General features: G+C 59.9%; 173 protein-coding genes, 3 tRNA genes and 1 pseudogene (2 of these 177 only partly in view). 77 read left to right on the top strand and 100 right to left on the bottom strand.

Annotated elements, in window-relative coordinates:
* The 5 genes from JTJ32_RS03520 to JTJ32_RS03500 form a co-directional block, all read right to left on the bottom strand.
* On the bottom strand, window positions 1-915 hold the 5' portion of the coding sequence (locus JTJ32_RS03520; RefSeq protein WP_210040883.1) for a zinc-binding metallopeptidase family protein. Its footprint begins 252 nt before the window's first position; only the first 915 of its 1,167 coding nucleotides appear in the window; its start codon is at window positions 913-915; its stop codon lies off the left edge, out of view.
* Between the two features lie 229 nt (window positions 916-1,144).
* Window positions 1,145-3,493 carry an NAD-dependent DNA ligase LigA gene (gene ligA / locus JTJ32_RS03515; protein ID WP_210040880.1) on the bottom strand — a complete coding sequence of 783 codons (2,349 nt, stop codon included), beginning with the start codon at window positions 3,491-3,493 and terminating at the stop codon, window positions 1,145-1,147.
* Window positions 3,494-3,616: 123 nt separating this feature from the next.
* Window positions 3,617-4,492: a cell division protein ZipA gene (gene zipA / locus JTJ32_RS03510; RefSeq protein ID WP_099228312.1), complete on the bottom strand. Its 876-nt coding sequence runs from the start codon at window positions 4,490-4,492 to the stop codon at window positions 3,617-3,619.
* Window positions 4,493-4,744: 252 nt separating this feature from the next.
* Window positions 4,745-8,233, bottom strand: coding sequence for a chromosome segregation protein SMC (gene smc / locus JTJ32_RS03505; protein WP_210040878.1), 3,489 nt, complete (start codon window positions 8,231-8,233; stop codon window positions 4,745-4,747).
* A gap of 4 nt (window positions 8,234-8,237) precedes the next feature.
* Window positions 8,238-8,897: a GntR family transcriptional regulator gene (locus JTJ32_RS03500; protein WP_184319675.1), complete on the bottom strand. Its 660-nt coding sequence runs from the start codon at window positions 8,895-8,897 to the stop codon at window positions 8,238-8,240.
* A gap of 273 nt (window positions 8,898-9,170) precedes the next feature.
* Here JTJ32_RS03500 and xdhA point away from each other — a divergent pair, with 273 nt between their 5' ends.
* From xdhA to guaD, 4 genes are all read left to right on the top strand, one after another.
* The gene (gene xdhA, locus JTJ32_RS03495) at window positions 9,171-10,625 is read left to right on the top strand and encodes a xanthine dehydrogenase small subunit (protein WP_210040876.1); all 1,455 of its coding nucleotides are present in this window, start codon (window positions 9,171-9,173) and stop codon (window positions 10,623-10,625) included.
* A complete protein-coding gene (xdhB, locus tag JTJ32_RS03490) occupies window positions 10,618-12,987 on the top strand; it encodes a xanthine dehydrogenase molybdopterin binding subunit (protein ID WP_210040875.1) in 2,370 nt (789 codons plus the stop codon). Before xdhA ends, xdhB begins: the two co-directional genes overlap by 8 nt.
* A 63-nt stretch (window positions 12,988-13,050) precedes the next feature.
* Window positions 13,051-13,890 carry a xanthine dehydrogenase accessory protein XdhC gene (gene xdhC / locus JTJ32_RS03485; protein WP_210040873.1) on the top strand — a complete coding sequence of 280 codons (840 nt, stop codon included), beginning with the start codon at window positions 13,051-13,053 and terminating at the stop codon, window positions 13,888-13,890.
* 7 nt (window positions 13,891-13,897) lie between these two features.
* Window positions 13,898-15,211, top strand: a complete 1,314-nt coding sequence (gene guaD / locus JTJ32_RS03480) for a guanine deaminase (protein ID WP_210040871.1) — start codon at window positions 13,898-13,900, stop codon at window positions 15,209-15,211.
* A gap of 73 nt (window positions 15,212-15,284) precedes the next feature.
* Here the strand turns inward: guaD and astE are convergent, their stop codons facing one another.
* From astE to acs, 14 genes are all read right to left on the bottom strand, one after another.
* Window positions 15,285-16,298, bottom strand: a complete 1,014-nt coding sequence (gene astE / locus JTJ32_RS03475; RefSeq protein WP_210040869.1) for a succinylglutamate desuccinylase — start codon at window positions 16,296-16,298, stop codon at window positions 15,285-15,287.
* Window positions 16,299-16,319: 21 nt separating this feature from the next.
* Window positions 16,320-16,607 (bottom strand): topoisomerase II, encoded by a 288-nt coding sequence (locus JTJ32_RS03470; RefSeq protein ID WP_099228304.1) that lies wholly within the window; start codon window positions 16,605-16,607, stop codon window positions 16,320-16,322.
* A gap of 59 nt (window positions 16,608-16,666) precedes the next feature.
* Window positions 16,667-18,013 carry an N-succinylarginine dihydrolase gene (gene astB / locus JTJ32_RS03465; RefSeq protein WP_099228303.1) on the bottom strand — a complete coding sequence of 449 codons (1,347 nt, stop codon included), beginning with the start codon at window positions 18,011-18,013 and terminating at the stop codon, window positions 16,667-16,669.
* A gap of 49 nt (window positions 18,014-18,062) precedes the next feature.
* Window positions 18,063-19,532, bottom strand: a complete 1,470-nt coding sequence (gene astD / locus JTJ32_RS03460; protein ID WP_210041120.1) for a succinylglutamate-semialdehyde dehydrogenase — start codon at window positions 19,530-19,532, stop codon at window positions 18,063-18,065.
* Window positions 19,529-20,554, bottom strand: coding sequence for an arginine N-succinyltransferase (gene astA / locus JTJ32_RS03455; protein WP_099228301.1), 1,026 nt, complete (start codon window positions 20,552-20,554; stop codon window positions 19,529-19,531). The genes astD and astA overlap by 4 nt, the downstream gene beginning before the upstream one ends.
* 62 nt (window positions 20,555-20,616) lie before the next feature.
* Window positions 20,617-21,660 carry an arginine/ornithine succinyltransferase subunit alpha gene (gene aruF / locus JTJ32_RS03450; protein ID WP_099228300.1) on the bottom strand — a complete coding sequence of 348 codons (1,044 nt, stop codon included), beginning with the start codon at window positions 21,658-21,660 and terminating at the stop codon, window positions 20,617-20,619.
* Window positions 21,661-21,792: 132 nt separating this feature from the next.
* A complete protein-coding gene (locus tag JTJ32_RS03445; RefSeq protein WP_210040867.1) occupies window positions 21,793-23,010 on the bottom strand; it encodes an aspartate aminotransferase family protein in 1,218 nt (405 codons plus the stop codon).
* A 392-nt stretch (window positions 23,011-23,402) separates the two neighbouring features.
* Complete coding sequence (gene argR / locus JTJ32_RS03440; RefSeq protein ID WP_180274327.1) at window positions 23,403-24,386, bottom strand: transcriptional regulator ArgR; 984 nt, start codon at window positions 24,384-24,386, stop codon at window positions 23,403-23,405.
* 135 nt (window positions 24,387-24,521) lie between these two features.
* Window positions 24,522-25,286, bottom strand: a complete 765-nt coding sequence (locus tag JTJ32_RS03435; protein ID WP_184319654.1) for an ABC transporter ATP-binding protein — start codon at window positions 25,284-25,286, stop codon at window positions 24,522-24,524.
* A gap of 22 nt (window positions 25,287-25,308) precedes the next feature.
* The gene (locus JTJ32_RS03430) at window positions 25,309-26,421 is read right to left on the bottom strand and encodes a succinylglutamate desuccinylase/aspartoacylase family protein (RefSeq protein WP_210040865.1); all 1,113 of its coding nucleotides are present in this window, start codon (window positions 26,419-26,421) and stop codon (window positions 25,309-25,311) included.
* A gap of 1 nt (window position 26,422) precedes the next feature.
* Window positions 26,423-27,121: an ABC transporter permease gene (locus JTJ32_RS03425; RefSeq protein WP_099228295.1), complete on the bottom strand. Its 699-nt coding sequence runs from the start codon at window positions 27,119-27,121 to the stop codon at window positions 26,423-26,425.
* Window positions 27,118-27,807, bottom strand: a complete 690-nt coding sequence (locus tag JTJ32_RS03420) for an ABC transporter permease (RefSeq protein WP_210041118.1) — start codon at window positions 27,805-27,807, stop codon at window positions 27,118-27,120. Before JTJ32_RS03420 ends, JTJ32_RS03425 begins: the two co-directional genes overlap by 4 nt.
* 86 nt (window positions 27,808-27,893) lie before the next feature.
* Window positions 27,894-28,670 (bottom strand): ABC transporter substrate-binding protein, encoded by a 777-nt coding sequence (locus JTJ32_RS03415; RefSeq protein WP_099228294.1) that lies wholly within the window; start codon window positions 28,668-28,670, stop codon window positions 27,894-27,896.
* A 652-nt stretch (window positions 28,671-29,322) separates the two neighbouring features.
* Complete coding sequence (gene acs / locus JTJ32_RS03410; RefSeq protein WP_184319645.1) at window positions 29,323-31,278, bottom strand: acetate--CoA ligase; 1,956 nt, start codon at window positions 31,276-31,278, stop codon at window positions 29,323-29,325.
* 338 nt (window positions 31,279-31,616) lie between these two features.
* Between acs and JTJ32_RS03405 the strand changes: the two genes are divergently transcribed.
* On the top strand, window positions 31,617-31,883 hold the full coding sequence (locus JTJ32_RS03405; RefSeq protein WP_099228292.1) for a DUF2790 domain-containing protein: 267 nt from the start codon (window positions 31,617-31,619) through the stop codon (window positions 31,881-31,883).
* A 109-nt stretch (window positions 31,884-31,992) separates the two neighbouring features.
* Here the strand turns inward: JTJ32_RS03405 and JTJ32_RS03400 are convergent, their stop codons facing one another.
* Window positions 31,993-33,552, bottom strand: coding sequence for a sigma-54-dependent transcriptional regulator (locus JTJ32_RS03400; protein WP_210040863.1), 1,560 nt, complete (start codon window positions 33,550-33,552; stop codon window positions 31,993-31,995).
* A gap of 270 nt (window positions 33,553-33,822) precedes the next feature.
* On the opposite strand from JTJ32_RS03400, the gene phhA reads away from it, so the two are divergent.
* From phhA to JTJ32_RS03375, 5 genes are all read left to right on the top strand, one after another.
* The gene (gene phhA / locus JTJ32_RS03395; RefSeq protein ID WP_210040861.1) at window positions 33,823-34,620 is read left to right on the top strand and encodes a phenylalanine 4-monooxygenase; all 798 of its coding nucleotides are present in this window, start codon (window positions 33,823-33,825) and stop codon (window positions 34,618-34,620) included.
* Window positions 34,621-34,660: 40 nt separating this feature from the next.
* Window positions 34,661-35,017 carry a 4a-hydroxytetrahydrobiopterin dehydratase gene (locus tag JTJ32_RS03390; protein WP_210040859.1) on the top strand — a complete coding sequence of 119 codons (357 nt, stop codon included), beginning with the start codon at window positions 34,661-34,663 and terminating at the stop codon, window positions 35,015-35,017.
* Window positions 35,017-36,213 (top strand): amino acid aminotransferase, encoded by a 1,197-nt coding sequence (locus tag JTJ32_RS03385; RefSeq protein ID WP_210040857.1) that lies wholly within the window; start codon window positions 35,017-35,019, stop codon window positions 36,211-36,213. The genes JTJ32_RS03390 and JTJ32_RS03385 overlap by 1 nt, the downstream gene beginning before the upstream one ends.
* A gap of 540 nt (window positions 36,214-36,753) precedes the next feature.
* On the top strand, window positions 36,754-36,933 hold the full coding sequence (locus JTJ32_RS03380) for a hypothetical protein (protein WP_122413048.1): 180 nt from the start codon (window positions 36,754-36,756) through the stop codon (window positions 36,931-36,933).
* Between the two features lie 192 nt (window positions 36,934-37,125).
* Window positions 37,126-38,337, top strand: a complete 1,212-nt coding sequence (locus JTJ32_RS03375) for an MFS transporter (RefSeq protein WP_184319632.1) — start codon at window positions 37,126-37,128, stop codon at window positions 38,335-38,337.
* A 12-nt stretch (window positions 38,338-38,349) separates the two neighbouring features.
* On the opposite strand, the gene JTJ32_RS03370 is transcribed toward JTJ32_RS03375, so the two are convergent.
* Entirely contained in the window at window positions 38,350-39,102 is a 753-nt protein-coding gene (locus tag JTJ32_RS03370; protein WP_210040855.1) for a GntR family transcriptional regulator, read from the bottom strand.
* A 137-nt stretch (window positions 39,103-39,239) separates the two neighbouring features.
* The gene (gene uraH / locus JTJ32_RS03365) at window positions 39,240-39,593 is read right to left on the bottom strand and encodes a hydroxyisourate hydrolase (protein WP_210040853.1); all 354 of its coding nucleotides are present in this window, start codon (window positions 39,591-39,593) and stop codon (window positions 39,240-39,242) included.
* A gap of 392 nt (window positions 39,594-39,985) precedes the next feature.
* On the opposite strand from uraH, the gene puuE reads away from it, so the two are divergent.
* The 6 genes from puuE to JTJ32_RS03335 all read left to right on the top strand — a co-directional run bounded on the left by puuE (window position 39,986) and on the right by JTJ32_RS03335 (window position 45,614).
* Window positions 39,986-40,915, top strand: coding sequence for an allantoinase PuuE (gene puuE, locus JTJ32_RS03360; RefSeq protein ID WP_099228282.1), 930 nt, complete (start codon window positions 39,986-39,988; stop codon window positions 40,913-40,915).
* Complete coding sequence (gene uraD, locus JTJ32_RS03355) at window positions 40,912-41,451, top strand: 2-oxo-4-hydroxy-4-carboxy-5-ureidoimidazoline decarboxylase (protein WP_210040851.1); 540 nt, start codon at window positions 40,912-40,914, stop codon at window positions 41,449-41,451. The genes puuE and uraD overlap by 4 nt, the downstream gene beginning before the upstream one ends.
* A gap of 16 nt (window positions 41,452-41,467) precedes the next feature.
* The gene (gene alc, locus JTJ32_RS03350) at window positions 41,468-42,463 is read left to right on the top strand and encodes an allantoicase (RefSeq protein ID WP_184319619.1); all 996 of its coding nucleotides are present in this window, start codon (window positions 41,468-41,470) and stop codon (window positions 42,461-42,463) included.
* 151 nt (window positions 42,464-42,614) lie between these two features.
* Window positions 42,615-43,139 (top strand): ureidoglycolate lyase, encoded by a 525-nt coding sequence (locus JTJ32_RS03345; protein WP_057410857.1) that lies wholly within the window; start codon window positions 42,615-42,617, stop codon window positions 43,137-43,139.
* 28 nt (window positions 43,140-43,167) lie between these two features.
* Window positions 43,168-44,451 (top strand): urate hydroxylase PuuD, encoded by a 1,284-nt coding sequence (locus JTJ32_RS03340; protein WP_210040849.1) that lies wholly within the window; start codon window positions 43,168-43,170, stop codon window positions 44,449-44,451.
* A gap of 377 nt (window positions 44,452-44,828) precedes the next feature.
* Window positions 44,829-45,614, top strand: a complete 786-nt coding sequence (locus JTJ32_RS03335; protein WP_099228277.1) for an outer membrane protein OmpK — start codon at window positions 44,829-44,831, stop codon at window positions 45,612-45,614.
* A 117-nt stretch (window positions 45,615-45,731) separates the two neighbouring features.
* On the opposite strand, the gene JTJ32_RS03330 is transcribed toward JTJ32_RS03335, so the two are convergent.
* Window positions 45,732-46,640 (bottom strand): DUF808 domain-containing protein, encoded by a 909-nt coding sequence (locus tag JTJ32_RS03330; RefSeq protein WP_210040847.1) that lies wholly within the window; start codon window positions 46,638-46,640, stop codon window positions 45,732-45,734.
* Between the two features lie 198 nt (window positions 46,641-46,838).
* On the opposite strand from JTJ32_RS03330, the gene JTJ32_RS03325 reads away from it, so the two are divergent.
* Together JTJ32_RS03325 and JTJ32_RS03320 are read left to right on the top strand one after the other, a co-directional pair.
* Window positions 46,839-48,128, top strand: coding sequence for a DUF8614 domain-containing protein (locus JTJ32_RS03325; RefSeq protein WP_099228275.1), 1,290 nt, complete (start codon window positions 46,839-46,841; stop codon window positions 48,126-48,128).
* Window positions 48,129-48,779 carry a LysE family translocator gene (locus JTJ32_RS03320; protein WP_210040845.1) on the top strand — a complete coding sequence of 217 codons (651 nt, stop codon included), beginning with the start codon at window positions 48,129-48,131 and terminating at the stop codon, window positions 48,777-48,779.
* On the opposite strand, the gene JTJ32_RS03315 is transcribed toward JTJ32_RS03320, so the two are convergent.
* Together JTJ32_RS03315 and JTJ32_RS03310 are read right to left on the bottom strand one after the other, a co-directional pair.
* A complete protein-coding gene (locus JTJ32_RS03315; protein WP_184319613.1) occupies window positions 48,717-49,532 on the bottom strand; it encodes an AraC family transcriptional regulator in 816 nt (271 codons plus the stop codon). The two genes, JTJ32_RS03320 and JTJ32_RS03315, sit on opposite strands and share 63 nt — an antisense overlap.
* A 122-nt stretch (window positions 49,533-49,654) precedes the next feature.
* Entirely contained in the window at window positions 49,655-50,161 is a 507-nt protein-coding gene (locus JTJ32_RS03310) for an Lrp/AsnC family transcriptional regulator (protein WP_210040843.1), read from the bottom strand.
* Between the two features lie 171 nt (window positions 50,162-50,332).
* Here JTJ32_RS03310 and JTJ32_RS03305 point away from each other — a divergent pair, with 171 nt between their 5' ends.
* Both JTJ32_RS03305 and JTJ32_RS03300 read left to right on the top strand, forming a co-directional pair.
* Window positions 50,333-51,349, top strand: a complete 1,017-nt coding sequence (locus JTJ32_RS03305; protein WP_099228271.1) for a 1-aminocyclopropane-1-carboxylate deaminase — start codon at window positions 50,333-50,335, stop codon at window positions 51,347-51,349.
* Between the two features lie 336 nt (window positions 51,350-51,685).
* Window positions 51,686-53,764: an ATP-binding protein gene (locus JTJ32_RS03300; protein WP_236059154.1), complete on the top strand. Its 2,079-nt coding sequence runs from the start codon at window positions 51,686-51,688 to the stop codon at window positions 53,762-53,764.
* A 25-nt stretch (window positions 53,765-53,789) separates the two neighbouring features.
* Here JTJ32_RS03300 and JTJ32_RS03295 read toward each other — a convergent pair whose 3' ends face one another.
* Window positions 53,790-54,644 carry a LysR family transcriptional regulator gene (locus JTJ32_RS03295; protein WP_210040839.1) on the bottom strand — a complete coding sequence of 285 codons (855 nt, stop codon included), beginning with the start codon at window positions 54,642-54,644 and terminating at the stop codon, window positions 53,790-53,792.
* Between the two features lie 74 nt (window positions 54,645-54,718).
* Between JTJ32_RS03295 and JTJ32_RS03290 the strand changes: the two genes are divergently transcribed.
* Entirely contained in the window at window positions 54,719-55,660 is a 942-nt protein-coding gene (locus JTJ32_RS03290; protein ID WP_210040837.1) for a DMT family transporter, read from the top strand.
* 96 nt (window positions 55,661-55,756) lie between these two features.
* Here JTJ32_RS03290 and JTJ32_RS26660 read toward each other — a convergent pair whose 3' ends face one another.
* On the bottom strand, window positions 55,757-56,461 hold the full coding sequence (locus tag JTJ32_RS26660) for a methyl-accepting chemotaxis protein (RefSeq protein WP_371321851.1): 705 nt from the start codon (window positions 56,459-56,461) through the stop codon (window positions 55,757-55,759).
* A 42-nt stretch (window positions 56,462-56,503) separates the two neighbouring features.
* Window positions 56,504-57,685 (bottom strand): annotated as a pseudogene (locus JTJ32_RS26655) (methyl-accepting chemotaxis protein); the annotation flags it as partial.
* Between the two features lie 345 nt (window positions 57,686-58,030).
* Between JTJ32_RS26655 and JTJ32_RS03280 the strand changes: the two are divergent.
* Complete coding sequence (locus tag JTJ32_RS03280; protein ID WP_210040835.1) at window positions 58,031-58,657, top strand: glutathione S-transferase family protein; 627 nt, start codon at window positions 58,031-58,033, stop codon at window positions 58,655-58,657.
* A gap of 51 nt (window positions 58,658-58,708) precedes the next feature.
* Here JTJ32_RS03280 and tspO read toward each other — a convergent pair whose 3' ends face one another.
* The 8 genes from tspO to urtA form a co-directional block, all read right to left on the bottom strand.
* Complete coding sequence (gene tspO, locus JTJ32_RS03275) at window positions 58,709-59,149, bottom strand: tryptophan-rich sensory protein TspO (RefSeq protein ID WP_099228265.1); 441 nt, start codon at window positions 59,147-59,149, stop codon at window positions 58,709-58,711.
* Window positions 59,150-59,403: 254 nt separating this feature from the next.
* Window positions 59,404-59,751, bottom strand: a complete 348-nt coding sequence (locus tag JTJ32_RS03270; protein WP_099228264.1) for an FmdB family zinc ribbon protein — start codon at window positions 59,749-59,751, stop codon at window positions 59,404-59,406.
* A gap of 77 nt (window positions 59,752-59,828) precedes the next feature.
* Window positions 59,829-61,058: a formamidase gene (gene fmdA, locus JTJ32_RS03265; RefSeq protein ID WP_099228263.1), complete on the bottom strand. Its 1,230-nt coding sequence runs from the start codon at window positions 61,056-61,058 to the stop codon at window positions 59,829-59,831.
* 81 nt (window positions 61,059-61,139) lie between these two features.
* The gene (urtE, locus tag JTJ32_RS03260) at window positions 61,140-61,829 is read right to left on the bottom strand and encodes an urea ABC transporter ATP-binding subunit UrtE (protein WP_099228262.1); all 690 of its coding nucleotides are present in this window, start codon (window positions 61,827-61,829) and stop codon (window positions 61,140-61,142) included.
* A gap of 10 nt (window positions 61,830-61,839) precedes the next feature.
* Entirely contained in the window at window positions 61,840-62,601 is a 762-nt protein-coding gene (gene urtD, locus JTJ32_RS03255; RefSeq protein ID WP_099228261.1) for an urea ABC transporter ATP-binding protein UrtD, read from the bottom strand.
* A complete protein-coding gene (gene urtC, locus JTJ32_RS03250; RefSeq protein WP_210040833.1) occupies window positions 62,598-63,761 on the bottom strand; it encodes an urea ABC transporter permease subunit UrtC in 1,164 nt (387 codons plus the stop codon). Before urtC ends, urtD begins: the two co-directional genes overlap by 4 nt.
* Before the next feature lie 10 nt (window positions 63,762-63,771).
* The gene (gene urtB / locus JTJ32_RS03245; RefSeq protein WP_180274326.1) at window positions 63,772-64,689 is read right to left on the bottom strand and encodes an urea ABC transporter permease subunit UrtB; all 918 of its coding nucleotides are present in this window, start codon (window positions 64,687-64,689) and stop codon (window positions 63,772-63,774) included.
* A 98-nt stretch (window positions 64,690-64,787) separates the two neighbouring features.
* A complete protein-coding gene (gene urtA, locus JTJ32_RS03240; protein ID WP_099228259.1) occupies window positions 64,788-66,032 on the bottom strand; it encodes an urea ABC transporter substrate-binding protein in 1,245 nt (414 codons plus the stop codon).
* A gap of 403 nt (window positions 66,033-66,435) precedes the next feature.
* Between urtA and JTJ32_RS03235 the strand changes: the two genes are divergently transcribed.
* The 3 genes from JTJ32_RS03235 (at window position 66,436) to JTJ32_RS03225 (ending at window position 70,888) form a co-directional block, all read left to right on the top strand.
* Complete coding sequence (locus JTJ32_RS03235) at window positions 66,436-69,837, top strand: ATP-binding protein (protein WP_210040831.1); 3,402 nt, start codon at window positions 66,436-66,438, stop codon at window positions 69,835-69,837.
* On the top strand, window positions 69,812-70,483 hold the full coding sequence (locus JTJ32_RS03230) for a response regulator (RefSeq protein ID WP_099228257.1): 672 nt from the start codon (window positions 69,812-69,814) through the stop codon (window positions 70,481-70,483). Before JTJ32_RS03235 ends, JTJ32_RS03230 begins: the two co-directional genes overlap by 26 nt.
* A gap of 165 nt (window positions 70,484-70,648) precedes the next feature.
* Entirely contained in the window at window positions 70,649-70,888 is a 240-nt protein-coding gene (locus tag JTJ32_RS03225) for a hypothetical protein (protein ID WP_004886708.1), read from the top strand.
* Window positions 70,889-71,060: 172 nt separating this feature from the next.
* Here JTJ32_RS03225 and JTJ32_RS03220 read toward each other — a convergent pair whose 3' ends face one another.
* Window positions 71,061-72,056 (bottom strand): RTA1 domain-containing protein, encoded by a 996-nt coding sequence (locus JTJ32_RS03220; RefSeq protein WP_210040829.1) that lies wholly within the window; start codon window positions 72,054-72,056, stop codon window positions 71,061-71,063.
* A gap of 166 nt (window positions 72,057-72,222) precedes the next feature.
* Between JTJ32_RS03220 and JTJ32_RS03215 the strand changes: the two genes are divergently transcribed.
* The 3 genes from JTJ32_RS03215 to JTJ32_RS03205 all read left to right on the top strand — a co-directional run bounded on the left by JTJ32_RS03215 (window position 72,223) and on the right by JTJ32_RS03205 (window position 74,313).
* Window positions 72,223-72,660 carry a DUF3592 domain-containing protein gene (locus JTJ32_RS03215; protein WP_210040827.1) on the top strand — a complete coding sequence of 146 codons (438 nt, stop codon included), beginning with the start codon at window positions 72,223-72,225 and terminating at the stop codon, window positions 72,658-72,660.
* 159 nt (window positions 72,661-72,819) lie between these two features.
* Entirely contained in the window at window positions 72,820-73,116 is a 297-nt protein-coding gene (locus tag JTJ32_RS03210; protein ID WP_184320167.1) for a DUF3144 domain-containing protein, read from the top strand.
* A 255-nt stretch (window positions 73,117-73,371) separates the two neighbouring features.
* On the top strand, window positions 73,372-74,313 hold the full coding sequence (locus JTJ32_RS03205) for an alpha/beta fold hydrolase (protein WP_210040825.1): 942 nt from the start codon (window positions 73,372-73,374) through the stop codon (window positions 74,311-74,313).
* Between the two features lie 56 nt (window positions 74,314-74,369).
* Here JTJ32_RS03205 and JTJ32_RS03200 read toward each other — a convergent pair whose 3' ends face one another.
* Entirely contained in the window at window positions 74,370-75,575 is a 1,206-nt protein-coding gene (locus JTJ32_RS03200; protein ID WP_210040823.1) for an MFS transporter, read from the bottom strand.
* A gap of 110 nt (window positions 75,576-75,685) precedes the next feature.
* Between JTJ32_RS03200 and JTJ32_RS03195 the strand changes: the two genes are divergently transcribed.
* The 3 genes from JTJ32_RS03195 (at window position 75,686) to JTJ32_RS03185 (ending at window position 77,117) form a co-directional block, all read left to right on the top strand.
* Window positions 75,686-76,312: a TetR/AcrR family transcriptional regulator gene (locus JTJ32_RS03195; RefSeq protein ID WP_210040821.1), complete on the top strand. Its 627-nt coding sequence runs from the start codon at window positions 75,686-75,688 to the stop codon at window positions 76,310-76,312.
* Window positions 76,313-76,419: 107 nt separating this feature from the next.
* Window positions 76,420-76,617, top strand: a complete 198-nt coding sequence (locus tag JTJ32_RS03190) for a hypothetical protein (RefSeq protein ID WP_210040819.1) — start codon at window positions 76,420-76,422, stop codon at window positions 76,615-76,617.
* A 215-nt stretch (window positions 76,618-76,832) separates the two neighbouring features.
* On the top strand, window positions 76,833-77,117 hold the full coding sequence (locus JTJ32_RS03185; protein ID WP_328823951.1) for a hypothetical protein: 285 nt from the start codon (window positions 76,833-76,835) through the stop codon (window positions 77,115-77,117).
* 116 nt (window positions 77,118-77,233) lie between these two features.
* On the opposite strand, the gene JTJ32_RS03180 is transcribed toward JTJ32_RS03185, so the two are convergent.
* From JTJ32_RS03180 to JTJ32_RS03155, 6 genes are all read right to left on the bottom strand, one after another.
* Window positions 77,234-78,853: a methyl-accepting chemotaxis protein gene (locus JTJ32_RS03180; RefSeq protein ID WP_210040817.1), complete on the bottom strand. Its 1,620-nt coding sequence runs from the start codon at window positions 78,851-78,853 to the stop codon at window positions 77,234-77,236.
* A gap of 253 nt (window positions 78,854-79,106) precedes the next feature.
* On the bottom strand, window positions 79,107-80,318 hold the full coding sequence (locus tag JTJ32_RS03175) for a multidrug effflux MFS transporter (RefSeq protein ID WP_210040815.1): 1,212 nt from the start codon (window positions 80,316-80,318) through the stop codon (window positions 79,107-79,109).
* A 133-nt stretch (window positions 80,319-80,451) separates the two neighbouring features.
* Window positions 80,452-81,732 carry a beta-ketoacyl-ACP synthase II gene (fabF, locus tag JTJ32_RS03170; RefSeq protein ID WP_210040813.1) on the bottom strand — a complete coding sequence of 427 codons (1,281 nt, stop codon included), beginning with the start codon at window positions 81,730-81,732 and terminating at the stop codon, window positions 80,452-80,454.
* A 2-nt stretch (window positions 81,733-81,734) separates the two neighbouring features.
* On the bottom strand, window positions 81,735-84,845 hold the full coding sequence (locus tag JTJ32_RS03165; RefSeq protein ID WP_210040811.1) for an efflux RND transporter permease subunit: 3,111 nt from the start codon (window positions 84,843-84,845) through the stop codon (window positions 81,735-81,737).
* Window positions 84,842-85,948: an efflux RND transporter periplasmic adaptor subunit gene (locus JTJ32_RS03160; RefSeq protein WP_184319551.1), complete on the bottom strand. Its 1,107-nt coding sequence runs from the start codon at window positions 85,946-85,948 to the stop codon at window positions 84,842-84,844. Before JTJ32_RS03160 ends, JTJ32_RS03165 begins: the two co-directional genes overlap by 4 nt.
* Window positions 85,949-86,023: 75 nt before the next feature.
* Window positions 86,024-86,638 carry a TetR/AcrR family transcriptional regulator gene (locus JTJ32_RS03155; protein WP_099228244.1) on the bottom strand — a complete coding sequence of 205 codons (615 nt, stop codon included), beginning with the start codon at window positions 86,636-86,638 and terminating at the stop codon, window positions 86,024-86,026.
* Between the two features lie 87 nt (window positions 86,639-86,725).
* On the opposite strand from JTJ32_RS03155, the gene JTJ32_RS03150 reads away from it, so the two are divergent.
* From JTJ32_RS03150 to JTJ32_RS03135, 4 genes are all read left to right on the top strand, one after another.
* Window positions 86,726-88,183 (top strand): efflux transporter outer membrane subunit, encoded by a 1,458-nt coding sequence (locus JTJ32_RS03150; RefSeq protein ID WP_210040809.1) that lies wholly within the window; start codon window positions 86,726-86,728, stop codon window positions 88,181-88,183.
* Window positions 88,184-88,339: 156 nt separating this feature from the next.
* A complete protein-coding gene (locus JTJ32_RS03145) occupies window positions 88,340-89,086 on the top strand; it encodes a substrate-binding periplasmic protein (RefSeq protein WP_210040807.1) in 747 nt (248 codons plus the stop codon).
* A 97-nt stretch (window positions 89,087-89,183) separates the two neighbouring features.
* Window positions 89,184-90,116: an NAD(P)-dependent alcohol dehydrogenase gene (locus JTJ32_RS03140; protein WP_210040805.1), complete on the top strand. Its 933-nt coding sequence runs from the start codon at window positions 89,184-89,186 to the stop codon at window positions 90,114-90,116.
* Window positions 90,117-90,118: 2 nt separating this feature from the next.
* Window positions 90,119-90,823, top strand: a complete 705-nt coding sequence (locus JTJ32_RS03135) for a helix-turn-helix transcriptional regulator (protein ID WP_210040803.1) — start codon at window positions 90,119-90,121, stop codon at window positions 90,821-90,823.
* Window positions 90,824-90,933: 110 nt separating this feature from the next.
* Here JTJ32_RS03135 and JTJ32_RS03130 read toward each other — a convergent pair whose 3' ends face one another.
* The 3 genes from JTJ32_RS03130 to gcvA all read right to left on the bottom strand — a co-directional run bounded on the left by JTJ32_RS03130 (window position 90,934) and on the right by gcvA (window position 94,613).
* On the bottom strand, window positions 90,934-91,812 hold the full coding sequence (locus JTJ32_RS03130; protein WP_210040801.1) for an HNH endonuclease: 879 nt from the start codon (window positions 91,810-91,812) through the stop codon (window positions 90,934-90,936).
* Complete coding sequence (locus JTJ32_RS03125) at window positions 91,809-93,512, bottom strand: AAA family ATPase (RefSeq protein ID WP_210040799.1); 1,704 nt, start codon at window positions 93,510-93,512, stop codon at window positions 91,809-91,811. The genes JTJ32_RS03130 and JTJ32_RS03125 overlap by 4 nt, the downstream gene beginning before the upstream one ends.
* A 225-nt stretch (window positions 93,513-93,737) precedes the next feature.
* Complete coding sequence (gene gcvA / locus JTJ32_RS03120) at window positions 93,738-94,613, bottom strand: transcriptional regulator GcvA (protein ID WP_236059153.1); 876 nt, start codon at window positions 94,611-94,613, stop codon at window positions 93,738-93,740.
* 147 nt (window positions 94,614-94,760) lie between these two features.
* Here gcvA and JTJ32_RS03115 point away from each other — a divergent pair, with 147 nt between their 5' ends.
* Entirely contained in the window at window positions 94,761-95,603 is an 843-nt protein-coding gene (locus JTJ32_RS03115; protein ID WP_210040794.1) for an EamA family transporter, read from the top strand.
* Here JTJ32_RS03115 and JTJ32_RS03110 read toward each other — a convergent pair.
* From JTJ32_RS03110 to JTJ32_RS03080, 7 genes are all read right to left on the bottom strand, one after another.
* On the bottom strand, window positions 95,600-96,295 hold the full coding sequence (locus JTJ32_RS03110; RefSeq protein ID WP_210040792.1) for a tRNA (adenine(22)-N(1))-methyltransferase: 696 nt from the start codon (window positions 96,293-96,295) through the stop codon (window positions 95,600-95,602). The genes JTJ32_RS03115 and JTJ32_RS03110 overlap by 4 nt on opposite strands.
* A 295-nt stretch (window positions 96,296-96,590) precedes the next feature.
* A complete protein-coding gene (locus JTJ32_RS03105) occupies window positions 96,591-97,832 on the bottom strand; it encodes an OprD family porin (RefSeq protein ID WP_210040790.1) in 1,242 nt (413 codons plus the stop codon).
* A 150-nt stretch (window positions 97,833-97,982) separates the two neighbouring features.
* On the bottom strand, window positions 97,983-99,719 hold the full coding sequence (locus tag JTJ32_RS03100) for an ATP-binding protein (protein ID WP_210040788.1): 1,737 nt from the start codon (window positions 99,717-99,719) through the stop codon (window positions 97,983-97,985).
* Complete coding sequence (locus JTJ32_RS03095; RefSeq protein ID WP_210040786.1) at window positions 99,716-101,317, bottom strand: 5-oxoprolinase subunit B/C family protein; 1,602 nt, start codon at window positions 101,315-101,317, stop codon at window positions 99,716-99,718. Before JTJ32_RS03095 ends, JTJ32_RS03100 begins: the two co-directional genes overlap by 4 nt.
* Window positions 101,318-101,326: 9 nt before the next feature.
* Window positions 101,327-102,121, bottom strand: a complete 795-nt coding sequence (locus JTJ32_RS03090; RefSeq protein ID WP_099228234.1) for a putative hydro-lyase — start codon at window positions 102,119-102,121, stop codon at window positions 101,327-101,329.
* Entirely contained in the window at window positions 102,118-102,888 is a 771-nt protein-coding gene (locus tag JTJ32_RS03085; protein ID WP_099228233.1) for a LamB/YcsF family protein, read from the bottom strand. The genes JTJ32_RS03090 and JTJ32_RS03085 overlap by 4 nt, the downstream gene beginning before the upstream one ends.
* Window positions 102,889-102,906: 18 nt before the next feature.
* Window positions 102,907-104,139, bottom strand: coding sequence for an NRAMP family divalent metal transporter (locus JTJ32_RS03080; protein ID WP_210040784.1), 1,233 nt, complete (start codon window positions 104,137-104,139; stop codon window positions 102,907-102,909).
* 253 nt (window positions 104,140-104,392) lie between these two features.
* Here JTJ32_RS03080 and JTJ32_RS03075 point away from each other — a divergent pair, with 253 nt between their 5' ends.
* Both JTJ32_RS03075 and chrA read left to right on the top strand, forming a co-directional pair.
* Window positions 104,393-105,061 (top strand): GntR family transcriptional regulator, encoded by a 669-nt coding sequence (locus JTJ32_RS03075; RefSeq protein ID WP_099228231.1) that lies wholly within the window; start codon window positions 104,393-104,395, stop codon window positions 105,059-105,061.
* 45 nt (window positions 105,062-105,106) lie between these two features.
* Entirely contained in the window at window positions 105,107-106,465 is a 1,359-nt protein-coding gene (gene chrA, locus JTJ32_RS03070) for a chromate efflux transporter (RefSeq protein ID WP_210040782.1), read from the top strand.
* Here the strand turns inward: chrA and JTJ32_RS03065 are convergent.
* Entirely contained in the window at window positions 106,462-107,037 is a 576-nt protein-coding gene (locus JTJ32_RS03065) for a TetR/AcrR family transcriptional regulator (protein ID WP_210040780.1), read from the bottom strand. The two genes, chrA and JTJ32_RS03065, sit on opposite strands and share 4 nt — an antisense overlap.
* Before the next feature lie 192 nt (window positions 107,038-107,229).
* Here JTJ32_RS03065 and JTJ32_RS03060 point away from each other — a divergent pair, with 192 nt between their 5' ends.
* Complete coding sequence (locus JTJ32_RS03060) at window positions 107,230-107,886, top strand: glutathione S-transferase (protein ID WP_210041114.1); 657 nt, start codon at window positions 107,230-107,232, stop codon at window positions 107,884-107,886.
* 149 nt (window positions 107,887-108,035) lie between these two features.
* Here JTJ32_RS03060 and JTJ32_RS03055 read toward each other — a convergent pair whose 3' ends face one another.
* From JTJ32_RS03055 to JTJ32_RS03045, 3 genes are all read right to left on the bottom strand, one after another.
* The gene (locus JTJ32_RS03055) at window positions 108,036-108,824 is read right to left on the bottom strand and encodes a hypothetical protein (protein ID WP_210040779.1); all 789 of its coding nucleotides are present in this window, start codon (window positions 108,822-108,824) and stop codon (window positions 108,036-108,038) included.
* Window positions 108,825-109,103: 279 nt separating this feature from the next.
* On the bottom strand, window positions 109,104-109,487 hold the full coding sequence (locus tag JTJ32_RS03050) for a nuclear transport factor 2 family protein (RefSeq protein ID WP_184319506.1): 384 nt from the start codon (window positions 109,485-109,487) through the stop codon (window positions 109,104-109,106).
* 143 nt (window positions 109,488-109,630) lie between these two features.
* Entirely contained in the window at window positions 109,631-110,734 is a 1,104-nt protein-coding gene (locus tag JTJ32_RS03045) for an alkene reductase (RefSeq protein WP_210040777.1), read from the bottom strand.
* 28 nt (window positions 110,735-110,762) lie between these two features.
* Between JTJ32_RS03045 and JTJ32_RS03040 the strand changes: the two genes are divergently transcribed.
* Window positions 110,763-111,806, top strand: a complete 1,044-nt coding sequence (locus tag JTJ32_RS03040) for a LysR family transcriptional regulator (RefSeq protein ID WP_210040775.1) — start codon at window positions 110,763-110,765, stop codon at window positions 111,804-111,806.
* Window positions 111,807-112,534: 728 nt separating this feature from the next.
* On the opposite strand, the gene JTJ32_RS03035 is transcribed toward JTJ32_RS03040, so the two are convergent.
* Together JTJ32_RS03035 and JTJ32_RS03030 are read right to left on the bottom strand one after the other, a co-directional pair.
* On the bottom strand, window positions 112,535-113,620 hold the full coding sequence (locus JTJ32_RS03035) for a type I restriction endonuclease (protein WP_210040773.1): 1,086 nt from the start codon (window positions 113,618-113,620) through the stop codon (window positions 112,535-112,537).
* A gap of 298 nt (window positions 113,621-113,918) precedes the next feature.
* Window positions 113,919-114,611: a hypothetical protein gene (locus JTJ32_RS03030; protein ID WP_236059151.1), complete on the bottom strand. Its 693-nt coding sequence runs from the start codon at window positions 114,609-114,611 to the stop codon at window positions 113,919-113,921.
* Window positions 114,612-114,990: 379 nt separating this feature from the next.
* Between JTJ32_RS03030 and JTJ32_RS03025 the strand changes: the two genes are divergently transcribed.
* Entirely contained in the window at window positions 114,991-117,990 is a 3,000-nt protein-coding gene (locus JTJ32_RS03025) for a type III effector HrpK domain-containing protein (protein ID WP_210040771.1), read from the top strand.
* A 67-nt stretch (window positions 117,991-118,057) separates the two neighbouring features.
* Here JTJ32_RS03025 and JTJ32_RS03020 read toward each other — a convergent pair whose 3' ends face one another.
* Window positions 118,058-119,029 carry an alpha/beta hydrolase gene (locus tag JTJ32_RS03020; RefSeq protein WP_210040769.1) on the bottom strand — a complete coding sequence of 324 codons (972 nt, stop codon included), beginning with the start codon at window positions 119,027-119,029 and terminating at the stop codon, window positions 118,058-118,060.
* A 216-nt stretch (window positions 119,030-119,245) separates the two neighbouring features.
* On the opposite strand from JTJ32_RS03020, the gene JTJ32_RS03015 reads away from it, so the two are divergent.
* A complete protein-coding gene (locus tag JTJ32_RS03015; RefSeq protein WP_210040767.1) occupies window positions 119,246-119,788 on the top strand; it encodes a GNAT family N-acetyltransferase in 543 nt (180 codons plus the stop codon).
* A 50-nt stretch (window positions 119,789-119,838) separates the two neighbouring features.
* On the opposite strand, the gene JTJ32_RS03010 is transcribed toward JTJ32_RS03015, so the two are convergent.
* The 5 genes from JTJ32_RS03010 to JTJ32_RS02990 are packed head-to-tail and all read right to left on the bottom strand — an operon-like array spanning window position 119,839 to window position 143,955.
* Complete coding sequence (locus tag JTJ32_RS03010; protein ID WP_210040765.1) at window positions 119,839-120,708, bottom strand: TauD/TfdA dioxygenase family protein; 870 nt, start codon at window positions 120,706-120,708, stop codon at window positions 119,839-119,841.
* Between the two features lie 55 nt (window positions 120,709-120,763).
* Entirely contained in the window at window positions 120,764-120,952 is a 189-nt protein-coding gene (locus tag JTJ32_RS03005; RefSeq protein ID WP_210040763.1) for an MbtH family protein, read from the bottom strand.
* A complete protein-coding gene (locus JTJ32_RS03000) occupies window positions 120,939-130,139 on the bottom strand; it encodes a non-ribosomal peptide synthetase (protein ID WP_210040761.1) in 9,201 nt (3,066 codons plus the stop codon). The genes JTJ32_RS03005 and JTJ32_RS03000 overlap by 14 nt, the downstream gene beginning before the upstream one ends.
* Window positions 130,139-134,251 (bottom strand): non-ribosomal peptide synthetase, encoded by a 4,113-nt coding sequence (locus tag JTJ32_RS02995; protein WP_210040759.1) that lies wholly within the window; start codon window positions 134,249-134,251, stop codon window positions 130,139-130,141. The genes JTJ32_RS03000 and JTJ32_RS02995 overlap by 1 nt, the downstream gene beginning before the upstream one ends.
* Entirely contained in the window at window positions 134,248-143,955 is a 9,708-nt protein-coding gene (locus tag JTJ32_RS02990) for a non-ribosomal peptide synthetase (RefSeq protein ID WP_210040756.1), read from the bottom strand. Before JTJ32_RS02990 ends, JTJ32_RS02995 begins: the two co-directional genes overlap by 4 nt.
* Before the next feature lie 1,050 nt (window positions 143,956-145,005).
* Between JTJ32_RS02990 and eprS the strand changes: the two genes are divergently transcribed.
* From eprS to JTJ32_RS02975, 3 genes are all read left to right on the top strand, one after another.
* Window positions 145,006-148,008, top strand: coding sequence for an autotransporter serine peptidase EprS (gene eprS / locus JTJ32_RS02985; protein ID WP_210040754.1), 3,003 nt, complete (start codon window positions 145,006-145,008; stop codon window positions 148,006-148,008).
* 91 nt (window positions 148,009-148,099) lie between these two features.
* Window positions 148,100-151,213 (top strand): autotransporter domain-containing protein, encoded by a 3,114-nt coding sequence (locus JTJ32_RS02980; RefSeq protein ID WP_210040752.1) that lies wholly within the window; start codon window positions 148,100-148,102, stop codon window positions 151,211-151,213.
* A gap of 374 nt (window positions 151,214-151,587) precedes the next feature.
* Window positions 151,588-153,750 (top strand): TonB-dependent siderophore receptor, encoded by a 2,163-nt coding sequence (locus JTJ32_RS02975; protein WP_210040750.1) that lies wholly within the window; start codon window positions 151,588-151,590, stop codon window positions 153,748-153,750.
* A gap of 300 nt (window positions 153,751-154,050) precedes the next feature.
* Here JTJ32_RS02975 and JTJ32_RS02970 read toward each other — a convergent pair whose 3' ends face one another.
* The 5 genes from JTJ32_RS02970 to JTJ32_RS02950 all read right to left on the bottom strand — a co-directional run bounded on the left by JTJ32_RS02970 (window position 154,051) and on the right by JTJ32_RS02950 (window position 162,850).
* Entirely contained in the window at window positions 154,051-157,887 is a 3,837-nt protein-coding gene (locus JTJ32_RS02970) for a beta strand repeat-containing protein (protein WP_210040747.1), read from the bottom strand.
* An 823-nt stretch (window positions 157,888-158,710) separates the two neighbouring features.
* Window positions 158,711-159,982, bottom strand: a complete 1,272-nt coding sequence (locus JTJ32_RS02965) for an aspartate carbamoyltransferase (protein ID WP_210040745.1) — start codon at window positions 159,980-159,982, stop codon at window positions 158,711-158,713.
* Window positions 159,983-160,142: 160 nt separating this feature from the next.
* Window positions 160,143-160,979, bottom strand: a complete 837-nt coding sequence (nadE, locus tag JTJ32_RS02960) for an NAD(+) synthase (protein ID WP_210040743.1) — start codon at window positions 160,977-160,979, stop codon at window positions 160,143-160,145.
* 7 nt (window positions 160,980-160,986) lie between these two features.
* Window positions 160,987-162,192 carry a nicotinate phosphoribosyltransferase gene (gene pncB / locus JTJ32_RS02955; protein ID WP_099228208.1) on the bottom strand — a complete coding sequence of 402 codons (1,206 nt, stop codon included), beginning with the start codon at window positions 162,190-162,192 and terminating at the stop codon, window positions 160,987-160,989.
* A 16-nt stretch (window positions 162,193-162,208) separates the two neighbouring features.
* Window positions 162,209-162,850: an isochorismatase family protein gene (locus JTJ32_RS02950; RefSeq protein WP_210040741.1), complete on the bottom strand. Its 642-nt coding sequence runs from the start codon at window positions 162,848-162,850 to the stop codon at window positions 162,209-162,211.
* 211 nt (window positions 162,851-163,061) lie between these two features.
* Between JTJ32_RS02950 and JTJ32_RS02945 the strand changes: the two genes are divergently transcribed.
* From JTJ32_RS02945 to JTJ32_RS02915, 7 genes are all read left to right on the top strand, one after another.
* A complete protein-coding gene (locus JTJ32_RS02945; protein WP_210040739.1) occupies window positions 163,062-163,607 on the top strand; it encodes an adenylyltransferase/cytidyltransferase family protein in 546 nt (181 codons plus the stop codon).
* Between the two features lies 1 nt (window position 163,608).
* A complete protein-coding gene (locus JTJ32_RS02940) occupies window positions 163,609-164,322 on the top strand; it encodes an NUDIX hydrolase (RefSeq protein WP_210040737.1) in 714 nt (237 codons plus the stop codon).
* A gap of 32 nt (window positions 164,323-164,354) precedes the next feature.
* Window positions 164,355-164,894 (top strand): NUDIX hydrolase, encoded by a 540-nt coding sequence (locus tag JTJ32_RS02935; protein WP_184319432.1) that lies wholly within the window; start codon window positions 164,355-164,357, stop codon window positions 164,892-164,894.
* Between the two features lie 37 nt (window positions 164,895-164,931).
* On the top strand, window positions 164,932-166,470 hold the full coding sequence (locus JTJ32_RS02930) for a cryptochrome/photolyase family protein (RefSeq protein ID WP_210040735.1): 1,539 nt from the start codon (window positions 164,932-164,934) through the stop codon (window positions 166,468-166,470).
* Entirely contained in the window at window positions 166,467-166,616 is a 150-nt protein-coding gene (locus JTJ32_RS02925) for a DUF2256 domain-containing protein (RefSeq protein ID WP_099228202.1), read from the top strand. The genes JTJ32_RS02930 and JTJ32_RS02925 overlap by 4 nt, the downstream gene beginning before the upstream one ends.
* 78 nt (window positions 166,617-166,694) lie before the next feature.
* Window positions 166,695-167,756 carry an SDR family oxidoreductase gene (locus JTJ32_RS02920; RefSeq protein WP_210040734.1) on the top strand — a complete coding sequence of 354 codons (1,062 nt, stop codon included), beginning with the start codon at window positions 166,695-166,697 and terminating at the stop codon, window positions 167,754-167,756.
* 66 nt (window positions 167,757-167,822) lie between these two features.
* Window positions 167,823-168,194 (top strand): hypothetical protein, encoded by a 372-nt coding sequence (locus tag JTJ32_RS02915; protein WP_210040732.1) that lies wholly within the window; start codon window positions 167,823-167,825, stop codon window positions 168,192-168,194.
* 7 nt (window positions 168,195-168,201) lie between these two features.
* Here JTJ32_RS02915 and JTJ32_RS02910 read toward each other — a convergent pair whose 3' ends face one another.
* Window positions 168,202-168,780: a CGNR zinc finger domain-containing protein gene (locus JTJ32_RS02910; RefSeq protein ID WP_099228199.1), complete on the bottom strand. Its 579-nt coding sequence runs from the start codon at window positions 168,778-168,780 to the stop codon at window positions 168,202-168,204.
* Between the two features lie 436 nt (window positions 168,781-169,216).
* Here JTJ32_RS02910 and JTJ32_RS02905 point away from each other — a divergent pair, with 436 nt between their 5' ends.
* Window positions 169,217-169,645 carry a DUF2231 domain-containing protein gene (locus tag JTJ32_RS02905; RefSeq protein ID WP_099228198.1) on the top strand — a complete coding sequence of 143 codons (429 nt, stop codon included), beginning with the start codon at window positions 169,217-169,219 and terminating at the stop codon, window positions 169,643-169,645.
* On the top strand, window positions 169,642-170,934 hold the full coding sequence (locus JTJ32_RS02900; RefSeq protein ID WP_099228197.1) for a PQQ-dependent sugar dehydrogenase: 1,293 nt from the start codon (window positions 169,642-169,644) through the stop codon (window positions 170,932-170,934). Before JTJ32_RS02905 ends, JTJ32_RS02900 begins: the two co-directional genes overlap by 4 nt.
* 70 nt (window positions 170,935-171,004) lie before the next feature.
* Here JTJ32_RS02900 and JTJ32_RS02895 read toward each other — a convergent pair whose 3' ends face one another.
* Window positions 171,005-171,757, bottom strand: a complete 753-nt coding sequence (locus JTJ32_RS02895; RefSeq protein ID WP_184319416.1) for an SDR family oxidoreductase — start codon at window positions 171,755-171,757, stop codon at window positions 171,005-171,007.
* A gap of 95 nt (window positions 171,758-171,852) precedes the next feature.
* Between JTJ32_RS02895 and JTJ32_RS02890 the strand changes: the two genes are divergently transcribed.
* From JTJ32_RS02890 to JTJ32_RS02870, 5 genes are all read left to right on the top strand, one after another.
* Window positions 171,853-172,455: a TetR/AcrR family transcriptional regulator gene (locus JTJ32_RS02890; protein WP_180274323.1), complete on the top strand. Its 603-nt coding sequence runs from the start codon at window positions 171,853-171,855 to the stop codon at window positions 172,453-172,455.
* 152 nt (window positions 172,456-172,607) lie between these two features.
* Entirely contained in the window at window positions 172,608-173,270 is a 663-nt protein-coding gene (paoA, locus tag JTJ32_RS02885) for an aldehyde dehydrogenase iron-sulfur subunit PaoA (RefSeq protein WP_210040729.1), read from the top strand.
* Complete coding sequence (locus tag JTJ32_RS02880; RefSeq protein ID WP_210040727.1) at window positions 173,267-174,217, top strand: FAD binding domain-containing protein; 951 nt, start codon at window positions 173,267-173,269, stop codon at window positions 174,215-174,217. Before paoA ends, JTJ32_RS02880 begins: the two co-directional genes overlap by 4 nt.
* Before the next feature lie 76 nt (window positions 174,218-174,293).
* Window positions 174,294-176,504 carry an aldehyde oxidoreductase molybdenum-binding subunit PaoC gene (gene paoC, locus JTJ32_RS02875; RefSeq protein ID WP_210040725.1) on the top strand — a complete coding sequence of 737 codons (2,211 nt, stop codon included), beginning with the start codon at window positions 174,294-174,296 and terminating at the stop codon, window positions 176,502-176,504.
* A gap of 27 nt (window positions 176,505-176,531) precedes the next feature.
* Window positions 176,532-177,467 carry a LysR family transcriptional regulator gene (locus JTJ32_RS02870; protein WP_210040723.1) on the top strand — a complete coding sequence of 312 codons (936 nt, stop codon included), beginning with the start codon at window positions 176,532-176,534 and terminating at the stop codon, window positions 177,465-177,467.
* Here JTJ32_RS02870 and JTJ32_RS02865 read toward each other — a convergent pair.
* The 3 genes from JTJ32_RS02865 to JTJ32_RS02855 all read right to left on the bottom strand — a co-directional run bounded on the left by JTJ32_RS02865 (window position 177,455) and on the right by JTJ32_RS02855 (window position 178,987).
* Entirely contained in the window at window positions 177,455-178,246 is a 792-nt protein-coding gene (locus JTJ32_RS02865) for a carboxymuconolactone decarboxylase family protein (protein WP_210040721.1), read from the bottom strand. The two genes, JTJ32_RS02870 and JTJ32_RS02865, sit on opposite strands and share 13 nt — an antisense overlap.
* On the bottom strand, window positions 178,243-178,731 hold the full coding sequence (locus tag JTJ32_RS02860; protein WP_180274322.1) for a (R)-mandelonitrile lyase: 489 nt from the start codon (window positions 178,729-178,731) through the stop codon (window positions 178,243-178,245). The genes JTJ32_RS02865 and JTJ32_RS02860 overlap by 4 nt, the downstream gene beginning before the upstream one ends.
* Window positions 178,732-178,843: 112 nt before the next feature.
* Window positions 178,844-178,987 carry a hypothetical protein gene (locus JTJ32_RS02855; RefSeq protein WP_210040719.1) on the bottom strand — a complete coding sequence of 48 codons (144 nt, stop codon included), beginning with the start codon at window positions 178,985-178,987 and terminating at the stop codon, window positions 178,844-178,846.
* A 454-nt stretch (window positions 178,988-179,441) separates the two neighbouring features.
* Here JTJ32_RS02855 and JTJ32_RS02850 point away from each other — a divergent pair, with 454 nt between their 5' ends.
* From JTJ32_RS02850 to JTJ32_RS02840, 3 genes are all read left to right on the top strand, one after another.
* Window positions 179,442-180,050 carry a TetR/AcrR family transcriptional regulator gene (locus JTJ32_RS02850; RefSeq protein WP_210040717.1) on the top strand — a complete coding sequence of 203 codons (609 nt, stop codon included), beginning with the start codon at window positions 179,442-179,444 and terminating at the stop codon, window positions 180,048-180,050.
* Window positions 180,051-180,437: 387 nt separating this feature from the next.
* The gene (locus tag JTJ32_RS02845; protein ID WP_099228189.1) at window positions 180,438-182,069 is read left to right on the top strand and encodes a methyl-accepting chemotaxis protein; all 1,632 of its coding nucleotides are present in this window, start codon (window positions 180,438-180,440) and stop codon (window positions 182,067-182,069) included.
* Between the two features lie 80 nt (window positions 182,070-182,149).
* Complete coding sequence (locus JTJ32_RS02840; protein WP_210040715.1) at window positions 182,150-182,971, top strand: aldo/keto reductase; 822 nt, start codon at window positions 182,150-182,152, stop codon at window positions 182,969-182,971.
* On the opposite strand, the gene JTJ32_RS02835 is transcribed toward JTJ32_RS02840, so the two are convergent.
* Window positions 182,972-184,702, bottom strand: a complete 1,731-nt coding sequence (locus JTJ32_RS02835) for a type III effector HrpK domain-containing protein (protein ID WP_210040713.1) — start codon at window positions 184,700-184,702, stop codon at window positions 182,972-182,974.
* A 180-nt stretch (window positions 184,703-184,882) separates the two neighbouring features.
* On the opposite strand from JTJ32_RS02835, the gene JTJ32_RS02830 reads away from it, so the two are divergent.
* Both JTJ32_RS02830 and JTJ32_RS02825 read left to right on the top strand, forming a co-directional pair.
* On the top strand, window positions 184,883-185,902 hold the full coding sequence (locus JTJ32_RS02830) for a transporter (protein ID WP_210040711.1): 1,020 nt from the start codon (window positions 184,883-184,885) through the stop codon (window positions 185,900-185,902).
* A gap of 134 nt (window positions 185,903-186,036) precedes the next feature.
* The gene (locus tag JTJ32_RS02825) at window positions 186,037-187,653 is read left to right on the top strand and encodes an inorganic phosphate transporter (RefSeq protein WP_099228185.1); all 1,617 of its coding nucleotides are present in this window, start codon (window positions 186,037-186,039) and stop codon (window positions 187,651-187,653) included.
* An 82-nt stretch (window positions 187,654-187,735) separates the two neighbouring features.
* Here the strand turns inward: JTJ32_RS02825 and JTJ32_RS02820 are convergent, their stop codons facing one another.
* Both JTJ32_RS02820 and JTJ32_RS02815 read right to left on the bottom strand, forming a co-directional pair.
* Window positions 187,736-188,935 (bottom strand): HlyD family secretion protein, encoded by a 1,200-nt coding sequence (locus tag JTJ32_RS02820; RefSeq protein ID WP_099228184.1) that lies wholly within the window; start codon window positions 188,933-188,935, stop codon window positions 187,736-187,738.
* Window positions 188,932-190,611 (bottom strand): MFS transporter, encoded by a 1,680-nt coding sequence (locus tag JTJ32_RS02815; protein WP_180274320.1) that lies wholly within the window; start codon window positions 190,609-190,611, stop codon window positions 188,932-188,934. Before JTJ32_RS02815 ends, JTJ32_RS02820 begins: the two co-directional genes overlap by 4 nt.
* Before the next feature lie 288 nt (window positions 190,612-190,899).
* Here JTJ32_RS02815 and JTJ32_RS02810 point away from each other — a divergent pair, with 288 nt between their 5' ends.
* Both JTJ32_RS02810 and JTJ32_RS02805 read left to right on the top strand, forming a co-directional pair.
* Window positions 190,900-191,997: an enoyl-CoA hydratase/isomerase family protein gene (locus JTJ32_RS02810; protein WP_099228182.1), complete on the top strand. Its 1,098-nt coding sequence runs from the start codon at window positions 190,900-190,902 to the stop codon at window positions 191,995-191,997.
* A gap of 3 nt (window positions 191,998-192,000) precedes the next feature.
* Entirely contained in the window at window positions 192,001-193,152 is a 1,152-nt protein-coding gene (locus JTJ32_RS02805) for an acyl-CoA dehydrogenase family protein (protein WP_099228181.1), read from the top strand.
* 54 nt (window positions 193,153-193,206) lie between these two features.
* Here the strand turns inward: JTJ32_RS02805 and JTJ32_RS02800 are convergent, their stop codons facing one another.
* Window positions 193,207-198,405, bottom strand: coding sequence for a dermonecrotic toxin domain-containing protein (locus tag JTJ32_RS02800; RefSeq protein ID WP_210040709.1), 5,199 nt, complete (start codon window positions 198,403-198,405; stop codon window positions 193,207-193,209).
* Window positions 198,406-198,552: 147 nt separating this feature from the next.
* The gene (locus JTJ32_RS02795; RefSeq protein ID WP_210040707.1) at window positions 198,553-199,113 is read right to left on the bottom strand and encodes an NADPH-dependent FMN reductase; all 561 of its coding nucleotides are present in this window, start codon (window positions 199,111-199,113) and stop codon (window positions 198,553-198,555) included.
* Window positions 199,114-199,325: 212 nt separating this feature from the next.
* Between JTJ32_RS02795 and JTJ32_RS02790 the strand changes: the two genes are divergently transcribed.
* Window positions 199,326-199,538 carry a hypothetical protein gene (locus JTJ32_RS02790; protein ID WP_004883932.1) on the top strand — a complete coding sequence of 71 codons (213 nt, stop codon included), beginning with the start codon at window positions 199,326-199,328 and terminating at the stop codon, window positions 199,536-199,538.
* A 32-nt stretch (window positions 199,539-199,570) separates the two neighbouring features.
* Here JTJ32_RS02790 and JTJ32_RS02785 read toward each other — a convergent pair whose 3' ends face one another.
* The 4 genes from JTJ32_RS02785 to JTJ32_RS02770 form a co-directional block, all read right to left on the bottom strand.
* Complete coding sequence (locus tag JTJ32_RS02785; RefSeq protein WP_099228178.1) at window positions 199,571-200,128, bottom strand: GNAT family N-acetyltransferase; 558 nt, start codon at window positions 200,126-200,128, stop codon at window positions 199,571-199,573.
* Window positions 200,129-200,150: 22 nt separating this feature from the next.
* Entirely contained in the window at window positions 200,151-200,930 is a 780-nt protein-coding gene (gene dnaQ, locus JTJ32_RS02780; protein ID WP_210040705.1) for a DNA polymerase III subunit epsilon, read from the bottom strand.
* A gap of 508 nt (window positions 200,931-201,438) precedes the next feature.
* Complete coding sequence (rnhA, locus tag JTJ32_RS02775) at window positions 201,439-201,891, bottom strand: ribonuclease HI (protein WP_004883928.1); 453 nt, start codon at window positions 201,889-201,891, stop codon at window positions 201,439-201,441.
* A gap of 52 nt (window positions 201,892-201,943) precedes the next feature.
* Window positions 201,944-202,702, bottom strand: a complete 759-nt coding sequence (locus tag JTJ32_RS02770) for a methyltransferase domain-containing protein (RefSeq protein ID WP_099228174.1) — start codon at window positions 202,700-202,702, stop codon at window positions 201,944-201,946.
* A gap of 81 nt (window positions 202,703-202,783) precedes the next feature.
* Here JTJ32_RS02770 and gloB point away from each other — a divergent pair, with 81 nt between their 5' ends.
* The 8 genes from gloB to fabI all read left to right on the top strand — a co-directional run bounded on the left by gloB (window position 202,784) and on the right by fabI (window position 213,642).
* The gene (gene gloB / locus JTJ32_RS02765) at window positions 202,784-203,563 is read left to right on the top strand and encodes a hydroxyacylglutathione hydrolase (protein WP_184319369.1); all 780 of its coding nucleotides are present in this window, start codon (window positions 202,784-202,786) and stop codon (window positions 203,561-203,563) included.
* 99 nt (window positions 203,564-203,662) lie between these two features.
* Window positions 203,663-205,255 (top strand): LysM peptidoglycan-binding domain-containing protein, encoded by a 1,593-nt coding sequence (locus tag JTJ32_RS02760; RefSeq protein ID WP_099228170.1) that lies wholly within the window; start codon window positions 203,663-203,665, stop codon window positions 205,253-205,255.
* A gap of 183 nt (window positions 205,256-205,438) precedes the next feature.
* A complete protein-coding gene (locus JTJ32_RS02755) occupies window positions 205,439-207,268 on the top strand; it encodes an extracellular solute-binding protein (RefSeq protein ID WP_210040703.1) in 1,830 nt (609 codons plus the stop codon).
* A complete protein-coding gene (locus tag JTJ32_RS02750; RefSeq protein WP_210040701.1) occupies window positions 207,265-209,121 on the top strand; it encodes an extracellular solute-binding protein in 1,857 nt (618 codons plus the stop codon). Before JTJ32_RS02755 ends, JTJ32_RS02750 begins: the two co-directional genes overlap by 4 nt.
* Before the next feature lies 1 nt (window position 209,122).
* Entirely contained in the window at window positions 209,123-210,196 is a 1,074-nt protein-coding gene (locus JTJ32_RS02745) for a microcin C ABC transporter permease YejB (protein WP_004883916.1), read from the top strand.
* Between the two features lies 1 nt (window position 210,197).
* A complete protein-coding gene (locus tag JTJ32_RS02740) occupies window positions 210,198-211,217 on the top strand; it encodes an ABC transporter permease (protein ID WP_099228163.1) in 1,020 nt (339 codons plus the stop codon).
* Window position 211,218: 1 nt separating this feature from the next.
* Window positions 211,219-212,829 carry an ABC transporter ATP-binding protein gene (locus tag JTJ32_RS02735; protein ID WP_210040699.1) on the top strand — a complete coding sequence of 537 codons (1,611 nt, stop codon included), beginning with the start codon at window positions 211,219-211,221 and terminating at the stop codon, window positions 212,827-212,829.
* Window positions 212,830-212,847: 18 nt separating this feature from the next.
* Entirely contained in the window at window positions 212,848-213,642 is a 795-nt protein-coding gene (gene fabI, locus JTJ32_RS02730) for an enoyl-ACP reductase FabI (RefSeq protein ID WP_024687900.1), read from the top strand.
* 129 nt (window positions 213,643-213,771) lie between these two features.
* On the opposite strand, the gene JTJ32_RS02725 is transcribed toward fabI, so the two are convergent.
* The 9 genes from JTJ32_RS02725 to JTJ32_RS02685 all read right to left on the bottom strand — a co-directional run bounded on the left by JTJ32_RS02725 (window position 213,772) and on the right by JTJ32_RS02685 (window position 223,037).
* Window positions 213,772-215,655 (bottom strand): SurA N-terminal domain-containing protein, encoded by a 1,884-nt coding sequence (locus tag JTJ32_RS02725; RefSeq protein ID WP_210040697.1) that lies wholly within the window; start codon window positions 215,653-215,655, stop codon window positions 213,772-213,774.
* Window positions 215,656-215,861: 206 nt separating this feature from the next.
* Window positions 215,862-216,134, bottom strand: coding sequence for an HU family DNA-binding protein (locus JTJ32_RS02720; RefSeq protein WP_004883906.1), 273 nt, complete (start codon window positions 216,132-216,134; stop codon window positions 215,862-215,864).
* A 144-nt stretch (window positions 216,135-216,278) separates the two neighbouring features.
* Window positions 216,279-218,675: an endopeptidase La gene (gene lon / locus JTJ32_RS02715; RefSeq protein WP_099228158.1), complete on the bottom strand. Its 2,397-nt coding sequence runs from the start codon at window positions 218,673-218,675 to the stop codon at window positions 216,279-216,281.
* A gap of 207 nt (window positions 218,676-218,882) precedes the next feature.
* The gene (gene clpX, locus JTJ32_RS02710; protein WP_099228157.1) at window positions 218,883-220,166 is read right to left on the bottom strand and encodes an ATP-dependent Clp protease ATP-binding subunit ClpX; all 1,284 of its coding nucleotides are present in this window, start codon (window positions 220,164-220,166) and stop codon (window positions 218,883-218,885) included.
* A gap of 107 nt (window positions 220,167-220,273) precedes the next feature.
* Window positions 220,274-220,915 (bottom strand): ATP-dependent Clp endopeptidase proteolytic subunit ClpP, encoded by a 642-nt coding sequence (clpP, locus tag JTJ32_RS02705; protein WP_002552734.1) that lies wholly within the window; start codon window positions 220,913-220,915, stop codon window positions 220,274-220,276.
* 91 nt (window positions 220,916-221,006) lie between these two features.
* Window positions 221,007-222,317 (bottom strand): trigger factor, encoded by a 1,311-nt coding sequence (tig, locus tag JTJ32_RS02700; protein WP_004883903.1) that lies wholly within the window; start codon window positions 222,315-222,317, stop codon window positions 221,007-221,009.
* A 372-nt stretch (window positions 222,318-222,689) separates the two neighbouring features.
* Window positions 222,690-222,774, bottom strand: a tRNA-Leu gene (locus JTJ32_RS02695).
* 57 nt (window positions 222,775-222,831) lie between these two features.
* A tRNA-His gene (locus tag JTJ32_RS02690) sits at window positions 222,832-222,907 on the bottom strand.
* A gap of 53 nt (window positions 222,908-222,960) precedes the next feature.
* Window positions 222,961-223,037, bottom strand: a tRNA-Arg gene (locus JTJ32_RS02685).
* Between the two features lie 295 nt (window positions 223,038-223,332).
* On the opposite strand from JTJ32_RS02685, the gene folD reads away from it, so the two are divergent.
* Window positions 223,333-224,187: a bifunctional methylenetetrahydrofolate dehydrogenase/methenyltetrahydrofolate cyclohydrolase FolD gene (gene folD, locus JTJ32_RS02680; protein WP_099228156.1), complete on the top strand. Its 855-nt coding sequence runs from the start codon at window positions 223,333-223,335 to the stop codon at window positions 224,185-224,187.
* Between the two features lie 65 nt (window positions 224,188-224,252).
* Here folD and JTJ32_RS02675 read toward each other — a convergent pair whose 3' ends face one another.
* The 6 genes from JTJ32_RS02675 to JTJ32_RS02650 all read right to left on the bottom strand — a co-directional run bounded on the left by JTJ32_RS02675 (window position 224,253) and on the right by JTJ32_RS02650 (window position 230,274).
* A complete protein-coding gene (locus JTJ32_RS02675) occupies window positions 224,253-226,025 on the bottom strand; it encodes an ABC transporter substrate-binding protein (RefSeq protein ID WP_099228154.1) in 1,773 nt (590 codons plus the stop codon).
* Window positions 226,026-226,109: 84 nt separating this feature from the next.
* Entirely contained in the window at window positions 226,110-226,382 is a 273-nt protein-coding gene (locus JTJ32_RS02670) for a DUF2160 domain-containing protein (RefSeq protein ID WP_004883898.1), read from the bottom strand.
* 11 nt (window positions 226,383-226,393) lie between these two features.
* On the bottom strand, window positions 226,394-227,194 hold the full coding sequence (locus JTJ32_RS02665; protein WP_099228152.1) for a carbohydrate ABC transporter permease: 801 nt from the start codon (window positions 227,192-227,194) through the stop codon (window positions 226,394-226,396).
* Between the two features lie 10 nt (window positions 227,195-227,204).
* Window positions 227,205-228,074, bottom strand: coding sequence for a carbohydrate ABC transporter permease (locus JTJ32_RS02660; protein WP_025996880.1), 870 nt, complete (start codon window positions 228,072-228,074; stop codon window positions 227,205-227,207).
* Window positions 228,071-229,180 carry an ABC transporter ATP-binding protein gene (locus tag JTJ32_RS02655; protein ID WP_099228151.1) on the bottom strand — a complete coding sequence of 370 codons (1,110 nt, stop codon included), beginning with the start codon at window positions 229,178-229,180 and terminating at the stop codon, window positions 228,071-228,073. The genes JTJ32_RS02660 and JTJ32_RS02655 overlap by 4 nt, the downstream gene beginning before the upstream one ends.
* Window positions 229,180-230,274, bottom strand: coding sequence for an ABC transporter ATP-binding protein (locus JTJ32_RS02650; RefSeq protein ID WP_099228150.1), 1,095 nt, complete (start codon window positions 230,272-230,274; stop codon window positions 229,180-229,182). The genes JTJ32_RS02655 and JTJ32_RS02650 overlap by 1 nt, the downstream gene beginning before the upstream one ends.
* Window positions 230,275-230,569: 295 nt before the next feature.
* Between JTJ32_RS02650 and JTJ32_RS02645 the strand changes: the two genes are divergently transcribed.
* Window positions 230,570-230,686, top strand: partial view of a sigma-54-dependent Fis family transcriptional regulator gene (locus tag JTJ32_RS02645; RefSeq protein WP_210040695.1) — the start only. The gene runs 1,743 nt beyond the window's last position; 117 of the gene's 1,860 nt are visible here — the first part of the coding sequence; its start codon is at window positions 230,570-230,572; the stop codon falls past the right edge of the window.

Raw genomic sequence — 230,686 nt, 5'->3', positions numbered from 1 at the left:
CATGTCGCGAGCGCTCATGCCGAAACCGAGCGCCGTGTCGACCGCATCCATCATGTGCAGGTAATGCGCCCAGGTCTCGGCCCAGTCTTCCCAAGGGTGCATGGTGGCGTACGCGCTGACAAAGCTTTCCTGCCAGTTGTCAGGCGCACCGTTCTTGTAATGATGATCCAGCGCATCGGCATAGCTGGCGCGCTCATCGCCGAACAGGTTGCGGTAGCTTTCCTGCCAATACGTATTGGCGATCAACCGATCCCAGTAATAATGGCCGACTTCGTGGCGGAAATGGCCGAGCAAGGTGCGATAGGGTTCATGCATCTGCACGCGCATGGCTTCGCGGTGTGCATCGTCCGCTTCTTCGATGTTCAGCGTGATCAGGCCGTTGGCGTGACCGGTGGTGGGCAGATTGCCTTCCAGATCGACGCCAACAAAGTCGAATGCCAGACCCGCTTCTTCATCAATTGTCTTGGGAACGACCTGCAGGCCCAGGGAAATCAGCTGCGCGACGAGACGCCGCTTGGCAGTCTCGACCTTGCGCCAGCGCTCGCCATTTTCAGGGACAGACAGGTCCGGGATGGTCCGGTTGAGGCTGCAGGCAACGCAGAACTCACCCATGTTGTGGGCCGGGAACAACCAGTTGCAGGCCGCAGGCGTGTCCAGGTTCGCGCAACGCCGATAGAGACCTGCATCCGGCTCAGCGCTCAGGCGCCACGTAGTGGGTTCAGGCCCTGGCTCCAGCGCCGCGATACGCCCCTGCTCAGGCAGGTAACCCAACGCCGCCGAACACGCCAGGCATTGGGTATTGGGAAAAAACACCGACTGTCCGCACTGACACTGCCAGACTTTACTGTTGCGTTTGGTCTCACCGACGAAAGGCGCAGTGATACGTGAACTCAATTGCTCGAAAAAGCGATACATGGCGATCTCCCGTGGGCCTTGCATGGACTAGATCATGCGAGTGCTTCAGGGGTTCAAAATATTATTCGGGCAAATGAATGAAGGCGGAAAACGTCGGTTTTCCGGGCCAGAGTGGTGCTTTCATGTGAACAGCGATGACCATGCCCATCGCGCCGGATGGGCATGCATCCCGTGACGCTCAGCTTCACAAATGGCAAGGACTGCGAATTCAGTGAGCCGGGCGCATGGCTCACGTCACCTGTTCGCCCAGCTCGGTCAGACGCTTGAGCAGCTCATCTTCGTCCAGCACTGTCAGTTCCAACTCCCGGGCCTTGGTCAACTTCGACCCCGCGCCCGGCCCTGCGACCACGGTATGTGTCTTGGCTGAGACCGAGCCGGACACCTTGGCACCCAGACGTTCAAGCTTCTCCTTGGCGACGTCGCGGCTCATGCGTTCCAGCGTGCCGGTCAGCACCCAGGTCTGTCCGGCCAGCGGCAGCCCTTCGACTGCCTTCCTCTCGCTGCGCCAATGCATGCCGAACTCCGTGAGCTGGGCTTCGATGGCGCGTGCGCGCTCGGCGTTGGCGGTGTCGTCAAAGAAATCGCGTACGGCCTTGGCCTGTTTCTCGGGCAGCGCCTGGCGCATGTCCAGCCAGTCTGCGCCGATGATCGCGTCCAGCGTGCCGAATTTCTCGGCCAGCTTCAGCGCCGCACCCGGCCCTACCGAAGGCACGTGCAGTTTATCGATCAGGCCGTCCAGTGTGGTGCTGGCGGCAAATTCGGCACCCAGTTCGCCCTGATCCTGCAGCTGCAGGCCACACTCGCCCAACAGCGCGTCGATCACGTTGCGGTTGTGCTCGTCCTCGAAGAAGCTATGGATCTCGTAAGCGACTTCCATGCCGATGTCCGGCAGGTAGGTCAACACTTCCGGCAAGGCCTTTTGGACACGGTCCAGCGACGCCAGCGAACGCCCCAGCACCTTGGCCGTTTCCTCGCCGACATCCGGGATGCCGAGCGCATAGATAAAGCGCGACAGTGTTGGCTGACGGCTGTCGGCAATCGCCTTGAGCAGTTTTTCACTGGAGATTTTGGCAAAGCCCTCCAGATCGATGATCTGTTCGTACTCCAGCTTGTAAAGATCGGCGGGCGAGCCGATGAGCTTTTCGTCCACCAGTTGCTCGATAGTCTTGTCGCCCAGGCCTTCGATGTCCATGGCTCGACGCGACACGTAATGGATGATTGCCTGCTTGAGCTGCGCGCCACAGGCCAGACGCCCGACGCAACGGTAAACCGCGCCTTCGCTGACGGTTTCCTTGCCCTTGCTGCGCTTGATCAACTGGGTGCGTTCGACGTGCGAGCCACACACCGGACAGGTCTGCGGGACCTCCACAGGCCTGGCCCCCTCAGGACGGCGCTCCATCACGACCTGCACAACTTGCGGGATGACATCACCGGCCCGACGGATGATCACTGTGTCGCCAATCATCAGACCCAGACGCGCCACTTCATCCATGTTGTGCAGGGTCGCGTTGGCAACCGTGACACCGGCGACCTTGACCGGCTTGAGGCGCGCAACCGGCGTCACCGCCCCCGTGCGCCCGACCTGGAACTCAACGTCCAGCAGCTCGGTCAGCTCCTCCATGGCCGGAAATTTGTGAGCGATCGCCCAGCGCGGTTCACGGGCGCGAAAACCCAGTTCACGCTGGTCAGCGAGCTTGTTGACCTTGAACACCACACCGTCGATCTCGTAGCTCAGCGACAGACGTCGCTCGCCGATATCGTGGTAATAGGCCAGACACTCTTCGATGCCATTGGCGAGCTTGAGCTCGCGACTGACCGGCACACCCCATTCCTTGAGCTGATTGAGTACACCGACGTGGGTGTCGGCCACTTCTGCGGATATCTGCCCCAGACCGTAACCACAGAACTCCAGCGGACGGTTGGCCGTGATCTTTGAATCCAGCTGACGCAGGCTGCCAGCTGCGGCGTTGCGCGGGTTGGCGAACGTCTTGCCGCCGACTTCCAGCTGGCTGGCGTTGAGCCGCTCGAAACCGGCCTTGGACATGAACACTTCGCCCCGCACTTCCAGCACTTCGGGCCAGCCGGTGCCATGCAATCTGAGCGGGATATTGCGCACGGTGCGCACGTTGACACTGATATCTTCGCCGGTCGCCCCGTCGCCCCGCGTCGCGCCACGTACCAGCGCTCCGTCGCGATACAGCAGGCTGACCGCCAGGCCATCGAGCTTGGGCTCGCAGCTGTACTGAACCTTGCGGCTGCCCTCGGGCAGGTCCAGACCTTCGGTCACCCGTCGGTCGAACTCGTGCATGTCGTTTTCTTCGAAGGCGTTGCCCAGACTGAGCATCGGCATTTCATGACGCACCTGAGTGAACGCCGACAGGGCGGCGCTGCCGACCCGCTGCGTGGGCGAGTCGGGTGTGACCAGATGCGGGTTCTCGGCTTCCAGCGCCTTGAGTTCGTGGAACAGGCGGTCGTACTCGACATCGGGAATGCTGGGCTCATCCAGAACGTGGTAGCGGTAGTTGTGCTGATCCAGCTCTGCGCGCAGTTCCAGGATTCGGGTTTCGACGGCCTTCATACGGTGTTCTCTCGAAAAGCAAAAGAGCAGCCTGGGCTGCTCGATCGGGTGGTTCTGTTGTACCGGTCTCCAGCCCTTGCCGAACGCAACGATTGCGGTTCGCCAAGGGCTGGCACAGCAAACTCAGCCGCGACGCTGAGTCAGGGCACGGCGCTCGAATTCGACGATGCGCTGGCGGTAGTGCTCGATGGTTTGCGCGGTCATCACGCTGCGCTGGTCATCTTTCAGCTCGCCGTCCAGCTCATGAGCCAGCTTGCGTGCTGCCGCCACCATGACGTCGAACGCCTGCTTCGGATGACGAGGACCTGGCAGACCGAGGAAGAAGCTCACCGCACGGGTGCTGAAATGGTCGATGTCGTCCAGATCGAAAATGCCGGGCTTGACCGCGTTGGCCATGGAGAACAGCACTTCGCCGTTACCTGCCATGCTTTCGTGACGGTGGAAAATGTCCATTTCGCCGAAACGCAGGCCGCTTTCCAGAATGTTCTGCAGCAACGCAGGCCCCTTGAAGCCACTTTCGCTGCGCGAGATCACACTGATGACCAGCACTTCCTCAACCGGAGGCAGGTCTTTCTCTTCGGTGATGATCTGGGTCGGCTTGTCGTCCGGGAAGTCATCGTCACGGCCGGTGAACAGGCTTGGGCCGTCCATGTCCAGATTCAGGTCGCCCTGATGCGGTTCGCCCTTGCGCTTCCTGTCACTGTTGCCGCGCTTGCTCTCGCGAACGTTCTCGCGGGCATTGTCTCGCGGACTGGCGCTCATCGACGGCAGGTCGTGCTCGTCCAGTTGAGGTTCTTTATGGGTATCCAGCACACGAGGCGGCCCCAATACCTCGGCCGAGCCTGGTTCCTCGTCGTCCGGAAGGTTGGAAAAGCTCCGGTCAAGCCTGAATTTCAGTTTTCCCTTGCCGCCGCGCATACGGCGCCAGCCATCGAAGAGAATACCGGCAATGACAATTATGCCGATGACGATCAGCCACTCGCGCAGACCGATTTCCATGTAATCCAGTGCCTCTAATGAAGAATTCTGAAAATAAGGGCCTAAACCCCTTTAATACGTGGTGCCAAGTCTATGTTCTGACTGGCATTTTGCCCACGGAAAAATAAAAAGTAGCCGCTAAACTAGCACGACCAAAGGTAACTTTACACCGTCTGTTACACCTCTTTGGTGCGCAAATTGATATCTACCGCACGACCGTCACACTTTCAGGCATCCACAGGCCGTTTTCCCTCATGAAGCACAGGTCCCGACCTAGGCATCCACCAGCGCCATGGCCTCTTCCACATCCACCGCAACCAGCCGCGAGCAGCCCGGTTCATGCATGGTGACGCCCATCAATTGATCAGCCATTTCCATGGCGATCTTGTTGTGGGTGATGTAGATGAATTGCACGGTTTGTGACATTTCCTTCACGAGCCGGGCATATCGACCGACGTTGGCATCGTCCAGTGGTGCATCGACCTCGTCGAGCATGCAGAACGGTGCCGGATTGAGTTTGAAAATGGCGAAAACCAATGCCAGTGCAGTCAGTGCCTTTTCCCCGCCGGACAGCAAATGAATGGTGCTGTTCTTCTTGCCGGGGGGGCGCGCCATGATTGTCACCCCTGTATCGAGTAAATCTTCGCCCGTCAGTTCCAAATAAGCGGAGCCACCACCGAAAACTTTTGGGAAAAGTGCCTGAATTCCGCTATTTATCTGATCGAAGGTCTCCTTGAAGCGATTCCGGGTTTCCTTGTCGATCTTGCGGATCACGTTCTCCAGCGTCTCCAGTGCCTCCACCAGATCGGCGTCCTGAGCATCCAGATAGCGCTTGCGCTCGGACTGCTGCTGGTACTCGTCGATGGCTGCGAGGTTGATGGCACCGAGGCGCTGAATACGTCCGGCGAGACTTTCCAGTTGCAGCTCGGCAGCCTGTTCGCTGGCTTCGGGGGTCAGCGTGGCGAGCACGCCGTGCAGGTCGTAGCCGTCTTCATGCAATTGGTCCTGCAAGGCTTTGCGGCGCACCGTCAGGGCCTGCCATTCCAGACGCTGCTGCTCGAGCTGCCCGCGCAGCAACTGCGACTGCTGCTCAGCCTGCGTGCGGCGCTTCTCGGCGTCACGCAGTTCGCGATCAGCGTCTTCCAGCGCGTTCTTGGCGATGCGCATCTCGTCATCGACCACCATGCGCCGTTCGAGCAACTCTTCCAGTTTGAGCCGCAACTCTTCCAGCGGCGCCTCACCCTCTTCCAGATTGAGGCTCAATTGTTCGCGCTTCTCTGTCAGGCGCTCGGACTGCATCTGCAGACGCTCCAGCGCCTGACGTGTCGAGTCGTGCTGTGCCTTGAGCGAACCCAGACGGACTGCCAGCTGATGGCTGCGATCCTTGTGCAGACGGGCTTCCTGACGCACACGGTCGAGCCGCTCGCGCAGACTGTCGCGCTGGGCCTGAAGCACTTCGCGTTGTTCGGTGTCCAGCGCCATGGCGTCGAGTGCGTCCTGCAATTGCAGACGTGACTCGCCCAGGTGCTCATGTTCAAGCGCACGTTGCTCGCCGAGTTCGGCCAGCTCTTCATCCAGACGGGTGCGGCGCAGGGTCAACTGTTCGACCTTGGCCTTGGCTGCCGACAGCTGTGCCTTGAGTTCGCTCTGCTGGCGCGTCTCGTCCTGCACACGACGGCGCAGTTGCTCTCTCGATTCTTCCTGCTGCGCTTGCTGTTCGCGCAGGCTCGACAGCTGTTCTTCCAGCGCCGCCAGCGTCGCTTCGCGCTCATCACGTTCCAGACCGAGCTGCTGCAGTTCCTGACCACGGGCCAACACGCCGCTCTGTGCTTCGCTGGCACGTCGTACCCGCAGGAAGTGACGCCCGACCCAATAGCCGTCGCGGCTGATCAGGCTCTGCCCCGCTGTCAGTTGACCACGCCGGGCCAGCGCCTCGTCCAGATCGTTGACCGGGATCACCTGCCCCAGCCAGGCCGACAGGTCGATATCGCTTTCCACCTTGTCGAGCAAGCTGCCTGCAATGCGCTGCGTATCGGCTCCGGCGCTCAACAGGCGCAGATCACCCTGCTGAAAGTTCGCCACGTCCAGCCCGTCGAAATCATCGACCAGTACCGCCTGCAGATCGGCACCGAGTACCGTTTCGACCGCCATTTCCCAGCCTGCGTCCACCTTGAGGCTTTCCGCCAGACGCGGGCGCTGATCCAGTTGCTGATCGCGCAGCCACTCGGCGGTGCCGGTGTCAGGGTCGAGGGCGGCCTGCTGCAAGGCTTCCAGCGAGGCCAGACGCCCGTTGAGGCGCTGCAATTCGCCCTGCGCCTGCTGTTGATCCTGATTGGCGCGCTGCAAGGCTTCGCGCAACTGCTCAAGCCGCTCTACCGCCTGCTCTTCGCCCATGTGCAGTTCTTCGAGGGTCATGTCGCGGGTGGCGAGGTCTTCGCTCAGTTCCAGAATCGCCGCGTCTTCAGGGTCGGCAGCCAACAACTGACGTTCCTCGCCCAGACGCCGCTGACGCTCGGCCAGCCGCTCCATGCTTTGCTCCAGCTGCTGGATGCGCGACTGCTGAACCTGCGCCTGACGTTGCGGCTCGGCGGACTGCTGATTGAAGACGTCCCACTTTTCCTGCCAGCCATGCATGGCCGCTTCGGCGTCTTCCAGGGCGATGGCCGACTCTTCGGCCGCCGCGCTGGTCATCTCCTGCTCGGGTTCGAGCATTTCCAACTCTTCGCTGAGCGTGGCCAGCAAGGTGGTATCGTGCCCCAGATGCGACTCGGTTTCCTGACGCGCGCGCTCGGCTTCACGCAGGTCGTCCTGCAACTGGCGCAGACGCTGCTGGCCGTGCTGAATGCTTTGCTCGACCCGGGCAATGTCGCCCCCCACCGAATAGAAGCGCCCCTGCACCAGATTGAAACGTTCGGAAAGATCGTGATGGCCGTCGCGCAATCGTTCGATGCTGGCGTCGGCACTGCGCTGATCGGCGACCAACGCTTCGAAGCCGACCTCCTGGCCGCCGATCACGGCTTCGCGCTGACCGACCTGTTCATTCAGTGCCTGCCAGCGCAGGGCAGACAAATGCGCCTTGAGCTGGCGTTCTTCGGCCTTGTATTCCTGATATTTCTCGGCGGCCTGGGCCTGACGATGCAGACGCTCGAGCTGGCGCTCCAGCTCTTCACGCAGGTCGGTCAGGCGCGCCAGATTCTCATGGGTGCGGCGGATGCGGTTCTCGGTTTCACGGCGACGCTCCTTGTACTTGGAGATGCCCGCCGCTTCTTCAATAAAGTTACGCAGATCCTCGGGCTTGGCTTCGATCAGCTTGGAGATCATGCCCTGTTCGATGATCGAGTAGCTGCGCGGCCCCAGGCCGGTGCCGAGGAAGATGTCGGTGATATCACGACGGCGGCATTTGGTGCCGTTGAGGTAGTAACTGTTCTGGCTGTCGCGGGTCACTTTACGGCGAATGGAAATTTCCGCATAGGCGGCGTATTCGCCCACCAGCGTGCCGTCGGAGTTGTCGAACACCAACTCGATGCTGGCCTGACTGACCGGCTTGCGGCTGGTCGAACCATTGAAGATGACGTCGGTCATCGACTCGCCGCGCAGGTTCTTGGCCGAGCTTTCGCCCATGACCCAGCGCACGGCGTCGATGATGTTGGATTTTCCGCAACCGTTGGGGCCGACAACGGCAGCCATGTTGCTGGGGAAGTTCACCGTGGTGGGGTCGACGAAGGATTTGAACCCCGCCAGCTTGATGCACTTCAGACGCATGGGTTCAGCCTGCCGTCAGTGCAGCGAGCACCAGTTGACAACTGCGCTGGCCGTAGTTGATGAGCACCACACGAACCTGCGCCAGATCGCGCGCGACAACGGCCGCAAGCAATTGCCCGAACAGCTCGAGGTAATCGCTCATCTCCGCCTTGCGCTGCTCGAGGGCCAGGAAGTAGCTGCGACTCATGGACGGCTGCAGATTCTCGATGGTTTCCTCCAGATACGGGTTATTGGCAAATGGATACGCCGCGCGCATGACATTGAAGCTTTCCTCGACGAACGCCTTCACGTCCTGGCTCTCCAGACTGGCCCGCAGACGCTGCTGGATGGCCAGGAACGGAGCAAGGTCCGCCTCGGTCTTCCAGTGCTCGGCCACGGCATTGGCCTGCAGAATGTACAGCTCACTCATCAGCGTGCACAGGCTGGTGACATTGTGGGCATTGAGCACCGTGACCTGCGCACCACGACGCGGCAGGATCGCCACCAGATGACGGCGCTCCAGAATCAGTAATGCTTCGCGCACGGAACCACGACTGACGTTCAACGCCTGCGTGACCTTTTGCTCCTGAATCCGCTCTCCAGGCTTGAGTTCACCGCGGATGATCCGTTCTGCAAGGTGATGGGCTATCTGCTCAGCGAGGCTGTCCGGGGCCTTGAACGTCATGAGTATCCTTCAAAAACCAATTCTTCGTACAAGAGGCGGAGTGTATCGCAACCCAAGGGCATGGCGCAGGGCCATAATCCTCGAATCCGGCACGAAACACGCAAAACCTCGACCATTGCCTGACAGGCGATTCAACAGGTGTGACGTCTTTGATCGGCAGAGGTGCCGAAAACCTGATTTCCTGACTCGAAAGTCAGAAACAAATTGACCCAATAAACAAAGCTGATAGATTCATCGACATGTCCGATGGAAGCCAATTGAGGGCATTACGCCGTGATTCAGTTCCTTTTGAACCAAGAGCTAAAGACCGAGCGAACCCTCGATCCGAACATGACCGTGCTGACCTACCTGCGCGAGCAGGCACACAAGCCCGGTACCAAGGAAGGGTGCGCCAGCGGTGACTGCGGTGCCTGCACGGTTGTTGTGGGCGAGCTGCACATCGACGCGACAGGCAAGCAACAGCTGCGTTATCGCAGCCTCAATTCATGCCTGACGTTTGTGGCGTCGCTGCACGGCAAGCAGTTGATCAGTGTGGAGGACCTCAAGCACCAAGGCCGCCTGCACAGCGTGCAACAGGCCATGGTCGAGTGCCATGGCTCGCAATGCGGTTTCTGCACGCCGGGTTTCGTGATGTCGCTGTTTGCCCTGCAAAAGAACAACGATCAGGCCGACGCGCATCAGGCCCACGAAGCACTGGCCGGCAATCTATGCCGTTGCACGGGTTATCGCCCGATTCTCGCCGCTGCCGAACAGGTGTGCGGACGGCATGAGCCCGATCAGTTCGACCAGTGTCAGGCACAAACCATCGAACGCCTGCGCGCCATCACCCCGCAGCAGATCGGTGAGCTGAACGACGGCGAAAAACGCTGTCTGATCCCGCTGACGGTGGACGATCTCGCTGACCTGTACGATGCCCACCCTCAGGCTCGCCTGTTGGCGGGTGGCACTGACCTGGCACTGGAAGTCACCCAGTTTCACAAGCCACTGCCGGTCATGATTTACGTGGGACACATTGAAGCGATGAAGCGTGTCGAGCGTTTCGAGGATCGGCTGGAGATCGGTGCTGCCACGCCGTTGACCGATTGTTACGCCGCACTTGAGGCCGAGTACCCTGATTTCGGCGAACTGTTGCAGCGCTTCGCATCGCTGCAGATTCGCAATCAGGGCACGCTGGGCGGCAATATCGGCAACGCCTCCCCTATCGGCGATGCCCCGCCGCTGTTGATCGCCCTAGGCGCGCAGATCGTTCTGCGCAAAGGCGAGACCCAGCGCACCCTGGCGCTGGAAGACTACTTCATCGATTACAAGGTCACGGCGCGCCAGGAAAGCGAGTTCATCGAAAAAATCATCGTGCCGACTGCGGATAATCGCCAGGTGTTCAAAGCCTACAAAGTCTCCAAACGGCTGGACGACGACATTTCCGCCGTCTGCGCCGCATTCCGCCTGCACATCATCGACGGTGTCATTGAAGAGGCACGCGTGGCCTTCGGCGGCATGGCGGCGATTCCAAAGCGAGCGACTGCGTGCGAGCAGGCGTTGTCCGGTCAGCGCTGGAACAGCGAGACCGTCGAGCACGCCTGCGCCGCGCTGGGCGATGACTTCACACCGCTGTCGGACTTCCGCGCCAGCAAGGAATACCGCCTGCTAAGCGCCCGCAACCTGCTGCGCAAGTGCTTCATCGAACTGCAGACGCCTCACACACTCACGCGGGTGACTCACTATGTCTGATCATGCCCCGCAAAAGACTCAGGCCGAAATGGCCGCTCTCTTTCAACAAGGGATCACCACCGGCGCAGGCCGCAGCGTCAAACACGACAGCGCCGACAAACATGTCAGCGGCGAGGCCGTGTACATCGATGACCGGCTGGAGTTTCCCAATCAACTGCACGTGTATGCGCGGCTTTCGGATCGCGCCCATGCACGTATCATCAGCATCGACACTGCGCCGTGTCATGCCATCGACGGCGTGCGGATTGTCATCACTCATGAGGACATTCCGGGCCTGAAAGACATTGGTCCGTTGTTGCCCGGTGATCCGCTGCTGGCCATCGACAAGGTCGAGTTCGTCGGCCAACCGGTTCTGGCCGTGGCCGCACGCGATCTGGACACCGCCCGCAAGGCCGCGATGGCCGCGGTGATCGAATACGAAGACCTGGAGCCTGTACTGGATGTGGTGCAGGCCCTGCGCCAGAAGCATTTCGTCCTCGACAGCCATACCCACAAACGCGGCGATTCGACGACCGCCCTGCAAGGCGCGACCCATCGTCTGCAAGGCAACCTGCACATCGGCGGGCAGGAGCATTTCTATCTGGAGACGCAGATCGCCTCGGTCATGCCCACCGAAGATGGCGGCATGATTGTCTACAGCTCGACCCAGAACCCCACTGAAATCCAGAAGCTGGTAGCCGAGGTGCTGGACGTCCCGATGAACCGGATCGTGGTCGACATGCGGCGTATGGGCGGCGGCTTTGGCGGCAAGGAAACCCAGGCGGCAAGCCCCGCGTGCCTGTGCGCTGTCGTGGCGCGCCTCACCGGCCAGCCGACCAAGATGCGCCTGCAGCGTGTCGAAGACATGATCATGACCGGCAAGCGCCACCCGTTCTACATCGAGTACGACGTGGGTTTCGACGACAACGGTCGTTTGCAGGGTATTGAACTGGATCTGGCAGGCAACTGCGGTTATTCGCCTGATTTGTCGGCCTCCATCGTCGACCGCGCCATGTTTCACGCCGACAACGCCTATTACCTGGGCGAGGCCACGATCAACGGCCATCGCTGCAAGACCCACACCGCGTCCAATACGGCCTACCGTGGCTTCGGTGGTCCGCAAGGCATGGTCGCCATCGAAGAGGTCATGGATTGCATCGCCCGCTATCTGGGCAAGGACCCGCTGGCGGTGCGCAAGGCCAACTACTACGGCAAGACCGAGCGCAATGTCACTCACTATTACCAGACGGTCGAGCACAACCTGCTGGAAGAAATGACGGCCGACCTGGAGCAGAGCTGCGAATACGCCGAGCGTCGTGAAGCGATTCGTGCGTTCAATGCCGGCAGCCCGATTCTAAAGAAAGGTCTGGCGTTGACCCCGGTCAAATTCGGCATTTCGTTTACCGCCAGCTTTCTCAATCAGGCCGGTGCGTTGATCCACATCTATACCGACGGCAGCATTCACCTGAACCACGGCGGGACCGAGATGGGCCAGGGACTCAACGTCAAAGTGGCGCAGGTGGTGGCCGAGGTGTTTCAGGTGGACATCGAGCGTATCCAGATCACCGCCACCAATACCGACAAGGTGCCCAACACCTCGCCGACCGCCGCATCCAGTGGCACTGACCTCAACGGCAAGGCCGCACAGAACGCAGCCGAAATCCTCAGACAGCGACTGGTCGAGTTTGCCGCGAAACATTTCAAGATAGAGGAAAGCCAGGTCGAGTTTCGCAATGGCCATGTGCGGGCTGGCGATACCCTGCTGTCATTCGCCGAGCTGGCTCAGTTGGCGTGGATGGGTCAGGTCTCGCTGTCCAGCACGGGCTATTACAAGACGCCGAAAATTTTCTACGACCGCAGTCAGGCGCGGGGGCGGCCCTTCTATTACTTCGCTTTCGGCGCGGCCTGCGCCGAGGTGATCGTCGACACCCTGACCGGCGAGTACAAGATGCTGCGTACCGACATCCTGCATGACGTCGGCGCCTCGCTGAACCCGGCCATCGACATCGGTCAGGTCGAAGGCGGCTACATTCAGGGCGCAGGCTGGCTGACCACCGAAGAGCTGGTATGGAACGCCAAGGGCAAACTGCTGACCACAGGCCCTGCGTCGTACAAGATCCCCGCCGTAGCCGACATGCCACTGGAGCTGCGGGTCAAGCTGGTGGAGAACCGCAAGAACCCTGAAGACACGGTCTTTCACTCCAAGGCCGTGGGCGAACCGCCATTCATGCTGGGCATTGCCGCGTGGTGCGCGATCAAGGATGCCGTTGCCAGCCTGGGCGACTATCGCCATCAACCTCGCATCGACGCGCCTGCAACGCCGGAAAAGGTCTTGTGGGGCTGCGAACAGATGCGCGAGCTGGGGAAAACCGCATGCATGTGATCCTTGATGAGGGTTCCTCACGGAGCACGCGCACCCTCAGCACCGGACCGGTGGGGTACACCCATGAATAACTGGATAAGCGCCCTTGCCGATCTTCAGGCCCGTGGCGAGCCGGCGGTCCTGGTGACGATCATCGAGGAGCTGGGTTCGACGCCACGCAATGCCGGTTCGAAAATGGTGGTCAGTGCCGAGCGGATCCACGACACCATCGGTGGCGGACATCTGGAATACAAGGCCATGGAGATCGCCCGTGAAATGCTCGCCAGCGGCACGCGGCAGACCCGGCTGGAACGCTTCAACCTGGGCGCAAGCCTCGGTCAGTGCTGCGGCGGCGTGAACGTGCTGCTGTTCGAACCCATGGGCGAGCCGGTCGCGCAGATTGCCGTATTCGGTGCCGGGCATGTAGGTCGCGCGCTGGTGCCACTGCTGGCCAGCCTGCCCTGCCGGGTACGCTGGATCGATTCCCGTGAGAACGAATTTCCGGAATCGATGCCCGATGGCGTTACGAGGATCATCAACGACGAACCGGTCGATGAAGTCGCGAATCTGCCCGCAGGCAGTTACTGCATCGTCATGACCCACAACCATCAACTCGACCTTGAATTGACCGCCGCCATTCTGAAGCGTGGCGATTTTGGCTATTTCGGTCTGATCGGTTCGCGCACCAAGCGGGTCAAGTTCGAACACCGGCTGCGTGAACGCGGTTTCGACGCCGGCCTGCTGCAACGCATGCGCTGCCCGATGGGTCTCGCCGAGGTGAAAGGCAAGCTGCCCATCGAGATCGCTGTGTCCATCGCCGCCGAGGTCATCGCCACCTACAACGCAGACTTTGGCCAGCAAAGTGCCAACACCCAACCTATCGCCAAACTGCTGCCCGCCTCGCGCCGCAGCAGGTCGTCATGAGATGCCCATGAGTTCAGTTACGTCCGTTAAAGCCTATCGCGCCGCCATCATCCACAGCATTGCCGACCCTGCCGACGTGGGGCCGGACGCGTCCTTCGAATACTTCGCGGATGGCCTGATGGTCGTCGAAAACGGCTGCATCACTTCGCTCGGTCACGCAAGCGACATGCTGGATAGGCTGGATGACGATGTCGAGCTGATCGAATACCCGGACGCCCTGATCACCCCGGGCTTCATCGACACCCACATCCACCTGCCGCAGACCGGCATGATCGGCGCGTACGGCGAGCAGTTGCTGGACTGGCTCAACACTTACACCTTCCCCTGCGAGCGCCAGTTCGCCGATCCTGAGCATTCGGCGCAGGTCGCGGATATCTTCATCAGGGAACTGCTGCGCAACGGCACCACGACGGCGCTGGTGTTCGGCAGCGTGCACAAGGCGTCGGTCGAGGCGTTCTTCAGCGCCGCGCAACAGCTCAACCTGCGCATGATTGCGGGCAAGGTCATGATGGACCGCAACGCACCGGACTATCTGGTGGACACCCCCGAGTCAGGCTACGCCGACAGCAAGGCGCTGATCGAACGCTGGCATGGCCAGGGACGTTTGAGCTATGCCGTCACACCGCGTTTCGCCCCGACCAGCAGTCCCGAGCAACTGGCGCTGGCCGGTCAACTGCTGAGCGAACACCCCGGCCTGTACATGCAGACCCACATCAGTGAAAACCTGCAGGAAGTCGAATGGGTCAAGGCGCTGTTCCCTGAAAGCAAGCACTACCTGGACGTCTACGACCACTTCAACCTGCTGAGCGAACGCTCGGTGTTTGCCCACGGCGTGCACCTGTGCGACGAGCAGTGCGCAAGACTGGCTGAAACCGGCTCGGCCATCGCCTTTTGTCCCACCTCGAACCTGTTTCTGGGCAGCGGCCTGTTCAACCTGCCGATGGCCGAGAAGCACAAGGTCAACGTGGGGTTAGGCACCGATGTGGGGGGTGGCACCAGCTTTTCGATCCTGCAAACGCTGAACGAAGCTTACAAAGTGATGCAACTGCAGGGCGCACGGTTAAGCCCGCTCAAGTCGCTGTACCTGGCGACACTCGGTGGCGCTCGGGCATTGCGCCTTGAGGACAAGGTCGGCAGCCTCAAAGCAGGCAACGAAGCCGACTTCGTAGTGCTGGACTACAACGCCACGCCATTGCTGTCCTACCGCTTGAAGCAGGCGAAGGACATTGAGGAGATTCTGTTCGTGCTGATGACCCTTGGCGACGACAGGGCCATCAAGGAAACGTGGTCGGCGGGTGAGCGGGTGCACGTGCGGGGGTGATTGCAACGTGCTCATTGTCTGGATCGCGTTCGTTCAGTGAGCCAGCCTTTGCCCGGCGGGAGTTAAACGCGTGTCACCCCAACGCAAGACCTTCCGCTGCCACCGGCACGACCAGAATCCCCGCCCGCAAGCCGTTCTTCACCTTCGGGTTCGGAAAGATGATCCGGGCCCCCTCTTCCTGCACTACCCAGCGTGAATCACTCACGTCTTCGGCGAGCACGAAGCCTTTTTTCAGCGGGGAGAAGTTCTCGACGTCATCGGCCAGATGAAACTTGAAGGCGTCACTGCGCTTGATCACTTCCCGCGCCACGCTGAACAATTGCAGGCCGTCGAGCGAGTCGTCCGTCTCGGGTTCGGTGCCTTCGATCAGTTGCTCCAGGCTGGCGCGCAACGGACCCAGATTGACCTGCTGGTTCTGACCGAACGGCCGGGCCTTGCCCAGTTCCAGAGTGAAGGCTTCAACCCCCAACTGATCATAGGTGTAGGCGCTGAACACGATCGACGGCTTGTTCTGCAACAGCACTGCGCTCATGCCTGCAGCGCGTAAACGGGCCAGTTCGCGGCGGGAATGCTTGCGGCCTTCTTTCCATGGATACAGCGCAAACTGCTCGATCTTCGAACCACGGATCGCGGTGTGCAGGTCGTAGTGCAGCCGATAGCGGTCCGGCAGCTTGAAGAAGCTGGCTGCCAGCCGCTCCAGCTCACAGGCCCGCAAGGCCTCGGAGCCGCCGCTTTGTTCGTGACGGCCATTGAACAGCCGGTTGACGTCCTGCTCGACAAACCGTGTGCCGCGCCGCATGGCCTCGGGGTTGCCGAACAGGAACAGAATACGTGCACGCGGTTTCAGATCGCCGCGCGCAATACTGCGGATCAGTTGATCAAGCAGCTCGATGGGGGCTGTCTCGTTGCCGTGAATACCGGCTGACAGCAGCAGGTCAGTGCCGTTGTCACGAGCCTCGGGCGGGCGGACTTCCAGTGCCCCCTCGCCCAGCCAGCGCATGCGCACGCCTTCGACGGTCAGTTGAGTCTTTTCCGCCGGCTCACGTCCGGCCAGGGTCAAATCAAGTAGTTTGCCGAGAGCGAGCATGGCGCTTCCTTACGGGTTGTTTCAGTGGTTGCAGTCAGGACCGTGCACATGGCCGTCTTCGTCGGCACCCATGTCGGCCGGTTCCATCTCGAGCTGCAGGCTGACCAGATTAGTGGCCAATGGACGCAGCAGCAGGTTGGCGTATTCGGCGTCGTCTTCTTCGACATCAACACCGATCAGCAACTGGCCGCGGCCGTCCTGCTGAATCCACAATTCCTTGCCCTGCCAGATGACGGCAACGCGGGTGCAGGAAGTTTCCAGCTGGGTGCCATCGGTGTCTTCGAGGATTAATTGCAGGGCGTCGCTCATGTTCGCAGTACTCTTGAAAGGGAAAATCATGCGCCGGGCAGCGGCTCGGCGCGCAGGTCTCAAACGAGTTGAAAAGGATAAACGGCGCCCAGTTTAAGGATTTGCGTCAGTTCATCCAATGCCGTTCGGCATTCGGTCAGCAATCGGGGATCGGCCAGGTCATTTTCGCTCATGCGATCACGGTAGTGGCGGTCGACCCATTGGGTGAGGGTTTCGTACAGCGGCGCGGTCATGATCACGCCGGGGTTGACCGCGGCAAGCTCGGTTTCATTGAGCGCAACCCGCAAGCGCAGGCAGGCCGGACCACCACCGTTCTGCATGCTCTGCTTGAGGTCGAACACCTTGACCTCGGCTACCGGGCCGTCATCCGTGATCAGGCGCTGCAGGTAGTTCCAGACGCTGCCGTTGGCCTGGCATTCCTGCGGCACGATCAACAGCATCGAGCCGTCGGGGCGCGACAATAACTGGCTGTTGAACAGGTAAGAGCGCACCGCATCGGACACCGAGACCTCGGCACGCGGCACACAGATCGCCCTTAACTGGCCGCCGACGCGGGCGAGCTTGTCACGGAGTTCATTCAACATCGACTCGGTGTGGAGAAACGCGTCTTCGTGATAGAACAGTACCTCGCCGTTACCCACCGCGATCACGTCGTTATGGAACACGCCCTGATCAATCACCGACGGGTTTTGCTGGCCGTACACCACACCTTCATCGCTCAGGCCGTGAAGACGTGCGACGGCTTTCGACGCTTCCAGCGTCTGCCGGGCCGGGTATTTCTGCGGCGCGGGATAACGGGTGTCGAAGGCGCTGCGCCCGAACACGAAGAACTCCACCCCGGCCTCGCCGTAGTCCCGGCAAAACCGCGTGTGGTTCGCCGCCCCTTCGTCGCCGAACTGGGCGACGGCAGGCAAGGCAGCGTGATGCGCAAAGTGCTGCGAATCGGCGAACATCGCGCCCAATACACGGCTGGTAGTCGGATGTTCAATGCTGCGGTGGTATTTGCAGTTGAGGTTGGCGGCCGTGAAGTGTACGCGGCGGTCGGCCGTGTCGGCACTCGGGCTGACGGTGGCCGCATTGGCGACCCACATGCTCGACGCCGAGCAACTGGCGACCAGCAGCGGCATGTCCTGCCGGGCGGCCTTCTCGATCACCTGTTGGTCGGTGCCGGTAAAACCCAGTTGGCGCAGCCCCGCCACGTCAGGACGTTCCTGCGGTGCGAGCACACCCTGCGTGAAGCCCAGGTCCATCAGAGCCTTCATTTTGGCCAGGCCTTGCAACGCCGCCTCGCGCGGGTTCGAGCATTGCTGGCTGTTGCTCTGGGACGCAACGTTACCGTAGGACAACCCGCCGTAGTTGTGGGTTGGCCCGACCAGACCGTCAAAATTCACTTCACAGGATTTCATCGGCAAGGCTCCGTGGATCTGTTTTTATAAGCAATCGTTACGTGCACTGTCAGCTCAGCCTGATGCCCGGAGTCAGCGTGGCCGGCAGCGTCAGGCTGCCGGTTTCAAGGGATGCCACAGGATACGCGCAGTAATCGGCAGCGTAATACGCACTGGCGCGATGATTGCCGGACGCGCCCACGCCGCCGAACGGCGCGCTGCTGGCCGCACCGGTCAGTTGCTTGTTCCAGTTGACGATACCGGCGCGACTTTCCAGCCAGAACTGCTGATAGCGCGCCTCGGAGTCCGACAGCAGACCGGCGGCCAAGCCGTATCGGGTGTCGTTGGCCTCAGCGATTGCAGCGTCGAAATCGGCGTAGCGAACAACCTGCAACAGCGGGCCGAACAGCTCTTCGTCGGAACGTTCGCTGACCGCCGTCACATCAATGATACCGGGCGTCAATAAGGCAGACTGGGCCAACGGCTGACGCATCTCCAGCAGCGACACCGCGCCTTTGGCCAGCAGAATGCGCTGGGCATCCAGCAGGCCCAGCGCGGCGTCCAGCGAAATCACTGAGCCCATGAACGGCGCAGGCTGCTGATCGAACGAGCCGACTTCGATGGTTTCGCTGACCGCTACCAGTCGGGCCAGGAAGGCATCGCCCCACTCTCCTTGAGGCACCAGCAAGCGACGCGCGCAGGTACAGCGCTGACCCGCAGAAATAAAGGCCGACTGGATCACGGTGTACACCGCCGCGTCCACGTCCTGAACCTGATCGACCACCAGCGGGTTGTTGCCGCCCATTTCCAGAGCGAGGATCTTGTCCGGACGGCCTGCAAACTGCAGATGCAGCGCATTGCCGGTGCGGCTGGAACCGGTGAAGAACAGACCATCGATACCCGGATTGGCGGCCAGTGCGATGCCGGTTTCGCGATCCCCCTGCAGCAGGTTGAGAACCCCGCCAGGCAGACCGGCTTCGATCCAGCATTTGACGGTCAGCTCGGCCACTTTCGGCGTCAGTTCGCTGGGCTTGAACAGCACGGTATTACCGGCCAACAGCGCTGGCACGATGTGCCCGTTGGGCAGGTGTCCGGGAAAATTGTAAGGGCCGAACACGGCAACTGCGCCATGCGGTTTGTGACGCAACACTGCAGTCGCATCGCCCAGCGGGCCGCTTTTTTCGCCGGTGCGCTCGCGATAGCTCTGCACCGAGATGGCAACCTTATTGATCATGGTGGTCACTTCGGTGGCCGATTCCCACAGCGGCTTGCCGGTTTCCTCACCGATGCAGCGGGCCAGCTCGTCGGCGTGATGCTTGAGCCGCGCCGCGAAGGCTTCGAGCACGTCGATGCGCTCCTGCAACGAGCGCCGCGCCCAGCCCGGAAAGGCCTGTCGCGCGGCCTGCACTGCCAGATCGACCTGTTCGGCCGTCGCACCCTGACCTGACCACAGCACCTGCTGGGTCACAGGGTTCAGCGACGTGAACGTTTCACCCTGCCCGGCCTGCCAGGCGCCTGCGATATACAGCGTACTCATCAGACTCCCTCCCGCGCCGCCGACAGCGGCACTGCCCGCACGTTGTCGCCAGCGCTCATGCGCAGGCGTCTGGCGGTCGTCGGATCGACCACGAGCGTGCCTGCGGCAAAGCGCGCCGGGCCGACCGTGATGCGGCAGTCTTCGCGCTTGCGGTTATAGATCAGAAATTGTGGCGCATCGTCGCCCGGCGTGCCGATGGCCAGGACCAGCGCCTGACTGTCGTGCACCGCACGGATCTTGCCGGTTTCGCATTCGATGGCAGGGCCCGCGTCGAAGATGTCGACGTAGCCTTGATAACTGAAGCCTTCAGCCTTGAGCATGGTCAGCGCAGGCTCTGTGTCGGCGTGTACTCGGCCGATCACGTTGCGCGCATCTTCGGAAAGAAAGCAGGTATACAGCGGAAACTTGGGCATCAGTTCGGCGATGAACGCCTTGTTGCCGACGCCGGTCAGGTAATCGGCCTGGCTGAACTCCATCTTGAAGAAGTGCCGCCCCAGGCTTTCCCAGAACGGCGAACGTCCATTCTCGTCGGACATGCCACGCATCTCGGCGATGATCTTGTTGCCGAACAGCTTCGGAAATTCGGCGATGAACAGCATGCGCGCCTTGGACAACAGACGGCCGTTGAGGCCGTTGCGTGCGTCGCTGCGCAGAAACAGGGAGCACAGTTCCGAGTTGCCGGTCAGGTCGTTGGCCAGAAACAGCGTCGGAATCTCGCGGTAGATGTTCAGTTCCTGAGAAGCACTGACGGTCAGGCCGACCCGGTAGTTGTACCAGGGCTCGCGCAGCCCGACGGCACCGGCAATGGCGGAAATCCCGACGACATGCCCTTCATCGTCTTCGAGCACGAACAGGTAATCCGCGTCGCCCCGCTCGGCTTCGCCACGAAAGGTCTTTTCAGCCCAGCCGACGCGATGCGCCAGGCGCTGCTCGTTGGCAGGCAGGGTCGTCAGACCGGCACCGGTGCTGCGCGCCAACTCGATCAGTGCGGGCAGGTCACTGCTGCGTACGGGACGAACGATCATGTTATCTCCTCAGCGGCTCTCAAGAGCCTCGAAACTCGCTTATCAGCATTCGCAGGTCTGGCTCAGACCGCCACGATCCGCACACTGGCACCTTCACCCACACCCAGCGCCTCGGCGGCCTGCAGGCTCAGCACTACCGGGCGACCGGGCGCCCAGTCCAGCTCCAGCAGTACGGCGCGGTAATCCTGAAGCAGGCCATTGGCGACCAGATACGAACGCCCGCCCCGGCCGACATCGCTGGCATTGCCGCTGTTGGCACCGGCTTCGATCTTGACCGGCACCAGACGGCTCTGGGCAATCGAGCGAATGCCGGAGACCCGTGCGTGCAGGGTTGGGCCACCGTCGAAAATGTCGATGTAGTGATCGGTTTCGAAGCCCTCGCGCATCAGGATGTCGAAGGTGATCTGCGCACGCGGATGGACCTGCCCCATGGCTTCCTGCGCCTCGTCGGGCAGCAGCGGCACGTAGATCGGGTAATGCGGCATCAGCTCGGCCAGAAAGGTCCGGCTTTTCAGCCCGCACAGGCGCTCGGCAGCGGCGTAGTTGAGGTCGAAGAAGTTGCGACCGATGGCGTCCCAGAACGGCGAGTCGCCATTTTCATCGCTGTAGCCGACGATCTCGGTCACCACCGAGTCGGCGAAGCGTTCAGGATGGCTGGCGACGAACAGCAGGCGGCCACGGGAATTGAGTTCCGACCATGGCGTGCCGACCAGTTCGGGCACCACGTAAAAGCTAGTCAGCAGGCTGTTGCCGGTGAGGTCGTGACACTGCGACAGCACGTGAATCTTGTTGTGGATCTTCAGCTCGCGAGACGCATGCACAAAAGTCTCGTTGCGAAAGCTGTAGAACGGCTCGGAGTAACCGGCCGATGCGACGATGCCCGAACAGCCCACCAGTTGTCCGCTCTCGCTGTCTTCCAGCACGAAGAAGTAGGTCTCTTCGCCATTGAAACTGACCTCTGCGGCGAACGAGGCCTCCGAAGAGCCGATCTTGTCGCTCAGGCGGCCAGCATCGTCGGGCAAGGACGTGACACCAATCGGGCTGTCGGCGGCGAGGCGTTGAACCTCGGCCAGATCAGCCATTTGCGCGGGGCGCATCACCAGCATGGTGCCACTCCTTGTAGATCCACAGACCGGAACGACCGGCACTAAAAAAAGCACCACGCGACGTCATGCCCGCAGGGTGCCGAAAAGAGGCCGGTGCCCGCCTTGGCGAACACCGGCAGATAACGCGTTGAATCAGGACGTCAGCTTGGCGACAGCGCGCTCGAAGCGGTTCAGGCCTTCGTCGATGTCGGCGTCTTCGATCACCAGACTTGGCGCGAAACGAATCACGTCAGGACCTGCCTGCAGAATCATCAGGTCCTGGGACTCGGCCGCATTGAAGAAGTCCTTGGCCTTGCCTTTCCAGGCATCGGACAGCACACAACCGATCAGCAGGCCCAGACCACGAACCTGGGTAAACACGCCGTATTGCTGGCCGATCTTTTCCAGACGGGTCTTGAAGCGCTCGTGCCTGGCCTTGACTCCCGCCAGCACCTCACGCGTGTTGACGACGTCGATCACCGCCTCGCCTACGGCGCAGGCCAGGGGGTTGCCGCCATAAGTGGTGCCGTGTACGCCGACAGCCAGGTGTTTGGCCAGCTTGTCGGTGGTCAGCATGGCCGCCAGCGGGAAGCCGCCGCCAATGCTCTTGGCGCTGGAAAGAATGTCCGGGGTCACGCCGTAGTGCATGTAGGCAAACAGATGGCCGCTACGACCCATGCCGCTCTGCACTTCGTCGAACACCAGCAGCGCGTTGTGCTCGTCGCACAGCGTGCGCGCGCCTTGCAGGTATTCCAGCTCGCCGGGCAGCACACCGCCCTCGCCCTGAATCGGCTCCAGCACCACCGCGCAGGTCTTGTCGGAGACTGCCGCCTTCAGCGCCTCAAGATCGTTGTACGGCACATGGGTGATGCCGGTGATCTTGGGGCCGAACCCGTCGGAATACTTCGGCTGACCACCGACGCTCACGGTAAACAGCGTGCGACCGTGAAAGCTGTTCACGGCGGCGATGATTTCGTACTTCTCCGGGCCATACAGATCATGGGCCACACGACGGGCCAGCTTGAAAGCCGCCTCGTTGGCTTCGGCACCGGAGTTACAGAAGAACACGCGATCGGCGAACGTCGCGTCCACCAGCTTTTTGGCCAGACGCAACGTCGGCTCGTTGGTAAACACGTTCGACACATGCCACAGGTTGTTGGCCTGCTCGGTCAAGGCACCGACCAGCGCCGGATGGCAGTGGCCCAGGACGTTGACGGCGATCCCGCCCGAAAAATCCACCAGCTCACGGCCCGCCTGGTCCCAGACTCGGGAGCCCGCGCCACGTACGGGAATGAACCCGGCCGGCGCGTAGTTGGGGACCATTACCTGGTCGAAATCGGCGCGTTGCACCGCAGCATGCTCAACGGACATCGGAGTCTCCTGATGAGGAACGCCCGCCTGAAACTGGCGGGCGATGGAAAGATTGTAAGGACAGATTCGGCTTGGACCTTGCCGCCAGGCGACAACTTGTTACAGCGCAAAACCGTGTTTTTTCAAGGTTTTCGGCAATGCGACATATTGCGTCACAAAGGCGCAGTTTAAACCGATTGAGGGCGGGTGTCTGGCCCGGCGCTGTTTCGATGCGGACACCATTCACGGCGCTGTAGGAGGCAGCTTGCCAGCGGTGGGGTTTATTCAGTGGCAGGTATGGCACTTTGGAAACCGGATCGCCGGCGAGCCGCCTCCCACAGTGTGGTGTTTGATGCGCCACAGCCCTCCTCCAACAGAAAACTGTGCGTCCCTGGCAGGCTATGCTTGAACGCTCAGCCGCGCTCGGCCGGGACCGGCGAAAGCTCGAACGGGCTGCTGCTGCGTCGCTGGTTGCGGTCTTCACGAGGCGTGGCGCCGAAGAAGTTGCGGTAGGCGCTGGAGAAGTGCGGCCCGGAAGAAAAACCGCAGGACAGGCCGATCTGGATGATCGATTTGCTGGTCTGCATCAGCATCTGGCGCGCCTTGTTCAGGCGCAGTTCCAAGTAATACTGACTGGGGACGCGATTGAGGTACTGCTTGAAGATCCGCTCCAGTTGACGACGCGACACGCAGACGTGCTGGGCAATCTCATCGGTGGTCAGGGGCTCTTCGATATTGGCTTCCATCAGCAGCACCGCCTGGGTGAGCTTCGGATGGCTGGAGCCCAGTCGATTCTGCAACGGAATGCGCTGACGCTCACCGCCCTCGCGAATACGCTCCACCACCAGCTCTTCGGACACTGCACCCGCCAGCTCCGCACCATGATCACGGGACAGCACCGCCAGCAAAAGGTCGAGCACCGACATGCCGCCGCAGGCCGTCAGGCGGTCGCGGTCCCAGTCGAACAAGTGACTGGTGGCGATGACTTTCGGGAAACGCTCACTGAAATCGTCCTGCCAGCGCCAGTGGACCGCGGCGCGATAGCCGTCGAGCAGCCCGAGTTGCGCCAGCGGGTAAACGCCTGCCGACAGACCGCCGATCGAGCAGCCGGCACGCACCAGTTGCTTGAGCGCACTGCCCAGCACCGATGCAACCGGGGCTGGAGGTTCATCGGCCAGCAGAAACAGCTTGTGCAGCCCATCCAGACGCCCGGCCCAGGGATCGCCCGGCAACTGCCAGCCGCCATCGGCGACGGCAGGCTCGACCTGCAGAAACGACAGTTCATAGACCACTTCAGGGTGCACGCGCTGGGCCACGCGCAAGGCTTCCTCGGCGAGCGCCAGGGTCAGGGCTTTGGTGCCAGGCCAGACAAGGAAACCTATTCGATGGGCAGTCATTGGGACATCCGATACGTATCGCCGCAAAAGCCAAGCCCATTGACAGGCTCGATCTGGAATCTCCAGGTCATGTCGCGTGTCGCGCAGCATGCCCTGTTCTACTGCAAAAAGGCACCGCCGGGGCGGTGCCGCTCATCACTTCAAGCTGCCGGACAGAAACTGCTGCAGGCGTTCGGTCTGCGGGTTGGCCAGCACCTCACGCGGGGCGCCGCGCTCCAGCACCACGCCCTGATGCAGGAATACCAACTGGTTGGAGACTTCGCGGGCAAAGCCCATTTCGTGGGTCACCACCACCATGGTCCGGCCTTCCTGCGCCAGCCCCTGCATGACCTTGAGCACATCGCCGACCAGTTCCGGATCGAGCGCCGAAGTCGGCTCATCGAACAGCATCACTTCAGGCTCCATGGCCAGCGCACGGGCAATTGCCACGCGCTGCTGCTCGCCACCGGACATGTGCCCCGGATAGGCATCCTTGCGATGTCCGACGCCGACCTTGGCCAGGTAGTACTCGGCCTTCTCCAGCGCCTCCTTCTTCGGAACGCCCAGCACATGCACCGGCGCTTCGATAATGTTCTGCATAGCGGTCATGTGTGACCACAGATTGAAATGCTGGAACACCATGGAAAGGCGCGAGCGCATGCGCTGCAGCTGCTTGCCGTCCGCCGCTTTCAGGCCACCGTCCTTGTTCGGGACCAGCTTCAGTTCTTCACCGTTGAGCAGGATCCTGCCCGCATGAGGCTGTTCGAGCAGGTTGATGCAACGCAGGAACGTGCTTTTGCCCGAGCCGCTGGAGCCGATGATGCTGATCACATCGCCAGCGCTGGCCGTCAGGGACACGCCCTTGATCACTTCGTGGCTGCCATACCGCTTGTGCAGGTCCTGGACTTCCAGTTTGTTCATGCTTTGGTTTCTCACGGAACGATCAATCACTGAGCAGGCGTCCCTGGCGCAGCGCCGTGCGCCCCGCCACTTTGGCCAGCCAGAAACCGGGTTGAGCGTAGCGAAGCCGCTCGATGGCAAACAGCACACCGGCAGTATTCGCGTAAATGGTGCTGACCTGATCGGACAGCGGATCGATGACTTCGAACAGTGGTTCGCCGGGCTCGACCCACACACCAGGGGCACGCAGGAACGTCACTACACCGGGGTGAGGCGCGTAGAGCAACTCAGTGCCTTCGAACGGCATGCCTTCGCAAGCCTGATGCGCGGGCTGAGGCCAGTCGCCACTGATAAAACCCTGCTCGGCCAGAAACGCCAGAATGCCTTCGGCATGGGCCTGGGCTTCAGGCTTGCCGGTGTCGGCCTGACCGCCCAGCTCGATGGTGGTCGCCAGACAGGCGAGCGGAATCTGCGCCTGCGCGAAGATGCGCGATAAACGCAGCCATGGCAGCGAACAGGCTTCGTCGAACGAGCTGCCGCCCGAATCCTCGGCCAGCAACCCGACCTTGACGTTCAGGTGCGCTGCCAACGAACGCCACTGCGGCCAGTGCTGGGGCAAGGCGTACATGTGCAGCGCAGCATCGGCGTCACAGTGCAGATCCAGCACCACGTCAGCCACGCAGGCGTGCTTGAGCAGAATCCGCTGCATGCCCTGCAACTCGCATTGCGGCGCAGGCAGACGCTCGAGCACTGTGCTCATGGCTTGACGAATCAACTGGGTATTGGCGCGCGGATCGTCGCCCAACTGCCCTTCCAGCAACTCGGCAACCGGTTCGCTCAATTCAGTGAAGTCGCGGTTGAAATTCTTGCCGCTGCCGAACTCGAAACGACCCTGGTGCGCGCCTTGCAACAGCTGGCCCAGGCCCAGCGGATTGGCAACCGGGACCAGTTCGACGACACCTTTGAGCGCGCCCTGCCGCTCAAGCTCGGTGAGGCGTTTCTTCAGCTCCCACGCAGTGCGCATGCCCGGCAGTTCATCGGCGTGCAGGCTGGCCTGAATGTAGGCCTTGCGCTCGCCGGCACCGAAACTGAACACGCTGAGGTGGCGCTGGGTGCCGAGGGTGCTCCACGGCAATAAATGATCGACTCTTTGCATTTCAGACCTTCCGTGGGGCCATGTAGCCCAGCCAGCGACGTTCGGCCATCTTGAACAGTCGCACCAGAATGAATGTCAGGCACAGATAGAAAACGCCTGCGGTGATGTACGCCTCGAAAGGCAGGTAGAACTGGGCGTTGACCGTACGGGCCGCGCCGGTGATATCGATAAGGGTCACGATGGACGCCAGACTGGTGGTCTGCAGCATCATGATCACTTCGTTGCTGTACTGCGGCAGCGCCCGGCGCAGGGCCGAGGGCAGCAGAATGCGGCGGTACATTTTCGTGCGCGACATGCCCATCGCCCGCGCCGCTTCGATTTCACCGGCAGGCGTTGCCTTGAGGCTGCCTGCAATGATCTCGGCGGTGTAGGCGCTGGTATTCACGGCGAAGGCCAGACAGGCACAAAACGTCGCGCTGGACAGCCATGGCCACAGAAAACTTTCGCGCACGGCTTCGAATTGAGCCAGGCCGTAATAGATCAGAAACAGCTGCACCAGCATCGGCGTGCCGCGAATCACGTAGGTGTACAGCCAGGCCGGCATGTTCACCCACGGATTTTTAGACACCCGCATCAGGCCCAGCGGCAAGGCCGCGAGCAGACCAAAGCCCAGGGAAATCGCCAGCAGCTTGAGGGTCACCAGCAGACCGCCGAAGTACAGCGGCAGGCTTTCCCAGATGACGTTGTAGTCGAAGATCATAGGTCAGCCGCCCTGACGCCCACGGAGTAGCGTTTTTCCAGATAACGCAGGGCCAGCAGCGAAACGCTGGTAATCACCAGGTACATCGCTGCGACCGCAAGAAAAAAGGTGAAGGGTTCGCGGGTGGCATCGGCCGCCTGCTTGGCCTTGAACATCATGTCCTGCAGACCTACCACGGAAATCAGCGCGGTAGCCTTGGTCAGTACCAGCCAGTTATTGGTGAAACCGGGAATCGCCAGACGGATCATCTGCGGCACCAATATGCGGAAAAACACTTTGCCGCTGCTCATGCCATACGCCATGCCAGCCTCGGCCTGCCCCTTGGGGATGGCGATGAACGCGCCACGGAACGTCTCGGACAGGTAAGCGCCAAAAATGAAGCCCAGTGTGCAGATACCGGCCGCGAACGGGTCGAGATCGATGTAATCCTCGAAACCCAGCATCGGCGCGACACGATTGAGCAGATCCTGACCGCCATAGAAAATCAGCAGAATCAGAACCAGATCGGGAATACCGCGGATCACGGTGCTGTACAGATCGCCCATCCAGGCCAGCCAGCGCACCGGCGACAGACGAAGCGCCACGCCAATCAGACCGAGAACGATCGCCAGGGCCATCGATGACAGCGCCAACTGCAACGTCAGCCAGGCACCTTCGAGGATCACAGCCCCGTAGCCTTTCAACATCATGTGCGGTCCTCAAGCGTGGAATAAAAAATGGCGCAAGCCAGCGAGTCTGTTTGCGCCATTTCGGTCAGTACCCTGCGGCAGTTTTATTTGCCGTAGATGTCGAAGTCGAAGTACTTGTCCTGGATTGCCTTGTACTTGCCGTTGGCACGGATTGCAGCGATGGCGGCATTGATGCGGTCAAGGTTGGCCTTGTCACCCTTGCGCACAGCGATGCCGATGCCGTCGCCGAAGTATTTCGGGTCAGTGAACGACGGGCCGACGAACGCATAGCCTTTGCCAGCGTCGGTTTTCAGGAAGCCGTCCTGCAGCAGGGTCGCGTCAGCCACTGTACCGTCCAGACGACCGGCACCGATGTCCAGATAGATTTCGTTCTGCGAACCGTATGGCGTCACTTCGACACCCAGCGGCGCCAGCGTTTCACGAGCGAAGCGCTCATGGATCGAACCACGCTGCACGCCGATCTTCTTGCCCTTGAGCTCAGCCAGGTTGTCGCTGACCGTGGTGCCTTCCTTCATGACCAGACGAGCCGGGGAATTGTAGTACTTGCCGGTGAAGTCCACGGACTTCTTGCGGTCTTCGGTGATGGACATCGAAGACAGGATCGCGTCGATCTTGCGGACTTTCAGCGCAGGGATCAGGCCGTCGAACTCTTGCTCGACCCACGTGCACTTGGCTTTCATTTCTTCACACAGCGCGTTGCCGATGTCGTAGTCGAAACCGACGATGCTGCCGTCCGGGGCCTTGGAGGCGAACGGAGGGTACGCGGCTTCAATACCGATTTTCAGCGGCTTTTCGTCAGCGAATGTCGGCTGGGCAAGCACGGACAACGCCAGCGCGCCAATAAGCATGAGCTTTTTCATTTACAGAACTCCATCGGTAAAGCACGACAAGTGGCAGAGTGGGCAGCGCCCATTATGCGAAAGGACCATCCAGAGAGAGCGACATCAGGCATCCGATACCGTGTTTCGGGTCACCGGCCTCTGACGAGTGAGGGGCATTTTAACGACAGGCTCGAAGTCGATATTTCTTCAATGCGACAACAAGTTACAGAAGCACCTGAAAAGCACCCCGCCCCTGTTGACGAAGCTGGAATCCCGTGATCCAGCAGGACAGGCTCAACCTGTTGAAGCAGCAAAAAGCGCGCCCATTATTGGCAAAGCCTTCTAATCCGGCAAGCCCAGCGTGTGATCGATTCGGAGAGCGACCTTGGGGATCAGCTTATTCCTACAAATAACGGAACGAGTGTCCCACAAGGAAGCAGGCGGAAGAAACGGCGGGTAGACACGTAACAGGTCGATATATCCCGGCCGGAATATTTGATGCTGCGCAAATCAATGCCAAGCGACTGAAGGCATACCCACAGCCCGTTGGTGACAGCAAGACTCGTGCAGAACGATGAGCGCGGAGTGGGAAGGATCACTGAAGTGCACCGCACCGCTGGGGACACTGGGTTGCGGTAGGCATTCCCGCGCAGGCGCGCGGGAATGGACCAAAATGGAGCAGGACTGCCTGTCAGGCAGCGCTCATGGTCTTGTGAGTGTCGATCAGGTGCTGCACGACGCCCGGATCGGCCAGGGTGGAGATGTCGCCCAGGGCGTCGTACTCGCCGGTCGCGATCTTGCGCAGGATGCGGCGCATGATCTTGCCCGAGCGGGTTTTCGGCAGGCCCGGCGCCCACTGGATGAAGTCCGGCGAGGCAATCGGACCGATCTCCTTGCGCACCCAGTTGCGCAGTTCGATACGCAGCGCTTCGTCAGCCGTTTCACCGGCGTTGAGCGTGACGTACACGTAGATGCCCTGCCCTTTCAGGTCATGCGGCACACCGACCACCGCCGCTTCGGCGACTTTCGGGTGCGCGACCATCGCACTTTCGATCTCGGCAGTCCCCATACGGTGCCCGGAGACGTTGAGTACGTCGTCCACGCGACCGGTAATCCAGTAGTAACCGTCCTCGTCACGACGCGCACCGTCACCAGTGAAGTACATGCCACGGAACGTCTTGAAGTAGGTGTCGACGAAGCGGTCATGGTCGCCGTACAGAGAGCGCGACTGGCCCGGCCAGGAATCGAGAATCACCAGATTGCCTTCGGCTGCGCCTTCGATCAGGTTGCCCAGGTTGTCCACCAGCGCCGGAATCACACCAAAGAACGGACGCGTTGCCGAACCAGGCTTCAGCGCGGTCGCACCTGGCAGCGGGCTGATAAGAATGCCGCCAGTCTCGGTCTGCCACCAGGTGTCGACGATCGGGCAGTTTTTCTTGCCCACGGTGTCGTAGTACCAACCCCAGGCCTCAGGATTGATTGGCTCGCCCACCGAACCCAGCAGGCGCAGGCTGGAACCGTCAGCGCCTTCAACCGAACGCGTGCCCTCGGCCATCATGGCCCGAATGGCGGTCGGTGCGGTGTAGAGGATGTTGACCTTGTGCTTGTCGATGATTTTCGACACGCGGGTGATGTCCGGGTAGTTAGGAACGCCTTCGAACAGCAGAGTGGTCGCGCCATTGGCCAGCGGGCCGTAAACAATGTAGCTGTGGCCGGTGACCCAGCCCACGTCAGCGGTGCACCAGTAGATCTCGCCTGGCTTGTAATCGAACACGCGTTCGTGAGTCAGTGCCGCGTAGAGCAGATAACCGGCCGTGGTATGCAGCACGCCCTTGGGCTTGCCGGTGGAACCGGAGGTGTAAAGGATGAACAGCGATTCTTCAGCGCCCATTTCTTTCGGCGCGCAGGTGCTTGATGCCACTTCCAGCAGCGCGTGGTACCAGATGTCCCGATGACGGTTCCACTCGATCTCGCCCCCGGTGCGCTTGCAGACGATAACCTTCTGCACGCTGCTGGTTTCCGGGTTGGTCAGGGCGCGGTCGACGTTGGCTTTGAGCGGGGTTTTCTTGCCGCCTCGCAGACCTTCGTCAGCGGTGATGACCACTTTGGAACTGCAGTCGATAATGCGGCCGGCCAGCGCTTCCGGCGAGAAACCGCCAAACACCACCGAGTGAATCGCTCCGATCCGGGCGCACGCCAGCATGGCGACCACAGCCTCGGGGATCATTGGCATGTAGATAGTCACCACGTCGCCACGGTGCACGTCCTGGCCGCGCAAGGCGTTGGCAAACTTGCAGACTTCGGCGTGCAGCTCGCGGTAGGTGATTTCCCGGTGTTCGGACGGATCGTCGCCTTCCCAGATGATCGCGATGCTGTCGCCGCGCTCTTCAAGATGACGGTCCAGGCAGTTATAGGCCACGTTCAGCGTGCCGTCGGCGAACCATTTGATGTCGACGCGGTGATCGTCGAAGGAGGTCTGTTTGACGTTTGTGAAGGGTTTGATCCAGTCGAGGCGCTTGGCCTGCTCACGCCAGAAGCCATCGGGGTTGACCACCGACTGCTGGTACATGGCCTTGTAGGTTGCCTCATCCGTCAGCGTGTTCGCTGCGACTTCTGGGCGGACGGGGTACAGGGAAGCTGCACTCATCTTGGTTACCTCGGTGGATAGTTGTTGTTTTATGAGTCCGTTGTATCCCGACCTACCTGACAGGACCATTCGACGTTGGTCTTACCGGCCCGGGCAGCCTGATTCACGTATGCACACACGGCATGACCGCAGGCACCATCAAAGGATTGTTACCGTTTCGATGAAAAGGCTTATCAAAACCCTTTATATATGTCGCCCGGCCAGAAGCCTAGAATCACTTCCGCCAACATGGCAAACACCAACAGCCCCCCACAGGCACGGTTCAAACCCATCGTAATGTTTCCTGAATGCAATCATTCGTCAGGCGCATTCGCTCGCACTCAAGAAGGTAAGCAGCAATGAAAGCTTCATTCGCGATTCTGGCACTTTGCGGTCTCAGTACACTGGCCATGGCCGAAGAGTCGCAAACCAAGGTCGCCGCTCAACAGGCACGCGTCGAGGAATATACCTATGGCACTCATCTGGATATCGCCAGGGTCATTTCCACCAGCCAGATCCCCAATGTCTGCCAGGTCGTCCCGGCCCGCATGGTCTACGAAGACTCGCACGGCAAACAGCACATCATGAGTTATCAGGTCATGGGTAACGGTTGCAGCAACGGCTGACACGTGCTCGTCTGGCGCGACGCCTCGCAGGTTATTGTGCAGATCATCATGCGGGGCGCCTCCTGAAACACGCCTGTTACAGGCGCAGGTTTTTCAATAACGCGCGGCGTTATTCAATCTGCTTGCCTACTTCATATTCACGCAACTTGTTGGCAATGGTTGTATGTGAAACACCCAGTCTTTTACCCAGTTGTCGACTGCTGGGATATTGCGCATACAGTTGTTCCAGCACCGACTTCTCGAATCGCCCGATAATGGCGTCAAGTCCGCCATCCAGCGAAACATCGCTCAATGTCTGTCGCACGCCATAATCGGGTAGCCGAATATGTTCGGCCTGTACCTGAGCGCCGTCGCACAATGAAACAGCCTGAAACAACACATTCTCCAACTGTCGCACATTGCCCGGCCAGTGATACTGACTGAGTCGTTTCATGGCGGCAGGTGCAATCCCCGGCAACCCACAGCCGATCTGGCGACTGGCCTGATCGAGAAAGTGCTCGACCAGAGGCGTCAGGCCATCCAGGCATTCGCGCAGCGGCGGAATGTGCAGCGTCAGCACGTTGAGCCGGTGGTAAAGGTCCTGCCGGAAAACACCCTGGGCGCAGAGCTCGGACAGATCGACCTGCGTCGAGCACATCACGCGTACATCGAGGTACATGTCCTCGTCGCTGCCCACCCGGCGAAAGCAGCCATCCTGAATGAAGCGCAGCAACTTGGCCTGCATGCGCGCGCTCAGTTCGCCGACGCCATCGAGAAACAGCGTGCCGCCCGCCGTCAGTTCCAGCAGGCCCAGCCGTCCTTCCACGCGTGCGCCTTCGAACGCACCGGGGTCGTAACCGAACAGCTCGGTCTCAGCCATGGATTCGGACAGTCCCGCGCAATTCAGCGCCATCAGCGGCGACTGACCGCGCGGGCTGGACAGGTGGCAGGCGCGAGCCAGCAGTTCCTTGCCGGTTCCGGTCTCACCCTCGATCAGCAACGGCGCATCCAGCGGAGCCATGCGGCGCGCCTCACGCACCACCGCAGCCATGACTTTCGAACTCTGGAAGATGCTGTCAAAGCCGCGCAATTCCTGCTTACGCACGTGATAGATGCGCTCGCCTACCCGGTCGGCCCGGTGCAGCGTCAACACTGCGCCAGACATCGCCTCGCTGTCGTCATGCTCCGACTGCAACGGCGCGATATCGGCCAGAAACACATCGCCACGCACCTTGATGCGCAGGCCGTTGATCCGCGACTTGTTGGCACGCACCAGCGCGGGGAGATCGAAATCCTCAGCGTAGCGTGACAGCGCAATGCCCGGCACCTCATCGACCCGCACACCGAGCAACTGGGCTGCCGCCCGATTGGCGGCCACGATGGCACCGGCCATGTCGATGGACAGCACCGGGAACTCCAGCGCGCCCAGCAAGGCGTTCAGCTCCATGTGCCGCCGTTCGCTGGGCATCAATCCGACGCGCTTGACGCCGAACACCCCGGCGATCGCCTCGAACCGGGGACGCAAGGCCTGGAACTGCAGGTTGATCAGGTTTGGACAGTGCAGGTAGATGGCATCGCCATGCTCACCGCCCACCTCACCCCTGGCCACGTTGACCCCGTAGGCGACCAGCAGGTCAAGAATGTCTCGAAGAATACCGATGCGATTCTGGCAATGGACCTTGATACGCATGGATGCTTGTTCCTCAGGGCGTTTTTTGTTGTAGCGCGAAGTTTACCGTCAAGAATACGTGACAGCCCAGCACAGTGACGGACTAGCAGAACCACGAATCATCTACTCGACAAAGCATCCGTAAAGTTTTCGTTACGCAAGAAAGGGAAAATCATTGAGACCGCGCAGCGCAGTCCGCTGACGTTGCGCGGGATTTGCGCTATTTCTGGGTCATTGCGCTTTGCATAGAAAACAGCTCATAACAACAACAGCGCTCTTCAGGAGACCAGCATGGCCCAGACGCACTACGTAGCGCGTGAGCCCGACGCAGCGGGCTTCATCGATTACCCGGCCGCCGAACATGCGGTGTGGAACACGCTGATCACCCGCCAGATGAAAGTCATCGAAGGCCGTGCCTGCCAGGAATATCTGGACGGCATCGAGCAGCTTGGCCTGCCCCACGACCGGATTCCGCAACTGGGCGAAATCAACAAGGTGTTGGGTGCGACCACTGGCTGGCAGGTCGAACGCGTGCCTGCGCTGATTCCGTTCCAGACCTTTTTCGAACTGCTGGCCAGCAAGCGCTTCCCTGTCGCGACGTTCATACGCACTGAGGAAGAACTGGATTACCTGCAGGAACCCGACATCTTCCACGAGATTTTCGGTCACTGCCCGCTGCTGACCAATCCCTGGTTCGCCGAATTCACCCACACCTACGGCAAGCTCGGCCTGAGCGCGACCAAGGAACAGCGGGTGTACCTGGCCCGCCTGTACTGGATGACCATCGAGTTCGGGCTGGTGGATACGCCACAGGGACGCAAAATCTACGGCGGCGGCATCCTGTCTTCGCCCAGGGAGGCGGTGTACAGCCTGTCGCCGGCGCCTGAGCATCAGCCCTTCGATCCACTCGAAGCGATGCGCACGCCTTATCGCATCGACATCCTGCAACCGGTGTATTTTGTTCTACCCGACCTCAAGCGCCTGTTCGATCTGGCGCAGGAAGACATCATGGGGCTGGTCGAGCGCGGTATGCAGATGAGTCTGCATGCGCCAAAATTTCCGCCCAAACCTAAACACCACGCGGCCTGAACGCCTGATCGGCAGCCGCGCGTCATAAGGAATCCTGTTCATGACTACACTCAACCAAGCCCACTGCGAAGCCTGCCGTGCCGACGCGCCGCAAGTCAGCGACGCGGAGCTGCCGGAACTGCTCAAGCAGATTCCGGACTGGAACATCGAAGTACGCGACAGCGTGATGCAGCTGGAAAAAGTTTTCCTGTTCAAGAACTTCAAGTTCGCCCTGGCCTTTACCAACGCGGTCGGGGAAATTGCCGAAGCGGAAGGCCATCACCCTGGCCTGCTGACCGAATGGGGCAAAGTGACCGTGACCTGGTGGAGCCACTCAATCAAGGGGCTGCATCGCAATGACTTCATCATGGCCGCCCGCACTAACGAGGTGGCCAAGGACGCAGAGGGACGTAAATAATGCATTTCAGGGACATCCAGCGTGTACCGGGCGATCCGATCCTGGGTCTGATCGAGGCTTACGCCAACGACGCGAACCCCCACAAGTTCGACCTGGGCGTGGGTGTCTACAAGGATTCACAGGGCCAGACGCCGGTACCGCGAGCAGTGAAAGCGGCGGAACAGCGGCTGGTCGACCGGCAGATGACCAAAACCTACATCGGCAGTCACGGCGAGCCGCGCTTCGGCACGTTGATCAGCGAACTGGTGCTGGGGATCGATTCGCCGCTCATCGAGGCAAAGCGTGCAGGCGCCGCCCAGACGCCGGGCGGTACCGGCGCGTTGCGTCTGGCGGCAGACTTCATCGCTCAGTGCCTGCCTGGTAAAGGCATCTGGCTGAGCGACCCGACCTGGCCTCTGCATGAGACCATCTTTGACAAGGCTGGCCTGAAGGTTGGCCATTACCCCTACGTCGGCAGCGACAACCGGCTGAACGTAGATGGCATGCTCGACGCGCTGCGCCAGGTTCCGCAGGGCGACGTGGTGTTACTGCATGCCTGCTGCCATAACCCGACCGGCTTTGACCTGTCTCACGCTGACTGGCGTGCAGTGCTGGAGATCGTGCAGAGCCGCGAGCTTTTGCCGTTGATCGACTTTGCTTATCAGGGGTTCGGCGACGGACTGGAAGACGATGCCTGGGCGGTTCGCCTGTTCGCCGAAACGCTGCCGGAATTGCTGATCACCAGTTCGTGTTCGAAGAACTTCGGGCTGTACCGCGAGCGAACCGGCGCGCTGATCGTCTGCACCGACGATGCGCAAAAGCTGCTGGATGTGCGCAGTCAGCTGGCAAGTATCGCGCGTAATCTCTGGTCGAACCCACCGGATCATGGCGCGGCGGTGGTGGCCGAGATTCTGGGTGACCCCGAACTGAAAAGCCTGTGGGCGGACGAGGTTGAAGAAATGCGCCAGCGCGTGGCGCAACTGCGCAGCGGACTGATCGAGGCCCTGACGCCGCTGGGGCTGGCTGAGCGCTTTGCCCACATCGCACAGCAACGCGGCATGTTTTCCTACACCGGTATCACCCGCGAGCAGGTCACCCGGCTGCGTGAGGAGCAAAGCGTGTACATGGTCAATGATGGACGAGCTAACATGGCCGGTATCGATGCGAGCCGCCTGGATCAGCTGGCGCAGGCGATTGCGGCGGTTTGCAAAGGATAAGGGGCAACGCTGGGTGCGTCCTTGCTTGTGACACAACAGTTTCGGACAGCAAACACCTCCCACCCTTTATCGCCCCCTGAGACGCTGCGTTGCGCCAGAACGGTATCGGTCCCAGCCTCACAGATTGCAATGAGCCATCTAATAGAGGCTTATTGCCAGCCAATCCGCCCAAGACAGTAAAATCCCTTTTTTGTTTCGCCACTCAGCCCATCAGTTGAAAAAAAACTCGGGATTGTCATTTTCAGTGGGGTATCCTGCGCAGGCTTTTTTAAAGCACGGTTCTATCTGCAACCCCTTGCGAGGAGCGATGACGATGCATGAAATCCCTAACTTCCCACCAGGCCAACAGGAACCAAAGCAGTCGACCCTGGCTCAACAGGAGCTTGGTCAACCTGCCGCAATGAAAGCTGCACCCTCGGCTCAAGACAGCCAGAAAGCCCGAAGCAAAGACTGAAGGCGTTTGTTTTCAGGCGTATCGAAAAACGGTTCTGCCGATTTTCAATACGCCTGGAAAACCGGTAGAGGCAAACGGACACCCCCATGAGCGATTTCACTGAAACCCAGGCCAGCGCACTGATCGGCACCGCCGAAAAGATGATCGAGATCTGGTCGCGCCTGAGCCCGGAAAAGCAGCAAGCCCTGCTGGCCCGCTTCGGCACTCAGGAAAATGCCCTGGCAGCACTGGTCACTACGCACCTCGTTGCGCCTTCCGGCTCCTGATCCTCCAATCTGCTCCCCAGTCTAAAAGCATCCCCCTGCCCTGCAGATTTATTGCAATCTGTTACCAGCATCGTCCGATGCGCCGTATGATGTTCATATCGAGAGCTTGCTAAGGGTTTTTCCCGCACGCTTTTCCATCGCACCGCTTTAACGCCACACGTCCACTTCGTGATCAGAATGAAACCTCTCTCCATGCCCGAGACAACGACTGCTGCACCGCAAACCCCGATGGCCATAACGCTGACGGTGGTTTCCATCGTCATGTTCACCTTCATCGGCTATCTGAACATCGGCATCCCGCTGGCCGTTTTGCCGGGTTATGTCCACAGCGATCTGGGTTTTGGCGCAGTGATCGCCGGTCTTGTCATCAGCGTGCAGTACCTCGCGACCGTGATCAGTCGCCCTTGGGCGAGCCGAATCATCGACAACCTGGGCAGCAAGAAAGCCGTGCAGATAGGCCTGGCCGGGTGCGGTGTGAGCGGTGTGTTCATGCTGGTGCCCGTCTGGCTGCAAGCGTGGCCGATGGCAAGTCTGGTGGTGCTGTTGATCGGTCGGGTGATTCTGGGCAGCGCGGAAAGTCTGGTGGGTTCCGGCTCGATTGGCTGGGGCATTGGCCGGGTCGGCGCTCAGAACACGGCCAAGGTGATTTCCTGGAACGGTATCGCCAGCTATGGCGCGCTGGCCATCGGTGCGCCATTGGGTGTCTGGATGGTGAAAGAATTGGGCCTGTGGACGGTTGGCGTCAGCATCATGCTGTTGTGTGCCACGGGGTTGCTGCTGACCTGGAAAAAACCGGGGGCCCCCATCGTGCACGGCGAGCGCCTGCCGTTCATGCATGTGCTGGGGCGCGTCTTTCCTCATGGCATGGGCCTGGCGCTGGGCGGTATCGGCTTCGGCACCATCGCGACCTTCATTACCCTGTATTATGCCAGCAATCACTGGCCAAACGCCGCTCTGTGCCTGACCCTGTTCGGGGCCAGCTTCATCACGGCACGTTTGCTGTTCGGCAATCTGATCAATCGGCTGGGCGGCTTTCGCGTGGCGATTGCATGCCTGTCGGTTGAAACGCTGGGCCTGTTGTTCCTGTGGATGGCCCCCACGCCCGGCCTGGCGCTGGCCGGTGCGGCACTGACAGGGTTCGGCTTTTCACTGGTGTTTCCGGCGCTGGGCGTGGAGGCGGTCAATCTGGTTCCGGCGTCCAGCCGTGGCGCGGCAGTGGGTGCCTATTCGCTGTTCATCGATCTGTCGCTGGGCATCACCGGGCCGCTGGCCGGGGCAATTGCAGCCGGGTTCGGCTTTGTCTCGATCTTCCTGTTCGCCGCGCTCGCATCGCTGAGCGGGCTGGGCCTGAGCATTTATCTGTACCGGCAGGCGCAGGCCCTGAGGCAGCAACAGGCAGGTTGATTGCGCTTCAGTTCAGTCGGCCCTGGCCTTCTTCTTGCCCAGCAGGTGCGAGAACACGGCTTGCAAGTCATCCGAGCTCGCGTCTTCGTCCAGGTTGAGCTTGCTGTCGATGTGATCCATGTGATGCATCATCAACTCGACCGCCAGCGCCGCATCCCGTGCCTCGATCGCGTCAATCAACTGGTTGTGCTCATCGTAGGAACAGTGTGTACGGTTGCCGGTTTCGTACTGCGCAATGATCAACGATGTCTGGGAAACCAGACTGCGCTGGAAGCTGATCAGCGGCGCATTTCGAGCCGCAACGGCCAATTGCAGATGGAACTCGCCAGACAGGCGAATGCCTGCCCCTCGATCCCCACGGGCAAAACTGTCGCGCTCGTCGCTCACCATCTGGCGCAACCGGGCGAGTTGCGTGGCCGTGGCATGCTCGACAGCCAGCTCGGTGATGGCCTTCTCCACCATGCGTCGGGCAAAAAATACCTGACGAGCTTCCTCGACACTGGGGCTGGCGACCACCGCACCCCGATTGGGGCGCAGCAGCACGACGCCTTCATGCCCAAGACGCGACAGTGCACGGCGAATGATGGTGCGGCTCACACCGAAGATCTCGCCCAACGCCTCTTCACTCAGCCGGGTGCCTGGCGCCAGACGCTGCTCGAGGATGGCGTCGAAGATATGCGCATAGACGATGTCGTCCTGAGTCGGGCTATTGCCAGCCCTGGCAGGTCGCGTCGGTTTCTTGAGAGGCAGGGACTGATCGTTCATGGGCACTCGGGCGCGGATGGATGACGGCGTCGTAACGCGCGCATTGTACACAGGGCAAAACCGGAAAGGCTTGCTCACGTCCGACGACCTGAACCGCGCACAGAAAAAAGCCCGCAGTGTGCGCGGGCAAGCGAGTATCAGCTGCCCCGGTACGTCGAGTAGCTGTAGGGCGAGATTAACAGCGGCACGTGAAAGTGCGCCTGACCTGCGTCAATGCCGAAGCGCAACACCACCACATCGAGAAAGGCCGGTTCGTGCAGCACCACGCCTCGCGCCCGGTAGTAATCACCCGCGTGGAAATGCAGTTGGTAGACGCCGGATCGATACTCATCATCTTGCAACAGCGGCGCGTCGCAGCGCCCATCGCTGTTGGTGACGGCGCTGGCGACCTTGAGCATCTGCTCGCCTTCAACGCGGTACAGCTCGATGACAATGGCGGCACCCGGACAGCCATGCGCGGCATCCAGAACGTGTGTGGTCAATTTTCCCAAGGCGCTGCTCCTTGCCGAGATGATTGCGACGAAACCGCACCAACAGAGTGCTCGTCGTGGCGCTGTTGTCAGCGATTAAGACACTTTTCAAAAATCCTGTACACGCTCGGGCCGAAACCATCAGGCCTTGCAGGCCCTCATCCGGCCGGATTGCACCGATTTCAGTGAAGCGAAGGAAATCAATCAGGTTTTTCCGATTAAACTGACCAGTCAGGCAGGTTTCTTGCTTGTCCTGATCCTGCAGACCCTTCGTACAGTTGTCATCGGGCTTGATGACAGGGAGCGAGGTTACAATTTCAAAAATAAATTGTATACAATCCTTGCACTGCGGACGCGCTGCCTCTACCGCACCTGACTTGATTTCACGCCTATCGCCTATAAGGAAGCCAGCAGTGAGCGCCGAATACCCACGCGACCTGATCGGATATGGAAACAACCCGCCTCACCCTCGCTGGCCGGGCAACGCACGTATCGCGCTGTCATTCGTGCTGAACTACGAGGAAGGCGGCGAGCGCAATATCCTGCATGGCGACAAGGAATCCGAAGCGTTTCTTTCCGAAATGGTCGCCGCGCAACCGCTGCAGGGCCAGCGCAACATGAGCATGGAATCGCTCTACGAATATGGCAGCCGCGCAGGCGTGTGGCGCATTCTCAGGCTGTTCAAGCAGTTCGATATCCCGTTGACGATCTTTGCCGTGGCGATGGCCGCGCAACGTCATCCGGACGTGATCCGCGCCATGGTCGCCGACGGTCATGAGATCTGCAGCCACGGCTACCGCTGGATCGATTACCAGAACATGGACGAAGCCCAGGAGCGCGAACACATGCGCCAGGCGATCCGCATTCTTACAGACATCAGCGGCGAACGTCCGCTGGGCTGGTATACCGGCCGCACCGGCCCGAATACGCGTCGACTGGTGATGGAGGAAGGAGGCTTTCTCTACGACTGCGACACCTACGACGACGACCTGCCCTACTGGGAACCGAACAACCCGACCGGCAAGCCGCATCTGGTGATCCCTTACACGCTGGACACCAACGACATGCGCTTTACCCAGGTGCAGGGTTTCAACAACGGTGAGCAGTTCTTCCAATACCTCAAGGACGCGTTCGACGTGCTGTATGCCGAAGGTGAAGAGGCACCGAAAATGCTTTCCATCGGCCTGCACTGCCGACTGATCGGACGGCCTGCCCGCCTTGCCGCACTCAAACGGTTCATCGAATACGTCAAAGGCCATGAGCAGGTGTGGTTCACGCGCCGCGTCGACATTGCGCGTCACTGGCATGCCGAGCATCCGTTCAACGCCGAGGCGGCACAATGACCGACTTCACGGGTCTTGCCCCGTCGACAATGAGTCGCGACGCGTTCATCGCCACCTTCGGCGATGTCTACGAACATTCACCCTGGGTCGCGCAGCAGGCTTACGAACAGGGGACACCGGCGGCACTGGATCAAATCGAAACCCTGCATCAGCGCATGAGCGACATCCTGCTCAGCGCCACGCGGGCGCAACAACTGGCACTGATCAACGCTCACCCGGACTTGGCCGGCAAGGCCGCCGTCAAGGGCGAATTGACCCAGGCCAGCAGCAATGAACAGGCAGGCGCAGGCATCCACCTATGCACGCCGGAAGAGTTTCAACGCTTCACCGAGTTGAATGAGGCTTACAAGGCCCGCTTCGGCTTTCCGTTCATCATGGCGGTCAAGGGCAGCGACAGGCACAAGATACTGGCGGCGTTCGAACAACGTCTCCATCACTCGCCGGAGGCCGAGTTCGCGTGCGCCCTGGCCGAGATCAACAAAATCGCACTGTTCCGTTTGCAGGCGCTTCAAGCGCCGCGCTCATCCAACGTTTAGAAGGCAGACAAGAAGCATGAAAGTTTACGCCGCACCGTTCGAGAAGTTCGTGAACCTGGCTGATGCGCGTCTGGGCACGAAGGTTCTGTCCGTGACCGACGACTGGTTCGCCGATGCCAACCGCCTGTTCCAGCCGACGCCTGCGGTCTGGAAGGAAGGCGTGTTCGACGACAACGGCAAATGGATGGACGGCTGGGAATCGCGCCGCAAACGCTTCGAAGGTTACGACAGCGCGGTGATTCGCCTGGGCGTGGCTGGCACCATCAAGGGCGTGGACATCGACACCTCGTTCTTCACCGGCAACTTCCCGCCGTCCGCCTCGCTGGAAGCCTGCTTTCTGGCATCGGGCGAGCCGGACGAAAACACTGCATGGACCGAAGTGCTGCCGTCCGTGGAGCTGAAAGGCAACAGCCATCACTATCACGAAATCAGCCACGATCAGCCGTTCAGCCATTTACGCTTCAACATCTACCCGGACGGCGGCGTGGCGCGCCTGCGGGTGCATGGCGTGCCGCATCGCGACTGGACCACAGTCGGTGATGGTGAGCAGATCGACCTGGTGGCGGCGCTCAATGGCGGTCGCTCCATTGCCTGTTCGGACGAACACTACGGCAGCATGAGCAACATTCTCAATCCGGGCCGTGGCGTGAACATGGGTGACGGCTGGGAAACCGCCCGCCGCCGCACGCCGGGCAATGACTGGGTCATCGTGGCGCTGGGGCATCCGGGGGAAGTCGAGAAAGTCATCGTCGACACGTTGCACTTCAAGGGCAACTACCCGGACAGCTGCTCGATCCAGGGCGCGTTCGTGAAAGGCGGCACCGACAGCCAGATCGAAACCCAAAGCCTGTTCTGGCGCGAACTGCTGCCCAGTCAAAAACTGACCATGCACGCCGAACACGAGTTCGCCGAACAGATCAAGGCCATCGGACCGATCACGCACATCCGTCTGAATGTGTTCCCGGACGGCGGCGTCAGCCGGCTGCGGGTGTTGGGGAAGGTGTCGCGGTAAGCTTCAGTGTTGATCGTGCCCATGCTTCGCGTGGGCATTCTTCAGCCCGTGACGTTCTTCGTCATACTCTGGAGCGGACGCAGAGCGTCCTGAGCAGCGTTACCATGCAGCGCGTGGCAACAATCATGGAATTCAAAACAGAAGAACCCGCATGCGCAAACTGATAATCGAGCCGTTGACCAAGGAAGCCTTTGCGCCGTTCGGTGATGTGATCGAAACCGATGGCAGCGACCACTTCATGATCAACAACGGTTCGACCATGCGCTTTCATCGTCTGGCGGAGGTGGAAACCGCTCAGCCGGACGACAAGGCGATCATCAGCATCTTTCGCGCCGAGGCGCTGCCGATGCCGTTGACCATCACTATGCTGGAGCGTCATCCGCAGGGCAGTCAGGCGTTCATACCGCTGCTCGGCAACCCTTTTCTGATCGTGGTCGCGCCCCTTGGCGATGCACCTGATTCAGAGCTGACCCGTGCCTTCGTGTCCAACGGCAGGCAGGGTATCAATTACCATCGCGGCGTCTGGCACCATCCGGTGCTGACGATCGAAAAGCGGGATGATTTCCTGGTGGTTGATCGCAGTGGAACCGGCAATAACTGCGATGAGCATTACTTTGCAGAGCACCAGTTGCTGGTGCTCGATCCCGACTCCCAGGAAGGGCCTGAGCACCCGTGAAGTGGTGACAGGTATTTAGGTAAGCACCGTGGCGGCACATCTGATGGAATGGCTGAATCTGGGCGTACGCTGGATTCACATGATTGTGGGCGTCGCCTGGATCGGCGCATCGTTCTACTTCGTCTGGCTGGAAAACAACCTCAACCGCAAGAACCCCCGTGACGGGCTTTCGGGTGATCTCTGGGCCATCCATGGGGGTGGCATCTATCACCTGGAGAAATACAAGCTCGCCCCGCCGACCATGCCGGAGAACCTGCACTGGTTCAAATGGGAAGCCTATTCGACCTGGCTGTCGGGCGTGGCCCTGTTGTGCGTGGTGTTCTATGCCAACCCGACGTTGTACCTGCTGGCACCGGGCAGCAGCCTGTCGGGCGCGGAAGGCGTGCACATCGGACTGGGTTCACTGTTCGTCGGCTGGTTCATCTACAGTTTTCTGTGCGACTCGGCGCTGGGCAAACGCCCTGCTCTGCTGGGCCTGATCCTTTTCATGCTGCTGGTTGCAGCGGCCTACGGGTTCAGCCAGGTGTTCAGCGGTCGCGGCGCGTACCTGCATGTCGGGGCGATCATGGGCACCATCATGGTCGGCAACGTGTTCCGCATCATCATGCCGGCACAGCGCGCGCTGGTCGCGGCCATCGCCGAGAACCGCACGCCGGACCCGAGCCTGCCGGCCAAGGGACTGCTGCGTTCACGGCACAACAACTACTTCACTCTGCCAGTGCTGTTCATCATGATCAGCAATCACTTTCCGAGCACCTACGGCAGTGAATACAACTGGCTGATTCTGGCGGGCATCGCCCTGCTGGCGGTATTGGTGCGGCATTACTTCAATACCCGGCATGACAGCCATCGCTTCGCCTGGACACTGCCGGTCGCCGCGCTGGGCATGCTTTGCCTGGCGTACGTCACCGGCCCCGCGCAACCGCCGCAGGCAACAAAAATCGTCTACCAACCGTTGCCCGGCACGGCCGTGGGCGGGCATCGCGCCGATGAGAAGCCGCCGGAACCGGTCGCAGCACCAGCCCAGCCGGAACCACCCAAGACAGCCGGTGCAGGCTTCAATCAGGTCAACGACGTGATCCGGCAACGCTGCACTGTCTGCCACTCGGCCAGCCCCACCAGCCAGTTGTTCAGTGTCGCTCCTGCCGGTGTGATGTTCGATACGCCGCAGCAGATCCAGCAGCAGGCACAGCGAATCAAGGCCCAGGCCGTCAACTCACCGATCATGCCGCTGGGCAACATCACCCAGATGACCCAGCAGGAGCGCGAGCTGGTCGGCGCCTGGATCGATAAGGGCGCGAAGCTGGACTGAGTCACTCGGGCGGCCCGCTGCAAACGGCCGCCCCGTTTTCGCCCCGGCCGCCCTGCGCTGGAGCACTTGAGGCAGATGACGCGAGCCAGTATCCTCCGCCGCCGCTGCAAAACAGGCCGATACCCGCCTTTTTAGTCGAATCCGATTGCCCATCCCGCCAGCAGGCCGGGTATTGCGGCGCCTGGAATTCCAGAAAACAATCAAAACCGACATCAATGTGGCGGTTTTCGTATTACGTCAGCTTTTTTTCGGCGATTGGCGCAGCTCTTGCTAACTAGTGGAAGTTGACCAAACAGACAAATTATTACACCCCCGGACAAGGTGCCATTCAGAGCACCGGTCTGCTCGATCATGATCTTACTCAAGGGATACACCGAATGAATCGCACACTTTCCAGCGTGTTACTGGCCAGCAGTCTGCTGGCCGCAGCACCCGCCATGGCCGGGGATATCTTCCAGTGGCAGAGCAACAGCCTGACCTATCTGAATGGACGGGACTTCACCGTCAACCCGGAAATACAGCAGACCTTCACCTTCGAACATGCGGACAGCTGGAAGTACGGCGACAACTTTCTATTCGTCGACAAGATCTTCTACAACGGCAAGAAAGATGCGAACGCGGGCGACAACACGTACTACGGTGAAATCTCTCCACGCCTGTCGATGGGAAAGATATTCGGACAGAAATTCGAGTTCGGCCCCATAACGGATGTGCTGCTGGCCGCCACTTACGAGTTCGGTGAAGGCGACAACGAGTCCTACCTGATCGGCCCTGCGTTCGACCTGAAGATACCGGGCTTCGATTACTTCCAGCTCAACTTCTATCAGCGCCACACCGACGGCAATCGTCCGGGCGATGGCGTGTGGCAGATCACGCCGGTGTGGTCGTACACCATTCCGGTGGGCAAATCGGATGTATTGATCGACGGCTTCATGGACTGGGTTGTCGACAACGACGAGACATCACGTGGCACTTACCACTCCAACCTGCACTTCAACCCGCAGATCAAATACGACCTGGGCAAGGCGCTCAACTACCCGGAGCGGCAGTTGTACGTCGGTATCGAGTATGACTACTGGACCAACAAATACGGGATCGAGGATACCGGTTCGTTCGACACCGACCAGAACACCGCGAGCCTGCTGGTAAAAGTGTTTTTCTGATAACACGCCGGAACGCGGAGTGCCCCGAGCGGCATTCCCACGCGGAGCATGGGAACGATCAAGACACCGATCGTGCCCACGCTCTGCGCCCCGTTGCCACTCCACGTCCGCTCGGTGCTACGCCCGCGCAGCCTTCCACGCCTTGCCGGCGAAGGTAACGATGACCACCAATACCGCACCGGCAATGATGCCCGCGACGGCATCGATCAGCGTCGGGATGATCACTGACAGTCCTCCCACTGCACCCGCAGCGCTTGCCGTTATGCCTTCGACCCAGTGATGGGCGAATGGCAGGCCGTGGACCAGAATCCCGCCACCGACCATGAACATGGCCGCCGTGCCGAGGATCGACAGCAGCTTCATCAATACCGGAGCGAGCCACAGCAGGCCAGCGCCGAGTTTCTGTGCGAACGAGCTGGCGCTCTTCTTGAGGTACAGACCCAGATCATCCAGCTTCACAATACCGGCCACCAGACCGTAGACACCCACCGTGATCAGCACCGCCACGATGACCAGCACACCGACCTGATCCATGAACGGCCGCGCCGCTACCACGCCCAGAGCCAGCACGATGATTTCCGCCGAAAGAATGAAGTCAGTACGGATCGCGCCTTTGATACGCTCCTTCTCGAACGCCACCATGTCCACCGACGCATCGGTGGTGGCCTGTTTGCGCTGTTCGTGTTCGTCAGCGCCTTCCTTGTGCAGCCATTTATGGGCGATCTTTTCAAAACCTTCGAAACACAGAAACGCACCGCCGATCATCAACAACGGCAGAATCGCCCATGGGGCGAAGGCGCTGATCAGCAGCGCAGCAGGCACCAGAATCGCCTTGTTGAGCAGAGAGCCCTTGGCTACGGCCCAGACCACCGGCAATTCGCGGTCGGCCGACACGCCTGTGACCTGTTGCGCATTGAGCGCCAGATCATCACCCAGCACGCCTGCGGTTTTCTTGGTGGCCAACGCCACGTCATCCAGCAGGGTGGCAATATCGTCAAGCAGGGTAAGCAAGCTTCCAGCAGCCAAAATCAAAATCCTTGAGCAAGTAGAAAAACAAAACGGCGCGTATTGAATCACAGGCTACAGTCAGTCACATCACTCTGACTCGCAGCGTGCGGGAACGTTTGGTCGCACGCACTCAAGTCTGGTGCCTTACAGCAATTATTTCCAATACCTCACCATACCCGTACTGTTCTGATTGCCGCTCTTGAACAGGGAGCGATCATGAACAGCATTTTCTGGCCCAAACGACAACAACACATCATCCGGGCCGTTCGGCTCGAGAAGCCCGAGAAGTTTTCCCCTGCGCTGACCAGTGCATTGAACCAGCTTGTGCGGCAGGCCAATCTGATCCGTGAGCTTGAACGCGCAGGCGAGAAGGATTCGATGCTGGTGCAGACCATTCTGGTGACGATTGCCAACCAGTTGGCGACGGCGTCAGGGCAACTGGAAGACGAAGCGTCCCGTGATGCGATGGGCCTGATCGCCGAAGGGTTGATGGGTTCCGTCTGGATCAAGGACACCGGTGCTCAACTGGCGGGGCTCGATGAGCAGGAACTGGTGAGCTACGTCGGGCCCTTGTCGACCTGGCTGGGAAAATCCCGGGAGACCGGCTTTTCGGCATTCTTCGGCACGCCGAACTTCAGGCTTCAGGCCGTATCGGATGTCGTCGATCATTACCTTGACGGCAGCGTGGCGAGGCTGTCCCGGCAGCTCGGCGCCGAACTTCAACAGTTGCCTGCGTGCTCGTACAAGATCATCGACCTGATCGCCATCGGCGGCGAGGCTGATACGTTCCCCAAACATTTCGCCTACTTCATGCCTGAAGATCAGGGCATCAAGTATTCACCCGTCAAACGCACCATTGTTTTCGCCAACACGTACCTGAATCTCTACCAGCAGATTTCGCGGGAGCAGAAAGGCATCTTTGGCTGGACCGATGATGACCTCCCCGCAGATCAGGACATAGAGCGCTACCTGATGAGCTGGTTCCGGGGCCACGACCTGGGGCACTCCATCGTCTTGCCTGCCACCGACTACCGCCGCCTGAGCCGTCATGACCGCTGGGGCTCGATGGTCGCTCAGGAAGCAGTGGCTGATGTGTTCGGCTTCCTGCTCGCCCTTTCTCCCGATGTCGCCGACTGCCTTGAACTGGAATCTGACAGAATGGTGCGGTTCTATGTTCTGGAGCTGTTCCGCTACCTGCGGCGCGGCCCCGAACAGTTTCCGGACGCCGGTGCCGCCTACGCGCAACTGAAAATGCTCGAAGACGCAGGCGTGCTTTCAGTGATTGCGCCAGGCAGCATCCGTATCGATTGCGCAGCCTTTCCGGCCGCCATGATGCGTATCGCCAGGACACTGCTCGATGCCGTAATGTCCGACAATCTGGAAACCTTCGAGCGTTTTCTGCGAACCTATGGCGTGCACCACGCCAAAAACACGGATGTATTGTTCGGACTGTCGCTGTGCGAAACATCCCTTTTTTATGAACAGTCCTTGCTGGAGAGCGAGTAAGTGGAGTTTTACAACGGTTTTTTACTGAGTCTGTCGCTGTGCCTGGAAATCGGCCTGGCCAACATGGCCATGATCACCCTGTCGATGCAGCGCGGCTTCAGGCAAGGTGTCTGGCTCGGTTTCGGGACCTGTATCGGCGATATGGTCTACGCGATTCTCGCCCTGGCGGGCATGGCGGTGTTGCTGCAGTACGAGGCGGTACGCTGGGCACTGTGGCTGGGCGGTTCGGCGGTGCTGGCCTACCTGTGTGTCAAGATGGTCGCCAGCGCCATACGGGTGAAGACCGGGGTCAGTGGCTCGGAAACACAGTGGGGGCGCACCAACTTCGCGCTGTTCTCCAAAGGCATCGTGCTGGCCATGTCGTCACCCAGCGCGATCCTGTGGTTCGCCGCCGTCGGTGGCGCAATCATCGCCAAACAGGGCGTCGATATGAACAGTTCGATCCTGTTCCTCTCGGGTTTTTTCAGCGCCGGAGTCTTCTGGACGCTGGTGCTGTGCGGCCTGGCCTACCATGGCGGGCAACTGCTGGGCGAGAAGATGCTGAGATGGACCTATATCGCATCGGCGCTGATCTTCGCCTATTTCACGTTATACGTGGTGGTTTCCGGCTACATGGAGTTTGTCAGCCCGCAGCCCGTCTTTGAGCATTGAGGCGTAACGCATCGGTGAAATGCCCATCACCTTGCGGAACGAATTGCACATGTGGCCTTGGTCGTAGAAGTACAACTCGGTGGCGACCCGGGCCGCTGCATCCCCCCGACGCAGCCGTTTGCGCACCTCGATCAGCCTGAGCTGTTTCAGGAACTGCATCGGCGCCAATGACTTGGTCATCTTGAAGCTGCGCACCAGATGGAATTTCGAGATGCCCGCCATGGCGCTGATATCCTGCAGATCAATGTCTTCGTACAGATTGTCCTGCATGAATTCCACGACCCTGGCGGCCATGTCGGGCTCCGCGATCACCGGGCCCTCGCCGCGAAATCTGGAAAGCTCGGCCAGCAATTCGTAGGGCGCTTCTTCGCGTCGCGATGCATCATTGGCCGCATGCAAGGTGACAATGGCGTTGAACAGCGCATCGTCCTTGAGCGCGCCTTCATCGAACAGCGGCCCCTGCACCTCGCCGAACACCGACGCGACGTGCGCTGCATCGAGGTGGACGCTGATGAAGCGTGCGCCTGTCGAGTCGAACAGGGAAGACTGCACCGTCATCGGGTTGTAGAGCGTGACCTGCCCAGGCTGCACGTCCTGGGATCGACCGTCATACCAGATCCGTTCGCTGCCGGAGAGGTTGGCGCTGATCACATACTCTTCGTGGGTATGGCGGGGAAACTCGGCGTCGTGGGCCGACACCAGCGAGCATTCTGCAAAGGATTGTTTCGATAAGGCTTCGATGATCGGCGTCATGTTGTCATTCCTTGAATGGCACGCGATGTCCTGTCCCTGCGCAAGCAGGCGAGATTATCAGCGGCCCCCTGATCAGGCAATGCGCTCGCGTGCCCGTCGTCGGGCTATGTGCAACGCGAGCCTCAGAGCGGAATGTGAGTGGTCGACAGCACCTGACGCAAGCCCATGAACGAACGGATCTGCCGCACGCCCGGCAAATACAGCAACTGTTCGGCATGCAGACGGTTGAAGCTCTGGCTGTCCCTGGTGCGCAGCAGCATGAAGTAGTCGAACTCGCCGGTGACCACGTGAAACTCCATGCACCCGGACACCTTCTGCGCCGCCGCTTCGAACTGCGCGAAAGAATCCGGCGTCGAGCGATCCAGCACCACGCCGATCAGCACCACCATGCCAGCCTCCAGCACTTCACCGTTCAACAACGCCACCACGCCCTTGATAACGCCGCTTTCCTTCAAGCGCTCCACGCGCCTGAGGCAGGCCGGCGGGCTGAGTTTGACCTTTTCCGCCAGCGCGACATTGGAGATGGACGCATCACGTTGCAGTGTCTTGAGAATGGTGCGGTCAATCCGGTCCAGCGGCGGCGTCCTGTCTGGCGCGGGCCTTTTGTTGTGTTCATTTATTGCTTTCATATTCATTTCCACGAAATAAATAAACGTTTCATTGCGTTGACACTAACGTTAATTCGCTAATCGAACAATTCTTTGCAACCACGATTATCCAGCTATTTCCTATGATAGGACCTGTCTCAGGCACAGCGTCAACGCCTCATGCCTGGCCTCACCTCTCAACGGAGACTCGATATGAACCTGAGCAAGTTCAAGCGCTACCCTCTGACATTCGGCCCCTCGCCCATCACGCCGCTCAAACGCCTGAGCGAGCACCTGGGTGGCAAGGTCGAGCTGTACGCCAAGCGAGAGGACTGCAACAGCGGGCTGGCCTTTGGCGGCAACAAGACGCGCAAGCTGGAATACCTCGTACCTGAAGCCATCGAGGGCGGCTACGACACGCTGGTGTCGATTGGTGGCATCCAGTCCAACCAGACCCGCCAGGTCGCAGCGGTGGCGGCGCATCTGGGCATGAAATGCGTGCTGGTCCAGGAAAACTGGGTCAACTATTCCGACGCGCTGTACGATCGGGTCGGCAATATAGAGATGTCCCGCATCATGGGCGCCGATGTGCGTCTGGATTCGGCAGGTTTCGACATCGGGATTCGGCCGAGCTGGGAAAAGGCGATGGCCGATGTGGTCGAGAGCGGCGGCAAGCCCTTCCCCATTCCGGCAGGCTGCTCGGAACACCCGTACGGCGGCCTCGGTTTCGTACGCTTTGCCGATGAAGTGCGTCAGCAGGAAGAAGAACTGGGCTTCACGTTCGACTATATCGTGGTCTGCTCGGTCACTGGCAGCACCCACGCCGGTATGCTGGTGGGCTTTGCCGCCGACGGACGCTCGCAGCGGGTCATCGGTATCGACGCCTCGGCCAAGCCGGACAAGACCCGCGAACAAGTGCTGCGTATCGCCCAAAACACTGCGAAGCTCGTCGAGCTGGGCCGCGAGATCACCGCCGACGACGTCGTGCTCGACACCCGATACGCCTACCCGGAATACGGCCTTCCCAACGACGGCACCCTCGAAGCCATCCGCCTGTGCGCGCGCCTTGAAGGCGTGCTGACTGACCCGGTCTACGAAGGCAAATCCATGCACGGCATGATCGACATGGTCCGCAACGGCGAATTCCCGGAAGGCTCGAAGGTCCTCTACGCCCACCTGGGCGGCGTTCCGGCCCTGAACGCCTACAGCTTTCTGTTCAAGGATGGCTGAGGGCTGATTGCGAGCCGTTATGACGTTACCGACAGCCCGCGCGTATCGCGGGCTTTCCCATTCGATACGCTCATGTCAAAGCGTCCAGGACTTGAAACACCTGGTCTTTGCTTACAGTAACTTTCCCTCCTGACCCGATCCGCTACATCGACCGCCAAAATTCAACTAACCAGTGAACGCTCGGCGCACTTGTACGCTCTAACCGCGCAAGCTTCGCCTATTTACCGAGCGTCAAGGTCGATGGATAACCTCAATTTTTCTCAATCAAACAACACGGGCGAATTGTGCTTTCCCGAAGAGGACGCAGAGATCGGGGCACTTCTGCAAACGGCGGTGATGAATCAGTCGCCTCTGGGGCATCCTTCCCAATGGTCCGGTTGCCTGAAGAGTCTGATCGCCACCGCCCTGCCCGTGCATGCACAGATCGTTCTGTTCTGGGGCCCGCAGTTCATTGCGTTGTACAACGATGCCTATGCGCCGAGCATTGGCGACAAACACCCTGGCGCGCTGGGCCGTCCGGCCGTCGAGAACTGGGGCGAGTTGTGGGACGATCTGGAGCCGCTGCTGCGCGGCGTGCGTGAAACCGGAAAGACGTTCTCGGCCAAGGACCGTCCGTTCTATATAAAGCGCTTCGGTGCCAAAGAAACCGTTTATTTCAATGTGTCCTACTCCGCTGTTCGCGAGACTGACGGTTCGATTGGCGGCGTGTTGTGCATCGTCACGGAAACCACCGAGCGTGTGCAATTCGAACGGCGTCAGGCGTTCCTGATCGAGCTGGGCCGAACGCTGCCCTCCACCTCCGATCCGTGCGCCATAGAGCGCCATGTGCTGAGCCGCCTGAGGGAAGAATTGGCGCTTCAGCACATTGCACTTATCGGGATTGACGATGACGGCGCTCACCTGAAGACAGTGTCGGCAGACCCGAATGATTCATCGTCCGCGATCCCGCACTTGCCCGAATGGACGGACAGCATGTCAGCGGACCTGCGCGCCAACCGCGCTGTGCTGCATGAAATCGCAGCGAGTCCGATCATCCCGGCCAATACAAGGATGGCCCGCTACACCGTCACCAGGCCACCCTGCACCGTCTACGTGCCGGTGGTGCTGCATGGCAAGCTGGAAGCGGTGCTGACCATTCAGCCGTCGATCACGAGCACCTTTGGCGATCACGAGCTGCACCTTGCCCAGGAAGCCGCAAAGCAGGCCTGGTTGTGGATCAATCAGGCGCGGGCCGAACGCGCACTGCGCGACCTCAATGAAAGCCTTGAACAGCGCGTCGTCACCATGCTCGCCCAGCGCGAAAAAGCCCTCGCCCAGTTGCACGAATCACGCAAGATGGAGATGGTCGGCCAGCTCAGCGGCGGCGTCGCGCACGACTTCAACAACCTGCTGACACCGATCATGGCGTCGCTGGAACTGGTTCGCCGTCGCGTGGAAGACCCGCGTTCCACGAAGCTGCTCGACAGCGCCATGCTGGCCGCCGATCGTGCCCGCACACTGGTGGGCAGGCTGCTGACCTTCGCACGGCGCCAGACGCTCGTCCCGGAAGCGATCAGGCTTGATGGTCTGGTGGCAGAACTGAAAGACCTGATCGAGCGCTCGCTGGGGCCGATGATCGTCATGGAGGTCGATATTCCCGACAGTCTGCCGGCAGTGTTCGTCGACCCGCACCAGCTGGAACTGGCGATCCTCAACCTGACGGTCAACGCGCGTGACGCGATGGACGACGGAGGACGTGTAAAGATCAGTGCGCGGGCCGAATCCCTTGAGGCGAAATTCGGCAATCATGTTCGGCTGACCGTCAGCGACAACGGCTGCGGCATGAGCGAAGACACCCTCAGGCATTGCGTGGAGCCGTTCTACTCCACCAAAGGTGTGGGCAAAGGCACCGGACTGGGCCTGTCGATGGTTCAGGGACTGGCTTTGCAGTCGGGCGGTGAGTTCGACATTCGCTCCAGACCCGGTCAAGGCACCCAGGTCAGCCTCTGGCTTCCAGTGGCCAGCAGCCCGGTCATACAGGCGGAATCCAGAGTGCTGGAAACTCCGCAGCTCAAGGGTTCGGTTCATGTGCTGCTGGTCGATGACGAAGACCTGGTCAGGGACAGCACCGCTCATCTTTTGCAGGACCTGGGTTATCAGGTCACCGAGGCCCCCTCCGCCGCAGTGGCGCTCGATCTGTTTGACGCAGGCCTGAGACCGGACGTGCTGGTCACCGATTACGTCATGGCCGATATCACCGGCGTTCAATTGGCACGGCAGGTCCGCCAGCGCATCAACGATCTGCCCATTCTCATCATCACCGGCTACACCAATGCCAAACCGGTGCCGACGGATGATTTCGAGATTCTGGCCAAGCCGTTCCGCCGTCAGGACATTGCTTCGCGTCTGGCTCAACTTGTCCAGAGCGGTACTTGAGCACATGCCTGGCCAGAGCCGAACGCTAGAGCCGGAATGACTGACGCATGGCATCGCCCAGAAGGTCCACCGCTTCATCCATCCTCGAAACCGGTGATCTCAGAAACACCACGTCATGCTCGGCAATGTCGGGCAGCCCTTCCAGTATCTGCATGCCTTCGGTGACGCGGGAACGGTCGATCAGACTGATCCCCAGCCCTGCTTCCACGCAAGCTTTCACTGCCTGATTCGAAGGGCTTTCCAGCACGATACGCACCTTGCGGCCACACTCGGCGAGCGATTCGATCATCGCTTGCCGATACGGGCATTGCGCCGCATGCACGGCCAGCGGAAGCACGTCAGACATCTGCAGAGACTGCCCTTGTGGCCCGACCCACACCGGCCGGGTCGAGACCAACCTCTGTGCATCGTCGCCCGCCTCGCCCCTTGGCAACGCCACCACTGCCGCCTGAAGCTTGCCGCGCTGCACCTGCTCGCGCAGGGCATAGCTGGGTGCGGTTTTCAATTCCAGCACCACATTGGGCCAGGCTGCGGTAAAAGTCGGCAGAATGTCGCGGATCACATGGGTGGCATATTCATCCGGGACACCCAGGGTGATACGCCCGGCCAGTCGAGTGCCATGCAGGTCGGCCAGCACTCGGTCGTGCGTCGCGAGAAGCTCGGTGGTGGATAACAACAGCCGTTTGCCCAGCGCGGTGAGAGAAACAGACTGGTTGTCACGATTGAGCAAGCGACCGCCAGCAATGGCCTCAAGCCGCTGGACGTGTACGCTCACCGCGGCCGGGCTTTTATGCAGCTGCTCAGCCGCAGCCGAGAATTTGCCGATCCGGGCAACCGCATGAAAGGTTCTGATCAGTTCGATATCGAGCGTCGGCGTCATGATTCAATATTTGTGAACAACTGATGTAGTTTATTTTGATTTATTAGACTACCCCAGTTTCGTAGCCTGTGGGCATGAACCAGCACTTATCGATAAAACACAGCGAGACCCTTCGACCCGGCCGTCGGCGATCCATTCCGTTGCCGCTGCTCGAAGCGGGACTGATCCTGACCTGGAGTTCCGGATTCATCGGCGCCCGTTTCTCGATCGATTACGCACCGCCCTTGTTGGTGGTGTTCTGGCGTTGCGTGCTGGTCTGCCTGATTCTTTTGCCCTTCGTGTTCCGGCAGTTGCAGCGGATCTCCCCTGCCGTGTTGCTGAAAAACGCAGGCATTGGTCTTTTGGCCATGACCGGCTATCTGGCGGGCATCACACAGGGCATCGCGCTGGGCGTTCCGGCCGGGCTAGCAGCGCTGTTCGCCGACCTGCTGCCCATCGGGATGGCGCTGCTGGCGGCGCTGTTTCTGGGCCAGCGACTGGCCTGGCGCGTCTGGACAGGTCTGGTCATCGGTCTGTCAGGCGTCGTCATCGCAACACAAGGCGCGCTGGCCTGGGGTAAAGCGCCTCTATGGGCTTATGGCCTGCCGTTGCTGGGCATGCTCTCGCTGGCCGTGGCAACGCTCTGGCGCAAACGGTTGACCCCATCGCAAACCATGGGGCTGCTGCCCAATCTGTGGCTGCAATGTTGCGTATCCGGCATCGTGTTCGCGGTTGTCGAAGGGGCTCAAGGCGGACTGGCACCGATACCCGGCACAGGGTTTGCGCTAAGCGTGGCATGGACTGCCGGCTTGTCCACCCTGGGTGGCTATGGGCTGTACTGGGTGTGCCTGCGCCGCGCTTCCGAAACGCGCGTGGCCAGCGTGTTGTACCTCAGCCCGCCAGTGACCATGCTGCTGGCCTGGATAATGTTCGACGAGCCGCTGTCCTGGCAGATGGTGTCAGGCATGGTCGTGTCGGGAATCGGTATCTGGGTGGTGATCAGGGCGGAGCGGCGCAAGGCTGAAATGGCCAGGTAGATAGGCTGCCCTTTGGCTCTGACACTGCGCGGCATCAAAGCGAACACCGGACGCTGGGTGGGCTTGCGACCTCGCCGCAAGCCCATTTTCCAGACGTCAGATACGGAACCGCGCCACCATGTTCTGCAGATCACTGCCGAGACGCGCCAGTTCAACAGTCGAGGCGGCGCTCTGTTCGGTCGCTGCGGCCGACTGATCGGCGATGTCGCGCACGCTGAGCACGCTGCGGTTGATCTCTTCGGTCACCGCGCTCTGCTGTTCGGCGGAGGCGGAAATCTGCTGGCTCATCTGTTCGATGGTGCCGATCGACTGGTTGATTTCCACCAACGCCTGCTCCGCCTGACGCGCCAGCACCACAGTGCCTTCGGTGCGTTGCAGGCTGGCGTCCATCAGGCCCGAGGCTGCGCTGGTGCCCTGCTGCAATGCCTGAATCAGCGCTTCGATTTCGGTGGTGGAATTCTGGGTGCGCTGCGCCAGCGAACGCACTTCATCGGCCACGACGGCGAAACCGCGACCCTGCTCGCCTGCGCGTGCCGCTTCGATGGCGGCATTGAGCGCGAGCAGGTTGGTCTGTTCGGCGACGGCCTTGATCACGTCGATCACGCTGCCGATCTTGCCGCTGTCTTCGGTCAGGCGTTGCATGGCCTGGCCCAGTTCCTTGACCTCCCCCGCCAACTGACCGATTTCCCGTGTCGCGTGCTGCACCACGCTGCTGCCGTGGGCCGCACGTTCGCTGGCCTGTTTCGCAGCCTTCGAGGCGTCTTCGGTGTTGCGGGCAACTTCCTGAACAGTCGACGCCATCTCGTTCATGGCCGTGGCCACCTGATCGACTTCGTTCTTCTGCTGGGCGACGCCAGCGCTGGTCTGTTCGCTGCCCGCCGAAAGTTCTTCGGCAGCGGTCGCGATCTGAGTGATGCCGTTGCCGATGCCGCCGATCAGTCCACGCAGCGACACGGTCATGTGCTGCATGGTGTTCTGCAGCAGACCCAGCTCGTCCTGACGCGTGGTGGCGGTGTCGTGGGTCAGGTCGCCTTCAGCGATGCGGCGAGCGGCAATCACCGTGTCATTCAACGGCACAGTGATCTGCCGGGTAATGATGAAGGCCGCGAAGACGCCGATCAGCAACACCACCAGGGCCACGCTCAAAAGCTGCATCACCGCGGTGTTCTGTTCACGCTTGGCACTGACCACCTGCGCGGCCGCCAGCTCATCGGCACTGGCCGCTGTAGCGATGGACTGTTGTTGCAGGGTGCTGCGGATCTGATCAGTCTGCTGCAACATGTCGGAGATAGACGCCATCAGCACCTTGTACTGTTTGAGCGCATTCAACGCCGTGTCCACCGCGCCGTTGGCTTCCACCGGCAACTGGCTGCGTGCAGCGGCGACCTGAGCGATCAGTGCATCGGCAGCGTTGTAGGTCGCCTGACGGTTGTCGGCAGTCGGAATGCTCAGATAGCGGCGAAAGATCAGGCGAAAGTTGGTCATGCCATTGCGCAGGTCTCCAGCGATCTTGACCTGCTGAATGCCCGTCTCGCTCGGCGCACGCAAGGTGTCGTCGATGGTCTTCTGCAGGAGGTTTTCAAAGGTCGCACTGACTTCGTCCGAAACCTTGATCAGCGGCTTGAGCGCGTCATCGACTTTCTGATTGATGCTGACCAACTGATCGAACGTCTGCTTCAAACCGCCGACCTGTTCCTTGATGCTCGTCAGCTTCTGCAAGTTGCTCGATACGACGAACACCTTCAGTCCCTGCTCGACGCTACGGCTCAAGGTTTCCAGCGCACTGCCATACACCTGCACACCGGCAGCGGTGGGTCCGGTTGCATAGGCTTGCGCAGCAATGCGTGCGTTCAGGACATCGTCCTTGATTTCGGCGATTTTGCTGCTTTTTCCCAAACGCTCGATCAGCAGGTTGGTGCTTGAGTAACCAATGGCCGTCACGGTCAGCACCCCCAGCAGAATCGCCGCGAAGCCCAGGGCGAGCTTTTTACTGACGTTAAGATTGTCCAACCATTTAGCGCTCATAGCAGGTGTGCCTCGATTTTTCGGAATGCACGGGAATCGGCGCCTGGCGGGCTAACTTGATGGCAAAGTTGATCGACAGAATTTATCAATTCATAGATAAGCTGCAAGACGCCCGTTTTACGGGGCCTTCAGGAATATTAAGATTTATTTAAATTATCGATATTAATCGTTTTCGGACGACTGGTAACAGGTTGCTGCATGTCAGCACGTGATGATTCATGACCGATGGTTGTCCATCCGCGCGGCGCTTTCCATGCAGGCAGTCAGCGCCTGGGCTTTCAGATGGCACTCCCCACAGAAGCGGCGGTCCTCTGTTAACACCCCTTACTTCACAGCGGAGCCCTCATGATCACTGTTCACCACCTCAACAACTCGCGCTCGCAACGCATTCTCTGGCTGCTGGAAGAGCTGGGTCTGCCTTACGAGATCAAGCGTTACGAGCGCGATACCAAGACCAACCTCGCGCCACCCGAACTCAAGGAAATCCATCCGCTGGGCAAGTCGCCTGTCATTCAGGACGGCCCTCACGTGATGATCGAGTCGGCCGCCATCATCGATTACCTCATCCGTCGCCACGGCGAAGGCCGCCTGCAACCGGACCCTGCCGGTGCGACGTATGACGAATACGTGCAATGGCTGCACTTCGCCGAAGGCTCGGCGATGCTGCCGCTCATGCTGGACCTGTACGTCGGACGCCTGGGCGATGCAGGCGCACCGCTGCAGCCACGTATCGAATCGGAAGTGGCCAACTACCTCGGCTACCTGAACGACACGCTGGGTCTGACGCCATATCTGGTGGGCGAAGAGTTGACCGGGGCCGATATTCAGATGAGCTTCATCGGTGAAATCGCCAAGGCCCGTGGCAAGCTGCAGCCTTACCCGAACCTTGCGGCGTGGGTCGACAAGCTTCAGGCCCGGCCTGCGTATCGCGCGGCGCTGGAAGAAGGCGGCGAGTACTCGTTCGCAAACTAATGGGGCGAGTCAGCCAGGCGTCCGGTGACGCCTGGTGACTGTTCAACGGGCTCAGCGATTGTTGCGCAGGATCGAGAAATTCAGCGCAGCCGCCACGCACAGCCAGACCAGATAGGGAAACAGTATCAGTCCGGTGATCACATCCAGACTGAGCGCCATGACCACCATGGCTGCCACGACCAGCCACAGCAGAGTAATGATCACCATCCCGGCAAAGGGTTTGTGCGCACCGAAGAACACCGGCGTCCATAGAGTATTCAAAGCGATCTGCGCGGCCCAGAGCGCCAGCACTGCTTGACTTCCGGGCATCAGGCTCAGGCGATAACCGGCCCAGGCGAGTAGCAGGTAGATGATTGTCCAGGCCACCGGGAACAGCCAGTTCGGCGGAGTGAAGCCGGGTTTTTTCAGCGATTCGTACCACTGACCAGGCTGGAAAATGATACCGGTGCTCGCGGCGGCCGCGCAGGCGAGGAGAAAAATGAAGAAGGTCATCGTCGGTCCTTGAGGGGGATAGTGGTCTGGCGCTTACCCTTCAATGACTCGCTTGCCGTGTCAGAAATTCAATACGTCGGTGAGGTTTGTCATGTGGCGCTGCAAACACCCGGCCGTGGGAGGCGGTTTGCCGCGATGCACGATGACGCGATCTTCCTGACATACCGCGTCGACTGCATCGCCAGCAAGCCGCCTGCCACAACCGTTCCTGCAATCAGCACGTTAGGCGATAACCCGTCACTCAGAACCGGCACTCAATGACTGATCATCCACGGCCGCCCCGCCGCCTTGCCTTTCAGCGCATGCGGATTCGCCTTGGTCGGGACCGGTCGGGTGGTGGGACCGCAGCAACTGCAACCGCTCGGATGGCCACGGCTTTCCTTGTATTGGTCGAGCGTTTTCGGCTCATGAGCGCTTCGCTCGTTGCGGGCGATGGCGCTGCGGGTGTTGCCCGCCATGGTGCTCAGGCCCGGTGCCGAAAGGATCACGCGCATGCTGGACGCGCCGCACTCGGGACACTCACAGGGCAGCGCGCTTTCGGCCATGGGCCGCAGTGACGTGAAGTCGCCGCAGTGGGGGCAGTCGTACTCGTACATGGGCATGCTGAATTCCTCTGAATTGAGATCGACACAGTGCGAATGGACGCCACTCGCCTTTCACGAGCGGCGTCCCGCACAACCTACTTGTCCTGAGCGATCGGCAAATCGACGGTGCCGTCGATGAACTTCGTCGGTCCGTTGGCATTGGGGTTGATGTCGAACTTGAAGATCTCCGTCGGCAGCCACAGCGTCGCGCAGGCGTTGGGCACGTCCACCACGCCGCTGATGTGGCCCTGAACCGGCGCCGAACCCAACAGCGAATAACCTTGCGCAGGCGAATAGCCGAACTTGGTCATGTAATTGATCGCGTTCAGGCACGCCTGACGGTAGGCGACGTTGACGTCCAGGTAATGCTGCTGGCCCGCCTCATCGACCGAGATGCCTTCGAAGATCAGGTAGTTGTTGTAGTTCGGCACGATGGGGCTGGGTTTGAAGACCGGGTTCTTGATTCCGTACTTGGCCATGCCGCCTTTGATCAGCTCGACCCGCATGTGCACCCAGCCGGCCATTTCGATCGCGCCGCAGAAGGTGATTTCGCCGTCGCCCTGGCTGAAGTGCAAATCCCCCACCGACAGCCCCGCGCCATCGACGTAGACCGGGAAGAACACTTTCGAGCCGCGGGACAAATCCTTGATGTCGCAGTTGCCGCCGTGTTCGCGGGGCGGCACGGTGCGTGCGCCAGTTGCGGCCGCCATGTCACGGGCCGGCCCCTTCAGCTTGCCCAGATGGGCAGTCGCGGCAAACGGCGGGCAGGCCAGCACGGGAACGCGATCAGGGTCGGTGTCGATCAGCTCCTGTTCGCGGCGGTTCCATTCGGCGAGCATCTTGTGGTCGGGCAGACAGCCGATCAGGCCGGGATGGATCAGACCGGCAAACTCGACACCCGGGATATGCCGCGAGCTGGTCATCATGCCCTTGAAATCCCAGATGGATTTCTGCGCCAACGGGAAGTGTTCGGTCAGAAAGCCGCCGCCGTTCTGCTTTGAAAAAAAGCCGTTGAAGCCCCATTGCGAATCCGCGCGGGCACCGATGTCCAGCAGATCCACCACCAGCAGATCACCGGGTTCAGCGCCATGCACGCCGACCGGGCCGGACAGGTAATGCACGGTGGTCAAGTCAACATCCCGTACATCGCTGGCATCGTCATCATTCTTGATCGCGCCTGCGGTCCAGTCGTAGGTCTCGAGGATGAAATCGTCACCCGGCCTGACCCAGCAGGCCATCGGAATGTCCGGGTGCCAGCGGTTGTGAATCTGCTCGTTTTCGGTGACGGGCTGGTTCAGGTCGACTTTGATCAGGGTTTCGGTCATGGCGGTTCTCCTGCGGTCTCGGGTCAATTCGATGATTAGGTAAGGTCACGGCAGTTAAAAAGAGGGGACACGGGTCACGGGCTACACCGACAGGTAGCGGCTGATCGTCGCTTCGTCGACATTGGCGCGGGCTTCCTCGACCACGAAGCGGCCCTTCTCGATCACCAGGAATCGGTCGGCGATTTCCAGGGTGAACGACAGCACCTGCTCGGAGACCACGATGGTCAGGTTGCGCAGGCTGCGGATCTCTTTGAGGGTGCGGGCAATGTCCTTGATGATCGACGGCTGAATGCCTTCAGTGGGCTCGTCGAGCAACAGCACCTTGGGGTTGGTCGCCAGCGCACGGGCGATTGCCAGTTGCTGTTGCTGCCCGCCGGACAGGTTGCCGCCACGGCGCCCGCGCATGTCGAACAGCACCGGGAACAGTGCGTACAGGTCCTCCGGCACCTTGCCGTTGGCTGACGCGGGCAGTCCGGTCTGGATGTTTTCCAGCACGCTCATTGACGGAAAGATCATGCGGCCCTGCGGTACGTAGGCCATGCCGTGCTCGACCCTTGAATGGGTTTCCAGCGCGGACACATCAACGCCGTCCACCTGCACTTGCCCGCCCCATTGCGGCAGGATGCCCATCAGGCTCTTGAACAGCGTGGTCTTGCCCATGCCGTTACGGCCCATGACGGCGACGATTTCCTGTTTCTCGACGTTGAGGTCCAGGTCATGAAGAATCTGGCTCTGGCCATAGCCACAGCTCAGCTGTTGAATCGTGAACATGCTGTGCTCCTCAGTGGCCCAGGTAAACTTCGATGACTTTCGGGTTCTTCTGCACCGACTCCATGCTGCCTTCGGCCAGCACCTTGCCCTGATGCAGCACCGTGACCTTGTGGGCGATGCTCTTGACGAATTCCATGTCGTGCTCAATCACCAGCACCGATCGGCCCTGGCTGATGCGGTTCAACAGATCAGCCGTCTGTGCGCGTTCACTGACGCTCATGCCAGCCACCGGCTCATCGAGCATCAGCAGTTCCGGGTCCTGCATCAGCAACATGCCGATTTCCAGCCACTGCTTCTGGCCGTGGGACAGAAGCCCGGCCTGCTGCTCCAGCAGGTCACCGAGAAAAATGTCGGCGGCCACCTGCCGGACCCTTTCCAGCACTTCGCTGGAGCGCCTGAAGAACAGTGCGCCGAACACACTGCGTCCTGCCGGAAAGGACATTTCCAGGTTCTCGAACACGCTCAGGTTGTCGTAGATCGACGGGGTCTGGAATTTGCGTCCCACACCGGCACGCACAATGTCGTACTCGTTCATCCGGGTCAGTTCACGGTCCTTGAACTGGATGCTGCCGCCCGTGGCGCGGGTCTTGCCGCAGATCAGATCGAGAACGGTGGTCTTGCCAGCGCCGTTGGGGCCGATCACTACTCGCACCTCGTTGCGGTCGATGTAAAGGTTGAGATCATCGACCGCCTTGAAGCCGTCGAATGACACCGTCAGCCCTTCGATGGCCAGCACCGGCTTGTTCATCTGGAAACCTGTCGGGCTGTTCATGGCTGGGTCTCCAACGGACGGGCGGGTTGTTTTTCAGTCGTCAACGATGGGGGCACCTTGCTCACTGGCGCCGGCCCGGGCGCGAATCTGCCCAGCCATTGGCGAGCGTGGCGTTCCCACAGACCGGCCAGGCCGTCGGGGAAGTACATGACCACCGCGATGAACAGGCCGCCCATGAGGTACAGCCACAGTTCAGGGAAGGATTCGGAGAAATAGGTCTTGCCGTAATTCACCAGCAGCGAGCCGTACACCGCGCCCAGCAGCGACATGCGCCCCCCCACCGCAGCAAAGATGACCATCTCGATGGACGGCACGATGCCGACGAACGACGGCGACATGAAGCCCACCTGCAACGCGAACATCGCCCCGCCAATTGCGGAAAATCCGGCAGCCACGCAGTAGACGAAGACCTTGAAGGCGGCCACGTCGTAGCCCGAGAAGCGCACCCGTTCTTCCTTGTCGCGCATGGCCATCAGCAGTCGGCCGAGCTTGGAATAAAGAATGAATTTGCCGATCAGGATGCAGCCGAGCAGCAGTGCGGCATTGATGAAGTACAGCGTCAGCTTCGCGCCGTCGCCGCGAATGTCCCAGCCTAATAGAGTCTTGAGGTCGGTAATGCCATTGACGCCACCGGTCAGGCCTTGCTGGCCGATGATCAACACCGTCAGGATCAGCGCAATGGCCTGGGTCACGATGGAAAAATACACATCGCCCACCCGCCGCCGAAACAGCGCGGCACCGATGATCAGCGCGAGGATCACTGGCACCAGCACCACGGCGATCACCGTGAAGGTAAAGCTGTGAAACGGCACCCAGAGCCATGGCAGTTCGGTGATCTGGTTCCAGTCCATAAAGTCCGGAATGCCCGGCGTGGACTGGATTTTGGTGCTTTGCGGGTCCGACGCTTCCAGCTTCAGGAACATCGCCATGCAGTAACCGCCCAAGCCGAAGAACACCCCCTGCCCCAGGCTGAGAATGCCGCCGTAACCCCAGCACAACACCAGCCCGACCGCGACGAAGGCGTAGGTCAGGTATTTGCCGACCATGTTCAGACGAAAGGCGTCCAGAGTCAGCGGAAACACCACCAGAATCAGGGCCGCGAGGATCAGCAGGCCGACCACACCCTGGCGGCCACCGAGCATTTTGTTGAGTGCGTTCATCGTTCGGCCTCTATTTGCGGACTTTGCTGGAAAACAGGCCTTGCGGGCGCATCAGCAGGATCAGAATCACCGCCGAAAGCGTCAGTACCTTGGCCATTGAGCCACTCATGAAGAATTCGGAAATCGACTGCGCCTGGGCAATTGCGAACGCCGATGCGATGGTGCCGAACAGGCTCTGTGCGCCGCCGAAGACCACCACCAGAAAGGTGTCGACGATATACAGCGAACCGGCCGTGGGCCCGGTGGAACCGATGGTGGTGAAGGCAGCCCCCGCGACACCGGCCACGCCGCAACCCAGAGCGAAGGTCATGCGGTCGACCTGGCGGGTGTTGATGCCGACGGCGCGGCTCATGATGCGGTTCTGCACCGTGGCGCGAACGTGCAGGCCCCAGCGGGTGCGATACAGCATCAGGAAAATGCCGCCGGTCATGAGCATGCTGAGGCCCATGACGAACAGGCCGTTGCGGGGAATTTCGATGGCATCGGTCAGGTTCACGGCGCCCATCAGCCATTCCGGCGGCGTGGCGCTGACTTCCCGCGCACCGAAGATCGAACGAAACGCTTGCTGCATGACCAGCGACAGACCCCAGGTCGCCAGCAGGGTGTCGAGCGGCCGATGGTAGAGGCGGCTGATCATCACCCGCTCCACCACCCAGCCAATCGCACCGGCCACCACGAACGACAGCGCGATGGCGAAGAAAAAGTAGTACGGCTGCATCCACGGCAGATAGGTCTGCACCAGCGTCGAGAGCACGTACGTGGTGTAGGCGCCGATGGTGAGAAACTCACCGTGGGCCATGTTGATCACGCCCATCTGGCCAAAAATGATTGCCAGCCCCAGCGCCATCAACAGCAGCACGCAGAACACGGACAGACCGTTGAACCCCTGCATGGCCGCGATGGCACCAAATTCCGATAGCCATTCCATGATGGTGGTCTCCAAGGGTGAATGACGGGGGGCGCGAGGCTGTCGGCGTGACGCCGCGGGCAGCCCCGCTCCGGTACACAGCGTTCAGGTAGTTGCTGTTACTGGTAACCCTTGGGGAAAGGATTGGGCTCGATCAGGTCCGATTCGTAGATCACTTTGAACTGGCCGTCAGCCTGGACTTCACCGATGCGGGTCTTGCTCCACAGGTGATGGTTCTCGTGAACCTTGACGTAACCTTCCGGCGCGGTTTTCAGCTCGATGCCTGGCGACGCTGCAACCACCTTGTCGACGTCGAAACTCCCGGCTTTCTCGACAGCAGCCTTCCACAGCCAGGGACCGAGATAGGCCGCCTGGGTCACGTCACCCATGACCGAATCCTTGCCGTACCTGGCCTTGAAGGCCTCCACGAAGGCCTTGTTGTTCGGGTTGTCGAGGCTTTGAAAGTACTTCATCGAGGCATAGAAGCCCTGCATGTTTTCGCCGCCGATGCCCAACAGTTCATCCTCGGTCACCGACAGGGTCAGCAGGTTCTGCTTGGCCGAGGTCACGCCTGCGGCCTTGAGCTGTTTGTAGAACGCGACGTTGGAGCCGCCCACGACAGCGGCAAACACCACATCGGGCTTCTTCAGCTTGACCTTGTTGATCAGCGAACCGAACTGGGTATTGCCCAGCGGGTAGTAGTCTTCGCCGACCACGGTGCCGTGCAGGACATTCTCGATGTGCTTGCGCGCGATCTTCATGGAGGTGCGCGGCCAGATGTAGTCCGAGCCGATCAGGTAGAAGGTCTTGGCGCCCTTCTCCCTGGCGATCCAGTCAAGGCTTGCGAGGATCTGCTGGGTGGCTTCCTGGCCGGTGTAAATCACGTTTTTCGACTGTTCCAGCCCTTCGTAGAAGGTCGGGTAGTACAACAGGCCGTTTTCCTTCTCGAACACCGGCAACACGGCTTTGCGTGAGGCCGAGGTCCAGCAGCCGAACACCGCGGCCACCTTGTCGCCGACCAGGAGCTTCCTGGCTTTTTCGGCGAAGGTCGGCCAGTCGGAAGCACCATCCTCCTGGACGATTTTGATCTGCCGCCCGAGGATGCCGCCCGACGCGTTGATCTGGTCGATGGCCAGCCGCTCGGCCTGGATCGAGCCGGTCTCGGAAATCGCCATGGTGCCGGTGGCCGAGTGCAACTGGCCGACGGTCACCTCGGTAGCCGTCACGGCAAGCCCGGTGGTATTGGCTTCATCGGCCAGGGTCGCCTGGCTGAACACACTGGCGGCAATCAGCGAGAGCGCTGCCGCACCCAACGCCAGGCGTCGGGGAAAAAAGCGTATGGGGCCTGTCTGTCGTGAATCCATGTTCCCGCTCCTGTGCTGGTGAGTCGCGGCGAGACCGGTCAGAGCCGTCGCGAGTAGGAGCAAGCATGAGCGTGACGCCGGAAACGGGGTATACGCAGCATGACGTATCGGCATACGTCATTTGACGTAGGGTGCGGCCGCAGGATCAAGGGCATGATTGCGCCTGCGCTGCATGCCATCTGCGTGTACCCGAGGAGCGGCGCAGCGGCCCCTGATTACAGCTGACACCGCGCGTGTGCCGGTTCTGCTGCCGGTGCCCGGCAGGTCGCCGGCAAGCCGCCTCCCGCGGTCCGGCGTCGAAGACGTGGCAAGGCAGCCAGACAGGCACAGAAGTTGCTGCCTTCCCCCGTGTCGGCAACGTACAGGGATTTGCGTGAGTCATTAACCCTCAGGAATCCACTCCGTGCGCCCCTCTGGCTCTCAACGCATCATCAAAGTGCGCCGCGATTACAACCGGCTGGTCGCCGACGAGACCATGGAAGACTACGCCCTGCGTTTCACGCCGAAATCCTTCCGCAAGTGGTCGGAATTCCGCATCGCCAACACCGCGGTGGGTGCCGTGTCGTTTCTGGCGCTGGAGGCCATTGGCGGCGCGCTGGTGATGAGTTACGGCTTCACCAACACCCTGTGGGCGATCATCGCCATGGCGCTGGTGATTTTTCTGACTGGCCTGCCCATCAGCTATTACGCTGCCCGCTATGGCGTGGACATGGACCTGCTGACCCGCGGTGCAGGGTTCGGCTATATCGGCTCGACCATCACTTCACTGATCTACGCCAGCTTCACCTTTCTGTTCTTCGCCCTGGAAGCGGCGATCATGGCCTTGGCGCTGGAGTTGTATTTCCACATTCCGCTGGCGCTGGCTTACGTGATCTGCTCGATCATCGTCATTCCGCTGGTGGCCTACGGCATCACCCTGATCAGCCGTCTGCAGATGTGGTCGCAACCCTTGTGGCTGACGCTGCTGATCGTGCCCTACGTGTTCGTGATCTGGAAAAACCCGGACGCGCTTTCGGACCTTACCTCGTTCGCCGGACGCGAAGGTGAAGGCGGCACCTTCAACCTGCTGCTGTTTGGCGCGGCGTTCAGCGTGGCGCTTTCACTGGTGACGCAGATCGGTGAGCAGGTGGACTACCTGCGCTTCCTGCCGGAGAAAACCCGTCGCAACCGTAAACGCTGGTGGGCCGCGCTGTTGATGGCCGGACCTGGCTGGGTGATCCCCGGAGGCCTGAAGATCATGGCCGGCGCGTTTCTGGCCTTTCTGGCCCTGCAGCATCAAGTGCCCATCGAACGCGCTGCCGAGCCGACGCAAATGTACCTGGTGGCCTTCAACTACGTGTTCCTGTCACCTGAATGGGCACTGGCGGCCATGGTGCTGTTTGTGATCATTTCCCAGATCAAGATCAACATGACCAACGCCTACGCCGGGTCGCTGGCCTGGTCGAATTTCTTCGCCCGCGTCACCCACAGCCACCCCGGCCGGGTGATCTGGCTGGTGTTCAACGTCGCCATCGCCCTGATTCTCATGGAGCTGGGCGTGTTCGACGCCATTGAAGAAGTCCTTGGCCTGTACGCCAATGTCGCCATCGCCTGGATCGGTGCGCTGGTGGCCGATCTGGTGATCAACAAGCCGCTGGGCCTGTCACCCGGACATATCGAGTTCAAGCGTGCGCACCTGTACGACATCAACCCGGTGGGCGTCGGCGCGATGTTCATCGCATCGCTGCTGTCCATTTGCGCTCACTTCGGTGCGTTGGGTGAACTGGCCAGAGCTGCACCGCCGCTGATATCCCTGACCACCGCCCTGATTGCCGCGCCGCTGATCGCCTGGCTGACCAAAGGCCGCTACTACCTGGCGCGCGACAGTAACCCGCTGCTGCTCTTCCCCACCGGTCGGCAGGCGAGCCTGCACTGCGGGGTCTGCAGCAACGCCTTCGAATCCCCGGACATGGCCTGGTGTCCGGCCTACGGCTCGCCGATCTGCTCGTTGTGCTGCTCGCTGGACGCCCGCTGCGGTGATCAGTGCAAGACCCGTTCGCGGCTGTCCATGCAGTTCGAAGACCTGATCGGTGGTCTGCTGCCTCGCCTGCCACGTCGCTACCTGCACACGCGACTCATGCAATACCTGGGCTTGCTGAGCGTGCTGGTGCTCGGTCTGTCCGGCGCACTGGCGTTGATCTACAGCCAGGTTTCACATGGCCTCACCGACCAGTCGCCACAGGCGCACCACACGCTGATGCTGGCGTTTCTCAAGGCGTTCCTGACCTGTTGCGTCTTCGCCGGTGTGCTGGCCTGGTGGGTGGTACTGACCCGGGAAAGCCGCCGCGTGGCACTGGAAGAATCCGAACGTCAGACCGCTCTGCTGATGCAGGAAATCGAAGCTCACCACAAGACCGATCAGGCCTTGCAGGAGGCCAAGGAGGCGTCGGAAGCCGCCAACGCGGCCAAGAGCCGCTACGTCACCGGCCTGTCCCACGAGTTGCGCACGCCGCTGAACAGCATTCTCGGCTTCACCCAGATTCTGCAACGCGACGCCGCCACGCCGGGCAAGCACCTGGACTCGCTGGCGACCATCATGCGCAGCAGTTCGCACCTGCTCTCGTTGATCGACGGCCTGCTCGACGTCGCCAAGATCGAGGCTGGCAAACTGCGTCTGGAGCCCTCGGAAATCCTCTTTCGGGAATTCCTCGATGATCTGCAGAAAATGTTCACCGGCCCGGCGCGCGACAAGGGCCTGACCCTGCGCCTGGAGCTGCTCGGACGCATGCCGGATGTGGTGCGCGGCGACGAAAAGCGCGTGCGCCAGATCCTCATCAACCTGCTGGGTAACGCGATCAACTTCACCGACAGCGGCGAAGTCTGTCTGCGGGTCAGCTATCGTCTGGAAACCGCGATTTTCGACATTATCGACACCGGCATAGGCATCGCCCCGGAACAGCTCGAACGGATCTTTCAGCCGTTCGAGCGCGGCGGACTGGTGCGTCAGGACAACGGTGTCGGCCTTGGCCTGACCATCACCCGTATGCTCACTGCCTTGATGGGCGGCGCGCTGTCTGTCACCAGCCAGCCGGATGAAGGCACGCGCTTTCAGGTTCGGCTGTTCCTCTCGGAAGTCCGGGTGCCCAAGGCAGTCGTGGCCACGGACCATGACCTCATCGGCTACGAAGGACCCCGGCGGCTGATCCTGGTGGTGGACGATCACATCGAACACCGAAAGGTCATCAGCGGCATGCTCACTCCCCTCGGCTTCAACGTCGCCCAGGCGGCCAACGGGCAGGAGGCGATCAGACAGGTTTCGCTGCTGCACCCGGACCTGATCCTGATGGACCTCTCCATGCCCGACATGGACGGCTGGGCCGCCAGCCGCCTGATCCGCCGTAACGCACTGTCCCAGGCGCCGATCATCGTGCTGTCGGCCAACGCCAGTGGATTGGCCGACGACAAGGAGCGCAACCTGCAAGTGTGCAACGATTACCTGCCCAAACCGGTGCACCTGCAACGATTGCTGGACCGCCTGCAACATCATCTGCAACTGACCTGGCAACGTCGCGCGCACAACGCTCCGGCACCTGCACTGTCTGCGCGCGGGTTGCCTGCGCGGGTGGACCTGGAAGAACTCTATGAATTGTGTGGCCTGGGCTATGTCCGGGGCATTCAGCAAAAGCTCGACGCAATCGAGCGGGATGGCGCAGGCAGTAGCGGCTTCGTCGCCGAGTTGCGCACTTTGGCCTCAGGCTTTCGCCTGGATGAACTCAGCCACCAACTGAAAGAGGCGCTCCATGGACGCAATGACCCGAGCCGCTGAAAACGGCATCATCCTGATCGTCGACGATGTGCCCGACAATCTGGCGCTGCTCTCCGATGCGCTGGACGAAGCGGGCTACATGGTGCTGGTCGCGCTGGACGGCCAGAGCGCGCTGACCCGCATCCAGCGCCGCCGACCGGATCTGATCCTGCTCGACGCCATGATGCCGGGCATGAACGGGTTCGAGACCTGTCGCCAGATCAAGGCCCAACCCGACACCGCCAACATCCCGGTGCTGTTCATGACCGCCCTCACCGACAGCGAACACGTGGTGCAAGGCTTCGAGGCCGGTGCCATCGACTACGTGACCAAACCGATCCAGTGCACCGAAGTCCTCGCGCGCGTCGCCTCCCACCTGCGCACCGCACGCATCCTGCAATCAGCCCGCAACGCCTCGCAGCCCGCCAGCTTCGACGACAAACCCGCCTACGGAAAACTCTCCAGCCGCTTCCAACTGACCGATCGCGAAATCGAAGTCCTGCGCTGGGTGTCGTGCGGCAAGACCAACAAAGACATCGCCGACATCCTGCAACTGAGTCCTCGGACGGTGAACAAGCACCTGGAGCATATTTACATCAAGCTGGGGGTCGAGACGCGGACGGCGGCGACGTCGGTGGCGCTGGGGGTGATGGCCGGTGGGGTTTAGGGTGACTTCACTCCATTCCGGAGCGATTGCGGCTGAAGCGCCCAGGCCGAGGACGCTTTTGAATAACAAAGATGAGTCACCGTTGCAGACACCATCCAACAAATAGCGCACCGTGTTGCAGACCACTCATACGCACATTGCCCAACCTTACTGTCCGGACTTCAAATGACACCCAACGCAGAGCACTACAATCCCTCCACCGAATACGCAGACAAGCTGATTTCACGCATCGGGCAAACACCGTCGTGGATCGCAAAGCGTATCGGGGTCACTGACAAGCGAATCAAGTACATTCTGGAGGGCGAAAGAACCGTCAAGGGTGAAACCACTCCGATTCAGATGACGTACACAGAGCAGTTCGCCCTGGAGTGCCTTGCTGCAGAGGCCAAAGCCCTGAAGAAATAGGTTTGCATGCGCCGTTTCTGTTGATTTTTCTGGTCGCCCCCCTGTCAGGGACTGGACTTGGTTCAGCCCCGGATCGCAATGCGCAGACCGTAGCGCAGGATTCAGCCTCGCGCCCTCCTTCGCTGCGCTGAACCAATCGCGTTCACAACGCTCGAGTCTCTGACGTCCTGCCTCAGGGAATCTCGATGTTCTGGAAAAACTGTAAACCCTCCTGGGTGTTCAGGCGTATCCCCAGCACTTCACCTGAAACACGCTGCAAGACTGAATGGTCGGCGTCTACTGACGTCCCCGTGCGACGGTCCAGGGCTGACGCTTCAAATGGCGGACTGAAGAGGAGAGCCTGGCGATAACGACGAACCTGAGTGCCGACAGGATAGTGAACAGGGCCGAAGTCAGTCTCGCGATTCAATACGCCGTCCCATCCGAGCACATCACCATAAGGCCTGTTCAGCCGCATGCTCAGCCAGCGCAGCTCCATCCCCAACAGTGAGGTGGCGGTATCCCCGGCCCTTGCCTCCCATTCCTTGCCCTGCCTGGAAAACACCTTCACGGGGCCCGCCAATACAATGCCACCCAGCGTGCTGCCTGGCGCCAGCGTGCAACCGTAAAAGTGCCACTCGGAAAAGTTGAAAGGGGCTCCGAACGGGAAGTGGAATTCGACTTCGCCCGGCGCACACTTCCAGCCTTGCAGATCGTTGACCGTTGTTGTCTCGATCTTCGCAGAGCCATGGTCTTGCCACAGTGCCAGGCGACGTACGCGCAACCCCATGACGTTGCCTGGCGTACGCTCGAAGTCCGCCTGTTCGAGGCTCCGCAGACCATAACGCATAGGATTGCCACTCAAGTCGTTGAACGGCTCCAGGTACTCCAGCCGAACCTGCGTACCCGCCGGCAGCACCAGATCGCCCACTACCTCTTCCTGCTCAAGACGCGGATTATGCGCGCGCCAGTCACGCCACTCGGTGACCTCGCTCCAGACGTAGGGCACGCTGGCGACCGTTAGGCCGATGATCATCAACCCGAAACGCCAGCGCCGCGCCAGCATGTAGCGCCTGCAACGCGGAATGAAAAAGGCCAGCAGGCAGACAATCAATAACCCGAGAAAGACTTGAGAGAAGATGAAAATCAGAAAGCCGATCATCATGGCCAGCGGGTCGATAGGGATCATGGATGCTCTGGTAAACCTCAGGACAGGTGGGCAGACTCAGTCATGCCACGGTGTTTCCCATGTGGGGCGACGCGAAATCGAAGGTTTCACGCAGGGGATATCATTGACAGGCTTCGGAGGCCTCATTGTAATACCCGTCGTTTATGGATGACGCAAGGGACCTGCCATGACCTCAACACGACCTTCCGACCTGGGCGATCTGTTCCGCGCGCTGATTTTCATACCCTTGGGTCTTTGCCTGCTCTTCATCACCTTTTGGCTGGTCCAGGACCGACTCGGCTTTCTAGCCCGCGCGCAACGCGCCGAAGGGCATGTCAGCGCCCTGAACTCGGGCAGCAGTCATCCGCAAATCGACTTTACCGACGCCTTGGGGAAGGTATTCAGCTACCCCGAAGGCGGGTTTATCTTCGGTTATACCGTGGGCGACTCAGTGACTGTTCTCTACAACGCAGAAGCGCCCTCCACCACTGCAATAATTGAAGACCGTGGCGCGCTGTGGGGCACGAGCCTGTTGGCGGGGTTATTCGCGATCGTGTTCACCGCAGGGGGCAGCTATCACGCGGCTGCCTGGCTGCGCCGAGGCCGCGAAGCGCGGACCTTATAAGACATTCAGTTGAACATCCCGATATCAATAGGCTGAATTCTCATACAACGACATCGTGATGGTCAGTCAGCACGCTCCGGCAGAGCAACGGTCGGGAGCGCACATCCACGCTGCACGAAACGATGAAATGATCGAATATCACGGAAAAGGCAATTGTCCATGGCACAAAAAACCGACCAAGCATTTTATGACCGGGCCGATGCTCATATCGATCTGGCAAACCAGCAGATCGACAAGCCCGAAGACCTCGGCAAAGTGAGCGCTTCGATGACCTTCGGCGCTACGCGATTCAATGCATGGGTCACTTCACGCAGCTTTGAATCCGGAACTGAAATGGCCGAAGCGCGTGAGGAAATCGTCAAATACTTCTGTGAGCAGTATCGAATGATGCTTGAAGACAATATTGACGACCATATCCAGAATTTTGACCGATACAAGGTCGGCAGCAAGGACTGACGCACATCGCGATGCCGCTGGCGCTGCGGCAGTCGGTTGATGGCCCCATGTTCGTAACTCCTGCGCTTTACCCTCCCGTCCCTGACTCTTCATCAGGCACCCCAACTCGAACAATAGGCTGGCAGCAGATGGCGTGCGTCAGAAGCAGCGGCAGAGGAAGTCACGCCGATATGTAACCTTAAAAACCTATTTGACAGGTTACAAAGACGAATAGTAACCTGAATTTTCAAATTTCATGGTTACACAGGTGGACTTATGAACGCTTCCAAACCAATCGCAGCCGCCGGTCTCGCAGCCTCCCTGCTTGCTGGCGGTGCCCATTCCGCCGATTCGACCCATCCGGTTCACTACCGCTACGAGCAGGTCGGTAATGTGAAGGTGTTCTACCGTGAGGCAGGCAATCCCAGCGCCCCGACAGTGCTGTTGCTCCACGGCTTCGCAGCCTCATCGTTCATGTTCCGCGACCTGATCCCCGAACTGGCCGATCGTTATCACGTCATCGCGCCGGACCTGCCGGCATTTGGCTTCACCGAAGCACCCGCGAAGGATCAGTACAGCTACACCTTCAGCCAACTGGCGACGACCATCGGCCAGTTCACCGAACAGCTCAAACTCGACAACTACGCATTGCTGGTGCATGACTACGGCGCGCCGGTGGGATGGCGTCTGGCTGTCGCCCACCCTGAGCGAGTCACCGCGATCATTTCCCAGAATGGCAATGCCTACGAGGAGGGGCTGGGCGATGGATGGGTGCCAATCCAGAAGTACTGGCGTGAGCCGACGCCACAGAACCGGGAAGCCTTGAAGGACTTCCCGACACCGGCCTCGATCAAGTGGCAGTACCTCGAAGGGGTCGCCGACAAGAGTTCGGTATCACCAGACGGCTACACGCTGGAAGGGTTGCAGATATCGAAGCCGGGTAATGCCGACATTCAGCTCGACCTGGTAATGGATTACGCCTCGAACGTTGCGATGTACCCGACCTTTCAAGCGTACTTTCGCACGTACCAGCCACCATTACTGGCGGTCTGGGGAAAGAACGATCCGTTCTTCATGCCAGCCGGAGCCGAGGCCTGGAAGCGTGATATCCCCAAGGCAGACATCCGCTTCTATGACACCGGACACTTCGCACTTGAAACCCACGGCAAGGAAATCATTCCTGTGATTCGTGAGTTTCTCGACAAGAACGTCCGGTAACGAACGCCTTCCAGTGTGCTGAACGCGATGGCAGGCAGCGCAATGCTGCCTGCTCATCAATGACCAGCAACCCATTGACCGGACTGCCTGACACCTTGGGTAAAACCATGCGCTCGCGCTCGGGATGTAATGACCAGTCCACCCAGCAGCAACACCAACAGCACCCAGGGGAATGAACCTGCGCCCCATTGGCCGAGCAACACGCCGCCCACTATTCCGCCGCCTGCAATCGCGCTGTTCCAGACCACCACATTCATCGACAGCGCAACGTCAGCGCCCTCCGCCGCCGAGTCGGCAAGGGCGGTTTGCAGCAGTGTCGCGGCACCGCCAAACGTCAGGCCCCAGATGAAAACTCCGATGTAGATGGCCAGGGCAGAGCCCGGAAACAGGCCGAAGAAAACCGACACCGCAGCGAATGTCGCGAGGCTGGCCAATACCGTCGCACGCAGATAACGATCCACCAGACGCCCCGTGCCCCAGATGCCGAGCAGTGCCGCAATACCGAACGCCAGCAACACCACATCGACGTCGTTCGCCAATCCGGATCCGGCAATAAAAGGAGCGATATAGGTGTAAAGAATGTTGTGCGCCAGCATCCAGGTGAACACAACGCCCAGCACCGAGCGCACGCCCGGCGTGAAAAAGACCTGACGCAATGCCATCCTTTCGGAAGAAGCCTGACCCGGATAGTCCGGTACCTTGATCAAAACCCAGGCGATCAGCACCAGGGTCATGCCAGACATCAGTCCGAATGCCATGCGCCAGCCCATGAAGCCACCCAGCCATGTTCCCAACGGCACCCCGAGCGACAACGCGACGGGCGTACCCACCATCGCTATCGCCATTGCCTTGCCCTGCAATTGCGGAATGACCATGCGCCGTGCATAGCCCGCAATAAGGCTCCAGGCCAGACCCGCAGAGGCGCCAGCGAAAAATCTTGCGACCAGAGTCAGCCAATAGTTCGAAGACAGCGCCGTGACGGAATTGAATATCAGAAAGCCAAGGATCGGCAGCAGCAACACCGTTCTGCGACGCCAGCTTTGCGTGGCAACGGTCAGCGGTATCGCCGCCAGCAGCGACCCGAGCGCGTAAACCGTCACCATCTGGCCCGCCAACGACGGCGAGACGGCCAGCCCACTGCCGATCTCCGGCAGCAATCCGGCAGGTAAGGTTTCAGTCACGATGCAGATGAAACCTGTCATCGCCAAGGCCAGCAAAGCACCCAATGGCAGTTTCTTGCCGTCTCTCTTATCCATCGTCATCAAGCTCACTCCACTAATATACTGATCGGTATAAATGTAGAGAGCACGCGCACGGTAGTCAACGACTTATGTATCGATTAGTATTTAAGTACCTCTGCAGGAGATCCGACATGGCACAGATGGGCCGCCCGCGTACGTTTGACCGTGACGCAGCAATCACTCAGGCAATGCATTTATTCTGGGAGCATGGATACGATGCGACCTCGCTCAGTCAACTCAAGGCGAGCATCGGTGGCGGCATCACCGCGCCAAGTTTTTACGCCGCGTTCGGCTCGAAGCAAGCCCTGTTCACCGAGGTGATGGAGCGTTACCTCACCACCCACGGGCGCGTCACCGATAGCCTGTTTGATCAGACCCTGCCGCCCAGAGAAGCGATCGAACTCACCCTTCGTCGCTCGGCCAAAATGCAGTGTGAAGACGACCACCCCAAGGGCTGTCTGGTGTCGCTCGGGTTGATGAGCGCGTGTTCAGACGAGAGCAAGGCGATCTCCGCGCCTCTGGCACGGGCAAGAGACATGAACCGTGCGGCATTGGTTGCCTGCGTTGAACGCGCTGTCGAAGCGGGGGCATTACCAAAGACCGTGATACCGGAAACCCTGGCTGCGGTGTTCGACAGCTTTATGCTGGGTTTGTCGACTTTGGCGCGCGATGGCGTTTCTCATGACACGCTGGATGCTGCGGTCACCCAAATAATGGGGTTGTGGGATAGTCTGAGCGCGAATGTCCATGGTCAGTGATCCGCAAGCTCTGACCGCAAATGTTCAATACGTCGCAGCCTAGGCCGTTCGATAACCATGCAGTGTGCGGAAACTGATGAAGCAACGCGCCGGAGCAAGATCAATCAATGCCGAAGAAACCTCAAACCCAAACGGCGACTGCCGCTGATATCGAACGCTCCATCCAGGCGCTTAATACCATGGCTGAACGCCTGTGGGGCGATGGTCGGGAGTCTGAGGCGAAAGCACTGCTCGACGCTCTGGATGCTTTGAACAGAGCGCTCGACAGAATCAGGATCGGGGAAAGCCGCAGGGTCCTTCATTGACCCGCCAGCCCACGTGTGTTTTTTTACCGGCGAGCGCCTGGCACCCGATCAGAACGTCAAAACCACTTCATGATTCGATGGACACCTGCCTGATCATGCGCCGGATATCAATGCCCAAGCGGATGAATCGTTACGTGATACGACACCTGTGGTGTTGCCTGCTCCTGTGCTCGCTGTGCCAGCCAGTCCAGGCATCGGCGTGGCAAATGTGCCGTATGGAATTGCGCATCACGGATGTCGTGAAAAAGCCTCATCCGGCATTACAGGCGCAGGTTTTAAAAGTACGCCCGGCATCGCCCGCCGTAGAGTGCCCGGAAGAAGGGACCCGCCTCGTTTTTACACCAGAAACGAAGGACTACCAGAACCCGCTGCCGCGTCGAAAGTGGCCCAAAAAAGGGCAGTCTGTACAGGTCGATTACCGCTATCTGGATGGTCTGTGCAAAGGCGACGGCCAAACCCATGAATGCCGCATCAGGCACTACCCGTTGGTTGGGCCTTGAATGTCAGCAGTCGAACAAGCTCCCCATCCAGAAGTGCCTGATTGATCGTTGGCGTTGCACAGCACTCCACCGACGCAATCAGGCCAGGCGTCCACACTGCCTCGCGAAAATACGGATCACACCACGAACCGGTTGACCAGCTGATTCAGGTTGACCGCCAGTTTCGACATTTCACCGCATGCACTGGCCGTCTGGCTGGCGCCTGCGGCGCTCTGGGTGGCAAGCTCGCGGATACTGACCAGGTTGCGGTCAACTTCGCGGGCAACATGGGACTGCTCTTCAGAGGCTGTTGCGATCATGAGGTTGCGCTCGTTGATCTGCACGATGGCCTTGGCAATCTGGTCCAGCGAAGTACTGGCTTCCTGGGCGACGCCCAGCGACTCGGTCGCCAGATCCTTGCTCGTATTCATCGCTTTCACCGCCAAATCGGAATCGGTCTGGATCGCCGCGATCATCTGCTCGATTTCCTGTGTCGACACCTGAGTTCGATGGGCCAGCGCCCTTACTTCATCCGCGACCACCGCAAACCCTCGGCCCTGCTCGCCTGCACGGGCGGCCTCGATGGCGGCGTTCAACGCCAACAGGTTGGTCTGCTCGGCAATCGCCCGAATCACTTCGACCACTTTGGAGATGCTCTGGGCACGATTGGACAAACCTTGAATCTGTTCGCTGGTGTTTTCAACGTTACCGTTCAGTTTCTGGATCGATTTCAACGTCTGGGCGACCCGGGCCGAGCCTTCTTCGGTGTAACCCTGGGTACGCTTTGACTCTTCGGAAGCCGACTCTGCGTTACGAGCCACCTCGTCAACGGCCGCACTCATTTCGGTGACTGCCGTTGCCGCCTGGTTGACCTCGTCATTCTGGGCAACAAGACCCCGACTCGACTCCTCTGTAACCGCCGTCATTTCTTCCGAGGCGGACGCCAGCTGTGTGGATGAATCGGAAATCTGCATGATCGTGGTGCGAAGGTTTGTCTGCATCTGCGCCAGCGCTTTCAACAGTCGCCCGGCTTCATCAGTCCCGCTGACCAACACTTCCTTGGAGAGGTCACTGGATGCAATGCGTTCTGCGACAGACAAGGCATCGTTGATGGGCGAAGTAATGCTTTTTGTCAGCAGCAGTGCAAAACCGATCGTCAGGATAACGACAACCGTGATAAGCCCGATAACAAGCCAGAGGCCGCTCTCGTAAAGATCGGTTGCGGTTTGGCCAGCCTGAGCGGCGCCTTCGTTGTTGAAGTTGGTGAGGTCTTTGATCTGATCCTCCATCGCATTCGTGAGAGGACGAATACCTGTTCTGACCAACTGGACGGCCCCTTCAATATCACCCTGCTTCATCAACGGTTCTAAAAGCTCCAATTGCCTGGAATAGGCATCGGCACTGTTTTTCACCGGTGTGTAAAACGAACGTTCCTTTTCGTCTGCGATGAGCGGTTCATAATTTGTCACCGCATCCGTGAACGCTTTACGGTAGCCGGGGAAGTCGTCGATCGTTTTCTGAATGGATTGAGGGTCCGCAAGGGCACGCTGTGTTTCAAGCCTTATGCGGAGGACAGAAGAGTTCATCAACGCCGTTTGTCGGATGCTGGCCATCCAGTTGAGTTCGACGTCTTTTTCAGCGTCCCTCAGCTTGCCCATTTGCACCACGGCAAATGCACCGAGCACAAAAACAAGGGCAATGATCAGTGCGAAAAACAGGGCAGCTCGGGGGGCTACGTTGAGATTTCTTAGGCGCATGCTGGATTCCTGTCTTTCGTCGAATGAATGACACTTCATCATGCTATCGACTCAACGCTGGAAACTTTAGGCAAGCTTCAACGGTCTGGCACCGGGTGGATCACTGAAGGCGCCTCTGGCCGCGTCTCCCCTTCATGGCGTGACTGCGCAAGGAAGTACTCAGCGCGCACCAGACACGCATGGCAGATCTGGACCGGCGCTTTGAAGTGTGCAAACGCTTTGCAGCCTGCTGGCAGACTGAAGAACCCGACGATCAGGCAGAGCCCTTCATCCCCCTCCCACTCATCACAAATACCCCCAACGCCACACCACACACCACCACCTGAATCCCGCCCAGCGTGGTCACCGCTGGAAAGGTCAGTGCCGATCCCAGCCAGGTGGTAACCGCCGCGCAGCCCATGGTCAGGAACCCCAGCAGCGCGGAGGCGAGACCGGCCTGTGCGCCGTAAGGCCCCATGGTGATGGCGGTGCCCAGCGGATTGGCCAGGCCCATGCCCCACAGGAAGATGACCGTCGAAAGGGTGTAGCGACTCAGGCTCGGGTTCACCGGGCCCAGCAACAGCACCAGTGCGCCGATCAATGCGATGGCGAAGCCTGTCGCAGTGACGGTTCGAATGTCGAATCGATGGGCCAGTCTGGGGGCTGCGATGCCTGCGGTGAAGACCACGAAAACGGTCGCTGCGAAGTAGAAACCTGCTTCCAGAGACGTCAGCCCTATCCCGCTCATCAAAATCGCAGGTGCGGCGCCGAAAGAGGCGAACAGCCCGCTCATCAACAGGCTTACCGACAGACCGGGCAGGATAAACCGACGGTCCCGCATCAGCTTGCCGTAGGCGACACCGACTTCAGGCACAGAGCGTGAAACGCGGCTGGCGGCCGGCAGCGTTTCGCCCAGCGTACGGCTGTAGATCAGCGCGACCCATAGCGCGGCAAGCGCGACGATGACGAAGATCGCCCGCCACCCCAGCGCAGTCGTCAACACGCTGCCCAGCAGCGGCGAGAAGCCAGGTGCCGCTGCGGTGGCGATCATGATCAGTGACATCGCTCGCGCCAGAGCCTCGCCCTGAAAAAGGTCTCGCGCAATGGCTCGGGCCAGCACTGCGGCCGCACATATCCCGAGGGCCTGGATCACACGCCCGGCGATCAGCATGTCGAACGACTCAGCAAAGCCACACACGGCGGTGCCGATCACGAAGACTGAAAGACCACCCAATACCAGCTTCTTTCGTCCGTAACGATCTGCCAATGGGCCGACGACCAGTTGGGCCAGAGCGAAGGTGATTAAGAAGCTGGAAAACGTGAGCCCCACCTCGCGTGGCGAGACGCCCAGCTGGGCTGCCATCTCCGGAAAGGCAGGCAGGATGATATTGGTGGACAGGATGCTGAGCGCCGACAGGCCCGCCAGCAGTGCAATCACCTTTCCTGTGTGTGCCACGTTCACATCGTTATCCGTCACGCTGCTCATCGATGGCTCTCTTATCAAAAAACGGGCTTGCCGAGTTAACGCCGTTCTCTGTGGGAGACGGCTCGCCGGCGATCTGCCGGGGACCGGCATAACGTTTCGCTGTGGATCAATGCGGCGCTCCATACAGCAGTTGCTACCACCGCCGAAACAACGCACTGGCATTAACGCCACCAAAACCAAACCCGTTCGACAGCGCATGGGTGATAGGCATCTTGCGGGCGGTCAGGGCCACCAGATCCAGGCCTGCTGCCGCTTCATCCGGGTGGATGAGGTTCAGGGTCGGCGGCACGATCTGGTCGCGCAGTGCCAGGACGGTGAACACCGCCTCGATCCCGCCTGCAGCACCGAGCAGATGCCCGGTGGCAGACTTTGTCGAGGTGATTGCGACCTTGGCATCGGCACCGAACACCGCCTGAATGGCAGCAAGTTCGCCTTTGTCACCAACCTGTGTCGAAGTGGCGTGGGCGTTGATGTGTTGCACGTCGGCCGCATCGACGCCGCCCTGACGCAGCGCCTGTTCCATGGCCCGGCGTGCGCCATTGCCGTCTTCGGGGCCTGCGGTGAGGTGATGGGCATCGGCGCTGGTGCCGTATCCCACCAGTTCCGCAATCGGCGTCGCGCCTCTCGCCACTGCATGTTCCAGCGATTCGATCACCAGCAGCCCTGCCCCTTCAGCCATGACGAACCCGTCGCGGTCCCGGTCGAACGGGCGCGAGACCTCTTGAGGCCGGTCGGCAACCCCAGTGGACAGTGCCCGCGCAGCGGCAAAACAACCCAGCGTGACGCGATCGATTGCCGCTTCAGTCCCTCCGCAAATCGCAACGTCCGCCTCGCCACTTCTGATCAGCCGTGCTGCATCGCCAATCGCTTGCACGCCGGCTGCGCAGGCCGTCACCGGCGCGCCCAGCTGCCCCTTGAAACCGTAGCGGATCGAGACATGTCCCGCCGCCATGTTGGCCAGAAAGGCCGGAGCCGTGAACGGCGACAGACGACGTGGCCCGCGCGCGTCAGTGGTGCGCACGGCATCGGCAATCACACCGAACCCGCCGACGCCGGAGGCGATAATGGTGGCCGTGCGTTGCTGCGCTGCTTCGGTTTCGGGATGCCAGCCCGCCTGTTCCAAAGCTTCATGGGCAGCCACCAGCGCGAACTCGATAAACCGGTCCATCTTCTTGCGCTCTTTGGGAGCGATGACGCGCTCCGGGTCGTAACCCGCGATCGGGTCCTGCTCAAGCGTTGGCACCTGGCCTGCGACCGAAACACCTGTGCCGTCACTGATCGCATCATCAAGCGGACGAATGCCTGACTGTCCCTCCAGCAATCTGCGCCAGACCTCCTCGGCACCGCAGCCCAACGGTCCGACCACTCCGCAGCCGGTGACGACAATGCGCTTTTGTCCTTGGTGATGATTCATGCTCAGGTCCTCGTCATGGGAGAGTCAGTGGAGACGTGTTGCGCGGCTTGCGGCTGTTGATCGGGCCGGATCTTGTACCAGATGGAATACATGGCTGGCAGGAACACCAGGGTCATGACCGTGCCGCCCAGCGTGCCGCCGATCAGTGTGTAAGCCAGCGTGCCCCAGAACACCGAATGCGTGAGCGGGATGAAGGCCAGGATGGCGGCCAGCGCCGTTAGCAACACCGGACGCGCTCGCTGCACAGTGGCTTCCACCACGGCATGGAAAGGGTCGAGCCCTTCCTTTTCGTTCTGATCGATCTGTCCGATCAGGATCAGAGTGTTGCGCATCAGAATGCCGGACAGCGCGATCAGCCCGACCAGAGCATTGATGCCGAACGGTTGGTTGAACAGCAGCAGGGTCGGCACCACGCCGACAAGCCCCAGCGGCGCGGTCATGAACACCATGACCATCGCCGACATCGAGCGCACCTGCAGGATGATGATCAGCAGGGTGATCGCGATCATGATCGGGAACAGCGGCAGCAACGCCACGGTCGCCTTGGCCGACTCCTCGATCGACCCGGCCTGATCGATGCGGTATCCGGCCGGCAGGCTGTCAATGATCGGCTGCAGCTCCTTGATGATCGTCGATGACACATCCGGCGGCTGCAGATGCTCGGCAATGTCACCGCGCACAGTGATGGTCGGCACACGGTCACGACGACGCAGAATCGGGTCTTCCATGCGCACGCCGACTTCGCCGATCTGCGAGAGCGGGATGCGCTGGCCGCCGGAACCCGCGAGGGTAAAGCCTGCAATTTTCGCCGGGTCCAGGCGGATATCCCCTGCCGCCCTGCCCATGACTTCGACCGAGCGAATGTCTTCGCGCACCGAGGTGATCGGCACACCGGAGAGCAGGAACTGCAACTGCTGGGCGACCGCGCTGGAGGTCAGTCCGACCGCCTGCAGGCGATCCTGATTCAGCGAGAAATACAGCGTCGGTACGCGCGAGCCCCAATCCGTATTGACGGTGCGCATCATCGGGCTGTTCTGCATGACAGTCTGTACCTGCTGCGCAATCTCGCGCAGTTTTTCAGGGTCAGGACCGGCAACCCGGTACGCGACCGGAAACGGCGAATAAGGCCCGAACACGAGTTGCGTCACCCGCACCCGCGCTTCGGGTGCAAGCCCCTGCGCGACCGCTTCGCGAATGCTGTGCTTGAGCGCCTCACGCGATTCCTGACTGTCCGTCAGCACGACGATCTTGGCGAACGATGGATCAGGCAACTCAGGCGCCATGGCCAGATAAAAACGCGGCGAGCCCTGGCCGATATAGGCCGTCACGATCTTCGCCGCGTCCTGCTTTTGCAGCCAGGCCTCGACCTTGGCCGTGGTGGCGCTGGTCTGCTCGATAGAGGTGCCGTACGGCATCTGCACTTCGATCAGCACTTCCGGGCGATCCGACGTGGGGAAGAACTGTTTCTTGACCAGCCCCATGCCCAGCACCGCGACGACAAACGTCACGATTACCACAATTGCGATCAGCCACTTGCGGGCGATGACACGAGCCAGAATCCGGCGAAAACGATTGTAGTGTGGCGTGTTGTAAATCGCGGCGTGACCGCCTTCGACCGGCTTGATGTCAGGCAGCAGCTTCACGCCCAGGTAAGGTGTGAATACGACTGCGACGACCCAGGAAGCAATCAGCGCGATGCCGACGATCCAGAACATGTTGCTGGTGTATTCGCCCGCCGTGGACTGGGCAAAACCGTTGGGCATGAAGCCCACTGCCGTGACCAGCGTGCCGGCAAGCATGGGCGCTGCGGTATGGCTCCAGGCGTAGGCCGACGCCTTGATACGGTCGTAGCCTTCCTCCATTTTCACCACCATCATTTCGATGGCGATGATCGCGTCATCCACCAACAAGCCCAGCGCCAGAATCAGCGAGCCCAGGGTGATGCGGTCGAAGTTTTTCCCCGTGGCCTCCATGACCACAAACACGATCGCCAGGGTCAGCGGTACTGCAGCAGCCACCACCACCCCCACTCGCCAGCCCATGCTGAGGAAGCAGACCAGCATCACCACCAGCAGCGCGACAAAGAACTTGATCATGAACTCGTCGACCGATGAAGCGATGTTCACAGACTGGTCAGTGACCTTGGAAAGCGTCATGCCCAGCGGCATGGCCGCGTTGATGCTGGCAGTCTCGGCATCCAGCGACTTGCCGAGGTCCAGCCCGTTCCAGCCGTCGCGCATCACAACGCCCAGCAACAATGCGGGCTCGCCCTGGCTGCGAACCATAAACGTTGCCGGGTCTTCATAACCGCGTTCGACGGTCGCGACGTCCGACAGCTTGAGGGTTCTGCCCTGCACGACAATCGGCGTATTGCGGATTTTTTCGAGCTTGTCGAACGCGCCGTCCAGACGAAGAAACACCTGAGGACCATGGGTCTCGATGGAGCCCGCCGGCGTCAGCACGTTCTGAGTATTGAGCGCAGCGAAAATGTCCTGCGGCGAGACACCCAGCGTCGCCAGACGCTCGTGGGAAAACGACACGAAAATGCGCTCGGCCTGTTCGCCGACGATATTGATCTTCTTCACACCGGGCACGTGCAGCAGCCGTTGGCGAAGTGCTTCGGCATCGCGCACCAGCAGCCGCTGCGGCTCACCCTTGGCCTTCAAGGCGAAGAGCGCAAAGGTCACGTCCGAGAACTCATCGTTGACCATCGGACCGATGACGCCTGCCGGCAACGTCTTGGCGGCATCGTCGATTTTCTTGCGTGCCTGATAGAACTCTTCCTGCACTTGGGACGGCGGAGTCTTATCCAGCAGCGAGACCATGGTGAACGCAAGACCCGCGCGAGTGTAGGTCTCGCTTCGGTCGTACCACTTCAGCTCCTGCATGCGCTTTTCAAGCGGCTCGGCAACCTGATCCTGCATTTCCTGCGCGGTCGCGCCGGGCCATGCCGAAATGATCGTCAGTTGCTTCACCGTGAACGGCGGGTCTTCCGCACGCCCCAGCTTGAAGAATGAGAGCGTCCCGGCAATGCCGATCAGGAAGATCAGAAAGAGCGTGATGGACCGCTCGCGAACGGCCAGCGCCGAGAGGTTGAAACGGCCCGTGCTCATGGCTTCGCTCCGGCAACGACATCACGCGGCTGCAGTATCAGCACTTCTTCGCCTTCGTGAAGCAGATGGGCACCGAGCGCCACGACGTGATCGCCTGGCTTCAAGCCACCTGTCACCCGGGCTGAATCGTCGCTCAGGCCCAGCAACTGCACGCCGCGCCACGACACTTTTGCCGGTGTCCCGGTGATCACCCACACGCCCGCTCCCTGCCCTGCATCATGCAGCGCGCCAATGGGCACGGCGAGCGCTTGCACGGAGGTTTTGCCATCATCGATGTCAAGCGTGACGGTCGAACCCAACGGAGCGACGGCATTGGCACCGTCGAGTACGTACCGCGCCTCAAAGGTCCGGGTCAGCGGATCGGCCGAATCGGACAGCAGCCGCAGTTTCGCGGGGACCACGTCGGCGTCGTTTCCGTACATCCGCGCCTGCGCCTGGGAACCGACGGCGGGCCGCACTGTTTCCGGCAAGTGGACAATGGCCTCACGCTGACCCGATTTGGCCAGCCTGACCACCGGTTGCCCTGCGCTGACGACCTGTCCGGGTTCGGCCAGCGTATCAACCACAACCCCGTCGGCATCGGCCAGCAACACCGCATAGCCGGTGGCGTTGCGTGCGACAGCAGCCTGCGCCTGCGCAGCGCTGAGCTCGGCCCTGGCCGTATCAGCCAGCGATTTGATCCGGTCGTAAGCCGACGCGGAAATGGCGCCGGCAGCGACCAGATCCCGGTTACGCGCTTCGTCGTCTGCCGTCTGTCTGGCACGCGCCACGGCAGCTGCCACAGACTGTTGCTGGGCTTGCGCTTGAAGGCCGAGGTCGACCGGGTCCAGACGCATCAGCGGCTGGCCGCGCTTGACCGTCTGCCCCGTGTCCACGAGACGTTCCAGAATCTTCCCGGAAACGCGGAACCCCAGATCGCTCTGCACACGAGCGACCACCACGCCTGTGAACGAACGCGCGCCGTCACTGGCGCTCGCGACCGCAGCGCTTCTCACCAACGGAGGTTGCGTACGAGGATCGCGCACGCTCGAAGAGTCGCCACACGCGGTCAGAACGAAAGGCAGAGCACAAACGGCGAGCGTTGCAGGTATGAGCCGGAGCATGGGATCCCTAACTTTTAAAAGTGAGCAGGAATCCGATTCTCTAGATAGTGACCAATTTAGTCAATAGTCACAAACTCAGGGAGCGAGGCTTCTCAGTATCAGCGCGGACAGGTGAACAGGCGCTGTGGCGACGATTTCCAGGTTGTACTGCAACTGGACCGGGCTGATGTAAGGGCGCATGACCAGATGAATGGCCTGAACGGTTTCATCGAGTGGCGTCTTGCGCTCGAACTCGCCGGACTCACGCCCTTCCAGAACGATCTGCTGGATCAGCTCTCGCAAACGGGCGTCGTGCGCTTGTGCGGACGGCCACTTGTCACGGGTGGCGACGGCGGCAATGTCGTGCAGCTTGCGGTCGTGAAAGAACAGATCGCTGCCCGCCTCGACCACTGCGCGGAACAGGCGTCGCAGCTTTTCCGAGGCCGTTGGCGCGTCGGCGATGGCAGCGTCGACGATGGTCATGATCATGGCCAGGCGATTGGAACAGATCACCTCACCGATAGCCTGCTTGGAATCGAAGAACTTGTAGATGTAGGCCTTGGAAAAGCCAATGGCCTTGGCCAGGTCGGATACCGTGGTTTTCTCGAAACCGTAGTGACCGAAATGCTCGGTGGCCGCTTCCACGACCTGATCGCGAACGCTGTGGTCGGACGGTCCGCGTGATGGGGTCGTATCAATGTGCTTAGTCATGTTTCCAGCTTAGCTCCGCAAGCCTTGATTGACAACAAGTGACCAAATTGTAATATGGTCACACCTGTTCATTCCAAGGAAATCTCAATGCGCCCGCTCTCCACGTACGCACTACTGATGAGTGCCAGCCTGATGGCGGGCTGCGCCGTAGGTCCGGATTACCAGCGTCCGGACGCTCCTGTGTCGGCTCATTATCTGGCTCGACCCGATGCAAGGCCGGATTCTACAGGGCTCCCGCTGGATAATGCGGTCTGGTGGCAGAGTTTTGCCGACCCGTTGCTGAATGAATGTGTTTCCAGTGCGCTGGCGCAGAACCTCACTCTGGCTCAGGCCACCGCGCAACTGACTCAGGCGCGTGCAGGACTCAGCGCCGCCACGGCAGCGCTGTTGCCATCGGGCAATGTCAGCGGTCAGGCTTCTCGCGCCTATCAGTCAGTCGAAACGCCACTCGGGCAGGTGCTGAATTCAACCCCGGGCTTTGACCGCTATGGCAATGCGTACGAAGCCAACCTCAATGCAGCCTGGGAACTGGACGTGTTCGGCGGATTGAGGCGCGGCCGCGAAGCCGCGCTGGCTGACTATCAGGCATCCGAGGCAGGCGTTGCGGCAACACGGTTGGCGGTTGCGGCGCAGACGGCCGACACCTACATCACGATTCGCGGGCTGCAGACACGACTGGACATTGCGCAACGGCAGGTCAAGACCCGGCAGGATCTGCTGGAGAAGGTGCAGATGCTTTATGACAGAGGCCTGTCGCCCGAGTACGAACTGCGCCAGACCGAAGGCGAACTTGCTCAGGTTCAGGCAACCGTACCGGTTCTTCAGTCAGGACTGGACGCCGCCATGAACGCCCTCGACGTCATGCTGGGCGTGCCACCCGGCACCAACCGCACGAAACTGGCGGCGGCCAAACCGATCCCGACCGCCCCGCAACTCATCGCGACCGGAACACCTGCCGATCTTTTGCGCCGTCGACCAGACCTCATGGTTGCTGAACGTCGCCTTGCCGCCTCCAGCGCCCGTATCGGTGTGGCGGTCAGCGAGTACTACCCCAAGCTCTCGATGAGCGCCCTGCTCGGCAGTGCGACAGCGGTGTCCAGCGGCAACCTGTTCAGCAGCGGTGCCAGCCAGTCGGCGGGCGTACTGGGGCTGCGCTGGAGGCTGTTCGATTTCGGTCGCGTAAATGCGCAGATCAATCAGGCCAAGGGAGCCGAGGCAGAAGCGCTGGCTGCTTATCGACAGTCTGTTTTGCGAGCCACCGAAGATGTCGAGAATGCGTTTTCGTCGCTGATCAATCGCACCACTCAGACGAACATTCTCAGCCGGGGCGAAAAGGCCCTGACCGCTGCAAGGCAATCGTCCTTCGCGGGCTATCGGAACGGGGCGGCCAGCCTGATCGACGTGTTGCGCGCCGACGAAACAATGCTCCAGACGTCGGACGCCAGAGCCCAGGCCCAGACTGAAACCGCCCGTGCCGCCGTGGCTGCCTTCAAGGCACTCGGCGGTGGCTGGCAAACGCCGGAGCCGGAGGTTGCTGTCCAATAACATGCCTGTGTGACGCCACGACCTATCAGAGGCCGATGGATAGAATCGAACTGCACATTTTCTCGCCCGTTGGGCTCCAGACCAGGCGGCCGGGTCTATGCTGCACTCGACTGCTCATTCGTTCTGAATGATCGAACAGCCCATCAGGCAGGTCATGTGAATTATTCGACACTGATTTCGGTGCTGTTGTGTCTGTTGCTCAGCGCACCAGCCAGAGCCGACCACTACCAGGTCGTGACGGAAGAATGGCCGCCTTACAACTATTCAGAGAATGGTCAGATTACCGGCATGACCACCGAGATTGTCCGGGCCATCATGAAGGTCACCGGCCACGATCTCACCATCGTGCTGGCGCCCAGCATGAGGGCGAGTCTCATATTGAAGATGCGACCGAGAACAATCATGTACTCAATGTTTCGCACGCCGGAGCGCGAGCATGTGTACAAATGGGTCGGCCCTATCCTGGAAGAGGCGATACACCCTTATCAATTGGCAGCCGCACCACCGGTCACCTCTCTCGAACAACTGCTGCATGCGCCGCAGATCACCACCCGGCACGCAGGTCTGCTGCCCGATATGCTGCAGTCACTGGGCTTCAAAAACCTCGACAAAAGCGCCACCGAAAGCGTACAGCTCTACCGAATGCTGCTGAGCGACCGCACTGCAATCATCATCGGCGATACCGATGCAGGCGTTGCCTACCAGAGCCGACAACTGAACATCGCTCCCGGAACCCTGCGGCAAATACCTATCGAACTGTATCGTTCATCGCTGTACATCGCCTTCAGCCGCGATTGTGAAGACGATGTGGTTGACTCCTGGTCCAGCGCACTGGAAACCCTGCGTCAGTCAGGTGAACTGGAGCGTATTCAGCGAAGGTACACGCAGCCGGCACCGCAGTGAACATCATTGATGCGTCGACAGCCCGCCCACCATGGTGACAAAAACTGTCCCTGTCGCTGTGTAGTGTCGTCCCCACATTCACCGGGGAAGACATCTCATGAAACGCATTCAATACAGCAAGTACGGCGGTCCGGAGTTAATGCGGCTCGAAGACTTCGAGCTGCCCAGCCCCGGAAAGGACGAAGTGGCGGTGCAGGTCAAGTACGCCGCCATCAACCCGATCGACTGGAAACTGCGCAATGGGGCGATGAAGATCGTGACGGGCAAAGCGTTCCCGCGCGCCATGGGCATGGACTTCTCAGGCACCGTCATCGCAGTCGGCGCGAATGTCACCAGGCTCAAGGTGGGCGATGCAGTGCTGGGGCTGGCGCGCTTCAAGGAAAGCGGCGCGTTTGCTCAGGCCGTCGTGACCAGGGAAGCCTTTCTGGCCAAAAAGCCCGACTCGCTCTCGTTCGAGGATGCCGCCTGCATTGGTACGCCGGGTATCACGGCCTGGAACGGACTGGTCGACAAGGCAAAGCTGCAGGCCGGCCAGCATGTGTTCATCAATGGCTGCTCGGGAGGCGTCGGCGAAGCGGCTGTGCAGATCGCGCGTTATTTCGGTGCCACGGTCTCGGGCAGTTGCAGCGCCAAGGATATCCAGAAGGCCAAGGCACTGGGTGTGGATGCGGTTTACGATTATCGGACGACGCCTGTTTCAGCCATCAGCACCCGTTTTGATGGGGTGCTGGACACCGCTTCCACACTGAGCGTATCGCAAGGCCTGTCGATGTTGCGATCCGGCGGCGTATTCCTTGACCTGAACCCCGGCCCCGGCAAATTCATACGTGCCCTCTTCGACCGCAGGCTGAAGCCCATCATAGGTTCGCCACGCGTGGAGATTCTGGATAAGCTGGCCGAAGCCGCCAGCCTGGGCAGATTCAGGATTCCGGTGGGTGAAGTGGTTCCCTTGAGCAGCGCGATCAACCTGATCACCGACATTGAACAACGACGCAAACTCGGTGGCAAAGGTGTCATCGCGATGGAGTAGGCATGGCCAGAAGTCATCGTTTGTTTGAATTGATGCAAGCGCTTCGCCGACATCGCAGAACCGTCTCAGGCGCGTCTCTTGCGCAGGAACTGGGCGTCTCGCTGCGCACCATCCGCCGCGACGTCGCAACGCTGCAAGGCATGGGGGCCGACATCGATGGCGAACCGGGCCTGGGGTACATCCTCAAACCCGGTTTTCTGCTGCCTCCGCTGTCGTTCACGGAGGAGGAAATTCAGGCGCTGATGATGGGTGCGCAGTGGGTCAGCCGCCAGACCGACGACAAATTCGCCTTCGCCGTGAAAAACGCTCTGGCCAAGATCAGTGCCGTTCTGCCAGTGGAAATGCGGCCGACGCTGGACGACGAGACGTTCTACATCAGCACACCTTTCAGTGTGTCATCCAGCATCGACCTGAGCGAAATACGCCGTGCGCTGCGTGATCAGTGCAAGCTGAGCATCACGCTTTCGATCGAACATACGCCCAGGGATCCGCAGACCATCTGGCCGATCATGCTCGGTTTTATCGAATCCAGACGTCATCTGGCGGCATGGTGCGAAGGCGACGGCAAGTACCGGATTATCAACATGGACGATATTACAGAAGCGCACGTCCTGACCGAACGCTACACACGCAACCGCCGCCAGATGATCAAGGAGTGGCGTGCGCTGGAGGTACTGCCGTGCAACGTCCGGGGCGAGAGCTGCTGACGCGGGCGTCAGCATAATCGCTCCTGCTCCTGCATTCCTCTGATTGCCAGAAAGTCATAGCACGCTGGGGCTACAGCTCTATAAAAATTCAGGCCTCACGTAAACCAAGATCATCCATCTTCATCAAGCATAAGCGGCAGTGTACATTCAGGAAAAGATGACGGTTTCTGATGAAAATCGCCTTGAAGACTCTCTATCACTTCAGGACTGCTCAGCACCCCTAAATAAAAAGCCGCCGCCCAGTTACTGGCGTCAGCATGACCTCCATACTCCTCTAGGCGGGTTTCAAAAGACTTTTTAATATTACAACCCTTTTCGCGAACCAGTCGCCCCCATCGCTTATACTGGTGTTCGCAATACGCCACAATCCGCTTCGGCACTTTCAAAGAACTCAAGTGCAATTTTATTCGATTGGCATCCTCTTCACTGGTAGACTTTTCAATGCTGAAGCGAGGCTTAAACAATGGCTTTTCATGCTCAATTGTTATATCAACATCAAAGCGAACCGCCGACAGTGCTGCACTGTACATGGGATGAAGAAACAGAGCCTGCCGCTTATTACTGCAATAATAGCGGTGCCCTTTAATAGGCGCACAATCACGGCATTGGGGAACCAGGTTGTTTGAGAATATCGCGAATTCAGGCCACTTCTCTTTAGGTATGAAGTGGTCCAACGTCTCGGGAGGGGACGGATACCCACAATAAGGGCACTCGTCAAGCTGGTGATCAGCGCGACGCAACTTAAAGCTTCCACGAAGTGCTGCAGGCGGATTTAAATAAAACTCCTTCAGGACCTGAGCGGTTAGATCTATCCGGGAAGGCGTCGGCGCCGTTTTATAATCATCAATGACAGCGTCAAACTTCCGATAATGCTCACGCAGGGTAAATTTCAGATAATACAATAACTTTGCATTGTCTTTTTCTGAAAAAATTGCTTGATCCAGCCAAGCACAATCTGTTCTGACTCGCAGTGAAGAGAGGTATTTCATTCCGCTCTCCGCTCAATTTCAATGTCCGCCCCATCCTCATCGTCTTCAACTTTTGCTGTCAAGTAAGCCAGTGCTTCATCCCCCACATCCGGCCCTAGTTTTTCCAACGCAGCTTCGGGACTGCTAAACGTTTTCACCGCAATATCGAGTGCATCCTCATAGGGCTTGCGTATTTCGTAATCATCGAATGCCAACCCCATAATGACTTCGACCGTTTGACCAAATGTCTCAACACTGGGCCTGGATACCTCTGTGCGCCCGTTGACCTTACGCAGTATGGAAATGCCGGATTGTTCAACCTCCCTTGCCAAAATGGATGAATGCGTAGCGATAATAGCATTTGACTTGGTCGCTATAAGCAGCTGCTTAAGCATATCAAGCAGGCCCACTTCCATTGCGGGATGAAGGTAAAGCTCCGGCTCATCAAGTATTAATAGGCTCTCTCCATCGACCTCTGCCACCAGGCTGGGCAACAGATAAGAATAAATGGTTTGTCCCGAACTAAGCGACACCACCTCACCGTCGTTGAGAAAACGAATGCCTCGTGCATAATCCAAATCTCCTCTGCCCGCCAGCTCATTTCTCAACGCATCATCTTTTTCTTTAAGTACAATCGACTCTCCACCCGAAGCGTTAAGCTCAATGGCGTCAAATTCTATTGATCTCTTTAACGTCTGGAACAGCAAATTGAAACGACCAACGGCGGACCACTGATTTTCCATATCGTATTGAAGAATCCGGTGCACCGCTCGAGCGCTGCTTTCCTTGGGCCACTCAAGTGAAAACGTACCCTTGGGGTCCCTGAACCCTAAATAGACATACTCGTTAACAAGACGGCGACGACGCTCTTGCTCATCTTTGGACGCCAGCTCATTTTCCGGGGAGGTCTCACGTGGCGGCGAGGCTTCAGCTCCCAGCGCGATGGAGAGTTCGCTCTCTGTTTTGAAAGACTCAAAAGGCGAATAGGCAGCCACGACAACCTTGTGAAAAAAAGGCCAGCTTTCTGTATGCTGTCTAACGCCTGTCAGGGTATCCACTAAATGCCGCAATATATGGCTTTTGCCAACGCCGTTACGTCCAACCAGAAGATTTATATTTGTCGGACCTAACGTTCTTCCGTTATCAAAGTTAAAATTCAATACATCAAAACAGTCTGTCAGCCCGCCGAGAGAAAACGAAAAACTGTCTTGCGCCTCGTAGCTACCCAGCGCTATCTGGTGTCCTTTTTTCAGAATAGCCTTGGCCATACTGCTTCGAAAAAGTGACGAATCAAAACCACCCCATGCAGAATAGTTCTTATAACTATCGTAGTTGTAGCTTCCGTCACATATTTTGCGCAGGTACTCCACCGCCTCTGTTTTAAGCCGCAGCCCCACTCGACGATAGTAGTCTATATCCGACGCTAACGAGACGACGTTCTGTGGATTCAGAAGATCTGTGATTCGGCGACTGCGGCCGACTTGATCTGTGGATAACAAGAAATAATCGGATGTATTCTTGTAATCTTTCACCAAGATTTTGGTTCGGCCCAACGGCTCACGCACACCCGCCACCACGCGATGAACCTGAAACGTCACTGTGTAGTTATAATCATCCCACGGTTGGGGATAGGAAGTACCGACATGGTCTTGTAGTAGATGGATACCGTCGATCGAATCAAAATCAAAATCTGTCGAATAAAAAAAATCAAACCCTGACATTCCCCGTATCTCCGTATACTTGTCAGCAGTGGACTCACTGTCTCAAGTAGAGGATACATCAGGTTCTCTAAAAAACTCCAATCAAGTCGGCAACTTTGCTGGGGCGGAGCAAACGCGTCGTATCCATGTCATCCGACAATGATCAGTCGAACTGGGATCCTCAGCCCATTACGACGTCCAACATCACTGTAAGGCTATAGTTTCCCTGCCCGATAGCGGAAACCCTCAGCCATCACCCTGCCCCTCAAGCCATGAACAGAACAGCTGCACCGTTTCATCGGCCAGTTTTTCGTCGGGCACGTAGGCGCAGTAGCTGCGCGACTTAAGGCGCGGCCCGGTAAAAGGCATCACCAGCCGCCCGGCCTGCAGGTCGCTGGCAACCAGCGCGGCGGGCCCCATCGCGATGCCCAACCCATCGATGGCAGCCTGCAAGGTCAGATAGAAATGGTCGAACACCACACCTGCGGCTGGCTTCAACGCAGGGATACTGGCACTCGCCAGCCAGTCCGGCCACAGCCTTGGCAGGCTCGAGGTATGTAACAGCGTGTGGCGTCTCAGGTCCTCGGGGGTATTCAACGGCAGTCGCTTCAGAAGCGCCGGGCTACACACAGGAATTCTGTCTTCACGCAGGAATACCCGGGTCCGATAGCCATAAAGTGTGTCCGGCCCACCCCGAATGATGAGATCGTAAGGCTCCTTCAGACTTTCCACGGACTTGTTCGAGGTGTGCACCTGCACATCGATGCCCGGATGACTGGCGCGAAACGCATCAAGTCGCGGCACCAGCCAGCGCAACGTGAAGGTCGCAAGCGCGTTCACCAGCAACGTACGAGGGGCCGGATCAGGCAAGCCGAACCTCGCTGTCACCAGTGCGATCCGCTCCAGCAGCGGCCCGATCTCAGCAAGATAGGCTCTGGCAGCTGTGGTCAGAATCACCCGACGATTGTGTCGTTCGAACAATGCAGAACCCAGCCAGTCCTCGAGCAGACGAACACTCTGACTGATCGCTCCGGACGTGACATGCAGTTCGGCTGCGGCCTCCTTGAAACTGCCCAGACGGCCAGCCGCCTCGAAAGCGCGCAATGCATTGAGCGGGGGCAATTCTCGTTTCATTCGCAATAGCTACGCTAACGTGAGCAGCCAATTTATCTGGTTTGTCAGGCGGTACCAAGATAGATATTTTGCCGAGCAGATAAACACTGCCTTTGCTTCTGGCGCCTCCTTCGCACTGCCGACTCGGAAAACACCATGCTCAGTTACGCAGGCGGTCTGGTTCTACTCGCTGCCGTGCTTCATGCAGGCTGGAACGCGATGCTGCACGGCAACCGCGACCGCCATCTGTCCATGGCCTGGATGGGCATCATGATCGCGTCCGTGTCGACCGTCGCGGTCGTGATACTGCCCTTGCCAGCGGCCGGAGCCTGGCCCTATCTGATCGCCTCCGGGCTGGTGCACATCGTCTACAACATCAGTCTGGTGCGCTCGTATCGCAACAGTGATCTGGCAGTGGCCTACCCGATCGCCCGGGGTTCCTCGCCCCTGCTCGTCACCCTCGGGGCCGCACTGTTCGCCAACGAAACGCTAAGCGTTGTGCATGTTCTGGGGATTGTCATGATATCGGGCGGCATTCTTACGCTCGCCTTCCTTGACCGGCATGTCTCCCGCTCCGGCGTGCTTGCGGCACTTGCCACAGGCGTGCTGATCGCGCTCTACACCGTGATCGACGGCATCGGCGTGCGGCAATCGGAGGGTCAGGCGCTGGCCTACACCGCCTGGATGTTCATGTCGTTCTGGGCGATGCCGTTGTTGTTTGTGGCGAGCCGCGGGATCAACGAACTGGCCGCGTCCTTGAAAAAGCACCCGTCTGCCGTCAGCTCCTCGGCACTCGGCGGGCTGGTGTCCATCGCCGCCTACGGCATTGTCATCTGGGCCATGCAGTCAGGCGCCATGGGCGGCGTGTCGGCCTTGCGCGAGACCAGCGTGGTGTTCGCGGCGCTGATCGGGAAGATGTTTCTGGGCGAAGAGATGAGTACGAAGCGCTGGGCTGTTTGCGGACTGGTGGCGGCCGGGGCCATTTGTCTTGGGCTCTAAGCCAACAGCTCAGTGATCCAGCGAATCTGCCGCTCGATCTCCTGCAACTTCTCTTCAGGCACGCCCTGTTTTGCACGGGCGAAACTGGTCAGGGTTTTCTGCCGCTGCTGCAGCAAACGCTGCCACTTGGCCAGGAATGCCGGGCTGCGTGTCTGCAGTTGTAACGGGCCGAAGTACAGCTCTTCTGCGGTGTAGGTCACCGGGCCGGTGCGCTCGGCGATGATGATTTCATAGTCGAAGCGGTTCTCACGCAGCACTTCTTCACAGACGATGCGGTAACCGTTGTCCATCAGCCATTGGCGCAACGGTTGCTCGCCACCGTTGGGCTGCATGATGAGCAACTCAGTGCCGCTCAAACGTGCTTTGCCAGCGTCGAGGATGTCGCGAATGGTCTCGCCGCCCATGCCGCACAGGCTGATCGCGGTAATGCCGTCGTCCGGCTCGATGGCTGCAAGACCATTGGCCAGGCGCACAGTGATCCGTTGTTCAAACCCGTTTTCACGCACAACGCGCTGGGCCGAGTAAAACGGCGTGACAGCGACTTCGCCCGCAACCGCAGCAGCAACCACGCCACGACGCATCAGTGCCACCGGCAGATAGCCGTGATCCGAACCGATATCGGCCAGCCGCGCATCGGCGGGCACGTGCGCTGCCACGCGCTCCAGGCGCACGGACAATGTCTGTTCGTTCAACGACAACCCCTTTCATCAAAACGTCCGCACGCACGGGCCGGATCGGGGCGCGATTCTGTCGGGGTATGACGTGGATTTCAACTGCACGGCTTTCATATGCATTCCTCTTGCAGCACAAAGAACCGCCGGGTGCTTGAAAGCAGTGCGCCAGGCTTGTGCGTATTCGTAAGCCGCGTAGTTGAGGTCAGTCTGGCTGTGGCCCAGCGCGCGATGCCCCGGCTCCCGGTGCTTCGAACGATCAAGCCGCCTTCCACAGCCTGGTGTTTTTACAGGACGTTATCTTTCCGACAATCCGTCACCACAACGGCAGTGTGTAACTCACGATCAAACGCGTTTCATCCAGATCGTTGCCGAAGTTGGAACGGACCGTGGCGTTCCTGAGCCTGAGGCCCACATTCTTCAACGAGCCACTCTGGATGACGTATGCCAGATCAGTGTTGCGTTCCCACTCCTTGCCCGTATTACTGCCTGCAACCAGAGCGTTATCGCCGCTGACATAGCGGGACATGAACGTCAGTCCGGGAATGCCCAGTGCGACAAAGTTGTAGTCGTAGCGCAACTGCCAGGACTTTTCCTGCGTGTTGGCGAAGTCGTTGATCTGAACGAAGTTCACCAGATACGGATCGGAGTTGGCAATATAAGGAAACGGATCGTCGCCGCTCATGCGCTGATACGCGGCCATGAACACGCTGCTGCCCAGCGTGTAGGACACCTGCCCGTTGGCAGCGCGGTTGTCGAGGTGACGAAAGTTACCGTCCTCGGTACTTTTCGAATAACGCAGGTCAAACTTCAGTGACTGACGATCCGCAAGCGGAATCTCGTAAACAACGCCACCGTAGTACTGCCGATAAACATTCTCCAGATTGCCGTAATACAGACTGGTGCTCAGCGTCTTGCTAAAACTGTAAGTGCCACCGCCAAAAGTAAAGTCATCACTGGTACCGCCAATGCGGTTGCCGGTGAAGTCCTGATAGTTAGAGGAGCTGTTGAACTTGATCTGTTCCAGCTTGCCACCCTGCAGGCTGAGATTGCTGATATCTTTCGACGTCAGCATTGCACCTTCGAAAGTGGCGGGTAACAGGCGCGTGTCATTGCTCGACACCACCGGACTGCGAAACGCCAGAGAGCCGACCCTGAGTATCGTCTCGGAAACTTTCGCCTTCGCCGTCAACTCAAGTTTCGAGTATTCGTCCTGCGAGCCACGGCCGTTTCTGGAGCTGAGGTCAGCAGGAAGCAGCCCCGTGCCGCCTGATCCGTCCCCACCGTCCAGCTTCAGGCCCAGCATGCCAAGCGCATCGAGACCGAACCCCACCGTACCGGCGGTGTAACCGGACTCGACCCTGAACAGCGCCCCTTGCGCCCATTCCTTCGCCGAGTCCCGCTGAGCGGTCGGCGGTCCGTTACGAAAGTCCCGATTGAAATAGAAGTTGCGCAACTCCATGCTGGCCTTGCTATCGGCAATGAAATCCGCCGAGGCCAACAATGGGTACGTCAGTGCACAAGTACTGATTAAGCAAAAAGCCTTATTGATCGACATTCCCGTCATGCTCCGGATAAGGGCAGATTGAATCGGTTGGTTTTATTTTTATAAGCCGTGCGGTGGTGCGTGAAACGAATTTCTGGCGGCAGGACGCAACAGCCGGGTCATTGACCCGACTGTGTTAGTACCGAAAGAAGGTGTTGCTGATCAGCTATCGGTGTTGATGCGCCCGATCTGGAACTTTGCGTTCAGATAACTTCCGGGCTGTTCGGTAATCTGCAGTTGACCGGCACAGGGCGCCAGAACCGATGTTTCCATTTTCATCGCTTCCACCACTGCGATGACCTGACCGGCCTCCACCGACTCACCGTCCTTGGCCACCCAACTGTGCAGATTGCCTGCGACCGGCGTCAGGACAGCCTGTGGATCTACCGCTTCGGCCGATCCAGGTGCGACCACCGCCTCATTTGCCCCCACGCTGACGCCACGCAGCAGCGCTGCCGGCAGACCCAGTTCATGGCGCTTGCCGTCGATCTCGACGAAGGTACGCAAGACGCCTGGATCAGCCGACTCGACGCTGCGCGGGGCCAGGGTGATCTGCTCGGCAAAGTCTGTCTCGATCCAGCGGGTGTGCACGTCGAATGTGTCGGCGGCAGTGAAGTCGTCATGGTCCATGACCGCGCGATGGAACGGCAACACGGTTGCCACGCCCTCGACACGAAACTCGGCCAGCGCACGGCGGGCACGACGGATCGCCTGCTCGCGGGTGGCACCCGTGACGATCAGTTTGGCGATCATCGAATCGAAATTAGGCGACACACGAGAGCCCTGCTCGACGCCGGTTTCCAGACGAACGCCCGGACCGGACGGCGGTTGAAATACGTCGATGGAGCCAGGCGTCGGCAGAAAGCCGTTACCCGCATCCTCGGCGTTGATACGAAATTCAAAGCTGTGGCCACGCGGAACCGGTGTGCCCTCAAACGACAACGGCAGACCGTCAGCCACGCGCAGTTGCTCGATCACAAGGTCAATGCCGCTGGTTTCTTCGGTAACCGGGTGCTCGACCTGCAAGCGGGTGTTGACCTCAAGGAAGGACAGCGTGCCGTCGGCGCTGAGCAGAAACTCCACCGTGCCCGCACCGACATAGCCCGCCTCGGCGCAGATGTCGCGGGCCGAGTCATGAATGCGCTGACGCAGCGCGTCATCCAGATAAGGCGCAGGCGCTTCTTCAATCAGCTTCTGGTTACGGCGCTGCAACGAACAGTCGCGGGTGCCGGCCACCACAACACGACCGTGGCGGTCTGCGATGATCTGCGCTTCGATATGGCGCGGCTTGTCCAGAAAGCGCTCGACGAAGCATTCACCGCGCCCGAACGCCACCACCGCTTCACGCACGGCCGACTCATACAGTTCGCTGACTTCATCCAGTTTCCACGCCACTTTCAGACCGCGACCGCCGCCGCCGAACGCAGCCTTGATCGCAATCGGCAGGCCGAACTGTTCGGCAAAGGCGACCACTTCGCGGGCGTCGTTGACCGGGCCTTCAGTACCGGCCACCAAGGGCGCACCGACTTTCTGGGCGATGCGTCTGGCCTGGACCTTATCGCCCAGCGCATCGATGGTGCTCGGGTCCGGGCCGATCCAGGTCAGGCCTGCATCGATCACGGCGCGGGCGAAATCGGCACGTTCGGACAGAAAACCATAGCCTGGATGAACAGCGTCGGCACCGGCACGAGCCGCCACCGCAAGCAGCTTTTCGATGTTCAGGTAAGTGTCGGCAGGCCGCTCGCCATTCAGCCCATAAGCCTCGTCGGCCTGGCGTACGTGCAGCGCATCGATGTCGGCGTCGGCATACACCGCCACCGAAGCCACGCCATAGTCGCGGCAGGCGCGGGCGATACGGATGGCAATTTCGCCACGGTTGGCAATCAGAACCTTTTTCATTGGTTATTGGTCTCGTCTGAAAGAGCTGGGCACACGGGCTGGAACGCGCCCAGCGGATTGAAGCGAATGCGGGAGTTGATCGGAATCTGACCGGCCAGATCCAAGTGATGCGGCGCCACCACGGCAATCACCGGATAGCCACCGGTCAACGGGTGGTCCGCCAGAAACAGCACCGGCTGGCCACTGGGCGGCACCTGGATAGCGCCAACGGCAGTACCCTCGCTGGGCAGCTCGCCGTGAACCGAACGCTCCAGTGCCTGATCACCCGCCAACCGCACGCCGATGCGGTTCGATTGCGGCGTGACTTGCCAGGTCTGTCCGGCCAAAACAGCCTGAGCGTCTGCGGTGAACCAGTCACTGCGCGGCCCCATGACCACATCCAGCACAATCACCTGATCGGAACGAGGCATGTCGAACGGTTGTTCTTCGCTGAGGGACACCGACGCGCCGCCCGGCTTGTGATGAAAGCCAAGACGATCGCCGGATGTCAGCGGCGCAGGTCCGACCTGAGCCAATGTGTCGCTGGACAGGCTGCCCAGCACCGGTTCCTGCGTGAAGCCGCCGCGAATCGCCACATAGTTGCGCAGACCGGCAGAGGGCGAGTCGATACTCACTTGATCGCCCTCCTGCAGGGCGAACGGCGTGTAAAGCGCCGGGCGCAGCCGCAGGCCTTCGGCAGTGAGGACTTCCACAGCAGCGGTTGCGCCAGTGACGGCCGCCACGGTCTGGCCGTGACAGGTGAATGTCAGGCCGCCCATCAGCACCTCAAGGCAGGCGCTCGCCGGGTCGTTGCCCACCGCGCGGTTGGCGGCGCGCAACGCACCCCGGTCCATGGCACCGGAAGCTGAAACTCCCTGCCCTGCACGACCGGGACGTCCGAGGTCCTGAAACAGGGTCTGCAAACCCGGCGACAGCACTTCCAGATAGTTTTCAGTGGCGTGAGACGCCTGACGACGTACCGGTGTGGCTACAGAAACGGTTTCGGTGACAGGACCAACGTCTACAAAGCGCACCCGATAGCCCGGTTGCAGCAATGCAGGTTCGTCGCGCTCCAGATCCCACATCCGGGCGTCGGTGATGCCGATGATCTGCCAGCCGCCGGGACTGGCCTGCGGATAGACGCCGCTGAAACCGCCCGCCAGCGCCACGGCACCGGCAGGAATACGGGTGCGCGGCGTACTGCGGCGCGGCACCACAAATTCCGGGCCGCCACTCAGGTACGCAAAGCCCGGCGCAAAGCCACAAAACGCCACGTTGTAATCGCTGCCGGTATGGCGCCGGATCACTTCTTCAGGACTGATGCCCAGTTCGCGGGCGACGTCATCCAGGTCCTCGCCGTTGTAATGCACCGGGATTTCGATCAGCTTGCCCGCTGCGCGAGCCTTGCCATGCACGTCACGCGTGGCGATCTGCGCAGCAAGTGCTTCGCGGCTGACCGCGCCGGGACGAAAATGCACCAGCACTGTCCGGGCGGCGGGAACGAGTTCCTCCACGCCATGGATGGGCTGTTGCTGCAAAGAGTCGAACAGGGCAAGGGTCTCGTCCAGGTTCGCCAATTCAACCAGGAGCGCGTCCTGGCTGACCGGGTAGAAACGCATGATCCTCTCCTATACGTGGTAGTGGCTGTCGGGCACATCGGTGATGAACATGTAACCCGGTGCATGGGAAATCGCAAAAGGTACTCCGGACGCCATGACCACAGCCTGCGGTGTCACACCGCAGGCCCAGAACACCGGGACTTCGCCGGGTTTGACAGTAACGGCATCGCCGAAGTCCGGACGGGAAATGTCCGCGATACCCAGCAAACCAGGCTCGCCTACATGGACCGGAGCGCCATGCACGTTGGGATAGCGTGCGGTGATCTTGACGGCATCGGCCACCCGGTCCGCCGGGATGGGCCGCATCGAGACCACCGTTTCACCTTTCAGACGCCCGGCCGGACGGCAGAGGCGGTTGCTGCGATACATCGGCACGTTGCAGCCCTCGCTGATGTGACGCACATCGATGCCGGCTTCCAGCAAAGGGGTCTCGAAGGTGAAGCTGCAACCAATCAGAAAAGTGACCAGATCCGTATGCTCGGTCCAGAGATCCCGCACATCGGTCACTTCATCGGCCAGCTTGCCGTCGCGCCAGACGCGATACAGCGGAATGTCAGTACGCAGGTCAGCGCCCTCGGCCAGAACGGTGCTGTAACTGCCGGCCTCAGTGACGTCCAGAATCGGACAGGCTTGAGGATTGCGCTGAGCGAACAGCAGAAAATCGTAGGCCCATTCGCGCGGCAGGCAAATCATGTTGGCCTGGGTCAGACCCGGTGCATGGCCCGCAGTGGGAGACACCATGCCTTCGCGATACTGGGCACGGGCGGCAATGGCTGCCTGACGGGCGTCGTTGAAGGAATTCATGGCTGACCTCGGGTAAATGCACGAATGTTGACCCCTGCCTCAAGCAGACGTCGTTTGAGGGCGTGGGCGATATTCACCGCGCCCGGGCTGTCGCCATGCACGCAGATCGAATCGGCTTCCAGCTCGATCAGGCTGCCGTCCTCGGCCTCGATGACGCCATCGCGCACCAGACGCAACATGCGCGCGGTGATCAGCTCGACATCGTGCAACACGGCACCGGGACGCGAGCGGGACACCAGCGTGCCTTGAGCGGTATACGCCCGGTCCGCAAAGGCTTCGGACACACAGGTCAGACCCGCATCACGCGCCCAGCCGAGCAACTTCGAATTGGCGAGGCAGACCAGCTTGAGCTGCGGGTCGATGCGCAGGATCGCCTGAATCACCGCAGCCGCCTGAACCGGGTCGCCTGCGATGGTGTTGTACAGCGCGCCGTGAGGCTTGACGTAGGTCACTGTCGTCCCGGCGCTGCGGGCCAGGCCCTGAAGCGCACCGATCTGGTAGATGACATCGGCGGTGAGCTGCTCGGTCGGCACGTCCATGTTGCGCCGACCGAAGCCGACCAAGTCCGGATAAGCCACATGGGCACCGACGGCCACATCACGCGCTGCGGCGGCTTCCAGCGTGCGCAGTATTCCGGCCGGATCGCCGGCATGAAATCCGCACGCCACGTTGGCGCTGCTGACCACTTCGAGAATCGCCGCATCGTCGCCCATGCTCCAGGCGCCGAAGCTTTCTCCCAGGTCGCTGTTAAGGTCAATTGCACGCATCAGAAAATCTCCTTTGGATCAGGCCGCGCCGATGAAGGCAAAAATGGCGCCTGCCGATTTGTAAGCCATGAACCACGACAGCAGACAGGTCAGGATGCCCAGCACCAGCAGCCAGCGAGGATAGTGGTAGCCGTCCATGAGGTCCGAACGGCGCCAGCCCACGTACATGAAAATACTTAGGCCCAGCGGCAGGATAAGGCCGTTGAAACCACCTGCGAACACCAGCAGTGCCGCTGGCGGCTTGCCGATCAGCAGATACACCGCCATGCAGATGACAATGAAAGCCACGGTGGCGAGGTGACGAGCGCGCTCAGTGATCTTCCTGGAGAACACCGTTATGAAGGACATCGACGTATAAGACGCGCCGATCACACTGCTGATACCCGCCGCCCATAGCACCAGGCCGAACATCATCATGCCGATGTCGCCTGCTGCCGCCTGGAAGGCTTGGCCGGCAGGGTTTGCGCCCTTGCCAGACACGTCGATGACCACGCCGCTTGCCACCACACCCAGAATAGCGAGAAACAATATGTAGCGAGCGATGCCAGTGACCAGGATACCGGTCAGTGCAGCGCGGGATACGGCCTGAATGTTTTCCACGCCAACGGTGCCACGGTCAAGCAGACGGTGAGCGCCTGCATAGGTGATGTAACCGCCTACCGTGCCGCCCACGATAGTCGTAATCGAGGCAAAGTCGATGAAGTCAGGCCACACCGACTGACGCAGGGCCTCGCCCAGCGGCGGATGGGTCGCGAAGCAAGCGAACACGATCAGGCATATTTTCAGAATGCCCAGCCCCATCATGATCCGGTCCATCGCCACCCCTGCGCGATGAGACGAGAAGATCGCAATGGCGAGCAGCGCACTCAAGGCGCCCCCCCATTTGGGATCGAGGCCGGTCAGCGCATTCAAACCCAGACCTGCACCGGCAATGTTACCCAGCATGAACACCAGACCACCGCACAGCACCAACACCGTCAGCAAGTAGCCACTGCCCGGAATGGCAGCATTGGCCAGATCGGCCGCGCGCATTTTGGTCAGCGACACGATACGCCAGACGTTCAACTGGACCACGAAATCGATCAGGATCGACGCCAGAATACCAAACGCAAACGCTGCACCCAGCGTGGCGGTAAAGGTCGCCGTCTGAGTGAGGAAGCCTGGACCGATGGCGGACGTCGCCATCATGAATATCGCGGCGATCAACGAAGCGCGCCGGGCTTTCGTAAACTCTTGAGTGGTCTGTGTCACGGCAACATTCCTACGGTGAGTGATACCTGAGCAGAGCAATGAGCATGCCAATACTCAACCAATCAGCCTGAGATGTAGGTGCCAAGCGGAATTATTGTTGAACAATCCTATAGCTATTGATCACTCAATTGCACCAATTTGTTACTTCAAGAACCAGAGGCGCTACCTAATGAAGCACACAGCGCGCTTCTTTCTTGCCACGCACTAAGCTCTCAGGGAATATCGTCGCGGCTTTTCCCACCCTGGACCCCTTATGAACGACGCAGTACCCCCTTCTCCCGCCCGCACGCTGGGAGAATCCATCACTCAAGAAATTCGCAGGATGCTGGTCGAAGGCGAACTGGTGCCAGGTCAGCGCCTGTCCGAAGCGGCGCTGGCCGAGAATCTGGACATCTCGCGCAATACGCTGAGAGAAGCGTTCAGGGTGCTGACGCGCGAAGGCCTGCTCAAGCACGAACCCAATCGCGGCGTGACGGTGGCCGAGCCGGACATGGCCTCGATCATCGACATCTACCGCGTGCGCCGCTTCATCGAATGCAATGCCATTGCCCAGGGCTATCCACAGCACCCCGGAGCGCTGCGCATGCGTGAAGCGGTCGACGCCAGTGTGCGTGCGCGTGAAGCCAAGGACTGGGTGGCCGTGGGTACCGCCAACATGATGTTCCACCAGGGCATTGTCGAACTGGCCGACAGCCCGCGTCTGGTGGTGTTCTACGGACAAATCTCGGCGGAGCTGAGGCTGGCCTTCGGGTTGCTCAACGCGCCGGAGTTCCTCCACGTTCCTTACATCGACATGAACGCCGGGATTCTTGAATGCGTTGAAGCGGGCCAGTCTGAAAAGGCTACTGCGATGCTTGAGTCGTATCTGGTGCAATCGGAGCGGACGGTACTGGCTGCTTACGAGCGCAGCCTGAAACGGTAACCCGTAACCATTGGCGCGCCCTGGAACGTTCTGAGGAATCTGCCGGTGAACACAGTCGGCCCGTCACTTGTTGAACAAGACCTTTCCAGGCCGGAACCCGTCAGCCTTCGCGAAGCCTTCCGGTTCTGGCTCAAACTGGGCTTCATCAGCTTCGGCGGTCCGGCCGGGCAGATTTCAATCATGCATCAGGAGCTGGTGGAGCGCAGACGCTGGATCTCGGAGCGCCGGTTCCTGCATGCCCTCAACTACTGCATGTTGCTCCCCGGCCCGGAGGCGCAGCAGCTGGCGACCTACATTGGCTGGCTGATGCACCGGACATGGGGCGGTGTCATCGCCGGTGCCCTGTTTGTGCTGCCCTCACTGTTCATCCTGATCGCGTTGTCGTGGATGTACATAGCACTGGGTGATGTGCCTGTCGTGGCCGGACTTTTCTACGGCATCAAACCCGCCGTGACTGCCATCGTGGTGCAGGCGGCTCACCGGATCGGCTCGAGGGCTTTGAAGAACAACGCGCTATGGGCGATTGCAGCCGCGTCGTTCACCGCCATCTTCGCCTTCAATGTGCCGTTCCCCTTGATCGTGCTCGCCGCTGCCGTCATCGGCTACGCAGGAGGTCGCCTCGCGCCGGAGTACTTCCGCGTTGGAGGGCACACGACAGCGGACAAGACCTTTGGCGCGGCGTTGATCGACGACGACACACCGACGCCCGAACACGCCCGATTCAGCGCCTCGAAGCTGATGAAACTGATCGTGATCGGTCTGGTGCTGTGGACGCTGCCCATGGCGATACTGACCGCCCTTTTCGGCTGGACCGGCACTCTGACGCAAATGAGCTGGTTCTTCACCAAGGCGGCGTTGCTGACCTTCGGCGGTGCCTACGCGGTGCTTCCCTACGTGTATCAGGGCGCAGTCGGACATTTCGGATGGCTGACGCCGACCCAGATGATCGACGGGCTGGCACTGGGTGAAACCACGCCAGGACCGTTGATCATGGTGGTGGCCTTCGTCGGATTTGTCGGTGCCTACGTGATGCAGGTCTTCGGGCCGGATCAAGTGTTTCTGGCAGGTGCGGTCGCCGCCGCACTGGTGACCTGGTTCACCTTCCTGCCGTCGTTCCTGTTTATTCTGGCGGGCGGTCCGCTGGTGGAATCGACCCACAATGAGCTCAGACTGACCGCCCCGCTCACCGCCATCACCGCCGCAGTGGTCGGGGTCATCCTCAACCTCGCCTGTTTCTTCGGCTACCACGTGTTGTGGCCCCAAGGCTTCGGAGACAGGATCGACTGGCCCTCAGCGCTGATCGCCATTGCCGCCGCCATCGCCCTGTTTCGCTTCAAACGAGGCGTTATACACGTGCTGATCACGTGCGCGCTTACCGGGTTAGCGGTGCACCTGTTGCGCTAGCTGACGGAGGGTATTGAGATCAGTCCGGCTTCCTGATAATCGAGAATCAGGTCGTCGAACTGGCTGATGTCCAGGCGGGTTCGGGCAATCAACTGCGCCCCGGCCACAGCAGTGAAAATGGCACGCGCACGGCGTTCGCATTTTTCCACGCTTCCCAGTCCCGCATCAGCCAGCACCTGAGCGAGCCACGCCACGTTGGCGTCTGCAAATGCCTTGACCTCGCTCTTCACTTCCTCAGGCAGGTCTTCATATTCGGCCGCCATGAAACTGGACAGACACAACCGGTTGCCGTTTTCCAGTGACGTGCGAAAGATCGACGGGTACAGCTGCAGGCAACGCGCCGGATCGGTGTTCTCATCACGAATCGCCTCCAGCACGGCAGCCGTATCCTGCCAGTAGCGTCTGGCAACCGCCGCACCGAGATCCGCCTTGCTGGGGAAGTGGTAGTAAATGCTGGCGTTCTTGATCCCCACGGTATCGGCGATGCTGCGGAAATTGATTCCGCTGTAGCCGTGTACCTGAGCCGCGCCTTTCGCAGCGGCCAATATGGCTTCCCGGGCATTCTCGCTCACGTGTGGTTCCCCGCTCGTACAGTCACTTGATCATTGCCGGCGATTCTACTCGCAAAAATCTTTACCTGCCAACTGGTAGGCAGGGGTTGACAGCGCCGAATCGAGCGCTCACTCTTTACCTACCAACTGACAGGCAGGTAACTGACCATGACACATGCAACTGCACCCTCGACCCCAACCACCATCCCGATGATGAAAATCCACGATTGGTACGACGGCCCTTACCCGGCGCGTGTCCGCATCGCACTGGCCGAGAAAGGCCTGCTCTCCAACATCGAGTTCGTGTCCGTCAACCTGTGGACTGGCGAACACAAGAAACCGGAATTTCTGGCCGTCAATTATTCGGGCACCCTTCCAGTTCTGGAACTGAACGACGGCACCCTCATCGCAGAATGCACCGCCATCACTCAATACCTGGATGCATTGGTGGGCAGCCCCGACCTGACCGGCGAAACGCCTGTCGAAAAAGGCCTCATCCACATGATGACCAAACGCGCGGAAATCGAATTTCTCGACGCCGTCAGCACCTACTTCCACCACGCCACCCCAGGGTTGGGGCCAGACGTCGAGCTGTATCAGAACGCCGAATGGGGCAACCGGATGCGCGACAAGGCCGTCAGAGGCATGCGCTATTTCGATGAACTGCTCCAGCATCAGCCCTTTGTCGCAGGCGAAAAGTTCTCGATGGCCGACATCGCCGTACTGGGTGGGATGATATTTTCTTCGCTGGTGAAACTGCCGGTGCCTGAAGAATGCACCGCGCTGCGCGAATGGCATCTACGGATGCAAGAACGGCCGAGTGTGAAGACGTGGAAAGAGATGGTTGAGAGCGGCAGACCGAAAGGCTGAGCAGGTCACCCCTGATCCAGCGGGTGAACGCAGTGCAGTGGTCAACTGTTTGCGGACACCTCAACCGGTGATTGCCATGCCACGTGCCGCCCATACGAATGGGCGGCACGCGGTTCTATATGGATTGAAATCGCCCTTCGACGTAGAACCTAACCTGCCAGATCCGCTCGTTCGAGCAAAGCCCTGACAAATCTTTTTCTGGTCAGGTCAGCACATTTGCCTCGATACCTCTCGCTGATCAATTCCGATATACCGACAACCATCGTCAATAACATCCCGGTCGTCAAAACCAGCGTGATCGCGACAAGGAAAAGGGTAAGGGAATATTTTGCAGCATTGCCTGCAAGCACTGAGAAATCAATATCAGCCGCCGTGAAATCAACGCCTGGAATTCTCAACGCAAAATTCAGCAACGCCAAAATGACTGGAATGGATAGCACGCTCTGAAGCGGCTTGAGGCTGAAGAACCCCATCAGGAATCGATCACCCAATTGCCTGTTCTTTCTGGACTCAACCAGCATTCCCTGGACCTCATAGAAGGTTTTCGTCACCCCAAGATACTTGTCGGGCGAGACCGGTAGATTCTGTTTAAGCCAGATACTTTTGACAGTCTCCCTGTCCTGTTTTTGGCAAAGCGAATCGGGGATGCCTGACCTTTTAAGCTTGTCAGATCTGTACACAGGTTCATAAAAAACCATCCAGACGATCAATCCGAGAAGCTCAAACAGAACGGCCACCGCCGCCAGCGCTGTACTCGCCTCACGTCCTGACATCCAGGCGCCTACGCTGCTGAACATAAAAAGTAGCGTGAGCATGAAGAACACGTTCGATGTCCAGTAAGCGATATTCTTCGGGCCGCCCTTGAGAGAGCGGAAATAGAATAACTCCGAATACTTGACCGCCATTTTTTCGAAATCTGAAAGTGTAAGAACCTGCACGGCGTCCTCGCTTGACTTGTTTTTCCAGCTCTTGACTGAGCACAACACATCATATATCGAAAAACCCCGATATTTAAGTACTGCGTCAATAGCCCTGCATCCCGGAACACCATAGGCACAAGCATCAGGACTTGACCTATTTAAAGCCAGTCAGATATCGAAGTCAGCGTATTTCAGCCGCTATGCCGGACGCACAGTTGCAGCGCTCGGCTGCAAAAGAAAAACACGACAGACAGGGTTGAAGGCTTCATCTGCCGCGTGGCCAAGGAAGTTATATATTCAAGGCGCGACGTGGGTGTGGAAAATCTTGCTGACCACAGTCCACTCGCCATCGACCTTCAGCAGGTTAAAGAAATCTGTAAAGCAAAAGCCCGACACATCATTGGTATCGATGCGCGCGCTGGCAGCGGTGCCTACGATGTCGATATTGACGATTACACCTTGAGCTTCAGGTGACGGGCGGAACGCGCTGTCAATGACATCGAACAATGTCTGAATAGGCCCACCGGTCAGCTTGCCGTCACCATCAACACTGAACATCGTTGCTTGCTCACTGAAAGCTGGCTTCATGATGCTGCTTTTGGCCTGTTTGCAGCCTTCGTTGTATTTATTCAGCACTTCGACGATGGCTTGATATTCCGAAACATAGGTAGGTTTGTTCATGTTTGTACTCCTGATGTTAATTCGAGTCGTATTAAAAAACCGGCCACTTTTGACTGGCATTGAGATCAACCCCTGCCATCGCTCTGTAGCGACGTCCAGCGCTGGAGCCCAAGGTCTCACGTTTGAAGTGTTGCCCAGTCGGCTTATTCAGCGAGCGTAGGCCAGTCGGTGTAACCTTTTGCGCCGTTACCGTAATAGGTTTCGCGTGGCGCAACAGCGAGTCCTGCACCTTCTTTTAGCCGCCGCACCAAATCCGGATTGGCAATAAACGGGCGACCGAAAGCCACTGCATCGACCTTGCCCTCAGCACGGCGGGTAACGGCCAGTTCGATGTCGTAATTGTTGTTACCGATGTAGGGGCCTTTGAACCGTGCACGTAACGCATCGAGATCAACGTTTTCCGGAACAGTGCGTGACGTAGCGGTAGCGCCCTCGACAAAATGCATATAGGCGAGCTGGAAGCGATTCAGTTGCTCAATCAAATAGCCATAGGTTTGCATTACCTGGCCGTCCAGAGGCGTGTTTCCGGCATCTGGCGTCACGGGAGAGAGGCGAATTCCAACGCGGTCATGCCCCCAGATCTCGACGACTGCAGCGGTGACTTCCTGTGTGAGTCGTGTGCGATTCTCAATCGAACCACCATATTGGTCGGTCCGCTGATTGGTTGAGTCGCGCAGAAACTGATCGAGCAAATAGCTATTGGCAGAGTGCACTTCAACACCATCAAAGCCGGCACGTTTAGCGCATACGGCGGCGTGTCGGTACTGCTCGATAATGCCCGGAATCTCGGACGTCTCCAGCGCCCGCGGCATGGAGACGTCCATCATTCCCTTTTCAGTAAAGGTCTGGCCTTCGGCTTTAATCGCCGATGGCGCTACCGGTGCCGTGCCACCGGGCTGCAGGGCCACATGCGAGAAACGCCCCACATGCCACAGCTGGCAAACAATAAGCCCGCCAGCGGCATGCACCGCATCTGTGACCCGTTTCCAGCCTGCCACGTGCTCTTCAGTCCAGATGCCTGGCGTGAATGCATACCCCCGCGCCTGGGCGGAAATATTGGTCGCTTCACTAATGATCAGACCAGCGCTGGCACGTTGGGCGTAGTAGCGAGCGTGCATTTCATTGGGTACGCCTTCTGGCCCCATGCGGCTGCGCGTTAAAGGGGCCATGACAATACGGTTGGCCAGAGATAAGGCGCCTAAAGCCATTGGCGTGAAAAGATCCGTTGATGGACTGTTGAGTGTCATGGGATTCCTAGTGATAAATGTTTGCCGGATGAAAATCCTTGCTGCATCAACTATGGTGGTTAATGATAATGACGTAAATAGTCATAAGCATGGATACAGTATGAGCAAAAAGGTCATAATTCAGAGCCCGAGGTGCGCTGAGGGCGCTGAGGGCTCACTGCCTTTACCACCGGTGCATTTACCCGGTCTTTTAACCTTCGAGGCTGCCGCCAGACATTTAAACTTCGCTCGCGCCGCCGCAGAAATCGGTGTCACGCCAACTGCGGTATCACGCACGATCAAAAGCGTGGAGGCGCAACTCAATGTGCGGCTATTCAATCGAACAACGCGCAGTGTCAGCCTGACCGAGGCCGGCGCGTCACTGAACGCGGCACTGGCACCTGCGCTTGCCTTGATCAGAGACTCCTTGTCACAAGTCTCGCTCGTGACGGATCAACCCTCTGGCACAGTGCGCCTCAACTCGTCGTACGTTGCATACCGCATCCTGATCGAGCCGCATCTGACCGCCTTCATGGAGCAATTCCCTCTGATTAACGTCGAGGTATCATTGGATAACCAACTTGGCGATATCGTTAATGCCGGTTTCGATATCGGCATGCGCATGGGAAAAAGAGTGCAGAACGACATGGTCGCGGTACAGTTGGGAGCGACACAAAAAAGAATTGTGGTGGCAGCGCCGGATTACTTCAGCACCTTGGCTGAGCCCCAGACACTGGAGCAACTGCTGAAGCACAACTGCATTCGCCAACGGTATTCAGTGGGTGGAAGATTCTTTGAGTGGAGATTTGAAGATGGCGGACAAATGGTCCAAGTGGATGTTCAAGGACGTTTTATTTTTGACGAAATGAGGTCCGTCCTTGATGCCGCGATACAAGGCCATGGCATTGGCTTTGTTTTCGAGGACTTTGCAAAACAAGAGTTAGAAAACGGTACGCTTCGTCAGGTATTGAAGCAGCACAGCGGCATGGACGATGCGTTTCATCTTTACTACCCACATCGCAAACACATGCCAGGCAAGCTGCGTGCGTTTGTTGATTTCATGCGCAGTGCCAATGAAGTGGGGAATTTTTGATTCAACTTTACTACGTTGGCCTACTCAGAAACATCGAGTAATCGGCACACATAAAGTCAGGGCACACCTTTTAAGGTCCAAGACTATGAATAGTCAGTAATGTCCAATGTTGGCCGGTTACTGCCAAGAACTGCCTCAGCCAGCTGGTTATCGAAGTATTCGGTGTCATCGCGGGGCTCTGAATCCAATCGCCGCTTGGCCTCGGCAACATTTGAGGAAATGCGATTCGCTGGTTCAGAAAAGCAGCGACCATGAGATCTGACAGTTCTTTAAGAGGCGTATCCCAAGCATCTCGACAATGCTGTAGTAACGTTGTCGGAGCCTCTCCTTTCCAAGGGCCAACGATGTTGGCTACTGTCGTCGGTTGGACCATAAGCATCCATTCGTAGTGGTTGGAAAAAGGGATTCTACCCACAGATCGCATGCCGTGCGAAGGGCAGCTGTGGGTCGAAAGCGGCCAGTCGGTGCTTATTAGTGGGCGTCATAACACATATTCGCCCTAATGCCACACCTCCATAGGTTGAGCAGGCGCGTGCACGACCACACCACCGGCCTTATCCGTGGTATGCCAGCCTCTCACCCTCTGGCGTCCGGCAGGTACAGAAAAGCCCGCCAATGCGGGCTTTTCTGTGTGGAGGCATTTAACGAATGTCCCGTTATAGGAACACTAAAAACAGAGCGCCAAGAACGTTGTCGTCTCCGATACCATACTAATATTTAATTAAAATTCAAATCACTTTGTAGTGCAAAACTGTTTCTTTTAGCATTTCACTAAAGCTGTAGATATCATCGAGAGTTGCTATCGGATGTCTAGTTTCACCTTTGTCTTTCTCAAATATGCCAATGTACTTTTGGGCACGATTGAAATGTAATCGCGCAATAGGTTTTCTGTTGTTGTCGTCCAAGAGAACACCAAAATAACTTTGGGTGTCTCGATGGTTAATCCGCTTAGCGTCCACCACCGTACGTATGATGGATTTGACGATGTGAAAACCTTCCATCTCTTCCACCGTAGTAACTATTCGATCCGCTAATGGAGCATCTTTCTCTGGACTTGTATTGGCTTCTATCAGTACCTCAGCGACAGTAGGCACGGTAACCCCGCTCATAGCTGACTTCAATCGGTCATTGATTTGGTCATTCAGAAATTGCGAGGTGGCTTTTTTTGTCAACACAATGAACTGTTCACGTACTTTTTGAGTGATAGCACCCTCATATATACGGGACGCGAAATACCTAACGAAGTCGTCATCAGGCTGACTGAACTGAGCAGCAATCATGCGCTTTATTTGACCGACGTATTTCAGTTCACCAGCTGCGTTTAGAATTGATTCAACATCGAAGGATGATTTTGTCAGTTTTTGAAGCTCAGGAATCGCATGATCATCGATTGCAAGAAGATCCAATTCTAAGAATGGTTTTTCGTCCATCTTGTTAGGCGCATCGAGATCTGTGAAAAACTTATAGACCCTACCATTTGTCAATATTGAAATTCTTGCAGTCGTTACATGAAAATACCGAAAAAGCTGGCTGGCATGATTTATGTTAAGAGGTTCGCCGACCTTTTTTGTCTCAATAAGAATTTGAATATTTCCATCTTTTACGATGGCATAGTCAATCTTTTCACCTTTCTTCGTTCCTACATCACAGGTGTATTCGGGGACGACTTCAGAAGGGTCGAATACATCGTAGCCAAGCACCGTATGAATGAACGGCATGACTAGAGCTGTTTTGGTTGCCTCTTCTGTCTGAATCGAAGCGGCTTGCTGCCGAACTTTCGCGGACAGAGAGTTGAGTGATTCAAGAAAATCCATTTTTGGAGCTCCGTGCTGGGCTCGCAAGCCCTTGATCCAATCGGTAAGGGCGTAACGCTACTACGGCGGCTTGGGGAAAGCCACAGATCACACTTGGCGTTGAGTATGAAGGCAGGACTCGACGAGCAGCATCAGCGCCATTTGGAGCATTTCGAGGCGTTTTTTCGCCGCGTAACAAGGAGCGATTACCCCGGCTGAGCGGGGCCGTGGGAAACTTTCGACATATACCCAGTCCGCGCGCGGCGTAGCGAGGTCCCAATGTCGTTACCGAAATACGCCTTTCGACCCAAAGCTTTCATCAAATTGGGGTAACGAAGCGCGTTTCGAGGCCCACGTTTACTGGCGGTAGGGCATTAATCAACACGACGGCATCGTCGCCTTGGTTAAGGTAAATCAAGAAGTCACCAGTCTCGAACGTAACTCTGAATCCGGCCAACCAAGGCTCGGGTCCGCTGAAAGAGTCAAGAATTCCCTCGACTGCGCAAATTTTTGTGTTCCCAAGGTGCGTTGCTGATAAACCTGCGAGCAGGTTCTCCCTTTTCCAAGAGCAGGTCGCGTTCGGCTCTATCTCGAAAGCCGTTGGCGTATCGGACGGCAACCAGTCCGCGCCTACTCTCTCGCCGTCACTCAAGAGATACATCGATAAAACTTCTCGCTCGCCAAAATGCCACTCTAGAGAACCTATGTCTCCCAGTTCTTTCTCGTCGTTGAAATAATACTGGTCGTGCAGCAGCTCGCTCAGGCGCTTTCCCAAAAGCGAGCGTGCGTTTTGAAGGTCTTGTACAGCCCTTGATGGGGACGGAGAGTAGCGGCCAGACACCGTGTATCTCATACAGGTGGGAAGAGTGGCAGATACTACACAAACGCCATCAAGTCTGCTTCTGGCCGAAAGCACCCTTTCGCACCACGCCACATCCGGCCGAAGCCCCAACGCGTTGGAGAAGCTGTAAACCTCTACCCCCCTTTGAAAACGTCCTTTGCCGCCAAGCATTTTCAGTACCAGATATGTACCCTTCCGGCAAAACCCGATGTCATCAGCAGCGGGCTTGCTGTCACTGATTTTCTCTTCCAGTCAGGCGCTTTTCAAAAAAGCGTCGTTCACTTTCCGGACTGCTGGTCATCTTCACAAGCCCGTTGTCTGCCAACGGAAGTACGCCTCGACCTCCGCGAATCACCGACACCCCCCTTCCCCCCACCTGTGTAAATTCACAACATTTCACAGCCCGTGTCACATCCACCTCATGTGCGCTCCCTACCCTCGGGTGTGTTCGAGCCTTACCTCTCTCTACCCTGTCAGTCAGCCGGTCAGCGCTCGGCGTCGCTTTTATGCGGCGTTGTTCTGGCGGGGTTTATTACCAAGGAGCCTGCACATGTCCGTTTCCGTAGAAAACATATCCAAGAACCGCACGGCGGAATCCAATTCGCAAAGTCAGTGGAGCAACTCGGTTGACCGCGCAAAGGCCAAAGACGCGGGCATCGAGTGGGAGTTGCCCGGCGATGACAAGCGATCTGCCCAAGAGATTATCGACGCCAGCCCGTTGCTGAAGAATCTGGGCAATCAGAGTGGCGTGAAGGACAAGCTCAAGGAGCGTGTCGGTGACTTCGAGCATGATCGCGACGCGGCGTATCGCGCTGTTCAGGTTCTGGATCATGTGGAATTGCTGAACGAGGACGGCGTGCGCATTGTGAATGGCAATGACGGCAACGGCCGGGTCGATGGGTTCACCAAGGGTGGTGACGCCAGACACGGCACCGAAGCCGGTCGTTTGCAGGATTTCGGCAAGTACGGCTGGGAGAATCTCAAGGGTGAGCTCAAGCACGTGGACAGCGCCGGTGACAGCAGCGCTGCGCGGGAGCAGGCCGAAGCGGCGGGCATCCAGTGGGTTCGTCCGGAGGGCGATACCCGTTCGGCTCAGGACATCATTGACGATAATCCACTGCTCAAGCATATGGGCAATCAGAGTGGCGTGAAGGACATGCTCAAGGAGCAAGTGGGTGACTTCGAAAACGATCCCGACGCGGCTTTCCGTGCGGGCCAGGTGATGGACCGTATCGTCGGTTACGACGAAGGTGGCAAACCGCTGACCGGCAAGGACGTGGCTGACACCCGGATCAATGGCTTTACCAAGGGCGGCGAAGCCAAACACGGCACCGAAGCCGGACGTTTGCAGGACTTCGGCAAGTACGGTTTCTCGTCCCTGCCCAAGGCGCAGGCCAGTCATGACATCGCCGGGTATAAAACCTACGTTGAAACCAACAAGAACGCCGACGAAGGTTCCAGGCAGATTGCGCAATACACGGCGATTCTGGAGCAGATGTACGACTCCATTCGTGGCAAGACTGGCGCCGACGGCACCCTGACCGCTCAGAACATCAAGGACTACATAGACAGCAACCCGCAACTGGGTGGCCTTGAGCAAGATGCCTTGAGCTTCTGGTCGCAGCCGGGCGCCTTCAAGCTGCTCGACACGGCCAGCGGCAATCTGGCGAAGTCGGCCGACGGCAAGGTCAGCAGCGGCGACCTGCAGGCCTTTCTGAAAAGTGGTGCTCCGGTGGACGCCATGACCCTGAGCAGCCTGTTGTCCAGCGTGGTCTCCGGGAACCTGACCCGCAACGTGGACACCAGCAAGCTGGGCAAAGACGTGTTCGAACACCCTGAACACTACACGGCCGAGGAAAAGGTCGCGGTGCTGCTGGATTTGCAAAAATCCCAGAAGCTGGTGGTAGACGGCGCCAACGCCGGAATGTGGGGCGACGATTACGGCAAGGTCGCCATCGCCAATGGGTCTGGCGCTATCTGGGAACCGGAGAAGCTGCTCAAGGATATCGGCGACCACATGGCCATTCTGCAGAACGACCCCGAGACCGCAGCCTTTCTCAAAGACAGCAGCGCCAAGGGCATGAAGGACTTGTTCGAGGCCAGTCCGGGCCTCAAGGATGCGGTCAGCAAAACCTACGAAGACGAGATCAAGTCCGGCAAGGCACTGGACAAGGCCTGGGAGGCCAACACCAAGGATGGCAAGACCGATCAGACCGCCGCGCTGACGCAGTTTTACGCCACGGCTCAGAGCGTTCAAGGCATCCTGGGTATCAATAACGCTGCCGAGATCCAGGCTGGCGTAGGCAAGTCTTCCCACAGCGAGGCCCTGAAGACCTATTACAAGGATTCTCTGGCCTCCGGTGAGCGTATGCGCGAGTTGCTCAAGACCAATGCACCGGAAGCAGCCGCCAGTGCTTTCAGCATGGAAGTCGCGCTCTATAACGCCACGCTGGACCCGACCTTTACCGGAGGCTTCGACAAGCAGCTCAACGACAATTTCTCGAAGATATCCCAGGAAAACCTCTTCAAGGACGCCACCTTCGAAGACATGCAAAAAGCCTTCGGCAAGGACGGCGGCAAGGACCTTGACGAGGACAAAGTGCGCAAGCTGATCGATCAGATGCGCCAGGAATCTCCGGAACTGCTGCTGAACAAGGATGGCACTGTCGCCACTACCGATCAGGTGCTTTCGGGTTTCAGGGGTAACTGGGACATGTTCCGCCAGGGCACCAAAGCGTTGGACAAGATGGACATGCTGAGCAAGTTCGACACCGGTGGCGATGCCAAAGGTGCGTATGGCAGCGGTGTGCTTCACGGGGTCAGCGGTCTTTTCATGGCGGGCATGACCATCGCTCGGGGCGCGCAGGGTTCGGGCAAGCTGACCGACCGCAACATCGTCGACATCACCACCGGCTCGGTGCAGGCCGCCACGCTGTTCACCGAAGGCGGCACCAAGGCTTATCAGGTCTCGATGAACGAGTCGCTCGCCAAACGGGAAAAGACCCTGACCGACAACCCTGACAACCTGTCCCGCGAGCAACTCGATAAACTCAAGGACAACATCAAAGACGGCAAGAACGCGATCGCTGTCGCCAAGCAGTATGAGGAAGCGGCCAAGGGCCTGGGCGGTCTGGCCAATATCGCGGCAGGTGCCTACGGGATTTTCGATGGCGTGAACGCGATCCGTCGAGGCGACAACCTCACTGGCGGCTTCGGCGTGACTGCCGGGTCTCTGGGCGTTCTTTCCGGTTCGGCCTCGGCCCTTGAGGGCACACTGGGCCTGCTGAGCGCCAACCTGCCCCGCTTCATCCCGGCGCTGGCTGCAGCCGCCGGTACGCTGGGTTTCCTGGCTGGCGGCGTGGCGGTCCTGGGGGCGCTCATTCCCGGTCTGGTCAGGGAAGGCCAACAACAGGCCAAAGCCGATGACTTCGCACAGGTGCTGGGGGACAGCATCAGACGCTACGCCATCGACGGTGTGAAGGATGGCACCATCGACGACATTCCAATCAAAGACTGGCCGGGCGGTGAAGACTCCACCGTCGCGTCCTGACGCAGCGCGGGGCGCAAGCCCCGTGACGTGCGCTGACCCTCACACCCGGTCTCGCCGGATGTGAGGATCAGGCCTCAGCCTTGATCATCCCGCTCAGCCACTCCCGACTGCGTGCCAGCACCCTCCCCGACATCGCCGTAGGGAAGTGAACGAACCCGTGCGGCAAGTCCGGCAGCCGGTGCATTTCCACCTCCGCCACGGTTTTCCAGCGCTCGGCCATTTGCAGCGTGTCGTCCAGCAACGGATCGATGTCGCCGACGAACATCAGCGCAGGCGGCATGCCGGAAAGATCGCCGTACAAGGGCGACAGCGTGGGTTGCCGACGCTGCTCGTCGGTCAGACCAGGCGTGAGCAGGCGCAAGGCCTCGACCATGCCGGGGCCGTCGAGAACGAGCGTTTCGGGGCCGGCGGCGCGCACGCTGGGAGTTCCGGTGAGGTCGTAGACGCCGTAGTAAAGCAGCGCGCCTTTGATGCGTTGCAGCAGCTCGGGCTTCTCTTTCAGTTTCAGCAGCGTCGTGGCCGCCAGGTGGCCACCGGCGGATTCACCGACGACGATGACAGGCAGGCCCGCGAACTCAGGGCAATTGTCTCCCAGCAGCCAGCACGCGGCCGAGAAACAGTCGTCCATCACCCCTTCAACGGGCGTGGACACGGCGAGCCGGTAATCCACCGACACCACGGCCACGTCGCATTCGTTGACCATCGCGACGTTGAGGTCATCGTTCATCTGCGCATTGCCGATCACCCAGCCGCCACCGTGAAAGTCGAGCACAACACCTTTTGGCTGGCCCTTGGGCCTGATGATGCGCACTGACACGGGGACACCGTGGGTGCTGACGATTTTCTTTTCGGCCTGAAGTCCGTGTCGAGTGAGCTTGCCACCGCCGCCGATCTGGCTGACGCGCAACAGTGACTGAATCAGCACGGGCATGACGCGGTTGCGTATTTTGAAACGCGGAAAGCGGGCGAGCTTCCTGTTTAGCTGGCGGGCCTCGGCCCGCTCCTGCTCGCTGAAAGACAAGGATTGTCTGTTATCCAAATGCTTGCGCTCCTGTCAGGCCGATGGTCGTCGTTATGATTGATGGGGTGCAGTCATGAATAGAGTCGCGCGTCGCGGCGGCGTTCATTGCATGAAATGACGATGCGATGTTGCCTCGGGCAGTGTTAAAGGCTGATGTACGTATTCATTGATTGATCAATGCGGCAGCGCCGGGTAAAAAACCCTGTGCCTTTCTGAACGTGCAAGGAGCACCGGATGCTGGAGTTGAACACTGAACGGCTGTACCTGAGGACAATGGTCGAGGCGGACTGGCCGCTGTTTCTCAGGCTGCACCGGGAACCGCAGACCATGCAGTATGTGTTCGGAGACATCGGCGAAGAGATGATTCGCAGAGGCTTCGATCATCGGCTGCCTGCATGGAATCCGCAGTCGGATCACTGGCTGTGTCTGGTGGTGATCGACAGGCAAAGCCGTCAGGAGCTGGGCGTGAGCGGCTTTCGTATCCTGTCGCCGGGGCATGCCGAAATCGGTGGTCTGTTGTTGCCGGAGCATCAGGGCCAGGGTTACGGCACCGAGTCCTGGCACGCCGTCATCGACTACGCCGCCGCCATCGGGCTGGAGTCGCTGGAGGCGACCGTGACCGATGGCAACATCGCATCCTGCAAGCTGCAGGAGAAATGCGGCTTCACCTTTGAGCGTCGTGTACCGCAGGCGTATCAGATCGGTGATCAGTGGTTTGATGACCTGATTTACGGGTTACAGCTGGGGCCGCTGCGCAGCCCGTCGCTGCCGTCGTAACCTGCGAGAGCTCCCACGCCCTCCGGACAGACGCCGGGTTGGCCAAAGGCTCACGCCCTCGGCCGTGTCCCCAGAATCGTGACGCGCTCGCCATAGCGTGAATGGGGAAAGTAGTCCCAGACCGCGTGGTGCTGCGTGGAGCGGTTGTCCCAGAACACAAGGGTGTTGGGTGCCCAGCGGACTCGGCAACTGAGGATCGGCTCGCGGGCCACCAGGTCGAAGAGCATGTTCAGCAGGGCCTGACTTTCACTGCCTGACAGTTGAACGATGTGCGAGGTGAAACCCGAGTTGACGAACAGCGTCGGCCTGCCGGTTTCCGGGTGGCGGACCACAACCGGGTGTTCGCTTTTGGGCAGGCCTTCGGGCGGCGTGAAGCCTTTCCAGGGGATTTCGCCGTCATGGATGGCGGTCAGTCCGGACAGGAACTGCTGCATGGCCGGGGACAGCATCTCGATCGCCAGGTGCATGTTGGCAAACAGGGTATCGCCGCCAGTGCCGATGGCCGGGGTTTCCTTGACGTAGAGCATCGAGCCCATAGAGGGCTCGAGGTCGGCGGTGCCGTCTGTGTGCCAGGTTTCACCCGCGACGAAACGTGACTGGGCGTTGGCGCGAACCACCACCAGTTCCGGGTCATCGCCATCAATGCTGTCCACCGGCAGCGCACGCAACTCGCCGAACAGTCGGCCGAACGCCTTGTGTTGCTCCACGCTCAGGTGCTGATCACGAAACACCAGCACATGATTCTCCAGAAGCGCACGGCGGATTTCGTTGAGTTGCTCGTCATTCAGCGACTGCGACAGGTCCACGCCGCTGATCTCGGCACCGATGACAGGCGTCAGCCTGTCGATACCGATGCTGTGATACGGCGCACGCGACGCGCCCGCCATACGCTCGATGGCTTTGAGTGCCAATTGATCCATGTTCCTTCATCCTCTTGTTGTCATATCCGATTGCCAGGCTGGTCAATGCGACCGATCACCCTTCGCGCAACGAGCGCGGCCGCATGTCGGTCCAGTGCTCGGCGATGTGGTCCAGACAGGCTTGACGCTCTCCACACACCCCCGCCTTGTTCCAGCCGGCGGCCATCGGTTTACCCACCGGCCAGATGGAATACTGGCCTTCATCATTGGTGACCACTTCGAACTGCGCATCAGGTTCGTTCATGTCGCTCTCCGCATGTCTGCTCAATCAAGTCGGCATTGATGATCATGGCGATGGTCTGCGCCCAAGGGCTGGCGACGATGCCGTAGTGGTCGGTGTCCATCGGCTGCCAGCTCAGCATGTTCGGCACCAGGGCCTGCCACGCGGTCTTGAGCGCTGGCAGTTGCCACTTGCTGCCCATGCCGTAGGGATTGGGCTGCGTGGCAATGAACAGACGCGTCGCCGTCACAGGCAATTGCTCGGGTCGATGGTCCGCCATGCCGGCCATGTTGTTCTGGCAACAGACGATCAGGCGTTGCAAGTAGCGCGGCGTGTCCTCGCTTGCCATATCAGCGGGCCGACGCGCCGAAAACTCGCGCTGAAAGACCTGCCGAATGTGCTGCTCGTCAATCTGCGCCAGCTCGGCGCCGGCGTCCGGTGCGGGCGGATCGATCAGGTACAGCGTCGGCTGCGACAACGCGCAGTTCTGCGCCAGGCTGCACATCGCCTGCGCAACCCAGGCGCCGAACGACCACCCAGCCAGACGCCAGGGCGTGCCGTCAGGGTGACCGTCCTGCACAGCCCGCCAATACAGTTGTGCACGCTCAACAAGACTGATGGCTGGCAATTCGGGCAAACGCAGCGCCGGATCGGCAATGACTCGCACGCCAAGCGCCGGATCCAGCGCCGAAACCAGTTCCCGATAAGCCTGAACATCGCCGCCCACCGGGTGAATCAGATACAGCCAGTCGCGGCCTGCACCCGGGCTCCACTCATCGATGCGGACGGCTTCAGCCCAGGCAGCTCCGGCGGCTTCGCTGGGGTCAGTGCTGTCGGTCTGCACCAGTGCAAGCACCTCGCGCAGGCTGACCTTGTGACTGAACCGCGACAGCTCGACCACCACACCCGTCGCCGCCTGCAGTTCGTCGATCAGGTCCAGCAAGGTCAGTGAGTCGGCGCCTAGTTCGTAGAGCGAGTCATCTTCGTCCAGCGCTGGCACACCGAGCCATTTGCACAGGCAGTCATGCAGGCGAGCCCGCAGCCCTGCGCCCTGCTCTTGCGCGTGCGATGCCGCCGACGTCGATGCCTGAGCGGCAGGTTGCGCCGCAGCCGCCCCCTGACCATGACGAACCGGATAGAACTGTCGTGCCGTCTCGATGGATGTCGTCGAGATCAGCAGTTGTGGCAGTTGAGCACTGAGCGCCAGATCAAATACCTGACAGCCTTCCTGCGCCGACATGCCGACGGCCAGATGCCGCTGATGCACGGCATCCCCTGCTCCGGCGCTTGTGGCCATGCCGATGTCACGCCAGATGTCCCAATTGATGCCGAGCCGCACACAATCGCTGGCGGCGTTCGGGCGGTAATGGGTGAAGCCATCCAGAGTGCCGCTGGCGGCGGCGTAGTCCAGATGACCGGCACCGCCGAACAGCGCAGCCATCGAGGAGCAGTACAGCACGAACTTCGGCGTCATCTGCTCAATCAGCTCTTCGACCGCCAGCATGCCGAGGGTCTTCGCAGCCATTGCTTCAGACAACGCGCGGGCATCACGGTGACGAATCAGGCTGCCAGCGCCAACGCCTGCGGCGTGAATCACCCCGTCAAAGGTTGCGTAACGCCGCTCGAGTTGCTCGAGCACCGTCGGCCAGGCTGTTCGATCAGCGATGTCGGCCTGAACAAGATCAATGCACGCGCGGTAAGCCAGCAACGCCTCAGGACATTCCCCATGACGCGACAGCAGCACCACGCGCCGCTGAGCATTGTTTCGTAACAGGTGCTCGCACAACGTACGGCCAATGCCACCGCTGCCACCAATCACCAGAAACACGCCATCCGGTGGCAGCAGATCGGGATCGACGGTTGATGTCATGACCGGACTGGTCTGCAGATGCGGCTGCCACAGGTAATGGTCGCGGATGGCCATGCGTCTCGGTGCTGCCGCAGGGTCTGCCAGCAGCGCGGCCAGCGCTTCAGGTCGAGCGGCCAGTTGCGCGCTGTTCAGGTCCAGCCAGTGGCAACGCACCGGGTATTCCTGCGGCACCACTTCGGTGATTCCGGCCAGGGCCGCCAGTTCCGGACGCTTCGACTCGCCATACACGGGGCATGCCTGCCATGACACCAGCCACAACCTCAACGCGGGCGTACGAGGCGCCTGGCCCCAGCTCTGCAACAGCGCACTGACGGTATCCAGACACGCCCACTGCGCGGCTGCCAGGCTTTGCTCGTTGACCCTGCCGGTGACCGACAACGGCAAGGCATGCAGCCAGTCCAGCTCAAGCGGTGTCGGCTGATCCCCGTCCGGGCTGGTCAAAAGATCCAGCAGGCGAGCAAGGCCCGGGGTGTCCAGCGGATCCAGCACAAAGCGGTCGGTGGCGAGCCGCTGAAAGCCATTCCCCGCCGTGACTTCGACCACTCGCCGATAGACCTTTTGCAGGCAGCTGCGCAGTGTCTCGTCGAGGGTCTCGTGGCTGCACACCACCAGCAGGCCCCGAGCTTGAGCCGACAGGCGCGAACTTACGCGCCTTACCCGCTGCCATTGCCGTTGATAGAACCAGTCAGCGACCGGCTGTCGTTCGGCAATTGTTTCGGGCGTGGACGATGCCTGAAAACGGTAGGTATGCAGATCGAAGGCCGACGGCGGCAGATCCCAGGGCGGTGGCGCTGAACCTGTCGGCCAGTCAATCGTCGCCCCGCCATACCAGGCATCGAGCAAGGCATGCGGCGACTGCTCGCTGGCTGTCACGCGAGTGTCCGATGGCACAACCTCCTTGATCAACGAAGGCGGCAGGCTCACTGCTTCATTGACTGGGCAGATCATCGCGAAGCGCCAGCGCAAGGCGCGGCGCCCGGACTGCAGATGACGCAGCACAGCGGCCCGCTGTTCAGGAAAGGTATTGAGCCAGGTTTCGATCACCGCCATGTCCCGTTCCAGCGCCGATCGACTGTGCGCCGAAAGCAGCAGGCACGGCGCGTCGTCTTGCGAGGTGCTTTCGTCCTGCGCAGCCGCGCCGACAATCACATGGGCATTGGTGCCGCCGATGCCAAAACTGCTGACCCCGGCCAGGCGTCGACGCCCTTCGGGCCATGGCCGGGACGTGGTCGGGATATAGAACGGCGAGTGTTCAAGGTCGATCTGCGGGTTGATCCGGGAGAAGCCGAGGTTGGGCGGGATCACACCATGGAATACCGCGAGCGTCGCACGGATCAGCCCGACCACGCCTGCCGCTGCGCCCAGGTGACCGATCTGGCTTTTCACCGAGGCCAGCGCACAGCTGGCAGCCGGAGCAGGGCCAAATGCCTTGCTCAACGCCGCGAACTCCACCGGATCACCCAGCAGGGTGCCGGTGCCGTGGGCTTCGATATAGCCCATGTCGGTTCCGCCCACACCTGCCTTGCCCATGGCATCGCGAATGACTGCCGTCTGCCCCGCCACCGACGGCGCGGTGTAGCTCATCTTGCTGCGACCGTCGTTGTTCAGCGCCGTGGCTTCGACCACTGCGTAGATCCGGTCGCCATCGGCCCTGGCGCGAGTCAGCGGTTTGAGCACGACGACGCCATAACCACTGGCGCCAATGGTGCCGCTGGCATCCTCGCTGAACGGCCGACAGAGCCCATCGCGAGAAAAGATGTGCTGGGAACGATGGCGATACCCTTCGGTCAGCGTCGGATCGACCAGCACGCCAGCGGCCAGCATCACGTCGCTGTCACCCTGACGCAGCATGGCGCCGGCCAGATGGACTGCGATCAGCGAACTGCCGCACGCGGCCTGAACACTCATGGCCGGGCCGGTAAGGTCCAGGTGATAAGCGACCTTGGTGGCCAGAAAATCCTTGTCGTGATGCAGCGCCATTTGAAAGCCATCCGGCAGATCGCCGTCGGCGCTCTCGCGCAGCATCTGCTGGAAGTACGTGGTTTCGCCGCAACTGGCAATCAGGCCGATGCGTGGACCGTCGACCTTTGGAACCATCCCCGCGTGCTGCAACGCCTGCACACAGGCCATCAGCAAGTGCCGCTGCTGCGGGTCCATCAGACGGGCTTCCTGGCGGCTGATGCCGAAATACTCGGGGTCGAAATCCAGCAGACCCGCAAGCTGACTGCGAGCCCCCACGTGCCCCTCGGCGGCGGCAAACTGCTCGATGCCCACGTGGTTACCCTGAATCATCGTCCAGAACTCGGCGAGGTTCTGCGCGCCGGCCACATTGACCGTCATGCCAATGATTGCCATCGGCTCTTCGCTGGCATCAATGGCATCGACGTCCTGCTCGCGCTCGACGGGCGCTGACAGGGAATTGCCCAGATGGTGCGCTAGACGCCGTACGGTCACGTGCTCGAACAAATCAGACATCGAAACGGCCTGCGGCAGCGCCTGCGCATAGCGAGCGTGCAGCCGCATGAGGCCGAGACTGGTCGCACCGGCCTCGAAAAACGTTTGATCCGGATCGATGGGACGCCCGATCACCGCCACGAACAGCTCGCTCAGTTGCTGCTCCAGCGGGCTGAGTGTCGCCACCGGTGCCGCAGTGAACGAACGTTCCAGCACCACGCCCAGCCCGTTCAATGCCTTGCGATCGATCTTGCCGCTGGGCGTGCGTGGCCAGACGTCGAGCTGGCGGTATTCATTGATGCGCACATGGGCTGGCAGGTGCAGCGCAACCTGGCGATCCAGCGCCTGAAGATCGGGTGGCGGTGTACCGTCCAGGTGCAGACAGGCCGTGAGGCGCTGCGGTTCGTCCTGAAGGGTCACGACTGCATTGATCACCGACGGGTGCTGCATCAAGGCCGCTTCAATCTGCCCCAGCTCCAGGCGCTGACCGCTGATCTTGACCTGCTGGTCGTCACGCCCCAGATAGTGCAAAAGACCCTCCGCGTCGGCGCAGGCCAGATCGCCGGTGCGATAAAACAATGCCGTGCTGCCGTCAGGCCGTCGCAGTTCGACAAAGCGCGTGGTGTTCAGCGCAGGATCGGCGAGGTAGCAGCGGGAAATCATCGGCCCGGCCACCAGCAGATAGCCCCGATTGCCAACCGGCACAGGACGGTCGAAGTCATCCACCAGCAGCAGCAGCGCGTTGCTCACCGCCCGCCCGATGGGCGCACGTAACGGCCAGTCCCGAACGGACGCCGGCAAGCGCCAGGCGCTGACCACATGGGTTTCAGTCGGGCCGTAATGGTTGAACAAACGCGCCTGTGGCATGCCGCCAAACCAGTCGCGCAGCGCATCGGTGCACAGCAATTGTTCACCGGCCGTTATCACCTCGCGCAGAACCTGCGGGTACACCTGCCGGCTGACGGCGGTTTGTGCCAGATGCTGAAGGGCCACGCACGGCAGGAACAACCGTTCGATACGTGCTTCGAGCAGATAGTCCAGCAATGCCTGCGCATCCTGACGCCAGCGCGGCTTGATCAGGTGATAGGTTCCGCCGCCGCACAGGGTGCTGAAAATCTCCTGAAACGACACGTCGAAGGACAGCATGGAGAATTGCAGGGTAACGGATCGTGCAGGAAGCTGCCCTTGGGTTCGCTGCCATTGCAGCAGGTTGCAGAGTGTCATGTCCGGCACCTGCACACCTTTTGGCGTGCCGGTAGAGCCCGACGTAAACAGGGTGTAGAGCGGCCGTTCGCCATGGTGGCGCGTGCGTTGCAAGGTTTGTGGCGCGGCATCAAGGTCGATGCGATGGCAGACGAAACGGTCGGCAGCCAGTTCATTCAGTGCCGTTTCGGTCGCGGTGCTGAACAGCAGGCAGTGCGGCTGCGCCTGTTGCAACACCTGACGCTGAACGGCCAGCGGATAGCCAGGGTCGAGCGGTACGGCGGTCAGGTTGAGTTTGGCCAGAGCCAGCAAGGCAACGATGTGTTCGACCGAAGCGTCCAGATACAGCACCACTTGCAGCGGCTCGTTTGCCTGATCGCTCGCCGGGTATTGCTCGGCCAGAAGCGCGGCCAGAGTATCGGCCAAGGTATTCAGCTCGGCGTAACTCACCTGGCGCCGGTCGTCGACCAGTGCGATGGATTGCGGCGTGAAATGCACCTGATGTTCGAACCAGTCGGCCAGGGTCGTGAATGGCGGCTCGGCGCTGTCGCCGACACTGGCAGGCGGCAGCCAGAGGCGATGCGGCTCCAGCACGTCATGCAGCGTCGCGCTCGGGCGCTCCATTAGCACGTCCAGACCTCGTTGAAACAGGGTGTTGATGGCGTCGATCTGTGCCGCATCGAAATGACTGCTCTGGTATTCCCACCAGCATTCAAGCTGCGACCCGCCCTCCACCACCAGCAACGTCAGCGGACACTTGGCCTGCAAGGTTTCGTTGAATTCAAGCGTGGCGTGCAGCGGCCCGTCAGCGAGGCTGGCGTAGTCGGTGTTTTCCAGCACGAACATGAAATCGAACAGGGCGGAACCGGACGACAGCCGCAGGTCTTCGACCAGATCGGCCAGAGCCACATCCTGCAACGCCAGCACCTCGCGCACGAGGTTGGTCTGAATGCGCAGTTGCTCGCTCAACGTCACCTCATGGTTGAACGCAGCGGGAATCAGAACGGTGTTGGCGAACATGCCCGGCGCATGCTCGAACTCCGCCAGCGGCCGGTTCGATACCGGACTGGCGATCCTTGGCCGCTCGCAACCGGTCAGGGCATACAGGCTCCAGGCGTAGACACTGAACAGCACGTCGAAACGGGTAAAACGCCGGCGACTGCAGAAGCGATCCAGCGCGACGCTGCGCAACTCGCCCAGCGGCTGCCGGTACAGGCGGGCGTGTGGGCTCATGGCACGCACCGGCAACAGCGCCGATGACGGCGTTTCCTGGCGACGGTGCAGTTCGGCCAGCGCCCGACGCTGATCACGGTATTGCGGGGCTACGCGCCACTGACGCTGCCATTGGGCGAATTCCAGCGTGGTCAGGCTCGGCATTGCATCGGAGGTGCTTCTACCTTGCGCCGCCTCTTCGTACAACTGCGCCAGATCATCGAACAGCAGGTTCATCGACCAGCCATCGGTGATGATGTGGTGCAGGTTCATCAATAGCCGACAACTGCCATCGGCAAAGGGCAGCAGCCATGCGCGAAACAGGGTCGGCGTCGCCAGATCGAACGGCGTGTCGAAGACCAGCGTCGCGAAGCTGCGCCAGGTGTCCTGCGTGAAATGCCCGGCCGCAAACACATGGCATTGCGTGCCCTGCTCGGCCACCACCTGGTACAGCCCGTCAGGACCGGACTCGAACGCCATGCGCAACGCCGAATGCCGGGCCACGAGGCGGTCCACTGCATCGGCCAGCGCCTGAACCTGAATCCCGTTCGCCAGGTGCAGGATGATCGGCACGTTGTAGGCGGTCGAGTCCGGCGTGCGTTGCTGCAGCAGCCACAAACGGCTCTGCTCGGCGGTAGCAGGCTGACGCCGTGCGTTGCCGATGGCAGGTGCGACGGGATAACCGGAGGCGATGTGCTGCTCGGCATTCAAGCGTTCGGCGAGCGCTGCAAAGGGTTCGCTGAGCAGCACACCCATGGTGATATCCCGCTGCCAATGGGTGCGAATCATTGAACGAAGACGCATCGCTTTGAGCGAATCGCCGCCACTGCCCAGCCAGTCATCCTGAGCGCACAGCGCAGGTTGCGACAACAACATGCGAACCTGACTCAGCAGCCAATCCAGCGCCACTGGCTGCGCCTCGTCGACAGGCTCTTCGATGTCCGCGCGCCAGGGATCAAGGGGCTGGGCCAGCAGTGCGGCGCGGTCGATCTTGCCATTGGCGGTCAACGGCAGTCGCTGCACCACGAACAATTGATGCGGACGCATCCACGGCGCGAGTTGTGCACGCAGATGAGTGTCGAAGTCGCGATAGTCCAGCCGGTTTCGCGGCACGATGAACGCCAGCAACTGATGGTCTTCAGCTGCATGTCGTCGCGTGCAGACGTAGGCCTGGGCGACGCCTGAGTGTTCCAGCAGACGCTGCTCGACTTCGCCCGGTTCGATACGAAAGCCGCGAACCTTGACCTGACGATCCATGCGCCCCAGGTACTCGATCAGTCCATCTCTGTTGAGCCGCACCTGATCGCCAGTTCGGTAATAGCGCCGCTCTGCACCGGCGGGGTCGCGAAGTTGCACGAAACTGTGCGCCGTGTCGTGCGGACGATTGCGGTAGCCACGCGCCACGCCGCTGCCGCTCAAGTACAGCTCGCCGGCTTCGCCCTGCTCGATCGCGCGTTGCTGAGAGTCCAGAACGCACAACCCTGTGTCTGGCAACGGACGGCCGATCGGCACCGAATCACCCTGAAAACTTCTGGGGATCGGGTACGCCAACGCGAAGGTGGTGCACTCGGTAGGTCCGTAGGCGTTGAAGATCCGGCACTGGCTGTCAGGATTGGCTCGATACCAGGCGCGGACGGCGGCAGCGCTGACCTGTTCGCCGCCGATCAGCACCTGACGCAGACTGGCGAAGCAGGCCGGGAAATCGGCGCTCAAGGTATTGAACAGCGAAACCGTCATGAACAGGTTGTTCACCCGCTGCGATTCGAGCACCTCGGCGAATCGTCGTGCATCGTGAAGGTCGTCGTCGGCAATGATCACGCAGCCGCCCCCGTTGACCAGCGGTGCCCAGACCTCGAAACTGCACGCATCGAATGCCGGATTGGACAGGCAGGCGAACCGGTCGGTAGCACGAATTTCGATGTAACCATCAGGCTCGGCAAGCCGCAGCAGACCGCGCTCGCCGACTTCGACCGCTTTCGGTGTGCCCGTGGTGCCTGAGGTGTAGAACAGGAACATCACCTCGGCAAAGTGTTCGGCAAGCGGCTGGACGGGCTCATCGGGATACGTCAGCAGCGAATCGACGCCGACCTGCCAGACCGACGGCGTCCAGTCCAGATCATCCGTCAGGGTGACCAGACCGACACACCCCGCATCAGCCAGCATCAGCTCCCGACGCCCCTGCGGGCTGGCCGAGTCCAGTGGCACCACCACGGCACCGACCTTCAAGGCACCCAGCATGGTCGCCAGCCATTGCCAGCTACGCGGCATGCTCAACGCGAGTGATTCGCCAGGTATCACGCCGCGCGCCTGGAGCCCACGGGCGATACGCTCACTGGCACTGGCCAGTTGTGCGTAGCTCAGATGTGTCTGCCGGTCGATCACCGCCAGCGCTTGCGGCTGGCGGCGGACCTGTCCGGCAAAACGGCCCAGCAAGGTTGCCGGGTTTGGAGGACCGCTTTCGTGACCGCTCATCAATTCGCCTCCTGCGTATCGAAACGCTGCAGCTCGTGCCTGAGCGCCTGAGAGACGCGATGCACTTCAGCGCTTTCCAGCATGTCCCAGTGCCCGCCATGCACCAGCCTGGCCAGATAGCCATTGCCTGCACGGCGGCGCCAGAACGCGCGCAACTCATGGAGTTGCCGGCGACTGAAGCCTTCACGCGCCTGAATCAGCACGATACGGCCGGCGTGCGGCGCACAGTCATAGGCCGCCATGGCGAGCCTGTTATGGTTGTAGAGATGAAAATAGCGCTCGACCTGAGCGTCTTCGATGCCCGGATACATACCGTTGAAGCGCACCAGCTTGTCGCGAAACTCGGCCATGTCCACGGTACCGATCTGCTGTCGGAAACCCGGATCGTCAGAGCCCTGAGTGTCGAGCAGCACCACGGTTACCTGACGATGCCCCGCCGCTGTGAGGCGCCGGGCCATTTCATACGCCACCAGCCCACCGAAGGACAGGCCGGTGAGAATCAGCGGCCGAGTGGTCATCGGTTCGATCAGACGCAGGTATGCCTCGGCCATGGCTTCGACAGTCGGCTCGGTGCTTTCCCCGGGGTTCAGGCCCGGCGACTGAACGCCGTAGACACCGACGTGCTCCGGCAGGACTTTGGCCAGTGACAGGTAACAGAACGCCGTCCCGCCCGCCGGGTGAATGCACACCACATTGCGTCGCCCTTCGCCCCGGCGAAACTCGATCAGGTTGCCTTGTGCAGCGGCAAGGTCGGCGCCGGTGCGCAACCAGCCGCCAAGGGCTTCGATGGTCGGGTGGGCCATGATCACCCGCACCGGCACTTCGACGGCGAAGGTCTGACCGATCTGATACGCCATCTTGATGGCCGCAATCGAGGTGCCACCAACGTTGAAAAAATTGTCGCGAATGCCGATCTGCGGTGCGAGCAACAGACTCTTCCAGATCTGATAGAGCGCCAGTTCGATGTGATCCCGAGGACTGCCGAGGTTCACCTTGCGCGCAGCCAGATCCTGATCCGCCAGGGTCGCCAGCGCATCACGGTCCACCTTGCCATTGGCAGTCAGCGGCAGCTTCTCCAGCCAAAGGTAGGCGCTGGGCAACACCGCGCTTGAGAGTGTCACCGCCAGATGCGCGTGCAATGTGGCTTCGTCCAGCGGTTCGTCAGCCACATAACACGCGACCAGACGATGATTCTGCGCCGTATCGCCGACCATCAGCACCACGCAGGCACGTAAGGTGGGGAACATGTCCAGTCGCGCTTCGATCTCGCTCAGCTCAAGGCGCACGCCGCGCAGCTTGACCTGAAAATCGTTGCGACCGAGAAACTCCACCTGACCGTCCGCCCGATAGCGCGCCAGATCGCCGCTGCGGTACAAGCGATCCCCAGCCACGAACGGGCTGTCGATGAAGCGCTCGGCCGTCAGCGCATCCAGTCCGAGATAGCCCCGCGCAACGCCCACACCACCGATGTGCAGTTGGCCGGTGACACCGACCGGCACCGGCGCATCGTGTGCATCCAGCACGTGCAGGCGGTTGTTGGCGATGGGTCGCCCGATCGGCAACTGACGGGCCGGTACTTCGGCGCCGGGCTCAAGGGTCCAGATGCTGTTGATGACCGTGGTTTCGGTGGGGCCGTACACGTTGTGCAGGCGGGCATTGGGCAAGCGTTCCTGAAAACGCCGGGCCAGGGCCGGTGACAGTTCGCCGCCACCGCTGAACACGTCCGTCAGCGAGTGGCATGCTGTCACCTCATCGACGTCCAGAAACAGTTGCAGCATGGCAGGCACGAACACCATGGCCGTGACCTGCTGTTCACGAACGACCTGTGCCAGATAGCCCGGTTCGAAATGCCCGCCGGGACGCGCAATGACCAGCCGCCCGCCCGTGGCCAGCGGCCAGAAGGTTTCCCAGGCCGAAGCGTCGAACCCGAACGGAATCTTGTGCAGCATCGCGCCGGATTCGCCGCAGACCTGCAAGCACCACAGCAGCAGATTGCTCAGGCCGCGATGCGCCACCATGACGCCCTTGGGCAGCCCGGTGGTGCCTGAGGTGTAGATCACGTAGGCGAGATGATCAGCGGTCAGTCCGATACTGCGCGGATCGATATTCTGTGTGGCGCGCCCGGCCCAGCGTCCGGCGTCGGCCTGGACGTCGAGCACCGGAACGTCCCAACCGGCATCCTGCTGCGCCTGCCGCAGAACCGAACGGGCGTTGCCCAGAGTCAGCAGCACGGCCGGACGGCTGTCGCAGAGCATGTGGCCGAGGCGGCCGACCGGGTAATCCGGGTCCAGCGGCACATAGGCGCCGCCCGCCTTGAGCACCGCCAGCAGGGCCACCGGCAATTCCAGCGAACGCTCGATGCACACCGCCACGCGGACATCCGGACCGACGCCCTGCTCGCGCAGATAGTGCGCCAGCCGGTTGGCCCGGGTATTGAGCTCGGCATAGCTCAGCGACTGGTCCTCGAAAACCACCGCACGGGCGTCTGGATGCAGAGCGGCCTGAGCCTCGACCAGGCTGTGTACGCATTCAGCGACCTGCCCCAGCGGCGCCGAACGGTTCCATTCGTTCAGCATCCGCTCACGCTCTGCCTCGGTCAGCAATTGCAGGGCTGCAATCGGCTGCTTGGCATCCTGCGCAATCTGCTCCAGCAAATGCCGGTAATGCGCGCTCAAGCGCTCGATGGTGGTGACGTGGAACAGGTCGGTGTTGTATTCGACCAGCAGGTTCAGCCTGCCATCGCGCTCGACCCATTCGAAGGCCAGATCGAATTTGGCCGTTGCGCTGCCGGTGATGTAGGGCGCCATCTCGACGCCCGGCAACTGCACCGCAGCACCGGGCGTGTTCTGCAGCACCAGCATGACCTGAAACAGCGGCGAATACGCCGTATCGCGCTGCGGGTTGACCGCTTCGACGACCCGGTCGAACGGCACGTCCTGATGGGTATGCACATCCAGCAGCGTGGTGCGTACCTCACGCAGCAATTCGGCAAAGGTCTGCTGCGGGTCCAGGCGCTGACGAATCACCAGCGTATTGACGAAATGTCCGATCAGCGGCTCGACCTCGGGACGGGCCCGGTTGGCGAACGGCGTGCCGATGCACAGATCCTGCTGACCGCTGTAGCGCCACAGCAGCACAGAAAGCGCGGCCGTGAGCACATTGAACAGCGTGCCGCGGGTTTCCCGGCCCAACGAAGTGAGTGCGCGCAAGGTCGTGGCGTCGAGCGATGAACTGAAAGTGGCTCCTGCATAACGCTGCACCCTGGGCCGTGGCCGGTCGGTGGGCAGGGTCAGCAACAGCGGCGCATCGCTCAGCGTACGCCGCCAGAAATCGAGTTGCTGTTCCAGCGCCCCGCCGCCAAGACGTTGCTGCTGCCAACAGGCGTAATCGGCATATTGCACCGCAAGCGGCGGCAGGCTTGAAGGTTGTCCACTCAGAAAATCAGCGTAGAGCGCCGTGACTTCCTGCAGTACCACGCCCATGGACCAGCCATCGGCAACGATGTGATGCACGCAGTACAACCACAGGTATTCGTCGTCGGCCAGTCGCAGCAGCGAGGCGCGAAATAATGGCCCCTGAGCGAGATCAAACGGCACCTTGGCGTCGCGCTCGACAGCCGCCCTGATGGTCGCCTGGCGCTCGGCCTCTTCCACGTCACCCAGATCGGTCACGGCCAGCACCAGCGGCATGGCCGCATGCACCACCTGACGCGGCTCGCCGTCAATGCTGCGAAACGTGGTACGCAGCATTTCATGACGTGCGATCAACCCATTCAACGCCCGCTCCAGCATTGCCACATCAAGCGGCCCTTTCAAGCTGACGGCCGTCGGTACGTTATAGAACGCACTGCCCGGTTCAAGCTGGTCGAGGAACCACAACTGGCGCTGTGAGAACGACAAGGGAAAGTCCGCCTGGCCTTCACTGCGTCGAGGAATCGCGGCTGGATCGGCACCGCTCAACCGGGCGATCAGTTCCAGCTTGTGACGCTTGAGCGCCTGCAGCATTTCTTCCGTGAGAAAACCACGCGGCGCCTTGCAGCGCAGTTTGTCGCCATCCACTTCGAGCGCAACGGCATGGCGGTCGAACAGTTCCAGCAATTGACAGGCGTTCATATTTCAACCTCTTCCATGTCGCAGTCGTCAGGCAGTTCAGCGCGTGGATCAGACGCGAACGCTTCGATGTGAACCCTGTGTTGCTCACCAACGGCACGCAGACCGCCCACCATCGAGTAGATCAGCCGGTGACTCGCGCCCAGGTCGAACAGCGTGGGCAATTGCTGTTCTTCAAGCGACCCCATGCCACACAGCCCGAGACCCTGGTCGACTGCCGTCATGGTCAGCAATTGCGCCATCGCACCGGTTTCGATGTGGCAGAAGTCGCGGCTGCGCTCGCCGTACAACGGCTCGATGGCGGCCATATCGGCGATGAAGAACAGCGAGAACGCAGCGTTTTCATACACCGGCCGATTGACGAAGTAGTCGTAGGTGTCCGGGTCGAGCACCCCGCTGTCCAGCGCCAGCAAACGGTGCTGCACAGGGTCGTAGTAATACGCGCCGCCGGGCACGCCGTTGACCCGTTGCGGCTTGATATAGAGGTAGGCCTGAATCGGGTAGAGACCGCCTGCGGACGGAAACTGGTATTTGACCTGAGCGTCCAGCTGTCCCTGCGCCAGACTGGCCAGCAACTCGGCAAAGGCCGCTGCCTCGACCGGCCGCGGCGCGTACTGGCGCACCGAGCGGTAATCACTGAAACGCTGTGTGTAGCGGCTGTCGTCGGGCCGTTGCAGCCGCACTTCCGGCAGATCCCGATCGAAGGCGCGACGGCCGCGCTGGTCGGCCTTGAAGCGCGCCCGCTGATCGGGGTCTTCGATGACGTTACCGACGGCTTGCTCAGGTTGAACCACTGGCTCCCGAGCGTGGCTGGCGACAGTGCTCTGCGCTTCACTCTGCCGATACAGGGCAAGCAGATTCAGCAGCGTCGGCTGCGCGAGCAATTGCGCGACATTGGGACGGAAATGCAGTTCGCCGGACAACGCGTTACTGATTCTGACGATGTCGATGGACGTCGCGCCCAGGCTCAGCAGGTTGGCATCGGCGCTGATCGCCGAGCGTTTGAGCACCTCCTGCACGATGGCAACCAGACGCTTTTCCTGCGCGCCCTCAACCTGCAGAACCGGGCCTGACAGAGGTGCTTGCTCGGGTTCTGGCAGACGCTTTTTATCGACCTTGCCATTGGACGACAGCGGCCATTCCTGCACGAAGGTGAACGACGACGGCACCATGTAGGCCGGCAACTTGTCGGCCAGATAGTGAGTGAAGTCACCTTCCTGCAACGCCGCATCGTCCTTGAGCACATAACCGGCAAGACGTTTTTCGCCCAGCGTGTCACCGAGAATTCTCACCACGGCGCTCTGCACGCCAGGATGTCGATTGAGCACCGCTTCGATTTCGCCCAGTTCGATGCGATAGCCCTGAACCTTGACCTGCGTATCTTCGCGCCCCAGAAACTCGATGTTGCCATCGGGCAGCAAACGCCCCAGATCACCGGTCCGGTAAAGACGCTCTCCGGTCAACGGATGGGCGAAGAAGCTGCCAGCGCTCAGCCCCTCATCACGCCAGTACCCTTTGGCCAGGCCGATGCCGCCGATGTACAACTGCCCGGTCACCCAGGTCGGCCGACGCTGCAGTGCTTCGTCGAGTACATGGAAGCGCTGATGATCCAGCGCCTTGCCATAGGGAATGCTGCGCCACGCCGGGTCGACATTTTGCAGCGGATAGTGGATTGACCAGATCGACGCCTCGGTCGCACCGCCCAGGCTGTTCAGGCTCAGATTCGGCCATAACGCCCAGGCACGTTCGGGCAGCGTCAGGGGAATCCAGTCGCCGGACAGCATCGCCACACGCAGGCTCGCCGGCAATGCACCGCGCTCACTTTCCACGTATTCCAGCAGCATGCCGAACAGCGCGGGCACCGAGTTCCACAGACTGACCCGATGCTCGCGAATCAGCATCATCCAGTGCGCAGGATCGAGCGCCTGTTGCGGATCGAGCACCACCACCGCAGCGCCTGCCGCCAGCGTGCCGAAGACGTCATAGACCGATAGATCGAAGCTCAGGGATGAGATCGCCAGCACCCGGTCCGCCGGGCCGACGGCAAAGCGACGGTTGATGTCGAGCAATGTGTTGACCGCGCCGCAATGGTCGATAACCACACCCTTGGGCATGCCGGTGGAGCCCGAGGTGTAGATCACGTAAGCCAGATCAGTGGGGGCACGATTGAAGGGCTGCAATGGGGTTCGATCTGTCGCAAGCTCATCGGTCACGGCCAATACGTTGATCCGCAATGGCCACTCGATGCGCGTGACCATGGCGGGCTGGGTCAAGGCCAGACTCGCCTCGGCACGCTCCAGAATGTGCCGAAGGCGTTCGGCGGGAAGCGTCGGATCGATGGGCAGGTAGGCTCCGCCCGCATAGTGAATCGCCAGCGTCGCCACCACTTGTTCCCAGCCGCGTTCCATCACCACCGCGACCAGTTGATTGGGCACGACGCCCAGCCCTTGCAGCCGTGCGCCCAGCGTTTTTGCCTCTGCGCGCAGCTGCCGGTAGCTCAACTGCCGCTGCACCCCGATCACCGCCAGCGCGTCGGGTGTCGCCAGCGCCTGCCGGTCGAACAGTTCATGCATCAATGGCGATTCGACCGGGAGATCAACTGGCGCTGGCAAGCGGACCGTCGGCACCAGTTGCGGCGTGCTGGCGCTCCAGGCGGAGGGTTCGAGCAGCGCATCCAGCACTGCGTTATAGGCCACGAACATCTGCTCGATCAGGCCGTCGGGAAACAGCTCGTCGATGCTGTCCCAATTGAACAACAGGCGCCCTTCCAGCTCCAGCAAGGTATGGTCGAGCCACACCTGCGGGGTCTGGGTGATGCTGTGCATGTGCCGGGCGTTCAACGCATCGGCAAGGTTGAATTCCGCCAGTTCCGGCGCGGCTTCCGACAGGGTGCTGTTGAACACGATGGGCATCGCGGTCTGCTGCACGCCGCGGGCCTGGGACAGTTCACGCAACACACGCACGCCGCTGACCGCCGAATGATCGATGTCCTGCCACAGCCGCGCCTGCACCGAACGGGCCTTGTCGGTGAAGCTCGCATTGCCGTCGATGCTGACTTCCAGCAACACCAGTGAAGTGAAGTCGCCGATGATTGCATCGACGTCCGGGTGCAGCGGCATGCGGTTGAACAGCGGCAGGCTGAGGGTGAAGCGTGGTTGACGACTCCACAGCGCAAGCACTTCGCTGAACGCGGTCAGCAGCATCACCGACGGAGTGACGGCAAACTGTTTGGCGACGGCCTTGAGCCGTGACCATTGCCCGGCCGACAGTTCGCGGTCGCGGCGGGTGAAGTGTGGCCGGGCGATGCTGTCCGGCTGACAGACCAGAGGCAGGTCAGGCGCAGGCGCCAGCGTGGCCACGCGTTCGCGCCAGTAATCGAGCGCCTGCCCGTAGCGGCGTTCATTGCGCAGTGCGTGTTCGGCCAGGACGTAGTCCCGGAACGTCAGGCCCGGCTCAGGCAGAACCCGTTGAGGATCGGCGTAGAACGCCATCAATTCACGCGCCAGAATCTGCGTACTCGCGGCATCCACGATCAAGGCGTCGAGGCTGATGTGCAGATGACTGATACCGTCATCGAGCAGCGACAGACTGAATTCGAACAACGGCCAGCGACTGGCCTCCAGCACCTGATGCGACTGGCGCTCGCGGGTTGCTTGCAAGGTCTGTAGCGCCGCGTCTGCAGGCAGTCCGCGCAAATCACTGCGTGGCATGTGATAAGTCGGTACGGTTTCCAGCACCTGTTGCGTACCGTCACTGAGAAACACCACACGCAGCATGTCGTGACGCTGGATCATGCGATTGAGCGACTGCTCGAAGCGCGCAATATCGAGGTCCGGAATGCGCAGCTCTTCGTAACCGTGAGCGCTGACACCGCCAAGGCTTACCGAAGCTTCGCGGCCGAACCAGTAGGCCTGCTGAATATCGGTGAGTGGAAAAGGCTCATGCCGCGCAGCAGCATCCGCTTCGATGCGCAGCGGGATCGCTGGCGGCTGGCAGTCATCCTCGCGAGTGCTCTTTACCTGCGCCGCCAGATCCATCAGAACCGGCGTCTTGAAAAGGCTGCTCAAGGACAGTTGCGCACCCATGCGCTGATTGATCGCGTAGATCATCCGGGTGGCCAGCAGCGAGTGCCCGCCCAGATCAAAGAAGTTGTCGTGGATGCCGACCCGCTCGCACTTGAGCACTTCGGCCCAGATCAGCGCCATCTGATGCTCGATCTCGTTGCGTGGTGCCTCGTAGCGGGCAGAAGACTGACGCTCGGGCGCAGGCAACGCCTGGCGGTCCAGCTTGCCATTGCGGGTCAGTGGCAGTTGCGCCAGCGATACCCAGGCCGTCGGAATCATGTGTTCAGGCAGATGGCGCTGCAGCGCGTTGCGCAGGGTTTCAGGGGCTGCGCTGCCGACCACGTACGCCACCAGAACCTTGTCGCCCGGCACGTCTTCGCGCAACAGCACGGCGACTTCCTGCACGCCGGGTTGCTGGTGCAGCAGGCTTTCGATCTCGCCAAGTTCGATACGGAACCCACGCAGCTTGACCTGCTGATCGATCCGGCCCAGGTACTGCACGTTGCCGTCGGCCTGGAAACACGCCAGATCACCACTGCGATACATGCGTGCGCCGGGTTGCGGGCTGAAAGGATCGGGCAGGAAACGCTCGGCGGTCAGGTCGGGACGGTTCAGGTAACCACGCGCCAGACAGGCACCGGCGATGTACAACTCCCCCGCCACACCGACAGGTTGCGGATTCAGGTCGCGGTCCAGCACGTAGAGCCGCGTGTTCGCAATAGGACGCCCGATGGGTGGCGCGTCCGGCCAGTGTGCGGCGTCACTGCACGCCAGGCTGAACTGGCTGACCACATGGGTTTCGGTCGGGCCGTACTGGTTGTGCAGCCATGTACCGCCGAGCCTTTGAACAAAGGCGCGCAGTTCATCATTGACCTGCAACGCCTCGCCTGCGGTGATGATTTCGCAACCGCCCTCCGGCATGGACGCATCGGCCTCGGTCAGGCCCGCCAGTTGCTGCAGCACGGCGAAAGGTAGAAACGCCCGTTGCACGCCCTCCGCAACCAGTGTCGAGCGCAAAGAAGCCAGTTCCTTGCGGCTGGTTTCGCTCATCAACACCAGGCTGCCGCCCTGGCAAAGCGTGCTGCAGATTTCCTGAAACGATACGTCAAAATTAAGCGAGGCAAACTGCAACACCCGGCGCGGCGTGTGTACATCATCGAGCTGCCAGGCAATCAGGTTGTCCAGCGCGCGACGGCTGTGCGCAACGCCCTTGGGCCGTCCGGTGGAACCTGAGGTGTAGAGCACATACGCCAGATTGTCCGGGCTGACCCTGACCTGCGGATCGGCGTCCGAACGCTGCGCCCAGCTTTGCGCGTCGATGTCCAGGCAGCAGACCGGCAGATGACTGCCGGGCAGCGGCAGCGCGTCGACAAGCGAAGACTGGGTGAGCAGCAGGCTCGGACTGGCGTCGCTGAACATGAAGGAAAGGCGCTCCGGCGGATAGGCCGGGTCGAACGGGACGTAAGCGGCACCGGTCTTGAGAATGGCCAGCAAACCAATGACCATCTGCGGCGAACGCTCCAGACACAAACCGACGCGCTGTTCAGGTCCCACACCTTTTTCGATCAGGTAACAGGCCAGTCGGTTGGCGGCGCGATTCAGCTCGCCGTAGGTCAGCGTCCGGCCATCGGCACGCAGCGCCTCGGCGTCGGGCGTACGCCGAGCCATCGCTTCGAAACGCTGCACACAGTCGACTGTCGGTAGACCTCGCTCGGTGCGGTTCCAGTCATTGACGATCCGATGCCGCTCCTGTGGACTGAGCAAATCGAGGCTCGACAACGACCGATCGCTGTCACTGGCCATCTGCGTCAGCACGCGGCTCAGGTACTCCCCGAACCGCACCACCGTCTCGGGCTCGAACAGACCGGACGCATATTCAAGCCCACCGACGATCTGCCCGTCCTGTTCGCTGAGTGCCAACTGCAGGTCGAACTTGGCCACCTGTTGATGAGCGAGGATCGGGCTGATGTCCAGACCGGGCAGGATCAGGTCCGAGTCCTGATCCTGCTCCCAGGCGAACAACACCTGAAACAGCGGGCTGTACGCCAGACTGCGCGGCGGATTGAGCAACTCCACCACATGATCGAACGGCAGGTCCTGATGCTCCTGCGCATCCAGGGCAACGCGACGCGCCTGTTGCAGCCAGCTCGCGACCGACTGCGCCGTCGCAGCGTTCTCGGACCGGGTCATGCGCAGCGCGAGGGTGTTGACGAAGAAGCCAATCAGGCCGTCCAGTTCCTGCTGGTTGCGGTTCGCCGAAGGCACGCCGATCACCACATCGTGCTGTCCGGACAAGCGCATCAGCACCAGCGACCAGGCGGCCAGAAGTGTCATGAACAACGTGGTGCCCTGCTGCATACCCAACGCCTTGAGCCGGGCCGTCAACGCACGGTCAACTATCAGCGGCACAAACCCGCCTCGGTAATCCTGTACCGCAGGGCGTTTGTGATCGGTGGGCAGCTCCAGCAGTACGAGTGCACCGGTGAGGGTTTCGCGCCAGTAGCGACGTTGCGCGTCCATGACGTCACTGGACAACCATTGCCTTTGCCAGGCGGCGTAATCGACGTACTGCACCGGCAACGGCGGTAAGTCTGCGTCACGATCCTGCAAAACGGCCTCGTACAACAGGGCCAGGTCGCGGGTGAGCACGCCCACGGACCAGCCATCCGAGATGATGTGATGCTGGGTCAGCAGCAGCGCGTGATCGTCGTCCGCCAGCCTGATCAGGCTGGCGCGCATCAGTGGCCCGCGAGTGAGGTCGAACGGCTTGGCGCCCTCCTCGTCCATCAGCTCGACAAGGCGCGCCTCGGCATCCGCGTGACTGCGCAGATCGATCACCGGCAGCGGCATGCCCGAGTCCGGCGCGGCGACTCGCTGTCGACCTTCGCCCTCAACCGCCACGAACGTGGTGCGCAAGGCCTCATGACGCGCGACCAATTGAGTGAAGCTGCGTTCCAGCGCCGCGACGTGCAAGGTGCCGCGCAGGCGAAGGTTCAGCGGCATGTGATAAGCCGCGTTGCCGCCATCCATCTGTGCCAGAAACCACAGCCGCTGCTGGGCGGACGACAGCGTTTGCGCATCGCCTCGATCAATGACCGTTATCGCCGGACGCGCAGCGCTTTGCCGGGAATGCAAACGCTCGGCGAACTCATACAGCACGGGCGTGGCAAACAGCTCAGCGGGTGACGCCTCCATACCCAGTTTCTGCCGGACCTGAGCCAGCACGCGCATCACCAGCAACGAATGACCGCCCAAGGCAAAAAAGTGATCGTCACGGCCGACGCGTTCGACCGCCAGCACATCGCGCCAGATGGCCGCGAGCGCGGTTTCCAGCGGTCCTTGGGCTGCCTGAAATTCGCTCCGATCAAAAGCGTCAGCGTCCGGTGCAGGCAACGCGGTGCGGTCAATTTTTCCGTTGGGGGTCAGCGGCAAGGCAGCCAGACGCACGAACGCGGCAGGCACCATGTAATCGGGAAGATGAACCTGCAACTGTTCACGGAGCGTACGTGGCGTCAGGACGGCACTGTCATCGGCGCAGAACCAGGCAACCAGGGCCTGAACGCCCCGCTCGTCTTCGCGCAGCAATACCAGAGTTTCCCGAACGCCGGACACCTGCGCCAGCCGCGCTTCGATTTCCCCCAACTCCACGCGCAAGCCACGCAGTTTGGTCTGAGTGTCGTTGCGGCCAATGAATTCGATATTCCCATCGGCGCGATAACGGGCCAGGTCGCCGCTGCGATAAAGACGTTCGCCCTTCACGAACGGGTTGTCGATGAAGCGCTCAGCGGTCAGTTGGGGCAGGTTCAGATAACCGCGCGCAACGCCTGCGCCACCAATGTACAGCTCGCCCGTGACACCCGTCGGTACCGGAGCACCGAAGGTGTCCAGCAGGTAAATCCGGGTGTTGGCGAACGCACGCCCGATGGGCAGCGCGCCCCCGATCAGGCTGTCGGCATTGACCTCGAAACAGCTACTGTCGATGCTGGCTTCGGTGACGCCATAGGCATGAACGATCTGCACGTGATCGCCACACAGCCTGCTCAGTTGCCGGGCGCTGTGAGCCGTCCAGATATCCGAACCGCAGACCACCGTGCGCATGAACGACAGGTCTTGCCCCTTGCTTTCCACCCAGGCGAGCAACGGGTTGAGCACGGCCGGTACAAAATCGGCGAAACCGATGCGGGCTTCACTGAGCAGACGATAAAGCGCCGGCGGGTCCATCAGGGTTTCACGCGGGCACAGCACCAGGGTGCCGCCAAAACCCAGCGAGCGGATCAGGTCGGCGCTGAACACGTCGAAAGAGAAACCTGCCATTTGCAGATGGTTGAGCGGTGCGCGCAGGTCATACCGCTGTTCCCACGCGGCGCTGACTGCGCGCAGCCCGTGATGCTCGACCATGACGCCCTTAGGCGTGCCGGTGGACCCTGAGGTGTAGATCACATACGCCAGATGGCGAGCGGTGAGACCGACCGCACGAGGGTCGGGGTTGTCCGCAGGCTGCGCCGCCCACCGAGAGGTTTCAGCCAGATCCAGCAATACGGGCAGCACCGCGCAACCCTCGAGCGCCGCCTGCAAAACCCTGTCTGCCGACTTTTGCGTGAGCACCACAGGTGGCGCACTGTCAGCGAGCATATGGGCCAGACGGGCCTGCGGATAACCGGGATCCAGCGGCACATAGGCGCCGCCAGCCTTGAGCACCGCCAGTACGCCGATCAGCATGTCCAGCGAACGCTCGACGCAGATACCGACCCGTACATCCGGGCCGACGCCCAGACTGCGTAAATAGTGGGCCAGGCGGTTGGCCTGAACGTTGAGCTGTTCGTAACTCAGCGCATGCTGCTCGAATCGCACAGCGACGGCTTCAGGTTGAAGACTCACCTGTGTTTCGAACAATTCATGCACATAACCATTCTCGTCGAACGACTGCTGCGTTGCGTTCCAGTCGTGGATCAGTCGCTGGCGTTCCGCGTCCCCGATCATGTCGATCGACAGGAGGAGCTGTTCAGGCTGCTCGACCATTTTCTGAAGTGTCCGGCGCAGGTAGCCGACAAGGCGCCGGGCCGTCGAGGCGTCAAACAACGCCGTTGCGTAATGCAGGTGCCCGTCGATGCGCCCCTCTGTTCCGACAAGACTCAAGGCCAGATCGAAACCTGCCGGCAAGGCCTGATGGTGGTCACCGACACACACCACCTGAGCGACTGGATACGCATTCTGCACAGGGTAATGCCGGGGCGCCTCATCGACTTCACGATGCACATGGTCGAGCAACTGGTTGACCGTCATGGCGTTGGTCAACGGCACCCGCAGCAGCCGCGAATTGTCACAACCCGGTGCGCGCATGCCGACCATGATCTCGTGTTGACCAGACAACCGCGCCAGCACTGCAGCCCAGGCAGCAAGCACAACAGCGAACAGGCTGCAGCCATCGGAACTCAGCGCTGCCAGATGGTGAACGAGCGACTCATCCAGCTCGAACACCTGCGCGTCGCAGCGCAAATCCTGTACACGCGGTCTGGGACGATCCACTGGCAGCTCCAGCCACTGCAGCGCGTCCGCCGACCCGTCCTGATCGCAATTGTGTTGTACGGACAAAGAAGCGGAATGCGCAGGGCTCTGCCCACGCGAAGAAGATCTGTCGAGCATCGGAAATCACCGTCCATGACTACTTTTTTTATGTGAAGGCGGCCATGCACCGATCGCTCAGGCAGGCGCCAGGCCCCGACGCGCAGGCCGGAATGGTTCAGGTTTCAGGATCGAGCGATCAGGGGGAAGGCGCGGCGCGGGCTCGCGGGCCCAGGGTGTTGTCGTGCGTAAAGACGACCTGGAAGACCGACTGAATGACTGCAAGGCGCAGGCATGCCGGAGACACGTCATGGCGTGACTCGCGTGCAGCGAAGATTCGGGAAGGCGCTATGGCGACGTCGATCGCACGAGCCTTGAAGCTGGAAATTGCATACCGCCTGACCACTTTAAACCTCATCTTTCGTTTGAGGGTCAACGACGGGGAATGGCCTGCGCAGGGGTGTCAGCGCCTGGGTTGTCCCGATCGGCTGAGATTGCCCGGCTTGTAGTCATGGCAATCCTTGGCCCGGGTTCGTGACCCGGAGCGCAGCCGATAATAACCATGAATATAAACGCGAAAGCAAACAAAAAGTGACAAATTCGAAAGTCTTCACAACATCACTTGCGATATGGATAACAGACGTAAGTATGGCGACTCACGTGAACTAATTGGTTCAAAAAAATGATATCAAAACGCCCTAACCCTGTGTGAATCCTGCCCTCCAGGCGCCGCCACGTACAAAACTTCGAACGTCTCGCCCCCTGCTTAACAGTGTGAATCTTGTGCGCTCCATAGCGAGTACCCCGCCGTCAGAAATCGCCCATGAAAGAACACGGGAAATATTCAGTGTCCGCATTAATGCCCATTCACTTTGCACTCTTGCAGCGAGCGTGTGACGGGAAACAAATGCAACTAAAACGCCATCATCCCTTTTTCTATCCCGAGCCGGAAAAATGGGATTCGTTCACTATTTCAATGACCTATCACCCTGAAAAATAACTCGTGATGCATTATTTATATGTATAGAAACCTGTATCAATTCTGAAATAATTCTGTTGCCAAGCGAGTACGTGCGGACTATGTTCTTACGGCGCTCGATAGGGAGCTAATCAGTTTACAGGTGTGCATGGATGCAAAAGTCGAAAGCCGTTAGTGCCGTCCGTTATTCTTTCAAACCTGCTGCAACAGGCGCCCTCTGCGCACTTTCCTTCACTTTCGGCTGTTCTGCCTACGCCGACTATGTCGAACAAGGCAGGTTGGGCGATGCTGCCAGTTGGCGGTCCGCCGAGTTCCAGAGTGACTGGGGACTTGGCCGTATTCAGGCCGAACACGCGTATGCCGCAGGCATCACTGGCGCGGGTGTGAAAATCGGGGCGCTGGACTCGGGTTATGACCCTTCTCACCCTGAAGCCAGCCCGTCACGTTTTCATGCGGTGACCGCCAGTGGCACCTATGTCGATGGCTCGCCGTTCAGCGTCACCGGCGCCATCAACCCGAACAACGACACACACGGCACTCATGTGACAGGCACCATGGGCGCAGCCCGGGATGGCGCGGGCGTGCATGGCGTGGCGTACAACGCGCAGATATACGTAGGCAACACCAACAAGAACGACAGTTTCCTGTTCGGTCCGAGTCCGGACCCACGCTATTTCAAAGCGGTGTATGGCGCACTGGCCGACGCCGGTGTGCGCGCCATCAACAACAGCTGGGGCAGCCAGCCCTCTGACGTGACCTACGCCACCTACGATGGCATGCGCGCTGCCTATGCCCAGCACTACAACCGAGGCACCTGGCTGGACGAAGCGGCCAACGTATCGCGCAAGGGCGTGATCAATGTGTTCAGCGCAGGCAACAGCGGTTATGCCAATGCCAGCGTGCGAGCCTCGCTACCGTATTTTCAACCTGACCTGGAAGGCCACTGGCTGGCCGTATCAGGCCTGGACAGCACCAATGGTCAACGCTACAACCAGTGCGGCATCGCCAAGTACTGGTGCATCACCACACCTGGACGCCTGATCAACGGCACCGTGCCGGGCGGCGGTTACGGGATCAAGTCCGGTACCTCGATGTCTGCACCCCACGCCACGGGTGCGCTCGCGCTGGTGATGGAACGCTTCCCGTACATGAACAACGAGCAGGCTCTGCAGGTACTGTTGACCACGGCGACTCAGCTGGATGGCTCGGTCACCCAGGCACCGAACACCAATGTGGGCTGGGGCGTGGCCAATCTGGAGCGGGCGATGCGCGGGCCGGGCCAGTTGCTCGGCACCTTCGATGCAACACTGGGCGCAGGCCAGACCGATACCTGGAGCAACGACATTTCCGACCAGGCCCTGATCCAGCGTCAGGCCGAAGACCGCACCGAGCAGGCCGCATGGCAACAGACGCTGGTCAGCAGAGGCTGGCAGAACGGCGTTGCGAGCGCGGCCAGTCAACAGGACCAGACCGATTATGCAGTCGGTATCGCGCGCGCGGCAGCTGCTGCACAGCGCCAGTATCAGGGCAGTCTGATCAAGTCCGGCACGGGCCGGTTGATTCTGGAAGGTGACAATACTTACCGCGGTGACACGCTGGTCAATGCAGGCCTGCTGTCGGTCAACGGCTCGCTGGTGTCGGCAGTGCAGGTCAACACTGGCGGTACGCTGGGTGGCACGGGCCAGATTGGCGGGCTGACGGCGCGCAGCGGTGGCAGCGTTGCGCCGGGCAACTCCATCGGCACCTTGCAGGTCAATGGCGACGTGGTTTTCGAGCCGGGATCGACTTACGCGGTCGAGCTTTCGCCGACAGCCAGCGACCGTCTCGTCGCCACAGGCAGTGCGACCGTGTCAGGGGCGAACATGACGCTGGCGCTGGATGAAACACCGGTCGCATTGAATGCTTCATCCGCTCAGACGCTGGAAGGCCGTCAGTACAACGTGTTGCAGGCTGCCAATGGCGTCAACGGCCAGTTTGGCAGCGTGTCGTCCAGCTACGCCTTTCTGGGTGGTCGACTCGATTACGCCGCCACCGGCATCGCCCTGAATATCGATCGCACCGCCGCGTTTGACAGCGTCGCGCAGACGCCCAATCAGGCCGCAGTCGCCACGGCTGCCGAACAGCTGGGTGCCGGAAACGCCGTCTACGAAAATCTGTTGCTCTCTCCCTCTGCCGCGTCGGCACGCAACAGCTTCCAGCAGTTGTCCGGCGAGGTTCATCCGGCGATCGGCACCGTGCTGATCAACGACAGTCGCCAGGTGCGCGATGCCGTTGGCGAGCGTCTGAATGCGAGTGCGTTCGGCACCGAGGGCGATACCCCGGCGCAGGACAATGTGTGGCTGAAGGCGCTGGGCGCCTGGGGCAAGACCGATTCACGCGATGGCACCGCCGGCTACACCACCTCGATTGGCGGTCTGCTGGCCGGTGTCGATGGCAAAGTGGCCGACGACACCCGTCTGGGTCTGGTCGCAGGCTACAGCGACAGCTCGATTGCCATGGGTTCGAACACACATTCACGTGCATCCGTCGACAGCTACCACCTGGGCGCTTATGTCGGTCATGAAATGGGCGCGCTGCGCCTGACAGTGGGCAGTGCCTACAGTTGGCACCGTATCGACGCCAAACGCGATGTTCAGGTCGGCGGCGCAAGGGGCCGGGAAACCACCAAACACGACGCCCAGACCGTCCAGGTGTTCACCGAAGCGGCGTATCGCATCCGCCTGCAGCCGGCGACGATCGAGCCCTTTGCCAACCTTGCTTACGTGCATCTGGCCACGGATGGTTTCACCGAAAAAGGCGACGCAGCCGCCTTGTCAGCCGGTCGCGACAAGCGTGATGCCGTACTGGGCACCCTCGGCGCACGCGCCTTGAAAACCATCTCCCTCAACGATCAACAGAAACTCGAGCTGTCGGGCAGTCTTGGCTGGCAGCACAACCTGAGCGACACCGACTCGCAGCAACACTTGGCGTTCGCGTCCAGCGGCGCAAGCTTCGGAATCGAAAGCTCACCTCTGGTACGCGATGCCGCGCTGGTCGGCGCCCACGCCAGTCTGGCAGTGAGCAAGGACGCCCGGGTAAGCCTGGATTACAACGGCCAACTGGCCAGCCGCGAAAAAATCCACGGTATCGGGCTGAGCCTCAACTGGCAGTTCTGATTCCGTAGCCCTCTCGCTTCAAAAAAGAACAACGCGCATGCCCATGCATGCGCGCGGAGTTTTGTGTGCGTCAACTAAGGACGGTAGTTTCATGAACGATGCGTTTATCACCCGACAGACCTCTGTCACCTCCCTTCGTCAGTCCATCAGGGCGATCAACCGCGTCTCCTGCGGCGCACTGGCGGTCTACCTCGCAACCATGAGCGTTGCGCAGGCTGCGCCTTACGTCGAGACCGGACTGCCCGACAACCCCGGTAGCTGGCGAACGGCCGAATTCAACGCCGACTGGGGACTGGCCGCCATCGAGGCCCAGTACGCCTATGCCGCTGGCTATACCGGCAAGGACATCAAGCTGGGTATTTTCGACCAGCCGGTGTACGCCGCGCACCCGGAGTTTTCGGGTTCGGGCAAAGTGGTCAATCTGGTAACCAGCGGTATACGCGAATACACAGACCCGTACATTCCTGTGAAAGCGGGCGATGCATTTCGCTACGACGGCACACCGACTCTGGACTCCGGGGGAAAGCTCGGCAATCACGGCACGCATGTCGGAGGTATCGCGGGTGGCAGCCGCGATGGCGGCCCCATGCATGGCGTGGCCTTCAATGCGCAGATCATCAGCGCCGACAATGGTGATCCGGGGCCCGAGGACGGAATTGTGCTGGGCAACGACGGTGCCGTCTATAAAGCGGGCTGGGATGCACTGGTCAACAGCGGCGCCCGTTTGATCAACAACAGCTGGGGCATCGGCATCACCGACCGCTTTGCGAACGGCGGGCGTGATCCAGCCTTTCCGCACTTCACCGTGCAGGACGCACAGGTGCAATTCGACGAAATCGCGCAGATCATCGACTCCCCCGAGGGAGGCGCTTACGCAGGTGCTGTCAACGCCGCACGCAGTGGCGTGGTGACGATTTTTGCTGCGGGCAACGATTACAACCTGAACAACCCGGATGCCATGGCCGGTCTGGGGTATTTCGTTCCGGACATCGCACCCGACTGGTTGACCGTTGCCGCCTTGCAACAGAATCCGAACGCGGCTGCGTCGGCCACCACGCCCTACACCTTGAGCACCTTCTCCTCACGTTGCGGCTATACCGCGAGCTTTTGCGTGTCGGCACCGGGCACGCGCATCTATAGCGCGGTGATCAACGGCAACAGCCTTGAGAACCTTGCCAGTGACTGGGCCAACAAGAACGGCACCTCCATGGCCGCGCCCCATGTTGCGGGCAGCATGGCAGTGTTGATGGAGCGCTTTCCGTATATGACCGGCGCGCAGGTTGCCGAAGTGCTGAAAACCACCGCCACCGACCTCGGCGCCCCAGGCGTCGATGCGCTGTACGGCTGGGGCATGATTAACCTGCGCAAGGCCATCGAAGGCCCTGCGATGTTCGTGACCGAGGCGGACATTCCGGCTGAATTTCGCATCGAGGGCGGCTATGGCGACAGCCAGTTCGTGGCCAATATTCCGGGCATCGGTGCTGTGGTCGACGCAGGCAAACCCACCCAGCGTACGTGCACCGGGCCGCAGTGCGGGCTGGATGTCTGGAGCAACGACATTTCCGGACATGGCGGTCTGACCAAACAAGGTATCGGCACGCTGATGCTGACCGGCGCAAACACCTACAGCGGGCCAACACGGGTTGATCAAGGCCTCCTGTCGGTGAACGGTTCACTGACATCAGCCGTGATCCTCAACGACAACGCTACGCTGGGTGGCAACGGCCGCATCGGCTCGCTGCTTGCCAGACGCGGCAGCACCGTTGCGCCGGGCAATTCCATCGGTACGCTGCGCGTGGACGGCGATCTTACCCTGGCGCCGGGCTCGCTCTACGCGGTCGAGCTCTCGCCTTCAGGCAGTGACCGGATTGTCGCAGGTGGCACTGCCACAGTCACCGGTGCCAATATGACCCTTTCACTGGAAACCAACCCGTCGCTCCTGAACAACAGCCAGACCAACAGCCTCCTCAACCGACCGTTCGATGTTCTGCAGGCTGCGGGCGGCGTTCAGGGTCAGTTTGGTTCGGTCCTGACGAACACTGCGTTTCTGAGTGGAAATCTCGCGTACTCCGGCACCGGTATCACCCTGGCCGTCGAGCGCAATGGCAACAGTTTTGCCAGCGCTGCACAAACGTCCAATCAGCGCAGCGCTGCCTCGGCCATCGAGCAATTGGGCGCTGGCAACGCCTTGTATGAGAGTGTGGCGTTGAGTCCGGACACCCTCACGGCTCGTCGCGCGTTCACGCAACTGTCGGGTGAAGTGCATCCGGCCATCGCGACCCAACTGATCAACGACAGTCGTCAATTACGCGATGCCGTGGGCGACCGCCTGCGGGTCGAAGGGCTGTACGACCAGCCGGCACCGGGCAGCGACGACAACAATGTCTGGGTCAAGGCGCTGGGTGCCTGGGGCAAGAACAGCGGCAGCAGCGACGGCGCCAGCTCCACGTCATCGCTGGGTGGCTTGCTCGCGGGCGTCGACGGCCTGATCAGCGACCACACGCGACTGGGCGCAATGGCCGGTTACAGCGACACCTCGTTGAGCCTGGGCGATGACACTCACTCGCGTGCATCTGCAGACAGCTACCACCTGGGTGCCTATATCGGGCACGAGCAAGGTGCGATGCGTCTCACAGCGGGCGCGTCTCACAGCTGGCACCGCATCGACGTAAAGCGTGATCTGCAATTCGGTCCGTTCTCGGACCGTCAGAAGGTCAAGCGTGATGCGCAGTCCACTCAGGTCTTCACCGAAGCGGCGTACCGTTTGAACGTGCAACCGCTGGCACTGGAGCCGTTCGCCAACCTGGCTTATGTGCATCTGGACAGCGACAGCTTCACCGAGAAAGGCGGCGCCACGGCGCTCAAGGGCGGTGACGATACCCGCGACACCGTACTGTCCACGCTGGGTGTACGCGCAGGCAGCCGTTTCAACCTCAACGACACCCAGAAGCTGGACGTTTCGGCAACCCTGGGCTGGCAGCACAACCTGAGCGACACCTCGTCCGAACAACATCTGTCGTTCGCCAGCGGCGTGAACACTTTCGCGGTACACAGCGTTTCGATAGACCGTGACGCTGCGGTCGTCGGCGCTCGCGCCAGCCTGGCGCTGGGCAAGGACGCACGCGTCAACCTGGACTACAACGGCCTGCTGGGTTCGCGTGACAAGACTCACGGCGTGGGCCTGTCGCTGGACTGGCAGTTCTGATGGATGCTTGGCTCATGAAACACATCATGGGCTTCTGAAACAACGCGCTCTCCGTGGGACGCGGCTTGCCGGCGATACGTCTTTTCAGGCGCTGTATCAGCGACTGAGCGGACGCCATCCCCGGCAAGCGGCTTCCAGCAGTACGCAGTGCATCCATGACACTGTGACACCTGACTTACGACTCAACCACGCCCCGCTTTTTCCCCTGAACACCCGCCTATCCAGATTGATCGCCCGCCCGACAATGTGAAAATTTTGTTAAGTATTTGTCCGCGTGAGCTTTTTCTGACAGAAACAATCTGTCACACTAACGCGAATCGTTCTTATCAACATTATCATGCGGCCACGGAAGGCGTTCAGGGAGTGTCAGGTTCATGTCGGGCCAGCAACTGCAAAGCCGTTTTCGTTTCACGCCATGCCTGTTGGCTATCGGCATCGGGATAGCAACCTCTCAAGGGGCTTTTGCCGCAGAACCCGACCCCGTACAAGCGACCGGTACGATGGAACTGGGCGCCACCGAGATCAGCGACGACCGACTGGGCACGACTACGGAAGGCTCCGGCTCCTACACCACCGGCGTCATGCAGACTGCCACGAAACTGCCCCTGAGCATGCGCGAAACCCCACAAGCCGTGACGGTCATCACCCGCCAGCGCATGGACGACCAGGCCATGACCAGCGTCAACGACGTGGTCAGGAATACACCCGGTCTGTTCCTCAGCCAGGCCAGCGGACCGGGCCGACAGACTTACACCTCCCGCGGCTTTGACATCGACAACATCATGTACGACGGCATTCCCGCCTCGTACTCAGGCTTCACGATGGGCGTGCAGCCGAATCTGGCGATGTTCGACCGCGTCGAAGTGATTCGCGGCGCCACCGGCCTGATCACAGGCGCAGGCAACCCCTCGGCGGCGATCAATATGGTCCGCAAGCGTCCTACTGCATTGCCTCAGGTCTCCCTGACCGGCAGCGCCGGAAGCTGGGACAACTATCGCGGCGAGTTCGATGCATCGAGCAAGCTGAACGACAGCGGCACCCTGCGCGGCCGCGTGGTCGGCTCCTATCAGGATGCCAACAGCTTTCGCGACAAGGAAGAGAGCGACCACGGCCTGTTTTACGGCGTAGTCGAGGCTGACCTGAGCGACGCCACGACCGCCACACTGGGCTATTCGCGCCAGGAAGACGAAACCAACTTCTTCTGGGGCGGCCTGCCACTGGGCACCGATGGACACCACCTGAACCTGCCCCGCTCCACTTACCCTGGATCCGACTGGGAAAAGAAGAAGCTGCAGATCGATACCGTCTTCGCCGAGCTGGAACACCGCTTCGAAAACGACTGGAAGCTGCACCTGGCCGGCACCGCCTCGTCCCTGGACGGCCTGTTCTCGGGCACCTACCTGTCGCGCTACAACGGCCCGCTGGAAACCACGGCTTACCAGTCGCGCCCCGAGGAAAAACAGACCGCTTTCGATGCCTTCGCCAGCGGTCCTTTTCAAGCACTGGGCCGCACCCACGAACTGGTGATCGGAGCCAGTCGACGCGTCTATGACAAGGACAGCAAGGAATACAGCCCCTACGACACCGGCCTGCCGATTGCCGCGCCGAAGCCGAACTTCGTACGCGACGGCAACCTGCACAGCGTTGCCACGCAGGAAGGCGTCTACCTCACTACACGCCTGAGTCTGGCCGATCCGTTGACGATGATTCTGGGGGGGCGTCTGGACTGGTACGACTACGATGACCGCACCGGCGATGGTGATTACAAGGTCACCAAAAACGTGACGCGCTATGGCGGCCTGATCTACAAGCTGGACGACACTTACTCCGTGTACGCCAGCTACACCGACATCTTCCAGCCACAGAACTATCAGGACCTGTCCGGCGCGCAGCTCAAGCCCGTCGTCGGTGAAAACTATGAGGTCGGCATCAAGGGCGAATACTTCAACGGCGCGCTCAACGCGAGCCTCGCGGTGTTCCGCACTGACCAGACCAATCTCGGAACCCAGACCTCGACCCAGGCAGGCTGCCCGGTGCTCACTTGCTACGATGCGTCGGGCCTGGTGCGCAGCCAGGGTGTCGACATGGAGCTGCAAGGTGCACTGACCGAGAACTGGCAGGTTGGCGCAGGCTACACCTTCACCCGCGCCCATTACATGAAGGATGCCGACCCGGCGAACAAGAACCAGCGCTTCGACACCGATACACCTGAACACCTGTTCAAGGTGTCGACCATGTACCGCTTTCAAGGCCCGCTGGAAAAACTGCGCGTAGGCGGCAACGTCTACTGGCAAAGCCGCATGTACAACGACATCGCCCTCACCGACGGCAGCTATCGCCTCGAACAGGGTAGCTACGCCGTCGCCGACCTGATGGCCGGTTATCAGGTCAACAAGCATCTGGACCTGCAACTGAACGCCAACAATGTGTTCGACCGGGTCTACTACGCGGCGATTGGTACCAGCTCGGTATGGGGATCCACCGACACCTACGGCGATCCGCGCAACTACACGCTGACGGCCAAATACAAGTTCTGATTGGTGGAACCGCCGTTTCAAAGGCTGAGGGGTGCAGAGCAAAGCATTGGCACCCCACTGTCGAGACGGCACCTGTAAGACAACGTATCGATCTATTGATACGGCCACTTTCGGGTGGCTTTTTTTGCAGTCAGTCTGATAAACGTTTGCAAGACAGCTGGAGCTTCTTCTTGAAAAAAAACGCCACACCCAGACCCGCACTGCCGAGGTGTTCTAAAAAGGGACGTCATGTCCCGTGCCTCCACCGACACGCCTTGTCGATGATTCAATACCAAAGTTCTCGACGCCTCCCGTGAGCGTCTAAATGTAGTCCTCATCCGGTTTGGCCACGATGTCGTCAGCCTCGTTCACGTAATACGGCATGTCGGCTTCGACTCCGTTCTCTCCCGTTTTGGCAACAAGCTGCCTGTACCGTTTACCGTCCCACAGCCTGAAGATCAGAGTAGAGTTTTCTCCACCCGAGAGAATCGAACCTTCACTTCCAATGAGCCTGCTACGGGCACCAGCTGTCAGAAAGCTGTTCTTTCCAGCGGTCAACCGGCTTTGATCTCCAGCCATCAGCGTACAGTCATTACCTCCCGTCAGTTTGCTTCGATCACCGGCAGTCAGGTAGCTGTTATTACCGGCCAGCAATTTACTGCGATCACCCGCGGTCTGATTACTGTCTGCACCGGCAATCAACTTGCTGCGATCACCGGCCATTTGCACACTGCCCACACCGGCGATAAGAGTGCTGCGAAAGCCCGCTGTCTGCGAACTGCCCTTGCCGGCAATGAGCATGCTTTTGTGCCCGGCAACCTGAATGCTTTCATGGCCCGCGATCAGCGAGCTCCCATAACTTGCAATCTGGTTACTGCCGTAGCCGGCAGTCAAGGAACTGCGCATTCCCGATGTAAGGCTGCTGCCGTAACCTGCAATCAGAACGCTGCGAAGTCCGGCGATCAGCGTACTTCCATAGCCGGCGGTTAACAGACTTCTGATTCCGCTGGTGAGGGTACTGCCATAACCGGCTATCAAAGAACTGTCTTCTCCCGCAGTTGCGGTACTGCCATACCCTGCCGTCAAAGAACTTCCGCGTTCTGCGGTTTGTGTGCTGCCGTATCCCGCAGTCAGGGTACTTTCATACCCTGCTGTCTGGGTGCTGCCGTAGCCTGCGATCAGCGAACTGGCAAAACCGGCGGTGGAGGTACTTCCGTAGCCGGTGGTAAGCGAGCTGTTTTCCTGGGCAGTCTGCGTGCTGCCATAACCGGCGGTTAACGTGCTTTCATAACCTGCTGTCTGGGTACTGCCGTAACCTGCGATCAGCGAGCTGGAATAACCGGCAGTGGACGTACTTCCGTAGCCGGTCACCAGGTCACTGAGCTCCTGTGCCGTCTGGGTGCTGCCGTAGCCGGCCGTCAACGTACTCTCGTAGCCTGCCGTCTGCGTACTGCCGTAACCCGCAATCAGCGAACTGGAATAACCGGCAGTGGATGTGCTCCCGTAGCCGGTGGTGAGTGAGCTGCTGTCCTGTGCCGTCTGGGTGCTGCCGTAGCCGGCCGTCAACGTGCTCTCGTAGCCTGCCGTCTGTGTACTGCCGTAACCCGCAATCAGCGAACTGGAATAACCGGCAGTGGATGTGCTTCCGTAGCCGGTAATCAGATCACTGCGCTCCTGTGCCGTCTGCGTACTGCCGTACCCGGCAGTCAGGACACTCTTGAAGCCCGCCGTCTGAGTGCTTCCATATCCGGCTATTAACGAACTGTTCGATCCGGCAGTTGAAGTGCTGCCATAGCCTGCAACCAGATCACTACATTCCCGGGCGGTCTGAGTGCTGCCATACCCTGCGGTCAGTGTGCTTCTGTAACTCGCTGTCTGCGTACTGCCATAACCTGCGATCAGCGAACTGCTCGAACCTGCCGTTCCGGTACTTCCATACCCCGCGATCAGATCGCTGCCATCTCTGGCCGTTTGCGTGCTTCCGTAGCCCGCTGTCAGGATGCCTTTGTGTCCCGACGTTTGCGTGCTGCCGTAACCAGCCACAATGAAGCTATCGTGGCCCGCAGTGCCGGTGCTGCCGTAACCGGAAGTGAGATTACTGTCCGCTCCGGCCGTTTGCGTGCTGCCGTAGCCGGCTGTAAGTACACTTCCTTGTTGCGCGGTCTGTGTACTTCCGTAGCCCGCCGTGAGCGAGCTGTCACTGCCAGAGGTCTGTGTGCTGCCGTAGCCGGCGATCAGCGAACTGTCGGCACCTGCTGTCCCGGTGCTGCCGTACCCTGCAGTCAGGTTGCTGCCTTCCTGAGCGGTCTGCGTGCTGCCGTATCCCGCCGTCAGCGCGCTGTCCCCGCCCGAGGTCTGTGTGCTGCCATAACCCGCGATCAGCGAACTGTCAGATCCTGCGGTTCCGGTACTGCCATACCCGGCAGTCAGGTGACTGCCCTCCTGAGCGGTCTGCGTACTGCCGTAGCCTGCCGTGAGCGAACTGTCACTGCCCGATGTCTGGGTACTGCCATATCCGGCAATCAGTGAGCTTTCCGAACCGGCGGTCCCGGTGCTGCCATATCCAGCAGTCAGATTGCTGCCTTCCTGAGCGGTCTGCGTGCTGCCGTATCCCGCCGTCAGCGCACTGTCCCCACCCGAGGTCTGTGTGCTGCCATAACCCGCGATCAGCGAACTGTCAGATCCTGCGGTTCCGGTACTGCCATACCCGGCAGTCAGATTGCTGCCTTCCTGAGCGGTCTGCGTACTGCCGTAGCCTGCCGTGAGCGAGCTGTCACTGCCCGATGTCTGCGTACTTCCATAACCGGCAATCAGAGAGCTATCGGAGCCTGCGGTGCCAGTGCTGCCGTAACCGGAAGTCAGATTGCTGCCTTGTTGTGCGGTTTGCGTGCTGCCGTAACCGGCCGTCAGTGCGCTGTCACTGCCAGACGTCTGTGTACTTCCGTAGCCTGCAATCAGCGAGCTATCAGAGCCAGCTGTACCGGTACTGCCGTAACCGGAGGTCAGGTGACTGCCCTCCTGGGCCGTCTGTGTACTGCCGTAACCGGCAGTGAGTGAACTGTCTCCCCCGGAGGTTTGCGTGCTGCCATAACCCGCGATCAACGAACTGTCCGATCCTGCCGTGCCGGTACTGCCGTAACCCGCCGTCAGGTTGCTGCCCTCCTGAGCGGTCTGGGTACTGCCATACCCCGCCGTGAGCGAGCTGTCTTCTCCAGAAGTCTGAGTGCTGCCGTAACCTGCGATCAGCGAACTGTCGGAACCTGCAGTCCCGGTGCTGCCGTAGCCGGCAATCAGGTTGCTGCCTTCTCGTGCAGTCTGGGTACTCCCGTATCCCGCCGTCAGTGAGCTATCTCCGCCCGAGGTTTGCGTACTGCCGTATCCGGCGATGAGTGAGCTGTCGGAGCCCGCAGTCCCGGTGCTGCCGTACCCTGCGGTCAGGTTGCTTCCTTCCTGTGCAGTTTGGGTGCTGCCGTAACCGGCCGTCAGCGCACTCTCCCCTCCTGCCGTTTGGGTACTGCCATAACCTGCAACCAGCGAGCTGTCCGAACCCGCGGTTCCTGTACTGCCATAGCCTGCAATCAGGTCGCTGTGGTTACCGGCCGTTTCTGTGCTTCCATAACCTGCAATAAGCCTGCTGTTGTTTTCGCCGCTCAACGTCCCGCCATACGTTGCGGTCTGCAGGGTTTGCGGCGTTGCCGCGGGCAGAGTGTGCTCAGGGTGATCAACTCCGTTGGACAGGGCAACGTCGGAAATCTCGTGACTGGTGACGGGTTCTGCTACGGGCAAACCGGCGGTTGCAACAGGAGACGAAAGGCTGGATGCGTAGTCGGCCTGATGTTTCGAAATGAACCGGGATGCACTGATCCTGTCCCCCACATGAACGACTTCCGCACGCGGAAATTTCACCATTCCGGGCTCTTCCAGGCCGATGAGGTCTGTAACAATAACTTCACAGACAACCCATCGAGCATCTGCATGCAGACTCAGAAAAGCATGTGTCCCTGCCCCCCATAACAAGCCGACCAGTCCGTTCTCGTGCTTTCTTGTCAATTGCCAGTACTTGCATTCAACCATGCCGGAATCGGGCCAGACGAGGCCGCAATGATCGACCATATTATTGGCACACGTACGCAACACTAACGCCTTATCGATAGTCATTTCAGCATCCTCATAGAGCCATCAAAAGAAAAAGCCGCACTCATCAAGCGCCACTTTTCAAGACAGTCATTCATGTAAGGTTTTGCATCCAATAGCAGACAGAGGCGCATCGAGCACCTTGCCAAGCGCACCCCGCCCTGAATTACAACTGCCGCCATACACTAACAAATATTTGATCGCGCAAAGCGCTTCACACTAAACAACTTGATAATTTCATAATTAAAGTGCCAAAAAATGCAAAGCAAAACCTGAACAGACTACGCTTGCCAATAGTAGCCTTGTAGAATTGAGCCATTGCTTTTTTCAGTTAAACGAACACCTTTATTACATCAACTCTATCAAGCTTATAACAGGCGAAGTACCCAACGCTTAGTTGAATAACAAGTTTTCTATAGGAAACAACTCGCTAGCCAGGACAGTAAAAGAGTAAGCCGTTGCCATCTTTGCGCTCACTTGGGCCGGACCCGTCTACAACGTTGGGTGTCGAAGCCAGTCGCGGCGAGAAGCACTGCATCAGGGACACCTTTGCTCTCAGCCCTAGGTTTTGTACGAAAAGTCGGCGAGCGAAGGTCAGGCAAGGCAAAAACAGGCGAGGAAGCGGAGTCTACGTGTTGTAAATGAGCATTCCGAGCCTGTTTTTAACGCAGCATCACCGAGCGCAGCCACTTTTCGTAAAGAGCCTAGAACTGGGCTGCATAGGCCTTGAAGGGTCAGGGCACGGCAACGTCATCGACGGCCTGCGGGGCGGGCGCAAGGCCGGGCGATCAGCTTGCAAAGGACATGATCGCCAGCATGCGCGGGCAGGCCACCCGTTCTGCCAACATCACTGTTCGCGATAAGGCACGCCCTCATCCGGCCCCAGATAAATCGGGACGCGCCACCCCACATCACGCAATGACCGTTGCACCTGATCCTCAACACCCAGCAGCGAAGCGAAGATCGCCATGCGCACGGCAATGCCGTTGTCCGTCTGCTTGAAAATAGCCAGCCGGGAGTCGAGATTCAGATCGGTGCTCAGGTCGTTGGCATCCGGTCGCGAGTCCCTTGGCAGCGGGTGCATGATCAGGGTGTTGGCACCGCATACCGCATTGACCAGCGCCTGATTGATCTGGAAATCAGCGCTGTAACCCTCAAGCGTTTCCTGCTCGGCGAAACGCTCTTTCTGAATGCGCGTCGCATAGACCACATCGGCACCTTTCAAGCCGTTGGCCAGATCCTGGGTTTGCTCCACGCGGTGGCCCTTGTCCGCAAGGTATTGCACCAGATGCTCAGGCAGCGCCAGCGCGGTTGGCGAGACCAGTGTGAAGGTCAGGTTGCGATACAGCGCCAGCAGATTGCTTAACGAGTGCACGGTGCGTCCATATTTAAGGTCGCCCACGAACGCGATGTGAGCACCGTCGAGCAGCTTATCCAGACGCGAGAACTCGCGCTGAATGGTGTAGAGATCCAGCAGCGCCTGGCTGGGATGCTCGCCCGGACCGTCGCCTGCGTTGACGACCGGGACATGAGTGGCTTCGGCAAACTCGGCGACCGCGCCCAGTTCAGGATGGCGCACGACAATGACGTCGGCGTAACCGCTGATGACACGGCTGGTGTCGGCGACAGACTCACCTTTGGCCATCGATGAAAAGGTGAATCCGGTGGTGTCGCACACCGCACCGCCCAGCCTTGCAAAAGCCGAGGCGAAACTCAGTCGCGTGCGAGTACTGGCTTCGAAAAACAGATTGGCCAGCACGGCCCCTTCGAGCACACGCGTGGTTTTCTGGCGACGAGCGACTGGCTGCATCATGTCGGCGATACGCAGCAGTTCTTCGACAGACTCACGGGTATAGGTCTCGACCGACAGCAAATGTCGGGCAACTTCCTCATTGCCGTGCGGCCTTGAGCCGACGTGCTGCAAAGCACTTGCACTGCCCTTCAGAATCTCCAGAACGAAGCGTTGCGCGATGTCCGGCATCTTGCGCATTTCGACGGACTCGTCAGGCAATAACCAGCTGTCCAGCGCACGGCGCGAGACGCCAAGACGCTGAGCGAGCGCGTCGCGGGTGAAGTTGAGACGGCGCATGGCGTCGCGGAGAAAGACTTGTTGGGACATGTGAAAGACCGAGTCGAATATACACGCTGCGTATACTCAACATCTTTAAATCACAATTCAAGCGTATACACCGATTTAGACGACAACGTTAGGGACGCTGGATGCTCTGCGTCCCTATACGCGCTGACGACGTAGGTTGACCGGTGATCAGCGCAGGACTTCAGACAGGAGAAATCGGCAATTCACGCTTGTGAGCAGTCTTGAGGTAAGCCGCTTCGATGATCGTCGCAGCCGATGCCGACACATCCTTGCCCAGCAGGTAGTTGTCGATGTCGTCGTAGGTGCAGCCGTACGCCACTTCGTCCAGCTTGCCCGGATCCAGGTCTTCAAGGTCGGCCGTCGGGGGCTTGCTGACGAGGTGGGCCGGCGCACCCAGCGCACTTGCAAGCAGACGAACCTGACCTTTGGCAAGACCGCTCAACGGTGCCAGGTCGCAGGCGCCGTCGCCGAACTTGGTGAAGAACCCCATCACGGCCTCGGCGGCGTGGTCGGTCCCGACCACCAGACCACCGACGAAGTTGGCAATTGCATACTGCGCCAGCATCCGGGTACGGGCCTTGACGTTGCCCTTGGCAAAATCGGTCAGCTCCGGGCTCGGTTCCAGGCCTTCGATGGAGATTTCGTCCATCACGCTGTCGACCGCACCGGCAATATTCACGTGGGTGATCAGGTCGGGCTGGATAAAGCTCAATGCCGCCTGAGCATCGTGTTCATCGGCCTGAGTCTTGTAAGGCAGACGCACGGCAACGAACTTCACATTGTGACCATCGCCTTTCAGCTCATTGACCGCGAGCTGGCAGAGGCGTCCAGTGGTCGATGAGTCCACCCCGCCGCTGATGCCCAGCACCAGCGCTTTGGCGCCGGACTCAAGCAGCACGCCTTTGATGAAGCCGATGCGTCGGGCGATTTCGGCGTTCACGCTGGCAGCGTCGGTGATGCCTCGGTCAATGCCCAAGGCTGACTGGATCTCGGTTTGCAGACTGGTTTGCGTATTCATGATGTCCTTACTCCTTGACCTGAAAAACCTGCTTGAGGTACGACAGAAACTCCGGCGATTCACACTGGCTCTTGCCGGGCGCATCGGAGATCTTGGCCACGGGCTGGCCCTGACAATTGACCATTTTCATCACGATGCTGAGCGGCTTCACGCCCTCGACGCCGTTGGTGAGGTCAGTGCCGATGCCGAAGGAAACGTTGATGCGCCCCCGGAAGTGACGCAGGATTCGCAGCGCCTTGTCGCCCAGATTCAAGCCATCGCTGAAGATCAGCGTCTTGGTCTGCGGGTCGATGCGCAGCGATTCGTAGTGCGCAATCATGCGGTCGCCCCACACCAGCGGATCACCCGAGTCGTGACGGCAACCGTCGAACAGCTTGGCGTAGTACGAATCGAAGTCACGCAGGAAGGCGTCCTGATTGATGCAGTCGGCCAGGGTCAGTCCCGGATCACCCCGGTACTCCTTGATCCAGCCGTCCAGCGCCGCTTTCTGGCTGTCGACCAGACGTGGCCCCAGTTGCTGATGCGCCTGAAACCATTCGTGAGCCTGTGTGCCCACGGCGCGAATATCGAATTCGCGGGCCAGTTGAATGTTGCTGGTGCCGACGAACTCACCGGGAAAGTCGCGCATCATGGTGCGCACGACTTCTTCCTGGGCCAGGTACGAAATCCTGCGACGCGTGCCGAAATCGGCGACCTTGAACGCCGCCAGTTCTTCCGTCGTGGCATTGGCTTTCAACCAGTCGAACTTCTTGTAGAGACTTTCACGCACCTGCTCCAGAGACAGGTCCGGGTAGACGTGACGGTTACGAATCTCGCTGACGATGGCCAGAATCTTGACCTCGAACGGCGAAACGCCAACCCACGGACCGCGTGCACGGATTTCCAGCTGACCGTCCTTCTCGCCGACCTTGACGAAGCGCGGCTTGAGGCGAAAATCCTCCAGATAATCGATGTAGTCGGTGCTGATGTAAGGAATGCCACGCAGATGACGCAGCATGTCCTGACTGCTTTCCAGCTCCTGAAGCTGATCGACTGCTTCGCGGATTTCATTGATGTACGGCGTCAGATCGTCCTGAGAGCGAACCCGCAGCGCCCATTCGGTATCGGCGCTGGGATAGGCGTGGTAGATCGCCTGCCCCATCGACAGCTTGTACATGTCGTCGTCAGTCGGCGAACGCACGATCGGTTTGCTGAAATCGTAAACACTTTCCATGTCTGTCTCCCAGGCCTCAGGCCAATTCGGTCAATTCTTGCGCAGTGTTGGCAATCAGAATGCCGGCCTGCACCATTTCAGCCAGTGCCATCAGCGAACCCTCTTCGCTGATACCCCGGCAGGCAGGCACATAAAGCACCACGACAAATCCGGCTCTGGCCAACTGCAGGGCGGTGGTCTTGACGCAGAAGTCCAGCGCAAGGCCGCCGACGATCACGCGTTCGATCCCGTTGGCTGTCAGGTATTCGATAACGCCTGTGGACAGTTTTTCATCCAGATCATGCCAAACCGCTCCGTAGGGATGCAGATCCGGCTCTACGCCCTTCCAGACGAAGTAGTCGTATTCGAGTGGCTCAGGCAACACATCCAGCAGCTTGAAGCCTTCGGTGCCCGGTATGCAGTGGCTCACCCAGGTCAGGTCGGCGTGCTTCAGCCCGGTTGGCTGGAGCATGCCTTCATGGGTTTCAACGATCCAGGGCGCATTCACAGCGTGAGCGTCCTTGCTACCCAGGCGCAGTCGGGCAAAGGTCGCCATAAAGTTGAGCGCTTCACCAATCTGGTCTCCCCCGCTGACGGGTAGCTCGTCAGGGCACAACGGCGTGAAGCTTTTCTGGGCATCGACATCGAACGAAGCAGTCTTGATCTTGTTGGCATTCATGATGTGTTCCTCGTTTACATGAAACAAAAGTACACCTGATGTACTTTTACGTCAACGCCAATTTCAACTCATTTTCAAATGGGTAAGAAACGCAGGATGAATGGACCCCCCAATATCCCTGGAAGCTTCGAGGCACTGAAGAACCTGCGCGCACGAGGTGATTGCCCAATAAGTACATCTAGTGTACTTTTATCTCAACAGGAGAAACGCCATGTATGAGATTGCAGTCTACGGCGGAGCCTTCAATCCGCCCCACGCCGGCCATGCCAACGTCATGATCCACGCTTCCCGAGAGGCGAGGCTCACCTTGGTGGTGCCGTCTTATCAGCACCCTTATGGCAAGGTCATGGTGGATTACGACCTTCGTCTCCAGTGGCTGCGCCTTATTACCGACAACGTTCGCAATCAGTGCGGCGGTGAGCTGTCGGTCAGCGATATCGAACGAGAACTCTTCAACCAGAGCCCAGGCCCTGTCTACAGTTTCAACCTGCTGACCTGCCTTGCGAACACGACAGGCTGCACGCCGAAAAGCATCGCACTGGTGGTCGGGCAGGACGTGGCTGACGCCCTGCCCAGCTTCTATCTGGGACCAGAGCTGCTTGAAACCTTCTCCGTAATCATCGCCCCCGAACAGATAGGCGTACGCAGTACCGCTGTGCGCAAGCAGGTGCTGAAGGGCGCCCCGCTCCCGCCTCACTGGGTTGCGCCAGGGCTTGATCCGGTAAACTACGACATTTACGCATCAGGTGCCGTTTGACATGAGCCAGACCGAACACGACACCTCGCCGAAAATGGACTATCTGCACACCATCGACCTCGTGGTTCTGCGCTACTGCCGCAAGACCCATGCGCTCGAGGTTCTGCTGCACAAACGCCCCAGCGAGCCTTTTGCCGAAAGCTGGGCGCTGCCAGGCCTGGTACTCAATGGTGAAGTGCGCGATGTGTCGATGGACGCCGGGGTCAAGCGCCTGATCGAGTCGGAAAAGATCGGCGTCAGGCTTGGCTATATCGAGCAGGTCGGCACCGTGGGCAACGCGTTCCGAGACCCCAGATGCTGGTCGTCGTCGACCTTCTACCTCGCCATCCTCGATCAGGACGCCAAGCTGAACGAGCGACAGCAATTCGTGCCGCTTCAGGCGCTGCTGAGTCGCGAAAGCCTGCTGCCTTTCGACCACAACGACCTCATCGATCAGACCGCTGAACGTTTGTATTCGAAGTCGCTCTACTCAAGCCTGCCCCTGCTGTTTCTGGGCAATGAATTCAGCGCGCCGGAAGCGACCACCATTTACTCTGTGTCGCTGGGCCGACCGGTCCTCAAGTCGAGCATGCGCCAGCGGCTGATCAAACTGACGGAAGAAGGTTATATAAAGGAAACCGGCCGCAAGAAGTCCGGCGAAGGCATCAAGGCGCAGGCGACGGTCGAGAACCTCAAGCCTGGCAGGATTTTCTACTTTGATCGTTCGTTTGCCTGAAAAGACGTGACGAACCAGCCAAGGACATGCACATGAGCGCCCCTACGAAACAACCTGTTATCACCACTCTGTTGAGCACCCGGTTCTTCGACGTCATCGACGTCAATGACGGAACCCGGCCCGAAGGCCAGGGCTACAAGATCATCAAAGAGCCCAAGCCCATCAACGGCGTAGTGGTCGTGCCGGTTCTGCCGGATGGGCGTGTGGTGCTGGCGTCGCTGATGCGTCGCGCCATCGGCCGGATGTCCATCGAATTCCCGCGTGGCAAGATCGATGACGGTGAAACCGCAGTGCAAGCCGCCGTACGCGAGCTGCTTGAGGAAACCGGCATGGTGGCCCTGAACACCACCGAGATCGGCAAGCTGCACAGCAACACTTCACTGCTGGCCAGCGCCGTTTCCGTGTGCATCGTCGAAGTGTCGGGCGACGTCAGCGGAGAAACCGACGGTGAGGTGGATAACATCATGATCAAGAGCATCAAAGACGTTCAGCACATGATTCTCAGAGGTGAAATCACTGACGGCCACACGCTGTCCGCGTTGACCCTGCTGAGCTGCCACACTGATGCCTGATGATCACCTTTGCCCTGCATTTCTGGATGCTGCCTGAATGAAAGCACCTAAACGTCTGTGCCTTGTCCTCGGCGATCAGTTGTCCTTCGACCTGGCGTCGCTGCAAGGTCTGAATGCAGAGCGCGATACGGTCTTGCTGGTCGAAGTGATGGAAGAAGCCAGCCATGTGCCGCATCACCCGCAAAAGATCATTCTGATCTTCAGCGCCATGCGCCACTTCGCGGAAACCCTGCGCGACCGTGGTTTTCAGGTGCAGTACGTCTCCCTTGACGACCCGGATAACACAGGGTCGGTGCCCGGTGAGCTGCACCGCTGGCATTCGCTGTTGCAGGCTGACGAAGTGCACATCACCGAATGCGGCGACTGGCGTCTGGAGCAGTCCATCAAGGACACGGACCTGCCGATCCAGTGGCATGCCGATGGCCGTTTCCTGTGCTCGCGCAACGAATTTTCGGCCTGGGCACAGGGCAAGAAGCAGTTGCGCATGGAATTCTTCTACCGCGAAATGCGCCGAAAGAGTCGGCTGCTGCTCAATGGTGACGGCACACCGGTGGGAGGTGCCTGGAACTTCGACGCCGAAAACCGCAAGGCGCTGCCCAAGGGCGTCACCGCGCCCTACCCCGCACGCTTCGCGCCAGACACCATCACCCTCCAGGTAATAACACTGGTGAAAGCGCGTTTCTCCAGCCATTACGGTGCAGTGGATACGTTCGACTACCCGGTGACCCACGCCGATGCCCAGGCGCTCTGGGCGTACTTTCTGGATTTCGGCCTGGCCGCCTTCGGTGACTATCAGGACGCCATGGCCAGCAACGAGCCGTTCCTGTTCCATGCCCGCATCAGCGCGGCACTGAACATCGGTCTGCTGGATCTGCGCCAGGTGTGCAGCGATGTGGAGTCGGCGTACTGGTCGGGGCAGATTGCCCTGAACGCCGCCGAGGGCTTCATTCGCCAGTTGATCGGATGGCGCGAGTACGTGCGCGGCGTTTACTGGTTGAGAATGCCGGAATATGCCACCGGCAACCGGTTCGGCAACACCCGGGCGCTTCCAGAGTTCTACTGGACCGGCGACACGAAGATGAATTGCATGCGTCAGGCCATCGGCCAGAGCCTGGAGTACGCCTACGCGCATCACATTCAACGGCTGATGGTCACCGGCAACTTCGCCCTGCTCGCGGGCATCGCACCGACTGAAATCTGCGAATGGTATCTGGCGATCTACATGGATGCCTTCGACTGGGTCGAGCTGCCCAACACGCTGGGCATGGTCATGCACGCCGACGGCGGGTATCTGGGTTCCAAACCCTACTGCGCCAGCGGCCAGTACATCAAGCGCATGTCGAATTACTGCCGCGACTGCCATTACAAAGTGAGCGAAAGCACCACGGAAGACGCCTGCCCGTTCAATGCGCTGTACTGGCATTTTCTGATGCGCCATAGCGACCTGCTGCGCAGCAATCAACGCCTGGGCATGGTGTACAAGAACCTGGACCGTATGCAAGACACCAAGCTGGATGCGCTCTGGGATCGGGGTCAGGCACTGCTCGCCAGACTGGATGCCGGGGATTCGCTGTGAAAAAAAGCGAGCTTCCGGTCAAGACCTGCATCGTGTGCGGACTGCCGTTCACCTGGCGGAAAAAGTGGGCGCGTTGCTGGGACGAAGTGCGCTACTGCTCGGAGCGTTGTCGCAGACACAAAGCGAAGCCTGCACCAACCGACTGACGACGATCAGATTGAACCGTCTGGTACAAAGTGGTTCAGAACCTCCATGACTGTTCATTCATTCACAGGAGAAACCCCATGACCCAGACCGCTCTGGTTGTTGGCGCAAGTGGCATTGTCGGTAGCGCAATCACGCAATTGTTGCTGGAACACAATTGGCAGGTGGCCGCTCTCTCCCGTAGCCCCTCGTCCGTGCCCGGCGTGATTCCAGTGGCTGCCGACCTTCAGGATCCGGCATCGCTCAACGCCGCGCTGGCCGATCTCAAGCCGACTCACGTGTTCATCACCACATGGTCGCGCCAGGCCACTGAGGCCGAGAATATCCGCGTCAACGCGGCCATGGTGCGCAATGTGCTGGACGCCGTCCGCCCAGCCAAAAGCGTGCAGCACGTGGCGCTGGTGACCGGTCTGAAACATTACCTCGGCCCGTTCGAAGCCTATGGCAAAGGCACGCTGCCCCAGACACCGTTCAGGGAAACCCAGCCGCGCCTCGACATCGAGAATTTCTACTACGCACAGGAAGATGAGGTCTACGCCGCTGCCGAGAAAGACGGCTTCACCTGGAGCGTGCATCGCCCTCACACCGTGACCGGCGTGGCAGTCGGCAACGCGATGAACATGGCGACCACGCTGGCCGTCTACGCCACGATCTGCAAGGCCACTGGCCGTCCTTTCGTATTCCCGGGCTCGCGCGTCCAGTGGGACAGCCTCACCGACATGACCGATGCCCGCCAGCTCGCTCAGCAACAGCTGTGGGCAGCGACGACCCCGGAAGCCGCCAATCAGGCCTTCAACATTACCAACGGTGATGTGTTCCGCTGGAGCTGGATGTGGGGCCAGATCGCCGACTACTTCGGTCTGCAGGCCGCCGACTTCCCCGCGCAGCCCGCGCCGCTGGAAGAGCAAATGGCCGATGATCAGAATGCATGGAGCGAGATCGTCAGCAAGCACCAGCTCAAGGAAAGCGATATCAATCGTCTGATCTCGCCGTGGCACACCGATGCCGACCTGGGTCGCCCGATCGAAGTCGTCACCGACATGTCGAAAAGTCGCAAACTGGGCTTTACCGCATTCAAGGCGAGCGACGACGCGTTTTTCGAAGTGTTTGAAAAACTGCGTCGCGAGCGTTTGATTCCTTGAATCAACACCCCCATGATCGGGACCGTCCGGGCTGACCCGGCCGGTCCCACGATGACAGGAAACCCCATGAAAATTCTTGTAGCTGCTGCCTTAGCTGCCCTGAGCCTGAGCGCCGTTGCAGCTGAACCAAAACCGGTTTTGTCAGGCTGCAACCTTGTTGAACAGCGAGCGCTTGAAGGCCGGACCGGTGGCACGATCACCGACAGAAACGAAGCGCATATTTCCACGAGAGCGAGCGTGTTGCAGGCGGACATCGGCAGCCTGTACAGAGCCGGCCGCTTGACGCAAAAGCAGGCTGACCCGCTGTACATCCGTATTGAGAAAATCCGTTCCGACAGCGCAGGCTTCGTGAAGACCCAGGGGTTTCTCAGTGCCGCAGAGCGCGCCAGCTATGATCGCGAACTGGATGCGATAGCAGGCAGTATCTGCAAACCTTGAACGCAACCTAGCCTTTCGCGTCCTGCTTGCGCTTGCGAAACTCCGCCACCTTATGCCGATTACCGCACAGCGCCATGCTGCACCAGCGACGTTTGTGCGATTTGGTGCGGTCATAAAACATGAGCGAGCATTCATGGCTCTCACATTTGCGCAGCAGCGACGAGTCACCCTCGGCCAGCAATTGCGCGGCCGCAAAAGCGATCTCCGCCACGACGCGATCCGTCGCATTCCGCTGACAGAAACGGTCCAGTTCCGGACCTCTTGACGGTTCCCATACCAACTGCGGCACAGCCCTGAGCAGAAAGGTATTCAGTCGTGACGGATCCGCAATGCGGTTCTCCAGACGCGCCTGGACAAGCTGTTCGATGCTCCCGCGCAGTTCTTGCAGTTCATCGAGCAATCGCTCATCGAACGCATCACTTCCCAGACCAACCTGTTCAAGCCATTGAATCGCCGACGCGTGACCGGTCAACAGATCGCGGCGCTGCCCGTCAATCATCATCCGGGTGTTGAGCAGATCCAGCGCAGGATGGTCGGCGAGTATCAACGGGGCCGGGAGCTGGGCGGTCGAGCCAGAGGTGGTCATCACAGTACTCCTGAAATTCAGGCAGGCATTGTAACCAATAAATACTACTTGAACAGTTACCGGCGTACGCAATGGCTTGTCTCACCCGGTCAGTCCGGAGGGCATGAAAGCTCCCGCAGGTTACGACGGCAGTGAGGGCTGCGCAGCGGACCGAGGTCGCAGGTTCTGTCGGCAAGCGGTCTCCCGAAGACGGGAGCTAGCGACTGGAAAGCGGAGTGCCGGTACCGCCTCATCCTCAACATCCACCAACCGCTCTGGCACGAGGCTGTCTTCTATTTCCGATGCCATTGATCCTTCAACACATTTCGACATGAAAACTCACTGAACTATCGCTTTGGCGACACGATCCTTTCCTATGCGCAGTCAATGCGACCCCGGCGGCCGGTAAATTCGTGCCGTGACCTGGCCGGGCATCGCTGAACGATAAGGAGCCGCTATGACCGTTACCGCCCATCCCGCTTACCGAAGGACACCAGGCCCGCTTCACGCGATCCTGCTGGCCGGGACCGTGCCGTTGTTTCTCGGTGCATTGTTGAGTGACATTGCCTACTACCAGACCTTCCAGATCCAATGGGCCAACTTCGCCGCCTGGCTGATCGCCGGGGCGCTGGTGTTCTGCGGTTTTGCGCTGTTGTTTGCGTTGGTGAATCTGGTCCGTGCAGCGCACAAGGCCGGGCGTCCGGTGCTGTATTTCCTGCTGTTGCTGATCACTTGGGTGCTGGGGCTGGTCAACGCGTTCGAGCACGCCAAGGACGCCTGGGCCGTCATGCCTTCGGGCCTGGTGCTTTCAGTCATCGTGACCCTGCTGGCTGTCGTGGCCGCCTGGATCGGACTGACCAACCTGCGTTCGGGAGATGAGCAATGAGACCTCAAATCGCACTGACAGCCTTGAGCATGGCGTTGTTGTTGAGCGCCTGTGGCGGTGAGCCGGACAGCACTCAGGCGCGCGGCCCGGACCCTAAGCTGCCGGAACCGCAACGCGGCCTGCTGCCGAGCATGAAGATTGCCGAGCCCGTAGCCTGGGGCGATCAGAAGCCGACCGTACCTGACGGATTCAAGATCACCGCGATTGCGACCGACCTGCGCATTCCGCGCCAGACGCTTGTCCTGCCCAACGGTGACATCATCGTCGCCGAAGGCCGTGGTGGCAGTGCCGCCAAGCTCAAGCCCAAGGATGTCATCGCCAGCGTCATCAAGGCCGAGGGCAACACCAAGGTCAAGGGCGGCAACCGTCTGACATTGCTGCGTGATGCTGACGGCGATGGCACCTACGAAACCAAGACCGTGTTCGCCGAAAACCTCAACGCGCCTTATGGCCTGGCGTTCGCTGATGGCAAGCTGTACGTGGCCAATCAGGACGCGCTGGTGCGCTTCGATTATCAGGAAGGCCAGACCCAGGCCAGCGGCGCGCCGACCAAAGTCGCGGACCTGCCCTCGGCAATCAATCACCACTGGACCAAGGCATTGACCATCAGCCCTGATGGCCGCTTCCTGTACGTCGGCATCGGCTCCAACAGTAACGTCACCGAACGTGGCATGGAAGTCGAGATTGATCGTGCGATGGTGTGGCAGATCGATGCTGCGACTGGCGCGCACAAGCCCTACGCCACCGGCATTCGCAACCCGACAGCGCTGACTATCCAGCCTGAAACCGGGCAACTGTGGGCCGTGGTCAACGAGCGTGACGAACTGGGCCCGGATCTGGTGCCGGATTACCTGAGTTCGGTGAAAGAAGGTGGCTTCTACGGGTGGCCGTACAGCTACTGGGGCCAGAACGTCGATACCCGCGCCCAGCCGCAGAATCCGGAAAAAGTCGCCGCCGCGATCAAACCGGACTACAGCCTTGGCTCGCACGTCGCTGCTCTGGGTGTGGATTTCTCCATTCCGGAAATGGGCGACAAGTTTGCCAATGGCGTCTTCGTAGGCGAACACGGCAGCTGGAACCGCGACAATCCGGTCGGCTATAAAGTGATCTTCGTACCGTTCAGCAATGGCAAGCCATCAGGTGAACCGCTGGACTTCGCGACCGGTTTTCGTGGCGATGATGGCAAGACCCGAGGCCGGCCTGTCGGCGTAACGGTCGACCCCAAAGGCGCGCTGATCATTGCCGATGACCTGGCCAACACGGTGTGGCGAGTGACGCGTAACCAGTAACCTTCAACGCTTCGGGCCGCTTGAGTTCAAGCGGCTCGAAGACTGTCGACCTTTACGAAGACCGCCCAGATCAGTGCTGTTTGATCCCTGCAAGCATCGTCAGCACCTCATCAAACGAACCGTTCGCCTCCGCAAACCGCAGCCCCCTGGCTCGCTCGACTACCAGCTCGGACGGCGTTGGCTTGATCTCGAGCAGACCGAATATCTCGTCCAGAAACGCTTCCAGCGGCATCGCGCGTTCGTCGTTCTCCTGACCGAGCAGCGACGTGCGCACACCCGGTGGCGCCAGCTCGATGACTTCCACAGAAGAATCCGCCAGTTGCACACGCAGGCTCTGCGTGAACGAGTGAACGGCCGCTTTGGTTGCACTGTAGGTCGCGGTCGCCGGCAGTGGTACGAAGGCCAGTGCCGAGCTGACGTTGATGATCGTGGCGTGAGGCTGCTTGAGCAACCGGGGCGTCAGCGCATACACCATGCGGATCGTGCCAAGCAGGTTGGTGGTCACGATGTCTTCGGCCGTGCCAAGGTACGCAGGGTCGGTCAGATCCTCCCAATGCATGATCCCCGCGCTATTGATCAGAACGTTGAGGTCCGGGTGACTGCTTGCCAGCGCATCGGTTGCCTGCTGGATCGACTGGGGACTGCTCACGTCCAGCACCACCGAATCGATACCGGGATGTTCCGAGACAATCCTGTCGAGAATCTCCTTGCGTCGCCCGGCAACGATGACCTTGTTGCCCGCCTTGTGCAGCCGAAGCGCCAGCCCCAGGCCGATGCCCGACGTGCTGCCTGTGACCAGAATCGTGTTACCTGTGCCGTTCATAGTAAACTCCGTCATCGCCATAAGCGGACAAATGTCCGCTTGAGAAAGCTACCGGACAGTTGTCCGCTTTGCAATACGAAGAAAGGATTTTGTCCATGACTGACGACACGTCGATGCGTTCCGACGCCAGAAAGAACCGGGAACGAATATTGAAGGTCGCCGTGGCCGAGTTGACGCTCGACCCCGCGGTTGCACTGAGCGTGATCGCGAAAAAAGCCGGAGTCGGTCAAGGCACGTTCTATCGGCACTTCGCCAATCGCGAGGATCTGGTGTTCGAGGTCTATCAGTTCGAGATGCAGCAAGTGGCAGCGCTGGCGGAGCAGTACCTGGCCGATCGACCACCCGAGCAGGCGCTGCGCGACTGGATGAACAGCCTTGCCGAATACGCGATGACCAAGGCAGGACTTGCGACCGCCATACGCCAGGCTGCTGCCACCCGGGAGTTTCCGGGCAAGTCGGGCTACGCACCGGTGCAGAACGCCGCCGGACTTCTGCTGAAAGCCAACGAAGCGGCCGGTACGATCCGTGCCGGGATCACCACTGATGATTTTTTCCTGGCGATTGCCGGGATCTGGCAGATCGACTCACAGCGTGACTCACAGTGTAACTGGCGCCCACGCCTCGCCCGCCTGATGGATTTCGTCATGATCGGACTGTGCGCAGGAAGCCCTCGCAGTCTTGAAGAAAAGGGCGCTTGAGGCATCTGTGAGCCCTGCTCACAAGTGCATTCTGGATATAGGCATTATCAAGGAGCGTTCTATCCCATAGCCTCATGTTCACAGCATGGGCGGTTTTTCAACCCGGCGAAGAAGGTGGCCGCAGCCAATACACGCACGAGAAGGAGATGTTGATGAATCGAACTTCATCCGGCGACGGGCTCAGGCTGTCGCGACGACAGGTTCTGATCGGTACGGCAGGATCGGCCGTCACAGCGGTACTGGCATCGACCGAGCTCGCGCACGCGGCTCAAGACACCGCTTCAGGGTCAGCAGAAGCGCCCGCCAGCAGCCACGTAGCATTCACCCTCAACGGCAGACGCTACAGCCTGGACGTCGACAACCGCACCACGCTTCTGGATGTTCTGCGCGAGCGGCTGCACCTGACCGGCACCAAGAAAGGCTGCGACCATGGTCAGTGCGGTGCCTGCACGGTGATCGTCGAGGGGCGACGGATCAATGCCTGCCTGACACTGGCCGTCATGCATGAAGGCGACACCATTACCACCATCGAAGGGTTGGGCACGCCCGACCGGCTTCATCCGATGCAATCGGCCTTCGTGAAGCATGACGGCTATCAATGCGGCTATTGCACGCCCGGCCAGATCTGTTCTGCGGTCGCCATGCTTGATGAAATCAAGGCCGGCATCCCGAGCCATGTCACCCAGGACCTGAGCGCCCCATTGATGGCCTCCACCGAAGAGATGCGCGAGCGTATGAGCGGCAACATCTGCCGTTGCGGCGCGTACTCCAACATCATCGAAGCCATTCAGGAAGTCGCGGGAGAGTCGACATGAAGTCATTCACCTACGAGCGCGCAGCCTCGGCGGAACAGGCAGTCGCAGCGGCGGCCCGACAGCCCGGCGCGAAATTCATTGCAGGCGGCACCAACCTGCTGGACCTGATGAAGCTGGAGATCGAAACGCCGCAGCACCTGATCGACGTCAACGATCTGGGTTTCGACACCATCACCCGAACCGCTGAAGGCGGGCTGAGAATCGGCGCGCTGGTGCGTAATACGGATCTGGCCGCAGCGCCCGAGGTCCGCCGGGACTATGGTGTGCTCTCACGATCGCTGCTGGCGGGCGCTTCCGGCCAACTGCGCAACAAGGCGACCACTGCCGGCAACCTGCTGCAACGTACACGCTGTGCCTATTTTTACGATCCCCATCAGCCCTGCAACAAACGTCGCCCCGGTGCCGGTTGTGCGGCACTGGGCGGAGTCAGTCGTCAACAGGCAATCATTGGCGTCAGTACGTCCTGCATCGCCAGCCATCCGAGCGACATGGCGGTCGGCATGCGGGTACTGGGTGCAACAGTAGAAACCCTCGGCGCTAATGGCCGGACTCGCAGCTTTCCCGTCGAGGCACTGTACAAGGCGCCGGGCGACACGCCGCATCTGGAAAACACCCTGATGCCGGGAGAGCTGATCACCGCCGTCACGCTGCCAGGACCGGTGGGCGGCAGGCACATTTATTACAAGGTACGTGACCGGGCATCCTACGCGTTTGCGCTGATCTCGGTTGCGGCGATTGTGCAGCCAGACAAGACCGGCCAGATCGCGCTGGGTGGCGTGGCCTACACGCCCTGGCGCAGCGAAGAAGCCGACGCAGTCATGCCGCAGGGCGCACGCGCCGTGGCAGCCCGGTTGCTGGCCAACGCGCAACCGACGCCGCAAAACGCCTTCAAGGTGAAACTGGCGGAACGCACGATCGGCCTGGCGCTGACGCAAGCCTCTGCGTAAGCAACCCGCTCTTCAGCCAGCAGCATCAGCCCGCACGAGCGGCTGATGTCAGACCGCTTGATCAGGAACCCTGACCATGAAATTCGATACGCCTGCCAGCACCAATCCCATCGATCAGCTCAACGTGATCGGCAAGCCTGCCGACCGTATCGACGGCAAGCTGAAAACCACCGGAACCGCGACCTACGCCTACGAACAGAATGCAGCGGTGACCAACCCGGCGTACGGCTATGTGGTCGGCGCAGCCATCGGCAAGGGACGGATTTCTTCGATCGATTCGAGCGAGGCGCGCCAGGCATCCGGCGTGATCGCCATCGTCACTCACGAAAACGCCGGCAAGCTCGACCGGGGCGAGTTCTACGTCGCTCGCGCATTGGCGGGCCCTCAGGTGGATCATTACCATCAGGCCGTCGCCATCGTGGTCGCGGAAACCTTTGAGCAGGCCCGCGCCGCGTCCGCACTGCTTCGGGTGTATTACGTTCGCGAGCCTGGTTCGTTCGAATTGGCCGCGACCCTGGAGTCCGCCAAGCCACCACCACCTTCAGGTTTCGGCCCGCCAGCGCAGACGCAGATTGGAGATTTCGGCGCTGCATTCAGCGCAGCGGCATTCAAGGTCGATGAGCGCTATTCCACGCCCGACCATGCCCACGCCATGATGGAACCCCACGCCACCATCGCCCAGTGGAACGGCAGCAAACTGACACTCTGGACCTCCATCCAGCAGATCAACTGGGGCGTGCGGGACCTTGCGAAAACACTGGGGATTCGCAAGGAAGACATCCATCTGATATCGCCCTACATCGGCGGTGGTTTTGGCGGCAAAGGCACGATTCTTTGTGACGCGGTGCTGGCATCGCTGGCCGCGCGCGCAGCCAGACGCCCGGTCAAGGTCACCCTGCCCCGTCCGCTGATGTTCAACAACCTGACTCACCGGCCTGCGACGATCCAGCGGATCCGTATCGGAGCGGACAGGGACGGCACCATCACTGCAATAGGCCATGAAAGCTGGTCCGGCAACCTGCCGGGCGGCAGGCCCGAAGCGGCCACCGCGTCGACACGTGGCCTGTATGCAGGCGCCAACCGGATGACCCGTCTGAATCTTTCCGTGCTGGACCTGGCAGAAGGCAGCGCGATGCGTGCGCCGGGCGAAGCGCCGGGAATGATGGCGCTTGAAATTGCCATGGATGAGTTGGCCGAAAAGCTCGGCATCGATCCGGTGAAGTTTCGTGTCATTAACGACACTCAGGTCGATCCCGAACAGCCCACCCGGCCGTTTTCCAAACGCCAACTGGTGGAGTGCCTGAATACCGGTGCCAAGCACTTCGGCTGGGACAGGCGCAACCCTGCACCCGGCAAGGAACTGCACGACGGCTGGCTGATCGGCATGGGCGTGGCGTCGGCGATCAGGGGCGCACCCACGACCAAATCCGCTGCCCGCGTCCGGCTTGATCGTCAAGGCATCGTGACGGTCGAGACCGACATGACCGACATCGGGACGGGCACCTACACCATCGTCGCCCAGACGGCGGCGGAGATGATGGGCGTGAACCTGGACCGTGTGGTCGTGCATCTGGGTGACTCACGGTTTCCGGAATCGTCCGGCTCGGGCGGTCAGTGGGGGGCGGCCTCATCAACGGCGGGCGTCTATGCCGCCTGCGTGAAGCTTCGCGAAGCCGTAGCCCGCAAACTGGGACTCGACCCGCAGAAAGCAGAGTTCGCCGAGGGCGAGGTGCGCGAAGGCGGCACGCGTCTGCCTCTGGTCCAGGCAGCGGCACAGGGCGAGATACAGGCCGAGGACTTCATGGAATACGGCACGTTGGCCAAGGACTATGCTCAGCAGACCTTCGGCGCGCATTTCGTTGAAGTCGGCGTCAACGCGGCCACTGGCGAGGTACGGATCCGCCGCCAGTTGGCGGTGTGCGCAGCGGGCAGGATTCTGAACCCCAAGACCGCTCGTAGCCAGATCATCGGCGGGATGACCATGGGCGCAGGTGCTGCATTGATGGAAGACATGGTCGTGGACCACCGCCTGGGATTCTTCGTCAACCATGATCTGGCGGGCTATGAAGTGCCGGTGCATGCCGATATCCCGCATCAGGACGTGATCTTTCTGGATGAAGTGGATGTCTACGCAACGCCGCTGAAAGCCAAGGGCGTGGGCGAACTGGGTATCTCCGGCGCTGCCGCAGCGGTCGCCAATGCCATCTACAACGCGACCGGCGTAAGGGTTCGGGATTACCCGATCACCCTGGACAAACTCCTCGATCACTTGCCTGAAACCGTCTGATTACTCACCGCGTCCATGGAGTCTTGAATGCAACTGAGCCGCGCAAACCTGGCAGACATCGTCTATTTTCTCGCCATTGCGCGACATCAGAGCTTCAGTCGGGCAGGCCTTGAGGTCGGTATCAGTGCCTCAGCCCTCAGTCATGCGATGAAGGGGCTTGAGGCGCGACTGGGTGTTCGCCTGCTCAACCGCACGACCCGCAGCGTGACCCTGACGGTGGCGGGCGAAGAGCTGCAGTCACTGATCAGCGCCCCGGTTCATGATATCGGGCAGGCGCTGGAAGCCCTGAATCGCCTGCGTGACGAACCTGCCGGACGTATCCGCCTGAATGTCTTGAGCGATGGGGCCGAGTTGCTGCTGGGGCCAGTCCTGCCGGTCTTCATCGAACGCTATCCGGACATCGAAATCGACCTGACTGTGACCAACAAGATGGTTGATGTGATCGGCGACGGGCATGACGCGGGCATCCGGTTCGGCGGTACCGTCCCGGAAGACATGATTGCCCAGCGCCTGTCGCCCGACGTGGCCTGGGCGGTGGTCGGCACGCCTGATTACCTGCAGCGTTTCGGCACGCCGACGCACCCCGAAGACCTCAAACAACACCGCTGTCTGCGCATTCGTCTGGGCAATGCCCGACTCTATGACTGGCAGTTCATGAAGGAGGGCCAGGCGCTTGAAGTCGAGGTGCCGGGCACCATCACCATTGATGAAACACGTATCGGCGTTGCGCTGGTCACCCGTGGCGTGGGCCTCATGTACGTACCGGCCGCCATCGTCGAACCCTACGTCGCAGCCGGTTCACTGCAGCGCGTACTGGAAGACTGGACGCATGTGGACCCGGGTTTTCATGCTTATTACTCCAGCTTCAGGCAGGTGCCGGTCGGACTGCGTCTGCTGATCGAGCTCATTCGCGAACTGCAGCCCATGGGCGCCCTGCCCCAGGCAATTTCCTACCCTTCCTGACGCTTGCTGAACACGTCCTTGAAGATCGGCACCGCCGAGAACGTATTCGGCCAGCCTGCATAAAACGCCAGTTGCGTGAGCATTTCAGAGGCTTCGCTCTGCGTCAGGCCATTGTCCATGGCGCGATTGAGGTGAAAGGTCACCTGTGCAACCTGCCCGTTGGCGACCAGCGAGCTGACCGTAATCAGGCTGCGATCTCTGGGTGCCAGCCCCGGCCGCAGCCAGAGATCGCGGAACAGTGCCTTGGTCGTGTATTCCACGAGGCCCGGCGCAACGGAGCCGACGTTCTTGTCCACTTGCGCAACGCGCGCCTGTTCGGTGGCCTCGTCGAGTGGCAACGGGGTCGTTGAAACCGGGGCCAGTTGATCGGCATCGATAGTGCGCGCGGCAAACACCTCCTTCGCAATCAGGAGGGTCGCCGTGGCATTGCCCCAGCCCGAGTAATACGCCAGATGATTGATGGTTTCCGAAAGCTCCAAAGGCGTGACGCCATTATCCAGCGCCCGATTGAAGTGGTACGTCATCTCGACCGTCTGGCCTCGCGATATCAATACCGCCACAGTCACCAGGCTCCTGTCGCGCGGGGACAGACCGGGGCGTTTCCACACCTCGCCCAGCAGCAGTGCATCCGTATTGTGGGCCAGTGCCGGAGACACGGCGCGTGCGTCGTCGGGCGTGGGAACCGAAGGTAATGTCATGCTGGAGAGTCCTTTGTCAGTGGCGGCACAGGCGGTGAGCAGTACGGCCAGGGTCGAGATTGCCAGCTTGGCGGCCGTCATCGCCCGGCCTCGTACTGCGCATCAGTGACCGGCTCCAGCCACTCGACATTCTTGCCGTTCTGCGCTTCCTGAATGGCCATGTGCGTCATGCCGGTGGTGGACGTCGCCCCATGCCAGTGCTTGACGCCCGGCGGCGTCCAGATCACATCGCCCGGCTTGATCGCCTGTTTCTCGCCACCCTCCTGCTGAATCCAGCCTGTACCGGACGTCACGACCAGCGTCTGCCCCAGCGGATGGGTATGCCACATGGAGCGGGCACCGGGCTGGAACGTGACGTAAGCTGCGGACACCCGCGACGGCGAACGGGCAGGAAACAAGGGATCGATACGCGCAGCACCGACAAAATTGGCGGGCGCGCCCATGATCGACGCCTGTTCGCCGTTCCTGACGATACTCATGGATGCGCCGCTGGCAACGTCAGCAGCGTTTGCGGCCAACGGCAACAGCATCGAGGCCAGAGTCGATAACGCGGTGAGTGTTCTCATCGGCAAGCTCCTGCTAACGGATAATGGGCACTCACGTTAGTGGACAGTTGCTCTGTCGACTACCGGGCTGCTGTCTCTTGAACCGATGAGCAGCGCTCATCAATCCGGGGGTTCAAAGCCCGAGCAGTTTTTCGGCGTTGCCGTGTGCAATCAACGCCTTGTCTGCATCACTGACCGGCAGGCTTCCGATGAGTGCGCGAGCACCATCAGGATCGCTGATACGGTCTTTAATCTTCAAAGCCTGACGCGCGCTCATCGTGTTAAGGCGCAGTTTTTTCGACGAGGGGGCACAGGAACGCAAGGCGGGCTCGGCAGGGACGCTTGATCGGTATCTCCAGAACGCAAAAAACCCGCCGAAGCGGGTCGTTTTGCGAACATGACCATCCCGACATCCTGTCAGTAGCCTCCTGGCAATGGTCGATCTTCCCTGATCGCTGCACCGTTCCTTCGCTGCAGCTGTTGAATTGGATCCTACGTTGCTGGCGAGTCAGGCAACAGAGCCAATAACGTCTGACGCTGTAAGCCTTTTGCTATACCTGCAACACGCCCTCTGCGGCAAGGCACCGATGTGCAGACACCAGGGTTGCGCTCGGGCAGGTTTGCAGGGCGTTCGACACTGACGCCCAGCCCGACACCACCCAGCATTGAGCCCCTCGCAAACCCGGTGCTACCATGCGCGACCGCCATGCAGGCAAGGGAATATCCGGTTCATGAGCAGCATTCGCGAGCGCAATAAAGAACTCATCCTGCGCGCCGCCAGCGAGGAATTTGCCGACAAGGGCTTCGCTGCCAGCAAGACCAGCGATATCGCCGCCAAGGCCGGTGTTCCGAAGCCCAATGTCTATTACTACTTCAAGTCCAAGGAAAACCTGTACCGCGAGGTGCTGGAAAGCATCATCGAACCTATTTTGCGCGCTTCTACCCCCTTCAACCCCGAAGGCGTTCCGGCCGAAGTGCTCAGCCGCTACATTCGCGCCAAGATTCAGATTTCCCGAGACCTGCCGTTTGCGTCGAAGGTGTTTGCCAGCGAGATCATGCATGGCGCGCCGCACCTGACGCCTGTACAGATCGAACAGCTCAACGGACAGGCCAGCCACAATATCGAATGCATTCAGGCATGGATCGACAGCGGACAGATTGCCCCGCTCGACCCGCACCACCTGATGTTCACGATCTGGGCAGCGACCCAGACGTACGCCGATTTCGACTGGCAGATCGCAACCGTGACCGGCAAGGCCGCGCTGGAGGACAGCGATTACGAAGCGGCGACCCGGACCATCCTGCGTCTGGTGCTCAAAGGCTGTGAGCCGGACAGGTAGCGCGGCAAAACGCTTGCCCCAAAACGCAAAAAACCCGCCGAAGCGGGTCGTTCCTGCACATGTCCATCCCGACATCCTGTCAGTAGCCTCCTGGCAATGGCCGATCCTCCGTGATCGCTGCATCGATCCTTCGCTGCAGTTGTTGAATTGGATCCTACATTCACTCAAGGGTATCCGATAGAGCCAATGACGCCTGTTGGTGTAAGCCTTTCGCTATGGTTTCAAAATAGTTCCGTAACGCTGCAAATAAATGTGACGGTCATCTCATGTTTGGTCATGATGCGCCGAGAAGCTGGAGAGGCCCTGATAGTCGGCGTTGGCGCCAGTCGGGACGGCCGCTTCAGGGAAGAAAAAAAGAAAAAGAAAATAACGTATGGGGTAGAGATCATGAATATGCGCAGTTTGTCCATCAGCCGTCGGTTATGGCTGATTCTTATCGTTTCTGTGCTGATGCTCTTTGTCCTCGCAGCCACTCTGCTCAAGCAGATTCACGACGATCTCTATCAGGCCAAAGCCGAGAAGACCATGCACGTGGTGCAGACCGCCAGCGGCATTCTTACCTTCTATCAGGGCCTTGAAGCCGCCGGCACCCTGCCACGCGAGGCCGCCCAGCAACAGGCCCTCAAGGAAATCAAAGGGCTGCGTTACAGCCAGAATGACTATTTCTGGATCAACGACCTGCAGCCCGTGATGATCATGCACCCGACCAACCCCAAGCTTGAAGGCCAGAACCTGTCGGCCATTCGGGACCCGGACGGTTTTGCGGTGTTCAACGAAATGGTAACGGTCGTCAAAAGCAAGGGCGCTGGTCTGGTCAATTATCGCTGGCCCAAGCCCGGCGCCACCGATCCGGTGAAAAAGACCTCCTACGTCCAGTTGTTTCAACCCTGGGGCTGGATTCTCGGTTCCGGCGTATACGTGGACGATGTGGCCGCAGAGTTCAAGGCGCAGATGTGGAACGCCGGGATTTTCATCGCGGGCATCGTGGTGGTCATGATCCTGATGCTGACCCTGATCGTGCGCAGCATTGTTCGCCCTCTCAGAGCGGCCGTCAGCGCGATGGGCAATATTGCCAGCGGCGAAAGCGATCTGACCCGCACGCTGGAAACCCATGGCAGCGACGAGATCACTGAACTGGGCACTCATTTCAATGCGTTCATCGCCAAGCTGCGCAACGTGGTGGGCCAGTTGCAGAACTCTGCCGTGACACTCGGGCAGGCGTCCACCGATCTGGGCAACAACGCCGAGCAGGCGCAGAACCGCAGCCAGCAACAGTCGCAGCAGATGGATCTGGTGGCCACCGCCGTCAACGAAGTGACCTATGGCGTGCAGGACGTGGCCAAGAATGCCGAACACGCTGCCAGTGAGATGCGCAATGCCGAATCCCAGGCGCAGCAGGGTCAGGTCAACATCGACAACAGCCTGCGCCAGATCGAGCACCTCTCGGACACGATCGGCCAGGCGGTGGAAGTCATGCAGACGCTGTCCAGCGAAAGCACCCAGATTGGCGGTGTACTGGAGGTGATCAGCTCGATTGCCGAGCAGACCAACCTGCTGGCGCTGAACGCGGCCATCGAAGCGGCACGCGCCGGGGAACAGGGTCGCGGGTTTGCGGTGGTGGCGGACGAAGTACGCCTGCTGGCGCAGCGCACCCAAAAATCCACGGCCGAAATCCAGGCGATGATCGAGCGCCTGCAACGGCATTCGGACGCGGCGGTCAAGGTCATCGGCGACAGCAGTCGTTCCTCGCAGTTGACCATCGAACAGGCCAATCAGGCGGGCCAGAGCCTGACATCGATCAGTCAGGCCCTGCGCAACCTCAACGGTCTGAACGCCTCCATCGCCAGCGCCACGTTGCAACAGTCACACGTGGTCGATGACATCAACCAGAACGTCACCCAGGCCGCGCAACTGTCGCAGAGCACTGCGCTGGCAGCCGAACAGTCCACCACGGCCAGCCAGCACCTGAGAAGATTGAGCGACCAGTTGAACGACCTGCTGAAGCAATTCCGCGTGTAATTGATCGCTTCAACGGTGTGTGCGGGAACCTCCTGCACACACCGTTGCCTGAGACCTGTTCACTAACTGCAGGGGGTCACATGCGCACACTGGAATTGGCAGGCAGCACCGTGCCAGTGCTGGGTCAAGGCACCTGGCACATGGGTGAAAAAGGTCATTTGCGCTCGGCAGAAATTGCCGGGCTGTGTCGCGGCATCGAACAGGGCCTGACCCTGATCGACACCGCTGAGATGTATGCCGACGGCGCCGCCGAAGAAATCGTCGGTCAAGCCATTGCCGGACAGCGCGACAAGGTATTCGTCGTCAGCAAGGTGTATCCGCACAACGCCAGCCGTACGGGTATTCCGAAGGCCTGCGAGGCCAGCCTGCGTCGGATGAATACCGATTACATCGACCTTTATCTGTTGCACTGGCCGGGTCAGTACCCGCTGACCGAGACCGTCGAAGCGTTCGAACGCCTGCGCGAAGACGGCAAGATCGGTGCCTGGGGTGTTTCCAATTTCGATGTGCCGGACATGATCGAACTGGACAACCCGCGTTGCGCCACCAATCAGGTGCTGTACAACCCGGAACAGCGTGGCATCGAGTTCGACCTGATGCTGTGGAGTGCCAATCGTCATTTACCGCTCATGGCGTACTGCCCGATCGGTCAGGCGGGTGATCTGCTGTACCACCCTGCCCTGCATGAAATCGCCAATCGTCACAGCGCCACGCCTGCGCAGATATCGCTGGCATGGGTGCTCCGCCAGGACAACATGATCGCCATCCCGAAAGCGACCAATCCCGAGCACATCCGCTTGAACGTCGAGGCGGAGCAGATCAGGTTGACCGAACAGGACCTGGCCGACATCGACCGGGCCTGGCCGACGCCCACCCGCAAGATGCCGTTGGCAATGGTCTGATCACTTGGGACGGGGAATGTCGAACTGATCCAATACAGGGTTCACGGTTCGGCTGAAGGCCTTGCGTTCCTTGCGCTCCTTGACCGAATTGACGATCTCGGAAATGCCCATCCCCAGCCCGATGGCGCCGCTGACCACCCAGCCCACCGGACCTGCCGCCGCGCCAATTGCTGAAGCGGCGGCAGCACCGGCGGCCTGACCGGCAATCGCGCCCACGATCCGGCCGCCCACCGCGGCTGCAACACGCCCTCCAATCCCCACCGCGGCCTGTGAACCCGCACGCTTGACGCCGATCTTGTCACCAATGTCGGCCACTTCCTGAAAGGCACTGGCGGCAAGTTTCACGTCTTCTTTCTTGTCATTGGTGTTTCTGTTGGTGCCGCCCGGTACGAACGCTGCGGACATGCCCGGTGCGCCGGACGTGGCTTTCGCAGAAGCCGTCTGGTTGACCACGCTGGCCAGCGCCGGGTCGCTGCCCACAATCAACTGCGCCTGTCTTTCGACGTTGTCGCCCAGAAACGCCTGTACATCCGGGTCATTCTGCAACTGGGCGATCTTCTCGCCCAACGCAGTTTCAGTGGCCTCGGTGCCGCGAATCGAGCGCCCGGCGACCACGTATTCACTCACCTGCTGCAACTCCACCAGAACCGCTGACTTTTGCTCGCCACTGTAATGCTGCGGATTGGCGAACACGTCCTTGCCCAAGCTGCTGATGTCGGTCTTCGCCACGGCACCTACCGTCGCCGCATCCGAGATCACCCGGGAAAAGCCTTCATCATCCACAGGCGCCTTGTTCTTGATCCAGGCGCTGATGTCTTTCTTGACCATCAGACCGTCCGGCGCATGGGTCGCCAGCTTTTTGCCGCGCCGGTTGCCCTGATCCATCATCTCGAACATGCCCGGCTGCGCCCAGGTCGTGGCGGCATGCCTGGCGAGATCGGAAAGGCCGGGATTCTCTTCGCTCATGGCCTTCAGCCCGGCACTTGTGGTGCGTCCGTTCACCTTTTTCTGATCGTGCGCACCCTGAGCGTTGGACGGATCAGAGGCTGCGGTGATCGGTTCATAGGCCATCATCATGGCAGCGGAACGTACCAGCTCGGTGGACTGTGGACCGGCGTCAGGGTTGTCCTTGCGGTAATCATTCAGGCTGTCAGTGCCGCGCTCGACCTGTTTTTCCATATTGCGGGCAAAGGTCCGGGCATCCTTTTTGGTGATCTTGCCATCCGCCTTGCCGCCCTGAGCGGTGTCCATCGCGGTTTTCAGATCGGGGTTGGCCTCAAGGAATGCCCAGGCCTTGTCCGCCTGAGGGCCGCCCTCGGCGATCATGCGGGCCACGGCGATCGGCCTGTTCAACTCTCGCGCCGCCTGATCCCTTTCAGCCGGTGGCGTACCGTCGAGCAGTGCATCCCACTTTCCGAGCGCCTTGGGCGAGTTGAAGCCCGACTGGTCGATATCCGTGTAGCCGCTCTGAACCGTCTGTGTGCTCTGCCCTGCCAACTGGCTGCTCAAGGCGCTCAGCAGCCGTTTCAACAATGACTCTGCGCCGGTCTGGGCGACGTTGCTGCTCAGCAACTGAGTAAGCGTGCCAGGGTTGCCATACTCGACTCCCGACGCAGCCGGTCCGGACTTCTCCGTTACCTGAGGCAATCCACCGACAGGGTTGAACTGCCCTGATGTAAAAAGCTCAGGGATACTCGTTTCGCGGGAAGCGCGGGCGATCGGGTCACTCATCGGGGGTACCTGCAGGTTGAAGAGACAGCAGCATTCGCCCTGAGTGGCCCCGGAAAGAGCTGAGTTCCAGCGGCGCGAGAAAAGAAAGATTCCGTAACAAGTCGTCACAAATCTGAAATAAGCGCTTGTCATCATGCGCACTTCGCCTCCCCGTCCGGGCCTGGCCGCACGTGGACTGCCATGAACAACAGCATTGCGCACCATCATCAGGACTCCGATCTGTTTGGTCTGCTTTACGGCTTCCGCTTTCGCCCGGGTGAAAGCGGTCAGGAAATCGGCTCGGTCGCGGCGCTCGACCATCTGCAGAGTCCGACCGACAGCAACGACTTCATCTGGCTGCACCTCAATCTCTCGCACGCAGCCTGCGAACGCTGGATGAAGACCCATCTGGAATTGCCTGAAGAGTTTTTCGAGGCCCTGCACGAAGGCTCGCGCTCGACCCGCATCGAGCATGTGGATGCCACGCTGCTGGCGGTCGTCAACGACGTGGTGTTCGACTTCAACCGGCTCTCGACCGACATCTCCACCCTGTGGGTCTGTGCCCGGCAACGGCTGTTGATCACGGCCCGGCTGCAACCGTTGCGTTCGGTGGACAAGCTGCGCTCGGCAGTCAAACGTGGCGAGCAGTTCGACTCGCCACTGGAGCTGCTGGCTCACCTGTTGAGCGATCAGGGTGAGGTGCTGACCCAGTTCCTGCGCAAGACCAGCGTGAATGTCGACCGCATCGAGGACCAGCTGTTGTCCCAGCGCCTGAGCAACAACCGCTCGGAACTGGGTGCGATGCGCCGGGTGCTGGTTCGTCTGCAACGTCTACTGGCGCTGGAGCCGGGCTCGCTGATGCGCCTGCTGCATCGCCCGCCACAATGGTTGCGCGAACAGGATGTGCAGGCGCTGCGCCAGTCCATCGAAGAGTCGTCGCTGGTCATCAACGACCTGACGGCACTGGGCGAACGCATCAAGCTGCTGCAGGAAGAGATCGCCGCCAACCTCAACGAGCAGAGCAGCCGCACCCTCTTCACCCTGACCGTCGTCACGGTGCTGGCCTTGCCGATCAACATCGTCGCCGGCTTCTTCGGCATGAATGTCGGCGGCGTACCGCTTGCCACTGACCCGGAAGGTTTCTGGATTCTGGTGGCACTGGTCGCGACCTTCACGTTGGTGGCGGGTCGCTGGGCCTTTCGCAAGCGCGGCGATTACTGACGCCTTCGTTGTGGGAGATGACGCTGCCGGTTATCAGGAAACCTGTCTGAATACCCGATGAATTGACCTGTGTCGCATCTCTGTCACATTTTGCAATGACCATGGCAGTAATCTTTCAATCAGGTATTGCACACATGGCTATCAACGCACTTTCCCCCGACGCCTCTGGCGGGGCGAGCCTGTCGGCAACCCAGTTCGGGCGCAAACCCGGTCGCCTGACCATGACGATCTTCTTCGCCATTCTCATCGCAGGGCTCGCGTTCACCGGTTACAGCCTCAAGCAGGACGTGGATGACATGGGCACGGTGGTCACCACCTGGACGCCTTTCATCCTGTTGGGCGTGGCATTGCTGATTGCGCTGGGCTTCGAATTCGTCAATGGCTTTCACGACACGGCCAACGCAGTGGCTACCGTGATCTATACCCACTCGCTGCCGCCGGGCTTCGCAGTGGTCTGGTCGGGGTTCTTCAATTTTCTGGGTGTGATGCTGTCCAGCGGTGCGGTCGCGTTCGGCATCATCGCCTTGCTGCCGGTGGAACTGATCCTGCAAACCGGTTCGTCAGCCGGTTTCGCGATGATTTTCGCGCTGCTGATTGCAGCGATCATCTGGAACCTGGGCACTTGGTGGCTCGGCCTGCCCGCTTCGTCTTCGCACACGCTGATCGGCTCGATCATCGGCGTCGGCATTGCCAACGCCTTGATGCACGGGCGTGACGGCACCAGCGGTGTGGACTGGTCGCAGGCAACCAAGATCGGTTATTCGCTGCTGCTTTCGCCACTGGTGGGGTTCGCTTTTGCTGCGCTGCTGTTGCTGGCGATGCGCATGTTCATCAAGAACCGTGCGCTCTACAAAGCGCCGGAAGGCAATGCCCCGCCGCCATGGTGGATCCGCAGCCTGCTGATCGTGACCTGCACCGGCGTATCGTTCGCCCACGGTTCCAACGACGGGCAGAAAGGCATGGGGCTGATCATGCTGATTCTGGTCGGCACCCTGCCGATGGCCTACGCGCTGAACCGCACCATGCCTGCCGATCAGGCGACGCAGTTCGCGGCAGTGGCCGAGGTCACGCAACAGGCGCTGATTCGCAGCGCCCCGCTGCCTGCCCCGACAGATTCGCGCCAGACGCTCTCGGATTATCTGGTCAGCAAAGAATCGACGCCGGACCTGATTCCAGCGCTGGCGGTGATGGCGGGCAAGATCGGCAACGAGGTGCGCAGCTACGGTTCGCTGTCCAAAGTGCCTGCCGAGGCGGTCACCAACGTGCGAAACGACATGTATCTGACCTCGGAAACCATCCGCGTGATGGAGAAGAACAAGGTCGGAAATTTCGACGTAGACACCCAGACCAAGCTGGAGGCGTTCAAGAAACAGATTGATGACGCCACGCGATTCATTCCAACCTGGGTCAAGATCGTGGTTGCCATCGCGCTGGGTCTGGGCACGATGGTTGGCTGGAAACGGATCGTGGTGACGGTGGGTGAGCGAATCGGCAAAACTCACCTGACCTACGCCCAGGGCGCCTCGGCGGAAGTGGTGGCGATGTTCACCATCGGCGCAGCGGACATGTACGGCCTGCCGGTTTCCACGACTCACGTGCTGTCTTCCGGTGTGGCGGGCTCGATGGTCGCCAACGGCTCCGGCCTGCAGATGCGCACCTTGCGTAACCTGGCGACAGCCTGGGTGCTGACACTGCCCGCCGCGATTCTGTTGTCGGGCTCGCTGTACTGGGTGTTCAGTCATTTGTTTTGAATGAGCAGCCATGGCTGATCGTACCCGACGCTCTGCGCGGACAGGCAGACGTGGGAGCGATCACCCAGGCAGTATTCGAGGATCAAGGCATTGTCGGATCCGGCGGCACATCACCCTCGGTGCTGGTGTCGATGCTCACCACCACCGACATCCCCGGCCGCAGTCGCTCAAGCATCGGCTGGTCATCGTCGACCACGATGCGTACCGGGATGCGCTGGGAAATCTTCACGAAATTGCCCGTGGCGTTATCGGCGGGCAACAGGCTGAACTCTGATCCGGTGGCAGGCGATATGCGCTGCACGCGACCATGCATCGCCTGGTTATCCAACGCATCGACGGTGAAACTGACCGATTGCCCCAGACGCACGTCGGCCATCTGGGTTTCTTTCATATTGGCGATGATCCAGCGCCGCTCCGGCACCAGCGCCATCAATTGCGCACCGGAATTGACATACGCCCCCAGACGCACACCGATCTGTCCCAACTGACCGTCGCGTGGCGCCACGATGCGGGTGTTGTCCAGATCGATCCGGGCCAGTTGAATCGCCGCCTCGGCGTTGGCAACCGACGCCTCCAGTGAGCCCCGGTTGACGATCACCGTTTGCAGGTCCTCGCGGGCGATCTGCAAGGTCGCCTTGGCTTCGGCGACGGCAGCGCTCGCCTGGGCATCGGCGGCACGGGTCACGTCCAGTTCGCTTTTCGATACAGAACCATCGGTCACCAGCGCCTGATTGCGCCGCAGGTCGGCGGCACTTTTGCGGCTTTGCGCAATAGTGTTCTGCAACTGGGCCTGACGCTGGACGATGGTCGCTTCGGCACTGTGCCGCTGTTGCAGGTTGTTGGCCAACGAGGCCTTCTGCACATTCAGCTGGGCCAGCGACTGATCCAGACGTTGCCGGTAAATGCGATCGTCCAGCCGCACCAGCAGGTCGCCCGTCTTGACGAACTGGAAGTCCTGCACCGGCACTTCGTACACGTAGCCGCTCAGTTGCGGGCTGATCAACGTGGTCTGGCCGCGCACCTGAGCATTCTCGGTGCTCTGGATGGGGCTGGTGAACGGGGGCAATTGCCACGCATACAGCACGATCAGAACACCGGCCAGCGCGACGGCGCCAAACAGGACCGATGAGATGACGCGCTTGCGCCGCGAGCTTGGGCGACTGGTGACCGGAGATTTCAGTGGTGCGGGAGCCGGCCCGTCAGTGCGCTTGACGGTTTCACCACTCGCGGCAGTGCTGCGCTCGGCGTCTGGTTTGGAGTTCGGAGTGTTGGGTTCGGTCATGAAGGTTGTGCGCCGGTCGGTGATACGGAAGGCGGAGCGGCTGGTGCAACAGGGGCCAGCGCCTGGGGTTGAGTGGTCATTTTCAGCCAGATGACCCGGAAGGAAATCCAGGCCATGGTCAGTACCGCAATCAACGCGATCAACATGAACACGTCGTTGTAAGCCAGCACATTTGCCTCGCGGGTAGCCGCCGTGGCCATGGCCCGGATACCTTGAACGTTACGTTGCGACGGGTCGGCGATCACCGAGCCGTAACTGGCGCTGTAGCTTTGCAGCCGCGACTGCACCAGTGGATTGATCAGGGTCAGGTGTTCGACGATGTGGCTGGAGTGGAATTTTTCGCGCACGATCTGAAACGTGCCCAAGGCAGCAGACCCTATCAGGCCGCCAATGTTCTGCGTGATCCCGAACAGCACCGAAAAACTGATCATGTTGCGCGGGTTGGCGAGCACGCCGCTGATGCCCAGCACCAGCGTCGGACCCAGAAAGAACGTACCGCCGAATGCCAGCAAAAACTGACTGAGGTACATGTTCGACTGGCGGGTGAGGTTGGTCGAATGACTGTCCATCCAGGCCCCCACCGCCATCATCGCCAGCGAGATCAGCAACGGCTTGATCAGGTGCGCAGGATTGATGGTCAGGGCACTGACCACAAGCCCCGCGACACTGCCCAGCAGCATCACCAGATAGAGCGTGTGCAGTTGCTGACTGCCCATGTTCAGGGCCTGGAGAAAGCCGACTGCACCCACCGACTGCTCCGACAGCACAATGCGAAACAGAATCACCGCCAGCCCCAACCGCAGAATCGAGCCGCTGCCCAGCCAGCGAGTGATCAGCAATGGATTGCTGCGGTTGTGTTCAATGGCAAGGCCTGCGCAGATCAGCGCGATGGACGCCGCCGACGCAATGCCGATCCACGGCGCTTCCAGCCACCACTCGATGCGCCCCAGCGACAGCACCGCGCACAGCAACGCGAACCCCGGAGCAAGCAGCCCGAAGGTCAGGAAGTCGAGTTTTTCGAACGCTTTGAAACGATCCCCCGGCGGCAGTTTGAGCATCAGCACGCAGCCTAGCGACAGCATCGCCATGCCCAGCTCGAACAGGTACAGGCCGCGCCATTGTGCAATCTGCAGCAGGTCCTCGGAAACCAGACGCGCCAGAGGAGTAGCCAGCTGCGCGGTGCCCAGGCCGAGTACCAATGCCTTCATCCGCCATTTCTGCGGGAAGGCCTGAATCATGTAATACAGGCCCAGCGTACTGAGCGCTGCGCCGACCATCCCATGGGCGGCCCGTACTGCAATGGCCGAATCGATGTCGTTTACGAACAAATGCGCCAGCGTCACCAGCGCATACAGCACCAGAAACAGCTCGGTGAAGGCACGCAGACCGAACTGCTGGCGGAACTTGACCAGCAGCAGATTCATCGACACGTTGGTCATGATGTAGGCAGCCGGCAGCCAGGCGATGTCTTGAGAAGTAGCGCCCAACGCGCCCTGCAGATAAGGCAGGTTGGCGATGACCAGTGCATTGCCCAGCCCGCCGGTCAGCGCCACGATCACACCTACCAGCGCGAACGCCCAGCGCCGCGCATTGGAGTGCAAGGGCGTCGACGGCGAACCCGGCATCGTCGGACGTTCATGGGGCGCCCATTCGCGCGGGGCGTATTTATCGCTCACGAGAAGTCGCTCATGGCAGGTCGTTCATGGAAATCATTTCATGGAAGGGCTTGAGGAATTCCCATGTGTGACAGTCACAGCAGCCAGAATACTCATGAACGCCCCGATGATTCATGTGGCAGGCAGATGGATTAAAGCTCATCGCGCCGAACAGAGCCGCAAATGATGGCAATTTGAAACTTGGGGCTATGCTTAAACGCAGTTTTGCTTTGCAGATTTGCACTGCTACGATCGGCTGCGACGCCGGGAACAGACAAGAAAAAAGCGCAAACGAACAAGGAGTTCAGAATGAGTTCACAGGCTTCATCCGCCCTGCCGGTTCGACGACCTGTCAATCGGGGCGCGATTCTGGTCGATGTACGCAATCATATTGGTCACCTGACACTCAATCGCCCTGCGGACCTTAACGCGCTGGATCTGGAGATGGTGCGCACCCTCAGGCAACAGCTCGACGCGTGGGCCGATGACGAGAGTATCCATGCCGTCGTGTTGCGCGGGGCAGGCGGCAAGGCGTTCTGTGCAGGCGGCGACATTCGTTCGCTGTACGAGAGCCACCGCAACGGGCTGGATCTGCACCAGACGTTCTTCGCCGAAGAGTATGCGCTGGACCTGACGATTCATGGTTACCGCAAGCCCGTGATGGCACTGATGGACGGGCTGGTCCTGGGTGGCGGCATGGGGCTGGTTCAGGGCGCGGATCTGCGCGTGGTCACCGAACGCACCCGACTGGGCATGCCGGAAGTGGCGATCGGTTATTTCCCTGATGTGGGCGGCAGCTATTTTCTATCCCGGCTGCCGGGTGAACTGGGTATCTGGCTCGGCGTGACCGGCAGTCAGATCGGCGCTGCCGACGCGTTGTATTGCGGCCTGGCCGACTGGTCAATGAACAGTGAAATGCTGCCGCGACTCGACCATATGCTCGATCACCTGAAATGGAAGTCGACTCCGCTCAAGGACCTGCAGGGTGCAATGGCCAAACTGGGCACCCAGCGCTTGCCCTACCCTCCTCTTGAACTCCTGCGCCCCGCCATCGACCATTTTTTCGGCCTGCCCGATATCCCGAGCATCCTGGAGCAATTGCAGGAAGTGACCATCGCCGACACCCGCCAGTGGGCGCTGGATACCGTCAAACGCATGCAAGGCCACTCGCCACTGGCAATGGCCGTGACCCTGGAAATGCTGCAACGGGGTCGCCACCTTTCACTGCACGCCTGCTTCGCCATGGAGCTGCACCTGGACCGCCAATGGTTCGAGCGCGGCGACCTGATCGAAGGGATTCGTGCCCTCATCATCGATAAAGACAAGAAGCCGCGATGGAAACACGGCAGTGCGCAGGACGTCAGTGCGGCGCACGTCGAAAGTTTTTTCAGCGGCCAGGAGACCTGAATCATGCACGACCTGGAACTGACCGAAGAGCAGATCATGATTCGCGACATGGCGCGCGACTTTGCCCGCAATGAAATCGCCCCGCACGCCCAGGCCTGGGAAAAGGCCGGCTGGATCGACGACGCACTGGTTGGCAAGCTGGGTGAGCTTGGCCTGCTGGGCATGGTGGTGCCCGAGCAATGGGGCGGCACTTATATCGATTACGTGGCCTACGCCCTGGCTGTGGAAGAAATCTCTGCGGCCGATGCGGCCACCGGCACATTGATGAGCGTCCACAGCTCGGTGGGCTGCGGACCGATTCTCAACTATGGCAGCGATGAACAGAAACACACCTGGCTGGAAAAACTCGCCACCGGCCAGGCCATTGGCTGCTTCTGCCTGACCGAACCGCACGCAGGCTCAGAAGCGCATAACCTGCGCACCCGCGCCGAGTTGCAGGGCGGTGAATGGGTGATCAATGGTGCCAAGCAGTTCGTCAGCAACGGCAAGCGGGCAAAGCTGGCGATCGTGTTTGCCGTGACCGATCCAGCGCTGGGCAAGAAAGGCCTGTCGGCGTTTCTGGTGCCCACCGACAACCCGGGCTTCGTGGTGGACCGCAGCGAACACAAAATGGGCATCCGGGCCTCGGACACCTGCGCAGTCACCCTCGATAACTGCCGCATTCCGGCTGCCAACCTGCTGGGCGAGCGCGGCAAGGGCCTTGCCATCGCGCTGTCCAACCTGGAAGGCGGCCGTATCGGTATCGCCGCCCAGGCGCTGGGCATCGCCCGTGCAGCGTTCGAAGCCGCGCTGATCTACGCCCGTGAGCGTGTGCAGTTCGACAAACCCATCATCGAACACCAGAGCATCGCCAACCTGCTGGCCGACATGCACACCCGCGTCAATGCCGCACGCCTGCTGATCCTGCACGCGGCCCGACTTCGCAGTGCCGGTCAGCCATGCCTGTCAGAGGCGTCACAGGCCAAACTGTTCGCCTCGGAAATGGCGGAATGGGTCTGCTCCAAGGCGATACAGATTCATGGCGGCTACGGCTACCTCGAGGACTACCCGGTGGAGCGTTATTACCGGGATGCCCGCATCACCCAGATCTACGAGGGCTCCAGCGAAATCCAGCGCCTGTTGATCGCCCGTGAGTTGCGTCACTACCTGGTCTGAAGCGTCGGTCCCTGGCGCCAACACTCCAGGGACGGACTTGCCTGGGTGCCCGTTCTAGCGCACCAGGCGCTCACGACCCAACAGGGTCACCAGCAGCGCAACGGTGTCGGCGTTGGTCAGCATGATGTCCGTGCGTTTGCGGACATCGGTATAGAACACGTCACGAGCCTCATCCAGCGTCGATGTGCCGGCGATGCGCAATATCGTGCTCTTGCTCTTTCCATCGGACCGCTTCAGGTCTCTCCAGCGGTCGTTTTCCAGTTGCTTGAACAGCTGACTGCGGTCCGTCTGATAGGAAAGCGCTTTCTGCTGAAGGGCCAGCTGCGCATTTTTCAATCTCAAGCGATAGCCGGCCGTGTCCTCCAGAAGATCGGCAAAGGGCGCCTGGGCATCGACGTAAGCCAGGTCTTCGGTGTTGAGTGTCAGGTGGGACAGCTCGTGGATGAGGATTGCAGCGCGATAATGGGCACCGTAATGAAAGTGCCCTGAACGCATGGCACTGACCTTGAAGCGATAGCTGGGCAATCGAAAGAACTGTTCGGTCAGAAATATGCGTTTCAACGGGTCTGAACCGAAGACAAAGGCCGTGGAATCCTCATGACCGATACGGTTGACCCCGATCACATAGCGTGGCGAATCAACCGGCGACAGCGTCGGGTCCATCAACGCGCCATAGATCTGCGTAACGACGTGTTTGACCGTCTCATACAGTTGCTCGTCAGGCTCGCTTTGGGCAAAGAAATCACCCAGCAACTGTTTGACGCGCGGCTCCACCGAGCCGTCGGGCAGTTTCAGGCAGAGGTTATCCAGGCAGTTCTCCAGATAACGCTGAGCCTGGGTATGGCCCTCTTCGATTGCCTGCGCCATGCCACGAAATGTCCGGCGGATTTCCAGCATGCCTTGGCTGTCAACGGCCATAACGTCATCCGCGTTGGCGTCGACGATGCTGGTTTTGACCCGCGTCAATATGGCACCTCCTCCCTTCAGCCCACCGTGCAGATCCAGTTTCCAGCGTTGCTCCTCGTCAAGCACCACCGGCGGGCCGACCCTGTCCTGCGAGACAATGAACCAACCGTCCCGATCCGACTTCAGCTCATAGGCCTTGCCGCCGATGGCGGCATATTTCCTGCCACTGGCAGGATCGTTGTAGGTGTTGAACAGTTCGTCCTTCTGCAAGGTACTGAGAGAGACGTCCTTGACTTCGAACTGACGCAGACGGGTAAGGATCTCCTGAGTCAGGGAGTTGTTCGACCAGGAAAACTGGGGAAAAGGCATGACCTCGCCTGGGTCCTCCAGTTGATTGAGAAGCTGTTCTTCGTCGAGAGAAAGATCAGGTATTTCCGCATCCGGCGCGCCCTCCCCCTGCACACTCCGGCCGGACGTGATCAACATGCTCAGGGCCGCCATGAATTCCGCAACAGCCTTGCCCCAGTGCCGTTCTCCAGCGGAGACAGCAGAGAGGTTCAACAGGCTCTGACTTTGCCAAATCCCGACGAGTGCGCCCAGACGCCCCGGCAGTAACGCCATGGTCTGCTCGGCAACCAGACCGAACAAATAGCGCGCCGCGGTGCTTTTCAACTCAGCGCTGGTCACGCTTTCGCGCTGCACTTCCAGCTTCAAGGCTTGCAGGGTGCCTTTGAGCAGAAAGCTCAGCGCATTTCCTTCATAAGGCTGGATCTGTACGGTAACCGGGCCTGGGCGCTCTGACGGCAAGTCAAAGGACGACTCCACACTGAACGGCAGGTGCGGTTCCACGAAACCGCCGTGGTCATACAGTTTGCGGTCCGCAGGCTCAATCCGGTCGAGGATGAACGCCTGCAGTTCGCCCGACGTGCGTATGTCATTGAGTAGCACCTCCCGGTCGGCGTACTCCTTGAACGCGAACTCGCTGTGAAAGGGTGCGTAAAGCACCCAGGGCCCGGGTGTCCCGTCCTGTGGGGTAATCAGGTAAGTATTGACCACCGTCGTCGGCGACCATCCTTGACTGGCGGGCAACAGCAACAGCGGACTGAGTATGATCCTGCGGCCTCCGACCGGCAGACGGGCGATGCCATCAGGCATGTTCATGACCGCCTCGATGCAGCGAAAGGCATCTTCGGACAATTCATTTTTCAGTCTGGCCGTGAAGGCCCTCAACAGACTTGTCGCGGGCAATTGTTCGGCAAACAGCTTCTGTCGCTCGGCGTAGGCGGGGTCAGTCTCGGCCATGATCCCGTCCAGCAGGCGTCGATAGCCCTTGGCAACGTCAAGCGAGTCGACCAGTTGCCGGACGTACGAAGCCGTCAGCGGCCCGGCCAATGACTGACCTTCTTTTGCCGCCAGCGAAATGATGCCGTCCTGACGGGACATGAAGCGATTGACGGCAAACTCGCTGAGCGTCTCACTGACGCGCTCCGTCGCGGCCGGGATGGCAACAGGCACTTCCCCAGGCAGCCCGGGAGCGGAAACATAATGGGTCAAGGTGACCTTGACGTCGTCCGGTTCGAGCGTTTGGCCCGGAAAGTCCTGTGCAAATTTTTCCATCAGTTGCTGGCGTGAATACTCATAAAGGCTCGGAAGGCCAAACAGAAAATCCTTTTGTACGACGCACGCCACATAGAAGTGCTGCAGAATATTGATCAGTAAAACCTGATCGGTGCTGGAGGCGTTACTGACCCACTCTGGCAAGGCCGTCTTGTTGATCACATTCTGAATGATCAGCCCAAGGCGGTTCAGCACCAGACGATTGGCATCCTTCGACTCGACCGCCCCCATCAGATGGCGGAACAGGCTGGAGTTCAACTCGCGCTTGAGGGCCTTTTCATAGACGCTTCTCGCCGTCTGCTGTTGCCGCTTGATCTCGATTGCCTGCAACGCCTTGATGAAGTGCCCCTCGGTGCCGTGCAGGTTGATCTCGACTCCAGACACACTGCCCTTCCTGAGAAGCTGGATCACCGCCTCCCTGTCCGGTTCCGACAGCGCGTTCAGCACATGCGCCCGCTGATCGGTCATCTGCCGGGAAAACCAGCTCTTCAGGTCCAGCACCGTATCGAAGCTTCTCAGTCCCGAGCCCGCGAGCCAAAGCACGACATTGCCGACGTGTGCAGGTTTGCTCAGCACAAAGGCGTTGGGCATCACGACAGGGTGTTCGAGCCCGTCATACTTCGCGGACAAGGTATACGCATCCACACGCTCGTCCCCCAGCACATCCCTCAAGGCCGAAAAGGGCCGATCCAGTACTTGCTGGACACGTTGAAGCGCCTGATCTTCCAGCCCGCCTACGCGCTTCTTGATAATGATATCCAGACGCAGGGCGTACTCACGGATGAGTCCGCTGCTCGCGCCTGGATGTACGCAGGTGTCCAGATACCGTACCGGGCGCGCATAGAAATCGCTGATCTGTCGCTCGAAGCGTTTCTCGAAACCTGTAAGTACGCAGTCGATCATCTGCTCCAGCAGCGTGATGGGCAGGCGCCTTTCCAACGAGTCCCCCGTCAACGCTGATTCACGGCGCATGAGCACAGCGTCAGTGAAGTCCGTTTCGACATCACCGCACACCCTCCCGAGCACCCAGGACAGCAACGGAACCGCCGGCACTCTGCCTGACTTCGAGGCGATCCAGAGCTTGCGGGCATCCAGGCCGGGTTCGCCGACCAGTGTCAGATAACGGTTCAGTGCATTACGCATGCAGCCGTCCACACCGGGATGCAACAGCGAGATGCGCTCAAGCAGCAACTCCAGCCTTTGCAACTTGCCAGCCCAGGTCCCGGACGACTCCGGCTCGACGTATGGCACATTGACAGGGAGTTCCCAGATGCCAGCAAAGTCAGTCGGACCGGCGCGCCAACGTCCCAGGTCATGCAGGTTCAGTAACCGGACGTCCAGCAGCGCCCTGATATCCAGTGCATCATCAAGCCGCACCGGCGTCTTTTCATACCCGATCGGGGCAAGCGCCGACACATGACGCAGGCTTCGCTGCTGCAACGCGATGATCGAATCCAGATACTGCTCCAGGAACGGACCGGTAAACGCACTGGCCTGCACCTCGACCGGCCCTTCGTCACGCAAGAGCGGGTGATCGTTCAGAGATGAAAGCAACAGAAGATCGGATCGGCCCTGCTCATTGGAAAAATAGGCACCGATGCCGCCAAGGTCATTGAAACGTCTGAATCCGTTCAGGCACGAGTACAGGTAAATGCCTGCGGGCGCTCCAGACTCGAAATCAATCGCGAAGACCCCGATCAACTTGACCGGCTCCTGCCCGGACACCGCCGCCGACAAACGTCGAACCCTGATCTTTTTTGATTCCGACAACTCAGCGGACGCTGACAGCAACGAACACAGACCTCGATACTCGAGGGCGGAAAACAAACCGTCATTGCGCCCTGACAGCAAATGATGACGATACGATTCCGCCAGCGCCCGGGCGAAGAACCCACGAACACGCTGACCATCACTGCGCATGGACGACCAGTAGTCGATCAGGCACCGTTCATAGGCAGAAGCCATGCTGGCAACGGCGCCGGACATGGCCTGAGCACAAGCATCGGCCAGCCGCCCGGAAAGAACACCGCCTGACGCATCCAGATACTGACGTTTCATATTCGAGGGCAGCGACTGATAGACGTATTCGTCCACGGCGACATTGACCAGACTGTCGGTCCCTACCACATTGGTATCCGACACGGCGGTATTGATCAGTTGCACAGGGTGGCTGAATACATCGAAGTGCACTGCTGCCTCATGCGCCTGAAGCGCGTCGCTCAGGGCGCGTCCCAGTGCTGTGCGCAGCTCGGGCAACTCATGCAGTTGTTCCCACACGTGCTCGAGGTGCTTGGCCTGTTGAAGCAGGATCAGCCGTGTCCGGGCACTGAAAATCGGGTCGTCCAGTTGTTGAGTGTCAATCTCGATGGACGGATTTCCGACTTCATCGAACCGCTGTCTCAACGCGGCCAGCAGGGAAAGGCGACTGTCGAATCGCTCGATCCCGGCCAGCAAGGTGTGTAGAAATACCGGTGCCTGATGGTCGTCCGGGTCGCTGATCATCAGTGCCGTTGCCAACTCGCCGGTCAGTTGCACCCCATCGTCCCTGACAAAACAGTCGACCCTGGGGCGGGCGAAGGTGGTTTGTGTAGCGTTCGTCTCACTGGCCAGTCCGCGTAGCCACTGACCTTGTTCGTGACTGACACGTAACTCGCTGATGGCCTCCAGGACGTCCTGAACGAAACGGGTCTTGAGCGACTCACTGAAAAAATAGGGGGGTAATGCTGACATGTGCTGTTTCCTTGAATGACACCTCGACCACGCAGCACTGCGTGGCCAAGGACAAAAGGAAACAGCTTATTGAGCGGATGAAAGCGGCTGCGTTACATAAAACAATTCGTTGCGAAACAGCCAGGAATCGCTTTCACTTCAGGCGGCTCAAGCCTGGTTGTTCTTCTCGACCCAGGCAGCGAAGGCGTCGATGAAGGTCTGCAGGAACGGGCGGGTCTTGTCGGAAAGCGTACCGGCCTCATCGAAGAAGGTCCCGGCATTGCCAAGATACGATTCGGGCTGCTGCAGGCAGGGCACGTCAAGAAAGACCAGCGACTGGCGCAAATGATGGTTCGCGCCGAACCCGCCGATGGCACCCGGCGATGCGCTGATCACGGCTCCCGGCTTGCCGCTGAAAGCGCTCTGGCCGTAGGGCCGAGAACCCACGTCGATGGCATTCTTCAAGGCGCCGGGCACCGAGCGGTTGTACTCGGGTGTCACGAACAGGACGCCATCGGCAGCGGCCAGCTGCTCGCGAAATACGGTGTAGGCCGGCGGCGGTGTGTCTCCATCGATGTCTTCGTTGTACAGCGGCAGATCACCGATCTCGACGATATTGAGCTTCAGTGTATCCGGTGCCAGCTCCGCCAACGCCAGAGCGATTTTTCGGTTGATGGACGCTTTGCGCAGACTGCCGACCAATACGGCGATGGAATGAACCTGGCTCATGGAAATATCCGTCATCTGATTCGAGGAAAGGGTTAGGTATAGATCACGCAACGGGTTTAGACGAACCGAGGGCGCTTTCATTCCCTGCCCGGCAGACACAGGCGCTGACTATTTTTTCGCGGGCGGCAAACTCCCCTATAAATCAGTGGTCTACACCCCTCGATGAATTCGTAAACCAGCAGTTATATTCAGCTTCAGAGGTTTCAAAGCAAATGGCTTCAGTTCTCGTCGGACAATTTCATGCCAGAGATGCGGAAGGTCGCGTTTATCCAGTGCATGAATTCCATGAATCACAGCCCGATGAGGCTCAGGGTCAACCTGTGATCACTTATCGTCTGGCTATCGGCGACCGGGTCAAGCATTTGGGCGGAGATGACTTTGAGCTGGTGCAGTCCGGCGTGAAGATGACGCGTCTGCCGAAGTAAACCCGGACAGCCAGGCCCTGTTCATGCGCAGATCAGGGCTGGGGAAAAATCAGATACCAGAAGATCGCCGATTCGCGGGTTTGCGGATCAATGCCCCTGTAACGCATGTGGTCCACACCGCCCACCACGAATCCACAGCGCTCATACAGCCTGCAGGCCGCCAGATTGTTGTTCTGGGTTTCCAGCATGATGCCGGGAAGGTTGCGCTTGCGGCTCCAGAACTGGGCGACGTCCAGCAGTGACCGTGCGACGCCATGACGTCGCGCCGACTCGTCCACCGCCAGTTCGTCGACATAGGCATAACCGCTCCAGTGGGTACTGAGTACCATGTGCCCGACAGCGCGCCCGTCCAGCCAGGCGACCAGCACTGAACTGCCGGCAGAATCCCGGTAATCACAGAACTCCTGTGAGTCGATGCCGTAATTCTTGCGATAAGGCTCTACCGGCTCCACCTGCCAGGACTCGACGCTTTCCCCGACCTTCGGCGTCGCGTAACCGCGAACGGTGAACGTGAATTCGCTGTTGAGGATGTAATCCTCGAAGCACTCGTCCGCGACGCGGATGCTCAGAGCAGGGTTTGCCACAGTCATGTCACCACTTTGCCGGTTGCTGTCAGGATGAAGCCTGCGCCTGGGCCTCCAGCAGCTGCACCCACAGCGCAGGCGCGCCGGATGCCTTGGCGATGGTAGACATACGCACTTCGTGCTCGGCCAGTTCACTTTCGCTGGCATGAATGATTCGGCACGGGGTGCGAACGGCAGGCAGACGGCGGATTTCACTGCCACGATTGTTCGACCCGCCATCCGAACCATTGCCATCGGACGCATTGCCCGCCAGCGACAGACTGGTCTGTCCGCCGGTCATCGCCAGATAAACGTCAGCCAGAATCTCGGAGTCGAGCAAGGCGCCGTGCAGTTCACGACCCGAGTTGTCGACGCCGTAGCGCTTGCAGAGTGCATCAAGGCTGTTGCGCTGCCCCGGATGCCGCTCGCGGGCCATCATCAGGGTGTCGAGCACCGTGCAGTGCTGGCTGATGTCGGTCTTGTCGTGAGCGCCCATCAACGCGAATTCGTTGTTGATGAAGCCAACGTCGAACGCCGCGTTATGGATAATCAGCTGAGCGCCCTTGATGAACTCGAAGAATTCATCGGCGACTTCGGCAAAGCGCGGCTTGCCGACCAGGAATTCGTTGGTGATACCGTGCACGCCGATCGCACCCTCATCGCTCTCGCGATCCGGTTGCAGATAAACGTGAAAGTGCCGCCCGGTCAGGCGACGACCGATCAGCTCGACGCAACCGATCTCGATGATGCGGTGCCCGTCGGTCACCGGCATACCGGTGGTTTCGGTGTCGAGTACGATCGATCTGTTGTCTGTGTTTTGCAATGCCATGAACTGATGCCTCGTTTGCAGACCCCGATATTAGCATGTCGTGGCGGATGGCTGAATGTCGTGTCGATGCGCGCCTGACTGCCTCGAATGCTGTTTTTACAGGGTATCTGGATTTGGTTTTGCCGCTGAATGCGCAGGTATGACGGGTACCTGGGGCGTGGGCAATGTACGGGCGGTCATCTGTTCTGCGCTGTGCATCATTTCGACCAAAGGCCTTCGCAGGCGCTTGCTGGTCGAGCAGCAGCAACTGGCGCGGCGTTTTCTATCGTCAGTGAGCGTTGGCCGGGCGTTTACGATTTCGCTGCCATGTCCGGCATTGAGCCACACCGGATACTCGCTTCTTTTACCCTTCCATCTGGCCTTGATACTGATGCTGTGCTGCGGACTTTTTTCGGTGTTTGCGATTGTTCAAGGGCCGATGCTTCAAGAGGCCGTACAGGCTACAGGGGCGGGATGTCTTTCCAAAGGTTTATGGCTGACGCTTATTCAAGCCGTCAGCCTGTACTGCCTAACCGTGCTTGATACCACGCACTTCGTCGACGCCCCGATTGGCCAACTGGTCAGCACGCTCGTTGCCGGGATGGCCGATGTGGCCGCGTACCCACTGCCATTTCACGGTGTGTCGGCTGACCTGCTCGTCCAGTTGCTGCCAGAGATCGGCATTCTTGACCGGCTCCTTGGCCGCCGTTTTCCAGCCGCGCTTCTTCCAGTTGACCATCCACTCGGTAATGCCTTTCATCACGTATTGCGAGTCGGTGACCAATGTGACTTCGCAGGGACGCTTGAGCTCTTCAAGGCCGCGGATGGCGCCGGTCAGTTCCATACGGTTATTGGTGGTATTGGCTTCGCCGCCCCACAGCTCTTTTTCGACGCCCTTGCAGACCAGCAGTGCGCCCCAGCCGCCAGGGCCGGGGTTGCCCTTGCAGGCGCCGTCAGTGAAGAGTTCTACGCTATCGCTCATTACAACCTTTCCAGAATGATGGGCTTCCTGGCGGGCATGGGCAGGTCTGGACTCAGGAATCCCGAGTGGTGCGACTGACCTTGGCCATGGGCAGCGGAATCAGCTTGCCCATGGGCTCGCGACGCACCTGGCGCAACGGTCTGAGACCCACCACCAGCTTGCGTGCGACCAGAAGATAGAAGCCGCCGCCGGGGCTCTGTCGCCCTTCGCCAAGGTTTTCCAGCCCTAAAAGCCGCGACTGCCACGCCGCCGAAGCAAGGGGCGGACGATAGCACCCGAAGCGGCGTTTCTCCAGCGCGAAGCCCAGCAGGTTGAGCCAGTCGGCAACGCGTGAAGGCGAGATGCAACGGGCCTTGCGCAAGGCGTCGCGGGCAAACACGTGGCGAACGCCCCAGGCGCTCCAGGGATTGATGCCAATGATCAGCAAGTGTCCGCCCGGCCGCACGCTGCTCGCGGCTTCGCGGAGAAGGCCGTGGGGCGAAAGACAGAAATCCAGACCGTGTTGCAGGACCACCACGTCGGCGGCGTGCTCGCTCAACGGCCACGCCTGCTCCTCGCAGACGATTTCGACTCCCGGCAATGGCGCGCCGAGCCGCACATTGCGCTGCACCTGATGCGCCACCGGCGGGGTTTCGGCCGATGGCCCGTAATGCACCAGATAGCCGCCAAAATAGCGGCCGAGTTCCTCTTCCAGAACGCGACGTTCCTCTTCGAGCAGAAGCTGGCCCAGCGGGCCGGATAGCCATTGGCGAGCGGCGCTGATCAGCGCAAGCCACTCAGGATCAGCCTGAGCGAACGCTTCATCGGTCATGAGTTCTCCTCCAGAGGTGCTCGCATACCACAGCAACAGACTCTAAGATGCACCATTGTTCTCTGCGATGCGAACTGCGCCATGATACAGATCCATGCCCTTCCCGCTTTCAATGACAACTACATCTGGTTGTTACAAGACCTTTCGGCCAAACGCTGTGCCGTCGTCGATCCGGGAGATGCAGCCCCCGTGCTGGCCTGGCTGAACGATCACCCGGATCATCAGCTCACCGACATCCTGATAACCCATCATCACAACGACCATGTGGGCGGTGTCGCGCAGCTCAAACAGGTGACGGATGCCAGGGTGTCGGGGCCGCAGGCAGAGACCATTCCCGCACGCGACGTCGCGCTTGTCGACCATGACGTTGTCACAGTGCTGGGCCTGGACTTCACCGTTCACGAGGTTCCGGGACACACCCTCGGCCACATAGCCTTCTACCATGATGACGCGACCCGGCCGCTGCTGTTCAGCGGCGACACCCTCTTTGCAGCAGGCTGCGGCAGGTTGTTCGAAGGCACGCCGGAGCAGATGCACACCTCGCTCGGCCGCCTGGCGAACTTGCCGGACAGCACCCTGATCTACTGCGCCCACGAGTACACGCTGAGCAACCTCAAGTTCGCTCAGGCGGTGGAGCCTGACAACACGGATATCGCCGAGCGCCTCGCCGAGGTCAGTCGGCTGCGTAAGGAAAATCGAATCACCCTGCCCTCCAATCTGGCGCTTGAACGACGCACCAACCCCTTCCTGCGCACTCATGAAACATCCGTTAAAGAAAAAGCGGACGAACGGGCCGGAGTGGAAAACACCTCGCAGAGTGCGGTTTTTGCCAGCTTGAGGGCATGGAAAGACAAGTTCTGAGGCGACCGTCAAATCGCAATAAAATTCTGAAAGGTTGACCAGCGGCAGCACGCTTTCTAGAATCGCCCGACATTTTCGTCTGGATGTACCCCCCGAACAATGTCGTCATCTATTAGCAAGCCTGTAAATTCGGACGCATTGACTCGGTTGGCCCAGGCCGTGGCTGTAGCAGCGAGTGCGCTTCTGGTCGGCTGTCAGAGCACAGCCCACGTCGATTCTTCCAGCTCATACCGCGCGCCGAATCTGGCCACCGGCATCAAGCAAAAACCCATCTTTCTGACCAACAAGACCGCCACCCCGCAGGCACCGCCTCAGGATGTCTGGGAACGGATGCGTCAGGGTTTCCAGTTGCAGCAGGGCAATGATCAGAACCCTCGCATCGACCAGCAGCGCCTGTGGTTCGCCAACAACCCGTCCTTTCTGGAAAATGCCGGCGAGCGCGGCAGCCTTTACATGCATTACATCGTCGAGCGCCTCGAAGAGCGCAACATGCCGCTCGAACTGGCCCTGCTCCCTGTGATCGAAAGCGCCTACAACCCGATGGCCGTGTCGCGCAGCCAAGCCGTAGGCCTCTGGCAGTTCATCCCTTCGACGGGGCGTTACTTCAATCTGCGTCAGACCAACTTCTACGACGGGCGCCGCGACATTCAGGCCTCGACCGTTGCCGCACTGGATTACCTGACGCGCCTGCACGACATGTTCAACGGTGACTGGCTGCTGGCGCTCGCGGCCTACAACGCCGGTGAAGGCACGGTCAGCCGCGCCATCGAGCGCAACGACAAGCTCAACCTGCCGACTGACTACTGGAACCTGCCGTTGCCCCAGGAAACCCGTGATTACGTGCCCAAACTGCTGGCGCTGTCACAGGTGGTGCTCTCGCCGGAAGCGTATGGCGTCAATTTGAACCCGATTGCCAACGAACCCTATTTCGAAGTCGTCGAGCTTAACAAGCGCGTCGACCTGTCCAAGGTGGCCAGCGCCGCCGATATCGACGAAGACGAACTCATCCAGCTCAACCCTGCCTTCAAGAAGCGCCTGACCATCGACGGCCCCCAGCATCTGCTGGTGCCGACCTCCAAGGCGCAGCTGTTGACCGCCAGCCTGTCGACCATGAAGCAGGAAGAACTGGTCGCCTGGCAGCCTTACCGCGTTCGTCGTGGCGACACGCTGGAAAGTCTCGCAAGCCGTTATCAGGTCACCGTCAGTTCGATCAAGAGCAACAACAAGCTGGCGGGCAATCGCCTGAAAGCCGGGCAGTCGTTGAGCATTCCGGTCAAGCCGGGCCTGAACACCTCGCAACCGGTGTTCGAGGCGCTGGCCAGCAATGAGAAGCCTGCCCGCAGCCGCACTTACAAGGTGAAGAACGGCGACAACCTGACCACAATCGCACAGGCCAACAAGGTCGATGTGGAGGACCTGCAGCGCTGGAACAAGCTCTCCGGTCATAAGCTGAAGATCGGTCAGACGCTGGTGATGCAGGACAGCAGCAAGACCAGCAGCAAGGCCGTTGCCAGCGCCAGCAGCAAGGATGGCGAAAAGAAATCCATGCAGTACAAGATCCAGAAAGGCGATTCGATGTATCTGGTCGCCAAACGCTTCAATGTCGAGATGCAACATCTCAAGCGCTGGAACCCGCGTACCGGCCAGGCCCTGAAGCCCGGCCAGACCCTCACGGTCTATCTGCCACATTGATGAACCGCTCCGTATCATGCCGCTGCACTGCATTGGCATGATACGGGGAAGCCCTGCGTCACCGCCCGAAACTGACCTGAACGCCTGTACACCGTTCTTCTCCGGTCACGCCCCTCTCCAGTCTTTTTCCTGTCGGGACAAGCTGTTACTGTTAGCGACCCGAAAGCCCAAGTCGCCTGGATCGTGATACGTCCCTTCCTGCTAATCGTCAGTCTGGCCTTGAGCTTCTTCGCCAACGCAGCCATCACCGAAAATCACGGTTATGCGCAGTTTGGCGTTCTCAAGTACCCGGCCAGCTTCACTCACTTCGACTGGGTCAATCCCGAGGCGCCGAAGGGTGGCACCCTGAGAATGATGGCCTTTGGCACGTTCGATACGCTCAATCCTTACACCTTCAAAGGCACCAGCCCGGTATCGACCGGCAATTTCCTGCAATACGGCGTCAACGAGCTCAATGAGACGCTGATGGTCGGCACCGGGCAGTACGATCCTTCCGGCGATGAGCCAACCTCCAGTTATGGCCTGATCGCTCAGTCTGTCGAATACAGCGAAGACCGAAGCTGGGTGGTATTCAATATCCGGCCCCAGGCACGCTTTCACGATGGCAAGCCGATCACCGCCTACGACGTGGCATTCTCGTACCGCACGCTACTCAAGGACGGCCACCCTCAATACCGTACCGCCCTGCAGGAAGTGCAGCGCGTAGACATTCTCGACCGGCATCGCATCCGTTTCGTGTTCAAACGGGCCGGTAATCCGCTGCTGATTCTGCGTCTGGGCGAACTGCCGGTACTGCCGCAGCACTACTGGAAGGACCGGGACTTCAAGGCCACCACCTTCGAGCCGCCACTGGGCAGTGGGCCCTATCGCATTACACGCGTTCAGCCGGGACGCCAGCTGATCTTCGAACGGGTCAAGGATTACTGGGGCAAGGACCTGCCGGTCAACCGTGGAAAGTACAATTTCGACCGCGTTGAAGTGGAGTTCTACCGCGACAATGATGTGGCCTTCGAAGCGTTCAAGGGCGGCGAGTTCGATATCTACATCGAGCATCAGGCCAAGAACTGGGCCAATGGCTACAACTTCCCGGCGGTGGCCAATGGCGACGTGATCAAGGCGCAGATACCGCACAGGATTCCGACCCAGACCCAGGGGCTGTTCATGAACACCCGCCGCGCAACGTTCGCCGATGTCCGGGTTCGCGAGGCGCTGGGCCTGTTGTTCAACTTCGAATGGACCAACCGAACGCTGTTCAACGATGCCTACGCACGTTCGACCAGCTACTACCCGAACAGCGAGTTTTCCGCGACCGGGTTGCCCACAGGTGGCGAATGGCTTGCGCTGGCGCCCTATCGGGACCAACTGCCGCCCACCCTTTTTACTCAGCCGTTCACGCCCTCGAAAACCGATGGCGGCGACATCCCGCGTGAAACGCTGCGCAAGGCGCTGGGCCTGCTGGGCAGTGCAGGCTGGAAACTCACTGATAAAGGCTTGCTGAACGCCGACAAACAGCCGCTGCGCTTCGAGATATTGCTGGTCAACCCCAGCCTGGAACGCATTCTGCTGCCCTACATCGAAGAGCTGCGACGCCTGGGCATCAATGCCGACCTGCGCACCGTGGATCGGGCGCAGTACAAGCAACGCCTGGATCGCTTCGACTTCGACATGATCCTCATGACCCTGCCACAGACGCTCAGCCCCGGCCTTGAACAATGGCAGTATTTCCACTCGAGTCAGGCGTCCATCCAGGGCAGCAAGAACTACGCCGGTGTCGCGAACCCCGTGGTCGATAGCCTGCTCAACAAACTGCTGGCCGCCCAAACCCGCGATGAGCAGGTGGCCACCGCGCGCGCGCTGGATCGCGTCCTGCTGTCACAGCACTACATCATTCCCAACTGGTACCTGAACAATCATCGCCTTGCGTATCGCAATCGATTCGCCATGGTCACCACCCCGCCCTACACCCTGGGGCTGCGTGCGTGGTGGCTCAAGTCTCTGGAGAAGCCCCGATGAACCCTTTACATGCCCTGAGCCTGCGAACAGCCGCGTTGCTGTTGGCAAGCCTGGCCTGCTCGGTACAGGCCGCGCCTCAGCACGCCCTGACGCTGTACGACGAAGCGCCAAAGTACCCGGCCGACTTCAAGCATTTCGACTACGTGAACCCGGACGCGCCCAAGGGCGGTACGCTCCGGCAGGCAGGCTTTGGCGGTTTCGACAGCCTCAACCCGTTCATCAACAAAGGCGTGCCGGCCGATGACATCGGCCTGATCTACGACACCCTGGCACGCGGAAGTCTGGACGAGCCGCTCACCGAATACGGATTGATTGCGAGCAAGATCGAAAAGGCCCCGGACAACAGCTGGGTACGTTTTTACCTGCGTCCCGAGGCGCGTTTCCACGACGGTCACCCCATTCGCGCCGAAGACGTCGAGTTCAGCTTCAAGACGCTGATGGAGCATGGCTCGCCCATGTACCGCGGCTACTACGCCGACGTTGACCAGGTCATCGTCGAAGACCCTTTGCGGGTGATGTTCAAGTTCAAACATGCCGACAGCCGTGAGCTGCCGTTGATTCTGGGCCAACTGCCGGTCCTGCCCAAGCATTTCTGGGCCACGCGAGATTTCAGCAAGGGCAATCTGGATTTCCCTTTGGGCAGCGGTCCCTACAAGGTTGTCGACGTGAAAGCCGGTCGTTCGGTGCGCTACGAGCGGGTCAAGGACTACTGGGCCAATGACCTGCCAATCAACAGGGGTTTCTACAACTTCGACGTCCTGACCACCGATTATTACCGCGACAACACGGTTGCGCTGGAAGCGGGCAAGGCCGGCCAGTTCGATTACTGGATGGAAACCAGCGCCAAAAACTGGGCGACGGCCTACGACACGCCGGCCGTAAGAGAGGGTCGTCTGATCAAGGAAGAGCTGCCCAACGGCAACCCGACCGGCATGCAGGGTTTCATCTTCAATCTGCGCAAACCGGTGTTCCAGGACGCTCGTGTGCGTGAGGCGCTGACCCTGCTGCTGGATTTCGAGTGGACCAACAAACAGCTGTTCAACGGCTCTTATAGCCGCACGAAAAGTTACTTCGACAACTCGGAAATGGCCTCGAGCGGTCTGCCCTCCCCTGAAGAGCTGAAGCTTCTGGAGCCATTGCGCGGCAAGATCCCGGATCGGGTCTTCACCGAACCGTTCAAGCTGCCCGTCACCGATGGCAGCGGCATGATTCGGCCACAGCAGCGTCGTGCGTTTCAATTGTTGCAGGAAGCAGGCTGGAAGATTGTCGATGACAAGATGGTCGACGCCCAGGGCAATCCGGTCAAACTGGAATTCCTGATCGCCCAGACCGAATTCGAACGCATCCTGTTGCCCTACAAGCGCAACTTGAGCGACCTGGGCATCGAACTGGTGATCCGCCGCGCGGATGTCTCGCAGTACATCAACAGGCTGCGTTCGCGTGACTACGACATGATCGTCAGCAGTTTTCCGCAGTCCAGTTCACCCGGCAACGAGCAGCGGGTATTCTTCGACTCCTCCAGCGCCGACAATCCAGGCAGCCGCAACTTCATGGGCCTCAAGGACCCGGCAGTCGACGCACTGGTGAGCGGCCTGATCAACGCAGATTCCAGGCAAAGCCTGATCAACCACACCAAAGCATTGGACCGGGTCTTGCTGTGGGGCTTCTATGTCGTGCCTAACTGGCATATCAAGACCTGGCGCGTGGCGTACTGGAACCATCTCGGCCACCCGCAGGCCAAGGCGCTTTCGGATATCGGCCTGATGACTTGGTGGGTCAAGCCAGACGCGAAACCCGTGGTACCGACTCAACCCGCCCCTGACCAGGCTGCCCCCGCGAGCACGGAGCAATAACATGCTGGCCTATATTCTGCGACGGCTGCTGCTGATCATTCCGACCCTGTTCGGGATCCTGATCATCAACTTCATCATCATCCAGGCCGCCCCCGGCGGACCTGTGGAGCAGATGATCGCCAAGATCGAAGGCTTCGACGGTGCTACCAGCCGCATCGCCGGGGGCGGAGCGGAAGTCTCGGTGGCGGGGTCGAACTACCGTGGCGCCCAAGGCCTGGATCCGGCGCTGGTCAAGGAAATCGAGCGCATGTACGGCTTCGACAAGTCCGCGCCGGAACGCCTGTGGATCATGATCAAGAACTACACCACGCTGGATTTCGGTGACAGCTTCTTCAGGGACGCCAAGGTAATCGACCTGATCGTCGAGAAGATGCCGGTGTCCATTTCCCTCGGGCTGTGGAGCACCCTGATCATGTATCTGGTGTCGATCCCGCTGGGCATCGCCAAGGCCACCCGGCACGGCAGCCACTTCGACGTCTGGACCAGTTCGGCAATCATCGTCGGCTATGCGATACCGGCGTTCCTGTTCGCGATCCTGCTGATCGTGGTGTTTTCCGGCGGCAGCTACTTCAACTGGTTCCCCCTGCGCGGGCTGACCTCGAACAACTTCGAAGAGTTGAGCACCGCAGGCAAGATCCTCGATTACTTCTGGCACCTGGTGCTGCCGGTCACTGCACTGGTCATCGGCAACTTCGCGACCATGACCCTGCTGACCAAGAACAGCTTCCTCGACGAGATCAGCAAGCAGTACGTCACCACGGCCAAGGCCAAGGGCCTGAGCAACCACAAGGTGCTGTACGGCCATGTGTTCCGCAACGCGATGCTGCTGGTGATTGCCGGCTTTCCGGCGGCGTTCATGGGCATCTTCTTCACCGGCTCGCTGCTGGTGGAAGTGATTTTCTCTCTGGACGGTCTGGGCCTGATGAGCTTCGAAGCGGCCATCAACCGCGACTACCCCGTCGTGTTCGGTACCCTGTTCATCTTTACCCTGCTGGGTCTGGTGGTGAAGCTGATCGGCGACATCACCTACACGCTGGTAGACCCGCGCATCGACTTTGAAAGCAGGAAGCATTGATATGAAGCTGTCTCCTCTCAATCGCCGCCGCTTCGAACGCTTCAAGGCCAACAAACGCGGCTGGTGGTCACTGTGGCTGTTCCTGCTGCTGTTTGGCCTGAGCCTGGGTGCCGAACTGATCGCCAACGACAAGCCACTCGCCGTGCGCTACGACGGCCAATGGTATTTCCCGGTGTTCGAGCGCTATCCGGAAACCACCTTCGGTGGTGAGTTCCCGCTGGAAGCCAACTACAAGAGCCCCTACATCAAAGAGCTGCTGGCAGCCAAAGGCGGCTGGACGCTATGGGCTCCGATCCCGTTCAGCTACCAGAGCATCAACTATGACCTGAAAGTCCCCGCCCCCGCCCCGCCGTCGCGGGAGAACCTTCTGGGCACGGACGACCAGGGCCGCGATGTGCTGGCACGAGTGATATACGGCTTCAGAATCTCGGTGCTGTTTGCCCTGACCCTGACCATTCTCAGCTCGATCATAGGTGTGGTGGCCGGTGCGCTGCAGGGCTTCTATGGCGGCTGGGTCGATCTGCTGGGGCAGCGGTTTCTGGAAGTCTGGTCCGGGCTGCCGGTGCTGTACCTGCTGATCATTCTGGCCAGTTTCGTGCAGCCAAACTTCTGGTGGCTGCTGGGTATCATGCTGCTGTTCTCCTGGATGGGGCTGGTGGACGTGGTGCGTGCAGAGTTCCTGCGCGGCCGCAACCTCGAATACGTGCGTGCCGCCCGCGCCCTGGGCATGGAGAACGGCGCAATCATGTTCCGGCATATCCTGCCCAACGCCATGGTGTCGACCATGACCTTCATGCCGTTCATCCTCACGGGCGCTATCGGCACCCTGACGGCACTGGACTTCCTGGGCTTCGGCCTGCCTGCCGGATCGCCTTCGCTGGGCGAACTGGTCGCGCAGGGCAAATCCAACCTGCAGGCACCCTGGCTGGGGATCAGCGCCTTTGCGGTGCTGGCCCTGATGCTGAGCCTGCTGGTATTCATCGGCGAATCCGCCCGCGATGCTTTCGACCCAAGGAAATAAAATGAACAATGACAATCTGATCGAAATCCGCGATCTGGCGGTCGAGTTCGTGACGGGCGACTCGCGTCAACGGGTGGTCGAGAACATCAGTTTCGATATCCGACGTGGCGAAACCCTGGCGCTGGTCGGTGAAAGCGGCTCGGGCAAATCCGTGACGGCGCACTCGATCCTGCGCCTGCTGCCCTACCCCATCGCGAGCCATCCCAGCGGCACCATCCGCTATGCGGGCGACGACCTGCTGAAGGTCGAAGAGAAAAAACTGCGCTCGATCCGTGGCAACCGCATCGCAATGATCTTTCAAGAGCCGATGACCTCGCTGAACCCGCTGCATTCGGTGGAAAAGCAGATCAACGAAGTCCTCGGCCTGCACAAGGGGGTGACCGGCAAGGCTGCCACCGAGCGCACGCTGGAGCTGCTGGAGCTGGTTGGCATACCTGAGCCGCGCAAACGCCTCAAAGCGCTGCCACACGAGCTGTCAGGCGGCCAGCGCCAGCGTGTGATGATCGCCATGGCCCTGGCCAACGAGCCTGAGCTGTTGATTGCCGACGAACCGACCACTGCGCTCGATGTAACCGTGCAACTGAAAATCCTCGAATTGCTCAAGCATTTGCAGGCGCGACTGGGCATGGCACTGCTGTTGATCAGCCACGATTTGAACGTTGTCAGGCAAATAGCCAACCGAGTATGTGTCATGCAGCGAGGTTGCATCGTCGAACAGGCATCGTGCGAAGAGCTGTTCCGTTCACCGCAGCACCCGTACACCAAAGTTTTGCTCAGCGCAGAGCCCAGCGGCGGTCCTTCGACCAACCCGGCCGGTGCTGCGCTGCTTGAAGTCGAGGACCTGAAAGTCTGGTTCCCGATCAAGAAAGGCCTGCTCAAGCGGACCGTCGATCACGTCAAGGCGGTCGACGGTATCCGCTTCAGCCTGCCGGAAGGACAGACACTGGGGATAGTGGGTGAAAGCGGATCGGGAAAATCGACGCTGGGCCTGGCGATTCTCCGGCTCATCGGTAGCGAAGGCACCATACGATTCAGGGGCAAACCGCTAGACTCTCTGTCGCAGCAGCAGGTTCGTCCGCTGCGTAGACAGATGCAGGTGGTGTTCCAGGACCCGTTTGGCAGCCTGAGCCCGCGCATGTCGGTGAGTGATATCGTTGGCGAAGGTCTGCGCATTCACAACATGGGAACGGCTGCAGAGCAGGAAACGGCGATCATCGAAGCACTCAGGGAAGTAGGTCTGGATCCGGAAACCCGGCACCGCTACCCTCACGAGTTCTCCGGTGGTCAGCGACAGAGGATTGCCATTGCCCGGGCTCTGGTACTCAAACCGGCACTGATTCTGCTGGACGAGCCAACCTCGGCGCTCGACCGGACCGTGCAGCGCCAGGTGGTCGAACTGCTTCGCTCGCTGCAAACCAAGTACAACCTGACGTATTTGTTCATCAGCCATGACCTGGCTGTCGTCAAAGCGCTCAGCCACCAACTGATGGTGGTCAAGCAAGGCCAAGTGGTCGAACAGGGTGCGGCGCAGGCTGTTTTTGCCGCACCGCAACATCCTTATACACAGCAGCTTCTGGAAGCCGCCTTTTTGGCACCAGTCGCTGTCGATTAACCTGAAGAGGAACAACACATGGGTTTTCTCGCCGGTAAGCGCGTCCTGATCGTCGGTGTCGCCAGTAAACTGTCCATCGCATCCGGCATCGCTGCCGCCATGCATCGTGAAGGTGCAGAGCTTGCTTTCACCTACCAGAACGACAAACTCAAGGGTCGTGTCGAAGAGTTCGCCGCAGGCTGGGGCTCGGGTCCTGAACTGTGCTTCCCTTGCGACGTGGCCAGCGACGAAGAGATCAACAAGGTCTTCGAAGAGCTGAGCAAGAAGTGGGACGGCCTGGACGTAATCGTTCACTCGGTAGGTTTCGCGCCGGGCGATCAGCTCGATGGCGACTTCACCGAAGCCACCACCCGCGAAGGCTTCCGCATCGCTCACGACATCAGCGCCTACAGCTTCGTGGCACTGGCCAAGGCTGGTCGCGAAATGATGAAAGGCCGCAATGGCAGCCTGCTGACTCTGTCGTACCTGGGCGCAGAGCGCACCATGCCTAACTACAACGTGATGGGCATGGCCAAGGCCAGTCTGGAAGCCGGTGTCCGTTACCTGGCTGGCAGCCTCGGTCCTGAAGGCACGCGTGTCAACGCGGTTTCGGCAGGTCCGATCCGTACCCTGGCAGCGTCGGGCATCAAGAACTTCCGCAAGATGCTGGCCGCCAACGAAGCGCAGACCCCTCTGCGTCGCAACGTGACCATCGACGAAGTCGGCAACGCAGGTGCGTTCCTGTGCTCCGATCTGGCCTCGGGCATCAGCGGTGAAATCATGTACGTCGACGGCGGCTTCAACACCACCGCGATGGGTAACATCGAAGAGTGATACGGCAGGTGCCGCTCATTGCGAGCGGCACTTTCCGAGATACAAAAAGAAGGCCGCTCAGTGAGCGGCCTTCTTTTGGCTTCTGCAAAGGTCAGGTCGTTTTCGACCTGACCTTGCCTGACACAGGGCTTAGAACTTCTCGATCTTCGCCTTGCTTTCCAACTGAGCACGGAACGCTGCGAAATCCTGCTGACCGGCACGCGATGCAAGGAAGCGGCGGTATTGCGCCTTTTCCGCGTCGGTCGGTGCGGCCGCCTGATTCACGCCGTTAAGACGCACGATCACAAAGCTGCCATCGGCTGCGGTCTGGCTGGTGTATTCCGGCTTGTCCTTGCCAGTTGGCTTGGGCATGCGGAACAGCGCCTGCAGGACAGCAGGATCAACACCTTCCTGACTGCGAGTGACCGCTTCCATGACTTTCCATTCACGGCCTTCCTGCTTCGCCGCCAGCGGAATCTTGCCGTCACGCAGACCGGCCAGCAGCGCCTCGCCCTTGGCCTTGGCTGCAGCACTTGCGTGCTCCTTGACCAACTGGGCACGAATGGCATTGGCGACGCTCTCAAGCGGCAACTGCTGCGGTTGCAGGTGCTCTTTGGCACGCACGACCACTACGGTTTCCGGGTCCAGTTCCAGCGTGTTGCTGTTGGAACCTTCTTCCAGAACTTCCGGGCTGAACGCCGCCTGGATGACCGCACGGTTAGCCGTCAGGCCTTCGCCGCCTTCACGACCGAATGGCGCAGTGGTCTGAACCTTGAGGCCCAGATCCTGAGCAGGCTGAGTCAGATCAGACGATTCGAACGCCGAATCTTCCAACTGCTTGGTCACTTCAACAAACTTCTGCTCGACCTGCTGCGACTTGAGGTCGTTGGTCAGCTTGTCCTTCAGACTTGCGAATGTCGGCACCGAAGGGGCTTCCACACCCAGCAGCTTGATCAGGTGCCAGCCGAAGTCGGTACGCACAGGTTGCGAAACCTGGTCCTTGTTCAAGCCGTACAGCGCGTCTTCGAACGCAGGGTCGTAAACGCCTTTGCCCGCGTAACCCAGATCACCACCCTTGTTCGACGAACCCGGGTCCTGCGAGAACTCCTTGGCCAGTGCGGCAAAGTCCTCACCCTTGGCCAGACGCTGTTGAATTTTTTCAATCTTCGCCTTGGCCTGCTCATCGCTGAGCTTGTCGTTCACTTCGATCAGGATGTGCGCAGCGCGACGCTGCTCGGCGAGGTTGGCGATCTCTTTCTGATAGGCCGCCTGCAGGTCTTCGTCCTTGACCTGCACCTTGTCGAAGAAGGCAGACTTCTTCAATTCAATGTAGTCGAGCACGACCTGCTCGGGACTCATGAACTCCTTGGCATGCTCGTCGTAGTGCGCCTTGACCTCGTCATCGGTGACTTTGACTGCCGAAGGATCGGCCGGCAGGGTCAACGACGCAAAATCGCGGGTCTGTTTTTCCAGACGGGCAAAGGCATCGACCTGAGCGTCGGTCACGAAGGCACTGCCTGCGACACCGGCACGAAGCTGACCGATGAGCATTTCCTGACCCAGCATCTGGCGGAATTGCAGGCGGCTGTAGCCCAACTGACGAATCACCTGATCGAAACGGTCTGCGCTGAATTTGCCGTCAACCTGAAATTCAGGTGTCTGCAAAAGCTGCTGATCCAGTGCCGCGTCGGAAAAGGAGAACTTGGAGTCGGCTGCGCCCTGCAGCAGCAGTTTGCGGTCGATCAGCCCCTTGAGAGCGGACTCGCGCAGCAGCTTCTCGTCCAGCATTGCAGGATCGAAATCCTTGCCCAACTGTTGAGAAAGCTGCTGGGCAAGCTGACGGCGCTGCATGTCAACGGCCTGGCTCAGCTCGTTTTGAGAGATGTCCTCACCATTGACCTCGGCAGCGTTCTGCTTGTTGCTGGTAGCGGTAAACAACGCCTCGATGCCGGTGAAGGCCATCAACGCGATGATGATTCCGATGATTGTCTTGGCAATCCAGCCTTGTGAATTGTCCCTGATGTTCTGCAGCATTGCGTCCCCCAAAACGGTTGAACTGACTAACCAACCGCGGAGCGTGGGTAGAAAGCGGATAGAAGAAAGGCGCATCCGAGGATGCGCCTTCTCGTAACTGACGGAGCGGAAGGGCTCGAACCCTTCGGCGTTGCAACCGATTGCACCACCGCTCCGCTACTGGATCAGAACAACACCGACCCAGCGGACAAAGGCATCAAAGAGGCTTAGTTAACAGCTTCTTTCAGGGCTTTACCGGCTTTGAAACCTGGTTTTTTAGCAGCAGCGATTTCCAGCGTCTTGCCAGTCTGAGGATTACGACCGGTGCGCGCAGGACGATCTGTAACGGAGAACGTACCAAAGCCAACCAAAACAACCGAGTCGCCAGCCTTCAGAGCGCCAGTGACGGATTCGATCACTGCGTCCAGCGCACGGCCAGCAGCAGCTTTCGGGATATCAGCAGATGCAGCGATAGCATCAATCAGTTCCGACTTGTTCACTCTAAGTCCCCTTATCTCTATATTGAGTATGTTTCTAAGTTTTAGGTGTTAAGCAAAACGAGCGCTGGAAGGCCTGCCGGACTTGCTTCAAAGAGCCGCTTTATAACAAGGGCTCTAAAAAGCTGTCAAGGAAGCCTGCCAGACTTAATGCGTGCTAATTCTTTCCTTAGAGTCAGACTCGCGTTTTTCATCCTTTGCAACGAGATCAGGAGCCACATCCGGCAAGGGCTCCGGGGCGTATTGCAGCGCAATTTGCAGGACTTCGTCAATCCATTTAACGGGCTTTATCTGAAGATCCTGCTTGATATTGTCAGGAATTTCCTTCAAATCGCGTACATTTTCTTCCGGAATGATCACGATCTTGATTCCACCGCGGTGCGCCGCCAGAAGTTTTTCCTTCAGACCACCGATGGCGAGGACCTGACCACGCAGGGTAATTTCACCCGTCATTGCCACATCGGCACGCACCGGGATCTGGGTCAGTGCAGACACCAGCGCCGTGCACATGCCTACACCCGCGCTCGGGCCGTCCTTCGGCGTAGCGCCTTCAGGCATGTGAATGTGCGTGTCGTGCTTCTCATGGAAGTCTGCGGAAATCCCCAGGCTGCGTGCGCGACTGCGCACCACAGTCTGAGCCGCCGTGATGGACTCGACCATGACATCGCCCAGCGAACCGGTCTTGATCAACTGGCCTTTGCCGGGTACGACAGCGGCTTCGATGGTCAGCAGCTCGCCACCGACCTGAGTCCAGGCAAGGCCCGTCACCTGACCGATCTGGTCCTGCTGCTCGGCCAGACCGTAGCGGAATTTACGCACGCCCAGGAAGTGCTCGAGCATGTCGGCAGTGACGTGAACGGCAAAGCGTTTTTCCAATGCGTGCTCTTTGACCGCCTTGCGGCAGACCTTGGCAATCTGGCGCTCCAGCCCGCGCACACCAGCTTCACGGGTGTAGTAACGGATGATGTCGCGGATCGCTTCCTCGTCGAATTCGATCTCGCCCTTCTTCAGACCATTGGCCTGAATCTGCTTCGGCGAAAGGTATTTGACGGCAATGTTGATCTTCTCGTCTTCGGTGTAGCCCGGCAAACGAATGACTTCCATCCGGTCCAGCAGCGCTGGCGGAATGTTCATCGAGTTCGAGGTGCACAGGAACATCACGTCCGACAGGTCGTAATCGACCTCAAGGTAGTGGTCGTTGAAGTTGTGGTTCTGCTCGGGGTCAAGGACTTCAAGCAAAGCCGACGCCGGGTCACCGCGCATGTCGCTGCCCATCTTGTCGATTTCATCGAGCAGGAAGAGCGGGTTGCGTACGCCAACCTTCGTCATCTTTTGTATCAATCTTCCTGGCATCGAACCGATGTAAGTCCGGCGATGACCACGAATTTCAGCCTCGTCACGCACGCCACCCAGGGCCATACGCACAAACTTGCGATTGGTCGCGTTGGCAATCGACTCGGCAAGCGAGGTTTTACCCACACCCGGCGGGCCTACCAGGCACAACACAGGACCGCGAATCTTCTTCACGCGCTTCTGCACGGCGAGGTACTCAAGGATACGCTCCTTGACCTCATCCAGACCGTAGTGATCGGCGTCCAGAATGGCTTCAGCACGGGCCAGGTCAAGACGCACCTTGCTCTGCGCCTTCCACGGCACTTGCACCAGCCAGTCGATGTAGGAGCGCACCACAGTGGCTTCAGCCGACATCGGTGACATCTGCTTGAGCTTGTTAAGCTCGGCAGTTGCCTTGGCCAGAGCATCCTTTGGCAGGCCTGCCGCGTCGATACGCTTTTTCAGCTCTTCAATTTCGTTATGGCCTTCATCGCCATCGCCCAACTCTTTCTGAATGGCCTTCATCTGCTCATTCAGGTAGTACTCGCGCTGGCTGCGCTCCATTTGTTTCTTGACGCGTCCGCGGATGCGCTTCTCGACCTGCAACAGGTCGATTTCAGCATCCAGCAACGCCAGCACGTGCTCGACACGGGCCGACAGGTCGATAATCTCGAGGATATCCTGCTTCTGCTCGATCTTGAGCGCCATGTGGGCTGCCATGGTGTCTACCAGGCGACCAGGCTCATCGATGCTGTTGAGCGACGACAGGACTTCTGCGGGGACTTTCTTGCCCAGCTGCACGTACTGCTCGAACTGAGCCAGCAGGCTGCGGACAAACACTTCGGATTCGCGATCCGGTGCGTCGACTTCGTCGATCAGCGCAACCTCGGCGCGGTAATGACCGTCAACCTCGATGAAACGCTCGACCGATCCACGTTGCTCGCCTTCGACCAGCACCTTGACGGTGCCATCCGGCAATTTGAGCAACTGCAATACGGTTGCAATAGTGCCGACGCTATAAAGAGCCTGCTCATCAGGGTCATCGTCAGCAGGGTTTCTTTGCGCGAGCAACAGAATCTGTTTATCACCCGTCATCGCTGCCTCAAGGGCTTCGATAGACTTCTCGCGCCCCACGAACAGCGGGATAACCATGTGCGGATAAACCACGACATCACGCAATGGCAAAAGAGGCAATTCGATGGTGGTCTTCATGATTTCGCCTCTACAGCGGCCAGACGGCCGGGACAGATGGAATTAGCTTGAAGCCAAGATGGGGGTAGTGTTCAAAAAAAACAAGCCCCATGGGCTGCGGCCCTCTCAGGTTCGCCCTCTTCTACAGGACGAACGGGAGCGCTGAAAATGCAAAAGGGGACCCTGAAGGCCCCCTTTCGTGTCTCTTCACGTGTTACGACAGTGTCGTTACACGTCAGGAGCAACCTTTGCAGGCGGCTCGCTGTTTTCGTAGATCAGCAGCGGCTTGGAAGAACCGTCGATCACGCTCTCGTCGATCACCACCTTGCTCACGTCGCTCTGCGACGGGATTTCGTACATGGTGTCGAGCAACACGCCTTCCAGGATCGAGCGCAGACCACGGGCACCGGTCTTGCGCTCCAGCGCACGACGGGCAACCGATTTCAACGCATCGGTGCGGAATTCGAGGTCCACACCTTCCATTTCGAACAGCTTGGCGTACTGCTTGGTCAGTGCGTTCTTCGGCTCGGTGAGAATCTGCATCAACGCAGCCTCGTCCAGCTCGTCAAGCGTTGCCAGAACCGGCAGACGGCCTACGAATTCAGGGATCAGACCGAACTTGACCAGATCGTCAGGCTCGACTTCACGCAGGGATTCGCCCACCTTCTTGCCCTCCTCCTTACTGCGGACTTCGGCGTTGAAACCGATGCCGCCGCGAGTGGAGCGGTTCTGAATGACCTTTTCGAGGCCCGAGAAGGCGCCACCGCAGATAAACAGAATGTTGCGCGTGTCCACCTGCAGGAATTCCTGCTGTGGATGCTTGCGGCCACCCTGAGGCGGAACCGAAGCCACCGTGCCTTCGATCAGTTTCAGCAAGGCTTGCTGCACGCCTTCACCGGAAACGTCACGCGTGATCGAAGGGTTGTCGGATTTGCGCGAAATCTTGTCGATTTCATCGATGTAGACGATACCCATCTGGGCCTTTTCTACGTCGTAATCACATTTCTGCAACAGCTTCTGAATAATATTTTCCACGTCCTCACCCACATAACCGGCTTCGGTCAGGGTGGTGGCGTCGGCGATGGTGAACGGTACATTGAGCAGGCGGGCCAGTGTTTCGGCCAGCAGCGTCTTGCCGGAACCCGTAGGGCCGATCAGCAGGATGTTGCTCTTGCCCAGTTCCACATCGTCGTTTTTCTTGTCGCGCTGGTTCAGGCGCTTGTAGTGGTTATACACCGCTACTGCGAGAACCTTTTTGGCACGCTCCTGACCAATCACGTACTGATCAAGGATGCCGCTGATTTCTTTGGGCGAAGGCAATTTATGCGCGCTGCTTTCGGCCTGTGCTTCCTGCACCTCCTCACGGATGATGTCATTGCACAGGTCGACGCACTCGTCGCAGATAAAGACCGAGGGGCCGGCAATCAATTTGCGCACTTCATGCTGGCTTTTGCCACAGAAGGAGCAATAGAGCAGTTTGCCGTTGTCCTCGCCGTTGCGGGTGTCAGTCATTCGATCGATCCAAATCCGATAGGCTTGCAACACAAGATGAAGGCTATTGCGGGCTTTTTCAAGTCCGCAGGCGGTCGGTAGCACCGACCCCCTACATTTTGAGGTGCTTAGGCAGGCATTTGACGCTTGTTGATCACCGAGTCGATAAGGCCGTACTCAGCCGCACGCTCTGCGCTCATGAAGTTGTCACGCTCGGTGTCGCGCTCGATGGTCTCGAGGCTCTGGCCGGTGTGATGCGCCAGCAACGAGTTCAGGCGGTGACGAATGTGCAGGATTTCCTTGGCATGGATGTCGATGTCCGACGCCTGCCCCTGGAAACCGCCCAATGGCTGGTGAATCATCATGCGCGAGTTTGGCAGGCAGTGACGCTTGCCCTCTGCACCGCCAGCCAGCAGGAACGCACCCATGCTGCACGCCTGACCGATACAGATGGTCGACACGTCAGGCTTGATGAACTGCATGGTGTCGTAGATCGACATGCCTGCAGTCACCGAACCGCCCGGTGAGTTGATGTAGAGATGGATATCCTTGTCCGGGTTTTCCGCTTCCAGGAAGAGCAGTTGCGCCGCGATAAGGTTGGCCATGTAGTCCTCTACCGGACCAACCATAAAGATCACCCGCTCCTTGAGAAGGCGCGAATAGATGTCATAGGCGCGTTCGCCACGGGCGGACTGCTCGATAACCATCGGGACCAGGCCGCCAGCGGCCTGGATGTCAGAGTTCTGCTGAATATAAGAATTGCGGGACATGTCCTGCATTCACTCCCAAATAGTCGAGTCTTGAATACGCACAAGCCAGCGCGAAGGCTGGCTTGTGGGTGTTTTCGAACGAAAAGAGAAATCAGTCGGCTTTTGGAGCTTCCACCGGCTTGACAGCTTCTTCGTAGGAGACCGATTTGTCGGTCACGCTAGCTTTCTGCAAAACAGTATCTACAACTTGCTCTTCAAGCACAACAGAACGTACTTCGTTCATTTGCTGCTCGTTCTTGTAGTACCAGGCCACAACCTGCTCCGGCTCCTGGTAGGCCGAGGCCATTTCCTGGATCAGATCACGAACGCGGGCATCGTCAGGCTTGAGGTCGAACTGCTTGACCACTTCAGCAACGATCAGGCCCAGCTCGACGCGGCGCTTGGCCTGCTCTTCGAACAGCTCGGCCGGCAGTTGGTCAGGCTTGATGTTGCCACCAAACTGCTGAACCGCTTGAACGCGCAGACGGTTGACTTCGTTTTCCAGCAGCGCTTTAGGCACTTCGATCGGGTTGGAGGCCAGCAGACCGTCCATTACCTGATTCTTGACCTTGGATTTGATCGCCTGACGCAGCTCACGCTCCATGTTCTTGCGAACTTCGGCGCGGAAACCGTCGATGCCGGTTTCCTTGATACCGAACTGCTTGAAGAACTCTTCGTTCAGCTCAGGCAGCTTTGGCTCGGAAACGGTGTTGACGGTAACAGTGAACTCGGCAGCCTTGCCGGCCAGCTCCAGGTTCTGGTAATCCTCAGGGAAGGTCACGTTCAGAACGCGCTCTTCACCGGCCTTGGCGCCAACCAGACCGTCTTCGAAGCCAGGGATCATGCGGCCGGAACCCAGAACCAGCTGGGTACCAGTGGCAGAACCGCCAGCGAATGCTTCGCCGTCGACCTTGCCCACGAAATCGATGTTCAGCTGATCTTCGTTCTGAGCGGCACGATCGGTCTCTTCAAAACGAACGTTCTGCTTGCGCAGCACTTCCAGCATGTTGTCCAGATCGCTGTCAGCCACGTCGGCAGACAGACGCTCTACAGCAATGCTGTCGAAACCGGCAACGGTGAATTCCGGGAAGACTTCGAAAGTCGCCACGTATTCCAGATCCTTGCCTTTTTCGAAGGATTTAGGCTCCACAGCAGGTGCGCCAGCCGGGTTGAGCTTCTGCTCAACGACAGCTTCGTAGAAAGTAGCCTGAATCAGATCGCCCAGCGCTTCCTGACGCGCGCCGTCTTCGTAACGCTGGCGGATCACGCTCATAGGCACTTTGCCAGGGCGGAAGCCCGGGATCTTGGCTTTACGTGCGGTCTGCTGCAGACGCTTGTTGACTTCAGTCTCGATGCGTTCGGCAGGCACGCCAATGGTCATGCGGCGCTCAAGAGCGGAAGTATTTTCAACAGAAACTTGCATGGATATTCCTCGTTGCACAGACGTTAGCCGGCCGTTTCCGACCCCAGAATCAAGGGCATGCATTCTAGTGGGTCAAACTCAAGAAGTCACCCTACTGAAAAAGGGCGGTTTAAGAGGAGGGAATCGGTCCGCCGACGAGCACGAACCACAGAGGACTCACACTGCTGGCGATGCGTCTGGCACGGCCTCTATATAAGGAAGCCTGTGCACCGGACCACTACCGACTCCATCCGCGTAGCGCGCCTCACTCGACCGACGGCAGCAGGCCTTCGGACCAGCGAAACGGTAAAACCAATACGCTGAAACAAAAAAAGCCGCACTAGGCGGCTTTTTATTGCAACCGAAGTGTTTCCACTCAGGCTGTTTGTATCTTGGTGCGGACGGAGAGACTCGAACTCTCACACCTTTCGGCGCTGGAACCTAAATCCAGTGTGTCTACCAATTCCACCACATCCGCGCTACAAGCTTTTAAAGCAAAGGCGCCAGATTAGTAAACCTGGCGCCTTTCTTAATATGGGGTGGACGAAGGGGATCGAACCCTCGACAACAGGAGTCACAATCCTGTGCTCTACCAACTGAGCTACGCCCACCATATTGCGTGTGACCAGTACATCTTTACTTGCTGTGCCAAAGCTGCCTTGAATGGCGCACCCGGCAGGACTCGAACCTGCGACCATCCGCTTAGAAGGCGGATGCTCTATCCAGCTGAGCTACGGGCACTTATATAATCTGTATTCTTTTACGATCACAAATTAAAAGGCTTTCAATCACACCGAGCTGATTTGCAACTCTGCCTGACCTAATCAACCAGTGCTAGCTTAACCAGTGCTGGGCTCTGCCCGGCAAGTGCGACGAATCTTATAGACGCTCCCTGAGAGCGTCAACTCTTTTTTGAAAAAAATTCAGTTAGATAAAGGGGTTAGCGGAATATGCTGACCAAGCGTCTTTGCCCTCGCGCCATGTCATGCGAGAATGCGCGCTCATTTTATTTCCTCTCGATGGTTAATCACGCGTCATGACTGCAAAACTAATCGACGGCAAAGCGATCGCCGCCAGCCTGCGCCAGCAGATCGCCAAACGTGTCGCCGAACGTAGCCAGCAAGGCCTGCGTACGCCGGGCCTCGCGGTGATTCTGGTGGGCAGCGACCCCGCCTCCCAGGTGTATGTCTCCCACAAGCGCAAGGACTGCGAGGAAGTCGGCTTCATCTCCCAGGCCTATGACCTGCCCGCAGACACCACTCAGGTTGCGCTGACCGAACTGATCGATCGCCTCAACGAAGACGCTGCCGTCGACGGCATCCTGCTGCAACTGCCTCTGCCCGAGCATCTGGACGCTTCGCTGCTGCTGGAGCGCATCCGCCCCGACAAGGATGTGGATGGCTTCCATCCTTATAATGTCGGCCGTCTGGCTCAGCGTATTCCCCTGCTGCGTCCGTGCACGCCCAAAGGCATCATGACCCTGCTGGAAAGTACCGGTGTTGATCTGTACGGGATGGACGCAGTGGTGGTCGGTGCCTCCAACATCGTCGGTCGTCCGATGGCGATGGAGTTGTTGCTGGGTGGCTGCACCGTTACGGTGACGCATCGTTTCACCAAGGATCTGGCCGGCCATGTAGGTCGCGCCGATCTGGTCGTGGTGGCCGCTGGCAAGCCCGGCCTTGTAAAAGGCGAGTGGATCAAGCCTGGCGCCATCGTGATCGATGTCGGCATCAACCGTCAGGCGGATGGCAAGCTCGTCGGCGACGTGGTCTATGAAACCGCCCTGCCCCGCGCTGGCTGGATCACTCCAGTCCCAGGCGGCGTCGGCCCCATGACCCGCGCCTGCCTGCTGGAAAACACCCTGTACGCAGCCGAGACGCTGCACGGCTGATACAGCGTTTCAGCAGCAAAAAAAACGGCACCCCGGGGTGCCGTTTTTTTACACTTCCAAAACGCTTATTTCTTTGCGGCTTCCCAGCTTTTCAGCAGGTCGGAGTAGGCAATGGTTTCGCCCTTCGGTTTCTCGTTGGCCAGCTTGCGCTGGGGTGCGAGGAACTTGCCGCCGCTGTTCTCAGCCTTGGAATACCACTCTTCAGCCGAGGTTTCCGGGTTCATCTTCGGTGCACAGCCGCTGGCGTCCTGAACCTTGGAGCGCTCGATGCGCGTCATGATCGCATCCTGATCCTTGGCCAGTCCGTCCAGGGCAGCCTGAGCGGTCTTTTCGCCAGTCACGGCTTCAGCCACATGGCTCCACCACAACTGGGCCAGCTTCGGATAGTCAGGAACGTTGGTGCCGGTTGGCGACCACTGCACGCGGGCCGGGCTGCGATAGAACTCGACCAGACCACCCAGCTTGGGTGCCAGCGCAGTCATTTCCTTGGAGTTGATGTCCGACTCACGGATCGGCGTCAGGCCGACGATGGTTTTCTTCAGCGACACCGACTTGGACGTCACGAACTGCGCATAGAGCCAGGCGGCGTTACGCTTTTTCTCTTCGGTGGACTTGAGGAAGGTCCATGAACCCACGTCCTGATAGCCCAGCTTCATGCCCTCTTTCCAGTACGGACCTTTAGGCGAAGGCGCCATGCGCCATTTCGGCGTGCCATCGGCATTCATCACCGGCAGGCCGGGCTTGGTCATGTCGGCGGTGAATGCGGTGTACCAGAAAATCTGCTGCGCAACCTCACCCTGCGACGGAACAGGCCCCGACTCGGAGAAGGTCATGCCGGCCGCTTGAGGCGGTGCGTAGGCTTTCAGCCAGTCGATATATTTCTGAGTGGCGAAGACGGCCGCAGGACCGTTGGTGTCGCCACCACGGGTGATACTGGAACCGACCGGATGGCAGTCCTCAACGCGAATACCCCACTCATCCACAGGCAGGCCGTTCGGCAGGCCCTTGTCACCGCTGCCGGCCATGGAGAACCAGGCATCGGTGAAGCGCCAGCCCAGCGATGGATCTTTCTTGCCGTAATCCATGTGGCCATAGACTTTCTTGCCGTCGATGGTTTTTACGTCTTCGCTGAAGAATTTGGCGATGTCTTCATAGGCCGACCAGTTCACCGGGACGCCCAGCTCATAGCCATACTTCTCCTTGAATTGTTTTTTCAGGTCCTCGCGATCGAACCAGTCTGCGCGGAACCAGTACAGGTTGGCAAACTGCTGGTCGGGCAGCTGATACAGCTTGCCGTCTGGCGCCGTGGTGAAGGAAGTCCCGATGAAATCCTTCAGGTCCAGTGTAGGAGAAGTGACTTTCGCACCCTCGGGACTGGCCATCAGGTCGGTCAGCGACATCGCTTTACCGTAACGGAAGTGCGTACCGATCAGGTCCGAGTCGTTGACCCATCCGTCATAGATGCTTTTGTCGGACTGCATGGCGGTCTGCAGCTTCTCGATAACGTCGCCTTCCTGAAGCAGGTCGTGAGTGACCTTGATGCCGGTGATCTCGGTGAACGCCTTGGCCAGGGTCTTGGACTCGTATTCGTGGGTGGTCAGGGTTTCCGACACCACCTTGATATCCATGCCACGGAACGGCTCGGCAGCCTTGATGAACCACTCAAGCTCTTTCAACTGCTCGGCATCGGAAAGCGTGGTCGGCTTGAACTCGCTGGCCGCCCACTTCTTTGCCGCATCCTCGTACTGATCCGCCCAGGCTGAAACGCTCAACCCGCTGAGCATGATCATGGTTGCCAACGTCACGCTATGTTGCAGCTTGTTTTTCTTATTGAACATAGACACCTCAAGAGTTGCTTCTTATGTAGTCCCGCTTTTCGAATACCGCCAGCCTTCGAGCGGGCAATGACGCCCGTCCGTCCGCTAACCCCAACGCATCACCACCAACAGCCACACCAGGGAGGCCCCCGAAGCGACCCAGATACTCCAGTCGGTCGCGCCGATCACCATCAGATGCAGATAAGCACTGCCCAAAAGCCCGATGAACAGCCGGTCGCCACGCGTGGTGGCAATCGGCAGAAACCCGCGACGCTCGATACTGGCCGAGCGCAGCTCCCATACTGTCATTCCCACCAGCAGCAAGGCGATACTGCCGAAGAAGGCCGCGGTGGGCAGTGTCCAGGACATCCACTCCATTTTTCGTCTCCTCAGACACGGCCAAGGGCAAAGCCCTTGACCACGTGGTTACGAACAAACCAGATCACCAGCATGCCCGGCAGGATGGTCAGCACACCGGCCGCAGCCAGCACACCCCAATCGATACCGGACGCCGAAACCGTACGCGTCATGACCGCAGCAATCGGCTTGGCGTTGACCGAAGTCAGCGTGCGCGCCAGCAGCAGTTCGACCCAGGAAAACATGAAGCAGAAGAACGCCGTGACACCAATCCCCGAACCAATCAGCGGGATGAAAATCTTGCCGAAGAACTTGGGAAAGCTGTAACCATCGATGTAGGCGGTTTCATCGATCTCCTTGGGAACACCCGACATGAAACCTTCCAGAATCCATACCGCCAACGGCACGTTGAACAGGCAATGCGCCAATGCCACAGCGATGTGCGTGTCGAACAGACCAATCGATGAATACAGCTGGAAAAACGGCAGCAGAAACACCGCCGGTGGCGCCATGCGGTTGGTCAGCAGCCAGAAGAACAGGTGCTTGTCGCCGAGGAAACGATAGCGTGAAAACGCATAGGCCGCCGGCAATGCGACGCTCAGCGATATCACGGTATTCAGGCACACGTAGTACAGCGAGTTGATGTAGCCGCTGTACCAGCTCTCGTCGGTGAAAATCACCTTGTAGTTGGCCAGGGTGAAGTCCTGCGGCCACAGGGTCAGGCCGCCAAGGATCTCGGTGTTGGTCTTGAACGACATGTTGATCAGCCAGTAGATCGGCACGAGCAGAAACAGCAGGTAAATCAACATTGGTATGGCTTTGCGCAGACTCATGACCAGGCCCTCAATTCTTTTCGCTGTGGGTCATGGCGGTGTAGAACACCCATGACACCAGCAGAATGATCAGGAAATACACCAGCGAGAAAGCCGCCGCCGGACCCAGGTCGAATTGCCCGAGTGCCATGGTCGTCAGGGTCTGGCTGAGGAAGGTGGTGGAGTTGCCCGGCCCGCCACCGGTGAGCACGAACGGCTCGGTGTAGATCATGAAGCTGTCCATGAAGCGCAGCATCACGGCGATCAGCAGCACGCTTTTCATTTTTGGCAATTGAATATGCCGGAAGATTGCCCAACTCGACGCCCGGTCGATCCGCGCTGCCTGATAGTAGACGTCCGGAATGGCCCGAAGCCCCGAGTAGCTCAGCAACGCCACCAGTGAAGTCCAGTGCCAGACATCAATGATCAGCACCGTGACCCAGGCATCCGACGCATTGGCCGCGTAGTTGTAATTGATATGCAAAATATTGTTGAGCGTATAGCCCAGCAGGCCAATGTCACCGCGGCCGAAGATCTGCCAGATGGTGCCGACCACGTTCCAGGGAATCAGCAGCGGGATGGTCATCAGGATCAGGCAGACCGTGGACCAGCGCCCTTTGGTAGGCATGCACAGCGCAACCGCGATGCCCAGCGGGATCTCGATCAGCAGCACACTGCCCGAATAGATGAACTGCCGCAGCAGCGAGTCGTGCAGACGCGGGTCCTGCAGGACCTGCCTGAACCAGTCGGTGCCGACAAAGTAACGGCTGGACTGGTCGAAGATGTCCTGCACCGAATAGTTGACCACGGTCATCATCGGAATGATGGCGCTGAAGGCCACCAGCAGGAACACCGGCAGCACCAGCCACCAGGCCTTGTTGTTCTGGACCTTGTTATTCATGGCAGGTCTCGCTCTGGAGTGGACTCAAGCAGGAAGTCATCGGCATATACCATCAGCCACTGCGCAGGAAAGCTGATCCACGCCTGGCCTTGGGGCACCGGTTTGTCTTCAGGCAAGCGCACCTTGAGCTTCTGCCCGGCCAGCGACAGGGTCAGAATCTTGTAAGTGCCCAGATCCTCGACGTAGACCACCTCGGCGCACATCGCTTCCTCGTAGGGACCGTCCCAGACATGAACGAACTCGGGACGAATGCCGATTTTCAGGCTGGTGAACGAGGTCCGTGCGATCAACTGCTGCAACAGGCCGGACAGCGGCACGTGAACGTCGCCAAAACCGACACCGTCACCCTGCGGCTGCACATCAATGAGATTCATGCCGGGACTGCCGATGAAATACCCGACAAAGGTGTGCCGGGGCTTCTCGAACAGTTCACGCGGGGTGCCGAACTGGACGATCTGGCCGCCGTACATCACCGCGATCTTGTCGGCGAAGGTCGAGGCTTCCAACTGATCATGGGTGACGTAGACCATGGTGATGTTGAATTGCTCGTGAATCTGCTTGAGCTTGCGGCGCAGCTTCCACTTCAGGTGCGGGTCGATAACCGTCAGCGGCTCGTCGAACAGAATGGCTGAAACATCATCACGCACCAGCCCGCGCCCCATGGACACTTTCTGCTTTTCATCTGCCGTCAGGTTGCGGGCCTTCTTTTTCAGCAATGGCTGCAGGTCGAGGACATCGGCGATTTCAGTGACCTTGGCGAGAATCCGCGCTTTGTCCATGCCCTGATTGCGCAGGGGAAAGGCCAGGTTATCGAACACGGTCATGGTGTCGTAGATCACCGGAAACTGGAAAACCTGAGCAATGTTACGGTGCTCGGGCGGCAGCTCGTTGACCACTTTGGAGTCGAACAGCACTTGCCCCTGCGACGGGCTCAGCAGGCCGGAAATAATGTTGAGCAGAGTCGACTTGCCGCACCCTGAAGGCCCGAGCAGCGCATACGCTCCGCCCTGCTCCCAGATATGGCTCATCTCGCGAATCGCGTAGTCGTCAGGCCCGGGGTTGGCGCTGTAACTGTGCGCCAGGTTCTGCAATCGGATCTCGGCCATCAGGCAACCCTCGACATGCGCAGGCCCGGCGCCTGGATAAGGCCGCCCTGCTGATCGAACACGAAAAGTTTGTGGGTCGGGATATACACCCGGATCGGCGCATCCACGTCGTAGGCGTGCACGCCCGGCAGATGCAGCACCAGCGAGAACAGCTCGTTACGCACGTGCAGGAAGGTTTCCGAGCCGCTGATTTCGGCCAGTTCCACGGTAACCGCCAATTCCAGATCGTCATCGTTGGACGGCACCAGACTCAAATGACTGGGCCGCACACCGAAGCGGTACTCGCCATCGCCAATGGCACGCAGGTCGACGTTGAGCGGGAAATGCACGAAGCTGGCAAAGCTCACTTCATTGCCTTCGATACGGCCGGGCATCAGGTTGATCGGCGGTTCCGAGAACAGCTCGGCAGCCAGAACGGTGGCCGGCTTGTGGTAGACCTCAGGTGTCTTGCCACTCTGCACCACCCGGCCTTCATGCAGGATGGTAGTCGTACCGCCCAGCGCCAGTGCCTCGTTGGGTTCGGTGGTGGCGTAGATTGCGATGGTATGGCGAGCGGCAAACAGCTCACGCATTTCCTGACGCAGCTCTTCGCGCAGCTTGTAATCCAGGTTCACCAGCGGCTCGTCGAACAGGATCAGTTCGGCATCCTTGACCAGCGCCCGGGCCATCGCGGTGCGCTGCTGCTGGCCGCCGGACAGTTCAAGGGGATGGCGCTGCAGAAACTTCTCGATGCGCAGCATTTTTGCGGTTTCGTGGACGCGACTGTGGATAACGTCCCTGGACATGCCCGCCTGACGAAGCGGCGAAGCGATGTTTTCGAATACCGTCATGCTCGGGTAATTGATGAACTGTTGGTAAACCATCGAGACGTTGCGCAGGCGAACCGGACGATGGGTGACATCGACCCCGTTCATCAGCACTCGCCCGCTGTCCGGTTTGTCCAACCCGGCCATCAGGCGCATCAGGCTGGTTTTTCCTGACAGGGTTCGCCCCAGCAGAACGTTGAAGGATCCTGGCTCAAAGCTCAGGGACGCGTCGTCGATCCATAGTTGGCCATCGACTGCGCGACTGACGTGCTCCAGCGTGAGAGACATGGCGTGCCCTTTGTTGTTTTTTTAAGGGTAATGCGTGACTGGTGTGCAGATAGCGACATTCGTGCCAGTTCCGTCAAAACCACGCCGAAGCCCGTTCCAGAGCATTCGCCCGGTTTCATTGAGCGAAAGCCGATTCATAGCTGAACAAAAATGAACAGTAAACACTGAACAACTGAACAAAATGAACGTTGACTTTGAACACATCTGAACGACACTGGATGGACGTTGCACGCCAGGATGGACACGCGACGAAACCTGAAAATAAAAACAACACGTCATCCTTGCAGGTTTTGCCATGGCTCAATCCAGCACTTCGCTTGCTCACGACATCATCATTCGCGATTCATGGACACGTTGCCGGGACTTCGGTCTCAACCATCAGACGCGTCCGTCGTTCGGCCAGTTACCCGGT

The sequence above is a fragment of the Pseudomonas alliivorans genome (assembly GCF_017826695.1).
Classification (GTDB): domain Bacteria; phylum Pseudomonadota; class Gammaproteobacteria; order Pseudomonadales; family Pseudomonadaceae; genus Aquipseudomonas; species Aquipseudomonas alliivorans.
This window is presented reverse-complemented; position numbering and strand designations above follow the sequence as displayed.

What these genes read in the sequence shown, in the direction of transcription:
- JTJ32_RS02660 (WP_025996880.1), bottom strand. Translation starts at nt 228,074, where the DNA reads ATGAATAACAAGGTCCAGAACAACAAGGCCTGGTGGCTGGTGCTGCCG.
- JTJ32_RS03280 (WP_210040835.1), top strand. Translation starts at nt 58,031, where the DNA reads ATGATCACTGTTCACCACCTCAACAACTCGCGCTCGCAACGCATTCTC.
- JTJ32_RS03435 (WP_184319654.1), bottom strand. Translation starts at nt 25,286, where the DNA reads ATGAACAAACTGGAAGTCCAGGACCTGCACAAGCGGTATGGCAGCCAC.
- JTJ32_RS03335 (WP_099228277.1), top strand. Translation starts at nt 44,829, where the DNA reads ATGAATCGCACACTTTCCAGCGTGTTACTGGCCAGCAGTCTGCTGGCC.
- JTJ32_RS03310 (WP_210040843.1), bottom strand. Translation starts at nt 50,161, where the DNA reads ATGAAAGCAATAAATGAACACAACAAAAGGCCCGCGCCAGACAGGACG.
- xdhC (WP_210040873.1), top strand. Translation starts at nt 13,051, where the DNA reads ATGAATAACTGGATAAGCGCCCTTGCCGATCTTCAGGCCCGTGGCGAG.
- JTJ32_RS02820 (WP_099228184.1), bottom strand. Translation starts at nt 188,935, where the DNA reads ATGACCGAACCCAACACTCCGAACTCCAAACCAGACGCCGAGCGCAGC.
- JTJ32_RS03270 (WP_099228264.1), bottom strand. Translation starts at nt 59,751, where the DNA reads ATGCCCATGTACGAGTACGACTGCCCCCACTGCGGCGACTTCACGTCA.
- JTJ32_RS02975 (WP_210040750.1), top strand. Translation starts at nt 151,588, where the DNA reads ATGTCGGGCCAGCAACTGCAAAGCCGTTTTCGTTTCACGCCATGCCTG.
- pncB (WP_099228208.1), bottom strand. Translation starts at nt 162,192, where the DNA reads ATGGAAAGTGTTTACGATTTCAGCAAACCGATCGTGCGTTCGCCGACT.
- JTJ32_RS03000 (WP_210040761.1), bottom strand. Translation starts at nt 130,139, where the DNA reads ATGAGCGGTCACGAAAGCGGTCCTCCAAACCCGGCAACCTTGCTGGGC.
- JTJ32_RS03075 (WP_099228231.1), top strand. Translation starts at nt 104,393, where the DNA reads ATGAACGACGCAGTACCCCCTTCTCCCGCCCGCACGCTGGGAGAATCC.
- JTJ32_RS03160 (WP_184319551.1), bottom strand. Translation starts at nt 85,948, where the DNA reads ATGCTCCGGCTCATACCTGCAACGCTCGCCGTTTGTGCTCTGCCTTTC.
- JTJ32_RS03370 (WP_210040855.1), bottom strand. Translation starts at nt 39,102, where the DNA reads ATGAACGATCAGTCCCTGCCTCTCAAGAAACCGACGCGACCTGCCAGG.
- JTJ32_RS02895 (WP_184319416.1), bottom strand. Translation starts at nt 171,757, where the DNA reads ATGAACGGCACAGGTAACACGATTCTGGTCACAGGCAGCACGTCGGGC.
- paoC (WP_210040725.1), top strand. Translation starts at nt 174,294, where the DNA reads ATGAAATTCGATACGCCTGCCAGCACCAATCCCATCGATCAGCTCAAC.
- JTJ32_RS02915 (WP_210040732.1), top strand. Translation starts at nt 167,823, where the DNA reads ATGAAAATTCTTGTAGCTGCTGCCTTAGCTGCCCTGAGCCTGAGCGCC.
- astA (WP_099228301.1), bottom strand. Translation starts at nt 20,554, where the DNA reads ATGATCGTTCGTCCCGTACGCAGCAGTGACCTGCCCGCACTGATCGAG.
- gloB (WP_184319369.1), top strand. Translation starts at nt 202,784, where the DNA reads ATGATACAGATCCATGCCCTTCCCGCTTTCAATGACAACTACATCTGG.
- JTJ32_RS26660 (WP_371321851.1), bottom strand. Translation starts at nt 56,461, where the DNA reads ATGGCGTCGACTGTTCAGGAAGTTGCCCGCAACACCGAAGACGCCTCG.
- JTJ32_RS02845 (WP_099228189.1), top strand. Translation starts at nt 180,438, where the DNA reads ATGAATATGCGCAGTTTGTCCATCAGCCGTCGGTTATGGCTGATTCTT.
- JTJ32_RS03500 (WP_184319675.1), bottom strand. Translation starts at nt 8,897, where the DNA reads ATGACGTTCAAGGCCCCGGACAGCCTCGCTGAGCAGATAGCCCATCAC.
- JTJ32_RS02970 (WP_210040747.1), bottom strand. Translation starts at nt 157,887, where the DNA reads ATGACTATCGATAAGGCGTTAGTGTTGCGTACGTGTGCCAATAATATG.
- acs (WP_184319645.1), bottom strand. Translation starts at nt 31,278, where the DNA reads ATGAGTGCAGCTTCCCTGTACCCCGTCCGCCCAGAAGTCGCAGCGAAC.
- JTJ32_RS03045 (WP_210040777.1), bottom strand. Translation starts at nt 110,734, where the DNA reads ATGACACTCAACAGTCCATCAACGGATCTTTTCACGCCAATGGCTTTA.
- JTJ32_RS03165 (WP_210040811.1), bottom strand. Translation starts at nt 84,845, where the DNA reads ATGAGCACGGGCCGTTTCAACCTCTCGGCGCTGGCCGTTCGCGAGCGG.
- JTJ32_RS03185 (WP_328823951.1), top strand. Translation starts at nt 76,833, where the DNA reads ATGGAATTGCGCATCACGGATGTCGTGAAAAAGCCTCATCCGGCATTA.
- JTJ32_RS03005 (WP_210040763.1), bottom strand. Translation starts at nt 120,952, where the DNA reads ATGAACGAACCTGATGCGCAGTTCGAAGTGGTCACCAATGATGAAGGC.
- JTJ32_RS02980 (WP_210040752.1), top strand. Translation starts at nt 148,100, where the DNA reads ATGAACGATGCGTTTATCACCCGACAGACCTCTGTCACCTCCCTTCGT.
- JTJ32_RS02870 (WP_210040723.1), top strand. Translation starts at nt 176,532, where the DNA reads ATGCAACTGAGCCGCGCAAACCTGGCAGACATCGTCTATTTTCTCGCC.
- JTJ32_RS02935 (WP_184319432.1), top strand. Translation starts at nt 164,355, where the DNA reads ATGAGCGCCCCTACGAAACAACCTGTTATCACCACTCTGTTGAGCACC.
- urtE (WP_099228262.1), bottom strand. Translation starts at nt 61,829, where the DNA reads ATGTTCACGATTCAACAGCTGAGCTGTGGCTATGGCCAGAGCCAGATT.
- JTJ32_RS03425 (WP_099228295.1), bottom strand. Translation starts at nt 27,121, where the DNA reads ATGATCTTCGACTACAACGTCATCTGGGAAAGCCTGCCGCTGTACTTC.
- JTJ32_RS03375 (WP_184319632.1), top strand. Translation starts at nt 37,126, where the DNA reads ATGCCCGAGACAACGACTGCTGCACCGCAAACCCCGATGGCCATAACG.
- JTJ32_RS03060 (WP_210041114.1), top strand. Translation starts at nt 107,230, where the DNA reads ATGAAAATCCACGATTGGTACGACGGCCCTTACCCGGCGCGTGTCCGC.
- JTJ32_RS03190 (WP_210040819.1), top strand. Translation starts at nt 76,420, where the DNA reads ATGCCGAAGAAACCTCAAACCCAAACGGCGACTGCCGCTGATATCGAA.
- JTJ32_RS03095 (WP_210040786.1), bottom strand. Translation starts at nt 101,317, where the DNA reads ATGCGTTTCTACCCGGTCAGCCAGGACGCGCTCCTGGTTGAATTGGCG.
- JTJ32_RS02905 (WP_099228198.1), top strand. Translation starts at nt 169,217, where the DNA reads ATGACCGTTACCGCCCATCCCGCTTACCGAAGGACACCAGGCCCGCTT.
- JTJ32_RS03175 (WP_210040815.1), bottom strand. Translation starts at nt 80,318, where the DNA reads ATGAGCAGCGTGACGGATAACGATGTGAACGTGGCACACACAGGAAAG.
- JTJ32_RS03100 (WP_210040788.1), bottom strand. Translation starts at nt 99,719, where the DNA reads ATGAAAAAGGTTCTGATTGCCAACCGTGGCGAAATTGCCATCCGTATC.
- JTJ32_RS03010 (WP_210040765.1), bottom strand. Translation starts at nt 120,708, where the DNA reads ATGGATCAATTGGCACTCAAAGCCATCGAGCGTATGGCGGGCGCGTCG.
- lon (WP_099228158.1), bottom strand. Translation starts at nt 218,675, where the DNA reads ATGAAGACCACCATCGAATTGCCTCTTTTGCCATTGCGTGATGTCGTG.
- smc (WP_210040878.1), bottom strand. Translation starts at nt 8,233, where the DNA reads ATGCGTCTGAAGTGCATCAAGCTGGCGGGGTTCAAATCCTTCGTCGAC.
- JTJ32_RS02770 (WP_099228174.1), bottom strand. Translation starts at nt 202,702, where the DNA reads ATGACCGATGAAGCGTTCGCTCAGGCTGATCCTGAGTGGCTTGCGCTG.
- fmdA (WP_099228263.1), bottom strand. Translation starts at nt 61,058, where the DNA reads ATGACCGAAACCCTGATCAAAGTCGACCTGAACCAGCCCGTCACCGAA.
- JTJ32_RS02990 (WP_210040756.1), bottom strand. Translation starts at nt 143,955, where the DNA reads ATGCTCGACAGATCTTCTTCGCGTGGGCAGAGCCCTGCGCATTCCGCT.
- JTJ32_RS03200 (WP_210040823.1), bottom strand. Translation starts at nt 75,575, where the DNA reads ATGACGATGGATAAGAGAGACGGCAAGAAACTGCCATTGGGTGCTTTG.
- JTJ32_RS03180 (WP_210040817.1), bottom strand. Translation starts at nt 78,853, where the DNA reads ATGCGCCTAAGAAATCTCAACGTAGCCCCCCGAGCTGCCCTGTTTTTC.
- JTJ32_RS02665 (WP_099228152.1), bottom strand. Translation starts at nt 227,194, where the DNA reads ATGAGTCTGCGCAAAGCCATACCAATGTTGATTTACCTGCTGTTTCTG.
- JTJ32_RS02670 (WP_004883898.1), bottom strand. Translation starts at nt 226,382, where the DNA reads ATGGAGTGGATGTCCTGGACACTGCCCACCGCGGCCTTCTTCGGCAGT.
- JTJ32_RS03015 (WP_210040767.1), top strand. Translation starts at nt 119,246, where the DNA reads ATGCTGGAGTTGAACACTGAACGGCTGTACCTGAGGACAATGGTCGAG.
- JTJ32_RS03305 (WP_099228271.1), top strand. Translation starts at nt 50,333, where the DNA reads ATGAACCTGAGCAAGTTCAAGCGCTACCCTCTGACATTCGGCCCCTCG.
- urtD (WP_099228261.1), bottom strand. Translation starts at nt 62,601, where the DNA reads ATGAACAGCCCGACAGGTTTCCAGATGAACAAGCCGGTGCTGGCCATC.
- JTJ32_RS02725 (WP_210040697.1), bottom strand. Translation starts at nt 215,655, where the DNA reads ATGCTGCAGAACATCAGGGACAATTCACAAGGCTGGATTGCCAAGACA.
- JTJ32_RS03030 (WP_236059151.1), bottom strand. Translation starts at nt 114,611, where the DNA reads ATGCTTGGCGGCAAAGGACGTTTTCAAAGGGGGGTAGAGGTTTACAGC.
- JTJ32_RS03380 (WP_122413048.1), top strand. Translation starts at nt 36,754, where the DNA reads ATGAGCGATTTCACTGAAACCCAGGCCAGCGCACTGATCGGCACCGCC.
- fabF (WP_210040813.1), bottom strand. Translation starts at nt 81,732, where the DNA reads ATGAATCATCACCAAGGACAAAAGCGCATTGTCGTCACCGGCTGCGGA.
- JTJ32_RS02860 (WP_180274322.1), bottom strand. Translation starts at nt 178,731, where the DNA reads ATGAGAACACTCACCGCGTTATCGACTCTGGCCTCGATGCTGTTGCCG.
- ligA (WP_210040880.1), bottom strand. Translation starts at nt 3,493, where the DNA reads ATGAAGGCCGTCGAAACCCGAATCCTGGAACTGCGCGCAGAGCTGGAT.
- JTJ32_RS03090 (WP_099228234.1), bottom strand. Translation starts at nt 102,121, where the DNA reads ATGAATTCCTTCAACGACGCCCGTCAGGCAGCCATTGCCGCCCGTGCC.
- JTJ32_RS02735 (WP_210040699.1), top strand. Translation starts at nt 211,219, where the DNA reads ATGAACAATGACAATCTGATCGAAATCCGCGATCTGGCGGTCGAGTTC.
- urtB (WP_180274326.1), bottom strand. Translation starts at nt 64,689, where the DNA reads ATGGAATGGCTATCGGAATTTGGTGCCATCGCGGCCATGCAGGGGTTC.
- JTJ32_RS02835 (WP_210040713.1), bottom strand. Translation starts at nt 184,702, where the DNA reads ATGAGTGACCCGATCGCCCGCGCTTCCCGCGAAACGAGTATCCCTGAG.
- JTJ32_RS03300 (WP_236059154.1), top strand. Translation starts at nt 51,686, where the DNA reads ATGAATCAGTCGCCTCTGGGGCATCCTTCCCAATGGTCCGGTTGCCTG.
- JTJ32_RS02750 (WP_210040701.1), top strand. Translation starts at nt 207,265, where the DNA reads ATGAACCCTTTACATGCCCTGAGCCTGCGAACAGCCGCGTTGCTGTTG.
- JTJ32_RS03390 (WP_210040859.1), top strand. Translation starts at nt 34,661, where the DNA reads ATGACTACACTCAACCAAGCCCACTGCGAAGCCTGCCGTGCCGACGCG.
- JTJ32_RS03130 (WP_210040801.1), bottom strand. Translation starts at nt 91,812, where the DNA reads ATGAAATACCTCTCTTCACTGCGAGTCAGAACAGATTGTGCTTGGCTG.
- guaD (WP_210040871.1), top strand. Translation starts at nt 13,898, where the DNA reads ATGAGTTCAGTTACGTCCGTTAAAGCCTATCGCGCCGCCATCATCCAC.
- tspO (WP_099228265.1), bottom strand. Translation starts at nt 59,149, where the DNA reads ATGACCTTCTTCATTTTTCTCCTCGCCTGCGCGGCCGCCGCGAGCACC.
- JTJ32_RS03315 (WP_184319613.1), bottom strand. Translation starts at nt 49,532, where the DNA reads ATGACGCCGATCATCGAAGCCTTATCGAAACAATCCTTTGCAGAATGC.
- JTJ32_RS03215 (WP_210040827.1), top strand. Translation starts at nt 72,223, where the DNA reads ATGACCTCAACACGACCTTCCGACCTGGGCGATCTGTTCCGCGCGCTG.
- JTJ32_RS03405 (WP_099228292.1), top strand. Translation starts at nt 31,617, where the DNA reads ATGAAAGCTTCATTCGCGATTCTGGCACTTTGCGGTCTCAGTACACTG.
- JTJ32_RS03135 (WP_210040803.1), top strand. Translation starts at nt 90,119, where the DNA reads ATGGCCAGAAGTCATCGTTTGTTTGAATTGATGCAAGCGCTTCGCCGA.
- JTJ32_RS03430 (WP_210040865.1), bottom strand. Translation starts at nt 26,421, where the DNA reads ATGCAAAGAGTCGATCATTTATTGCCGTGGAGCACCCTCGGCACCCAG.
- JTJ32_RS02910 (WP_099228199.1), bottom strand. Translation starts at nt 168,780, where the DNA reads ATGACCACCTCTGGCTCGACCGCCCAGCTCCCGGCCCCGTTGATACTC.
- JTJ32_RS02825 (WP_099228185.1), top strand. Translation starts at nt 186,037, where the DNA reads ATGGCTATCAACGCACTTTCCCCCGACGCCTCTGGCGGGGCGAGCCTG.
- JTJ32_RS02650 (WP_099228150.1), bottom strand. Translation starts at nt 230,274, where the DNA reads ATGTCTCTCACGCTGGAGCACGTCAGTCGCGCAGTCGATGGCCAACTA.
- JTJ32_RS03105 (WP_210040790.1), bottom strand. Translation starts at nt 97,832, where the DNA reads ATGTCGATCAATAAGGCTTTTTGCTTAATCAGTACTTGTGCACTGACG.
- paoA (WP_210040729.1), top strand. Translation starts at nt 172,608, where the DNA reads ATGAATCGAACTTCATCCGGCGACGGGCTCAGGCTGTCGCGACGACAG.
- nadE (WP_210040743.1), bottom strand. Translation starts at nt 160,979, where the DNA reads ATGAATACGCAAACCAGTCTGCAAACCGAGATCCAGTCAGCCTTGGGC.
- JTJ32_RS03210 (WP_184320167.1), top strand. Translation starts at nt 72,820, where the DNA reads ATGGCACAAAAAACCGACCAAGCATTTTATGACCGGGCCGATGCTCAT.
- JTJ32_RS02865 (WP_210040721.1), bottom strand. Translation starts at nt 178,246, where the DNA reads ATGACGGCCGCCAAGCTGGCAATCTCGACCCTGGCCGTACTGCTCACC.
- folD (WP_099228156.1), top strand. Translation starts at nt 223,333, where the DNA reads ATGACTGCAAAACTAATCGACGGCAAAGCGATCGCCGCCAGCCTGCGC.
- JTJ32_RS03150 (WP_210040809.1), top strand. Translation starts at nt 86,726, where the DNA reads ATGCGCCCGCTCTCCACGTACGCACTACTGATGAGTGCCAGCCTGATG.
- JTJ32_RS03195 (WP_210040821.1), top strand. Translation starts at nt 75,686, where the DNA reads ATGGCACAGATGGGCCGCCCGCGTACGTTTGACCGTGACGCAGCAATC.
- JTJ32_RS03445 (WP_210040867.1), bottom strand. Translation starts at nt 23,010, where the DNA reads ATGTCCGTTGAGCATGCTGCGGTGCAACGCGCCGATTTCGACCAGGTA.
- JTJ32_RS02995 (WP_210040759.1), bottom strand. Translation starts at nt 134,251, where the DNA reads ATGAACGCCTGTCAATTGCTGGAACTGTTCGACCGCCATGCCGTTGCG.
- zipA (WP_099228312.1), bottom strand. Translation starts at nt 4,492, where the DNA reads ATGGAAATCGGTCTGCGCGAGTGGCTGATCGTCATCGGCATAATTGTC.
- JTJ32_RS02790 (WP_004883932.1), top strand. Translation starts at nt 199,326, where the DNA reads ATGGCTTCAGTTCTCGTCGGACAATTTCATGCCAGAGATGCGGAAGGT.
- JTJ32_RS03115 (WP_210040794.1), top strand. Translation starts at nt 94,761, where the DNA reads ATGCTCAGTTACGCAGGCGGTCTGGTTCTACTCGCTGCCGTGCTTCAT.
- clpX (WP_099228157.1), bottom strand. Translation starts at nt 220,166, where the DNA reads ATGACTGACACCCGCAACGGCGAGGACAACGGCAAACTGCTCTATTGC.
- JTJ32_RS03140 (WP_210040805.1), top strand. Translation starts at nt 89,184, where the DNA reads ATGAAACGCATTCAATACAGCAAGTACGGCGGTCCGGAGTTAATGCGG.
- JTJ32_RS02840 (WP_210040715.1), top strand. Translation starts at nt 182,150, where the DNA reads ATGCGCACACTGGAATTGGCAGGCAGCACCGTGCCAGTGCTGGGTCAA.
- JTJ32_RS03025 (WP_210040771.1), top strand. Translation starts at nt 114,991, where the DNA reads ATGTCCGTTTCCGTAGAAAACATATCCAAGAACCGCACGGCGGAATCC.
- JTJ32_RS02675 (WP_099228154.1), bottom strand. Translation starts at nt 226,025, where the DNA reads ATGTTCAATAAGAAAAACAAGCTGCAACATAGCGTGACGTTGGCAACC.
- JTJ32_RS02800 (WP_210040709.1), bottom strand. Translation starts at nt 198,405, where the DNA reads ATGTCAGCATTACCCCCCTATTTTTTCAGTGAGTCGCTCAAGACCCGT.
- JTJ32_RS03040 (WP_210040775.1), top strand. Translation starts at nt 110,763, where the DNA reads ATGAAAATCCTTGCTGCATCAACTATGGTGGTTAATGATAATGACGTA.
- JTJ32_RS03220 (WP_210040829.1), bottom strand. Translation starts at nt 72,056, where the DNA reads ATGATCCCTATCGACCCGCTGGCCATGATGATCGGCTTTCTGATTTTC.
- JTJ32_RS03385 (WP_210040857.1), top strand. Translation starts at nt 35,017, where the DNA reads ATGCATTTCAGGGACATCCAGCGTGTACCGGGCGATCCGATCCTGGGT.
- JTJ32_RS02830 (WP_210040711.1), top strand. Translation starts at nt 184,883, where the DNA reads ATGAACAACAGCATTGCGCACCATCATCAGGACTCCGATCTGTTTGGT.
- JTJ32_RS03085 (WP_099228233.1), bottom strand. Translation starts at nt 102,888, where the DNA reads ATGCGTGCAATTGACCTTAACAGCGACCTGGGAGAAAGCTTCGGCGCC.
- tig (WP_004883903.1), bottom strand. Translation starts at nt 222,317, where the DNA reads ATGCAAGTTTCTGTTGAAAATACTTCCGCTCTTGAGCGCCGCATGACC.
- phhA (WP_210040861.1), top strand. Translation starts at nt 33,823, where the DNA reads ATGGCCCAGACGCACTACGTAGCGCGTGAGCCCGACGCAGCGGGCTTC.
- JTJ32_RS02890 (WP_180274323.1), top strand. Translation starts at nt 171,853, where the DNA reads ATGACTGACGACACGTCGATGCGTTCCGACGCCAGAAAGAACCGGGAA.
- JTJ32_RS03290 (WP_210040837.1), top strand. Translation starts at nt 54,719, where the DNA reads ATGAACCAGCACTTATCGATAAAACACAGCGAGACCCTTCGACCCGGC.
- astB (WP_099228303.1), bottom strand. Translation starts at nt 18,013, where the DNA reads ATGAAATCCTGTGAAGTGAATTTTGACGGTCTGGTCGGGCCAACCCAC.
- argR (WP_180274327.1), bottom strand. Translation starts at nt 24,386, where the DNA reads ATGACTGCCCATCGAATAGGTTTCCTTGTCTGGCCTGGCACCAAAGCC.
- JTJ32_RS03155 (WP_099228244.1), bottom strand. Translation starts at nt 86,638, where the DNA reads ATGACTAAGCACATTGATACGACCCCATCACGCGGACCGTCCGACCAC.
- JTJ32_RS03470 (WP_099228304.1), bottom strand. Translation starts at nt 16,607, where the DNA reads ATGAGCGACGCCCTGCAATTAATCCTCGAAGACACCGATGGCACCCAG.
- JTJ32_RS02965 (WP_210040745.1), bottom strand. Translation starts at nt 159,982, where the DNA reads ATGTCCCAACAAGTCTTTCTCCGCGACGCCATGCGCCGTCTCAACTTC.
- urtA (WP_099228259.1), bottom strand. Translation starts at nt 66,032, where the DNA reads ATGGATTCACGACAGACAGGCCCCATACGCTTTTTTCCCCGACGCCTG.
- JTJ32_RS02760 (WP_099228170.1), top strand. Translation starts at nt 203,663, where the DNA reads ATGTCGTCATCTATTAGCAAGCCTGTAAATTCGGACGCATTGACTCGG.
- rnhA (WP_004883928.1), bottom strand. Translation starts at nt 201,891, where the DNA reads ATGAGCGATAGCGTAGAACTCTTCACTGACGGCGCCTGCAAGGGCAAC.
- JTJ32_RS02810 (WP_099228182.1), top strand. Translation starts at nt 190,900, where the DNA reads ATGAGTTCACAGGCTTCATCCGCCCTGCCGGTTCGACGACCTGTCAAT.
- uraD (WP_210040851.1), top strand. Translation starts at nt 40,912, where the DNA reads ATGACCGACTTCACGGGTCTTGCCCCGTCGACAATGAGTCGCGACGCG.
- JTJ32_RS03345 (WP_057410857.1), top strand. Translation starts at nt 42,615, where the DNA reads ATGCGCAAACTGATAATCGAGCCGTTGACCAAGGAAGCCTTTGCGCCG.
- JTJ32_RS03295 (WP_210040839.1), bottom strand. Translation starts at nt 54,644, where the DNA reads ATGACGCCGACGCTCGATATCGAACTGATCAGAACCTTTCATGCGGTT.
- xdhB (WP_210040875.1), top strand. Translation starts at nt 10,618, where the DNA reads ATGTCTGATCATGCCCCGCAAAAGACTCAGGCCGAAATGGCCGCTCTC.
- dnaQ (WP_210040705.1), bottom strand. Translation starts at nt 200,930, where the DNA reads ATGGCATTGCAAAACACAGACAACAGATCGATCGTACTCGACACCGAA.
- JTJ32_RS02655 (WP_099228151.1), bottom strand. Translation starts at nt 229,180, where the DNA reads ATGGCCGAGATCCGATTGCAGAACCTGGCGCACAGTTACAGCGCCAAC.
- JTJ32_RS02940 (WP_210040737.1), top strand. Translation starts at nt 163,609, where the DNA reads ATGAGCCAGACCGAACACGACACCTCGCCGAAAATGGACTATCTGCAC.
- JTJ32_RS02920 (WP_210040734.1), top strand. Translation starts at nt 166,695, where the DNA reads ATGACCCAGACCGCTCTGGTTGTTGGCGCAAGTGGCATTGTCGGTAGC.
- JTJ32_RS02795 (WP_210040707.1), bottom strand. Translation starts at nt 199,113, where the DNA reads ATGAGCCAGGTTCATTCCATCGCCGTATTGGTCGGCAGTCTGCGCAAA.
- JTJ32_RS03205 (WP_210040825.1), top strand. Translation starts at nt 73,372, where the DNA reads ATGAACGCTTCCAAACCAATCGCAGCCGCCGGTCTCGCAGCCTCCCTG.
- JTJ32_RS02950 (WP_210040741.1), bottom strand. Translation starts at nt 162,850, where the DNA reads ATGAATGCCAACAAGATCAAGACTGCTTCGTTCGATGTCGATGCCCAG.
- JTJ32_RS02900 (WP_099228197.1), top strand. Translation starts at nt 169,642, where the DNA reads ATGAGACCTCAAATCGCACTGACAGCCTTGAGCATGGCGTTGTTGTTG.
- JTJ32_RS03415 (WP_099228294.1), bottom strand. Translation starts at nt 28,670, where the DNA reads ATGAAAAAGCTCATGCTTATTGGCGCGCTGGCGTTGTCCGTGCTTGCC.
- JTJ32_RS02880 (WP_210040727.1), top strand. Translation starts at nt 173,267, where the DNA reads ATGAAGTCATTCACCTACGAGCGCGCAGCCTCGGCGGAACAGGCAGTC.
- JTJ32_RS02930 (WP_210040735.1), top strand. Translation starts at nt 164,932, where the DNA reads ATGAAAGCACCTAAACGTCTGTGCCTTGTCCTCGGCGATCAGTTGTCC.
- JTJ32_RS02740 (WP_099228163.1), top strand. Translation starts at nt 210,198, where the DNA reads ATGAAGCTGTCTCCTCTCAATCGCCGCCGCTTCGAACGCTTCAAGGCC.
- JTJ32_RS03325 (WP_099228275.1), top strand. Translation starts at nt 46,839, where the DNA reads ATGAACAGCATTTTCTGGCCCAAACGACAACAACACATCATCCGGGCC.
- urtC (WP_210040833.1), bottom strand. Translation starts at nt 63,761, where the DNA reads ATGAACGCACTCAACAAAATGCTCGGTGGCCGCCAGGGTGTGGTCGGC.
- JTJ32_RS03035 (WP_210040773.1), bottom strand. Translation starts at nt 113,620, where the DNA reads ATGGATTTTCTTGAATCACTCAACTCTCTGTCCGCGAAAGTTCGGCAG.
- clpP (WP_002552734.1), bottom strand. Translation starts at nt 220,915, where the DNA reads ATGTCCCGCAATTCTTATATTCAGCAGAACTCTGACATCCAGGCCGCT.
- JTJ32_RS02855 (WP_210040719.1), bottom strand. Translation starts at nt 178,987, where the DNA reads ATGAGCGCGCGTCAGGCTTTGAAGATTAAAGACCGTATCAGCGATCCT.
- JTJ32_RS03050 (WP_184319506.1), bottom strand. Translation starts at nt 109,487, where the DNA reads ATGAACAAACCTACCTATGTTTCGGAATATCAAGCCATCGTCGAAGTG.
- JTJ32_RS02945 (WP_210040739.1), top strand. Translation starts at nt 163,062, where the DNA reads ATGTATGAGATTGCAGTCTACGGCGGAGCCTTCAATCCGCCCCACGCC.
- aruF (WP_099228300.1), bottom strand. Translation starts at nt 21,660, where the DNA reads ATGCTGGTGATGCGCCCCGCGCAAATGGCTGATCTGGCCGAGGTTCAA.
- JTJ32_RS02785 (WP_099228178.1), bottom strand. Translation starts at nt 200,128, where the DNA reads ATGACTGTGGCAAACCCTGCTCTGAGCATCCGCGTCGCGGACGAGTGC.
- JTJ32_RS03400 (WP_210040863.1), bottom strand. Translation starts at nt 33,552, where the DNA reads ATGCGTATCAAGGTCCATTGCCAGAATCGCATCGGTATTCTTCGAGAC.
- eprS (WP_210040754.1), top strand. Translation starts at nt 145,006, where the DNA reads ATGCAAAAGTCGAAAGCCGTTAGTGCCGTCCGTTATTCTTTCAAACCT.
- JTJ32_RS03230 (WP_099228257.1), top strand. Translation starts at nt 69,812, where the DNA reads ATGGACGCAATGACCCGAGCCGCTGAAAACGGCATCATCCTGATCGTC.
- JTJ32_RS03125 (WP_210040799.1), bottom strand. Translation starts at nt 93,512, where the DNA reads ATGTCAGGGTTTGATTTTTTTTATTCGACAGATTTTGATTTTGATTCG.
- JTJ32_RS03225 (WP_004886708.1), top strand. Translation starts at nt 70,649, where the DNA reads ATGACACCCAACGCAGAGCACTACAATCCCTCCACCGAATACGCAGAC.
- JTJ32_RS03420 (WP_210041118.1), bottom strand. Translation starts at nt 27,807, where the DNA reads ATGTTGAAAGGCTACGGGGCTGTGATCCTCGAAGGTGCCTGGCTGACG.
- fabI (WP_024687900.1), top strand. Translation starts at nt 212,848, where the DNA reads ATGGGTTTTCTCGCCGGTAAGCGCGTCCTGATCGTCGGTGTCGCCAGT.
- JTJ32_RS02745 (WP_004883916.1), top strand. Translation starts at nt 209,123, where the DNA reads ATGCTGGCCTATATTCTGCGACGGCTGCTGCTGATCATTCCGACCCTG.
- JTJ32_RS02805 (WP_099228181.1), top strand. Translation starts at nt 192,001, where the DNA reads ATGCACGACCTGGAACTGACCGAAGAGCAGATCATGATTCGCGACATG.
- JTJ32_RS02850 (WP_210040717.1), top strand. Translation starts at nt 179,442, where the DNA reads ATGAGCAGCATTCGCGAGCGCAATAAAGAACTCATCCTGCGCGCCGCC.
- astE (WP_210040869.1), bottom strand. Translation starts at nt 16,298, where the DNA reads ATGCTCGCTCTCGGCAAACTACTTGATTTGACCCTGGCCGGACGTGAG.
- alc (WP_184319619.1), top strand. Translation starts at nt 41,468, where the DNA reads ATGAAAGTTTACGCCGCACCGTTCGAGAAGTTCGTGAACCTGGCTGAT.